The 176,546-nt window shown below is 57.4% G+C and carries 137 protein-coding genes; 78 read left to right on the top strand and 59 right to left on the bottom strand.

What is annotated here, in order from left to right:
* Positions 1–84 precede the first annotated feature (84 nt).
* Positions 85–573, bottom strand: coding sequence for a hypothetical protein (locus NHH03_RS13665; RefSeq protein ID WP_253156962.1), 489 nt, complete (start codon positions 571–573; stop codon positions 85–87).
* A 443-nt stretch (positions 574–1,016) separates the two neighbouring features.
* Between NHH03_RS13665 and rpmB the strand changes: the two genes are divergently transcribed.
* Positions 1,017–1,283, top strand: a complete 267-nt coding sequence (rpmB, locus tag NHH03_RS13660; RefSeq protein ID WP_253156961.1) for a 50S ribosomal protein L28 — start codon at positions 1,017–1,019, stop codon at positions 1,281–1,283.
* 7 nt (positions 1,284–1,290) lie between these two features.
* Positions 1,291–1,578, top strand: a complete 288-nt coding sequence (gatC, locus tag NHH03_RS13655) for an Asp-tRNA(Asn)/Glu-tRNA(Gln) amidotransferase subunit GatC (RefSeq protein WP_253156960.1) — start codon at positions 1,291–1,293, stop codon at positions 1,576–1,578.
* Positions 1,579–1,708: 130 nt separating this feature from the next.
* Here the strand turns inward: gatC and NHH03_RS13650 are convergent, their stop codons facing one another.
* Positions 1,709–2,581, bottom strand: a complete 873-nt coding sequence (locus NHH03_RS13650) for a DUF1571 domain-containing protein (RefSeq protein WP_253156959.1) — start codon at positions 2,579–2,581, stop codon at positions 1,709–1,711.
* A gap of 741 nt (positions 2,582–3,322) precedes the next feature.
* On the opposite strand from NHH03_RS13650, the gene hemQ reads away from it, so the two are divergent.
* Positions 3,323–4,171: a hydrogen peroxide-dependent heme synthase gene (gene hemQ, locus NHH03_RS13645; RefSeq protein WP_253156958.1), complete on the top strand. Its 849-nt coding sequence runs from the start codon at positions 3,323–3,325 to the stop codon at positions 4,169–4,171.
* Positions 4,172–4,191: 20 nt separating this feature from the next.
* On the opposite strand, the gene NHH03_RS13640 is transcribed toward hemQ, so the two are convergent.
* Entirely contained in the window at positions 4,192–5,100 is a 909-nt protein-coding gene (locus tag NHH03_RS13640) for a phosphoribosylaminoimidazolesuccinocarboxamide synthase (protein ID WP_253156957.1), read from the bottom strand.
* 270 nt (positions 5,101–5,370) lie between these two features.
* On the opposite strand from NHH03_RS13640, the gene NHH03_RS13635 reads away from it, so the two are divergent.
* The 3 genes from NHH03_RS13635 (at position 5,371) to NHH03_RS13625 (ending at position 8,947) form a co-directional block, all read left to right on the top strand.
* Positions 5,371–6,867, top strand: coding sequence for an endo-1,4-beta-xylanase (locus NHH03_RS13635; protein WP_253156956.1), 1,497 nt, complete (start codon positions 5,371–5,373; stop codon positions 6,865–6,867).
* Positions 6,868–6,877: 10 nt separating this feature from the next.
* Positions 6,878–7,819, top strand: coding sequence for an SMP-30/gluconolactonase/LRE family protein (locus NHH03_RS13630; RefSeq protein ID WP_253156955.1), 942 nt, complete (start codon positions 6,878–6,880; stop codon positions 7,817–7,819).
* A 225-nt stretch (positions 7,820–8,044) separates the two neighbouring features.
* The gene (locus NHH03_RS13625; RefSeq protein WP_253156953.1) at positions 8,045–8,947 is read left to right on the top strand and encodes a dihydrodipicolinate synthase family protein; all 903 of its coding nucleotides are present in this window, start codon (positions 8,045–8,047) and stop codon (positions 8,945–8,947) included.
* Positions 8,948–9,036: 89 nt separating this feature from the next.
* Here NHH03_RS13625 and NHH03_RS13620 read toward each other — a convergent pair whose 3' ends face one another.
* Genes NHH03_RS13620 through NHH03_RS13610 form a run of 3 tightly spaced genes read right to left on the bottom strand, consistent with a single transcriptional unit; the run spans position 9,037 to position 11,197 of the window.
* A complete protein-coding gene (locus NHH03_RS13620) occupies positions 9,037–9,984 on the bottom strand; it encodes a GHMP family kinase ATP-binding protein (protein ID WP_253156951.1) in 948 nt (315 codons plus the stop codon).
* Complete coding sequence (locus tag NHH03_RS13615) at positions 9,981–10,604, bottom strand: DUF447 domain-containing protein (protein WP_253156950.1); 624 nt, start codon at positions 10,602–10,604, stop codon at positions 9,981–9,983. Before NHH03_RS13615 ends, NHH03_RS13620 begins: the two co-directional genes overlap by 4 nt.
* Before the next feature lie 14 nt (positions 10,605–10,618).
* On the bottom strand, positions 10,619–11,197 hold the full coding sequence (locus tag NHH03_RS13610; RefSeq protein WP_253156949.1) for an anthranilate synthase component II: 579 nt from the start codon (positions 11,195–11,197) through the stop codon (positions 10,619–10,621).
* 92 nt (positions 11,198–11,289) lie between these two features.
* On the opposite strand from NHH03_RS13610, the gene fba reads away from it, so the two are divergent.
* On the top strand, positions 11,290–12,300 hold the full coding sequence (fba, locus tag NHH03_RS13605) for a class II fructose-bisphosphate aldolase (RefSeq protein ID WP_253156948.1): 1,011 nt from the start codon (positions 11,290–11,292) through the stop codon (positions 12,298–12,300).
* A 78-nt stretch (positions 12,301–12,378) separates the two neighbouring features.
* On the opposite strand, the gene NHH03_RS13600 is transcribed toward fba, so the two are convergent.
* The 3 genes from NHH03_RS13600 to NHH03_RS13590 all read right to left on the bottom strand — a co-directional run bounded on the left by NHH03_RS13600 (position 12,379) and on the right by NHH03_RS13590 (position 15,389).
* Complete coding sequence (locus NHH03_RS13600; protein ID WP_253156947.1) at positions 12,379–13,578, bottom strand: pseudouridine synthase; 1,200 nt, start codon at positions 13,576–13,578, stop codon at positions 12,379–12,381.
* Positions 13,579–13,706: 128 nt separating this feature from the next.
* Positions 13,707–14,597, bottom strand: a complete 891-nt coding sequence (locus NHH03_RS13595) for a hypothetical protein (protein WP_253156946.1) — start codon at positions 14,595–14,597, stop codon at positions 13,707–13,709.
* A 393-nt stretch (positions 14,598–14,990) separates the two neighbouring features.
* Positions 14,991–15,389, bottom strand: a complete 399-nt coding sequence (locus NHH03_RS13590; RefSeq protein ID WP_253156945.1) for a hypothetical protein — start codon at positions 15,387–15,389, stop codon at positions 14,991–14,993.
* Between the two features lie 1,120 nt (positions 15,390–16,509).
* Here NHH03_RS13590 and NHH03_RS13585 point away from each other — a divergent pair.
* Complete coding sequence (locus NHH03_RS13585; protein ID WP_253156944.1) at positions 16,510–17,589, top strand: acyl-CoA desaturase; 1,080 nt, start codon at positions 16,510–16,512, stop codon at positions 17,587–17,589.
* A gap of 50 nt (positions 17,590–17,639) precedes the next feature.
* Here NHH03_RS13585 and NHH03_RS13580 read toward each other — a convergent pair whose 3' ends face one another.
* Positions 17,640–18,449, bottom strand: a complete 810-nt coding sequence (locus tag NHH03_RS13580; RefSeq protein ID WP_253156943.1) for an NIPSNAP family protein — start codon at positions 18,447–18,449, stop codon at positions 17,640–17,642.
* 164 nt (positions 18,450–18,613) lie between these two features.
* Between NHH03_RS13580 and NHH03_RS13575 the strand changes: the two genes are divergently transcribed.
* The 10 genes from NHH03_RS13575 (at position 18,614) to NHH03_RS13530 (ending at position 28,369) form a co-directional block, all read left to right on the top strand.
* A complete protein-coding gene (locus NHH03_RS13575) occupies positions 18,614–19,519 on the top strand; it encodes a TerC family protein (RefSeq protein WP_253156942.1) in 906 nt (301 codons plus the stop codon).
* Positions 19,520–19,663: 144 nt separating this feature from the next.
* Positions 19,664–20,449, top strand: a complete 786-nt coding sequence (locus tag NHH03_RS13570; protein ID WP_253156940.1) for a Dabb family protein — start codon at positions 19,664–19,666, stop codon at positions 20,447–20,449.
* A gap of 80 nt (positions 20,450–20,529) precedes the next feature.
* Positions 20,530–21,642, top strand: coding sequence for a mannose-1-phosphate guanylyltransferase (locus tag NHH03_RS13565; protein ID WP_253156938.1), 1,113 nt, complete (start codon positions 20,530–20,532; stop codon positions 21,640–21,642).
* 224 nt (positions 21,643–21,866) lie between these two features.
* Complete coding sequence (locus NHH03_RS13560; protein WP_253156937.1) at positions 21,867–22,325, top strand: TadE family protein; 459 nt, start codon at positions 21,867–21,869, stop codon at positions 22,323–22,325.
* A gap of 37 nt (positions 22,326–22,362) precedes the next feature.
* The gene (locus NHH03_RS13555; RefSeq protein WP_253156936.1) at positions 22,363–22,818 is read left to right on the top strand and encodes a TadE/TadG family type IV pilus assembly protein; all 456 of its coding nucleotides are present in this window, start codon (positions 22,363–22,365) and stop codon (positions 22,816–22,818) included.
* A 58-nt stretch (positions 22,819–22,876) separates the two neighbouring features.
* Positions 22,877–24,166: a vWA domain-containing protein gene (locus tag NHH03_RS13550; RefSeq protein ID WP_253156935.1), complete on the top strand. Its 1,290-nt coding sequence runs from the start codon at positions 22,877–22,879 to the stop codon at positions 24,164–24,166.
* A gap of 27 nt (positions 24,167–24,193) precedes the next feature.
* Positions 24,194–24,685 (top strand): hypothetical protein, encoded by a 492-nt coding sequence (locus NHH03_RS13545; protein ID WP_253156929.1) that lies wholly within the window; start codon positions 24,194–24,196, stop codon positions 24,683–24,685.
* A gap of 142 nt (positions 24,686–24,827) precedes the next feature.
* Positions 24,828–26,753 carry a hypothetical protein gene (locus NHH03_RS13540; RefSeq protein WP_253156927.1) on the top strand — a complete coding sequence of 642 codons (1,926 nt, stop codon included), beginning with the start codon at positions 24,828–24,830 and terminating at the stop codon, positions 26,751–26,753.
* Between the two features lie 164 nt (positions 26,754–26,917).
* Positions 26,918–27,907 (top strand): sigma-54 interaction domain-containing protein, encoded by a 990-nt coding sequence (locus NHH03_RS13535; protein ID WP_253156970.1) that lies wholly within the window; start codon positions 26,918–26,920, stop codon positions 27,905–27,907.
* 264 nt (positions 27,908–28,171) lie between these two features.
* The gene (locus tag NHH03_RS13530) at positions 28,172–28,369 is read left to right on the top strand and encodes a hypothetical protein (protein ID WP_253156925.1); all 198 of its coding nucleotides are present in this window, start codon (positions 28,172–28,174) and stop codon (positions 28,367–28,369) included.
* Positions 28,370–28,382: 13 nt separating this feature from the next.
* Here NHH03_RS13530 and NHH03_RS13525 read toward each other — a convergent pair whose 3' ends face one another.
* From NHH03_RS13525 to NHH03_RS13500, 6 genes are all read right to left on the bottom strand, one after another.
* Positions 28,383–28,967 (bottom strand): pyroglutamyl-peptidase I family protein, encoded by a 585-nt coding sequence (locus tag NHH03_RS13525; RefSeq protein WP_253156923.1) that lies wholly within the window; start codon positions 28,965–28,967, stop codon positions 28,383–28,385.
* Between the two features lie 51 nt (positions 28,968–29,018).
* Positions 29,019–29,441: a hypothetical protein gene (locus NHH03_RS13520; RefSeq protein ID WP_253156921.1), complete on the bottom strand. Its 423-nt coding sequence runs from the start codon at positions 29,439–29,441 to the stop codon at positions 29,019–29,021.
* A 335-nt stretch (positions 29,442–29,776) separates the two neighbouring features.
* Positions 29,777–30,886 carry a DUF6807 family protein gene (locus NHH03_RS13515; protein WP_253156919.1) on the bottom strand — a complete coding sequence of 370 codons (1,110 nt, stop codon included), beginning with the start codon at positions 30,884–30,886 and terminating at the stop codon, positions 29,777–29,779.
* A 238-nt stretch (positions 30,887–31,124) separates the two neighbouring features.
* Positions 31,125–32,558, bottom strand: a complete 1,434-nt coding sequence (locus NHH03_RS13510; RefSeq protein WP_253156917.1) for an NAD-dependent malic enzyme — start codon at positions 32,556–32,558, stop codon at positions 31,125–31,127.
* 116 nt (positions 32,559–32,674) lie between these two features.
* Positions 32,675–33,985, bottom strand: coding sequence for a beta-ketoacyl-[acyl-carrier-protein] synthase family protein (locus tag NHH03_RS13505; protein ID WP_253156968.1), 1,311 nt, complete (start codon positions 33,983–33,985; stop codon positions 32,675–32,677).
* Positions 33,986–34,080: 95 nt separating this feature from the next.
* On the bottom strand, positions 34,081–35,301 hold the full coding sequence (locus NHH03_RS13500) for a hypothetical protein (RefSeq protein WP_253156916.1): 1,221 nt from the start codon (positions 35,299–35,301) through the stop codon (positions 34,081–34,083).
* 292 nt (positions 35,302–35,593) lie between these two features.
* Here NHH03_RS13500 and NHH03_RS13495 point away from each other — a divergent pair, with 292 nt between their 5' ends.
* The gene (locus NHH03_RS13495) at positions 35,594–37,129 is read left to right on the top strand and encodes a hypothetical protein (protein ID WP_253156915.1); all 1,536 of its coding nucleotides are present in this window, start codon (positions 35,594–35,596) and stop codon (positions 37,127–37,129) included.
* A 2-nt stretch (positions 37,130–37,131) separates the two neighbouring features.
* On the opposite strand, the gene NHH03_RS13490 is transcribed toward NHH03_RS13495, so the two are convergent.
* The gene (locus NHH03_RS13490; protein ID WP_253156914.1) at positions 37,132–38,049 is read right to left on the bottom strand and encodes an alpha/beta hydrolase; all 918 of its coding nucleotides are present in this window, start codon (positions 38,047–38,049) and stop codon (positions 37,132–37,134) included.
* Between the two features lie 104 nt (positions 38,050–38,153).
* Positions 38,154–38,723 carry a DJ-1/PfpI family protein gene (locus tag NHH03_RS13485; RefSeq protein ID WP_253156913.1) on the bottom strand — a complete coding sequence of 190 codons (570 nt, stop codon included), beginning with the start codon at positions 38,721–38,723 and terminating at the stop codon, positions 38,154–38,156.
* Between the two features lie 260 nt (positions 38,724–38,983).
* Here NHH03_RS13485 and NHH03_RS13480 point away from each other — a divergent pair, with 260 nt between their 5' ends.
* From NHH03_RS13480 to NHH03_RS13445, 8 genes are all read left to right on the top strand, one after another.
* Entirely contained in the window at positions 38,984–39,271 is a 288-nt protein-coding gene (locus NHH03_RS13480; RefSeq protein ID WP_253156912.1) for a hypothetical protein, read from the top strand.
* 189 nt (positions 39,272–39,460) lie between these two features.
* Positions 39,461–39,631, top strand: coding sequence for a hypothetical protein (locus NHH03_RS13475; RefSeq protein WP_253156911.1), 171 nt, complete (start codon positions 39,461–39,463; stop codon positions 39,629–39,631).
* A gap of 498 nt (positions 39,632–40,129) precedes the next feature.
* Complete coding sequence (locus tag NHH03_RS13470) at positions 40,130–41,506, top strand: efflux RND transporter periplasmic adaptor subunit (protein ID WP_253156910.1); 1,377 nt, start codon at positions 40,130–40,132, stop codon at positions 41,504–41,506.
* 9 nt (positions 41,507–41,515) lie between these two features.
* Positions 41,516–44,992, top strand: a complete 3,477-nt coding sequence (locus NHH03_RS13465) for an efflux RND transporter permease subunit (protein WP_253156908.1) — start codon at positions 41,516–41,518, stop codon at positions 44,990–44,992.
* 52 nt (positions 44,993–45,044) lie between these two features.
* On the top strand, positions 45,045–45,563 hold the full coding sequence (locus NHH03_RS13460; protein WP_253156906.1) for a hypothetical protein: 519 nt from the start codon (positions 45,045–45,047) through the stop codon (positions 45,561–45,563).
* 152 nt (positions 45,564–45,715) lie between these two features.
* Positions 45,716–47,002: an acyltransferase family protein gene (locus NHH03_RS13455; protein ID WP_253156905.1), complete on the top strand. Its 1,287-nt coding sequence runs from the start codon at positions 45,716–45,718 to the stop codon at positions 47,000–47,002.
* A 212-nt stretch (positions 47,003–47,214) separates the two neighbouring features.
* Positions 47,215–48,813 (top strand): BBP7 family outer membrane beta-barrel protein, encoded by a 1,599-nt coding sequence (locus tag NHH03_RS13450; RefSeq protein WP_253156903.1) that lies wholly within the window; start codon positions 47,215–47,217, stop codon positions 48,811–48,813.
* A gap of 16 nt (positions 48,814–48,829) precedes the next feature.
* Positions 48,830–49,783 carry a hypothetical protein gene (locus NHH03_RS13445; RefSeq protein ID WP_253156895.1) on the top strand — a complete coding sequence of 318 codons (954 nt, stop codon included), beginning with the start codon at positions 48,830–48,832 and terminating at the stop codon, positions 49,781–49,783.
* Between the two features lie 103 nt (positions 49,784–49,886).
* Here the strand turns inward: NHH03_RS13445 and NHH03_RS13440 are convergent, their stop codons facing one another.
* Positions 49,887–52,031, bottom strand: a complete 2,145-nt coding sequence (locus NHH03_RS13440; RefSeq protein ID WP_253156893.1) for an alpha/beta hydrolase family protein — start codon at positions 52,029–52,031, stop codon at positions 49,887–49,889.
* 178 nt (positions 52,032–52,209) lie between these two features.
* On the opposite strand from NHH03_RS13440, the gene NHH03_RS13435 reads away from it, so the two are divergent.
* Entirely contained in the window at positions 52,210–53,076 is an 867-nt protein-coding gene (locus tag NHH03_RS13435; RefSeq protein ID WP_253156891.1) for a dihydroorotate dehydrogenase electron transfer subunit, read from the top strand.
* Positions 53,077–53,185: 109 nt separating this feature from the next.
* Here NHH03_RS13435 and aroC read toward each other — a convergent pair whose 3' ends face one another.
* Together aroC and rpiB are read right to left on the bottom strand one after the other, a co-directional pair.
* On the bottom strand, positions 53,186–54,460 hold the full coding sequence (aroC, locus tag NHH03_RS13430; protein ID WP_253156890.1) for a chorismate synthase: 1,275 nt from the start codon (positions 54,458–54,460) through the stop codon (positions 53,186–53,188).
* A gap of 96 nt (positions 54,461–54,556) precedes the next feature.
* Entirely contained in the window at positions 54,557–55,057 is a 501-nt protein-coding gene (gene rpiB, locus NHH03_RS13425) for a ribose 5-phosphate isomerase B (RefSeq protein WP_253156889.1), read from the bottom strand.
* A 390-nt stretch (positions 55,058–55,447) separates the two neighbouring features.
* On the opposite strand from rpiB, the gene NHH03_RS13420 reads away from it, so the two are divergent.
* The 10 genes from NHH03_RS13420 to NHH03_RS13375 all read left to right on the top strand — a co-directional run bounded on the left by NHH03_RS13420 (position 55,448) and on the right by NHH03_RS13375 (position 68,607).
* A complete protein-coding gene (locus tag NHH03_RS13420) occupies positions 55,448–59,164 on the top strand; it encodes a preprotein translocase subunit SecA (RefSeq protein ID WP_253156888.1) in 3,717 nt (1,238 codons plus the stop codon).
* A gap of 120 nt (positions 59,165–59,284) precedes the next feature.
* Complete coding sequence (locus tag NHH03_RS13415; protein WP_253156887.1) at positions 59,285–60,604, top strand: 3-deoxy-D-manno-octulosonic acid transferase; 1,320 nt, start codon at positions 59,285–59,287, stop codon at positions 60,602–60,604.
* Positions 60,605–60,674: 70 nt separating this feature from the next.
* Complete coding sequence (locus NHH03_RS13410; protein ID WP_253156886.1) at positions 60,675–61,619, top strand: hypothetical protein; 945 nt, start codon at positions 60,675–60,677, stop codon at positions 61,617–61,619.
* A gap of 12 nt (positions 61,620–61,631) precedes the next feature.
* Positions 61,632–62,015: a 3-deoxy-D-manno-octulosonic acid transferase gene (locus NHH03_RS13405; protein WP_253156885.1), complete on the top strand. Its 384-nt coding sequence runs from the start codon at positions 61,632–61,634 to the stop codon at positions 62,013–62,015.
* A gap of 386 nt (positions 62,016–62,401) precedes the next feature.
* Positions 62,402–63,859, top strand: a complete 1,458-nt coding sequence (locus NHH03_RS13400) for a DUF1254 domain-containing protein (RefSeq protein WP_253156884.1) — start codon at positions 62,402–62,404, stop codon at positions 63,857–63,859.
* 218 nt (positions 63,860–64,077) lie between these two features.
* Positions 64,078–65,370, top strand: a complete 1,293-nt coding sequence (locus NHH03_RS13395; protein ID WP_253156883.1) for a DUF1254 domain-containing protein — start codon at positions 64,078–64,080, stop codon at positions 65,368–65,370.
* A 163-nt stretch (positions 65,371–65,533) separates the two neighbouring features.
* The gene (locus NHH03_RS13390; RefSeq protein ID WP_253156881.1) at positions 65,534–66,898 is read left to right on the top strand and encodes a sulfatase family protein; all 1,365 of its coding nucleotides are present in this window, start codon (positions 65,534–65,536) and stop codon (positions 66,896–66,898) included.
* 15 nt (positions 66,899–66,913) lie between these two features.
* Positions 66,914–67,600, top strand: coding sequence for a thioredoxin family protein (locus NHH03_RS13385; RefSeq protein ID WP_253156879.1), 687 nt, complete (start codon positions 66,914–66,916; stop codon positions 67,598–67,600).
* A complete protein-coding gene (locus tag NHH03_RS13380; protein WP_253156877.1) occupies positions 67,597–67,920 on the top strand; it encodes a hypothetical protein in 324 nt (107 codons plus the stop codon). Before NHH03_RS13385 ends, NHH03_RS13380 begins: the two co-directional genes overlap by 4 nt.
* A gap of 9 nt (positions 67,921–67,929) precedes the next feature.
* A complete protein-coding gene (locus tag NHH03_RS13375; RefSeq protein WP_253156876.1) occupies positions 67,930–68,607 on the top strand; it encodes a histidine phosphatase family protein in 678 nt (225 codons plus the stop codon).
* Positions 68,608–68,650: 43 nt separating this feature from the next.
* Here the strand turns inward: NHH03_RS13375 and NHH03_RS13370 are convergent, their stop codons facing one another.
* Both NHH03_RS13370 and NHH03_RS13365 read right to left on the bottom strand, forming a co-directional pair.
* A complete protein-coding gene (locus tag NHH03_RS13370) occupies positions 68,651–71,455 on the bottom strand; it encodes an MMPL family transporter (RefSeq protein ID WP_253156874.1) in 2,805 nt (934 codons plus the stop codon).
* A 103-nt stretch (positions 71,456–71,558) separates the two neighbouring features.
* Positions 71,559–74,534 carry a secretin N-terminal domain-containing protein gene (locus NHH03_RS13365; protein WP_253156872.1) on the bottom strand — a complete coding sequence of 992 codons (2,976 nt, stop codon included), beginning with the start codon at positions 74,532–74,534 and terminating at the stop codon, positions 71,559–71,561.
* Between the two features lie 854 nt (positions 74,535–75,388).
* On the opposite strand from NHH03_RS13365, the gene NHH03_RS13360 reads away from it, so the two are divergent.
* The 3 genes from NHH03_RS13360 (at position 75,389) to NHH03_RS28185 (ending at position 79,136) form a co-directional block, all read left to right on the top strand.
* Positions 75,389–76,576: an LptF/LptG family permease gene (locus NHH03_RS13360; protein ID WP_253156871.1), complete on the top strand. Its 1,188-nt coding sequence runs from the start codon at positions 75,389–75,391 to the stop codon at positions 76,574–76,576.
* 113 nt (positions 76,577–76,689) lie between these two features.
* Positions 76,690–78,021 carry a nucleotide sugar dehydrogenase gene (locus tag NHH03_RS13355; protein WP_253156869.1) on the top strand — a complete coding sequence of 444 codons (1,332 nt, stop codon included), beginning with the start codon at positions 76,690–76,692 and terminating at the stop codon, positions 78,019–78,021.
* Positions 78,015–79,136: a tRNA-queuosine alpha-mannosyltransferase domain-containing protein gene (locus NHH03_RS28185; protein WP_253156863.1), complete on the top strand. Its 1,122-nt coding sequence runs from the start codon at positions 78,015–78,017 to the stop codon at positions 79,134–79,136. The genes NHH03_RS13355 and NHH03_RS28185 overlap by 7 nt, the downstream gene beginning before the upstream one ends.
* Before the next feature lie 34 nt (positions 79,137–79,170).
* Here the strand turns inward: NHH03_RS28185 and NHH03_RS13345 are convergent, their stop codons facing one another.
* The gene (locus NHH03_RS13345) at positions 79,171–81,618 is read right to left on the bottom strand and encodes a hypothetical protein (protein WP_253156862.1); all 2,448 of its coding nucleotides are present in this window, start codon (positions 81,616–81,618) and stop codon (positions 79,171–79,173) included.
* Between the two features lie 263 nt (positions 81,619–81,881).
* On the opposite strand from NHH03_RS13345, the gene topA reads away from it, so the two are divergent.
* The 5 genes from topA (at position 81,882) to NHH03_RS13320 (ending at position 91,527) form a co-directional block, all read left to right on the top strand.
* Entirely contained in the window at positions 81,882–84,629 is a 2,748-nt protein-coding gene (gene topA, locus NHH03_RS13340; protein WP_253156861.1) for a type I DNA topoisomerase, read from the top strand.
* Positions 84,630–84,744: 115 nt separating this feature from the next.
* A complete protein-coding gene (locus NHH03_RS13335; protein WP_253156860.1) occupies positions 84,745–84,927 on the top strand; it encodes a DUF6800 family protein in 183 nt (60 codons plus the stop codon).
* Between the two features lie 531 nt (positions 84,928–85,458).
* Complete coding sequence (locus NHH03_RS13330; protein WP_253156859.1) at positions 85,459–86,223, top strand: ABC transporter ATP-binding protein; 765 nt, start codon at positions 85,459–85,461, stop codon at positions 86,221–86,223.
* A 143-nt stretch (positions 86,224–86,366) separates the two neighbouring features.
* Positions 86,367–89,291, top strand: a complete 2,925-nt coding sequence (locus NHH03_RS13325) for a Gldg family protein (protein ID WP_253156858.1) — start codon at positions 86,367–86,369, stop codon at positions 89,289–89,291.
* 73 nt (positions 89,292–89,364) lie between these two features.
* Positions 89,365–91,527 (top strand): DUF4340 domain-containing protein, encoded by a 2,163-nt coding sequence (locus tag NHH03_RS13320; RefSeq protein ID WP_253156857.1) that lies wholly within the window; start codon positions 89,365–89,367, stop codon positions 91,525–91,527.
* Positions 91,528–91,922: 395 nt separating this feature from the next.
* Here NHH03_RS13320 and NHH03_RS13315 read toward each other — a convergent pair whose 3' ends face one another.
* Complete coding sequence (locus NHH03_RS13315) at positions 91,923–92,546, bottom strand: superoxide dismutase (RefSeq protein ID WP_253156855.1); 624 nt, start codon at positions 92,544–92,546, stop codon at positions 91,923–91,925.
* A gap of 205 nt (positions 92,547–92,751) precedes the next feature.
* On the opposite strand from NHH03_RS13315, the gene NHH03_RS13310 reads away from it, so the two are divergent.
* Both NHH03_RS13310 and NHH03_RS13305 read left to right on the top strand, forming a co-directional pair.
* The gene (locus NHH03_RS13310; RefSeq protein WP_253156854.1) at positions 92,752–95,598 is read left to right on the top strand and encodes a PSD1 and planctomycete cytochrome C domain-containing protein; all 2,847 of its coding nucleotides are present in this window, start codon (positions 92,752–92,754) and stop codon (positions 95,596–95,598) included.
* Positions 95,599–95,683: 85 nt separating this feature from the next.
* Entirely contained in the window at positions 95,684–97,045 is a 1,362-nt protein-coding gene (locus NHH03_RS13305) for a DUF1501 domain-containing protein (protein ID WP_390895565.1), read from the top strand.
* A gap of 8 nt (positions 97,046–97,053) precedes the next feature.
* Here the strand turns inward: NHH03_RS13305 and NHH03_RS13300 are convergent, their stop codons facing one another.
* Entirely contained in the window at positions 97,054–97,620 is a 567-nt protein-coding gene (locus tag NHH03_RS13300; RefSeq protein ID WP_449339247.1) for a glutathione peroxidase, read from the bottom strand.
* 294 nt (positions 97,621–97,914) lie between these two features.
* On the opposite strand from NHH03_RS13300, the gene NHH03_RS13295 reads away from it, so the two are divergent.
* From NHH03_RS13295 to rsmH, 4 genes are all read left to right on the top strand, one after another.
* Positions 97,915–99,489 (top strand): MFS transporter, encoded by a 1,575-nt coding sequence (locus NHH03_RS13295; RefSeq protein WP_253156850.1) that lies wholly within the window; start codon positions 97,915–97,917, stop codon positions 99,487–99,489.
* A gap of 185 nt (positions 99,490–99,674) precedes the next feature.
* Entirely contained in the window at positions 99,675–101,453 is a 1,779-nt protein-coding gene (aspS, locus tag NHH03_RS13290; RefSeq protein WP_253156848.1) for an aspartate--tRNA ligase, read from the top strand.
* 49 nt (positions 101,454–101,502) lie between these two features.
* Positions 101,503–102,438 carry a sugar phosphate isomerase/epimerase family protein gene (locus tag NHH03_RS13285; RefSeq protein WP_253156846.1) on the top strand — a complete coding sequence of 312 codons (936 nt, stop codon included), beginning with the start codon at positions 101,503–101,505 and terminating at the stop codon, positions 102,436–102,438.
* On the top strand, positions 102,431–103,324 hold the full coding sequence (rsmH, locus tag NHH03_RS13280; RefSeq protein ID WP_315861451.1) for a 16S rRNA (cytosine(1402)-N(4))-methyltransferase RsmH: 894 nt from the start codon (positions 102,431–102,433) through the stop codon (positions 103,322–103,324). Before NHH03_RS13285 ends, rsmH begins: the two co-directional genes overlap by 8 nt.
* 542 nt (positions 103,325–103,866) lie before the next feature.
* On the opposite strand, the gene NHH03_RS13275 is transcribed toward rsmH, so the two are convergent.
* The 6 genes from NHH03_RS13275 to NHH03_RS13250 form a co-directional block, all read right to left on the bottom strand.
* Entirely contained in the window at positions 103,867–104,526 is a 660-nt protein-coding gene (locus NHH03_RS13275; protein ID WP_253156844.1) for a response regulator transcription factor, read from the bottom strand.
* A gap of 439 nt (positions 104,527–104,965) precedes the next feature.
* Positions 104,966–105,616: a hypothetical protein gene (locus NHH03_RS13270; RefSeq protein WP_253156843.1), complete on the bottom strand. Its 651-nt coding sequence runs from the start codon at positions 105,614–105,616 to the stop codon at positions 104,966–104,968.
* Between the two features lie 3 nt (positions 105,617–105,619).
* Complete coding sequence (locus NHH03_RS13265; protein WP_253156841.1) at positions 105,620–107,383, bottom strand: TIGR03545 family protein; 1,764 nt, start codon at positions 107,381–107,383, stop codon at positions 105,620–105,622.
* Positions 107,380–108,237 carry a TIGR03546 family protein gene (locus tag NHH03_RS13260; protein WP_253156834.1) on the bottom strand — a complete coding sequence of 286 codons (858 nt, stop codon included), beginning with the start codon at positions 108,235–108,237 and terminating at the stop codon, positions 107,380–107,382. Before NHH03_RS13260 ends, NHH03_RS13265 begins: the two co-directional genes overlap by 4 nt.
* Before the next feature lie 676 nt (positions 108,238–108,913).
* Positions 108,914–110,347 (bottom strand): DUF58 domain-containing protein, encoded by a 1,434-nt coding sequence (locus tag NHH03_RS13255; RefSeq protein WP_253156833.1) that lies wholly within the window; start codon positions 110,345–110,347, stop codon positions 108,914–108,916.
* 123 nt (positions 110,348–110,470) lie between these two features.
* Positions 110,471–111,166, bottom strand: a complete 696-nt coding sequence (locus NHH03_RS13250; protein ID WP_253156831.1) for a zinc metallopeptidase — start codon at positions 111,164–111,166, stop codon at positions 110,471–110,473.
* A 492-nt stretch (positions 111,167–111,658) separates the two neighbouring features.
* On the opposite strand from NHH03_RS13250, the gene NHH03_RS13245 reads away from it, so the two are divergent.
* Together NHH03_RS13245 and groL are read left to right on the top strand one after the other, a co-directional pair.
* The gene (locus NHH03_RS13245; protein ID WP_253156829.1) at positions 111,659–111,976 is read left to right on the top strand and encodes a co-chaperone GroES; all 318 of its coding nucleotides are present in this window, start codon (positions 111,659–111,661) and stop codon (positions 111,974–111,976) included.
* A gap of 129 nt (positions 111,977–112,105) precedes the next feature.
* Complete coding sequence (gene groL / locus NHH03_RS13240; protein ID WP_253156827.1) at positions 112,106–113,722, top strand: chaperonin GroEL; 1,617 nt, start codon at positions 112,106–112,108, stop codon at positions 113,720–113,722.
* A gap of 169 nt (positions 113,723–113,891) precedes the next feature.
* On the opposite strand, the gene NHH03_RS13235 is transcribed toward groL, so the two are convergent.
* The 5 genes from NHH03_RS13235 to NHH03_RS13215 all read right to left on the bottom strand — a co-directional run bounded on the left by NHH03_RS13235 (position 113,892) and on the right by NHH03_RS13215 (position 123,413).
* A complete protein-coding gene (locus NHH03_RS13235; protein WP_253156825.1) occupies positions 113,892–114,425 on the bottom strand; it encodes a rhomboid family intramembrane serine protease in 534 nt (177 codons plus the stop codon).
* A gap of 1 nt (position 114,426) precedes the next feature.
* Positions 114,427–115,518, bottom strand: coding sequence for a hypothetical protein (locus NHH03_RS13230; RefSeq protein WP_253156823.1), 1,092 nt, complete (start codon positions 115,516–115,518; stop codon positions 114,427–114,429).
* A complete protein-coding gene (locus NHH03_RS13225) occupies positions 115,491–120,572 on the bottom strand; it encodes a C39 family peptidase (RefSeq protein ID WP_253156821.1) in 5,082 nt (1,693 codons plus the stop codon). The genes NHH03_RS13230 and NHH03_RS13225 overlap by 28 nt, the downstream gene beginning before the upstream one ends.
* A 646-nt stretch (positions 120,573–121,218) precedes the next feature.
* Entirely contained in the window at positions 121,219–122,388 is a 1,170-nt protein-coding gene (locus NHH03_RS13220) for a 3-dehydroquinate synthase (RefSeq protein ID WP_253156820.1), read from the bottom strand.
* Positions 122,389–122,450: 62 nt separating this feature from the next.
* Positions 122,451–123,413: an alpha/beta hydrolase gene (locus NHH03_RS13215; RefSeq protein WP_253156819.1), complete on the bottom strand. Its 963-nt coding sequence runs from the start codon at positions 123,411–123,413 to the stop codon at positions 122,451–122,453.
* A gap of 202 nt (positions 123,414–123,615) precedes the next feature.
* On the opposite strand from NHH03_RS13215, the gene NHH03_RS13210 reads away from it, so the two are divergent.
* On the top strand, positions 123,616–126,519 hold the full coding sequence (locus NHH03_RS13210) for a hypothetical protein (RefSeq protein ID WP_253156818.1): 2,904 nt from the start codon (positions 123,616–123,618) through the stop codon (positions 126,517–126,519).
* 172 nt (positions 126,520–126,691) lie between these two features.
* Here NHH03_RS13210 and NHH03_RS13205 read toward each other — a convergent pair whose 3' ends face one another.
* Positions 126,692–127,324, bottom strand: coding sequence for an RNA polymerase sigma factor (locus tag NHH03_RS13205; RefSeq protein ID WP_253156965.1), 633 nt, complete (start codon positions 127,322–127,324; stop codon positions 126,692–126,694).
* Positions 127,325–127,436: 112 nt separating this feature from the next.
* On the opposite strand from NHH03_RS13205, the gene NHH03_RS13200 reads away from it, so the two are divergent.
* The gene (locus NHH03_RS13200; RefSeq protein ID WP_253156815.1) at positions 127,437–129,728 is read left to right on the top strand and encodes a serine/threonine-protein kinase; all 2,292 of its coding nucleotides are present in this window, start codon (positions 127,437–127,439) and stop codon (positions 129,726–129,728) included.
* Between the two features lie 286 nt (positions 129,729–130,014).
* On the opposite strand, the gene NHH03_RS13195 is transcribed toward NHH03_RS13200, so the two are convergent.
* Both NHH03_RS13195 and NHH03_RS13190 read right to left on the bottom strand, forming a co-directional pair.
* On the bottom strand, positions 130,015–130,599 hold the full coding sequence (locus tag NHH03_RS13195; protein WP_253156814.1) for an RNA polymerase sigma factor: 585 nt from the start codon (positions 130,597–130,599) through the stop codon (positions 130,015–130,017).
* A gap of 465 nt (positions 130,600–131,064) precedes the next feature.
* Positions 131,065–131,397, bottom strand: coding sequence for a hypothetical protein (locus tag NHH03_RS13190; RefSeq protein WP_253156813.1), 333 nt, complete (start codon positions 131,395–131,397; stop codon positions 131,065–131,067).
* Between the two features lie 294 nt (positions 131,398–131,691).
* On the opposite strand from NHH03_RS13190, the gene NHH03_RS28180 reads away from it, so the two are divergent.
* Together NHH03_RS28180 and NHH03_RS13180 are read left to right on the top strand one after the other, a co-directional pair.
* Complete coding sequence (locus NHH03_RS28180; RefSeq protein WP_253156812.1) at positions 131,692–132,588, top strand: ComF family protein; 897 nt, start codon at positions 131,692–131,694, stop codon at positions 132,586–132,588.
* A gap of 326 nt (positions 132,589–132,914) precedes the next feature.
* Complete coding sequence (locus tag NHH03_RS13180) at positions 132,915–133,853, top strand: DUF502 domain-containing protein (RefSeq protein ID WP_253156811.1); 939 nt, start codon at positions 132,915–132,917, stop codon at positions 133,851–133,853.
* Here the strand turns inward: NHH03_RS13180 and trhO are convergent.
* Together trhO and tpx are read right to left on the bottom strand one after the other, a co-directional pair.
* Positions 133,850–134,752: an oxygen-dependent tRNA uridine(34) hydroxylase TrhO gene (gene trhO, locus NHH03_RS13175; protein ID WP_253156810.1), complete on the bottom strand. Its 903-nt coding sequence runs from the start codon at positions 134,750–134,752 to the stop codon at positions 133,850–133,852. The genes NHH03_RS13180 and trhO overlap by 4 nt on opposite strands.
* A 20-nt stretch (positions 134,753–134,772) precedes the next feature.
* Positions 134,773–135,288 (bottom strand): thiol peroxidase, encoded by a 516-nt coding sequence (tpx, locus tag NHH03_RS13170; RefSeq protein WP_253156809.1) that lies wholly within the window; start codon positions 135,286–135,288, stop codon positions 134,773–134,775.
* Positions 135,289–135,449: 161 nt separating this feature from the next.
* Here tpx and NHH03_RS13165 point away from each other — a divergent pair, with 161 nt between their 5' ends.
* Entirely contained in the window at positions 135,450–137,522 is a 2,073-nt protein-coding gene (locus tag NHH03_RS13165) for a hypothetical protein (RefSeq protein ID WP_253156808.1), read from the top strand.
* Positions 137,523–137,843: 321 nt separating this feature from the next.
* Here NHH03_RS13165 and cyaB read toward each other — a convergent pair whose 3' ends face one another.
* The 3 genes from cyaB to NHH03_RS13150 all read right to left on the bottom strand — a co-directional run bounded on the left by cyaB (position 137,844) and on the right by NHH03_RS13150 (position 141,096).
* Positions 137,844–138,419 (bottom strand): class IV adenylate cyclase, encoded by a 576-nt coding sequence (cyaB, locus tag NHH03_RS13160; protein ID WP_253156806.1) that lies wholly within the window; start codon positions 138,417–138,419, stop codon positions 137,844–137,846.
* Between the two features lie 9 nt (positions 138,420–138,428).
* The gene (locus tag NHH03_RS13155; RefSeq protein ID WP_253156805.1) at positions 138,429–139,538 is read right to left on the bottom strand and encodes a hypothetical protein; all 1,110 of its coding nucleotides are present in this window, start codon (positions 139,536–139,538) and stop codon (positions 138,429–138,431) included.
* 139 nt (positions 139,539–139,677) lie between these two features.
* On the bottom strand, positions 139,678–141,096 hold the full coding sequence (locus tag NHH03_RS13150; RefSeq protein ID WP_253156803.1) for a hypothetical protein: 1,419 nt from the start codon (positions 141,094–141,096) through the stop codon (positions 139,678–139,680).
* A gap of 252 nt (positions 141,097–141,348) precedes the next feature.
* Here NHH03_RS13150 and NHH03_RS13145 point away from each other — a divergent pair, with 252 nt between their 5' ends.
* The 5 genes from NHH03_RS13145 (at position 141,349) to NHH03_RS13125 (ending at position 145,643) form a co-directional block, all read left to right on the top strand.
* Positions 141,349–142,653, top strand: a complete 1,305-nt coding sequence (locus NHH03_RS13145; RefSeq protein WP_253156801.1) for a nickel-dependent lactate racemase — start codon at positions 141,349–141,351, stop codon at positions 142,651–142,653.
* Between the two features lie 59 nt (positions 142,654–142,712).
* Positions 142,713–143,246 (top strand): NUDIX hydrolase, encoded by a 534-nt coding sequence (locus tag NHH03_RS13140; protein WP_253156799.1) that lies wholly within the window; start codon positions 142,713–142,715, stop codon positions 143,244–143,246.
* A gap of 230 nt (positions 143,247–143,476) precedes the next feature.
* Positions 143,477–144,142, top strand: coding sequence for a phosphorylase family protein (locus tag NHH03_RS13135; RefSeq protein WP_253156797.1), 666 nt, complete (start codon positions 143,477–143,479; stop codon positions 144,140–144,142).
* Positions 144,139–144,984 carry a 1,4-dihydroxy-6-naphthoate synthase gene (locus NHH03_RS13130; protein WP_253156796.1) on the top strand — a complete coding sequence of 282 codons (846 nt, stop codon included), beginning with the start codon at positions 144,139–144,141 and terminating at the stop codon, positions 144,982–144,984. Before NHH03_RS13135 ends, NHH03_RS13130 begins: the two co-directional genes overlap by 4 nt.
* A gap of 164 nt (positions 144,985–145,148) precedes the next feature.
* Positions 145,149–145,643: a low molecular weight protein-tyrosine-phosphatase gene (locus NHH03_RS13125; RefSeq protein ID WP_253156793.1), complete on the top strand. Its 495-nt coding sequence runs from the start codon at positions 145,149–145,151 to the stop codon at positions 145,641–145,643.
* A gap of 2 nt (positions 145,644–145,645) precedes the next feature.
* Here NHH03_RS13125 and NHH03_RS13120 read toward each other — a convergent pair whose 3' ends face one another.
* Entirely contained in the window at positions 145,646–147,100 is a 1,455-nt protein-coding gene (locus tag NHH03_RS13120) for a hypothetical protein (RefSeq protein ID WP_253156791.1), read from the bottom strand.
* A gap of 261 nt (positions 147,101–147,361) precedes the next feature.
* Between NHH03_RS13120 and NHH03_RS13115 the strand changes: the two genes are divergently transcribed.
* The gene (locus tag NHH03_RS13115) at positions 147,362–148,063 is read left to right on the top strand and encodes a PTS sugar transporter subunit IIA (protein WP_253156789.1); all 702 of its coding nucleotides are present in this window, start codon (positions 147,362–147,364) and stop codon (positions 148,061–148,063) included.
* Between the two features lie 39 nt (positions 148,064–148,102).
* Complete coding sequence (locus NHH03_RS13110; RefSeq protein ID WP_253156786.1) at positions 148,103–148,894, top strand: hypothetical protein; 792 nt, start codon at positions 148,103–148,105, stop codon at positions 148,892–148,894.
* A gap of 22 nt (positions 148,895–148,916) precedes the next feature.
* On the opposite strand, the gene NHH03_RS13105 is transcribed toward NHH03_RS13110, so the two are convergent.
* Both NHH03_RS13105 and NHH03_RS13100 read right to left on the bottom strand, forming a co-directional pair.
* Positions 148,917–150,431, bottom strand: a complete 1,515-nt coding sequence (locus tag NHH03_RS13105; RefSeq protein ID WP_253156784.1) for an HD-GYP domain-containing protein — start codon at positions 150,429–150,431, stop codon at positions 148,917–148,919.
* Between the two features lie 164 nt (positions 150,432–150,595).
* Positions 150,596–151,726, bottom strand: a complete 1,131-nt coding sequence (locus NHH03_RS13100) for a YdjY domain-containing protein (protein ID WP_253156782.1) — start codon at positions 151,724–151,726, stop codon at positions 150,596–150,598.
* A gap of 131 nt (positions 151,727–151,857) precedes the next feature.
* On the opposite strand from NHH03_RS13100, the gene NHH03_RS13095 reads away from it, so the two are divergent.
* Together NHH03_RS13095 and NHH03_RS13090 are read left to right on the top strand one after the other, a co-directional pair.
* Entirely contained in the window at positions 151,858–153,753 is a 1,896-nt protein-coding gene (locus tag NHH03_RS13095) for a hypothetical protein (protein ID WP_253156780.1), read from the top strand.
* The gene (locus NHH03_RS13090; protein ID WP_253156778.1) at positions 153,750–154,475 is read left to right on the top strand and encodes a YggS family pyridoxal phosphate-dependent enzyme; all 726 of its coding nucleotides are present in this window, start codon (positions 153,750–153,752) and stop codon (positions 154,473–154,475) included. Before NHH03_RS13095 ends, NHH03_RS13090 begins: the two co-directional genes overlap by 4 nt.
* A 245-nt stretch (positions 154,476–154,720) precedes the next feature.
* Here the strand turns inward: NHH03_RS13090 and NHH03_RS13085 are convergent, their stop codons facing one another.
* Complete coding sequence (locus NHH03_RS13085) at positions 154,721–156,058, bottom strand: ATPase, T2SS/T4P/T4SS family (RefSeq protein WP_253156776.1); 1,338 nt, start codon at positions 156,056–156,058, stop codon at positions 154,721–154,723.
* A 133-nt stretch (positions 156,059–156,191) separates the two neighbouring features.
* On the bottom strand, positions 156,192–157,400 hold the full coding sequence (locus NHH03_RS13080; RefSeq protein WP_253156775.1) for a type IV pilus twitching motility protein PilT: 1,209 nt from the start codon (positions 157,398–157,400) through the stop codon (positions 156,192–156,194).
* A gap of 217 nt (positions 157,401–157,617) precedes the next feature.
* Here NHH03_RS13080 and NHH03_RS13075 point away from each other — a divergent pair, with 217 nt between their 5' ends.
* The 4 genes from NHH03_RS13075 to NHH03_RS13060 all read left to right on the top strand — a co-directional run bounded on the left by NHH03_RS13075 (position 157,618) and on the right by NHH03_RS13060 (position 161,673).
* Positions 157,618–158,622: a sugar phosphate isomerase/epimerase family protein gene (locus NHH03_RS13075; protein WP_253156772.1), complete on the top strand. Its 1,005-nt coding sequence runs from the start codon at positions 157,618–157,620 to the stop codon at positions 158,620–158,622.
* Positions 158,623–158,626: 4 nt separating this feature from the next.
* Complete coding sequence (thiS, locus tag NHH03_RS13070) at positions 158,627–158,830, top strand: sulfur carrier protein ThiS (RefSeq protein ID WP_253156770.1); 204 nt, start codon at positions 158,627–158,629, stop codon at positions 158,828–158,830.
* Positions 158,831–159,231: 401 nt separating this feature from the next.
* Positions 159,232–160,095 (top strand): thiazole synthase, encoded by an 864-nt coding sequence (locus NHH03_RS13065; protein ID WP_261364258.1) that lies wholly within the window; start codon positions 159,232–159,234, stop codon positions 160,093–160,095.
* Positions 160,096–161,673 carry a Na+/H+ antiporter NhaC family protein gene (locus NHH03_RS13060; protein WP_253156769.1) on the top strand — a complete coding sequence of 526 codons (1,578 nt, stop codon included), beginning with the start codon at positions 160,096–160,098 and terminating at the stop codon, positions 161,671–161,673. It begins immediately after the preceding gene.
* Here NHH03_RS13060 and NHH03_RS13055 read toward each other — a convergent pair whose 3' ends face one another.
* Positions 161,674–162,411, bottom strand: coding sequence for a UvrB/UvrC motif-containing protein (locus tag NHH03_RS13055; protein ID WP_253156767.1), 738 nt, complete (start codon positions 162,409–162,411; stop codon positions 161,674–161,676).
* A gap of 376 nt (positions 162,412–162,787) precedes the next feature.
* Between NHH03_RS13055 and NHH03_RS13050 the strand changes: the two genes are divergently transcribed.
* Positions 162,788–163,021 (top strand): carbon storage regulator, encoded by a 234-nt coding sequence (locus NHH03_RS13050; RefSeq protein ID WP_253156765.1) that lies wholly within the window; start codon positions 162,788–162,790, stop codon positions 163,019–163,021.
* Positions 163,022–163,029: 8 nt separating this feature from the next.
* Here NHH03_RS13050 and surE read toward each other — a convergent pair whose 3' ends face one another.
* The 4 genes from surE to NHH03_RS13030 all read right to left on the bottom strand — a co-directional run bounded on the left by surE (position 163,030) and on the right by NHH03_RS13030 (position 166,792).
* A complete protein-coding gene (surE, locus tag NHH03_RS13045) occupies positions 163,030–163,812 on the bottom strand; it encodes a 5'/3'-nucleotidase SurE (RefSeq protein ID WP_253156763.1) in 783 nt (260 codons plus the stop codon).
* A gap of 39 nt (positions 163,813–163,851) precedes the next feature.
* On the bottom strand, positions 163,852–164,988 hold the full coding sequence (gene ispG / locus NHH03_RS13040) for a (E)-4-hydroxy-3-methylbut-2-enyl-diphosphate synthase (protein WP_253156761.1): 1,137 nt from the start codon (positions 164,986–164,988) through the stop codon (positions 163,852–163,854).
* A gap of 101 nt (positions 164,989–165,089) precedes the next feature.
* Positions 165,090–166,274: a glycosyltransferase gene (locus NHH03_RS13035; RefSeq protein WP_253156758.1), complete on the bottom strand. Its 1,185-nt coding sequence runs from the start codon at positions 166,272–166,274 to the stop codon at positions 165,090–165,092.
* 191 nt (positions 166,275–166,465) lie between these two features.
* On the bottom strand, positions 166,466–166,792 hold the full coding sequence (locus NHH03_RS13030) for a hypothetical protein (RefSeq protein WP_253156757.1): 327 nt from the start codon (positions 166,790–166,792) through the stop codon (positions 166,466–166,468).
* 153 nt (positions 166,793–166,945) lie between these two features.
* Between NHH03_RS13030 and NHH03_RS13025 the strand changes: the two genes are divergently transcribed.
* The gene (locus tag NHH03_RS13025; protein WP_253156755.1) at positions 166,946–167,611 is read left to right on the top strand and encodes a class I SAM-dependent methyltransferase; all 666 of its coding nucleotides are present in this window, start codon (positions 166,946–166,948) and stop codon (positions 167,609–167,611) included.
* Positions 167,612–167,979: 368 nt separating this feature from the next.
* Here NHH03_RS13025 and NHH03_RS13020 read toward each other — a convergent pair whose 3' ends face one another.
* Entirely contained in the window at positions 167,980–168,117 is a 138-nt protein-coding gene (locus NHH03_RS13020) for a hypothetical protein (RefSeq protein WP_253156753.1), read from the bottom strand.
* 52 nt (positions 168,118–168,169) lie between these two features.
* On the opposite strand from NHH03_RS13020, the gene NHH03_RS13015 reads away from it, so the two are divergent.
* From NHH03_RS13015 to NHH03_RS13000, 4 genes are all read left to right on the top strand, one after another.
* Positions 168,170–169,063 carry a hypothetical protein gene (locus tag NHH03_RS13015; RefSeq protein WP_253156751.1) on the top strand — a complete coding sequence of 298 codons (894 nt, stop codon included), beginning with the start codon at positions 168,170–168,172 and terminating at the stop codon, positions 169,061–169,063.
* Between the two features lie 432 nt (positions 169,064–169,495).
* Positions 169,496–170,434: a YybH family protein gene (locus NHH03_RS13010; RefSeq protein ID WP_253156749.1), complete on the top strand. Its 939-nt coding sequence runs from the start codon at positions 169,496–169,498 to the stop codon at positions 170,432–170,434.
* A gap of 105 nt (positions 170,435–170,539) precedes the next feature.
* Positions 170,540–172,228: a protocadherin gene (locus NHH03_RS13005; RefSeq protein WP_253156972.1), complete on the top strand. Its 1,689-nt coding sequence runs from the start codon at positions 170,540–170,542 to the stop codon at positions 172,226–172,228.
* Positions 172,229–172,342: 114 nt separating this feature from the next.
* On the top strand, positions 172,343–173,041 hold the full coding sequence (locus tag NHH03_RS13000; RefSeq protein WP_253156747.1) for an LssY C-terminal domain-containing protein: 699 nt from the start codon (positions 172,343–172,345) through the stop codon (positions 173,039–173,041).
* Positions 173,042–173,193: 152 nt separating this feature from the next.
* On the opposite strand, the gene NHH03_RS12995 is transcribed toward NHH03_RS13000, so the two are convergent.
* From NHH03_RS12995 to NHH03_RS12985, 3 genes are all read right to left on the bottom strand, one after another.
* Entirely contained in the window at positions 173,194–174,147 is a 954-nt protein-coding gene (locus tag NHH03_RS12995) for a histone deacetylase family protein (RefSeq protein ID WP_253156745.1), read from the bottom strand.
* Positions 174,148–174,177: 30 nt separating this feature from the next.
* The gene (locus tag NHH03_RS12990; RefSeq protein WP_253156743.1) at positions 174,178–175,197 is read right to left on the bottom strand and encodes a hypothetical protein; all 1,020 of its coding nucleotides are present in this window, start codon (positions 175,195–175,197) and stop codon (positions 174,178–174,180) included.
* Positions 175,198–175,378: 181 nt separating this feature from the next.
* Positions 175,379–176,104 (bottom strand): DUF2071 domain-containing protein, encoded by a 726-nt coding sequence (locus NHH03_RS12985; RefSeq protein WP_253156741.1) that lies wholly within the window; start codon positions 176,102–176,104, stop codon positions 175,379–175,381.
* Positions 176,105–176,546: the final 442 nt, after the last annotated feature.

Below are 176,546 nucleotides of genomic sequence, written 5' to 3'. Positions count from 1 at the left end.
AAAGCGCGTGAGCGAGGGATCTGGTCAACCGGCTAAATCACTCGCTCACGCGTCGGGTTGCGATAAATCGCACCTGCGAAGCTCTTAGCGACGCAGCGCCATATCGACCAAACTCTGCAACCCGCTGCTGGTCCGCTGGCGAACTTGGACCCGGTCGCCGGGGCGCAACGCATAATCGCTAGACGGATCGATTTGGCCGCCTTCGCCAAACTGAACATCCATGCGGATGCCGGAGATCGATTCCGGCGATGGTCGGTAAACCGTCGCATCGACGCGACCGAATTTCTTGAGCACACCGGTTTGATTCAACAATTCGCTGACAAACACGCTGCGTTGCCCGCTGGGCAGCGGCAGTACTCGAATGGGTTGCTCATCGCCGGCGACTTGCAACACCACGGCATTCTGAGCCTTGGCCTGGCGAATTCGCTGGTAGGCCTCCATCGTCATCGAACCGTCGCTGGAAATTGTTTCTGCCGGCAGCGTGCCATCGGCGGTTTGATAGCCCGACGCCTGCTTGGCGGCTCCCGGCGAGAGCAGTCCCGGCGCCGGTGCCAGCAGGTCTAATTTCGACATTGCCGGCAACTCCATTGACGCACAACCGACACCGGAGATCACCAGGCAGCCGATGATCAGGCTGATTTGCCACGCTTGCCGGCAAGAGCCCGCTGGGATGGCGACAGAGTCCACTGGCGATCGGTGCGACATTCGGTGCGGCGAGGTGCAATCGAGTTCGGACATAGCCGCAGGGCTCCGGGGGGGACAGGGCACGGTGAGGGTACGAGAAGGAGGCTTAGAGAAGGTTTTCGGTCGATGTGGTCGCGAACTTGAGGAATCTGTCGTTTTTCACTCAAGAAACTTTGGCTGCGATTTACTTCTTTCGCCCTAGCGATTGGCTTTGTATAGTCTTGAACCCTCTCGCGCTGAAAACACGCGCTGCGAGAGCGCACTGAGACAGAATCGAATCAACGAACAACCGGCTGAGGAGCCCCGCGTCACGAATGCGGGGGCAATGTGCAATGGCACGACAATGTGAAGTTTGCGGCAAAAAAGTCCAAATGGGAAACCGCATCGAAACTCGTGGTAAGGCGAAATACCTTGGCGGTGTCGGTACAAAAATCACCGGCATCACCCGCCGCAAGTTTGTTCCCAACCTGCAAAAAGTCCACGTGACGACCCCAGAGGGCGACAACAAATCGATGCGAGTATGCGTTCAGTGCATCCGCAGCGGAGCCATTCGCAAGACGGTCAAGATCAAGCCGTTTGACGTCAGCGGCGCCAAGTAGCTCGATCATGGCGCTTTCCGCAGACGACGTTCGCAAGCTCGCGCTGCTAGCGCGGCTGGAAATCTCCGACGACGAAGTGGGGCAATTACTGCCCCAACTCGAGAGTATTCTCGTCTTCGTGGCCCAGCTTTCAAAGCTCGACACTGAAAACGTCGAACCGATGACCACTGCGCTGGACGTCGACAATCGCTGGCGCGCCGACACCCCCGCCACTGGCCTGGACCGGGAAGCCGCGCTGACGAACGCCCCCGCGGCCGACGAGGAATGCTTTCGCGTCCCTGCCGTGCTGGGCTAGGGCCGCAGAAACGATCAGTGTCGTAGCTGATCCCGCCAGGGTTCAGTCGGCCTGAACCCTGGCGGGCCCAGCTACGGGAAACACCGCCAATGAATGCCACAGCGATCCGTTAGCCGCTCTGGGCATAGGATCAATAAAAGCTGTAGCTGGAATTATTGGCATCGAAGTCGGCGTCGGTCAGGCCGACGTTCAGCTTCAGATTCAAGTAATTGTACTCTTCAATCACCTGCAGCTTGGTATCTGACTGCTCCGGCCAATCATAAGCGATGTAGCGAATCGGCAGATTCAGTTCATCATCCATGTAGATCTTGGCTTGATAGAACTCCAACTCAGGACGCTTGGTGGGCTGGGTCACCGTCAATAGCGTGCAGGGCCGATTGTTGATTTTGACGCCAGGTCGCAACTCGGCCTGGACATCGTCCAATTGCTTGGCTTGCTCGCCGCGCTCGATGAGTTTGACCAACAGATTCTGCAAACCGATCTCGGTCATCGGATAGCGCTGGCCGCGCATTGCCAACGTCCCGTTGGGCGGTAGATTCACCGTGGGCAAGAATTTGCCGCGAAAACCACCCTCGTGCGCGATCAGATTTCCGTCATTCCGCCCCTCAACATACAACACCTCGCGGCCTTTGATCGATGCCGGTTTGACGAATCCCAGGTAAACGCTCAGCGGCTGAATGACCTGGTCACCATCTAACTTGCGACAGCGAATCTTGGCGGTCATGTATTCGTGCGGCCCCAGCACGTCGCCCACTCGCTCACGTTTAATCAACAATGCGGTGTAGTCGGTCACAGATTCTTTGCAGTGAGCCAGACTGCGACGCGCCCGCTGCAATGCGTCATCCAGTGGCGAAAGCGGTTCGTTGGCTGGCGGTGCAATGCTAGGTGCATTGGCAACTCGATGCACCGGTTCCACCAAATGGGGCGGTTTGGCAAACGACTGGTCCGCGGCAGAAAGCGCGGCAAGCGAGCCCAGCAGGGCAAAAAATTGACGGCGTTGCATTCCGATGGCTTCCTTGCGTACGTCGGACGACCAAAACCAATGGCCTTGTCACGTCCTATCGCCGCTGTCGCTACATAAAGATGAGAAGATCCACAGGCAGGGAATCAACCCGAGCAACCGTTACACCACCTCGCCAGTGACGTGATCATCGTAACTGATCTAATTTAAGGGTGGTTACATCGCCCACATCGACACACTAACACTGCTGGACGCTCCTTGTTAACGGATTTGCCTCTTAAAATGCTAGAGGAATTCGAATGGAGCTCAAGTTTCCAGGCGTCATCACCGAGGCTGCCAAGCGACATTCGCCTGGCGCCCACCGTCCCGTTGAGCGTGGGCTTGCGCGGACCGAGGAAAATTGGGACAATGGCATCCCCACATTTGTCGCGATGCCAGCATGAACTGGCCCGAGATTTCAACATTTGAAGCTGCGCTGACGCGCCAGGCAAGGGTTTTCCTAACCCGACGCGTCAGTTTTGAAGCCAGCGCTTTTGCGTGGGGCATTGGTTTTTGGTAACCCGAAGCGTCAGCGAGGGATCCCGTTAACACCCATACATCCATCCCTCGCTCACGCGTCGGGTTGTGATGAAAAGCGCAACTTCAAACCACGTTAGCCAGGGATTGCAATCAAACGCAAAATCCCTGGCTAACCGAGCGATTGATTTAATCAGCCGACACGCGTCGGGTTGCGACAAGAACGCCCTTCTAAAAAAATCCATCCCCTGCTCGCACAACACGTCTATGACCGGTCGCCCGAATCCACACGCCGCCCCGCTTCCCGAGCCATCGACCACGCCGGAAACCGGCTGGCACTGCGGCCACTTTTTCTATCGCTTTCGTCGCGAAGCGATGGCAACGCCATTGAACGATCAATGCATCAAACAGTTCCTGCAGGCACTCGCGCCGTCGGAATCTGAAATGCCCGAACGTTTGTCGACTTATTGGATCAGCGGGCATGAGGTTGATTTTGCGGTGATGGTGATGGATCCCGATCCCGCCAAAGTCGACGCGATTCACCAGTCGATCATGGCGCCACCATTGGGCCAATTCATTGAAGGCGTCTGGTCATTCGTCTCGCTCAGCGAAGTCAGTGAGTACGTGCCCACGATCGAGCGATATCGCGAGCGGCTGATCGCCGAGGGTAGCGAACCGGACTCCGACGAACTCAACGCCAAAGTCGCGGCTTATGAGCGACGCTTGCCGATGATGAACGAGCAACGACTACGACCGCAGATCCCCGATTCACCCTCGGCCTGCTTCTACCCGATGAACAAAAGTCGTGTTCCCGGTGCCAACTGGTTCACCGAAACGTTCAGCCACCGCAACGAGATGATGGCCGAACACGCCCAAAGCGGAATGGCTTTCGCCGGCAAGGTTTCCCAACTGATCACCGTCGGTGTAGGACTGGATGACTGGGAGTGGATGGTCACGCTATGGGGGCGTAACCCCGAGTACCTGAAAGAGATCGTGTACAAGATGCGATTCGATCTCGCCAGCGCCAAATACGCTGAATTCGGACCGTTCTATGTCGGCTATCGCGCAACCGCCGACGAAATCTTGAACCACTGCAAGGTAGGATCTGCGACGTAGACGATTCGACGTCGCCCCGCTTAGGTCAAACGCTCGTATGCTTCACGGTACTTGGCGGCCGTTTGCTGAATGATCCCATCGGGCAACACCGGCGGATCGCTCTGCTTGTCCCAACCGCACTGGGACAACCATTCGCGGACAAACTGTTTGTCGAATGACGGCTGAGCGGCGCCGGGCGCGTAGGCCGCTGCGTCCCAAAACCGTGACGAATCCGGCGTCAGAACCTCGTCGATCAAAACCAGTTCGTCGTCGACCAAGCCGAATTCGAATTTGGTGTCGGCAATGATGATCCCACGTGACTGAGCGTGCCGGGCCGCCCGCGAATAGATGTCCAGCGTCAGATCACGCAACCGCAGCGCCAGTTCACTCCCCAAATCGGCGATCATGCGGTCGATCGAGACGTTCTCGTCATGCCCCTGCTCGGCTTTGGTCGCCGGGGTGAAGATCGGTTCGGGCAAACGATCACATTGCCGAAGCCCAGTGGGCAGCGGGTTCCCACAAACTTGGCCGGTGTCCTGGTACTCCCGCCAGCCACTGCCCTCCAGGTAGCCACGAACGACACATTCAAAGGGCACCACCTGTGCCTTTTCGACAACCATCACACGCCCTTGCAGCGACTGGACGTCAAAGCGCTGGGCCAGCGACGGTGGAACATCGGTCGATTTCAGATGGTGTCGCACCCCCAGGTGATCGAACCAAAACGCACTCATCTGCGTCAGCAGCCGTCCTTTTTCGGGGATACCACTAGGCAAAATAAAGTCAAACGCACTGATCCGATCGGTGCTAACGACCAACAATGCGTCGTCCAGTTCGTACAGGTCACGCACCTTGCCGCTCTTTCGTGGCAACGGCAAATCGGTGCGCAGCAGCGCGCCGGCGGCATCAAATTGATACAGCGATTCCGCAGGATTTTGGTCAGTCTTTGTCACAGTGATCCTTGATGAAAAGGTTTGAAAATCAACACCTCTGCCGCAGTCCCTGGACTGCGCAAGAGATCGGCCGCACACGCTACAAAACCGGCACCGTTTCCACCCGGCTTGGGTTAGATTCTTGACAATCCTACAGCGGCCCACAACCAGCCCCTGAGCCGTGGTCGCGGACGGACCGCCGACACAGTAAACTAGCCGCGTTGAATTCATGGCGCTGCTCACAACTCGCACCCTTGCTTGCCCCCACTACGGATTGTCTGGCCCGAACTCATGGGGCAATTTCACTTCGCCGTCCCATCCGATTCGACTCAGCTGTTGAAACAAACGCTGTGGAAAGATGCCTACATCTGTGGCATCGAGGGCGTTCCGTGGGAATGTAACAACACCGTTTCCAAAGGTGTGCTGTCGATCACACGCCCGGTCGAAACCTCGGGCAAACTGTTCCTGACCTGTCCGACCAAGGGACTGGGTTACCGCACGCTGTCGACCTGTTCGCTGATGCCGGGTAGCGACCCCTACCCATTGTTTTTGGAACTGGCGCGTGGCAGTTGTTTCCGAGCTCGCATTCAATCCAGCAATTGGAAACGCGCCGGACTGTCACTTGGTGACCGGTTCGACGAATTGTTGGAGCGGGGGACATCGCAGTTCCTGGACGCGACCGAATCCAAATCGGATTTAGAGGAATGTTCGCGCTGTGCCATGCTGGCGATCGCGACGCTCGAACAAGCGATCGCGGATCTGGGGGAATCGTTTGCGGTGCAATCGATTGCCTATCGCAAACAGCGCGAACCGCAACTCGGCACACTGCTCGCCTGTAGCGTGGTGCCGCCGGCGCCGACCCGATCGGCGCTGAGCAATCGATTCGAAAAAGCATTCAACTCGGCCGCCGTCCGCCTCAGTTGGGGCAGCATCGAATCGGAGGCCGGCCGGTTTGACTTTGACACCTGCGACCGCTCGATCCATTGGTGTTCTGAACGTGGGATTCGCGTCATCGGCGGACCTCTGATTGATTTTCGCAAGCAATTGATGCCGCCCTGGCTGTATTTGATCGAAGATAATTTCGATTCGCTGGTTCAATCGGTGACCCAGTACACACAGCGAGTCGTCGATCGGTACCGCGGATCGATTCATTTGTGGAACTGCGCCACCGGCCTGAACACGCTCGGACCGGTTCGGCTGGATGACGAACAAGTGATGCGGCTGGCGGTGGCGGTTCTGCAAACGGTGCGTCGCGCCGACCCGAACACGCCGGCGATCATTTCGTTTGACCAGCCATTCGGTGAATACCTCGCCAAACACCGCGACGGGATTTCCCCCTTGCACTTTGCCGATGCGCTCGCCCGCAGCGGACTGGGGATGGCCGGTGTCGGCCTGGATGTGCGTTTGAACTACGACAGCAACTGCACGCTACCGCGATCGGCAGTGGACTTTGGTCAAATGATCGACCGCTGGGCAACGTTGGGGATGCCAATGCTGGTACAGCTGACGATCCCTGGCGGCTGTGGCCCGGACGAAAAATCGATGTTGAACCCAGCGACTTTGGTGGCGGGATCCAACAAACAAGAACTGTCCGCCAACCAGCTGCGCATCGCAGGTCCGATCGTGCGCACGCTGCTGGCAAAACACATGGTTCATGGAATCGTGTGGGATGGCTGGGCGGACAATGAACCGCATGTGCAAAGCCATTCCGGAGTGATCGATTCGGTGGGTGTGGCGCGGCCGATGTTGGACTACTTTGAACGTCTTCGACAAGAACTTTTAACCTGAGATGATGATCATGAAAGGGACATGTGCTTGCTGGTCACGATTGGTTTGTCTGACCCTATCGATCTGTGCTGCGACGGCCTGCGCCACGACGGTGGCGGTTGGCCAACCGGCTGACGATTCGATCACTCCGATCGGCAAAGTCGAATTGGTTCAGGACGGGTTTGCATTCACCGAAGGCCCGGCATGGGAACCGCAGTCCAAACGCTTGTTCTTCACCGACATTCCCAATACCGCCATTCACCAATTAGCCAGCGACGGAACGGTCACCACGTTCAGCGCCGATTCGAAACACAACAATGGACTGGTCGTCACCGGCGATGGCAAATTATTGGGCTGTCAAATGGATGGCCAAGTCGTCCAGTACGATTTGGAAACGGCGACCGCGACCGTGCTGGCATCCCAATTCGAAGGCAAACGATTCAACGCCCCGAATGATTTGACGGTCGATTCCCAAGGCGGAATCTATTTCACCGACCCCTTGTTCCGAGCTCCCACGCCGCTGCCGCAATCGGCTCAGGCGGTCTATTACATCGCCCCCGGCGGCGATGTCAGCCGGGTCAGCACGGACCTGCCGGCGCCCAATGGAATCGGATTGTCGCCCGACGGCAAACGATTGTATGTCTGCCCCAGCAAGCAGGCGGAAATGCTGGTCTATGACGTCACTGCACCTGGCAAACTATCGCCGCCCCGGACGTTCTGTACGCTGCAACAACCCGCCGGATCCAGCGACACCGGGGCTGATGGAATCGCACTGGACGTTCACGGCAATCTCTACATCACCACCCACATCGGCGTGCAAATCTATTCGCCCCAAGGCAAACAGCGCGGCGTCGTTTCCTTCCCCGAGCAACCGGCAAATGTCTGCTTTGGCGGCGATGACTGGCAAACAATGTACGTGACCGCACGCACCGGTTTGTACCGCGTCAAAATGCCGATTCCCGGGTTGCATTAGCCACCGCGTCGATCCTCACCGCCGGGCCGTTTGAAGTCGCGATTTCATCACAACCCGACCTCTGGGTTTTGAAGTTGCGTTGCTATCCCAACCCGAAGCGTGAGCGAGGGATTTAGGGTGTTGACGGGATCCCTCGCTGACGCGTCGGGTTACCCAAAACCAATGCCTCGCTCAAACACACCACTTCAAAATTTCTGACCAGCTCCCTCTGCCAAGATCGAAACCATGCTCACCCGTCCATTTGATCCCGACCATCTGGCCAAAAGTGTTTACGCCGTCCCCCCGCTCGCCCGCGACGCAGACGGCGAAGTTTGTCGGGTCGAAAACGAAAAAATCATTCGCTACTTGGAATCCGGCGGGATCCGATCGATTTTGTATGGCGGCAACGCCGTGTTCTATCACATGCGGTTGAGTGAATTCGCGGGCACACTGGAAATGCTAAGCGAGCTGGCTGCTGACGACACCACAATCGTTCCCGCCATCGGCCCGGCTTATGGCTTGGCCGTCGACCAAGTCGATATCCTGCGAGAACTTCCGTACTCCACCGCAATGCTGTTGCCTTCGCGAGACATCGTCGATCAACAGGGAATCGCCAGCGGCCTGCGCCGACTGGCCGAACGGTTGGGCAAGCCGCTGGTGTTGTATTTGAAATTCGATCGCTGGCTGGATCCAAAACTCGTCGAATCGTTGGAACGTGACGGCGTGATTTCATGGATCAAATACGCTGTGGTACTCGACGACCCGTCCAAGGACGACTACCTGGACGAACTGCGCGACGTCTTTCCAACCTCGCGGATGGTCAGCGGCATCGGCGAACAACCGGCGATCGTTCACCTGCGAGATTTTGGCATCACCGGGTTCACCAGCGGATGTGTCTGTGTGGCGCCGGCTCGCAGCATGGAAATGCTGCACGCGATTCAGTCCGGGGACTACGAGACCGCCGAGTCGATTCGCCAATGGTTCCTGCCGCTGGAGGACCTGCGCAACGAATACAGTCCCATTCGAGTGCTGCATCACGCCGTCGCCGAAGCCGGCATCGCCGCCACGGGGCCGCTGCTGCCAATGCTCAGCGATCTAGACGAACCGATCTTGGCCAAGATCCGATCCGCCGTCAAAATGCTGACCTAATCCCCCTGGGACGCAACGTAGGCGAAGGTTTACCTGACACGGTTGCTTTCCGTTTTTTCCGAGCGTGCCATTGGATCGATTGGATCTCCCTAGGCGCTCACTAGTTTACGGCCATCGGATTTGACTTGCACAACGTTGGTTGCCACCGACGCACTGCCGAATTGAGCGGCCAGGTGCTTGGCAGTGGCTTGGTCGGGGCACCAAGCGAATACTCCGGGCCCCCAACTACTTTGGCCGACGCCCGCGGCACCGGCGGCTTGCAGTTTCGCGACGAGTTCGCTGACGACGCGGCCGTTGTAGGGGCCGCCCTGAGCCGCGGCAAAGAGCATTCCACTGGCGTGGTTATAGCGCCCGACCGCTGCGGTGAAGGCGTCGAAATCACCCTGTTCTGCTGCGGGCAAGAGCTGGTCGGTGAGCACCTGTTGCAACTGCTCGCGCGGCGGATCTGGCGAGGCCGCGAGTCGAGCAAATTTGCGCCGTTCCACCGCGCCGGAAACGGTTGCGTCGTTGTCACGCGGACGTAACACAACAATTCGCCAGGCGGAAGGAAGCTGTATCCGCCGACGGACCGGATTTAACCGCGGTGACTGTGCCTGGGCAGCTTCGTAGATCAGTCCGCCGGCAAAGTAGCCGTGGACTCCGACGGCAGAACGCTTGCCACGGTCGGCGATCTGACAGGCCAATGTTTCAGTCGGCAGGTCTTGTCCGATCAGCCGCGCCAGACCTTCGGCGATCGCCAGCGAAAGCTGAGTCCCGCTGCCCAGCCCGCTGTGTGCCGGCGCGGATTGCAACATTTGAATCGTGACAGGCGGCAGTGATTCGATGCCGATCCAACGTCGCAATCGGTCTGCGATCGGAGCGGCGCGGCGAGCGATCCGAGGATCGATCGAGTCGACATCGTGCAGCGCGAGTTCGATGCAAGTCGCCGGTTGGTCGATCATCACACCGAGCCCACCGAACGGAGCGGTGGTGTCAAGCAAACCGAAGTGCAATCGTGCGCCGGTTTCGATTCGAATTTGCCGGGGCGTCGCCGTCACTGCGATTCACCCGCATCGGTCGGCGGAGGCGTCGATGGCGCGGCGGCCTGGCTGCGACAGTTGATCTGGTCGACCAGCGCGTCAAACGCGCGGCGTTCGCTCTCGCCAGCGGTCTTGTCGATCAGCGGACGCAGGGATTGCAGTTGCGATTGAATTTCATCGCTGGAGATCAAGTGCGTGCGTGTCGCCAAAATCGCAGCTTCGATCACGGCGTGTTTGCCGCGGTTGAATCCAAAGAACGGATCTTGAATGCCTGACGAGACGACGCGGCATTGCATTTCAAATCGCGGTGGGGTTTGCGTGATCGCGGTGATCTGCAAGCAGAACCAACGATGGCAACGCAACATGATTGCCCAGTTGCGATCAGCCGTCAGGCGAACAAGATCGGCCGGGTCGCCGAGTCGACCGATCGCTGCGGCGGCAAACAGTTCCACATCGTCGCTGACATGGACCGTCGCTCGGCGGGTTGCCTGCAAGTTCGCGAAGGTGCGTGAACCCTGGAACGGGCGAAGCACAAATCCGGGGTCGCCACCGTCGGGGCCTGACAGGGCGATCGGATTGGTCAGCACGGGCCCCATCGGCGCCAGATTGACGCGGTGCTGCGGATCAACGGTCGTCACGAGCGATTCCAGAATCACGAGGGGCAGGTCGCTAAGGAGGCAAAATTTTGGATCACTTGGTCACCCGACTCGCAGAGCACCGATTCGGGATGGAATTGCACGCCAAACACCGGCCGCGTTCGATGGCGTAGGCCCATGATCACGCCGTCGTCGGTACTGGACGCGGTGATCCGCAACGAGCCCGGGAAATCATCGCGAGAGACGACCAGCGAGTGATAGCGGCCGACGTCCATCGGGTTGGGACAGTCGCGGAACAGGCCATCGCCGTTGTGCTGAATCGGGCTGGACATGCCATGACGGGGTTCGGATTGCACAATTCCACCCCCAAACGCCGCCCCAATCGCTTGGTGCCCCAAACAGACGCCCAAGATCGGCAGGTCCGCCGGTGCCCGGCGAATCAGATCGATGCAACAACCTGCGTCGGCCGGTCCGTGAGGGCCCGGCGAGAGCACGATTGCCTGGGGAAAAAGCCCCAACGCCTGGTCGGCGGTCACCTGGTTACTGCGGATCACGCGCGTTTCGACGCCCGTACGGCGAAAATAACGCGCCAAGTTGTGAACAAAGGAGTCCTGGTTGTCCAACAGCAGAATCATGCCATTGCACCCTTGCGGTCAGGTGCAGGCGAGCGATAATCCCCGGCAAAACATTGACATTCGACTCTCATTTTACCTCAAGGTAGCTGATCATGGCATTGGTTCCTCTTCGCGTTGTGCTCGACCACGCCGCAGAAAACGATTACGGCGTTGCAGCATTTAACGTCAACAATATGGAACAGATCCAGGCGATCATGGAAGCCGCCGAAGAGACGGATTCGCCGGTTATCATCCAAGCCTCACGCGGAGCACGCTCTTACACTCAAGACGCTTACCTGCGTCACTTGATGGTTGCGGCAACGGAATTGTATCCCCACATTCCAATTGTCATGCACCAAGATCATGGCAACAGCCCCGAGACTTGCCAATCGGCAATCGAAAACGGCTTCACCAGCGTGATGATGGACGGATCGCTGAAAGAAGACGGCAAGACCCCCGCCGATTACGAGTACAACGCTCGTGTGACCAAGAAAGTCGTCGAGATGGCTCACGCCCAAGGCGTCAGCGTCGAAGGCGAACTCGGCTGCCTCGGTTCGCTTGAAAGCGGCGAAGGCGAACAGGAAGACGGCCACGGAGCCGTCGGTGAACTGACGCACGACCAATTGTTAACCGACCCGGATGAAGCCGCACAGTTCGTTGCCGAAACCGGCGTCGACGCCTTGGCCGTTGCCATCGGTACCAGCCACGGTGCCTATAAATTCACCAAGAAACCGACCGGCGAAGTCTTGGCGATGTCGCGGATCGAAGCCATTCACGCCAAATTGCCGAACACCCACCTGGTGATGCACGGCAGCAGCAGCGTGCCACAAGAACTGCAGGACATCATCAACCAGTTCGGCGGCAAGATGAAGCAAACCTACGGCGTGCCGGTCGAAGAGATCCAGCGCGGTATCAAGAGCGGTGTTCGCAAGATCAACGTCGACACCGACTGCCGCATGGCGATCACCGGTGCAATCCGCAAAGTACTGCAGGAAGATCCATCGGCATTCGATCCACGTGCCTACCTAAAACCCGCTCGCACCGCGATGAAAGACGTTTGCGTCGCTCGCATGACCGCGTTTGGCCAAGCCGGCAACGGATCGAAACTAGCTGCCAAGCTGTAAGCTAGCGAGTCAAACCAAACCATCCACGTTGAAACCAGCGTGGATGGCAGGGTAACCGCCAGGTTTCACCTGGCCATTTCAGTCGCCGCCGATGACGGATCCGCCGTCGGAGCTTTTGGGTTTGTGCGTGACTCGCGTGGTGGTTGGCTTGCGACTGGTTCGCCGCGAGGTCACTGCGGACCGCGTTTCGGGCCGCGAGTGTTTGCCGCTCGAGCGTTTCGCTGACGTTCGCCGTTTGGTTCCCTTGGTCGCTTTCGACCGCGCCTTTCGCTCTTCGCCTTCGGCCTGCACTTCGTCGCGACTGTGTTCGATAGCCAATTTCAGCCGCTGAACTTCTTCTCGCGTTAGTTGGCGATAGGCACCGATGGGAACATCACCCAATCGCAGCGGACCGATCGCGATCCGACGCAGCACTTGAACCTTGTGCCCCATGCTGGCCAGGATACGGCGAATCTCGCGGTTTTTGCCTTCGCGAAGTGTGATTTCAAGGTCCGTCGCACGGCCTCGCGTTTTCAAAATTTTGGCGCCTTCGACGCGAACAAATCCATCGGAAATGTAGATTCCTTTGCGCATCGTTCGCATCGTTTCGCCATCAATTTTGCCGGCCACCGTGACGCGATAGACTTTGCGGACGCCGAAACGAGGATGCGACAATTGCTGTGCCAAATCGCCGTCGTTGGTCAACAACATCAGCCCCTGACTGCTCTGATCGAGCCGGCCGACGGGAAAGACGCGTTCGCTATTGGGGACCAAGTCGATGACACGCTGGCGTCCGCGCGGGTCGGCGTTGGTGCTTAGGTATCCGGTCGGTTTGTTGACCGCGTAATAGACCAGTTTCTGTGGGCGCAACGGGACGCCGTCGACGCGAACCTTGCTGGCCTTGGGGTCAACCGTCACACCGAGTTCGCTGATCACCTTGCCATCGACCTCGACACGGCCTTCTTCGATCATCGATTCGCATTGGCGGCGACTACCAAATCCAGCGGCTGCCAACAGTCGTTGCAATCGCTGTGGCCGATCGCGAGTCGTGCGGGTGGAGTCTGCTGTGGCAGTTGCTCGAGCGCGGGTGGATGACTTGCGGGCGGGGCGTTTGGCCGCCGCGGGTTGCTGCACGCCCGTTTTGTCTGACGACTTCTCGCTGCCAGCAGATTCACTGCGTGCCGAGGACTTCTTTTTCTTCGCCGAACGCTTCGTGTTCTTTCCAGCAGGCTTTCCGCCGGCAGCCTTGTGGCCGCCAGATTTTTTCGAAGACGAATTTTGATAAGAGCGACGCGGCATGATCGTTGGTTGGTGCAGTGGAGGTCTTTAACCAGACCCCACAAGTTACCAGACGCAACCGATTGCGATAGTGAAGAATCGCATTCGCCGGGGCGAATCGTGGTTTCGCTCGATCCAGAGCCGGATGTTCAGCTGTCGGTTGAAAGCGATTCGCTCGACAGGGACTCAGACTCACTCGTCACCGACTTGGATTCCGATCCATTCTGGCTTTCGGCAATCCGCGTGGCTTCGCGGACCACAGCGATCGCCGATTGGATTTCGATCGGCGAGAACCAGCGGACGTTTCCGGTGTACTTGCTTTCCACGCGGTTTTTGGCTGCCAGGGTTTCCCAGGACAGTTTGTCCATCAGGTTCCAAGCCGCTGCTTGTGCAGTGTTCTGTGCGACTTGCCCGTTACCAAGTGCAGTGCACAGGACGTGAACGCGGTCGTCTTGGGTGACCACATCAAGTGGGACGATCTTGTATGCCATCTTCGGTGTTGGGTCTTGTTTGCCATGTTCCAGGCAGACCGTGGTCACGGCGATTTTTTGTTCGCGTTGGGGAGCGATTCTCATGAATCCGCCCATGCCACCGCCCATTCCGCCACCCATTCCACCGCCCATTCCGCCGCCCATGCCACCACCCATTCCGCCGCCCATGGCTTGACCGCCACCGCCGCCACCCATTCCACCGCCCATGCCGCCACCCATTCCACCGCCCATGCCGCCACCGCCCATGCCACCGCCAAACTGGCGATTGATCGGGACGCCGGCAAATTTAGCAGGCAGTTGCAGGGTCATCGGTTGGTCGGTCAGGTTACGCAGCAGCACATTGGCTTTGGTCGTATTGAGGGCGATGAATTTGGCCTCGACCTTGCCGGCGTCGATTGCGCTGAACAATTCGGCTTGAACCGAATCGTTGGCCGCTGGGGCATCCGCCGATGCGAATCCCGCCGAAAGTGCGATGGCACAGCTGCAAACGCCGGCGAACACGCGTCGCGAAAGAGTGGACAGTGCTGGAGAATTGGTGCGATTGGACACGATCAGATTCCTTGTGCGATTTTGGGCCTGCCGAAGATGAGACTGGCATTCGGTTCAGGCCGTTGAAATGGGGATACTGTTGTCACCAAACCAATCTGGCGCCGGTGAAGGCGTCAGATCAGCGGTGATAAAACCGGGCCAGAGGATCTAGGCTTTTGGATTCGCGGCCCGAACCTCCCCAGGGGATGATCGCAAATCGGTCCTCTTGCCACCTTCAGCATAGTTCGGCGGAAAGGCAGAACCAAGTAGAAACGCATTCAGGAAATGGCGGGAATCCTGGAAAACGATAAAATTGGCAGAAGCGTTTCAAACGGGCGCTGTTGCCGGCCTGCGCCGGCGTCCTTTTGAAGGTTCGTTTGCATAGAACGTTTTTTTTCGATCGCAAAGGCAGGTTTATTCGGGGCAGCGATGGGGTTTTGAGGCGTCATCGACTGCATAGGCTTCGATTTCGAACGGATTTTCCATGTAACCGTCACGCCCCCGCAAATACAACCAAACCGACCACCCCAAATAAAGCGGAATAAAAAACAGGCCCCAGCGTGCGTATTGTCGGACGTGGACATGTTCGTGACGCCGCGTTTGATCGAGCGCGATCGCGTCTTGACCGAACACCGCGTGGCCCAATGTCAACGCCAAGGCCGACACAGGCAGCCGGCGCAGAACCCAGGCGACCATCGGACCATGCATTTCGACGACCCCTTCGACAATTCGAAACCTGGCAAACAGCAGCAAGCCGATGCCGACAGCCAGCGCCGTGTTGGGGGCTGCCCACAGGTAACGAAGAGTTTGCATCACAATCTAATTCCCAGTGGCTGCCGCTCGGTTTTTCCCTCGGCATGCCATTTAGGATAAATAATAGATCGGCAAATCGCGACTTCGATCTCTTCACTCTTCCACGGGGCGGGCGTCCAGCTTCGCTCACGGCTCAACAGGGTGGGTTTGCAGGGTGGGTGGAAAACCGTGTGGCGAAGATTTTGATTCGGGTTGCGGTCTCTTTACGCCAACGGCGTTAGACACACCTAGCCTAGGGTCAGGTCTTGTGAGCGCAGCGAGCAAACCGCCACCCTAGGTTGCGAACCGGGAACACGCGCTGCTCTGTGAGATTCTGCGGGATTCGGCGGCTTTGCCGCCGAATCCCGCCGGGGAAAACGGTTGCATGATCACCCGGGTTCCTGCCGAACCTGCCTCCAGCAGCTTCGGCAGTGACCCCGGGCTAAGCTATTGAACGCCGTTGGCGTAGAGATGGGATCGAGGGAATGTGACTCTCCCAAAGGGTGGCACGCGAAGCCGGACGACCTCCAAGCGTGTGCCGCCTGGATTCAAAAAGATTGAGCGAGGGATCGGTTCCCACTCACACCCAAGATCCTTCGCTCGCGCATCGGGTTGTGATTAGAACGCTGCGGTTAAAAAAAACGGCTCAGTTCCCCGCAATTGCGAGAGACTGAGCCGCGTTTGAAACCAAATTCGCAAGCGTCTGACCGCGTCGATTCACTCCCACAGTGAACTTTCCGAAGCCATTCGTCCTGTTCGTCCGCGTCGAGTCTTAACAGCAGACTCTCACCGGTAACTGGGAACATCGGCCCAATGCCGCATCTTAATGAGCTCGAAAGCGTTTCAGTCGGTTGGATTGCTCCGCGCCGACCTGGCTTGCTGCCGGTCAACGAAATTGGGTTGAGTTTGGCGGCTGGCTGAAATCCACCGTCTCTGGTGTGCAAACGTCAATTTGTCGCACGCCAATGCCTGGTGAATTCCTGTCCACAGAGGGGAGACGCGGAATCTTTTACACCAGCGTTACATCGAAACGTCTGAATCGAGACAGACAGCCAGCCGGAAATCCGTAAACTTCTGCAACTTGAACGGCAAACGAGGGCCGCTCAACTCATTGACAGCTCTGACCATAGGAATCGTCGCGATGGCGAATGTAGTAGAGACTCCACGGAAATCACGTCGAAAACCACCTGCCGATGCTAGCAACCTGGAGTTGCCGCTGTCACCGGCAGCCGAATCAGAGTTGCAGCAGGACGGCTCGGGCGACGCGCCCCAAGCGGTTGTTAGCAAGCAACGCACCCCGGATCCGCTTGATGCCACCAAAGCCGAACGCAAACGCGCGTCCAACTTGTCTTGGTGGGCGATCGGTTGGTTGGGCATGGCACACGCGGTGGTTTTGATCGCCGCACCGATGACGTTCTCTTGGCCCGGTCTGGTGGTGATGCTGGTGCTGCACTGGTTGACCGGCAGTATCGGAATCTGCCTGGGCTATCACCGTCTGCTGACTCACTCGGGCATGAAAACCAAGACCTGGTTCAAATACGTTCTGGCGGGCGTCGGATCACTGGCTGGTGAAGGAACGCCGTTGGACTGGGTGGCCGATCACCGCAAACACCACAAACACAGCGACCAAGAAGGCGACCCCCATTCGCCTCACGACGGCGGTTGGTGGAGCCACATTTTCTGGTTGGCCTATCACACGCACAATGGCGACCGCAAAGCGTACCTACAGCGCTGGGCACCTGACTTGTACAAGTTGCCTGGAATGCGATTCATGGACTACATGTTTTTGCCAATTCACATTGCCAGCGGTTTCATCTTGTTTGGCGCGGGTTACTACTTCGGTGGTAGCGAACTTGCCCTGTCGCTGTTGGTGTGGGGGCTGTTTGTCCGCTTGGTGTTGGTGCTGCATGCGACCTGGATGGTCAACAGCGCGTCGCACATTTGGGGATACAAAAACTACGAGACGACCGATGACAGCCGCAACAACTGGCTGGTAGCGATCGTTGCCTATGGCGAAGGCTGGCACAACAACCACCACGCTCACCCGCGGATGGCCCGGCACGGTCACAAGTGGTGGGAATTCGACATCACCTGGCAAGCGATTCGTCTGTTCCGTGCGATGGGATTGGTCTGGGACGTTGTCGATTACCGCAACGCCGCCGAAAAGAAGGCCAACGAAAAGTCTCTCGAAAAAGCCAGCGACAACTCGACCGCGGCCTGATTCGACAATCCACACCAGGCACGCGTGACAATTACCCCAGGCCGTATCGCTTAGAGCTGCGAATACGGCCTGGCTTGTAAAATGTGCAGGTCAATCTTGCTGACCGTGCCCTGGTATTTCTCGACAGCCTTAAGGACTTGCCAGTCCGGGTGGGCACGGAAGGTGTCCCAGGCTTTGCGGCGGGCTTCGTCATTTTCATAGACGGTCAGGTAAGTCAAATTCGGCGTCTGCGGCCCGACAACGGCTTGCCCAATCAAGATCGGGGTGATCCCACTCTTGAGAAAGATGGGCACCTCGCCGTTATTAAACATGTCCACCTTCAATCCGCCCAACCGCTCGTTGGCGCTTTCATACAATCGCAATTCGTAGACTCGGTCCGGATTGTCGAGCGCGCCCTGGGGGACGTTCAATTCCGGCATGCAATCCATCGCCACCAGCAACTCACTGCTAATGCGCTCAAAGGGCGGATTCTCAGGGCCTCGGTCCAGATACGGCTTGGCCGCAGATTGGTACGTCGCATCGGCCTGCACCGCTTGATGGACCTTGACCAAGTCGCCTGCAGATTTTAGCGGGATCACCACGATCACTCGGGCCTGGTCCAGGGTGTCATTCTCTGCCGGGGTGAAAACGCCGACCGGTCCCACGTCTTGCCGCTGTAGCGCGGGCACAAGAGCCTGGCCCAGATACTGATCGACGGCCTCGAAATCGCCGTTGTCGCCCAACAGATAGGTTCGGATCTCGTAGAACTGTTTGGATTCAGAATTGCTGGCCGCTGTCGCGGCGTCAGCAGCGGTTGTGGACGCGGATGTCAGGGCGAGCATCGCCAGGGACAGCAGCGTGAAAAAAAATGATTGGGTCATCCCAAAGGGCTCCATTGCAGTGGGCCAGAAAACTGGCGGGGTTGAGGCGGTTACCTGACACGCATCATAATCCCCACGGGGGACTGCGCAGCAACACTCTGATACTCTCGCGTGGTTGCCGGCAGCACTTGTTTCAATTTCTCACACCAGCGTTTGGCTACCCGATGATGGACTTCAATTTCTTAGCGACTGCGGGCTTGATGGCGCTAGCGGAAACAGCCGAGCTGGCCGAGGCTGGAACCGAAGCTGCCGGCCAGCTCTCGCACGACAGCCTGTTTTCACTGGGCGGAATGATGACTCTGGCGATGCTGGTGTTGTTACAGGCGGTGCTGGGGTTTGACAACTTGCTGTACATCTCGATCGAGAGCAAGCGTGTCGAAGAGTCCAAGCAATCGATGGTGCGAAAATGGGGAATCGGTTTGGCAATCGTGTTTCGGATCGTCCTGCTGTTTGTCGTGGTGCATGTGATCAAATTGTTGGAAGAGCCCTTCTTGAATTTCATTTCCAAGCCCTTGGAGATGCACGTTTCCGGTCACAGCTTGATCGTGATCGGCGGTGGAGCCTTTATTTTGTGGACGGCGGTCAAAGAGATTTACCACATGCTGTCGGTGCATGAACTGGGCGAGGATGGGCCTGCCGACCAAGCCAAGAACTCCGCCGGCAAAGCGATCGGATTGATCGTGGTGATGAATTTAGTGTTTTCGTTTGATTCCATTTTGAGCGCGATGGCATTGACCGATTCGTTCGAGGTGATGGCCGCTGCGATCATTATCAGTGGATTGCTGATGATTTGGTTGGCCGATCGCGTCGCCGATTTTTTGAAAAAGAACCGAATGTACGAAGTGCTCGGACTGTTCATCCTGTTCATCGTGGGCGTGATGTTGGTCAGCGAGGGGGGGCATTTGGCCGAGGTCCAATTGTTCGGCTACCATGTGACGCCGATGGCCAAGTCGACCTTCTATTTTGTGCTGCTGGTGCTGATCGTGGTGGACGTCGTCCAAGGGCGCTACCAGAAAAAGCTACTGGCCGAACAAGAGCGTTTGCATTTGGCCGACAAGGCGCGGGCATAGCGACAGAGCGAGCGGCGTAGCCCGACCCGGATTCGTTCAAATTCTGGTCACAGAATGGGTCGATCAGCGGGTCGCTGATGTACACTGTGATTCATCCGCTGCGGCCCTGCGGCATCCAATTCTGTCTCCATTAGGTCTGCTGATATGCTTCGATTTCAACTCGCCGTGGGCTGCGCCCTGCTGATTGCTCAACTGGGATGTGGTGCCCAGGAAACTGCCGAGGATTCCCCGTCGGCGGCCGATCAGACGACCGCCGCGGCGGAGACCAAACCGGATCAGGCGTCACCCAATCAAGGAAGTGGAATGTTGCGTCACGCCGTGTTTTTCTCATTCAAAAAATCTTCCAGCGAGTCCGACATTCAGGGCGTCGTGGATGCCTTTGCTGCCTTGCCCGAAAAAATTGATTCGATCATCGGGTTCCAACACGGGGTCAACAACAGTCCCGAGGGGCTTGATGACGGATTCACCCATTGCTTTTTGTTGACGTTCGCCGATGAAGCAGGGCGGGCGGAGTATTTGCCGCATCCGGCGCACAAAGCGTTTGGCGATGTCTTGCGCCCGCACATGAAATCCGTTTTTGTCGTCGATTATTGGGGTGACCCCAAGCAGCCCAAGGTCGAAAAACCGTTGCAGCACGCGGTGTTCTTTCAGTTCAAGGAAGATGCCGATCCGGCACAGGTTCAAAAAGTCGAACAGGCGTTTGCCGCATTGCCCAGCAAGATCGACACGATTCGCGCGTTTGAATGGGGGATCAATAACAGCCCAGAAAAACACGACGCCGGATTCACCCATTGTTTCTTGGTCACCTTTGACAGTGAAGCGGGCCGCCAAGCCTATCTGCCGCACCCGGCCCACCAGGCGTTTGTCGATGTTCTCAAACCGGTGCTAGAAAAAGTACGCGTGTTGGATTTTTGGGCTTCGTCGCCCTGACCTGCATCCCGCTTATCACAACCTAGGTGATCCGCTACGTTGGGCGTGAAGCTTCGTTACACGACTCAAGTAGATTGAAAATGCTGTATGCAGTGATCATGGCTGGCGGAAGTGGAACCCGGTTTTGGCCGGCAAGTCGCAAGCTGCAGCCCAAACAGTTGTTGTCCCTGTCGGGATCGCGGACCATGATCCAGGCCACCAGTGATCGGCTCGCCGAACTGGTCCCGGTCGAAAATCAGTTGGTCATCACCAATCAGATTTTGGTGGCCCCGATCGCTCAGCAATTGCCGAATCATCCGCCGGCCAACCTGGTCGGCGAACCGGCCAAACGTGACACCGCGCCTTGCATCGGATTGGCAGCGGCGCTGGTGCATCATCAAGATCCCGATGCGGTGATGGCAGTGATGCCCTCGGATCATGTGATCGGCACCGATCAGCAGTTTTGCCAAGCCATCGAGGCGGCACACCAGTTGGTGCTGCAGGATCCCACTCGAATCGTGACCTTTGGCATCAAACCGACCTACCCGGCGGAATCATTTGGATACATCCAGCGCGGCGCCCCGCTGCCGGCGGGCAATGACTCTGGGCAGACGGGGCCTGGCCAGACCGATTCGGTCAACGCCTATGCCGTCGCACAGTTCAAGGAAAAACCGGATCAAACGACGGCGCAGCACTATTTAGAGTCGGGCGATTTCTATTGGAACAGTGGCATCTTTCTGTGGCGCGCGTCGACGATTCTGGAAGCCTTGAAAACCAACCAGCCACAGATGTACGCGCATATCGAAACCATCGCCAATGCGATCGGCCGGCCCGACTACCAGGATGTCTTGGAACGCGAGTTTTCGGCCATCGAAGGCACATCGATCGACTATGCGGTGATGGAATCCTATCCCAACGTCGCGGTGATCGAAGCACCGTTTGAGTGGGATGATGTTGGCAGTTGGCAATCGCTGGGTCGGTTGCACGAATCCGATTCCAACGGCAACACGGTGGTCGGCAAACACATCGGAATCGACACCACAGGCTCGATCATCTTCGGCGATCCACAGCACACGATTGTGACGATCGATATTGATGATTTGATTGTGGTGCAAACCAAAGACGCCACGCTGGTGGCGCCCAAGTCATCGGAAGAACGCGTGCGCGAAGCCGTCAAACGCATTCAAGAAAGCGGCAGCACCGACTGCTTGTAGCGTTTTCGCCACCGGCGTTGAGCGGGCTGTACCGCCGCCCCGTGGTGCCGTGGTGTGACGGCAACACTGCACCGCCAAGGAGTGGGTGGACAAGCGAATTGGCCGAGGAATCTTGCTGAATTTTACGGTTTCAGCGGCGGCAATTGCCCGACAGACAACAGGTTTTCGAGCTAGGTTTCCCACATCGGGAGACCAATTGTTCGTTCAATCTACAGCAAGTTGTCATGTTTCTTTTCAATCGCCCAGCCGGACGGCTACGCCGCCGAAATCGATCGAGCCAGCGCAAAGGTGTGGCGACCGTCGAGTTCGCGATCTGCTTGCCGGCATTGATCGCACTGACGATCGGAACCATCGACCTGTGTTCGATGTTGTTTCTAAAAGAATCCATTGCGCTAGCGGCCTACGAGGGCGCACGCCGCGGAGTCGGACGCGACCAAACCAACGCCGACGTGGTTGCACGTGTGCAAGAGTTTCTGGATGACCGAAACATTCGCTACACCGGCAACCCCTGTGCATTCGGATCACCCGATTTCGTCACTGCCGACACGCTGGAAAACGTCACGACGACGGTCACAGTTCCCTGTGATGGAAACCTGTTGATCCCATCGGCAATGTTTTCCGGCATCAATCTTTCGGCCGAAGTGACGATGCGGAAAGAATTCCGCAATCTGGATGTCAACTGATCGGACCGCTTTCTAATCGCATTGAAACAACACTCCCATGCAACGAATAAACAAACGCAATCGGCGGACCACGGATCGGCGACTGAAACGCGGGGACGGCCTGGCGCGACGTGGTGCAGCCGCCGTTGAATTCGCGATCTGTGCCAATGTCTTTTTCGTTTTGATTTTCACCTGCATGGAATTTGCACGGATGAACATGATTCGCAACCTGGCACAGGATGCCGCCTACTTTGCCGCCCGGCATGCGATGGTGCCCGGTGCCACCGAGGACGAAGCCGTTGCGGTGGCCGACGATGTAATGGGCATGGTTGTTTCCAACGGCTATCAGGTAGAGGTCGGAGAACTGGGCGATGACATTCCAGAGGTGGAAGTGACGATCACCGTCAACTTTGACGAAATCGCTTTGTTTGCACCGATGTTCTTGCCCAATGCAACCATCCAATCTGTGGCTCGAATGCGCACCGAACGTTACGACGGTTATTACCAACAATAACCCCTAGCCGAATTCTCTTTCACCGTTGTTGAGTGGTTATTCCTCTGTGAGTTACATCATGAACCTTCAAACCAAACAGATCAGCAGCCGAAAACCGCACGTGACACCCATACGTCGCCGCGGAACCGTGATGGCGATGACCGCCATCGTGTTACCTGTACTAGCGATTCTGGCAGCGTTTGCGATCAATGCGGCGCACATGCAATTGACCCGCACCGAACTCATGATCGCAACCGATGCGGCGGCGCGTGCCGCAGGCCGGACGTTTAGCGAGATTCAAACCGTCGACTCAGCGATTGATGCTGCGGTCACCACTGCCGCGCTGAACCAAGTCTATGGAGATCCGCTCCGCCTGCGATCAGGCGATGACGATGGCGAAATTGAATTCGGCAAAACCACTCAGCCCGATGGCCGAAATGGACGTTATGCGTTCACCAAAATCCCCACGGGTGACGTGAGAAATGGAGAAATCGCCAGTGCCGTTCGTGTGCATGGATTGCGACTCGATGGTTCGCTTTCGGGAAATGTTCCATTGATCATTCCAGGGCTGTTGAACACCAACGATTTCGAAACGCAATCCGATGCGGTCGCGATGCAAGTTGACCGAGATATCTCGTTGATTTTGGATCGCTCCGGATCGATGGACGACATCAATTTTCGTTGGCGCCGTGGTGAAGATCCGTTCTCCACCGAAGCCATGGATTTTGCGGTTTCTCAAGGGGAACTGAGCAGCAGCACCAACAGCAATGGCGACACCAGTTATTACTATGCCAACGGCAACGATAGTGTCACCTATCAGCAATACATGTATGAAAATTACTTTAACAAAGGAACGCCGCCGACCAACGCTTGGCAAGACCTTGTCGTTGCGGTCAACGCATTCCTAGACGTCTTGGAAGTCACCAGCCAAGAGGAACAAGTTTCCTTGGCAAGCTATTCCAGCAGTGCAACGCTCGACACATTGCTAGAGACTGACTTTGATGTCATTCGCAGCAAAGTGGACCAGCTCAATACCGGCGGCAACACCGCAATCGGCAAAGGGATGCGTGAAGGGATTTTGGGACTGCTGGATTCACGCGCCCGGCCGTTTGCCGCCAAGACGATGGTGGTGATGACCGATGGAATGCAGAACCAAACGCCCTGGGCACAGGATATCGCACGGAATCTGATGAACGGCTATGACTTGACCATCCACACAGTCACCTTTGGTGCCGGGGCCAACCAGCAAGACATGCAAGAGGTCGCTACCATCGGAGGCGGAAATCACTATCACGCAGCAACCGGAGACGATTTGGTTCGCATCTTCCGCGAGATCGCCAATAACCTGCCGACCATTCTGACCAAATAGATTCTTCTTTCATCCTTAGCATGCATCATGACCAACAATCGACGCGCTCCAACCACTCGACCTAGCGAGCGCCAAGCGGCACGGCGCCGCAGCAAGTGGGCTTTTTACGGCATTTTGGGATCGTTCGTGTTTTCGGGTGCGCTGATCTGTTGGGCATTCACAATGCCCTTTCGTAGCGGTTCGTTATCGGGCAGCGCACCGGTCAACAAACTGCCTGCGGCCGAACTGACATCGTTGGGACCGACCGCGCAAATGAATTCGGATGAATATGTCGCGTACATTCGCTCGATTGATCGAGAGTTGCACCGCAAGTACCGTGAAAAGAACCGCAGCAAAAACAGCGTGCCCAGTGAAACCGAACGCCGCAAAGCGTGGGACCAGAGCATGCAGAACCGCCGGCAGGTGGCCGCCAAGATGCAGCAGCAATCCGCAGGGAAACCGTTTGCCAAAGGGAGTGTCCAGTGGCAATACCTGAAGGAGTCGCAACAGGTTCTCGATGACACACCGGCCGGGTTTTAGGACGGCGGAGTTCGGATTGTGTCGCGCCTCGGCAGATTGTCAGCGTTGGGATCGGCAATGACCCGGCGCAAAATGGTCCCGCGCGGACTAAGATACGGCATCATCCGATTGCTTCTTCATCCTATTGCCCCCGATGAAATCCATGCGATTTCGCATCTTGATCGCTGCGCCGGCAGTGCTGGCCATCACAGGCCTGGCCGCCGTTGACTCTGACGCCCAGTTTCCGGACCCGCCGGCGGCCGTCCAGACAGATCAGCCGCCGCCCGAAGCGGATGAATTGATCCGCCAGCTCGAATCGACAGCCTCTCGCGGTGGCACCTATCGAGCGCAAGCGATTCAATCGTTGGCGCGATTGAAAGCATGGCCGCAAGTGGATCGTTGGCTGGCAAAGTTAGATGCGGTGGATGATCCCGCCGAACTGGCCCAGTCAGCTAGAACCATCGGGCCCGAGTTGTTGCTGCGGATTTCGATGCAGCCCGACATCAGTCCTGCCAGCGAGTCGGCAATCAACAAGATGTCGGCGGCGGCAAAACAGGTCAATCAATCGCTTGAGCGACTTTCCGAGGCCGTCGAGCAATTGAAGTCCGAGGACGTTGATGTGTTGTTGTCGGCCAACAGGACATTGTTGCGCGGCGGTGATGCGGCGATTCAAACGTTGGTCGCGGCGATTGCCCAAGGCTTATCCGGGAAACAGCGGATTCGCGCCCTGCAAGCGCTTCAGGCTCTCGGTGACGGTGGGCGACAAGCACTGCAGCAACTGGCACTCTACGGCGATCAAGCAGTGCGTCCCGCATCACTCGCTGCGATTGCAACGCTGGATGAAGAAAGTGCGCTCGACACGCTGCTGTCCTCTGCGCTGGCACCGCAAGCGACAGCGTCGGAGCGAGATGTCGCGCGTCAGCAATTGGGTGCCAACCAAGCACTGGAAACAGCAGACGTGATCGGCTATCTGGGCAAGCGTTTGAGTACCTTGCGTCAGATCGCCGCGCACACCCCCAACGACGCGTCTCCGGTGACGATTTGGTCGGTCGACGGCGATCGCACCGGTGTCACCGGAAACCGTAGCACCGCCATTTATCTGGCCTACCGAGATGCGTACGACGCGGCCCAGCGATTGCATCGCATCACGGCGCTGCCGCCACCGACCGCTCGCGCTGCCATGGCTGCCGATCTGGCCTATCGCGTGATGGTCGACGTGGACTGGGGCGATGAAGACCAGTTGGCCGCATTCCGGCAAACCTATCGCGATCTCGCTAGCACCAACGAACTGTTGAAGACACTGGCCGACGCGCGGGCGCTGGAGGACGTTCCGGCGTCGATCGGGTTGCTACGCGTGCTCGATGATTCGGTCAACACGCAAGCGGAGACGTCTGATGCGATCGCCGAGGCGGTGCTTCAAGCTGGCGAGGGCGGGTTCGGGCATCTGGTCGATGCGGTGCGTGACGCCCATCCACGAGTGCGCTATGAAGCGGCGCAGCTGATCGCTGACCTGCTGGAATCCAACATCATCCAACCGGATTTTGCCGGCGCAAGCTACTACCGCAAAACACTGTCTGAAATGGCGACTTTGAACAACCGTCCGCTGGCGATTTTGTTGGAGACCCGGCCGGTCGTTGCGCTTCGTCAAGAAACGATTCTCGGCCAATTGGGTTATGAAGTCCGTCTGGTCCGCTCGGCTTTGCAGGCCGAGCGCGCGATCGCCGAGGGCGGTGACGTGCAGATGGTCGTTAGTAAAATCCGGATCGCGGATGTTGCTGCCCCCGAATTGGTCGACCGAATTCGCCGACTGCCCCGTGGCAGCCGAGTCCCGATCGTGTTCTTCAATGACGACGACAATAGCCCCCAGAGCGTGCAGACGGTCGAGATTGAAACGACATCGAATCGCTGGATTAGTGAAGACACTCCCGGGGTTTATATGGTGCCCTTGCCGGGCAGCCCGGCCGCTCTGGCGGAGGTTCTGCGTGAAGTCGAAAGCAAACGCCGGCTGCCGCCGCTTTCGGTCTCCGATCGCGCAGCGTTTCAACGACGGGGCACAGCAGCGTTACAAGGCGAATCCCAGCCACGTTAGGGGGTGCCCCGTATCCGGATGAGTCGGCACACGCTAACTTCGCACTTGTGCTCGTAAGCATTTAATCTTCTGGTGACCGTGATCGCTTCATGGCAATGCTTGGCAATTCCGCGATAAATAACCACGACAACGCCTTGCCGGGAATCATCGGCAACTGCGCGGCGATGCGAGAGGTCTATCGGATCACTCGGCGGGTCGCCGTTAGCAATGCGTCGGTCCTGATTTTAGGTGAAACCGGCGTCGGAAAGGAATTGATCGCCGGTGCCGTGCACCAGTTGAGCCATCGTAGCGGCCGCCCGTTTGTCCGCGTCAATTGCGGGGCACTGAGCGAAAGTTTGCTCGAGAGTGAATTGTTCGGACACGTCCGCGGTGCCTTCACCGGCGCCGTCAGCAATCGCACCGGACGATTCGAAGCCGCCCACGGTGGCACAATTTTTCTGGACGAAATCAACAGCACGTCACTGACCTTGCAGGTCAAACTCCTGCGGGTGCTGCAGGAAAAAGAATTCGAGCGCGTCGGTGACACCAGCACCAACAGCGCGGATGTCCGGGTGATTGCGGCCAGCAACCGTGACCTGATGGGCGAAGTTCGCAGCGGTCGATTCCGCGAAGACCTTTATTGGCGATTGAACGTTGTCCCCATCGAGATTCCACCACTGCGAGAACGCCGTGACGATATTCCCACACTCGTCTCGCATTTCTTGGATCATTACAACGAACTGAACGACCGTTACGTGGCGCATATCGGCCCGGGAACAATGGATGCTCTCCAGGACTACCACTGGCCCGGCAATGTCCGTGAACTGCAGAATTATGTCGAACGGTCGGTGGTGATGGCCGAAACGGACGAGTTGACCGTCGACCTCTTGCCCGAGTGCGTCACCGATCGCCAACCCTTGGTGATCGATTCGATGGAGTCGGCCGGTCCGGTGGATTTTGACACGTTGGCCAAGTCGGTGGTGCACCTGGGGCTCCGCCAATCGGATTCGGATGCCACCGATGTTCACCGCAGTGTCGTCGAACGTGTCGAGCGGGAACTGATCTTACAGGTCCTGCAGGCCTGTAACGGGGTGCAGATCCGAGCGGCGACGCGGTTGGGAATGAATCGCAACACGTTGCACAAGAAAATCAAAGACTACGGTCTGGACGAATAGCCTTTCTGGCGGCTGGCCGACAGGCCGGCATTCGTGATGCCCGTTGCCCACCGGCAGTCGCTGACCGATCCCGTCGTGGGTCGATGGATGTTCAGTGGCTGAAAACAACTGCGTGGCAATTTTAGAAAAAGATTTGGATTCTGTGCGGACTTCATGAGATCTGCCGCGTTACTTCATGGAGCGAGGGGATCTTTTACGATTCCGATTTTTCGAGACCCTCCGAATGATTGTTTTTATTCCTCAAAGCACGCAGGAAAGTTTTCAATGAAGAACTGCGACTTTACTCTCGAGTTGGCAGATGGCACGGTGGTGGCGGTTGGTTCAATGTCCAACGCACGTCACCCCGACATCAAAGCATTTTTTCTTCCCGCCGCATCGATGATGCCTTTTAGTAGTAAAAACCTGCCGACCGCACGCCGCAGCGAAGAAACTGCGGAATCGGTTTTGACGCGGGCATTCTAGTTCTGCGGGGCGTTTAGGAACCGGCTGCGGCCAAGTGTTCCGCCACGATAGCAATCGCCGCACTCTGCATCGGAGTGCTCATGCTGGCCAGTAACGATTGTTCAGCAGCCACCTGTGCAGGCATCAACGGCAGATGAATGAACACGCTCTGTGTTCGTCGCCCCATCATTTCTGAATAATGTTGGCTGAAGAAAAGAGCCGCGTTGCACAGATAGGTTCCGGCATGGTGCGAAATTTGTGCCGGCACTCCGGCCGCCAACAAGCGTTCCAAGCAACCCTCTAGATCCAGGATTGACCGGTACGCAGCCGGTGCGTCGGTCAACAGCGGATCGCCATTGGTTCGCATGTTCAGTCCCACCGTCTCCAGTTTGACGACAGCTGTTCCTGGCGACTGGCCAAGGTGAATCGCGAAGTCAAAGTCGTGGGCAAGGTCCTGCTGCAGCTGGTCCTTCAACTTGGAAAGATCAACCGGGTAGCGTCGGGTTACGATCTCCAAATCGCCCTCGTACCAGCTGGTCAAATCGACCAGTGCGGACCAGCTCGCATTTTCTTTCCAACGCTCATACGGTTCGAATGCAGTGATTAATATTCGAGTCACGATTGTCGAAGACCGAGTGGGGGGCGAACGAGGACAAACCAATCCAGTGCATCATAGTTCACTGCTAGCGTGAGCTGGTGCGTTGGCGGGCGCAGAGTCCTCGGAATCTTGCCGGCTGATCCGCACGATTGCGGCGATGGCACTGATCTGAATCACCGCGATCATCAAGGGCGGCGTGCGACGGAGTTTGTCAAAAAACAGCCGCACCCAACTGGGTTCACGTTGCCGTTGCTGGTCCATCCATGAATTGATCGACCGGGTTTCGACGTCCGGCGAGACGTACCACAACGTCGTGTCTTCCCAGCCGTTTTTCGTCCTTCGCAATCCGGTCGGCAACGGGGCTTTGGATTCGGCCAGCGAGGATTGGCGGACGTACTCGTTTTTGAACATCGCCGGCGGCAGGCAACCGGCGGTGCACAGCAGCGTCGAGACGATCAGCAACGGAAGGGTCGCAGCGATGGGTGGCATTTTCATGACAATCCTTTATCGCACACACCGTGCCAGTGGCGTCAATTCAACCGCGTGTTGTGGCCGAGTGGATGAAAACAACCTCGGGCTTCAGATGCCAAAGATCAGTGAACACTAGGTCAATCAAACGCGCCACTAGCCAAACACGACCGTGGAACCGGCCAGATTTTCCAGCTGTTTTTTTCACCGGTTTCTCACGCCCAACCCATGTTGCGTTATTGCATCAACGCCACTCCACAGTGGTTGAGATGGGGCAACATTCTCCGGCGAGAGTGAATTGCAAAAGCGCTGGCTTCAAAACTCACGCGTCGGGTTGCGACCAAAAGGCAACGTTAAAACGGCTAGGGTTGGCCGTCAAAGATTTCGAAACTTCCTCGCGCCCGAAATGTGTCGCCGGGATTAATATCGAAGGTCCCCAGCACACAAGGCGAAACACTGAAGTAGGGCTTGTTGGGGTGTAGCCGCACGGGATGCGGATAGAACAAATCGTTGGGATCACCCCTGAATTTAATACCGGCGAGCGCTGTGTCTTGATCATCCGCATCGCCTGCCTGGACGATTCCATAAAGACTGGTCCAGTCGGGACGACTGTGGTTTCCTTGAAAGCGATCATGCCCCTCGCTGGTCAAGAATTGGTGTCGGGTCACGGCGATCGGCGGGGCGGGCTGCTTGGATTTAGATTTGGATTGTTCGTTCAAGGCCTTTGTGCCGGCCGCGGTGTACCAATCGTTGTTGCCACGAAAACCGATACCGCCGTAATGGTATTCATTGATGGTCAACGGATGCTCCGTGATATTGGTCTGGGCGATTGAAAAATCAATCACGTAGCGGGCGGCTGTTTGATCGGTCTGGTCCGCCAGACTGACCGCGACCGTCCAAACATCATCCAAAATCACGGTGCGGTTTCCGTCTTCGTCGATCGCAGCGTGGTTCAGCCCGACCTGAAACGAAGCGGTGTGCTGCTGGTTGTCGATTGCAATCACGCGGTCATGCAGAACCAATCCCGCCGATTTTCCTTGGTTCCAAAAATCAACCGGTTTGCCGCGAAAGGAAGTGTTGGTCCAAGCTGCAAATAAACCATGTTGGTGCGGGTGGTCGGGGGCAAAATCTCCACTGACCAGTTTGCCGCTCGGCGAATAAAGAGGGTGGATGTAGCCGCTGCGCTGATAGACCGAATGGGCGGGGTCCGTTGGTTTGGGGGCAACAATGTTGTACCGCAACACCTCGGCGTCACCATACGAGACGATCAGCGCCGATTCAGTTTGCGTGCAATGAAACCCAACTGTAGCTGGCCTCTGTGAGGCCGGAGTCTTGTCGTCGTCAACTGATTTCGCGTCGGCCGGATTCACTTCCGCCGACTGAGCCACCAAAGGAGCCGGATCAACCGTGCAGGTGATCACCAGAACAGCCACAGAGAGAAGGCGACAGTGGTAAATAGCGTTGGCAAACATAGCGGTACCGATGCAGACAATCACGGAAGGGGGAACGCAAACCAGCGACACCGGAACATGCCCTGGCGGTGTGATTTCCATAGCTGGATTCGCCAGGGGGCAGTCGGGCTGAACCCCGGCGGACCCAGCGACGACACTGATCGTGCCGACGAACCTAGTTCAGATTGTAGCCGCAGTCAGCATACCCCACTGTCGCCGACCGTTGTGGTGGCTGCTGTGGTGGCCGTTGCCTGTCGCATCAAACGACTTGAAACGCCGCTTTGGCTTTGCGTCTGGCGACACCGGTTGCCAGGGCGACTTCGGCGACAGCTTTGGCCACTTCGCCGGCGACGCGTCGATCGAACACACTGGGGATCACATAGTGATCGGTAAGGTTTTCGGGATCGATGACGTCGGCGATCGCGTCGGCCGCTGCCAATTTCATCTCGTTGTTGATGGCGCTGGCACGAACGTCCAAGACACCTCGAAAGAGCCCTGGGAAACACAACACGTTGTTGATTTGATTGGGAAAATCGCTGCGTCCGGTGGCGATGATGCGGGCATGATTTTCGGCCAGCATCGGATTGATTTCCGGATCGGGATTGGCCAGAGCAAAGACAACCGCATCGTCAGCCATCGAATCGATGTCTTCGACCTTGAGCACGTCGGCGACGCTGACGCCGACGAATACGTCTTGGCCGCGAATGGCTTGCGAGAGCGATCCGGCGACGCCTTCGCGGTTGGTGTTGGCGGCCAACCAGACTTTGATCGGGTTGTCACCAATGTCCGTGCGTTGTTGATTGATCGCACCTCGGCTGTCACAGACGATGACGTTTTTGACACCGGAGCACATCAGCAATTTTGCAATCGCCGTTCCGGCGGCCCCCGATCCGTTGATCAGGACGCGGACACTGGACATCTCTTTGCCGATCAGTCGCAGCGAGTTCTTCAGCCCGGCCAGCACGACGATCGCGGTGCCATGCTGGTCGTCGTGAAAGACAGGGATCTCCAGTTCTCGTTCCAATCGTTCTTCGATTTCGATGCAACGTGGCGCGGAGATGTCTTCCAGATTGATCCCGCCGAATGTCGGGGCCAACCTGCGAACCGTCTCGATGATCTCTTCGGTGTCTTGGGTGTCCAAGCAGATCGGAAAGGCATCGACGCCACCGAATTCTTTGAACAACATCGCTTTGCCTTCCATGACCGGCATCGCGGCGCGTGGCCCGATGTTCCCCAGTCCCAACACGGCGCTGCCGTCGCTGACCACCGCCACGGTGTTTTTACGAATGGTCAATGCGAAGGAGGAATCCGGATCATCATGAATCGACATGCACACCCGGGCGACACCGGGCGTGTAGGCCATCGAAAGGTCATCACGTGTTTTGATCGGCGTTTTCGAATTGACTTCGATCTTGCCGCCCAAGTGCATTAGGAACACTCGGTCGGAAACATTAACGACTTGTATACCGTCAATTTTTTTCAACTGCGCAACGATCCGCTGGCCGTGTTCCACGTTGGACGCATTGATGGTGATGTCGCGCGAGATCTGGCCGTCGGTGACACCCACGATATCGACCGCACCGATAAACCCTTCCGCCTCGCCAATTGCAGTGGTGATTCGGCCTAGCAACCCCGGCTGATCGCGATAACGCAGACGGACGGTGATGGCGTAGGAGGGGCTTTGCTGGGACATGTTCAGTGGAAAATTAAGAGTTGTATTCGTATCGCAAACGCAATCAGCCGATTGCCGGATCGCTCACACCAGGAACGTGGAGCGGTCAATCACTGATGGAACTGGGCAGCGCGGTATCAAGAGAAGGATCGGATGCGAACAGCGCTGGCCTGGCCTTGCGGTGTCACATTGACGTTGATGAACTGGGATCCCGCCGCAGTAGAACCATCGACACAGGCATTAATCGGGCAATCGTCCGAAAGCGAATCACAGTTAAGGATCGGGAACAGTTCACCGCCGAGGGCCTTCAAACTGGCGATGGTCTCGACCATCCCACCGCCGGCCCCCAGGTTGCCGAGATTGCCTTTGGCAGTGGTCACCGGCGGCTGCTTGTCGGCTGAACCAAAGACCGCTTCGATGGCGGCCGATTCTTGGGCATCACATTCCACCGTGCCCAGGCCATGCGCATGGATGTGACCAATGTTTTCAGCAGGCTCATCGCCCAGCGCGGCACGCAAAACATTGCGGATCGCGGTTTGTAAAAATGTTTTGCCAAATGCTGGTCCGACGGCACTGCTGCCGTAACCGACGATTTCACCCAGAATCGTCGCGCCACGGGCTTGAGCATGTTCAAGCGTTTCACAGACCATCGCACCGGCGCCTTCACCGAGCACGCTGCCGTCGCGTTGGGCGTCAAACGGGCGGCTCATTTTTGTCGGATCGGATCGGTTGGCTGCCAACGTTTCCTGCATGTCGGCATGCAGTGAACGCAGCGGGTGAATCCGGCTGCCGGTCGAACCGACGATTAAAACGTCGGCGTGACCACGGGAGATGGTCGAATAGGCTTCTGCGATCGCGGCGCCCGCCGAAGCTTCGCGGACGGTGATCGAATTGTTCGGGCCGCGCAGGTCGTTGTAAATTGCGATGTGGCTGGCCGGCATGTTCGGCAGGTATTTCAACAGCCACAGCGGATTGATTTCCGGTTTGCCTTGATCGCCCCATTTGGTGAAATCAAAGTTCCCTTCGTCGTCGGTACACTTGCCGATTCCCACGGCAAATTCCTCCGGCAACGACATGATGTAGTCACATCCATACAGCACGCCGGTGCGGTCGCGATCTCGATCTTCGGGGGTCAATCCGGCGTCGGTCAGCGCCAGTTGAGCGACGGCGACGCCCATTTCAATTTCGCGGCACATCACCTTGCTGCCTTTACGGATCGTACGCTGCAGCTTTTTGTCCATCGGGCCGTAATCCGAAATGTCGCCGCTGAAATCCGATGCCTCGGCACCGAAGTCGATCGACAATACGCCGCGGGGGACCTGGGTCAGAGCTGCGACGCCGCTGGCGCGGCCGCGCAGATCTGTGATCAGTTTATTGGGATCATTTCCCAAGGGAGTGACCACACCAACACCGGTGATGACGACTCTTGGGGACGGGACATTTTCCATGAAACAGCCGATCGACTCGGGGCGTGAATAAAAACCGGTCGGCATTTTAGACGTTCGCCCGGTCGACACAGAGGGGGCATGTTGGCGACGGCCGGTTAATAACGTCCGCGATTCGGGGCACTGGCACCGGACGAGATATGTGGCGTCGTCAAGGTGCTGGTCAGATTGTCGGCGGCCCGACCACGAAATGCGATGAACATCAACGCGTCGGCTCGTCCGGGCGTGGTTCCGGTCAACATGTTCAGATTCAGCAGCGGAACCGACGATTGCGGCCGTTCGGGGCTGGCAATCACACCGCAGGAAAGCAGCAGCACCATGTCCGAGGGCCAACGGAACCGTTCGTGAAGTTTCCAGGAAACGACTTGGGGGACGTCAATTTGAGCCCGGTGGATTTGGGCATTGGGCAGCGGCAGGTCCAATTCGACGGCATTGAGTTTGTCGACTTGGTCGATTTTGGCGTCAATCACACAATCAATACTCGCCCCGTCCACACTTAGCAGCGGGCTGATCGACAGCTGATACCCCTCCTGGATCTCACCGGTTTCGGGTTCATAGGGGGGCCATCCGGTCGCGGCCCGTTTGACATTGCGGACATAGTTCCGGCCACGTGTGCTGGCCAATTTTTGCGTCTGGCCGTTGTGCGTGATCATATCCAAGGCGTGGACTTGGCGGGTATCGGTGCGTTGCCGCAGCTGATTCAACACCAACGCCGCGTTTTCTTTGCTCAACAACCACGCTTGCACGCCGGGCGAATCAACATTGACGTGCTGCATCAATAAATGCGCCTGGCTACGCCAATTGGGGCTGCCAACGGTCATCACTCGCAGCGAAAGAACCTGGGGGTCTTTTTCCCCCGAAACAAAGCGATCGACAATTCCCGAGACCACTTCGTGCATTTCACGGGTGTGATAGACAGATAATTTGTCGCGTGTCGCGTTCATGAACCCGAACGGGGACGTGAACCAGGGGTCGGTCCCGGTTTCGCGGATCAGCCAGTCGACAATGGCCTGCTCCGGCTTGTCTTGGTTCTGTAGGTAGCCGGTGTAGGGCGTCAGGTCGTAGGAACGAAATTCCTGGCCGGCATTGTTGGGCAGTTTGCCGCCCCCTTGCAGTTGTTCGCCTGATGGCGCGCCTTGATTCTGCATGCTCGGTGGGGTTTGCAAACCGCCGCGTGCCTGGGCCTGACCGCCAGCGCTGGCATCGGGCAAATTATTCCCTTGTGCAACCACCAGGTTCTTGGGTGTGCAAAAAACGAATGAAAACGCCGTGATCGTCATCGCGACGGCAGTGATAAATCGTCTGGGATTAAAACGCATGGCAGTCCATTCCTTCTAGAAATTGACGAACGGCATCGGTTCCGGTCGTTGCTTTGAACTTTGGCTATAGCGGGCGCCGTGGGTTCGCGGCAAGGTCTGTTCCCAGTCGAACTTTCCAGCCCTCCCCTCCCATAGGCTTGCATCCATTCCACTGTGGGGGCATAACATAGGGGGGGCCACCAGTGCCACCTACGCGGTTTGTCAGCCGTTGTGCTGTGGAAATCGCAGGATCTGTGGATTGGGAACGCGAACTTTGTCGCACCAAACAGCCGATTTCCAGGAAGCATTCGAGATGAACGAGCTGCCGGAAGCATCACCGCAACACACTGTTTCACTCGCCGAGGCTGACGAACAGGATCCGCGATCCGATTTGCCACCCCAGAGGGCCGAACTGGAGCAGGTTTACCTGCAGCGGCTGCGTGAGCTGAAACTGCAATTGCGAAAAACCCGCAGCGAAGCCAGTGCAGCACGACTCGACGCGCGCGCCGCGGAATTGGAGCTGCGAATCCGGCGGCTGTCCGAGCGTGGCCCGACGGCGTCGGATTCGCATTCGAGTCCGACAGACATTCGATTCGATCACGCTGTGAATCGAATCGGCGCTCCCAAGTATCGACTGATCACGACGACTCTTCCGTTTAAGAGCTGGGACGATTTTCGTCGTGTGATTCGATCCGCCGGTGAGTCGCCGACGGCCTCGCCACCGGATTCCGAGTCACCATCGCGGCCTCGCAGAGACTCGCTGCACCGCAGGGATTCCGCGCATCCAACTCCCCGGCGACCACAAGCGATCGAAACACGTCCCCTGGGAAAGCAACGTCCAACGCAAACGCCGCCGGGCCGAACGCCTCGGACACCGGATCGATCGGCGACCACAGCGCTGATCGATGTGGCCAGCGCGGGCGAAACCAAGTCCCCGTCAGCGCGCCGCGGCAAGCGGCGCGCATGGTTGCTGAGCGGTCTGGTGCATTTTGTCTTACTTGTCTTGCTGGGTTGGTTCACGCTGTCAACGACCGTGCCACGCGACCAAATTGCAATTGCCGGATCGTTCTCAGAAACCGACCAGCCGGCGATCGAATCGGTTCAGATCGAATCGGTAGAAATGCCGCTCGATCCGACTGAGCCGATGCCGAGTGAAACCGAATATGAAATCAGCGATGTCGGGGAGATCGCAATCGAGACGCTGGTTGCCAAGGTGCCGGTGATGCAACCCCGGTCGCTGGCCGAGTCGATGTTGAGCCGTCAATCGATCAGCACCGCTGCGATGTCGTTGAAATCGGATTCCGATGCCAAAATCCAGTTTTGCGGCGTCGAGGGCGGCGGCAATCATTTCGTCTATCTGGTCGATAGCAGCGGCAGCATGAAAGGCGCCTTCGATTCGGCGCGCCAGGCATTGTTGCGTTCGATCGAGGTCTTGAAACCGGATCAGCGTTTCTACGTAGTGTTTTTTGACGCCGAATCAGATTACATGCGAGTGTCATCGCCGGATCAAGATGAACCCCACAGCGTTTTCGCCACTGCCAAAAACAAGCAGGCGCTGATGCGTTGGGCGATGTCGATTCAGATGGATCGCGGGCAAGCTCCCTACGAGCCTTTGGAATTTGCAATCGAGTTGGGGCCGGACGTCATTTTCTTGCTGTCCGACGGCGAATTCCCCCAAAAAATCGAAGATCTACTGGGACGTATCAACCGTGTCGAAAACCTGTTCGGCGACAGCGGGCCGATCAGTATTGTGCACACGATCGGCTACCACAGTCGTGAAGGAGAAAGCCGAATGAAGCGAATAGCCCAACAGAATGGTGGGCAATATCGGCACGTCCCTAAACCCTAATATCAATCGCGTTCGATCCAGGGATTGTCCAGGTCATCGGATTTGACTTCGTCGGTGATGAACTTGACGATTTCGGGAATCACGGTGGGAGACCCGGAAACCAGACTCGGTCCGCCCAACGGTTCTTTGACCGTCAGCAATTTCAAGCCTTCGGGATCTTTGTCACCGCTGATTTTTTTCTTCATCACTTCCACGCGTTTGTAAATCCGATCCGCATCGGACTGTTCGTTGGACCCTTCACCAACGACGATCATGGTCGGCAATGAGGCAATGTTTGGGTCGGTCAATGCGGATTCAACCGGCACGCCCTTTAGCAACCGTTTGGGCGAAATCATCACCAGGCCTTTGACATCGTGGCCTTGTTTGCGTGTGCCGACGTTTGGAAATTGCCAGTCTCGCTGTGCCCATAGCATCGCTGGGACACAGCCGTCACGAACACCGATCACAACCAGTGCATTGAGGTTTAATTTGCCATCGTTGTTTTCCCGTTGCAGAAATCGTTTGGCTTCCTCCAGGTCATACCGCACGATGTCCAGGACATGCCCCTTGTTCATCGTTTTCAGATTGAACTCCTGGGTCTTTCCGAATCGGTCTTTGTATTCACGCGATCCGCCGTGGCCTCGATAGTCCAGCGCCAACACCGCGCAGCCGGATTTCTGCAGCGTCAGGCACAGCGTTCCATAGGGCGCTTTCTGACCTTTCCACTCGTGAACCAATAGGACGGGGACCGCTGCCTTGCCCTTGTTGGATCCAAAGTAATACGCCGTCAGATCAACGCCGTCTTTGGTCCGCAACGTTTCCGGTCGCGGTTTGGGCAGTGGTTCCGCTCTCTTTTTCGCCGTCTGTGCCAACACTGGTGTGGGGAGCGCGAGCAGCATCGCGAACACAGTGAAGACCATTCCGACAGACAAACGACGCATTCCAAGACTCCTATACAGATCAAACTTTCTTTCATCACCGCAGCGCGGGTGCCGCGGTGAGGTGAACCAGTCCCTCTATTATGCACGGAATCGGCAGCGAATGCTTAATTAAGCACCGCTAAAAATGCCCGCATCCAGGCCGGATGTGCCGGCCAGGCCGGTGCGGTGACCAAATGGCCGCAGGTATGGGCCGAATCCATGCCGTCGGCGGGCGGCTGATATTCACCGCCGCCGGCAGTGACTTCGAATTTAACCGCGGGGTAACAACTGCACTCTTTTCCCTGCAGAACGCCGGCCGCCGCTAGAATTTGGGGACCGTGACAAATCGCGGCGATCGGCTTTTTCGCCGAATCAAATTCCTGGACAATTTCCAACACCCGATCGTTCAGTCGCAGATATTCCGGGGCCCGACCACCCGGCAAAACCAAGGCGTCATAAGCCGCCACGTCGACGCCGGCAAAATCCGCCGTGATCGCAAATCGGTGCCCCGGTTTCTCGCTATAAGTCTGGTCGCCGTCAAAATCGTGGATCGCAGTCGCAACCGTATCGCCCGCGGTCTTGTCGGGGCACACCGTGTCAACCTGATGACCCACGGTCTGCAAAATCTGCAGCGGAACCATCGCTTCGTAGTCCTCTACATAGTCGCCAACGATCATCAAGATTTTTTTAGTCATCAGGTCAAACCTGTGTGTGTAGTTCAGGAGAGGGGTTTGAATCAGGCGCCGCCGAATTAATTTGAAACGAGAGACTTCATCTGAATTCCCTCGCTGACGGGTTTTGAAGTTGCGAGTCTATCGCAACCCGACGCATGAGCGAGTGATTTTGGGTGTTCACTGGATCCCTCGCGGACGCGTCAATTCGCAGTCGAAAAAACCGCCGGGACGACGGTGATTTTGCGACCTAGACTGACAGGATAAAACTTACTTCGAGGGCAATGTTTGTGCGATATGTGACTTTCTTGGGCATGATTTGGTTGGGCTCGCTTGTTTGCGCGGCGGGATCGTCGCCCACCGGTTGGAGCCCCGTGGTGTTGCCGACGGGGACCTATCGGACACAGATCAAATCGTTGCCGATTCATCAACGTCCGGGTCGACCGTTGCACGTTTATGGAAATTTCATCCGACTGATGGACCAATCCGAACGCGACCAAACCATTCGCCCGATCCGCCAAGTTTTCTTTGGCACGCACGACCTGCGAGCCGAACGCGAACGATTTCGCTAGTGACGCGTTAAACGTAGACCCTCGGGTTATTGGTTTGTTCGGTCGCTCCGAATTCTCCACTTGGAATTCGCCTATTCCTGGTCAACCGCCAGGGGTATGATGACTGTCGTCCGAAATCCTTTTGTCCGGCAATCGTTTCAATGAATCGAATTGTTTCACTACTGCTGATTCCAATGATCATGCTGGGGTATGGGTTGCCCCATTCGCATGGTGGATCTGGCGTTGTGGAACCGAATGGTCACTCACAACGGGCACACATTCACCTGTCCGCTGGCCATCATCACGACCACGATGGCAGTGACAATCAGCATGATGATTCCACTGCCCAGCATCATGCAGACCATTACGGGCCTGCGCTAAACTGCGTTCTTTCGACTGCCACCGACCATGATTCGGACGCGATCTATTTCGCTGAGTCCAAGTTGGTGACCAGTCGAAGTGTTTGCGTGCCGCAAATGGATTCACCAGTCCTGGTCTTGTTATCGCAGACGGGGTTGGTTTTGTGTGATGTTCGCGCCAGGTGGCGTTTGGTTGGTGCACCTGTCCGCACGGTCGGGCTGCCGATCTATCTTTTGACAGCTTCTCTTCGGCTGTAGCAGACGCTTGCTCGCTTGGTTTGAATGATTGCGTGATTGCGCATTCGAAGTCCCTGCGAGTTTCGTTTTAGCGATCTATCCCTCGATCGATGGTCTTTGAACACGGTTCGTTTTCAAACGCCAAGACGATCTCTGTTGTCTGCATTTCACACGCCGCCGCTCTCGGCTGCGCGGTGAGCGATGCAGGCTGAACACTCATCCCGAATCAATGACCATGAAACGTGTGAAATCCATTTCGAGAACCCTCATCGGGCCGGCCATCATGATTGTTGCTGTCGCCACGGTCTGGTTTTACCGGAACGAATTATGGGAACGTCATCAAGCGAACGAGGCATCTATCAAAGATCCGTCGGAACCGACTGCAGAACCGCAATCCGTGCTTGAGATCAGTGAACAAGCGAGGAAAAACATGGGTTTGGTTTCCGCACCGGCACGTTCACAAACCTATTGGCGAACGGTCACGATTCCGGGGGTTGTTGCCGACCGACCGGGGTATTCCGACCGTGGTGTGACTTCGCCCGCAGTCGGAATCGTGACGTCGATTCACGCCTTCCCTGGTGACACCGTACGACCGGGCCAGACATTGACCACGGTGCGATTGTTTAGTGAGTATTTACAGAACACTCAGTCTCAACTGTTCAAAGCGAATCAAGAAATTGGCATCGTCCAAGCGGAGATCGAACGGTTGAGTCGCGCGGTCGACACGGGAGCGGTTTCGCAAGCCAAATTGATCGAACTGCGAGCGGAAATGAGCCGTCAGAGGGCCATCGTGCAATCCTCTCGGCAAGATTTGTTGACTCGCGGTTTACCCCCGCAGCAGATTGATCGCGTTGAGCAGCAGGGGCAATTCGTTTCGGCGATCAACGTCACGGCGCCGCCGATGTCGCAACCCTCGGCGGCCGGCGACCAACCCGATCACCAAATCCGTCCGGTCAGTTTGATCACCAATGCCAGGTCGCCTGACGACGTGGCGTACGAGATTCAAGAGTTGAGTGTGGAATTAGGTCAGCAAGTTCAAGCAGGCCAACTGCTGGTGAAGTTATCCAATCATCAATCGTTGTACGTGGTCGGGCATGCCTTCAAACGCGAGGCGTCGTTTTTGGAAGACGCAGCGAAAACCGGGCGGCCTATCGAGATCGAGTTTGCCGACGATCAGGCCGACGACTGGTCGCCGTTGGAACAAACCTTTCAGATTCGGCACCTGGCCAATTCGATTGATACCGACAGCCGTACCTTCGATTTTTTCATACCGCTTTCGAATCAATCGCACGCCTACGACAAATCGGGGAAACAGTTTGTGGTGTGGCGATTCCGGCCGGGGCAACGAACCCGCATCCATGTGCAAGTGGAACCATTTGAGGACGTGTTTGTTCTGCCATCCGAAGCCGTCGTTCGCGAAGGGCCCGAGGCCTATGTGTTCCGCCAGAACGGTGATCTGTTCAAACGGTTGCCTGTTCATGTGGTGCATGAAGATCGCCGTTGGAGTGTGATCGCAAACGATGGAACTATCACCGCCGGCAGCTATCTGGCGCAGAGTTCTGCGGCGTCGTTAAATCGAGTTCTGAAAGCACAAACCGCTAGCGGTGACCAGCCCGGTGTGCACGTGCACCCCGACGGCACTACACACGCCGCTCACTAGGAATTCAAGATGCTTGATTCAATCATTCGGTTTTCACTGCGCTACCGCATGTTGGTGGTTGTCATCAGTTTGGCGGTGCTCGTTTATGGATCGTATCTCGCCACGCAGATGTCGATCGATGTCTTTCCCGACCTCGACCGCCCGCGCGTTGTCATCATCACCGAAGCACCAGGGCTGGCGACCGAAGAAGTGGAAACGCTGGTGACCCAGCCGATCGAAATTGCGTTGATGGGTGCCAATGGTGTGCAAGCGGTCCGCAGCCAATCAACGGCCGGTCTAAATGTCATTTACGTCGAATTTGATTGGTCGACGGAAATTCGGGCAGCGCGTCAAACGGTCCAGGAACGATTGACCACACTCGAAGGCATTCTGCCTGACCGTGTGCGTCCGCAAATGACGCCACCGTCGTCCATCATGGGTCAGATCGTCGTCGCCGGAATCTATCGTCAAGACGGACCAAACGGCGGTCGACTGGCACAGCTCGGAAACTCCGCCTTGATGGCCGAAATGGTTGACAGCAGTCACGACCAGCCGCTGATTGACGTTTGGAGTCCTGGCGATCGACATGACCTTTCGACTTGGACCAAGCTTGAGCCGTCCAACATCCAGTGGACCAACACGCCCATCAATGCATCCAAAGACAAATCGCTGGGACAGGGCATTGCCACCCTGACCGTCAACGGCAAGTCCTATGAAGCAACATTTGACAGCGATGCTCACCAGCAGATTGACCTGCGCACCATTGCTGATTGGGTGATTCGGCCGCGACTGTTGAAAGTCACCGGAGTCGCGGAGGTATTCATGTTAGGCGGTGATCGAAAGCAGTATCAAATCCTGATCGATCCCACGGCGCTGTTGGAATACGACGTTACCGTTCAAGACGTTGCCGCGGCACTGCGTGAAAGCAATATCAACACAAGCGGTGGGTTTGCGATCACCGGTGAAACCGAGCGTCCCATCCGTGTGCTGGGGCGATTGGGACCGCAGCCCCGACTGGTGATCGAAGATTTGAAGCAGATCCCTGTGGGCAATCATCCGCGACGCTCGGTACTGTTGGAGCAGGTCGCTCGAGTGACCGAGGGGGCGCAGCTAAAACGCGGTGATGGAAGTATCGACGGACGACCTGGGATCGTGTTCACCACGGTCAAACAACCGCATGTCGACACTCGAAAATTGACCGATGACGTCGCCCTGGCGTTCCACGAAGTCGAGTCGTCGTTGCCCGCAGACATCGTCGTCAACAGTGAGCTGTTTCGGCTGAAAAACTTCATCGACCGCGGCATCTTCAACGTCGCCGAAACGCTGGCGATCGGTGCGCTGCTGGTCATCATCGTGCTGTTTCTGTTCTTACTGAATTTTCGCACGACATTCATCACGCTGACTGCGATTCCGTTGTCATTGGTCCTGACCACATTGGTGTTTCGCGTGATCGGGATGTTCAGTGAAAGCGAGTTGTCGATCAATGTCATGACACTTGGCGGCATCGCCGTTGCCATGGGCGAATTGGTCGATGATGCAATCGTTGATGTCGAAAACATCTTCCGCCGCTTGAAACAAAACAACGCCTTGCCAAGTGAAAAGCAACGGCGGTCGATTGTTGTAGTCTTTGATGCCAGTAAAGAAATTCGCAGCTCGATCGTGTTCGGCACCGCGGTCGTGATCCTGTCGTTCCTGCCGTTGTTCGCTTTGTCGGGCGTCGAAGGGCGGCTGTTCACGCCGCTCGGTTTTGCCTACATCGTCTCGATTCTCGCATCATTTGTCGTTTCGATGACGGTTACCCCGGTGCTGGCGTATTACCTGTTGCCACAATCCGCAGCAACCCATCGTCCGGGCGACGGTTTCTTGCTGGCTGGTTTAAAACGGATCGTCACTCCGCTAATTCAACTGAGTCTCAAGGTCCCAAGGCTACTACTGGCGTTGACTTGGGTCGCCGTGGGAATTGCGGGATTGCAGATGTCGCAGCTGGGCAAAAATTTCCTGCCGCCGTTCGACGAGGGCAGCATTCAGGTCAACGTCACACTGCCCCCGGGATCTTCGCTGGATGCTTCCAACGAGGTGTCTGCCGCAATTGATTCGGTGTTCCAGGGGATGCAAAAAAGTAGCGATCATCCGGAGGGTGAAATTTTGCATTTTGTACGCCGAACCGGACGTGCCGAGATGGATGAGCACGCGTCGCCCGTTCATTTTGGCGAATACATTCTGAGTATGAATCCAGAATCGCCGACGCGGCGCAGCGAAATCCTGTCGCGATTACGAGAACGAATTCGGGTCGAAGCACCGGGCGTTGACATCGAAGTAGAACAACCGTTGGCACACTTGATCAGCCACATGATCTCCGGCGTGTACGCGCAAATCGCAATCAAGATTTACGGCGACGATCTTGACACGTTGCAACGGGTCGCGTCACAGGTCAAGGACACGATTGATGGCGTGCCAGGCATCACGCCGCCGATCGTCGAAGCCATTCAAGAAACGTCGGAGTTGCATATTGAATTGCGGGCGGAAGATTTAGCCCTGTATGGACTGACACGTCAATACGTTGCCGACGTATTGCAAACTGCTTTGCAAGGCGAGGTCGTCTCGGAAGTGTTGGAAGGCCAGCGCCGATTCGATCTCTTGGTTCGTTTGGAAGAGGAGTATCGAACGGATTATGCCAATTTGGATCGGTTGCGGATCGACCTGCCACATGTCGTCGGTGACACCGAGCGTGGACAAATCGAACTGCGCGAGGTTGCCGATGTCAGCGAAGGGGCGGGGCCCAATTCGATCAACCGAGAAAATGCTCGACGGCGAATCGTGATTCGCTGCAACACCGAAGGTCGTGATCTGGCCGGGGCCGTCGGCGACATCAAACGCCGGATCGGCGATCGAATTCAATTGCCGGTCGGCTACTTCATCGAGTACGGCGGACAGTTTGAAAGTCAGCAACGGGCGACGCAGATGATCATCGTGCTCGCTGGCATTTCAATTGTCGGAATGTTTGTCGTGCTGTTGATCCTGTTTCCATCGGTACGGATCGTGTTGCAGATTCTAAATGCCCTGCCGACCGCATTTATTGGTGGTGTGATGGCACTGATGATCACGCAGCAGAGTTTGACGGTCGCAAGTTTGGTCGGATTCATCTCGCTGGGCGGCATCGCGGTTCGCAACGGCATTCTGTTGGTCACGCACTACTTCCATTTGATGAATCAGGAAGGCGATGAATTCACACAAGAGATGGTGGTGCGAGGAAGTCTGGAGCGATTGGCGCCGGTCTTAATGACGGCGCTGACCGCCGGGATCGGACTGATTCCACTTGTGTTGGGCGGACAAGAACCCGGGCGTGAAATCCTGTATCCGGTCGCCACGGTCATTTTGGGCGGACTAACCACGTCAACCTTTTGCGAATTCCTGATTCATCCCGGATTGTTTTGGACGTTCAGTGGCAATGACGCCGCGCGGCTGGCCAAACAAGCATCAGAGGAGGATCCACTGGCAATGAATTGAACCGTGTCTCTCCTAACATCTGATCCACATCACTTTCTCCAGGTCCCATTCGATGAAAAATCAAACCCTCTGCATTTCACTGCTGACTTTCGTTTGCCTGTTCGGATTCGTTGGCTGCAAGCAAGAGTCAACTTCCGTTAACGATCCCGCACCAACTGGCGCCCCGTCTGCTGACCACGGTCACGCTACTGGTGATTCGCACGTCGGACATGGTGCCGGTCCTCACGACGGAACCGTCGTGGACTGGGGCGGCGGCAAATTTCATGTCGAGTTCACGGTCGATCACGATGCTCAACAGGGCACCGTGTACATCCTGGCCGCCGATGAGCTGACAGCGACACCCATCGCAGCGAGCAGCATTGAGTTGAGCATTGTCGATCCGAAGATGCATGTCACGCTGGACGCCGCACCGCAAGCGAACGACCCGGCCGGTCAGTCGTCCCGATTCACTGGGAAACATGAGCAATTCGCAACGGTGCAGGAATACGCGGGAACGATTGCGGGTGTGATTGACGGCACGCCCTACTCGGGTGATTTCCAGGAAGAACCGCATGGCGATCACGACCACTGAACGAGTCGTTTGGCGGACCGTTTCCGCCCTACGGCGAGGCCTGTCAGGTTTGCACGACCAACCCGCATTTCTGACAGGCCGTCTTTTTCGATCGTCCAAATCCAGCGAATTTGAACTTCCGCTAGCTGGCATGGATTTGGTACTGGCGAATCATGAATGTGATTCGACTTCAAAATGTTGACTCGAGTGCTGCCAAGCCGACTGGCTCGATTGCAGGATTTGATCTCTTGCGTGCCGGTGCGGCGTTGGCTGTCGTTCTGCTGCACGCTTGTGTGCCCTATCTGCGGCATCCGATGCCCGGATTGATTTGGGCGGTGACCGATACCAAGAGCAACCTGGTTGATGTCATTTTTTGGGGGATCGAAATCTTCATTATGCCCTTGTTCCTGGTGATCGCCGGGTTTCTGTTGTGGCGTTCGGCACAGCGTTCCTCGTTGACACGACTGGTTCGGACGCGGGCCAAACGGTTGTTGATCCCATTGGCATTTGGAGTGCTGGTGATCCTGCCGATCGACCTGTATCTGTGGACCGTGGGGTTGGTTTCTGAGGGCATCGTTCCAATTGCCAAACTGAAAAGTCTCAAATTTGATTCACCGATCGCGGACCACATTTGGGGCCTCAGCCATCTGTGGTTTTTGCTGTACGTGTTTTTATACGTCGTTGTCACAGCTCTGCTATTGCGGTTGTCGACCGGTCGATCCGAGACGACGTTCGCACGACTGGCTGCTCGTCCGCTGGTCGGAATCGGCATGCTGGCAACGATTGCGATCGTCACCTTGGTCGCCGCACCCGAAGTCGTCTGGGGGTTCCAGCACGCTTTTTTGCCGGTGCCAAGTAAGTGGATTTACAGTGGCGTTTTCTTTGCCGGCGGCTATCTGTTGGCCATGCATGACGGCCAACTTCGCTGGACAACTCGTGTCGCGCCACGGATGTGTGCACTGGCGGGAATGTTGCTGTGCATGTCATTGACGATCGGTGTCTGGACGCTGGATCGGCAAACATCCGGCCAACCAATTCGTCTGTCGGCCAACGTGTTGCTGTCGATCTTGACGGTTGCGGCAGCGTCAACAACGGTACTGGGGTTGGTCGGCGCATGCGCGCGAAACGTTCGCAGGGTACCGGGCGTGATCCGCTATCTGGCTGCCGCATCGTTTTGGATCTACTTGGTGCATCATCCATTGTTGGGACTGTTGCATTTGGATCTCAAATGGGCATGGCCGGACACTTCGCCCCTGGTCAAGCTGGCGGTCTCGTTTGCCGTGTCGACATTGGTGTCGCTGTTGTTGTACGAGACCGCTGTGCGTCGAACCGCGGTGGGTCGTTTGCTGGGATTTGCATACCAGAGCGACTCTGAAAAGCTCGCTTCGACCGGTGAGAAGCAGGACACGCCAACGATTCCGCATCCGGCGATCGATTCCGAAGAGCGACGTGCCGCGTAGCTTGCCTGAATCAAGGCGGCTGCAGCGACGGGAAATCCAGCCAGTCGACACCCTACCGCCGCCAAAGTTGCTGCAATCGGTAAAGTTCGCCAGGTTTTCTTAATCAGGCGAACCGTCAATGTCGAAAGAGACAGTGTCGGGGTTTGCGTTTGAAACCACTCCGCGCAAACCACTGATCTGTTCATTGACCTGATGCACCATCTGGAATCCTTATGATTCAAGACGCACAACATCGCTTGGCGTTTCAATCTTGTCTGTTCACCCTGTTGACGCTTGCTGGATCCGTGACTGTCACGGCGGCGGACGGCCAAGTTCGCCACGATCGGTCGGATCGCGGCACGTACCAACCACCGGTATTGGTCAAAGGAAAGATACAGCGTGTGAACGTCGCGAAACTGCAGCCGCATGAAGTTGCCGACGGGCAAGTCGGGGGCGGACTGGTCGATGCCCCTTTGGGCGATCCACAGCAACCGCCGTTGCCACAGCCGATCGTCAAAGAAAACCTAGCTGCCGCTGCGGTCGACAACGTGGCACCATCTAGCGAAGTACAAACGGTCGGCTACCAGCAGTCACACGTGCAAACCTGTTCCTGCGAATCATGCCGCAGTGGTTCCGATGCAGGGACGCTGAACGTTGTCGAGCAACCGATTTATCAGGATGGGTATGATGTCGGCGTTTACGATTCCGGCTACGTCGATTCCGGCTATTGCGATTCGGCCGGATGCGATTCGATGGGTTGCGATAGCATCGGTAATCGCTGCGATGACTGGTTTGGTTCAATCGAGTTGATGCTGATGTTTCGTTCGGGCGACCGACCACCGCCGTTGTTGACCACTGGCCCGGCATCCGATCCCGACACCGCAGGCCAGCTCGGGCAGGCCGGTACGGTCGTCTTGGCCGGTGGGCAAACCATTTTCAAAGACATGGTCGCCGGTGGACGGTTCACGATCGGATCGTGGCTAGATTCCTGCAAAGACCGCAGCGTGGTGGCGCGGGGATGGTTTGCCGGCGAACAAAACTATGGGCTCACGGCGAACCAAGACACCAACCCGGTGCTGACACGTCCGTTCTTCAACGTGACCGATGGAGCAACGGCCGAGCAAGATACACAGATCGTAGCGTTTCCCAATCGTGCCACCGGCGAGATCGGTATCTATGGCGACAGCAATGTCTATGGTGCCGACATTTCGATGCGTCAGTTGTGGTCCAAGCGTTATGGCGGAACGGTGGATTTGCTATACGGCTACCAATACATGCAACTCGACGAGTCGCTGGCGATCTCGTCGCGGTCCACCTCGATCAACGATGACTTTGCGCCGCTGGGATCCGTGATCGCCGTCTCGGATAGCTTCGCTGTCGAGAATCAATTCCACGGTGGTCAAATCGGATTTGCCAGCAGCTACCGCGAAGGTTGTTGGTCGTTCAGTTCGCTGGCGAAAGTCGGCTTTGGGTCATTGACGCGACGAGCCGACCGGAAAGGAAATACGTTCACGAGTATCGATGGGAACAACGCATCAGATCCCAATGGGCTATTGGTTCGATCGACCAATGCGGGAACACAAAAAGACAGCACATTTAGTTGGGTTCCCGAACTGGATCTGACGTTGGGTTGGCAGCGGTTTCCAGCCTTCGACGTGACGTTTGGTTATCACGTGATCGCGATGACCGAAGCGTTGCAAGTCTCTGGGGCAATTGACCCCAGTTTGGCGGTCAACTTTGCCAACACCGGTGCGGCCAGTCCGTCACCGAACTTAAGCTACGACACGTTCTTCGTTCAGGGCATTCATTTCGGATTAACCTACATCCACTAAACCAAACGGCGGAATCATGACGGGGAAGGAACCCAGCGGATGCCAACGTTTTGTCGACATGTGGGCTTTGCCTGGCATCCATGCAAGTAATGTTGAGTTTCTGCAGAAACTAAAAACGGCCGACACCAATCATTTCACCACGCACATGGACTGTGTGGGAACGGTCAATTCGTTCGACGAACAATCCGGTGACTGGGAAAAGACGCACTTGGTCGGCATGCGGACTGATGTTTGGAAACCTGATGCCGAGGAGATGCACAGTTGTCTGCGTTCGATGCAAGACAAACGTCGCAGCGAACTGAAACGGTCGATCAAATCGGCTGGACGTCTGAATGCCAAACAGAAAGACCGGTTGGAACAGCAGCTTGCCGAGGATCACATCATGCAGATGCAATCCGACGAGATTCAAACGCGGCGGTTGGTGTTGAAACTGTTTCGTACCACCGGTGACCGTGTTCGCTGGGTCGGAACGATCGAAGAAGTCACCGCGTCAGAGGTTCACAACTCGATCGGGACCGGGAAAGTCCTCCTGACGATGGCGGCGATGCTGGCGCGAAGCGAGTTGGTCACAACGGTGCAACAGAACCATCGTACCTTTCGCATCCCGTCCCTGTTCACATTCTGTTATCACGACGGATCGCGGATGTGGAATTTATTGCTGCGCCGCAATTGGTTTTCCTGGGGCGCGGATTTTGAAATCGAAGCCGACGGCGAAGCGATCGGCGAGATCGATGGCAAACTGTTTTCGTTTGGCAGCGATAGCCATCTGGTGTTTGACCCGCATCCGTTGGTCGAGCAAACCCAATTCGTGGATCTAATCACGCTGTTTGCCGCCTCGGTGGGCTACCATCGCGCGATGCGAAAAAGCATCGACCGCCGTGTCGACGCGGCCTTGTCCGGTCAATCGCATCGCAATCTGTTGCAGAACGAAGAACTGCGACTACGACACAACGGCCGCGCCGCAGCTTAAAGGGGAAAGGGGTTTTATTGACGGAAGTGACGACTCCGAGCGGATGCAACCCGCTCGAATAAATCGTCCACACCAACAACGCACCGCAAATGCCCCGTTTGAATTATCGCGACTGCAGTTGCAATTGTTCGCTTGCGCCCGCCGCTGAATACAGACGCCGCACCATGTCAAGCGACGCTTCGGTTTCGCCGACCACAGTGATTGCATGGGGTGCACGCAGCGCCATCAAGCCCGGCAGATCAAAATACTTGGACGCCCCGGGCAAAAAACTAGCGTCGCTGTAACGTTGGACATCACGCAACCGTTTCCCATCGGTTTGAACCACTAAATCGTCGACTTGGTCGCCGGCGATCACCGCTGCTGCAACTGCGCTGGCGGCGGCGCCGTCCCCAGCCGCATGCAGTACCACGGGCTGCTGTCCTTCGGGAGCAAACGCGGCAAGGGTACACAACAATTGTTCGCACCACTTACTAACCAAGGGGCGGTTGTAGGTGAACGTGAACCCCGAATACGTTCGTTTGTCGTCGATCAGTTGCTGTTGTGGTCGGCCCGAATTGGAATCCAGGACAGCCAACAGTTGTGGCATGATCACTGTCGCGCTCGCATTGGACGGATCGTTGTTGGCGGATGCGTCCTGGGCGCCGGCGTAGACGATCGTCTGCTTGCTGGCCACGTCGGCGGGCCGCTGCACGTTGACTTTGACCTGCGTATTCCACTGCGGGTGGCGCACCAAGTACACCTCGCCAGCAGCCGGGTCAGACGAACTGCCAAGCTTGGTGATTTCCAAATCAGATTTTGCCGGCAGTTGGCGATCGAAGAACACACTCCAGGCGCCACCGACAACTTGTCGATACTGTTTGAGCTTGTCGGCTGCATCGCCAGGCCCATCGGAATCGCTGGGAACCAGTTTGTCCAATGCGCGGTCGTTTTCGGCTTTCCACCAGGCGATCACATCGCGTTCATGTTCGACCCCGGTTTCGCTCGGCGCCGGATGCTGGTCGTCCCAAACCTGCATGTCTTGCTCAGTGAACGGTTTGAAATCAGCTTCGGTGAGCGGCGTGTCCGACGGCAAGCCTAGGTGCTTGGCCATCCACGGGTACATCATCGCCCGAGTGACGTAGTTGTAATTGTGTGGGAACTGCAACACGTCGCCACACATCACGTTTTGGGGTTTGCCCAACATCGTGTACAGTCGCTTCAGCTCGGGATAGCCATCGGTCAACATGTCGCGTGTCCAGTCTTTGGCGGCGGTCATGCCCTGCGGTCGCGGTGCATACAACGCCGCCAGTTCGACATTGCCGGTGTCGATCCGCAAGTAGTTGCAATTTTCACAATAGCAGCCGCCTTGCATCGCTGTGGAAACCATGCCATTTGGAAAACTGACTTTGATTCGCGGGTCGATCGCGTCCAACAGAATCGTTTGTGTGCCGCCGCCGCTGCCACCGGTGACCGCCAATCGATCGGCATCGACGTCGTCCAGTTCGGCCAAAAAGTCCAGCGCGCGAATCGCGTTCCAAGTTTGCAATCCCATGATCGACTGCAGATTCAGATCCGCATCAATACTGTAGAAACAGGGGTTCTCCCGATCGGATTCCTCGGGCCGGGCGTCGGCATGGCGGTGAGCGACTGTGTAAGAAATCTGTTGGGAATCGGCATAGCCGAGCATGTCAAAAATGAATGTCACACAGCCCATCCGCGCCAGATGTGCACAGCGGGCCAGTTTCGGGTAGCGTCCAGAACGCTCGAACACCTCGCCCCCGGATTCCAATTGCTCTGCCAATGCGCTGTCGCTCAGCCGCATCGTCCGCCCGCCATGGCCGTGCGGTGTCAGAACGCCTGGTCGCTTGCCGTCGACCAGCCCCAGTGGGTTGTCGTCCGCAGGGCGAAACAACATCCCGCTGACGAAGTGGCCCGGCAAGGATTCAAAGTACACTTTTTCCACAGTGAATCCGTCACGCTGCAGTTTGCCATGCAACACCGGTTGGAGCGTGGTTTTCTGCGGCATCGGCCACAATCCGGTGGCAACCAACACACGCCGCTTCAATGCGTCACGTCGGCTGTCCCACTGGGCGACTGTCTCGGGAACGACAAACGGAAAGTGGTCATTCAACGTTTTCAGTTTTTCAGTCACAGCGGGCTGTGCTGCTGGCGCTGTTGCAGCCGGCGCCGCAGGCTGTGCCGCAGCATCGGTCACCCCGATTGCGACCAACGCCAGAGTGAAAACCCAAGCGGAAATTCGAGACAGCATCGTGGTAGGCTCGCAGAAATGCAGGAAGGGTGGGTGGTGGGGAAGTCGACGATTTTAGCACAGGCCGCGGGGTGCCATTGGCAGCGGCGCTCGCGCCCATGGAAGTGCGCAGTACAATTCCATTCGGCACTGCCGCAAATCTTGACAGCACCTTTCGCTACCACCATTTCTCTCGATCATGTCTGCACTTCACGCCGATTACTACGCCGACCAATTGGTCCAGCACGAATCCGTTCTGATCGAGAACGTGTGCATCGCGGAAGCGACGTACCGATTGCGCGTCGCGGCGCCGGGCATCGCAGCGACCGCTGTGCCGGGCCAATTTGTGATGATTCGGTTGGCCGGTGTCGACGCACCCCTGATCGGTCGCGCGCTGGCGATCTACGATGTCGTGCCCGACGCATCGGGACAACCGACCTTTATCGATCTGGTGTATTTAAAGAAGGGCGTCTTCACGACCGCCTGTGCCGAAAGTCCACTGGGCACCAAAGTCAGCTTGTGGGGACCGCTGGGGAATGGATTCACACCGCGCCCCTGTGACCACTTGATCATGGCCGTCGGTGGCATCGGTCAAACCCCGATGCTGCTGTTGGGCCGCGAAGCCAGTGGCAGCCAATCGTTCGGCCGCCCCAACGGTTGGGCAAAAAATGTCGAACTGATTTATGGCGCCCGGCGGCAGTCGCTGTTGGCCGGAGTCCCCGATTTCCGTGACGCTGGTTTCCAAGTCCAGCTGTGCACCGACGACGGATCCGAAGGCCAATTGGCACTGGTTCCCGATGTCCTGGCCGTACGGCTGGATGAAATCGACAGTGACGCTGTGGTGCGTGTGGTGACCTGTGGCCCCGAGATCATGATGGAAAAAGTGGCCGAGGTTTGCCGTGAGCGGGGTGTCGATTGCCAGGTCTCGATGGAAACCCCGATGGCCTGCGGCATTGGCATCTGTTTCTCCTGCGTGGCCAAAGTCCAGCAGGACGACGGCGAGTGGGATTACAAACGCACCTGCGTCGAAGGCCCGATCTTTGACGCCGAAAAGATCGTTTGGTAGCCCGTGCAAGTCGGCGTCACAGTTGTGAGTTCGCCCACTCTTTGTCGCCACTGCGAAAGGATTCCAGGAACCCGTTTGTTTTGCGAATCATGCGTCCGTCGCACTTCGATTAAACCGCGGGAGAATCCCCGGCACCAAATAGTCCCGGCAATCCCCCGGCCAAGCCTTGAGCGCGTTGGCTGAGTGCTGCGTTGACCAATTCGATTGCCACCCGGGATTCCAATGTGACGCCGGCGCGGACACCGACGCAGGGATCGTGGCGTCCTTTTTCAAGTTCAAAATCGATCTCTGTCAGATCCTTGGTGACCGACTGCTGCGGTTTGTTGATCGTCGAGGTGGGTTTAAAACCGACACGAAAGACCAACGGCATTCCGGTCGTCACACCGCCAATCAGGCCGCCATGCGAATTCGCTTGATAGCCTTGCCGGCGGATCGGATCATTATTTTCGCTGCCGGTTCGCTCGACCACCGATTTGCCCGCACCAATCTCACAAGATTGCACGGCGTTCAATCCACCAAGCGCTCCCATGATCCGGACTTTCAAACTTTGATACAGTGGATCGCCTAGCAGCGGCGGCACATTCAACGCGACCACTTCCACACTGGCACCGATCGAGTCGCCTTGTTTACGAGTTTGCTTGATCAATTCAGCGGCCTCGGTGGCGAACTCCGCATCGATCGTTTGAATCTCTGTGGCTGCCAACTCGGACTCCAACGCCGCGATGGCGTCTGCATCGATCGACTGGCTGCCGGATTGATCGATCAACGCTTGGCAACGATCGGCCAATGAGACCGTTGCCCGCAGCGGGCCGACCTGATCGATCGACGACAACAACACGGTGCCAAAGTATTGCTGCAAACAGATCCGTGCGATGCTGCCACCGATGACGTCCGAGATCGTCGCGCGATAGCTGCTGCGACCGCCACCGCGAACATCGATAAACCCTTGCGCCTTGTGATACTTGACCAGATCCGTGTGCCCGGGCCGCACTTGACCCTTGGGTCCGCTGAACTGGGTGTAATCGCCGGATTTTTTACTGGTCGACAGCACCATCGCGGCAATCGGTTCGCCCGTCGTGTAGCCCGCCTCGTAGCCGTCGGTTTGAAAACTCGCCCCGTCAACGTCGACGGTGATTTGCGAGGGACCGGTCAGCGCCTGGTGGTCGGTTTGGTAGAGCCCCGACAGAAACACGACCTTGTCTTTCTCGTTGCGCGGCGTGCCATGTTTATTGCCGCCGGGACGTCGACGATCCAAAAACGCTTGCACCGCATCACGACGCAGCATCAATCCGGGTGGGCAGCCCATCACGATCGTCGTGATCGCAGGCCCGTGCGATTCGCCGGCGCCAGCGACGCCAAAATAGGGTCCGCCTAGAATTTCCATGGTGGGACTGCTTGGGAGTGAAAAAAGTGCCAATCATCGGCGTCACACGCAGACGTTTTAACGTGTGGTCTCAACCGGTCCGGCTTGATTTTGGATTTACAGCCCCAGCGCGTCGCTGCCGAGTCGCTCAATTTCCAGGACTTTGTCCAGCCGACGCTGGTGTCGCTCGCCCGGAGTGTAGCGAGCCGCCAAAAAAGATCGCACGATCTCCATCGCCAGCTCGCTGCCGATGATCCGGCCACCGATGCACAAAACGTTCATGTCGTCATGTTCGACGCCCTGGTGTGCCGAGTAGGTGTCGTGGCAGATTGCGGCGCGAATTCCGGGAATCTTGTTGGCCGCGACGCTGACGCCGACGCCGCTGCCGCAGACCACAATCCCGCGGTCGGCGTTTCCGGCCAAAATCTCGCGCGACACTGCGATAGCAAAATCAGGATAGTCACAACGCTCGGTGCTGTTGGTTCCGCAATCGATCACGCCACCGACCAGTTGCGCCATTGCGCTTTCGGCGAGTTGCTCTGCGACCACCTGTTTCAGCGAATAACCGGCGTGATCCCCACCAATGGCGACACGAAGCGGGGTAACAGGTGCAGTCAAATCAGACGTCGGTTCAGGCATGGATCGGCAAACTAGAGAAACGCTGGTGGGAAACGAGAGCCGGACAGTTTAGCCACCAACAGAAAAATGCGTTAGCCGCGAAACAGGGCGGTTTTTCTGGGACTTGGAAAAGCGGTCGATGGCCCCAAAATGATTCCCGTTGACCTGAAAACACAAAAAACCTAACCTAAGTCCCCTAAAGCATTTAGCTTCTCCGACTGCGTTTTGCGAGCGTTTTCAACGGTCCAATCGCCCACTGTGTGCCCGGTTTGGCCCAAGATTGGCTGATCTAGACGCCGGGGGTGCTGCGCTGCCAATCTGACCTTGGTTGCGGCGAATCAGTATGCTCAGGCCGGAAACCATAAATAAACCAACTTCAGCGATTCAGCGATGTCGTTTTTTGAAAATCTAGTGGATGTTACCGGCGCAGTCTGTGGCGGAGCCCTCAGCTCGTTCGAGCGTGCGGTCACTTCCGTATTTGGATCTGCCAATGCCCGCCAGGTCGCGCAGCTGCGTGCCAAAGCGGAAGAGATCACGGCGTTGGAGCCGAAATACGAAGCGATGACCGACGAGCAGCTGCGTGAGCAAACGCAACTGTTTCGCAATCGAATTCGCGACGGCGAAACGCTGGACGAGATTTTGGTAGAAGCCTTTGCGGTCTGTCGCGAAGGCGGCAAACGGTTCCTATCGATGCGTCACTACGACGTGCAGCTGATCGGCGGAATGGTGCTGCACAGCGGCAACATCGCCGAAATGGTGACCGGTGAAGGTAAAACGCTGGTCGCCACGTTGCCGGCGTACCTGAATGCGATCGAAGGCAAAGGCGTCCACGTCATCACGGTCAATGATTACTTGGCACGGCGTGACATGGAATGGATGGCGCCGCTGTACATGAACCTGGGGCTGACCGTCAACGCGATTCAATCGGGCATGTCGACGGCCGAAAAACAAGCGGCCTATCGCTGTGACATCACCTATGGAACCAACAACGAATTCGGTTTCGATTACCTGCGTGACAACATGCGTCCGGCGTCGCAGGGAGACGATCGCTTCCCCGCCGATGCGCAACAATGCCAAGGCCCCCTGAACTACGCGATCATTGACGAAGTCGACAACATTCTGATCGATGAAGCTCGGACCCCGTTGATCATCAGCGGCCCCAGCGACATGGATCTCGGCCGCTACGCCGAAGCGGACAAGGTTGCGCGTCAACTGCGGCGGGAAGAACACTTCACGGTCGACGAAAAACAACACAACGTCACATTGACCGACGAAGGTGTCCGTGAAGCGGAACGACTGGCCGGTGTGGAAAGTTTTTACACCGCCGGCAACATGGAATGGCCGCACCTGATCGATAACTCGCTGAAAGCCCACTATCTGTACAAGCTGGACGTGAACTACGTCGTCAAAGATCGCCAGATCGTGATCGTTGACGAATTCACAGGTCGCTTGATGGACGGCCGCCAATGGAGCGATGGGCTGCACCAAGCGGTGGAGGCCAAAGAGGGCGTGCCGATCAAACCGGAAACGCAAACCTTTGCGACGGCGTCCTTGCAGAACATTTTCAAGATGTACAAGAAGCTGTCCGGCATGACCGGTACAGCGATGACCGAAGCCAACGAGTTTTGGAAGATCTACAACCTGGATGTCATCGCGATTCCAACCAATCGTGACATGCAGCGGTTGGAATTCCCCGATGTGATCTACTTGACCGAAGAATTCAAATTCAAAGCGTTGGCCGAGGAAATCGAACGGACCAACAAGTGGGACATCCTGGAACTCAAAGACGGCTCCGAGATGTGGGGCAAGATCACCGAGGAACAAGACGACCAGGTCAAATTCATCAGCCAAGGTGAAAAAAACGCAACCACGATTCCGCGGTCCAAAATCACCCATCTTCAATATGCCGGACGACCGGTGCTGGTCGGTACGGTCAGCATCGAAAAGAGCGAAAAACTATCGCGATTGTTGGAGCGCCGTGGCGTTCCCCACGAGGTTCTGAACGCCAAGCAACACGAACGCGAAGCCGACATTGTTTCGCAAGCCGGGCGCAAAAATGCCGTGACCATCGCCACCAACATGGCCGGCCGTGGTACCGACATTATCTTGGGCGGCAATCCGGAAACCAAAGCCTGGGCTCAACTGCAACACAAATATCCGACCCGCTTGGAAGTCCCGGACGACGAATGGAATGAATTGGTCGAATCGATCGATCAAGCCGAAGGGATGAGCGAGCAGGGGAAACACGTTCGTGAACTCGGTGGGTTGTACGTGTTGGGCACCGAACGCCACGAATCACGGCGAATCGATTTGCAGCTCCGCGGCCGTTGTGGACGCCAAGGCGATCCCGGTTCCAGCCGATTCTTCCTGTCGCTCGAAGACGATCTGATGCGGATCTTCGCCGGCGAATGGGTCAAGAACATGATGGAGCGGATCGGCATGAAGGAGGACGAACCGCTGGAATCCAAGCTGGTCACACGACGTATCGCTGCGGCTCAGAAGAAGGTCGAAGAACGAAACTTTGAAATGCGAAAAAGCTTGCTGGACTATGACGAAGTCATGGATGAACAGCGTAAACGCGTCTATCGCTATCGCCAAAACCTGCTGGACGGACACAGTTCCCGCAGCATGATCTTGGACCTGATCCGATCGCAAATTCAGGAACAAATCGACACGTTCTTGGAACCCGATTACGGCGTGGATACGTTTGCGTCCTATGCCGGCGCGCAACTCGGTTGCACGCTGGACGCCAAAGATTTCCAAAACATGGACATCTCAATGGCCACCAGTTACGCCCGCGAACAGGCCGAACGCTCGGCCGAAGTCACGGTCGAGGAAGCCGTCGAAGAAAATCTACCCGAGGGTATGGAGGACGAGTGGAATTGGCACGCGTTGGCGAAATGGGCGAACACCACCGTCGGTACCAATTATCAAGACCATCAGCTCAAAAAGATGGACCGCGACGAGCTGATCATGACCTTGATCGAAAAGAGTCAAAAGAACATCGAACAGGTTGATTTAAGCGAAGGCGAACCGTTCCTGGATGCCGACTACGGGCTGCGCGTGCTGTGCGGTTGGATGCGACATCGGTTCGGGATCGAAACCACGCCGGAAGAGTTCCGTGATGTGGAAGATCGACGCGCGGTCACCAAAGCATTGGTCAGCCGTGCCGAAGAGGCTTATGCGGAAAAGGAAACCGAGTACCCCGCACTGGCAGGGATTTCCAAGTTCACCGTTCATCAAGGTGCCCAGGTCATCCTGGACCGCGAAAATTTGGTCGACTGGATCCGCCGACGCTTCGACAAATCGTTGACGATCGACGATGTCCCACTGAACCGCGACGATCTGAAAACTCAGCTGGTCGCATTCAGTCGTGACACCAGTAGCGCCGCCGGGGCGTTTTATGACGAAGCCAGACGTCGTGTGAATGAGTTGTTCGGCAACGTCGACGCGGAAACCACCGCCGCGGTTGCCAGCTCTGGGACCGACAAACTGGAATCACTCGCCGAGTGGATGACCAAAGAACTTGCCGATCCGGCAGATCCGGATGGCTTGTCGCGGATGAATCGTCAGGAGCTCGGGCTGGCCGTTGGCGGAGCCGTCGATGATCGTTTCCACCCTGAAATGCGTCGCATGGAACGCCAGATTTTGCTGAACATCGTCGACGATGCTTGGAAAAATCACTTGCTGACGATGGACCATTTGCGCAGCAGTGTCGGACTAAAAGGCTATGCCCAATTGGACCCCAAAGTCGAATACAAACGCGAAGGCATGCGACTGTTCGACCAAATGTGGGAATCCGTCGGTGAACAGGTCACGGGACTGATCTTCCGCATGGAGTCTTTTAATCAGGACTTCATCCGCAGCACTTGGGTCGATGCCAAAGCCCGACACGATGAAGCTCACGGTGTTACCAGCCAATCGGCATCGGCAACCGCCACCAAGGCGGCCACACAAACCGCGGCTCAACAAGCCGCCGAATCCAGCAATCGACCTGCCGATGTCAAAGCAGAACCGATTCGCAACGTCGGCGTCAAAGTCGGTCGCAACGATCCCTGCCCCTGTGGTAGCGGCAAGAAATTCAAACAGTGCTGCATGCGTAAATAACAAAGTCGTGGATCGCTCCGGCGATCCAACGCACCAATTGGCCAATCCGCGCCCAGTTGCTGTAGCCAGCCTCTGCGCGAGGCCGGTCATTGCCTCAGCCGAACGAGAATGGATTCTCAAATGATTGCCAACGTCCTCTACCTATTCGCGCTCGCAATCCTGTCGCCGTGGATTCTCTACCGCCGCTTGCGACACGATCGCTATCGACTCGGCTGGCAAACCAAACTGTTCGGCCTGTCGGCAAATCACGCCAGCCGATTGCGTGAATCGGACCGATGCATCTGGCTGCATGCGGTCAGTGTCGGCGAAGTCAACCTGTTAGGCGGAATCATTGATCGGCTGAACGCTCTCGACCCTGATCTAGAGATCGCGATCAGCAGCAGCACCGATTCCGGATACCAATTGGCAGTACAGCGGTTCGGTGATCAACGAGTTTTCTTTTGCCCACTGGATTTCACTTGGGCGGTGCGGCGGACACTGCGAAATCTAAAGCCCGCGGCGCTGGTCCTGGCTGAACTGGAACTGTGGCCCAACCTGATTCGAATCGCCAAACAGCAGGACGTGAAAACGATCGTGATTAACGGTCGCTTGAGTGACCGTAGCGCCGCCGGGTACCAGCGGTTTGGATTCTTGACCCAATCGATCTTCCAATCGCTTGATCAAGTCGAATGCCAAGACGACGCATCGGCAAAAAACTTTATCGCCTGTGGCACGCCAGCAGCTCGCGTCTCCATCTCGGGGTCATTGAAATTCGATGACGCTCCCCACACACGCGATTGTGTCGAAGTCCACTCGCGCGCCCGTTGGGCTGGCGTCGATCCCTGGCACGCGGTCTGGGTTGTCGGCAGCACTCAGGAAGGCGAAGAACAAATGGCGATCGATATCTATCGTCATCTGCGCCAAAGCCACCAGGAACTACGGTTGGTGTTGGTGCCGCGGCACCCCGAGCGATTCGACCGCGTTGCAAAACTGATTGCATCAGCCGGCTTGATCTCTCATCGCCGTAGCGTCGACGCGTCCTTGAACGACGTTAGCTGGGATCCAGACCGCGTGATCCTGGTCGATACGATCGGTGAACTGCGTCACTGGTGGGGCGTCGGGCACATCGCAACGGTCGGTGGCAGCTTTGGTGACCGAGGCGGTCAAAACATGTTGGAACCGGCGGGATACGGCAGCGCGATTTCGTTCGGTCCGAACACACGCAACTTTGCTGACATCACACGACGTTTGCTCGATGCTCATGGCGCGGTCCGCGTCCACGACATTGACCAACTTCAAGCCTTTGTCGAACGCTGCCTGACCGACGTACCAGCCGCCGACGCACTCGGGCGATCCGCCAAATCCGTCGTTGAACAGCACCGCGGTGCCACCGATCGCACCGTCACCGCGATCGCAAATCTGATCGGATTACCGGCCACTCCCAAATGCCAGGCCGCATAGGTTGCCATGAAGTCCAGGTACCGGTGCTGCGAAAAACGTGATCGGCCCGGAGCTGACTCGGCAACTTAGTTTGAAATGGATTCTGCTTTGCCTGGCCTGCCATCCAACGCTGGCCTATGTTATCTGGCTGCGTCATAGCCGAGCGGTGAGCGTTCTAAGACGATCATCCATCTTATACTTCGAGGAGCTGACCATGAGTTTCGAGTTAGTGGGCAATCCGACATTGAAACTGAAGTACTCCAACCCCAACCTGAAAAAACATAGAGTTGGGGTACAGACAGCGGAGTGGGACGGACGCGCCAGGGTGAAGGTCAAGAACGACCATGGCAAGAAATGGCGGATCGGGTTTGTCCAATTGCTTGAAAAGAACATGATGATGGCCGTGTACAAGAAAACGAAACGATCCGAAATCTTGCTGCCGGGCAAGTCGATGCCCGTACTGGACGCGGATGACAACCACGCTTACCGCCCCTTTTACGATGACAACACTGTGTCTCTGGAAATGCAGCCCAAAGATGTTCAGACATCGATCGGCACGCCCGAGAAAACTGCCTCCATCAGAATGTGGGACGAGCCGGAAAGCCAATACAAGTGGTGGCTCAACGACGACGAGACAAACCCGTTGGAAGAGTTTGTGATGAACCTAGAGTTCTCGACCTACATCGTCGCCCGAGATATCACGGCCGGCAGTGGGATCCACGACCCGTTTTCGCTGGTGATCCTCAAGCAGTGGAGTGTGGTGCTGGATCGGCGGTACGAGTTCACCGTGGTGAAAGACGCTGCCAGCTTACCTGGTATCCCTCGGGCCGATCTGACCAAAACCAAGTGCGTGGTCAAAAACCCGATGCGTCAACCATTCGTCGTCGACAGTACCCGCGGCTTCCCGCAAAACGCGAACACCATCTTCCAAGGCGCGGTCGCCAACGACGTCTTCACCGATGACGACACATTGATCAACAAAAAAAGCGTTGGCGAGTTCGTCAAAGCCCGCGCCGCGATGTGGGGTGGCACTTAGGCAAGAAACGGTGTGCCGATTCGTTCTCGCAGCGTCCCGAAAAGTCTGGGCAGGGTTCACAGCGCAACGGTCGGTGGCAGCTTTGGTGACCGAGGCGGTCAAAACATGTTGGAACCGGCGGGATACGGCGGCGCGATTTCGTTCGGTCCGAACACACGTAACTTTGCTGACATCACACGACGTTTGCTCGATGCTCATTGCGCGGTCCGCGGTCAGGACGAAGATCAATTGCAAACGTTTGTGCAGCGCTGCCTGACCGACGTACCAGCCGCCGACGCACTCGGGCGATCCGCCAAATCCGTCGTTGAACAGCACCGCGGTGCCACCGATCGCACCGTCACCGCGATCGCCAACTTGATCGGTTTCTCTGCCAGCGCTCAACGCCAAGCCGCGTAAATCTGCGGCCTGCCCGCCTGGCGTGAAAAGGAAGTTGGACTGGTTATCAGTTCAACTTCCTTTGACGCTACAGAGCGTTCTTGATTGCCGCGGTTGCCCCACTCGATTGCATCAGCCATCGGTTGCGTTTTGAACGCTTGTTTCATGCAGCTGTCTGCTTGTGCACTAAATTTGCACGGCGAGAGGGATCAATTACATTTGATGCGCCACGACATTCACCTGAACGGTTGATGCAAGCCACCGAGACGAAGGGTCTGCCCATGTGCAGAACCGGCAGGTGATGATCGCGGCCAAGGTCGGTCGGGAATGACTGCACCGCAGCTTGGCCTGCGTTATCTTGTGACATTATCGGTACCTTTTCTACCGTTCAAACCTACGCAAAATCAATGAAATTGAACTGCTTCTTTTCTGCCTTTGTCCTCACCGGGATCCTTGCATCACCCTTGGCCGCTCAGCAGGTACCCGCGTCCAATGCGTTTGCGGATCTTGCCACGCCGTCGCCAGACGTCGTGATGCCCAAGGCATACGCAAAAACACTCGCCGCAAATGCCTATGTCTGGGGCTGGCCACTGATCAACCAGCACAATCGTCGCGCCAAGATCACCCAGGCACCTGAGCCTTCCTTAATGAACGGCACGATCCCAGTCGCTCCGGGCGGCCAGCTTGCGATGCTGCACGACTATATCAAGCCCGAGCAGCGATTCGTGGCGTGCCCAAACCAAGATGTTGTGTACGGACTGGGCTACATGTTTCTGGACAAAGAGCCCGTCGTGATCCAGGTGCCTGATTTCCAAGATCGGTTTTGGGTTTACGCCATGTATGACGCCCGCACCGACCAATTCTCTAAGATCGGAAAGCCCTACGACACTCAACCTGGGTTTTATCTTGTCGTCGGCCCTAACTGGGACGGCAAAAAACCAGAGGGCATCACAGCCGTTCTGCAAAGCTCGACCGAGTATGGGATGGTTGTTCCCCGCGTTTTCCAAGACGACACTGCGGAGGACAAGAAGGCTATCCAGCCGTTTATCAACCAGATCGTGATGTACCCGCTGTCGGAATTCGACGGCAAAATGAAAACGAAAGACTGGAGCAGTCTGCAGAGTCTGGAAATGGGGGGCACCGGATCCGGTGGTGAGACACAGTGGGTGGTGCCCGAGGCATTCTTCGACACCCTTGGCGAAGTTCTCGACGCCGTGCCGCCGCTGCCCGGTGAAGAAGCGCTCTACGCTCAATTCCGCCAACTGCTGGATGTTGCAGATCGTGATCCTGAAATCAAAAAGACGTTGGTCGAGACGGCGATTGAGACTGACAAGAACGTCATCTCTCAGTTCCTGAAGTGGCAATACAACGGCACGCCAGCGGGGAATCACTGGAATCGTTCGACCAATAATGCACAGTGGGGCGTCGACTACTATGACCGCACCGGTACCGCTCGCTCGAACATCTATGACAACAAAATTGACGAGACCCGCTACTACTACACCGATTTCGACGCGGAGGGTATTCAGCTTGATGGCTCCAACGCCTATGAAGTCACCTTCGCCAAGGGGCAGACGCCGCCCGTCGCAGGTTTCTGGTCGCTGACGCTTTACGACAAGGCGCATTTCTTCTCGCCCAACGAACTCAATCGTTTCTCTCTCGGCACCAAAAACAAGGCGCTCAAGACCAATGACGATGGTTCTCTGACTCTTTACGTTGGCTCGAAATCACCGGGCAAAGACAAGGAAACGAATTGGCTGCCTGCGCCGGCCGGGACCTTCTGTCTCTACATCCGCGCCTACTGGGGCAAGCCCGCCGTTTTGGATGGCTCATGGCAGCCGCCCGCGGTAAAAAAAGTAAACTAGCGCGACATCATTCAATCACAACAGCTGAACATCCTATGAGACACCGAATCCTATCCACCCTGGTCCTCGGCTTACTGGTCGGCGCCCCCTGTCTATCCGCTCAAGACGCGACTGCTCCTCCGCTGGTCAAACAGATCAACAACGGCAACTGGCTTGCCCAGGACGAGGCCGAATCGCTACGTGCCCAATTGTTCTACCAACATGCGGTGTATGCCTACATGACCATGCAACCGGCGCTCAATGTGATCGGTTTACGCGATGGCTCGGAGGCCGAGTTTGGCGCGGGTTACCATGTTTTACCCATCTGGAAAGACCGAATGGACAGCCGCGCTTGGGTGCCAACACCCAACGCGGACGTCATCTATTCGATGAGCTATCTGGACCTCAAAGAGACCGGACCGCTGGTCATCAAGGCTCCGGCGAATGTGATTGGAATGTTCACCGACTTTTTCCAACGAACCATCACCGATGTCGGCGCCATCGGCCCGGATCGCGCACGTGGAGGGCTCTATCTGCTGCTGCCGCCGGGATACCAGGGACACGTGCCCAAGAGCTACTACGCCTTCGAATCCTCGACCTACAACGTCTTCCTGTTCTTCCGCACCATCATGGCCAAAGGCGATGGCGTCCCAGATCCGAAACCCGCCGTCGAACTCGCCGAAACGACGCGTGTCTATCCACTGTGGGCCCAGGAAAAGGAGGTTCCAGCGATGGAATTCCCCAACGCCAGTGGCAAGCGGGTGAACATGATGTACCCCACCGATTTCACCTACTGGACCAAGCTCAAGGAGTTCGTGGACTACGAACCCATTGAGGCGATCACACCTGAACTGCGCGGCGTTTTGGCATCCATCGGAATCGTCAAGGGCCAGCCGTTCGAACCCAGCCAATGGCAGCGCGAACAACTCGAGAAGGCCGTGATCGATGCTCCGAAAATGATCCTCGCCTCAGCCCAACTCGGCCGCGAAGATGGCCGCAACAAATACTATCAGGATCGTCAGTGGGAACGCGCCTGGTGCGGTGGCACCGCCGAGTGGATGCAGGAGAGTTATTTGGACCTTGCTGCACGTGCACGCTTTTTCCAGTACGCCTACTCCTCGGCACCCGCAATGGTGATGCGGACCACGGGTGCGGGATCAAAGTATCCCTACACGCTTCGGGATGCGGACGGCGATTTTTTGGAAGGTCAAAAATCCTACAAACTGTATGTGCCCGCGAACCCGCCGGCCGGTTTGTTTTGGGCTGTCACCGCTTACAACGTGACCGATGGCACGATGCCGGAGACCGACCAGCTTTTGCCCTCGACCAACGGCTACTACGACATCCCCAAGAACGATGATGGCTCCATCGACATCTGGTTCGGCCCTCAGCAGCCTGACGATGTGGCCGACTCAGCCTTCATCAAGACAATTCCTGGCCGGAACTTCCTGGTCTGTTTCCGTCTCTACGGTGCAGAGGACGCCTTTTACGACCAGACCTGGAAACTGGATGACATCGTGAAGGTGAAGTGATTCGGCTGCGTTTGGCCGCCGGCCACCATCGACGCCGGCGGTCGCGTTGCCGCTTTGGTTCAATGACCGTGGTTCTGTCGCGGTGCACCGCGACGGGGCCATTCGTGTTACCATTTGAGACTGTCTCCAACGACCGATCCTTCCTTTCCAGCCCACCCTCTCCATGTCTAAGTCGATGGTATTGATCCGGCCCCTTGCGCTGTTGTGTTTGTTGCTCCCGTTGATGATCCGCACCGGTCACGCCGCGCCGCCGAACATCGTGCTGTTGTTAAGTGACGACATGGCATGGACCGACTATGGATTTATGGGGCACCCCGACATTCAAACCCCAAACCTGGACAAACTTGCCGCGGAAGGCGTGGTGTTCCCCCGCGGCTACGTCCCCACGGGGCTGTGTCGACCAGCGCTTGCGACACTGCTGACCGGGCACTACGCATCCACTCACGGTGTCACCGGCAACGATCCTTCACCAAAGTATGCGGCCAAAGATTCGGACCTGTTCAACCAACGTCGCGCCAAACTGATCTCGTATTTGCAGCGGTTTGAAACGCTTCCCCAGGCCCTCGGCAAAGCTGGCTACCTGAGTCACCAAAGTGGAAAGCTATGGGAGGGCAGCTACCAATATGCCGGGTTCACTCACGGCATGACCCAAGGGTTTCCAAACAAGGGCGGTCGTCATGGCGACGTCGGATTGAAGATTGGTCGCGAAGGCATTCAGCCGGTCGATGACTTTTTGGACATTGCGGTGCAAGAAGAGAAACCCTTCTTTCTGTGGTACGCACCGTTTCTGCCACACGCGCCACACAATCCGCCGCAGCGTTTGCTGGACAAATACAAGAACGGGCGACCATTGACCGTTGCCAAATACTACGCCATGTGCGAATGGTTTGATGAAACGGCTGGCCAAGTCATGGACTCGCTGAAGAGCCGTGGATTGGATGAGAACACGTTGGTTGTCTACCTGACCGACAATGGCTGGATCCAAGATCCAGAGAAAAGCGGCTACGCACCCCGCAGCAAACAAACACCCTACGAAGGCGGTGTGCGGACTCCTATCATCTACTGGATGCCGGGCAAAATTCAGCCCAGTCGCCGCAGTGAACTGGCGACCAGCCTGGACATCGTGCCGACCATGCTGGCGGCCGCTGGTGCCACCGCACCGGCTGATTTGCCAGGTTTGAATTTGATGCCCAACCTGACCAACGGAACGCCCATTGCCCGCGACACGATTTTTGGCGAAAGCTTTGCACACGACATCGCCGACATCGAAAACCCTCAGGCATCGTTGCTGTACCGCTGGTGCATCGAAGGCAAATGGAAACTGTTGCTGACCTATGACGGTGAAGTCAATCGCTACAAATCAACTCACCCAAGAACCGAAAAAGGGCCTCAACTGTTTGACCTGAACGCCGATCCCACGGAACTAGTCAACTTGGCCAAAGACCATCCTGAAGTCGTGAAACGGTTGGCACAAAAAATCAACGACTGGTACCCCGTTACAGAGCGAAAGACAGTTTTGGTCCCTTGAACCAACGGAAGAACCATGTTTCGATTCAATACAAACTCGATCCGAGCGATGTGGGTGCGTGACAGTGTCTGCCTGGCGTGCACTTGCGTGACCGCTTTTTGCCTGGCCAATTTCTACTTGCCGATTGGCACCACGGCGCAGGCTGGCAAATACAACACCACGCTTGACATCGGTGACAAAGCGCCGGCATGGAAATCATTGCCGGGCACCGACGGCAAGGAACACTCGTTTGATGCGGTTTCCGATGCGAAAGTGATCGTTGTCGCCTTCACCTGCAACTCATGCCCGTATGCCGTCGACGCCGAAGATCGGCTGCAACAATTAACCAACACTTATCGCGATCGTGGCGTGTCCGTCATCGCGATCAACGTCAACACCGTTCAAGAAGATTTGTTGCCGGCGATGAAGCAACGAGCCGAGGAAAAAGAGTTTTCGTTTCCCTATCTGTTTGACGAATCACAGGAAATCGCCAAACAGTTCGGTGCGAAGTACACGCCAGAGTTCTTTGTCATCAACCAGCAACAACAAATTGTTTACATGGGTTCGCTGGACGACAGCCCGGATGGACGTGAAGTCACAAAAACTTACGTGGCCGATGCGATCGACGCTGTCTTGGCGGGAAAACAGGTCACCGTCACGGAAACGGTCCCGGTCGGTTGCCGGATCCGATTTGCTCGAGAACGAAGAACTCGAAAACGGTGACCCCTGATCCTTCCACCGCGGCCGACGATCCAGCGACCGGTCACCCGCATCGTCGTGATCGTCCCGCCATCGGCACCGCGGCTATCCTGACCGCCACAACGCTGGCATTTATTTCGGCGTTGGTGACCGTCACCCTGTTGCTGGTCAACGGGTCCCTGGTCTTGATCGCCCTAAACACTTGGGCCAAACAAGGACCGGCCTGGATGCAGCGACCGGGGTTCCTACAATTCATCCTGTTTGCTGCCCCGTTATTGCTGACCATTGTGCAGTGGATGACTTGGGACGCGATTCGCGGCATCTGGTCGCGTGAAACCGAATAACGAGAACTGATGCAGTTGTACATGATCCGGCACGCCGAAAGTGCCAACAATGCCTTGCCGAGCTACCAGCGCGTTGAGGATCCGGCGATCACCGCAGTGGGTCGACTGCAGGCCCAGCATCTGGCTGATTGGCTGAAAACACTGACGGCCGATGTGATGATCACGAGCCCGTTTCTACGGACGCTGCAGACCGCCGTTCCCGTGCTCAATGCGACGGATTATCGGTTGGACATCTGGCATGACGTGTTCGAACGCGGCGGTTGTTTTCGTGGTTTCGATGAAGCAACATTGGCCGGCGCGATGGGGATGGGTAAAAGCGAAATTTTACGCGCGATGGGGAACCATGCGCCACGCTGCTTGTTGGACGAAACCATCGACGACAATGGCTGGTGGGGCGGTCGTGATCGCGAAACCGAGCCAGCCGCCCAGCAGCGTGCCGAACAGGTCTGCCAACGATTACTGAAATCGTTCACAGAAAACCAAATCGTGGTGTTGCTGATCCACGCCGATTTAAAACGATTGCTGCTGACAGAAATGATGCAAGGCGACGTCAACGTTGCTCGACTGGGCCCCATTCGCAACGTGGGAATCACCAAAGTCAATCGCGTCGCGGGGAGTTGGCAATTGGATTACTTCAACAGCGTCTCTCATCTACCAGCCAAACTGATCACTGGCAACGAGCACTGAAATCAATCGCTCATGCGAAGCAAGCCGACACGGGTCTGCGGGTTCACCCCTCCGTTTGTTCTTTGCGGCGGCGATAGGTTTGCCAGCGGCCCATCAAAGTCACAAAGCTGGGGACCAGGATCGTGCGCACGTAGAACGTGTCGATCAACACGCCTAGCCCCAAGGCAAACCCAAGTTCAATGATGCCTCGCAGACCGATCGAGTTGTCGGTTTCGATGCCAACCAGATGCATGATCCCTGGCAACCAAGCCGACGCGGTCATACTGAAAAAGGTGGCTGCCATCACCATGCCACAGGCCGTGATGATTCCGCCGGTACGGGAAACCGCATGTCGCAACGCAGCCAACCAGCCACTGTTGCGCTGTTCTTCGACGATTCGAGTGACTAGATAAACGTTGTAGTCCTGGCCGACGGCGACCAGAATCACAAACAGGAACAGCGGCAGTTTCCAGTCCAGCCCGACGTACTGGTCGCCATAGATGCCGCGGAAAAACAATACCGTCAATCCCAGCGTGGCGTAGTAACTAAGCAACACAGTGAAGATCAAATACAGACACAAACCGAACCGGCGAATCACGGCAATCAGCACTAAAAAAACGGCGATCACCACCGCGATTTTGATCCGCTGGTTATCAGCGATCGTGACGCTGCGCAAATCGATAATCGACGGTGTCGTTCCGGCTAAATAGACACTCGATCCGCTCCACTGCGAATTCGGATCGTTGGCCAAATCACCCAAGGTGGTTCCGATGTTGGAAACACGATCGGCAGTGTCAATTGCAAATGGATCGCCAGTGACGATGACATCTAATCGGACCAGCCGATTCTGATACTCGGGGTTGTTCGAAAAGAAATAGTTTTGGGCAATGCGGTGCTGTTGCAAGGCGCGTCGCCGCCAGGCATCCCCACTCAGCAAACTCATTTCCCGATCAGGCGGAAAGTCCCCCAGCGGATCGTTCGCAGTCCGGACACCAACGACACCCTCCTGTTGATACAACAGGTTGGAAAGTGATTTGATTTTTTTCTTGAGTGCTTCCCGAGGTTCATCGTCCTTGCGAACCATCAAAATGGTCACGGGATTAATCTCGCCGACTTTGAAATGCTCAGCCAACAAGCGATAGCCACGCCGGCTTTGTGCTCCCGAATCTAATTGACTGCTCAGGTCATAGGTGACAGAGTCTTCGTTGGCCCAGCCGTACCACGCCGGTGCGGACAACAAAATAATGCCACCGAGGAACGCGACCAACGGCAGACGCGTCAATTTGATCGCAATCCAATCCCAAATCCCACCGCTTTGGGAACCGCCGCCGCCGCGTTTGGACTGGTCATTAGAATCCCGCGGTAGCCCGAACAACCCACGTTTTGGCGTGTCTTGAGGCCCCACCACGCCAGGCCAAAACACCTTGGGTCCCAGCGCCCGCAACAGGGCCGGCGCCAGCGTCAGACAGACTAGCAATCCGATCAACAAACAAATCGCAATGATCGGGCCGGTGTAATGGTATTTTCCAAACCGAGCAAACCACAACATCGCCAGACCAAACACGGTCGTCAACGCGCTGCCCAGCAAGGCCGACGTGACACCGGTCAGCGCCCGCTCACACGCCAACGGCCAATCGGCTTGGGCGGCTTCCTCGCGCAGCCGAGAAATCAAAAACAAACAGTAGTCCGTCCCCGCACCAAACAGGATCACCACAATAAAGATTCGACTGGTCGTGAACACACGCATGTCCAAACCCGGAATCAGCTCTCGAACCGACCAGTCCGTTAGCGTCGCTACCAGCGAGGTCGACACCGCCACGGCGACTCCGATCGAAAGCATCGGGACGGCGACCAGCAGAGGCGCGCGGTAGACCAAAATTAGAATCAACAGGATCATGATCACCGTAATCGATTCGGTGTATCGAATCGCGTCCCGCGCAGCGATCAATGTCTCTCCACCAATCGCCGCCGATCCAGTCATTTCCAATTGCAATGCGTGTTCAGGCGAATCGGGTTCGGCGAGTCGTGACGCGCTGTATTGACGAACACGCTGTAGCAGTTGACCAACCGCCTCGACCGTTTCGATATTCTCCGTCGCTGCGAGCTCGCTGCTCAGTTGCATCACTGCCAGTCGCGCCGACGGTTTGGAAAGTTGGCTGCCGATCAGAGTGTCGTCCCAGGACAACAGATCCAGCATGGACGACCAGGGGCCTAAATTGCGCTGTGCGATCGGAGCAGCAAGCGATTCGATCTCTGGCACCAAGATCAAAGCGTCTTGAGAATCGTTGTCGATCCGACGCTGATCTTCGCCCAACTGACGCAGCAACATTGCTCGATCAAAATAGGAAATCGCCATCCTCGGTTCGGTCAACGTCGGCGCAAGGTCGGGAACGTTGTCGGCGAACCGTTCGTAGAAGCGTTCGTCAACCGCGATCGAATGATCCAGTGCCTCGAGTGTCCGTTTCAACCACGGTCGCGCAGCTTCCGGGGCGTCGTCGATCGGACCGGATTCGTATCCGGAATTGATCGCATGCTGCCAACAGACTTCGGCCAGTCGGTGATGCAATCGCCGCAACAAATCATCACCGACCATCAACTGGTCGTGATCCAACGCGCCGCTACGGCGTCCCAGCACCAGCACGATTTGGCTGCGTGCACGTTTACCGGGAAACGCTTCATTGAGCACGCGTGCCGCGGCGATCGTGTTCATGTCCGCCGGCAGGTATTCGAAATCACCGTCATAGGCGATGTCTTTCCACTTCGGCGCCGTGACCACCAATAACATCGTGATCAACAGCCACACGACCAGCACCCACAACCAATGTGTTGTCACCAATCTCGCGAGTCGCTGGGTCAAATCGGCGAACATCGTGCGGAGCGTGTTTGGGGGTGGGCTAAAAGCATGGCGGGGGAGATGCTTAGCCTACACGACAAACGCTCAGTTGTGATGCAGGGGAAGACGCCTCCATTTTTCAACTATCGCCGCCCGGATTGACCGGTGGACTCGGCGCAGCCGGTTTAGGGGGTGAAGGACGCCCCCCTCCAAATGCTTTGAGCAGATTGTTGATGGAATCTTCGCTGGTATTGCCCGACAACGAGATGATTTGCATGTCGCCGGCCGGTTTGGCAGCCAAATCCAGCTTCTTGATCATCTGGACAACCAATTCCAACAGCGGTTCCCCTTCAGCACTGACCAGCAACGTGTTGCCGATTTCGTCGATCCCCATCGACAATTTGCCTTTGAAGGAAAAATCAACGTCTCCGCCATCGCGACCGTTTTCGCTGTCGATTAACCCGCTACCTTGCTTTTCGCGGCCCGAATTTTTTTCGCTCGCCCCCTTTGCTCCGCCACCGCCAGCACCACCACCGCCGCCGCCACGCCCACCTGTCTTGGCGAACGTTTTGTCATTGCTGCTCAACAGGTCTCGATACGCTTCTTTGACCGTTTCGGCGATCTTTTCGGCGCGTCCATATTCAATCGTGACCAAGTCGGTGTATCGCATGCTGCGCTTGTTGACCGGTTCGGAGACGTCCCACAATTCGATCAACTCACGAATCGTCCGCAACTGCGACGGCGTTGCGCCCGTGACCACGATCGTGTTCGTGTCGGGATCGTAAACGAACCGCAACTCGTTGTTTTTTCCTAGCCCGGCCGGACCATCATCGGAATTGTCGTCCAGATCAAACAGGTAGCGATAGAAACTGTTTGATTCGTTGTTGTCATCCTTTTCAGTCTCCTCAAAATACTCGACCAGATTCAAGCGGATATAACCGGCGGATTGATGTTTGATTTTAAACACGTGGTAGGGGCGTTTCGGTGGTGAAACTTGCAACATCAAGTTTTCCAACCGATCGAGCGCCTTGGTGTCTGAACCAAGCAACAGCAGGTTGCCTTCTTCATCGATTTGAATCTTGATCGGCGCGTGATCAGACGGGTCTCCCTGTTTCGCGGTGTTTGAATCGCCATCACGTGAATTGTCCTGACCGGCGGCGCCACGATTACCAAACATCCGATCGAAATCGGCAGCCGATTGGATCTCGGAATCGGCATTGGGTACGGTTTCATCACTCACGTCATCGTCGGAGGCTGTTGTCGGTGATTGCATCATGGTCAGACGCGCACCATTGCCAGCAACTTTTGACTGGAATTTTGACTGGGCGGAATCTCCCTTGCCTGCCGCATTGGTCTGAGTTGTATCGAGAGCGTCGATGGCATCGGATGGCTTGATGCTGGCATCTTCGTCATCGGCGGAATCCGGATCGGGGTCGATCACAACGGGATCGACAAATTCAGATTGATCGGGCAATTCCAGCGGTGCCTCGGACAACTGTGACCACTGCTGTTGCAAACGCATCAAGTATTTGTACGTTTCCGGACCTGATGACGCATCGATTCGCCGGACTGTTCGCGGGCTGCCACCGGGCGGCGGCAGTTCGCCTAATTTGATCAACAGGTTTCGCACCTGTTCCATTTCCGAGGGATTGGCCCACAACAGGACCTGGCGAAAACGAGCGTTGGCAGCCACGCGGAACTCGTCCTCGTTTTTGTCTTTGTCATCGTTGTTGCCGTAACCGTAGCCATAATACGAATAGCGCCGTGAATTATTGTTCTTGTCTTTGTCCTCTTCCTTTCCCATCAGGAACGAGATCGACTCGGCGACTTCGGTGGCATCCAGTCGGCGCAACTGCAACACTTCGAACTCCCGTCCGCTGCCGTCAAGTCGTTCAATCAAGCTGGCGATGATGTAGCGGTCGGCTGCGGATCCGGAAACAATCAATGCGCTGTTGGTATCATCGGCACGAATCCGAGTCGATGGCTCGAGCACATTCATTTCGCCAATGATCTCGATCAACTTTTCGGGATCGATTGACGAGAGCCGAAAGACCTGGACGCGAGATTCGATGTCCGACAGTGACGAGAGGCTTTGGCTGGGAACATCGATCCGGTGAATGAATTCTTTGGCGATCGCGATCCGATCGACCGGGGCGCGGATCAACACTGAATTCTGGCGAGTGTTGGCAACGATCGCGATCTCTGATTTTTTTGGTTCCGGGGTGGGCTTGCCGCCGTTGCGTTGAGCCATTTGTTGCATCATCTGCATTTGCTGGGGCGTCATCGGCGCACTCGATTTCTTCTCCACGCCCAAAAATTCTTCCAGCATCTTTTTGGCGGTTTCAGCCGGGATGTGTCGCAATTGAAATTCGGGGGCCAGCGCGTCACGACTGGATTGATTGCGTTCCTGTTCCAACAGCGCCGCGATCTGGCGCAAGTTGATTGCCGCGTCCATCGCTTCGATGCGATTGGTCGTTGTGAGCGCCGTCAATTTGCCATTGCTGCTGATCATCGGCTTGAGTTCTTCGGCCATCTTTTCGCTCGACAACCATCCGAGTTCCAAGGACGTTCGGACAAACGTATGCGGCATCAGATTGTCCAACTCGGTGACACTGACCCGCGGCACCATGGCCGGATTGATACCCTCGGTTTTGGCCACGGTGATCCCGCCAGGCATTTCCAACAACGTGTATCCGCGGGCCAATAAATGCCGATTGAATAAGTCTTTGGTTTCCGCGACCGAATAGCGTCCGGGCGAACGCAGATTGACTCGGTCGGCCGGAAGCTCTTGCCAGTCCAGTGGGCGGTCGGCGATCTGCGCGAGCCACTGCACCAGTTCGACCCAAGGTTGGTTGCGAAACTGGAACGCAACTTTCCCATCAGCTCCGACGGTGGCTTTGAGTTCTTGGGGGTCCGCGTCCGCAACGCTCTGGTCGCCACGGCGAATCACTTTCGGCTCCGCCGACTTCCCTTTCTTGCCCTCATCACCTTCTTTCTTATCACCCTCGGCGCCCTTGGCATCTTGGGGTGGACCAGGTTTTCCCGGCGGACCTCCGGGAGGGCCACCTCCGGGCTGGGCGACCGCCATGGGTTTGCCATCCGGGCCAATGGCCATGACGGCGGGTTCCTGGGCGGCCAGGTTCATCCGACCGCCGATGATTAGGACGCCTAGGGAGCAAAAAAGAAGAATAGAGTTTCGTATTGTCACCGAGCAGAACCGCAGTCTGGGGAATCGAAAGTTGGGCCGGTCGTACCCTGGTAGTATGCCTTGGGGCGACTACAGATACAAATAAGTTGCCGTGATCCAAGGAAGAAGACGTTCGAATGTAGACAATTTGTCTCCAAATCCTCAAAAATGACCATTTTTCCCAAAAGAACGCCTGACTCGGTGGGAAACGACGACTCGCCTGTCTCCGCAACGGCACGCCAGCGGCCACAACCGTGGAAAACCGAGTGGCGAAGATCTTGATTCAGGTTGCGTTCTCTTTACGCCAACGGCGTTAGACACACCAAGCCTTGGGTCAGGTCTTGTGACCGCAGCGAGCAAACCGCCACCCTAGGTTGCGAGCACCGGGAACACGCGCTGCCCTGTGAGATTCTGCGGGATTCGGCGGCAAAGCCGCCGAATCCCGCCGGGGAAAACGGTTGCATGTTCCCCCGGGGTTCCTGCCGNNAATGGGTGGCACGCGAAGCTGCACGACCTCCGGGGCGGGAGGGTGAAGAGATCGAGGCGGCAATTTTCCGAGTCATCTGCGTTGAAAAGGCTGTTTAGCGCTGGCTTCAAAACCGACGCGCCGCGCCTGCGATCAAAACGCAACTTCACTCGGCCGATGACAACTGCCAACACAATGCTAGCGACGCTCTAAATCGGGCTACCGAGCAGGCTCGCGTTTTTGTTAGATCATCAGGTTGCCGCAATGTCAGGAAGACTTGACCAGTTGCCGAAAGCACGCGAAGAACCACCCCGAAATGCCTACTCGGCTAACCCGATACATTTTGGCAGAGATCATGAAGATCTTTGTCGTTGCACTTTTCGCACTGACGATATTGATCCTATTGATCGTTGTCGGGCGGACGCTGCTACGTGAAGGTCTGGGACCGCTGGCGATCGTCAAGATCTTTCCCTTCGTGTTGCCGATCGCGTTGCAATTTGCGTTTCCTGCCACGGCATTGTTCGCGGTCTCGTGCGTGTACGGCCGGATGGCCGGCGACGGCGAAGTCGCAACGGTCAAAGCGTCGGGGATTTCACCGCTGAAGATCTTGCAGCCGGCGATGATCTTTGCCTTCCTATTGAGCCCGGTTTCGGTCTACATGAGCGACTTGGCGGTCTCCTGGGGGCGTCCGGGTGTCAACCGCGTGGTGATGCTGTCGATTGAAGACATCGTGTATCGCAAAATGCGAAGCCAGCACTCCTACACCGACGACGGGTTTTCGATCCATGTCCGCAACGTCAGCGGAAAGTGTTTGGAGTACCCGACGGTGACCATTCACAGTGGTGGCGAGCCGATGAAGCTGCAGGCCCGCGAAGGCCGGCTGACACTAGATGCCGAGAATGAAACGCTGTTGTTGGAATTGACCGATAGCCAATGGGACCGCGGCGGATCCATCAAGGGACTGTCTCCCGGGCGAACCGAAGTTCCGATTCCACTCTCACGCACCTTGCGGACGCCTGAACAGGACAACCGCCCACCGCGGGAGTTACCCCTGCGCCTGATCGAAGTCGAACGGTTGCGGCAAGACGCTCGCTCGCACGCTGCCATTGGCCAATTGGCGGCCCACACCGGATTTTCGATCCTGACCAGCCGCCCGGACGCGATCATCGGCCAGTCGGGGCAGAGCATGGTCAGCCAACTCGAAATGAGTCGCCGTCGGTTGACGAAACTGCGGATCGAACCCTGGCGTCGCTGGGCGGAAGGGTTCAGCTGTTTCTTTTTCGTTCTGATCGGCGCGCCGCTGGCGATGATCGGCCGGACCAGTGATTATTGGACCACCTTCGGCCGCTGTTTCTTGCCGACACTGCTGATGTATTACCCACTGTTCATCCTGGGATTGAACCAAGCCAAGGATGCTACCATTCCGCCCTACGGGGTTTGGCTGGGAAATATAGCACTTGGCGCGATTGGAGTGATTTTGATCAATCGAGTTCGCCGCTACTGAGCGCTTAACCGCTTGGCCGACTCGCCCGCTGTTAATCTGGGTTTAGAGTTTTCTGCCACAGCTCCCCCCCATTGATCCATTTTCACCAATCTCCCTACTGGGAACGTAACTCGATGCCTTCTGACGCCTGCCAAACTTTGCTTCAATCCATCTCGGACCACACCTGTACCGTGGGCGTCATCGGCCTGGGATACGTCGGATTGCCACTGATCGATGCGTTTATCAATGCCGGATTCAGCTGCCTGGGCTTTGACGTCGATCCGAAAAAGGTGTCCACGCTGCTTGAGGGCAAGAGCTACATCAAGCACATCGAAGACGCAAAGATCGGCAACTGGCTTGCCAAAGACCGTTTTGATGCGACCGCGGACATGGCCCGATTGGCCGAGCCCGATGTGCTGCTGATCTGCGTCCCGACACCACTGGATTCAGCCCGTGACCCTGACCTGCGCTACGTCGAAGGCACCTGCCAAGCGATTGCAAAAGTGCTGCGTGCGGGACAAATGGTGGTCTTGGAAAGCACCACCTATCCGACCACCACACGCGATGTGATGGTCCCGATCCTGGAACAAAACGGACTGTCCGCAGGAAGCGATTTCTTCGTCGCCTACAGTCCAGAACGGGAAGATCCAGGCAATCCAGACTTTTCTGCCGCAGGCATCCCCAAAGTCGTCGGCGCGATCAACGAAGACAGCTTGGCTTGCGCAACGGCGTTGTACGAATCCGCCGTCGCCGGCGTGGTTCCGGTCAGTAGTTGCGAAGTCGCCGAAGCCGCCAAAGTGTTGGAAAACATCTATCGCGCAGTCAACATCGCATTGGTCAACGAACTGAAAGTGTTGTTCGATGAAATGCAGATCGATGTTTGGGAAGTGATTAACGCAGCCAAAACCAAGCCGTTTGGCTTTCAAGCGTTTTATCCCGGACCTGGATTGGGCGGACACTGCATCCCGATCGATCCGTTTTATCTGTCTTGGTTGGCACGCAAGCAAGGCAGCAATGCACGGTTCATTGAGTTGGCTGGCGAGGTCAACCGTTCGATGCCCGGCTACGTGGTCTCGCGAACCTCGGAGTTCTTGAACGAGTTCCGTAAACCTGTGCGTGGCAGCAAAATCTGTTTGCTGGGCATGGCCTATAAAAAAGACGTCGATGACCCGCGTGAAAGCCCGTCGTTTGAATTGATGGAACTGTTGCTCGAGCAAGGCGCGGATCTGACCTATAGCGATCCACACGTTCCCACGCTGCCACCGATGCGGCACTATGACCTGCCGGAATTGCGCAGCCAATCGCTGACGCCGGAATTTCTAGCGTCTCAGGATGCCGTGTTGATTGCCACCGATCACAGCGCATTTGACTATGACCAAATTGTGGAACATGCCGCACTGGTGATCGACACGCGGAACGCAACGTCAGCGGTGACCGAGCATCGCGACAAGATTCGCAAGTGCTAAATGCATTAGCGATCGAGCCGTACTATGGCGGCAGCCACAAAGCGTTTTTAGACGGTGTCGTTGCGCACAGCCGACACCACTGGACGCTCGCGACGCTACCACCGCGGCATTGGAAATGGCGGATGCGATCGTCGCCCTTGGTGATATTAAAGGCGGTCGCGACAGCAATCGCCCAAGCCGGCGGACAGCCCGATATCATTCTCTGTAGCGACATGCTGGATGTCGCGTCCTGGTACGGCCTGGCGGCGCGTGACCCACGGTTTTGTGATTGGATCGGCCAGGTCCCGGTGATCACCTATTTCCATGAGAACCAGTGGGCCTATCCGACTTCGCCAGCGGCTCGACCCGACCATCATTATGGTTACACAAATCTGTTGACCGCGATCGCCTCGGATGAATGCTGGTTCAATTCCGAATTCAATCGACGCAGCTTCTTTGATCGCTCTGCTGATTTCGTACGCCGCATGCCTGACGGCCACTCAGATCATGATCTCCAGTCGGTCGAAGCGGCCAGCCGAGTGATCGCGCCGGGATTTGTGCCCCCGCCATTGAGCCCCCGTACTCGCGCGGCTGACAGCCCCATTCGCATCGGCTGGGTCGGTCGATTTGAACATGACAAACGCCCAGATCGCTTTCTAGCATTGCTGGAACAGTTGGCCGCACAGCCACTGAAGTTTCAATTGATCCTGCTGGGCCAACGAGGACGCGGCGGAGAAGGCCTCGACCAAATCCAGGCTCGGTTTCCCACCTGCATTTTGCACGACGGCTATGCGGTTTCCCGCGCCGAGTACGAACGACATCTCATGCAGATGGACGTCGTGGTCTCAACAGCCGATCATGAGTTCTTTGGCATCGCGATCTGTGAAGCCATTTGGTCAGGCGCGATCCCGGTCACGCCGAATCGACTCAGCTATGTCGAATACGTGCCCGATGAACTGCGATACGAATCCATCGACCAGGCCGCCCAAATCATCACCCACTTGAGCAGCCAACGATCACGCGGCAATGGGTCACTTGACCATTGGATGGAATCCTGTCGCAAACGCATCGCCAACTATCAAATCAGCAACGTCACCAGGCAGATCGACCAAGCGCTAACGCGCGTGGTCGGCTGAACACTGGATCGCCGCAGTTGCCAAACTGCCGAGTTTACTGTGGCAGTTCAAGCAGCTTGAACTGGGTTCTTTCATCGATTGCATCAAAGAAACCCGTTTGCACTTTGGCAGCCGTGCCGTCGGTCATGAACATCGCCATGATCCGCTCTTGCTGCTGCGAAAAGTTTGCCCTCAATTCGTCGAGGGTTGGTTGCAGGTTGGTTTGATGAACCACGTAGTAAACCCGTTCAGGCTCATTGGCCGCGACGACGTTCTCACCTTCTTTGGAGGAGAACACGGCTTCCATAAAGTCTTCGCCGACCGAGTCCAATTCGGGCACGTTACCGATGGTGACGCTGCCGAAGCCCACCATGTTCAGCCAACTGAAGGGGCCGATGTCTTTGAAATAGTTGTCCTTGCGATCTTCAGGCACCAATTCTTCTAACGAAGAAGCGTTGGCCTTCTCGGCGAGTGCCCCGGCGGCTTGCTTTGCCAGTTCACGAGCTTGGGCCGTTCGAATTGCCATCACCACTTCGCCACGCACCTCGTCCAATGGTGGCACATAGGAATCTTTTTCCTCGGTCTTCCAAGTCAAATAGGTGCGTTGCTTTTCGATATCAACCGAGACCACCGGGCGGTACAAGGCTTGTTTGAGCACTTGGCCTTCGACACCGAACATCATTGCCGTGAAAGGAACACCGCGCTGTGACAATGCGGTACCGGCTTCGTACGAATCCGCGATCGGCTCGTCGGCTAATGAAATTGGATCATGAGGTCCGATCACGCGGTACGTCAGCCCCAATTCATCGGCCATCGCTTTCAGATTTGGACGCTCCGGTGGCGAACCTGATTTCGTCGTGTCACTTTCGTAGATCGCTTTGCTGGCGAAGTATTTCTTCATTTCCGCACGGACTTTGTTGACCGCTTGGTCAAGCGCCACCCGGGCGTCGGCTTCGACCATCGATTCGGCGACCTGGACTTTGACATCTTCGAACGAGCGGTAACGCGGCTCGGCTTGCTCGGTGGTTTCCGTAGCAGCTTCAACTGCAACAGCTTCAGTCGCATCGGCAGCATCGTCGGCCACGGATTCCGTCGCCACTTCGACTTCCACCTCACCGTCCGCTTGCTCGTCTTGCATGACGACCAATTGCACGCCGTTGCGGTCACCGACCGACGACTGGTCTTCGTCGGCGGGGCTTTCTGAATCGGTTTCAGCAGCAGGCTCAGTTTCCGCGTCAGCTTCTGGCTCGGCGTCAGCTTCTGGCTCGGTAGCCGGCGGATCGGATTGCCCCGCCAGTTCCAGCTCTTTGGCAAATTCTTCGACCTGCTGTGCGTTCTCGGCGGCAGCTTTCTCGGCGGCAGCTTTTTCAGCGGCAGTGTCCGCTGCGGCAGTGTCTTCCGCAGCAGGTGATTCGGTTTTCGTTTCTGTTTCCGTTTCTTCGCTAGCGGCGTCCGCTTTCATTTCCGGTTCAGCCGGGGCTTCCGTAGCTGTTTCCGTAGCCGCGTCCGCTGCCGGTGCGGTTTGGGCGTCCTCGGACATTGCCGGCTCGGCGGGAGCAGCCGGCTCGGCGGGCAACTGGAATGCCCCCCCGGCTTTGCGGCGTTCGTATTCGGCTTTGATTTCTTCTTCAGCAAGCTTCGCGACCTCGGCGTCGCGGAAGGCTTGCATGTCGGCCATCACATATTCGAACGACGCGGTGTCGCGGCGACGGAATCCCGGCTCGGGGGATTGTTGGCTGGGATAACGATTCTTGCCTTCTTCGTAGACCGCCACAACATCGGCTTCGGCCGGGTTTTCATCGGTCTGGTCGATGTAATCATTGACCAACACACCGTAGGCGTTGACGGTGGCCTGTTGGTTCAGCTTCAGGAAATTTTTCCAGTGATCCAGTGGCGTTTGCAGGGGGAATTGACCGCGGGCGACGGTGGCGCTGGCGCCACGGAAATACAGTGCCGACAACAATTGCTTGCGCAACATGTCATACAGCTGATATTGGCCCATCGAGTTGTTGGTTTCTTTGCGGAGCATGGCAAACATTTCCCGCTCGCTGATCATTTCGTTGGTGTAACGTCCCAACCAGGCTTTGACCGCGGTGTCATCGAGTTCGAACCCTTCGCGCTGCGCCTCGGCAGCGAATTGCAGGGTACGGATAGAGGTTTCGTCACTGGGCGAACCGTTGATGCCGACCGACTGGATGCCACCGCTGCGTTGATCCAAAGCAAAACCGGGTACCAACGGGGTGCCACCGCGGCGAATGGTTTCCTCGGCCAGTTTCCGCAAGTACTGTACGGTGGCGTAGTGTTTCTGGGTGAACGAGTTGACTCGGTTGGCGGTCAACGAAATCCCGTCAAACTCCGCCAGCACCGGATCCGTCATGCCAGGCCCGCTTCGTTGCATGTACTCCGTAACGGTTGGCAACACCACAAAGGCGAACATGGCCAGCAGGATCAAAAAGGTCATCATGACCTTTTGATTGCGTCGAAACAGCTCCAGAGGACTCATAGCGAGGGCTTTCGGGGTAGGAAAAGAGTACGGGGTTGCGAAATGGGAAGCGGAAAGCGTATCGCCGGCGGTTTTCAAGGGTCAAGCCGGAATCAACCTGATTCGTGTCTGATCACCCGGGCTTTTGCTGCCAGCGGGCCGCTACGATGGCTTCACAACGGCAGCTTATTCCGGTTAGCGGATTGACGGCATCCAGTCTTTCTCGCTACCACTAAAACAAATTGGTCTTGATCTCCTGAACTCGAGAAGAACAGCTTTTTTTGATGGCTAAGAGCACTGGCAAAAGCTTGGTGATTGTCGAATCACCCGCAAAAGCACGCACGATCTCGAAGTTTTTAGGGTCTGCCTATCAGGTCGAGGCCAGTATCGGTCACGTCCGTGATCTGCCGGAAGGAAAGAAAGATGTTCCGGAAAAATATCGCGATCAGCCCTGGGCTTACCTGGGCGTCAACGTCGATGAAGGGTTCGCCCCGCTGTACATCGTGCCGGCGGAAAAGAAAAAACACGTCAGCAAATTAAAAGCGGCTCTGAAAGACGCCGACAACCTCTATCTGGCGACTGACGAAGACCGCGAGGGGGAGGCGATCAGTTGGCACCTGTACGAATTGCTGAATCCAAAAGTCCCCGTGCACCGGCTGGTTTTCCACGAGATCACCAAAGAGGCGATCACCGATGCGTTGGAAAAGACCCGCGAAATCGACCAAGCCTTGGTGCGTGCCCAAGAAACCCGGCGAATCTTAGACCGCCTGTACGGCTATGACATGTCGCAGTTGCTGTGGCGCAAGGTCGGCAGCGGGACCTCCGCCGGACGCGTGCAAAGCGTCGCCGTCCGGCTGATCGTCGAACGCGAACGCGAACGAATTGCGTTTGTGAAAGCCACCTACTGGGACATCGAAGCGGTTTTCCAGACGGCCGGGAACGAACCGCTGCCGGCAACGCTGACTCGCTACGACGGCCGTAAAGTCCCCAGCGGTAAAGACTTTGATTCGACGACCGGGCAGCCAAAGAAAAAGGACATGCTGCTGCTAAGCGAAGCGGAAACGATCGAATTGGCCGAAAAACTGCGGGCTTCCCAGTTCCAGGTCGGCAAGGTCGAAGTCAAACCGTTTTCCGAGCGACCGCGAGCTCCGTTTACGACCAGCACGCTGCAACAGGAAGCCAACCGAAAACTCGGATTTGGCGCCAAACGGACGATGGGTGCCGCTCAGAAACTGTACGAAAACGGTTTCATCACCTACATGCGTACCGACAGCACGATTCTGTCCAAAGAAGCCATTTCGGCTGCCAGATCACTGGTCCGCTCGGTTTATGGCGACAACTACTTGCACCCCGACGTCCGCGTTTACAAGGGCAAAGTGAAAAACGCCCAAGAGGCTCACGAAGCGATTCGCCCTGCAGGGACCAATTTCCGCACCCCGGAATCGATCCGCGGTGAACTGGATTCGGACCAATTCCGATTGTACGACCTGATCTGGAAACGGACCGTGGCCTGCCAGATGGCGGACGCCAAAAAGCAACGCATCAGCGTTTCGGTCGAAGGCGGCGGGGCCACCTTCACCGCCACCGGTACCAGCATCCTGTTCGAAGGCTTTCTGCGAGCCTATGTCGAAGGCAGCGACAACCCAGAAGGCGAACTGGCCGACAAAGAACGGATCTTGCCGAATGTCGCCGAAAACGACGCCTTGACGCCCGAAACGATGGATCCCAAGAGCCACACCACCCAGCCGCCGGCACGCTTCACCGAAGCCTCGTTGACCCGCACGCTGGAAGAGAAGGGTATCGGGCGACCGAGTACGTTTGCATCAATTATCGGCACCATCACCGACGAACGACGCAACTACATCGGCAAGAAAGGCAATGCGTTGGTGCCCAGCTGGCGCGCATTCAGCGTGACCCGACTGATGGAAGAGCACTTCGGCACACTGGTTGACTACCAGTTCACCGCCGACATGGAAGATTTCCTGGACTCGATCAGCCGCGACGAAGGTGGATCCGAAGAATACCTGCGACGGTTCTATTTTGGCGACGATGGACCGGCCAGCCCCGCCATCGAAAAATTGCAAGTCGACCACAATGTCGCACTCAAACCCCGGCTTGAAAAGAAGCTCGAGGAAATTGATCCACGGGTGACCGCACGCTTCCTGATCGGCACGCCGACCGAGGGCGAACACCGCGAAGAAGTCTTTGTGCGGGTTGGCAAATACGGCCCCTTCCTGGAGCAGGGCGAGCGAAAAGCTCCGCTGCCGGATGGATTGGCGCCTGACGAATTGGATTTAGCCAAAGCGATCGAATTGCTTGATGCCGGCCAGATTGAAGACGAACCACTGGGGATTCATGAGGAAACCGGCAAACCGATTTACATCAAAATCGGCCGCTTCGGACCCTACGTGCAGTTGGGCGAAGCCGATGATCCGGAGAAACGCAACCAGTCGCTGCTCAAGGGAATGGCGGCCGAAGACCTGACGTTGGAGATGGCCACCCAACTGTTACTGCTGCCGCGCACCCTGGGGAATTTCCCCGACAACGACAAACCGATCCAGGCCTTTGACGGTCGCTATGGACCCTACGTCAAATGCGAAAAAGACACCCGGTCACTGCCTGACGGCGTGTCACCGCTGGAAGTCACCTTGGACGAAGCCATCAAATTGCTGCGTGAACCCAAGCGTCGCGGTCGCGGCACACCCAAAGAACCGTTGAAGGTCTACGAAAAGCCGTCCCCGGTGACCGAGGGCGAGATGAAAGTCCTGGACGGGCGGTACGGACCCTACGTGACCGACGGCGAAACCAACGCGTCGCTGCCCAAGGGCGCCGACCCCAAAGAACTGACGTTCGAAGCCGCGCTGGACCTGCTGGCCGAGCGTGCGGCCAAGGGCGGATCGAAGAAAAAGAAAAAGAAGAAGGCCGCCAAGAAAAAGGCGACGAAAAAGAAAGCTGCCAAGAAGAAGGCAACCAAAAAGAAAGCCGCGAAAAAGAAGGCGACCAAGAAAAAGGGCGTCAAGAAAAAAGCCTAAATGGCGCGGATCGTGAAACGCACTACTCCGCGGAACCAAAACCGACTAAACTCCGCGGCCCATCCCATTCAAACCTGCTGTCAACTGACACCCATCCATTTTTCTGGAGCCTCCTATGCCGAGTGGCATCGAACGAGTTCGTGAAATCAAACGCCTGCGTACCCGCCGTAAAAAAGTTGCCAAACTGCTGGCCCGTGCCAAAGCCGGCACGATGGAAAAAGCAGAAGTCGCCCGCAAACTGCGTCGCATGACGCCCGGCGCTGACGTGATCATCGAGCGCGAAGGTCTGAAATCCTAAACGCTTGCTCAGCTGTACCAACGCAGCTGCCGTCCTCGAAGGCGGCTGCCCCCACCCGCTGCTGCTGATGCGGCGAGAACGTTGATGCCCCCGATGGACAGAGTGCCTGGACAAAGTGCCAGATCGGGTCACTCACGCCCCAATCGGTCCTGATACCGTGCGATCCGGTGTCCCCCGGATCCATGATTGAAGCTGCGTCTGCATCGCAAGCCGACACGTCAGCGAAGGACCGAGCGTGTTGAAGTTGCGCTTTTATGGTAACCCGACGCGTGAGCGCGGGATTGAGGGTGTTCGCGGGATCCCTCGCTGACGCGTCGGGCTAAGAAAGAGTTCTTCACCATGGGACTGTACTCCGACATTTCAGCACCAGCGGGCACAACACGATCTGCACCCAACAACGGCACCCCCCTGGGAAATCGGCTGCTCGGTTCTGGTGGAAAATCTTTCCCGCCAAGATGAACAACGGCAACGCCCCGGGCGTAACAGTCGCTTAACGTCTACCTAGACCTCGATTTCTTTCAAAAGACGAACATGACACAGACTCAAGAACGACGTCCGATGATCGAAGCGGACGGACTGAGTAAGTTCTACGGTCCGTTTGCCGCCGCGCGAGACGTCAGCTTTAAAGTGCTGCAAGGCGAGCTCGTGGCTTTTCTTGGTCCCAATGGTGCTGGAAAAAGCACGACCATGAAAATGCTGACCGGCTACATCGCGCCCAGCGAAGGCGAAGCCCGGATCGCCGGCCACAACATGATGTCCGATCGGATCGAAGGCAGCCGACACCTGGGTTACCTGCCCGAGAGTGGCCCGCTGTACATGGAGATGACGCCCTCGGGCATGCTGGATTTTTTCGCCGAAGCACGTGGATTGTCGGGCGCCAAAAAGCGAGACCGGGTCGAAGCGGTGGTCGACATCTGTGATCTGTCATCGGTGATGTACAAATCGATCAGCAAACTCTCCAAAGGATTCAAGCAACGCGTCGGCATGAGCCAGGCGTTGTTGCACGATCCCGACGTGCTGATTTTGGATGAACCGACCGCCGGATTGGACCCCAACCAAATCCGCGGCGTTCGCGACGCAATGCGTAAGCTGGCAGAAACCAAAACGATTTTGCTGTCGACGCACATTTTGCAAGAAGTCGAAGCGATGGCCAATCGCGTTGTGATGATCAACGAAGGCCGATTGGTCTATGACGGCGACGTCGAAGGTTTGCGTGTTCGTGGCAACAATGATTTGGACGAAGCGTTTTACCAACTGACTCACAGCGACGATCACGTCGAACCGAGTTCGGCGTGACACGATCCCGCCCCCTTGGCCGTCGTGTTTGAACGCCGGTCCATCCCCCACGCCGCCGTTTGCCCGTCGCCGAATTTGATATCCGCGGCTGGCAAACGTTCGATTTAGCTTTCTCAAACCACTCTCATTCTGCTCGATTGACTATGAACGACAATCTCGAGGCGCTGGCGTCACTGGCCCTGATGGATGCCATTTTCCTGTGCATCGTGCTGGCCATCTTCGGCTTGGTGGCTGGAACGAAGCGTGCCGCATTTGCGGTGATGAAACGCAACTTTGTCGGCTATTTCAGCAACCCGACCGGGTACGTGTTCCTGTGCATCTTCGTCTTTCTGACGTCGGTCGCCGCGTTCTGGCCGTATGAGTTTTTCAATCAAAACTTGGCCACCCTGGACCAACTGAACTATTGGTACCCGTTGATCATGCTGGTGTTCATCCCGGCGATCACGATGAGTATTTGGGCCGAGGAAAAACGTGCCGGGACCGACGAGTTGTTGCTGACGCTGCCGGCCGACGATTTTGACATCGTGATCGGCAAGTACATGGCGGCACTTGCGATTTTCACCGCATCGCTGTTGTTTTCCCAAGTCAGCACCTTCGTCACGCTGACGATTCTGACCGACGGCGGGTTGGACACCGGACTGATTTTCACGACCTACCTGGGCTACTGGTTTGTCGGTGCAACGATGATCGCCATCGGCATGGTGGCATCCTTCCTGACCGGCAACCTGACCGTCGGCTTCATTCTGGGTGCACTGTTCAACGCGCCACTGGCGTTCGCCGCACTGGCCGGTTCGGTGGTCGGCAGTTGGCAAATCTTTGGCTACGACGTGGCCGAGATGATTCAAGCCAGCGGGATCGCACGTCCCTTCGACGACTTCGGTCGCGGAGTCATCAGCACCTCATCGGTCGTCTACTTTGTCTTGGTCTCGGTCGTCGCCCTGTATGTCTGCATGGTTCTGATCGGACGCCGACACTGGACCGGTGGCAAAGACGGCAACACGATGGCCTATCACTACCTGGCCCGCATTCTGGCATTGGTGGTGATCACCGGTGCCGGCGTGGTGCTGTTCCGCAATCGTGATATCCAGCGTTACGACTTGACCGAAGGCAACGTCAGCTCACTGGCCGATGCAACCACCAAACTGATCAAGAACTTGGAATCGGATCGGCCGATCAAGATCGATGCGTTTATCAGCAACGACATCCCCGAGATGTATGCTCGTACGCGATACGAGTTGGTGAACCTGCTGAAAGAATTCCAAAGCGAAGCGTCAGCGAGTGGACGCACCATCGAAGTCAACCTGCACGACGGCATCGACCTGTTTAGCGAAGAAGCCGCCTTGGCTGCGGAACGCTTTGGCATCGAACCGGTGACGCGGATGGTTCGCGAACAAGGGTCGTATCAACAGAAACGGCTGATCATGGGAGCGGCATTCCGAGCCGGTCTGGAAAAAGTCGTGGTGCCGATTTTTGAATATGGCATCCCCGTCGAATACGAACTCGTGCGGTCGATCAACACCGTCGCCCGTGGCGAACGCAAACGAATCGGAATCGTCCGCACCGACGCTCAACTGATGGGCGGGACATCGATGCAGGGCATGCAAATGTCGCGCACTGAAAAGCACCCGCTGGTTGATGAACTGAGCAAACAATACGAGGTGGAAGAAATCAGTCTGGAGGCGCCGATCAGCCCCGGCGTGTTCGACGCACTGGTCGCCGTGCAACCGTCGTCACTGGCGCCACCGCAATTTGAACGATTGCTCGAAGCCATCAAAGCCGGCGTTCCCACCGCCGTGTTTGAAGATCCATTGCCCTTCGCGCGTCGCGACATCACGCCCACCGGTGAAGCCAAACAGCAGGGTGGTGGAATGTTCGGCATGGGCGGTGGCCAGCAACCCAAAGGCGACATTCGCGAACTGTGGGACGTGCTGGAACTGAAAAGCAACGGCAAACCGGGGGTCCAGTATTTCAACAGCGACATCGTCTGGCAGGCTCACAACCCGTACCCCAACATCGAAACCAACGCTGACATCTGCTGGGTGTTTGTCGATGAAAATGCCAAGGGTGTGGAACCGGGCCACGCACTGTCATCGGAAAGCATGATCACCGATGGACTCCGCCAAGTCCTAGCGCTCTACAGCGGCCAGGTGAAATCGATCGAGAACCCGACTTTGAAACACACGCCGCTGCTGATCACGGCGCCGGCCAGTGGTTCGCTGGACATGTCCAAACTGCAACAAGTGATGCGTGCCGGGGCAGCCAATCTTTCCAGTGCGGTCGACGGCCTGGCTCCCAATCAAGTGTTGGCAATGACCATCGAAGGCACACAGCCGGCACAGGACGGTGACAAGTCGAGCGACGACAAGGCCACCGAGGGGGAATCGAAAGCAGCAGAGAGCACCGCCGCCCAGCCGATCAAGGTCGCGTACATCGCGGACACGGACATCATGCTGCCGGTGTTCTTGCAGATTCGCGCCGATCCCCAACAAGCCGCGGAGATCCGCTTTCAATTCCAGAACGTCACGTTCCTGTTGAACACCATCGACTGGCTGACCAACGAAACCGATTTCATCGAAGTGCGAAATCACCAACCGATGTTCGCCAGTTTGAAGATGATCGATGCGGTCAAAGAATCGGCCAGCTCTCAGGTGCGGCAAAAACAAAAGGAATTCGAGCAGGCGTCCAAGGATGCGATCAGCGACGCCGAAGACGAACGCGATCGCCAGCTGAAAGATCTGCGAGAGGAAGTCGAGGAACTGCAAAAGAAAAGCAAGGATGGCAGTATTCCGCAGCCCGTTCTGAACGCAAAATCGATCGAGTTCCAAACCAAACAAGGGCGACTCGAACGAGCCCTCAACGTTAAACGGGCTCGGGTGGAACGCGACGCCAAAAGCAAGATCGCCAAGATTCAACGCGAATCAGACCAAAAGGTCGTGGCGATTCAAAACCAAGTCAAAGCGTACGCAGTGGCGCTGCCCTGCATCCCACCCTTGTTAGTCGGTGTGATCGTGTTCGCCTCGCGACGGCTTCGCGAACGCGAAAACATTAGTAAATCCCGTTTGAAATAAACGCGTCCCCCAACTCGGGCCGCATCCATTGTCCAACCAAAGCGTCAACACGTTTGTTACGAGAGATTTGACGGTGAACGAAACAAAGAAGACCGGAATTTTCTGGGGCGTCGCCGCAGTCGTTGCCCTGATCGCAGCCATCGTCGCCTGGCCGACCGCGCCGCGCGAAGACAGCCAATCCTTTGATCCCTTGATCGGCGAACCACTGTTCGCTGAATTCAAGGATCCGTTGGGTGCGGCGAGCTTGAAAATCATTACCTTTGATGATCAACAAGGCGAGCTGGCTAATTTTGAAGTCCGCAAGAACCCGCAAACCGGACTGTGGACGATTCCGTCCAAAGGCGGCTACCCCGCCGATGCTGTCGAGCAGATGCGTGACGCTGCCAACTCGTTGGTCGATCTGAAAATCCTGGATGTTCCCACCGACAACCCCGAAGATCACACGGGGATGGGTGTGGTCGAACCGAAACTGGAAGACCTGGAAGTCGGTGACGAAGGTGTCGGACGGATGGTCACGTTCAAAGACCAATCTCAAAAGGTCCTGGCATCACTGATCATCGGCAACCAAGTTAAAGAACAGCCCGGACAGTTGTACGTTCGCAAACCCGGTCAAGACCCGGTCTATGTGGTCAGCCTGGACGATGCCCCGCTGACGACCAATTTCCAAGATTGGATCGAAGAAGACCTGCTGCAACTGACCAGCATCGATGTCGACAACGTTGAAATCAAAGACTACAGCGCTTCGCTGGGACTGCAGGGCGTTTCGCTGGTTCGCGATTACAACGCCAGCGTGACCAAAGACGGCACCGAATGGGATTTGGACTCGCTGAAAGAATTCGACAAGAACAATCCCTTGGCCGAGCCTAGCGAAGTCAGCGTTTCCGCCGACGAAAAATTGAACGCGCAAAAGCTGAACGATCTGGTCAACGCACTGGACGATCTGAAATTCGTCGACGTCAATCGCAAACCCGATGGCATCAGCGCCAACCTGCGAGCCGACAAGGATTTTGCGACCGACCAAGAAGCCGCCGGCGAACTGGCAACCCGGGGATTCATTCCGGTTCCAATGGGCCCCAACGGCGAAATCGAAATCTTGTCGGCCAACGGCGAACTGAACGCCACCACTAAATCCGGCGTGAAGTACGTGCTGCGGTTCGGCAACATCAGCGGCATTGCCGACGACAGTGACGCCGACGGCGAAGAGGATTCGACCTCCGGTGGCGCCAATCGCTATCTGATGGTCAGCACCGAAGTCGATGAATCGCGTTTCCCTGCGCCCGAACTGCAGCCGATCCCACAGACGCTGGAAGAACTCGACGCCATGGAACAGGCCGCCCAGCCCGCGCCCGCAGAACCGGAAGACGCACCTGAGCAAGCGGATGAAGCTGCCGACAAGACGGAAACAGCAGAAGAGCCCGCTGCACCTACAGACGAGCCGGAGATGAAGGACGACGCGGCGCCGGCAGAGCCGGCCGCTGAATCACCGGCCGCCGAAGACGCCAAAGCAGACGATGCGACTGCGGACGAACCCGCTGCTGACAAGAAACCCGCTGCTGAAGATGCCGGTGACGATGCTGCCCAAGCCGGTGAGGGCGAAGCCAAGGAAACGGAGTCCGGTGCGACCGACGCCAGCGGCGAAGGCGAATCGACGACCGTCGGCGAAGCCCAGCAAGCCGATCAAGACGCGGAACAAGCTCCGGCAGAATCTCCGGGTCCGGATAGCAACGACGAAGACGCACCGGCGGATGAAACCGCAGCCGCGGCCGGGAACGACGCCCAGCCGGCCGAGAGTGCTGCTGACGATGCTGCCCAAGCAGACGCCCCGGCGGAAGACAAGGAGATGACTGAGCAGCCCGCACAACCGGCCGAGAGTGCTGCAGACAATGCTGCAGACGATGCTTCGGACAATACCGCGGACAGCGCTGCAGACAAAGCCACACCGGAGTTGACCGAAGGTGAAAAACGGGAACGCCTGGCAGCGATCCAAGAAAAGATCACCAAAGAGAACGAGCGTAAACTGGAAGAACGCAAAGAGAACTTGGCACAAGCCAAATTGCAAAGCCGCCAGTTGAACGAACGTTTCGCCGACTGGTACTACGTGATTCCAGAAGACACGTACACCAAACTGCGAATCGGCCGCGACGAACTGTTTGGTTCCGAAGAGGACGCCGCAGCGGTCAACCCAGCCGCGATGCCACCGCAAATGCCAAACTTCGGTGGCTTTCCCGGCAACTAGCTGAACAGTTTCGCATCAGGCGGCCTGAACAATGACGCGGCGCGCGTTCTGAAAAGACGCTGCGCACGCGTCTTTGGTCTTTCGTAACCCGACGCGTGAGCTTTGAAGGTGCGCGTTCGCGTCAGGCATCGTTTTTTGGTAACCCGACGCGTCACTTCAACGGCGCTGGTGTGGAGGATTTATCCGACTCGGGTGAGGGTTTTCTGCGAAGAATAAAGCCGGTCGGATAAATCCTCCACACCAACTAGCGACCGGCTAATTAAATCAACAGCCCGGTCGGGTTACCATAAAAGCGCAACTTCTAAACTGACGCGTCGGGTTGCGATAAAAAACCCATCTTCTGATGGCGAGGGATGAGACGCGACTCATCCCTCGCTTTTGTTTTCCCAGTTCTGCTACTTGGCGGCGGCGAAGCGGGTGGCAACTGCGTCCCAATCGACGACATTCCAGAACGCGCTGATGTAATCGGGGCGTCGGTTTTGGTAGTTCAGGTAGTAAGCGTGCTCCCAAACATCCAGACCCAGGATCGGTGTGCCGCTGATGCCGGCGACTCCGCTGCCCATCAACGGGCTGTCTTGGTTGGCAGTGCTGCCGACCTTCAATTTGCCACCTTCGACGTACAACCAAGCCCAACCGCTACCGAAGCGGGTGGCGGCGGCGTTTTCGAATTGCTCTTTGAAGCTGTCGAATCCACCCAGGTCGCTCTCGATCGCAGCGGCCAAATCACCGCTGGGGCTGCCGCCTTTGCCCGGGCCCATCACGGTCCAGAACAAGGAGTGGTTGGCGTGTCCGCCACCGTTGTTGCGGACAGCGCCACGCTTGGCTTCGGGAACGCTAGCCAGATCAGCAATCAGGTCTTCCACTGATTTGGATCCCAGATCGGTTCCCTCGACCGCTGCGTTGAGTTTGGTGACGTACCCGTTGTGGTGCTTGCCATGGTGGATTTCCATGGTCTGGGCGTCGATATTCGGGGCCAACGCGTCTTTGGCGTAAGGCAGTTCGGGAAGTGTGTAAGCCATCGCGAAAGTTCTCCAACAGTGGTGGTACGAGGTGGTTTGACGTCCGCCACCGTGGGCGGCGACGAGACGGTTTAAAACGATAGCGATCCTGGCAAGCCTGCGCAAGAGGGTCCATCGCCAGGCAGACCGCAGAGCGCGCCGCGAAACAGTGCTGGTACACTATCAATGACGTGCCATGACCCGCCTGTAGCTGCCGAGAAGGTGAATGTTTCGACAATTGATCACCCTGACATTGCTGACCCTCATCGCGGTCGAATCCGCTGTCCTCGCCGCGGACGATTCCAGTCGTGATTTGAGCAATGAATCGGAGACACTGTTTGTCCGCAGGATCGAGCCGTTGCTGCGGACCAAGTGCTGGGGCTGTCACGGCAATGACGCCGATGCAATCGAGGGCGAATTAGACCTCCGCCAGCTCGATCATCTGTTGGCCGGTGGGGAAAGTGGTGAGCCCAGTTTGCTGCCCGGCCGCCCCGACGACAGTCCGCTGTATCTGGTGATGACCCGCAGCAGCGAGGATTGGTCGGCGATGCCGCCCAAACAAGCCGAGGCCATCACTGAGGAACAACAGCGGTGGGTGCACCGCTGGATCGAAACGGGTGCCCATTGGCCCAGTAGCGAACGCCAGACGGAAATCGCCAACGACTATGCCGATCGCTGGTCCGCCGAAGACGGTGTCACCGTCCAGACCTCCGGCGGGCTAGACGAAGCCTGGACCAACCGTCGTTACAAACCGGAAACCTTGTGGGGATACCAACCGGTGGTCCGTCCTGTTGTCGATGCTGCTGATGGCGACCACGCTGCGATTGATGCGTTGATCGACCAGGCGATGCCCGCGGGGTTAGAACCAGTCGGTCCGGTTGACCGCACGACCCTGATCCGCCGCGCGACGTTTGACTTGATCGGTCTTCCACCGACTCCGGCGGAAATCGATGCCTTTGTCGACGATCCGCGTGACGACGACTCCGCGTTTGCGACGGTTGTCGACCGCTTACTTGATTCCCCCCACTACGGCGAACGGATGGCCCAGCACTGGTTGGATGTGGTTCGCTATGCGGATTCATCGGGGCTGGCCAATGACTTCCATCGCGGCGGCGCCTGGCGTTACCGAGACTACGTCGTGCGTTCGTTTAATGATGACAAGCCCTACGATCAATTCGTGATCGAACAGATCGCCGGCGACGAATGGAAACCAGACGATCCGGAAATGCACATCGCCACGGGGTTCCTACGAATGGGACCTTGGGAATTGACCGGAATGGAAGTCCCCAAAGTCGCGCGTCAACGGTTTCTCGATGACGTCACCAATAGCGTCGGCGAAACCTTTCTGGCCCACTCGCTGCAATGCGCCAAATGCCACGACCACAAATTCGATCCCGTCCCGACACAGGACTACTATGGCATTCAAGCGGTATTCGCGACGACGCAACTGGCCGAACGTAAAACGCCGCGGCTGAAATCCGAGAACGTGCATGGATTTGAACTCGAACGTTACCTGGACGTTCGCCGCAAAGAATACCAGCGGATCTTGGCCGAGTTGGATCAGGTGTTGCTGGACAATGCGTTGCAGTGGTACGCCAACAACGGGTTGGCTGACGACGACTGGCGAGAAATCGTCGATCGCTTGCAGGCCGAAAATCACTCCGGTGTTTTCAACGAGGCTCGCAAGGAAATCGGGCAGGGTCGGAGTGAACAGGAGTATCCGCCCAAGCTGGTCGGGTTCACACCGCAAGAGTTCGGCAGAGAACGCGTCGCCCGCAAAGGGCTGCAGGCCCTGGCGTTTGAATACGACACCTACCGGCCATTTGCGTTGTCGGTTTACAACGGCCGCACTCCCCAGGTCAAATCGATCAACGCGCCCTTTCGCATGCCTGATGACCGGATGACAAAAGGCGAACTGGAACAAGGGCACATCCTGACCGGCGGAGACCCATTTTCACCGGGTCAGCCAGTCCGGCCGAGTGTGTTGAGTGTGCTGGGGGACATCCAAACCGAACCGATCCCGGAAACGATTGCGGGACGTCGTCTGGCGCTGGCACAATGGATTGCCGATCCCCGCAATCCACTGACCACACGCACCATCGTCAATCGGATCTGGATGTGGCATTTCGGCACTCCGATCGCTGGCAATCCCAACAATTTTGGTTCGACCGGAAAACCACCCACTCACCCCCAACTGTTGGACTGGTTGGCGGCGACTCTGGTCGACGATGGTTGGTCGATCAAACAACTGCATCGCCGCATCATGCTGTCGGCTGCCTACCGCCGCGGGACCGAACCAGTGGACCGCAAACAATGGGCCGAACTGGATCCGACCGGCACCAGCTACGCAGTGTTTCGCCCGCGCCGGCTGACCGCCGAAGAGATCCGTGATGCGATGCTCGCGGCTAGTGGAGAACTGACGCCAACGGTCGGCGGGCTGCCTTGCCAACCGGAGATCAATCTGGAAGTTGCACTGCAGCCGAGACAAGTGATGGGCGCCTTTGCCGCGGCCTGGACACCCGATCCGCTGCCCCAAGACCGTCATCGCCGTTCGATTTATGCCTGTCGTCTGCGCGGATTGGCCGATCCAATTCAAGAGGTGTTCAATACGCCGTCGCCCGATTTTTCGTGTGAACAACGCGATGCTTCCAACGTGACACCGCAAGTGTTTGCGTTGTTCAACAGCCGCCGTTCCCATGCCCGTGCGCTCGCTCTGGCCAATCGCTGTCTGAACGAAACAGATACCGACCAGGAGGCAATCGATTTGTGCTACCGGTTGGTCTATGGACGCGCTGCGACGGCCGATCAACAGCAACTGATTCAACAACATTGGCAACAGACCGAGCAACAACTACCCGACCACGCCACAGCCTGGACACAGCAACCGACGGAAGTCCAACGCGATGCCGTGGAGGAGAACACCGGTGAACCATTCCGATTTGTCGAAACGCTGCACTCCAACAAAGACTTTGTGCCCGATTTGCAACCGACCGAAGTCGACAAGCACACCCGCGCGCTAGCCGATATCTGTCTCGCAATCCTCAACTCCAACGAGTTCGTCTATGTCTACTAACGGACCTGCTGGCGAAACCAATCTACGCCCCCACTCACAACGACTTAGCTCACAGCGGTTGGTACGACGCGAGTTCCTGTATGGCATGGGCGCCAGTCTGGGCAGCGTTGCCCTGACCGCGATGATGGCCAGCGATCTCGATGCGGCGGCTGATGGGCCGCTGGCGCCGCGCCCCCAGCAAGCCCCGGCCCAGGCACAGCGGTGCATCTTTCTGATGATGGAAGGCGGTCCGTCGCACATCGACACGTTTGATCCGAAACCCGAATTGGAGCGTTTGCACCTGCAAGAATTCAACCGTAGCGGCGAACAAAAGTCGGCGATGGAAAGTGGCAAACGGTACTTCGTCAAAAGCCCGTTCAAGTTTCGCCAGGCCGGACAGTCTGGCGCCGACATGGCGGAAAACTGGAGCCATCTGGCGGGCGTCGCTGACGATCTGTGTTTCTATCGCGGTTGCCAAGTCGACAGCGTCAATCACCCGACCGCGATGTACCAGATGAACTGTGGCAATCGGTTTGGTGGTGACCCGGCGATGGGGGCTTGGGTGACCTATGGACTCGGTTCGGTCAACCAGAACCTGCCGGGATTTGTCGTCCTGCCCGCCGACTCGTACCCGCAGGGCGGATCGGCCAACTGGAGCAACGGGTATCTGCCGGCCCACTTCCAGGGCACTCCGCTGCGCCCGACCGGGTCCCCGATTTTGGATTTGAATCCGCCCGCCGGGGTGTCTCGCCAGCGACAACGACAAAATCTGGACTTAATCGCCACATTGAACCAGCAGCATGCCGCCCAGCACCCGACACATGACGACCTGTCGGCGCGTATCGCCAACTATGAACTGGCGTTCCGTATGCAGATGCAGGTTCCCGAGGTACTGGACATGTCCGACGAAGACCAGCGGACATTGGACATGTATGGCGTCGGCAAAGAACCGACCGACGCCTTCGGCCGCAAATGTTTACTTGCCCGCAAACTGGTTTCCAGCGGGGTGCGATTCGTGCAACTCTATCACGGATCATGGGACAGTCACGATTACATCGCTCGGGCCCACGGAAGTTTGGTGTCGGCGGTCGACCAGCCGATCGCGGCACTCATCCAAGATCTCAAGGATCGCGGATTGTTGGACACGACACTGATCGTGTGGTGTGGCGAATTCGGGCGGTCGCCAGACAACGGGGTGCGCGGCGGCACCGCCTATGGACGCGACCACAACCCCAAAGCGATGACGATGTGGATGGCCGGCGGTGGAGTCAACGCCGGTCACACCATCGGCGCGACCGATGAAACCGGTGCCCAGGCCGTGGAGAACGTGCGTCACGTGCGCGATGTGCACGTGACGCTACTGCGGCTGCTGGGATTGGACGACAATAAGTTGACGTTCTATCACGCCGGCCGATTTAAACAGCTCAGCCAATTCGGCGGCAAAGTGATTGACGAATTGATCGCCTAACGGGCAACCTACAGATTCGACTCGATGGCTTTGACCAAATCCGAGTCATCGGGTTTGGTGCGAGGGGCGAAGCGGTGAATCAAATTGCCCTCACGGTCGACCAAAAACTTTTCAAAGTTCCAACTGACCGCGCCTTTGCCCGCCGGTTTGACGTCCTTGCTGGTCAGGTACTTGTAGAGCGGCGTGGCGCCGTCACCGTTGACTTCGATTTTGCTGAACATTGGAAAGGAAACGTTGTAGCGGGTGCTACAAAACTTCTTGATGTCCGCTTCGCTGCCAGGTTCCTGGCTGCCGAATTGGTTGCAGGGGAACCCGAGCACGACCAAGCCTTTGTCTTTGTATTTCTTGTACAACTCTTCTAGACCGGCGTACTGGGGCGTCAGTCCGCACTCACTGGCGGTGTTCACGATCAACACCACATTGCCCTCGTAGTCTTCCAGATCGACTTTTTCGCCGTCGATGTTCTTCAGTTTGAAATCCAATGCACATTCGTGTTCGTGTTCGTGCTTGTCATCGGCGGTCGCCATGGTGGTCAATGCTCCAAGGCAGAGTACGGCAGAAAGAATCAATCGCATGAGAGAGGCTCGCAAAGGAAAGGGGGGATCAGTAGGCCAGGTGAAACCTGGCGATGACACGATTCGCCAGGTTACACTTGGCCTACTGGGGGTATGGGCAGTTCGGAGAGCACTAATTTGCACTTCTACGCAGAGTATAGCGGGGGTGCTAGTGGCGACGGGGGGCCGGGGGGATTACGTTTCTGTTTCTCACAAATGATGCTTTCAATGCCTTGACCGCCCCGTGGCCGAGCGACAGCATCAGCAATTGTTCCCTTTCCCTCCTCAATTCTCCTCTCCCGCTGGAGCCCCCGAATGGATTATGCACGTGGAAAACTCATGCTGGCCAGTTTTTTGACGCTAGTCGCGTCTGGAATTGGTTTTGCGACCCGAACCGCTGCCGGCGGACCTTGGGAACGCGAGTTCAATTTGGGAGGCAGCCAATTCGGTGCGATTTTGGGCGCTGGATTTCTCGGATTCGGATTGATGATCTTCTTTGGCGGGATCTTGGTCGAAAAATTCGGCTACAAGAGACTTCTGATGCTGGCGTTCGGTTTGCACTTGATCAGCGCGGTGATGCTGTTTGGTGCCAATCCACTGTTTGACGGTTGGCGTGAATCGGATCCCGCGACGGCGTCCGACAAAGTCTTTAATGTGCTGTTTTGGAGTGCATTTCTGTTTTCGATTTGCCAGGGGTTGTACGAAGCGGTGATCAACCCCTTGATCGCTCAGTTGTACCCTGAAAACAAGACGCATTACTTGAACATCCTGCACGCCGGTTGGCCGGCCGGAATGATCATCGGCGGCCTATTTGCCGCCGGATTCATTGGCGAAAATGCCTGGTTCGTGGAATTGCCATGGCAATGGGCGCTGTCGAGTTTTGCCCTGGTCGTGATCGCCTACGGCGTGATGGTGATCCCCGAGAAATTCCCGGAAACCGTGGGTGAGAGCTCGAGCAACTTCGCAGCCGTTTTCGCCTGCTTTGCCTCCATTCCGTTCCTGGTGCTGATCGTCCTACATGCCTTGATCGGCTACATGGAATTGGGCGTCGATTCCTGGATGACCAAGCTGATGGAGAACCTGCTGCCGAATTCGATTCTGATTTTGGTGTACACGTCGGCGTTGATGTTTGTGCTGCGATTTTTCGCCGGACCGATCGTTCACAAAGTCAATCCGATCGGCTTGCTCTTGGGCAGTTCCATCATCGCCTGTCTGGGACTGCTGTGGCTCGGTTCGCCGATCCAAAGTGTGTTCATGATCTTTGTCGCTGCGACGTTCTATTCGTTTGGCAAAGCGTTCTTGTGGCCGACCATGCTGGGCGTGGCCGGAGAACGGTATCCACAGAGCGGATCGGTTGCGATGGGCGCGCTCGGTGCGGCCGGCATGCTTTGCGTGGGCCAGATCGCTGGCCCTCGAATCGGGACGCAACAGGGATTTGCGATGAGCGAAAACCTGCAGCAGACCGCGCCCGAGACGTTTGAACGCTACGCATCACCCGATCCGATTTCGGCCTGGGGATACGATTACCGTCCGCTGGACGCCGCCAAATTGAACGCCGCCAACGGCACCGAATTGATCGACGGCAAACCGGAATCCACCGAAGCAATCAGCGAAGCGGAATTGATTCCACAGGCGGAAAAACCCGCTTTGGTCGATAACGCCGGAACCGACTTCAAAGCGGTCCAGGATTCCTATCTGTACGGCGGACGCCGAGCGTTGACGCTGACCAGCTATGTTCCAGCCGCGATGGCGGTCGGATTCCTGGGGCTACTGATCTACTTCCGGACCCAGGGTGGCTACAAAGTGATTCACCTGGAAAACGGTCGAGAAAAGGAAGTCGACGAAGACGATCACGACCCCGATTCGATCCCGGCACCGACTGAATACTGATTCCTCGGTTCAAACGATCGATCCACAAACGCCTTGGTCCCAGTGATCAAGGCGTTTTTCGTAGGCCAAAACCCGACTCACTGCGGCGCGGCCCCTAAGCAATTCGGGCGTCAGTGTTTAGAATCCGCACCTGTCGACTGGGCGATTCCCTTTCCTTCCCCCTCTCTCTGAACCAATTTAGATCCGTGCTACGCACCCACACCTGCGGTGAACTCCGCAAAGAACACGTCGGAACCGAAGTCACTCTCTGTGGGTGGGTTGAAAACAAACGCGACCATGGCGGCGCGGTGTTCATCGATTTGCGGGACCGATACGGGCTGACCCAGGTCGTGATCGGCCCTCCGGAAGCGGACCAGGCCCAGATCGACGTCGCCGGCCACGTGTCGGCCGAAAGTGTGATCCTGGTGCGAGGCAAGGTGGCAGACCGCTTGGAAGGCAAGACCAACGACAAATTGGATACCGGAGCGATCGAGGTTCGCTGCCCGCAACTGGAAATCCTGAACGCCTGTCAAACCCCGCCGTTCACCCCGGGCCAAACCGACCTACCAGGCGAAGATTTGCGGCTGAAGTACCGCTTTTTGGATCTGCGTCGCCCGGAAATGCTGCGTGGCATGGTGCTCCGCAGCAAGATCGTCAAAACGATGCGCGATTATTTTGCCGAACATGATTTCATCGACGTCGAAACGCCGATCCTGGGACGCAGCACGCCAGAGGGAGCTCGCGACTACCTGGTTCCCAGCCGCGTTCATCCCGGCAGTTTCTACGCGTTGCCACAGTCGCCGCAGTTGTACAAACAGATCCTGATGGTGGCCGGATTTGACCGCTACGTTCAGGTTGCCAAGTGTTTCCGCGACGAAGACTTGCGTGCCGACCGCCAGCCCGAATTCACCCAGTTGGACTTGGAGATGTCGTTTGTCGATGCCGACGACATCATGGGTCTGATCGACGGCCTGGTGGCCAGAACGGCAAAAGAGATCTTGGGCAAAGAGATCTCGCTGCCATTGCCGCGGATGACCTATGACGAAGCCATGCGACGCTACGGCCATGACGCACCGGACTTGCGTTTCGGCATGGAGATCGTCGATGTCACAGCGGTCGCCAAGAAGACCGAATTCCGAGTGTTCCGCGCCACCGCCGACGCCGGAAACTTTGTGCGTGGTCTGCGTGCCGTGGGCGCCGCCGAGAAATACTCGCGCCGCCAAATCGATGAACTGACCGAGTTCGTCAAAGAATTCGGTGCCAAAGGCCTGGCATGGTTCCGCGTCGAAGAAGACGGTTCGCTGTGGAGCCCCGTGGCCAAGAACTTTGATGCCGAGCACCTGGCCGAAATCAAAGCACTGATGGACGGTCAGCCGGGCGACCTGTTGATGTTCTTGGCCGACAGCTGGGAAGTCACCTGCAAGGGACTCAATGCACTTCGCAAACGCTTGGGTGCCGAACTGGAGCTGTACAGCTCCGATCAACTGAATTGCAGCTGGATCACCGAGTTCCCGATGTTCGAACAGGACGAAGAAACCGGTCGCTGGAACGCCATGCACCATCCGTTCACCGCGCCATTGGCGAGTGACCTGGATCAACTCGATAGCGACCCCCGCGCCTGCCGCGCGCAAGCCTATGACTTGGTGATCAACGGTAGCGAAGCCGGCGGTGGGACCATTCGAATTCATGACCAACAGACCCAGTCCAAAGTGTTTGAACTGCTGGGCATCGACGAAGCCACCGCAGAGGATCGCTTCGGATTCCTGCTCAACGCACTCCGCTACGGTGCGCCGCCGCACGGCGGGATCGCACTGGGGATCGATCGCTGGGTGATGCTGATCGCCGGGCTGGAAAACATTCGCGAAGTCATCGCGTTCCCCAAGACGCAAAAAGCATCGGATCTGATGACCGCAGCGCCGGGGCAAGTTGACGCAGACCAGTTAACCGAACTGCATCTGCGCACGCTGGCTAAAAAATCCGAGTAAGATCAACGGCAATTCCAGCCACAGCTACCCGCCTGAAAAGGGAACTCAAATGCGACGACGAACCGCTCTGCAAACCATGGCCGCACTCGGAGCCGCCACCTGGAGTGTCTCGAATCGACAATCGTTGATGGCCGAAAAACCGGCGACCGACGACAGCACGCCGTGGCTGCGCAAGACACTGAAAGTCGGCATGATCAAAGTCGAAGGCACCTTGGAAGACAAGTTCCGCGCGGCCAAAGCGGCCGGGTTCGAGGGGGTGGAAGTCAACACGCCGGGGATCAATGTGGATGCGGTCAACCAGGCCAGCAAAGCAACCGGATTGATCGTCGACGGCAGTGTCGGTGGTTCGCACTGGAATATCCGCCACAGCGATCCAGACCCGGCCGTCCGTGCCGATGCATTGGCAAAGCTGAAACAGGCGATCAAGGAAACCGCCGACGTCGGAGGTGATTCCTGCCTATTGGTGGTCGGTCACGGCAAAGACGGCACGCCCGAAGAAGTTTACCAACGATCCAGCGACAACATTCGCGCCGCATTGCCAACGGCTGAACGCTATGGCGTGTCGATCCTGGTCGAAAACGTCTGGAACGAATTCCTGTACGACAAAAACGGTGACAGCAACCAAAGCGTGCAACCGCTGGCCGACTACATCGACCAGTTCGATTCGCCGTTGGTCGGACTGCAATTCGATCTCGGCAACCACTGGAAATTTGGCGACATCGCCCAGTGGGTGCGGACACTGGGGCCGCGAATCCAAAAACTGGACATCAAAGGCTTCTCCCGCCAGACCGGCAAGTTCACCAAGGTCACCGAAGGCGATGTCGATTGGCCCGCAATCGAAGCAGCCCTGCGTGAGATCAATTTCCGTGGCTGGTGCGCCGCAGAAGTCGCTGGCGGTGACGCGGCACGATTGAAAGAAATTGCCGAGAACATGGAAACCGCACTGCATTGCTCGGTCAATCAGCCCCAGAAAGCGAATGGCTGACGACAACACCGCCCCCCCCTGTCACGTCTCGGTGATGCCAGGTGAGATCGTGGACTGGGTCGCCCAGTGCTCTCCGACGGTGATCATCGACGGCACCTACGGCGCCGGTGGACACTCCCGATTACTGCGCGACATCCTTCCCCCAGACGGATTGGTGATCGGACTTGATCGCGACCCCGCCGTTTCCGCCCTGGTCGAATCCCAGCCGCCGCAAGATCGCATTTCCCTGTTCCTGGGCAGCTACGAAAAAGCGGGCCAGGCGTTGCAGGCCTGTGAGTTGGAACATGCCGATGCATTGGTGTTGGATCTGGGGCTCTCCAGCGATCAGTTGGCCGACCGAGATCGGGGGTTCAGCTTTCAAAACGATGGCCCTCTCGATTTGCGGTTTGACCCGGAGAACGGAGTCCCAGCCAGCGAGTGGCTGACACGGCACAGCGAGAAAGAGATCGCCGACGCGATCTATCAATTCGGCGAAGAACGTTTCAGCCGCAGGATCGCACGTGAAATCGTGTTGCGATCCAAACAACGCCAGCCAGTGCGAACCGTCGCGGAAATGGTCGATGTCTGTCGCCGCTGTGTCCCCCGCGGCAAGAACCACGACATCCACCCGGCGACACGCACCTTTCAAGCGCTGCGGATCGCGGTCAACGAAGAACTGGACATCCTGACCCGAACACTTCAGGCTGCACCCGAGTGGTTGTCCCCGGGCGGCCGGATCGCAGTGATCAGCTTTCACTCGCTGGAAGACCGGATCGTCAAGAATGCATTTCGTGATGACGAGCGGTGGCAGATCCTAACGAAGAAACCGTTGCGTCCAAGTGACGAAGAAGTAGCGGCGAATTCACGCTCACGGAGTGCGAAACTGCGCGTGGCCGAAAGACGCTAACGCAACACGGTCATCTTTTCGCGAGCGTTCGCGACCGGGCACTTCATGTACCCGGTCCGTGAGGTTTTCGGAGATGACATAGCGGAGGACTCCGTGCCATCAACGATGTCAGCCCGTGGCCGCAAGCTGACCGCGTGAACCCCACGCGAGGCGAACTCGCGGAAGATGGTCTGTCGAAACGACGGATCCTGACCAGCGAGGTATCCCAGGGCGTTATCGTCGCAACCTAAAAGATAGCAAAGAGTTACGTCCAGAGCGGGACATCCGTGGCGGGCAAGCAATCGGCGTCGCTTCGACCCGATCGATAGCCTTAGGTTACGCGGCCAGCAAACGCGGTCAACCGCAGATTTCAGAGTTTTCAAACTGCCCAAAGCACTCGGTGGCGGTAACCCGTTATTCGATGACGAGTTGCGTCTCAGCATCGGTGTCGGGACTTTTTTCGGGAATCTGGCTGACCCACTCGCGACCGCCAATTTGAGCCATAGGAAAACACCCATCGGAGCCGCTCACGATAGCAAAATCCGGTGATTTTGCACTTCCATTTACAGCCAGGAATAATCCGCCAGGGTTTTCAGCACAGCGTAATCCGCTACCGTCTCCGCCTGCAGCTTCCGTAGGGCCGTGTGTCGGCGTCGATCGACCGTCCGCGGACTGGTCGACAAGGATTCGGCGATCTGCCGATTGGGTATGCCTCCGATCGCCAGATCCAACACTGCAATTTCCTCGACCGACAGCAATCCGAGCAATTTCACCGCTCGGCGAATCTTGCCCTGGCGGGCGAACGACTGTTCGGAAACCATCATTGCTGATTCGATTTCGTCGGCCAATCGCCGCAGATCAAATGGCTTTTCGACCACCGTCGCCGCCCCGTGCTTCATGACTTCCACCGCCGTCGGCACGTCGGCAAAAGCGGTCAGTAGAATCACCGACAGACAACTGCCCGAATCGTTCAACCGATGCAGTAAATCCAGCCCCCCCATGCCAGGCATGCGAAGGTCCGTGATGACACAACCGATGTCGTCATGGCAGGTCGCGTTTAATAATTCTGACGGTCGCTCAAACGTCTTGGGCGAATACCCCATCGCCCGCAGCGAATCGGCCAGGGATGCGAGAAGTTCTCGTTCATCGTCGACGATGTACAGAGATGGAGAGTCAGTTTGGCTCGTGAAATCATTCACTAGATCAGTGCTTGTAATTGCCATCTTGGCTATTATTGAAGAGAGAAGATCTGATAGCCCGCTGAGAATAGAACAGCGAAATCCGATGCGCGTACACTGTAATCAATTGCACTGCGCAAAAAAAATCCCTACCGCACCTGATTGACGACACCTTCAGCGGCGAAACGAATAGAGTGCGTAGTTGGTCCTCGACCTCCGTGGCGGGGGGGATCGGTAGTCCGAAGCGTGAGTTTTGAAGCCAGCGCTTATGGTATCCCGAAGCGTCAGCGAGGGATTTTTGGGAGTTAACGGGATCCCTCGCTGACGCTTCGGGTTACCCAAAAACAATGCCCACGCGAAAACGCTGGCTTGAAAACTCACGCGTCGGGTTACCCACTCAGCAACCCGGTCCGGCCTCACAGAGAATTCCGAGTTGCCGGTGCTGCATGATACCGGGAACGCTGCGGTCAATGTTGTGGTGGGGTCAACGACGCGGCTGTTTGGCCTGCTGTCGCTGGTGCATGCGATGCAGGGCGTCATTGGCAATGCGACCGCAGTCTTGGGCTGCCCGGGAAGCGGAGCGACAGGTTTCGATCAATTCGCTCAACTCAGCTTTGTTTGGCCCGCGTTGCAGTTTGATCCCAATCACATCGATCGCCATGACAGCGACCGACAACTGATTGTTCAGCTGATGCAGCGTTTGAGATGCGTCGCTGATTGCATCACGCTGTTGCTCGGCCGACGCGGTCAGCCTTAGATGCCCAAGTAAACCGACGTGGGCCGGATTACCATCTCGAGTTTGGCGAACCACGATCGTTTCGTGAACGTGCCGAACCGCTGTCGCCGCATCAGCAGATTCACCAACCAGCGGCATGCGTAGCCGATAGAGTTGCTGCAGCGGATCCGTGGCGACGCCGTCCAACGCAGCCAAGATCCAGCGCGTGCGCTGCTCAACGATTGGCTCAGCGATTTCGAGCTGGATGCTGCTCTCCCGACCAAGCGGATGCTGCAACGTCGAGGCTGCTGATCGCTCAGCGGCAAACAGCCCGACCGATTGCGGCGTCCCCCAAACATCATCGACTCGGATCTCACCGGCGCCCGCGGCGCCTTGCCAGAAGATGATTTCAGGCTCCATCGATCATCGCAATCGACTGCGAAGGATGTCGTTGATGCGGCCGATCGTGGCGTCGGATGAATCCACCCCATCAAGCAACTTTTTCCCCAGGTCATCGATCATGCCATCGACCTGAGCGGTCATCGACTGTGCATCGATCTGCTTTAACTTGAACCACTGATTCAGCTTCGCACCTTCGTCGGCATAGGCCTGTTGAACACGAGCGGTCAGCTGCTGTTTGGCTGCATCCACTTGCTGGCTGACCGCTTGGTCGACGGCATCCCGCAAAATTTTCCCCAAGTTGGTATCCATCTGCATCGCCATCTGGTCCCAGGTCCCTTCGAATCCAGCGTCGATGGTCACGGTATCGACCGCAGCCAAGCTTTGTTGCAAGGCGGTTGTCGCGGGCAGTGAATCGTATTTCGAGTCGACATCCAGACCGATTCGAACACCGGTTTGTTTGCTGACGAAACGCCCTTGGATTTGATCGCCTTCGGATCGCATTTGCACCCACACCTCGCGTTTTCCGCCGGTCACCGACACCATCGTGCTGCTGTCGCTGCCCAACCGCAATTGGGGAGCATCCGATTGCGGCCAGTGCAACGTCAATCGGTCGATGTCGTTGGACAATCGACGATCGCGAATGTAGTCGACGTTCACCACTTGCGGCCCTTCCAGACGCAATTGTGCCCGCAACGGTTGCGGCAACAATTTCGGCGACGGCGTCAAGTTTTCGACCACACCGGACAGCGAATACGCGTTGCCGTCGACCCGCATCACGCCCTGCAATTCACATCGCTTGACCAAGAGACTTGGCTGGCGACGATCGCCCAGCAGATCGATTTCAATGCCGCGCGCCCGCTCGGTTTCCGGTGCAACGATGGTGTAGTTGGCGATCGTGCGGCCGCCTTCCCAATACTCTTTGATGCTGGCAATCTGATCTCGAACCGCTTCGCTGATCAGGTCGATGCCAAAGTTCTTTGACTCGGCCAAGTTGCCAGGAACGTATTGGTCGATCCGGTCCAAGTCGATTTGTTTGGCCTGTTTCAGCGATGCCAGGTCCGCTTCGAACCGACCGGGAATCGCATCGATCGCGGCCAGGATCGTTTTCAGCTCGACACGGGTTTCGTCGGCCAAACCAACGGTGTTGCCGATTTTGTCCCAGTCTCGCAGCGGATTGTCGATGTCACGCGTGTTCTGTTTGAACTGTCGAACGTTTTGCTCCAACACTTTGGCACGCTTTGCCAATCGGTCATACTCGGATTCCCAGTATTCCTTGATTTGTTTGCTGCGGCGAACGGTTTCCAAATCTCCCGCGGTCTGTTCGGCTTGCTCCTGCATCCGGCCGGCAATCCCGCCCAGCATTTCACCGATCACGCTGGGTTGATCCGACAGGCTCGACACCTCTTCTTCGGCCTGGGGCTTGTCCAGGTGCCCCGACTCGTCACGTGTTGCGCCAATCTGCAAACCGGTGATCGATGCTTCGCGTGCGACCCAGCGCCGACTCATGAGCGCCTGACCATCAAGCTCCAACTCGATCACTTCGGCGCGAAATGCGTCTCGCATCTCTTTGCTGTCGCGTGGATCAGCGACGCTGAACCGTTCGTAGCGGACGCGGGGCGGAAATAGCCCGACATCGGCTGATCCGATTTCAACTTTCGCGCCCGTTGCGCTCTGCAATCCTGCGACAGTGAGATAGCTGACGACCGGGCCCAAGCCCAGGCTCAACAGCAGCACCACCGACAGGACGATCAACAGTCGTGTTACAACAAATCGCCAGCGAATCATCCTGCTGCTTTCCTTTGCTGGGAGTGACGCAATTGATGAAGCAGGTAATTGAGCGCTTCATCATTGGGGTGCTCGGTTGGTTCATCGGACGCATCGGGGCCGGACGCATCACGATGCGCATTGCCACCGTTTTCCGCGTCGCTATCGGCCATCCGAATCACGTCGATTCGGGTCTCAATCGAAACCATTTGTTCGTTGCTGGGCAGCCGATCGATCGGGATCACTGCCGGAACGGATTCCGATTCGTGCTCGGATGCCGTATCTGTTTCTGCTGGCAGTGTGGTCACGGCCAGTCGGGGACGGATCGTTGCGATGGGCGCTGGGTCAGCGATCGATTCACCGCTCGCGACAGGATCCGTTTCATCTTCATCGTCCTGACAGTTTTCCCCATCAGCGTCCCCATCGGCATCTAAGCCCAAATCGGCAGGTGCCATCAGCCGGAACACCGGCAGAGTGATTGCAAAAATGGGTAGCACCGCGGCCAAACCGATCAGAAAGCTGCCCAGGACCACGGTGTTGTTCAAATCGGTCCAAGGCACCAACGGCATTGCCCAGGCTTTGGTAGCCCATTGGCTGCCCGTCGGATGCGTCAGCACTGATTGGCCGACCGCATGGGAATAGTGATCCAGCTGGGTGGCGACGAACGAGGCCAAAATAGCCACCACACCCAGCAGCGCGTGATTGACGCGAAAGCACAGCACGGCCAGCAAGACCAGCAGCGCCAGCAGATTTCCGTGCGGAATGATCCCCAGCAAAACGCCCAACGCCACCCCACCAGCCAGCTGGTGAGGGAATCGCCGACCTGCGATCGCCTTGCGCAAGTTTTTGAATAGTTTGAGCGAAAATAGGACCATTTCGGTGCGCCTCCATGCGCACAAATCACCTGCGAAGCTCCATCGATGAACTTCATCGGCACCTGGCCCTACTAATATTCAGCACAACCGTCACATTTTCACATCAAAATCTGCGGCGCGGATCGACGCGTGGATCAAGAGTCACGGTTCATAAAACACAACCTCGCAGGTGGGGAATCGTTCCCGAAGCAATTGACGAGAGTCCTCCGTCATCTGCGGCGCTGTGATGACTAGAAGCGAGAGTTGTACGCCCGTCGCTCCGCGACTCAATCACGCGTGTTCCCCGCCGGCTCTCAATCGCGGAGCGATGTCATTCGTTAGCCAGGGGTGAAACCCCTGGATTCAGCGACGACATACCGCGCAGTCGCGGAGCGACGACATTCTCTACCGCCCCTCGGGGGCTCGTTGATATTCTTTGACGATCAAGGCCTGGGGCTGACGCCACCAGGCTATCGACTCCCGTCGCTCCGCGACTCAATCACCCGTGATCCCCTCCGGCTCTCAATCGCGGAGCGATGTCATTCATAGAACAAACGTTTCCGCGTCGTTGAATTCCCTGGTTCTGGCTCTTCTTTCGAGTCCTAACTCGTACTCAGCGGTGTCGGTTTGCGGCTGTTTCGAGTACGAGTACTACGATGTTGCTGCGTGAACGATTGGAGCACTGAATTTGCCGCCGCTACAGCAGATGCTTGGCTTTGATTTCCAGGTACTGGTTGACCAGCGGTGCGGTCAATTCGTCGGGAAAGGCGTCGACCAACAGCACGCCGCGGTGCTCCAGATCCTTCAGGACTTGGTCGCGCCACACCAAGATGTCAGCCGCTGCCGCGGCGCGGTACAGATTGGAATCGCCGCCCCCGGGCGTATCGGCGGCTTCGAACAACGTGCGATCGCGCAAGATCACCGCCATCGGCAGGTGGTGCCCACTGAGATTCCCCAGGTAGTCGGTCACCGCCGCCGAGTTGACTTCATCGATCACGTTGGTTGCCAACACCACCAACGAGCGGCGTTTACAGTGGTTTTTCAAATAGAGAAACGCCTGGTCGTAGCGTGATTCGACCATCCGCGGGAACTGATCAAACCCCGCGTGTAACAACCGATTCATTTGGCTGCGACCGCCGCGCGGCGGGATATAGGCGTGCACCGAATCGGAAAAACAAAGCATGCCCACCGAGTCGCCTTGATGCAGCGCGACATAGGCCATCATCAGGGCTGAATTCAACGCATGGTCCAACAGCGAGTAACCGTCACGGGTGTTGGTCATCATCCGTCCACAGTCCAGCAAGAACACCACGCGCTGGCTTTGATCGCTCTGGAATTGCCGGACCGTCAGCTTGTTTCGTCGGGCGGTGCTGCGCCAATCGATATGGCGAAAATTGTCATCTCGACTGTAGTCCCGCAATCGTTCGAAATCACTGTCCTGACCGACCCGGCGGGTCCGCCGCACCCCGATCAGACTCAACCGATTCGTTCGCGCCAACAGCGCGTAATCGGACAACTGCTTCATGTCCGGATAGACGTTCAACGCGCTCGGCAGCGGCAACTCGATCTGCCGTCGCCAGAGTTTCAGGGGGCTCAAAAAACGTAGGTAGACCGATTCCAATCGAAACGCTCCCCGCCGCCCCGGCGTCAGTTTGCGGCTCATCGTCACCCGCCCCAGCGGCGGCAAACGCATCGAATGCTGACCGGGGTGGGACTCGAATCCGTCCGGCAAATCGTCACGGACATCACCAACCAGAGTCAACCCGCTGCGATTCTCCACGGTCAGCCGACTGTCGATGGGGACGCCCAGCGAGCAGGAATGAGCGATCTCGCGGCTGACTTCGATGCCCTGGCTGGTGCCCACATAGACCGCCAAAAAATCGATCGCCGCCACCACGATCAGCAACCCGTCCAGGGCCAGCACCCACACAAACAGATCCGGTGAAAACACACTGACAATGCTACCCAGTAGCGTCACCACCAACCCGGCGACCCACCACCCGGTCGGATACAGACGGAATCGCCAAGCCGCAATCAGGAGCGGCACGGCGATCAACAACAGCATCAGCCAGGGCAACTGGGTGTAGGCCTGGAAACGCTCTTCGGCGATCTGACGAATGGTGTCGTTCATACGCCCCATCGTAACCCCTGCGCGACCCCGACCACAGTCGCCACCAGCGCGGCGCGTCAGCGCCCAACGCTTCGGTCGACCAGGGGACGTTGACCAGGGGACGATGGACGCGCTGGCGCACTCTTAGCGGCGATCACCCATCAAGCGGAATACAAAATAGGCCAATGTCATGATCGCCTGCAGCGTCCCGGCGACGTAGGTCAATGCGGCAGCATTGAGCACCTTGGCGACATAGTGTTCCTCGTTGGCGGAAATCAAATTTGCGTCGACCAAGTGGCGGCGGGCGCGGGCACTGGCGTCAAACTCGACCGGTAGATTAACGACCTGGAAAAACACCACGCCGGCAAACAACACGATTCCCGCCAGCAACAGCGCGTTGCCAATACTGGGCGTTTGATAACTGAGCATCAATCCGATCGTGGCCATCGTCACGCCGATCCGACTGCCGAAATTAGCGACCGGGACTGCCATGTTGCGAATCACCAGCGGCGCATAACTCTGAGCATCCTGATAGGCATGCCCGGCCTCGTGACAGGCCACGCCGAGCGCTGCCATCGAGCGCCCGCTGTAGACCTGCGAACTCAGCCGCAACACTTTGTCGCGAGGGTCATAGTGATCACTCAGGTGGCCGCCGACCTGTTCGACAGCGACTTGATTCAGGCCACCTGAATCCAGCATCCGCCGCGCCGCCTCGGCACCAGACATCCGCGCGGGAACCTGGGACATCGACTCGAACGTGTGCTTGACGCGCCACTGGGCATACAAACCCAGCAGCAACGGGGGGCCGATGAACAGAAAGTAGATGGGGTCGAAGATCACGGTAGTTTCGGGTGGTAGTGTGGGTTGGGGAAGAGTGACAGCTAGCGATGCATCCGGCGCCTCTTGGCAGGTCGCCGGCGGGCGGTGGCATGAAGTGCAATTCGCAGACCAAAACCGACTGACAAAACGTCGCCGCAACAGCCACATCGCTCGCTCTGCCAATTTGTCCGCCGCGGCAGGGGAATGGCCCCTGTTGCAAGTGCCGCAAATGCACCAAGATAGGGCTGCAAATCCGGCGAGTCGGCAAATTTAGCTTGGCATCATCCCCCGGCTGTGGGTGGCGAAAACCGCGAGACGTCGACCGCTGTATCGGGCCTGCCGGTTGAGTCTTGATCGACTTCGCTTACGTTCTGGCACACCGTTTGCTACTCGGCACTGCGAGTTGAATTCACTGTCATCTTGGCGCGGCTGTTTGGCCCCCGGGTGATCCCGATAAAGACCATACACACTTTCCCTTCATTTCCCCGCATTACAGAAAAGGTATCCGCAACCATGGCGACTGCCACCAAAAAGAAGGCTAGCGTTCGTCTGCAACCGATCGGCGAGCGAATCGTGGTCCAGCGAGAAGAAAGCGAATCGACCACCGCTGGCGGAATCGTGTTGCCAGATTCGGCAAAAGAAAAACCGGCGCGCGGCACCGTCATTGCGATTGGCAGCGGCAAACTGCTCGATGATGGCTCACGTGGCGAAAGCCAATTGAAAGAAGGCGATCATGTTTTGTTTAGCAGCTACGCCGGTGAAACCGTTGAAATCGACGGTGTCGAACTGCTGCTGATGCGTGAAGACGACGTCTTGGCCGTGCTGGGTTAATCTGCCCCCCCCACTCAAGCATTTCGACGCCCGCTGAACCGGCGGGCGGTCCGATCGGCCGGCGCGCAAGCACGTTTGCGCCCCCCCGTTTTCGATTCCACCTCCAATACAACCTGAAATCAGAATTCCATGTCAAAGATTATTGCATTTGATCAGGAAGCTCGCGAAGCGATTCGCCGCGGCGTTTCCAAATTGGCTCGCACCGTCAAAGTCACGCTCGGTCCCAAAGGCCGCAACGTGATCTTGCAAAAGAGTTTCGGTAGCCCGACCGTCACCAAAGACGGCGTGACCGTCGCCAAAGAAATCGAACTCGAAGACGTGTTCGAAAACATGGGTGCTCGAATGGTCCGCGAAGTCGCCAGTCGCACCAGTGATGTCGCCGGCGACGGGACCACCACCGCGACCGTGATGGCCGAAGCTATTTTCAACGAAGGCCTGAAGGCTGTCGTTTCGGGCGTCAATCCGATTCAAATGAAATCGGGCATCGAAACCGCCGTTGCCGAACTGACCGAAAAACTGCACTCGATGGCAACCAAGGTCAAAGACCAATCGGCGATGGCTGACGTTGCCACGATCGCCAGCAATAACGACCGCGAAATCGGCGAACTGTTGGCCGACGCCATGAGCCGCGTCGGCAAAGACGGCGTGATCACGGTCGACGAAGGCAAAAGCCTGCAGACCGAACAAGAATGGGTCGAAGGCATGCAGTTCGATCGCGGCTACCTGTCGCCGTACTTCGTCACCGACAGCACCAGTATGGAAGCCGTCCTGGAAGACGCTTACGTCTTGGTTTTTGAAAAAAAAATCAGCAGCATCAAAGACATGGTGCCGATGCTGGAAAAAGTCGTTCAACAGGGCAAGCCACTGTTGATCATCGCCGAAGACGTCGATGGCGAAGCGTTGGCCACCCTGGTCATCAACCGCCTGCGCGGCACGTTCAACGTTTGTGCCGTCAAAGCACCCGGCTACGGCGATCGCCGCAAAGCCATGATGGAAGACATCGCCATCCTGACCGGTGGACAAGCCATCTTTGAAGCCCTGGGCATCAAACTGGAAAGCGTCGACCTGCCGCAACTCGGCCGCGCCAAGAAAGTGATCATCGACAAAGACAACACGACGATCATCGAAGGTGCCGGAAAGAGCAGCGACATCAAATCTCGCATCGACCAAATCCGTCGCGAAATCGAAAACTGCACCAGCGACTACGATCGCGAAAAGTTGGAAGAGCGTTTGGCGAAACTGGCCGGCGGCGTGGCGAAAGTCAACGTCGGTGCAGCCACCGAAAGCGAGATGAAGGAAAAGAAGGCTCGCGTCGAAGACGCCTTGCACGCCACCCGCGCCGCCGTCGAAGAAGGCATCTTGCCCGGTGGTGGTGTCGCCCTGTTGCGTGCCAGCAGCAAGGTCAAACCGAGTGAAGACCTGACCGACGATCAATTGGTCGGTTACAACATCGTTCTGCGTGCCTGCCGCGCTCCGCTGCACATGATCGCGCAAAATGCTGGTCAAGACGGCGGAATCGTGTGCGAAAAAGTTGCCGGCATGAAAGGCAACGAAGGCTACAACGCACTGACCGATGTCTACGAAGACCTGGTGAAGGCCGGCGTCATCGACCCCACCAAAGTCACGCGAACCGCGCTCGGAAACGCAGCCAGTGTCGCGACGTTGTTGCTGACCAGCGACGCTCTGGTTGCTGAAAAGCCCAAAGACGGTGGCAAAGGTCACGGCGGCGACCACGACATGTATTGATCCGCTGCCAAAGCGAATCAACAACCAACGAAACCGTCCGGGGAACCCACCCCGGACGGTTTTTTAGTAGGCCAGGTGAAACCTGGATTGAGAGTAGGCCAGGTGAAACCTGGCGCGAGTGCCAATTAACCGCCAGGTTGCACCTGGCCTACTATTGATTGCACCGGGCCTAATTGCGGGCGGCGAGAAACGCGACCGCGACGCCGCCGGCCAATCCACACAGGTGACCGTCCCAGGACACGCCATCGGCCCCTGGCAGGACACCGGACATCAACGTGCCACCGAATAAAATGCCCACCACAATTGCAACCGCCACCGGAACCAACCGCTGATGCAAGAATCCGCTGACGATCAAGAACCCGATCAAACCAAACACCAATCCACTGGCCCCAATGTGATTGGCGTCCCGGCCGACCAACCATAACAACGATGCCCCCGCCACGGATGTCAGCCCTGCCAACAGCCAAGGGGATTGCCGCGTGGCCACCAACAATCCCAACAGCACCACCAGCGAGACCGAATTGCTAAACAGGTGACTGAAACTGGCATGCAGAAACGGCATCGTGATGATCCCGATCAATCCGCTGACCCGTCGTGGATGCAATCCGTAGGCGGCTAAATCCAACGGGATCACCGCATCGACCAACCGCACCAGCCACATGACCAGCAACACAATCGCGATCCAATAAAACTCTTTCTTCATCTCAGGCAAAACTGTGCCAGCGGTAGCGGTCATTCAGTGACAAACGCTCCATCGTTTGTTCCACCGCCGCCCGCGATTGATCCCCATCGATCAGCAACAGATCGATGTAAGACGACTCGGTTCCGGCGGCGCCACCGAGCGTCCTGCCCAACTGTTGGCCTTCGAGCGCCTCATCAAGCGCCTCTTCGATATTGTGCCGCACCGCGGCTTGATCGCCATCGGGAAACACCGCCCCGTCGATTTGCAAATATGCAAGTGATGCCCCGGTGTCCTGTAGCGGGTCCTCGTTCAACCGTCCGCCTTCATCGATCAACTCGAACGCCAATCCCGGAATGCAAGTGGTCCCGGCAATCGTGTCACCCCGCAACACCGGACTGGCCTCGCGGACCGTGTACCCGGTGTAAGATCGCAGCGGCGAATGCTTCTCCCAGCCGTGATAGCGCTGAATGCCTTTGATGAAGGTCGGCAATTCCATCAACCGGAACACCGTCCGTCCATTCACTTCGCTGGCATTGACCTCAGCAATGTCGATGCCGCCCAACCAGGTCTGGGTCCCAAATTCGCCCAAGACTTCGTCGAGCAACAAGAACAACAGTTGGGCATGATGCTGTTCGGGTAACTCGGCAAACAACGGGTGCCAAGCAACAATGTCGATCACCTCGCGTTCTTCATCGACCGCGGCACGAATCAGAAAACTCTCTGAATCGACACGCCCGAGCGATCCGATTTCGATCGACACGCCCTCGGTCTGGGCGCTGGGCTGGCGGGATTCATAGAACGTCCATCCCGGTAGTTCGACCGCTTGGCTGAGCCAATATTCGGCCAGCAACTGCACCGCAACTTGGCCTTCGCCGGAAACGGTGAAACTGTGCCCCCCGTCTTCCCCGGGGCCAAAGACCCATGCCAATCCGGGCATCGTTTCGCCCATGAATTCCGAGACTTCATCGGCTAGATCAGCACAATTGCCCGCTTCGATGGTCTCGTAGAATCGACCGGCGACACTGGGAAACCACTGCCAAAACAACTCGACGCGCTGTTTGAATGTGGCGTCGGTTGGCAACGCATCTAATCCCTGATCTTCCCTCTGTACCATTTTCTAGCCTCCCGCTTTTCACCACGCAGCATCGCGATCCGACCGCGCAGCAACTGGTAGATTCTCTGATGGACCGGATCAGTATCACTGTTCTCGCGAACGAATTCTACCTTCCAGACCTTGATCAACGCAGCCGGGTCGGCAGATTCGATGCCCTGCAGCCCAGCGGCGACTAATTTGGAGACTCGCAGGAACGGTTCCGCCAAGGAATTTTGATTGACCATTCGGCAGGCATGCTCCAGTTCATCGTCGCCGCCTTTGAAGACGGTGTAGATGCAGCGGATCACGCGACACTCTTCGGTCATCTCGTCTGGCCCCCTGGCCTCGGCATCTTTCAGCAGGGCTGCGACCAGTCGCAAATTCCGGCAATACAACCCGGCTGACATTGCCGGTACAGTCTGTTGAACGTCTCGATTGCGAACACGCCGAAACCGTTTCGCCAACTTTCCAGCCAGCCGTGATTGATCCTGGCCCACCAGCGTCCACAACGCATTGGACCACAGCGCCGCGTCTTTGTAGACATGCCGGCCCATGTGTTTCAGGATTGCCAGCGTCGGGGCATGCGCGAACGCATTGCCACCCGGTTGCTCGTCATCACAGGTGGCGCGCAAGACACTTAGAAAATAGGCTGCAGCGGTATTGCGTGCCGCACTCGGCCGCAGGTTCAAGAACAGATTCAAACCGACGTGAAAGTTTTCGGCGTTGGTGTAGACATGAGCCCAGGTGTAACCGATCGCCTTGTTCGCACGCCGCTTCGTGATCGCATTGGTCAGCTTGGAGGCAAAATTCGGGAATCGATCTCGGTTCAAATACTTGCTGGCGATGGCCGCAATCTCTTCTTGGTCATTGACGCCCGGTTTATCCTTGGGCAAACACTCCAACGTCACCAGATAGTCGCTGACATCGTCGGTGGCTGCGGCGATCAATAGCCGGCCGATCGCCAGCATTCGCAGTGGGATTTCGGTGCTGATACTGTCCAAGTACTCTTCGGCATCGCTGACTTGCGCGTTGTCGATCATCAACCCCATCAGCTCCTGGAGCGCGCGTTCGTACTTGCGATCCAGTTCCAGTGCATACTGCAGATGCTCGACGGCGCGCTCACGACGATTCTGACGCACCAGGGTGGCAGCGTAATAGCCGTGGCTAACCGCCAGGTGACCGCCGCGACCGACCAATGCCGTTGCCGCTTCGTCGTACCAGAAAAGAATGGATTGTTCGTCACACCAATCCGCCAACCGAATCCAGTTGTCCAGATCCGTGGGATCGCGATGCAATGCCTCTCGCAGTTTCTGACATGCCGCTTGTGATTGCCCCATCGCATACAAAATGCGAGCGGACAGCAAATCCAATGCCTGTCGATCTGCGGGATCAACTTCCGGCGACTGGCAAGCCGCCAACGCTTTGTCGTAATACTTGCGTTGAAACAAACGGTTGGCGAACAGCGCATGAATTGCTGCGCAGCGGCGATCGAGCTGCATGGCATCGGCGATGACCAGCAATGATTCTTCCCATTGATCGTCGCGATGCAGCATTTCTGCCAATCGCAGATGTGCCTGGGCATCGTGCGGCCGGGCTTTGATCATCCCCCACGCCAAGTCGACGGCGGTCGATTCCTTGCCCTGTTTGAGACATGTCTGCAATAGAAACGCCCAAGCATCGGGCGAACCCGGTGAACGCAAGGCAGCTTGCTTGGCCAGCCGCATCGTTTCGGTTTTTTCATCCGCCGCTGCCGCCATCGCTACCATCAACGCCGGATCGTCCGGCGCAGCACGCAGCGCGCGTTCTAAGACCCGACGGGCGTCCGCATCACGCTCGGCAATCCGATAACACGCGGCGAGTCGACAGGTGAGTTTTGAATGTTTGGGGTGCAAACCCAATCCACATTCGTAGGCCAGAATTGCTCGTTCGACCTGCTTTTGAGTGTCATACAGCTGACCGAGCTGCAACCAATACTCGGCGCAACCGCCAAGCTGTTGCTCGTGTTTCAACAACACTTGCTCTGCATCGCCGTACTGACGGAAATGCGTGTAGTGTGTTGCCAACAACAACCGTGCCGTCGCACCGGTCGGACAAATGTCACAGATCTGTTGCAATTGCTGCGTTAAAATCGCAGGATCCAAAACAGCGCTGGCAACACCATAGTAGGCCGTCAGCCCCGATCCCTTGGTGCGCTGTTGGACCAACTGATCAAAAATGAATTCCAAATTCTGTTGGCGCTCGGCATCGTCATCACAGATCAACATCCACGATTCAATTGCCGGGCTATAATCACAGTCCAACTGAATAGACTGGCGATAGTCATCGTGGGCATCTTGCAATCGTTGGGCATGAACGAGTGCATCAGCACGCACCTTCAGCGACGGGGCACCGTAGTCACACTCGACAGCCCGCTGGGCATCTTCAAGTGACTGGTCCTCCCAACCACAATTCCCGCCCAGCTCGGAGCGCTGTCGCCAACACCAACCATCGTCGTAGGACGTGATCAACATCCGATCGACAAATTCAACCGCCTCGAAAAAACGCCCCGCCGACTTGTTTTGCAAGACGGTGGACGCCAGCAGCGGCCGGCAATGGGGGAATCGATCCGTCATCGCGCTCAGGTATTGAATCGCATCGTGATGACCTCGCAAATCGACAAACAACGCCGCGATCGTGCCACTCAATTCGACGTCCAGCGGGTATTGAGTCGCCAGTTCCAAATAGCATTTCAATGCGTCGGTCGATCGACCATCCCACTCGGCCAAGATCGCTCGGGTGCGCAATTCAGCTTGCTGCGGTAGCTTGGTCGCTGCCGAATCGAGCAGCTTCAATCCGTCCTGCGGCGACTGGGTTCGCCCCAGGAATCGAGCGGCCTGGCAAATCAACTCGGCATCTTGGGGACGTTGTTCGATGGCTTGGTGAACCACGCCGACGGCGTCCTCGGTCCGCAGCGCGTCCTCCAGGGCGAGCGCATACGTCATGCCGCAACTGCGGTTAAATCGGCCGTGTTTCTCAAACCGCCGCCGCAAGACATCCAAGGCGTCTTTGTGACATCCCATTCGCTTGGCAGTCATCAGGTAGTCGCGGGCATACCGCTGATCCACCTCACCCGATGTCGCAGCCAATCGGTACAGTTCCAGTGCGTCGTCGGGGCGCGAACGGTTCCATAACCGGGCGGCTTCGATCACCAACCCGGCCGACAAATTTGGCGTGTCACGCAGCACGCAGCGCAGCAAAGACTCGCATTCATCCCGGTTGGCGTCTTGATGCAACAATTGCAACAGGCTCAAACGCGTGGACTGCGGCGCGCGTCGCTTGTCGACCGCCAATCGCAAGCGTGCAATCACTTGCTCCGGTCGATCGATCAACTTCATTAGATCGGTTTCCCACAACCACAGCACGTCGTTGTTCGGAAATTCCGACAATAGTTGACGCGTCAATTCCAACTGCAGTGGAACGTTTGCATCGTATCGGGCCAGATTCAAGCAAGCCCAACGGGTCATCCAATGATCACTGCACGTCCGCTGCAGATCTCGCACGACCGTCGACGCCGACTCGCGATCGTGATTTTCCAGTGCGACAGCGATTGCATGGTGTTGGTCATAATGATCGGCATCCGGCAAATCGATCGCATCCAATAACGATGCCTTGTCGGGCGGCAGCAACAGCAATCCGCGCGGACCGAACGCACGCTGATTGTCGATCATCTCCGCCGGCAGAATTTCGCTGACGCACCAACTGGCCGGGTCTTGGATCAGCAACACGCCGCGCCGCGAATCGTATCCACAAACCACTTGGACGTGTCCGCCACTCGGTGTGATCGTCGAAACGGAAAACGGAATTCCGGCATCGATCAATTGCTGTGCAACTTCAAAGGTGACCCGAAACTCGCGAGCCAGCATGCCGTTGTCGGTCGCCCAGCGGCGCGGTTTGACCGGCACCGAACCGTTGCAACAAACCTGGTCGACCACCTTTTCGTGATCGACGTCGATGCCCCAATAACTGGACAGCATCGTTAGCGTGGCCGGTGTGCAACTGACCTGTTCCTGCAACGTATACGGAACATTTAACTCCACCCGTTTCCCGTCGTCAGTAGGCGTCGCCAACTGCGCCGCGATCGATCGATAGAAATCGTCGCCTGCCAGTTGCGCCCACTTGGATGACCGCTCTAAATCGCCCGAGTGATAGGCCAGATCAGATCGCAGTGCGCAGACTGTCGCCAGTACGGTACCGTGTTTGGGACGTCCGCCACGCAGCGGATCGGCCAGCGGGAAAAACGTTTCAATGCCCTCCAGGACTTTGGTCGCTTGGTTGTAGCGCTGCCGCTGGATCAGCATCCCAGCCATTTGTAGTCGACTGGCACCGGATTGACCGTGGTCGACCAGTTCACCGATCCGCGAAAATGCTTCATTGATTTGATTGAACTGCAGTAGATAGTCCGTCAGCGCCAGGACCGTTGATCCGTGCCGCGGTGCAATTTCAAATGCGCTACGGCAGGCGGCAACCGCCCGTTGGAGTTGACCGCTTGCGGCCAGCACGTGCGCCTGGTCCAAATGCGGTTCGGGTGCGTCGGGAGCGATTCGAATCGCGATGCCACACAGTTCCAACGCGCGATCGAAATCATTCAAACCAGCCAGCATGCGGCCTTTGAGTCCGATCCAGCGCGCTTGGATCAGCGGATCATCGGTTGGTAGTTCGGTGTCTTTGAATTCCAACCACAACCGCGCTACCGGCGATCGGCCGAGTCGCTGGAGGGTGCGAGTGAGAATGACTTCGGCGTGATCGGGTTGCTGGCGACCAAGTCGATAGGTCAATACGTCGGCCAACTGGTCACCACCGAGCAGCGTGGCCAATTCAACCGCAGCGAGTTGGCCCTGGACACCGACCCACTGCTGGACGTTTTCGCCCAATGCGTTGCGACCAAGTTCCAGCGCATCCAACTGCCGACTGCTGCGACACAGGGCATCGATTTCGTGATAAATAGCAAGCCGCTGGCGGTGCTGGTCGAAACGACGGTTTTCAGGCGATTCCTTCGCAACCGTGTTCGCAGTTTCCCAAGCTACCGAGTCGGACATCACAAACTTTCTCCACTCTGACCCATTCGGCGACGATGCCGAAACCGATCGATTGCGTTGGTGTTCACGAGGACGGTTGACCCGAATCAATCCAGAATCTTCCCCGCGCACTGTTGTCTCTGGCTGCATCGGCGCCACAGCAGGCGCACTTCTTCAGCCATCCAACTGTTGGACGAAGCCGGTGGTCGTAGCGGGATCAGAACCCCAAAACGTCAAAATCGAAAATGGCCCGCCGGAACAATCGAACTGATTGGAATGCGCGACCTGGTCCACAGAGGGGGCAGGCACCAGCCTGCGACAGTTGTTCCGCTTCGTGTCCGTGCCCTAACAGCCACAACCGCGGGACCTGTCATCCCCGTACCACCAAACCATCTCAGAACGCACGTTTTCAAGTGACGCATTGGTTTTGCCTAACCCGACGCGTGAGTTTAGAAGTCGCGCTTTTATGGTAACCCGAAGCGTGAGCGAGGGATTTAGGGTGTTTGCGGGATCCCTCGCTGACGCTTCGGGTTACCAAAACCCAATACCTGACGCAAAAACGCTGGCTTCAAAACTGACGCGTCGGGTTGCGATAAAAGCACACATCCAAACGACGCAATCAACCCTTGAGGGGCGCCGGCACCGGCCTCAGGACGGCACAAACGAGCTACGCCGAGGCGGCGGAGATGGCGTCGGATTCGGCTTTTAACATTTGAATCGCTTCGGCCATCACTGCGGTCTCGATTTCATGCACATCGACACTGTCGCCGATGCCCCGCAACATGGTGATCGTCAACCGGCCACCCAGGTGCTGGCGAAATTCTTCCAGACCGCCCAACAGACGATCCAGCGGCGCCAGCGAGGAGTGCCACAGCGGCAATCCCAGAGCTGCCAGACAGTGACACACTCGCAATGCGTCGGACAATGGAAAACCGAGTTTCAAATGGGAATAGAAACAGTCGATCGCGACACCGATGCCGACCGCCTCGCCGTGGCGAATGGCGTAATCGGTGATCGGTTCCAATTTATGCGCCGACCAATGCCCAAAATCCAACGGCCGTGCTTCCAGCATCTCGAACGGATCACCACCCTCGGTGATGTGCCGCAGGTGCAGACGGCAACTGGTCGCGATCGCCTGTGTCGCCACGTCCATCTGGCGATTACGAATCGATTCGGCATGCTCGCACAGCCAATCGAACTCGTGACGGCTTTTCAGCAACGCCACCTTCACCGATTCGCTGAACCCGCTACAGAAATCACGATCCGAAAGGGAATCCAACAACGAGGCATCATTGATCACCGCCCAAGGCACGCTGAAGGTTCCCACCCAGTTCTTTTTGCCAAACTGGTTGATCGCGTTTTTCACGCCCACGCCGCTGTCGCCCTGCGCCAGCGTGGTGGTCGGCAACCGCACCAACCGAATGCCTCGGTGCGCGATCGCGGCGGCATAGCCGACCGCGTCCAACATTGCGCCGCCCCCGATCGCCACCACGTAACTGCGGCGATCCAAATCGTGCACGTTGATTTGAGAGAGAACTTCTTGAACGCACTGGGAATCGTTCTTGACCGCTTCACCGCCGGCAACCAACAGCGCCGGGCGGACCAGTTGGACATCCGCACTGCCGCCAAGCCGATGTTGAATTCGCGCGACATGATCGCTGGAATCGGCCACGGGATGTTCGGCGACCAGTAGCACTTTGACCGGACCGGCGCTGCCGCGATGCAGCACCGCCAACAGAGTCTGAAAATCTTGGCCAGAAACCTCGTGCGTGGTCCGCAAGCGATGCACAAACGGCACCGAGAATGCGATGTCCAATGAGTCGGTTTGTTTTGTCAAACGCTTGGTCCTGGCGTCCTTCGAATCTGGCGAACTGGATTTCGATGATGAAGAGCGCAACATTACGGCGTCTGGTCCTTCCAACCACGCCACAACCAACGCAGCGAGTCGGGGAAGATGGCGCCACCGTGGTTGCCGCTGTGTGCTCCCGTGCCAAACACGAATTTGTAATCGTAGCCGGCAAATGCAAGCGATTTGGCCATCTGCTGATTGGCTAGAGGCCAATTGCCATGAGCATTATCCAGGTCGTTCTCACCGTCCTGAAGAAAGACGCGGATCGGTTTGGCGTCGGTCTTGCGAATCATCGGCGCAAATTCATGACCGCCGCGAATGTTCACAAAGCTGCCGATGTGGCTGAGCACTTTGCGGAACTGGTCCGGACGATGCCAAGCCACGCCAAACGCACAGATCCCACCGGAACTGTTTCCACAGACGGCGCGAAGTTCGGGGTTGGCGGTGATCCGATACTCTTTTTCGACTTCTGGCAAGATTTCTGTCAGCAAAAATTCGGCGTAATCACCGCTGATCGTGTCGTATTCGAAACTACGGTTTTCCGGCCGGGGACGCCAACCCCGTGTCTCGGGCAACTCGCTTTTGTATCCCGGATCAATCATCACCGCGATCGTCACCGGCATCTCGCCGCTGGCAATCAAATTGTCGAACACCACCGGCAATCGAAAATCGCCACTGGTGCCTTCGAACGTATGGCCATCTTGAAACACCATCAACGCGGCGGGTGTTTTGCCATCATACTGATCCGGAACGTAGACGCTGTAGCGACGTTTGGTGCCCGGAAAAACCTTGCTGTCCAACCACACATGCTGGGTGACTTTGCCATGTGGCACACCCTCTTTGACTTGGGAATCCGGCCCGTGTTCGTATTGGGCGGGTTCGGCGGCAAAAGCGCGAACGGCAACGCCAGCGGGTAAGGTGACACCGGCGACCGCGATGATCCCGGCGACCAGCGTCCGCAGTGTCAGCCAGGCAACCGGAAACGCAATAATTCGGGGGGCATGTTTGTTCATCAAGGGGGAGGGCAATCGGGTCGGTGGGAAGCGGAAAAGGGCAGGATCTTTATGATAGCAGCCCGATCAAATCTGGCACACCGTTACCCCCACCGGCAGAACCAAATCCACAGAAGCGGACTTTCCACCAACGGCGTTGATTTGATATGCAACGATTCCCACTGAAGGACCAGTCGGTTTTTTCACTAACGGATTGCGACCCATGAAAGCGTTTGGCGTAAGACTCGCCGCAGGTTCTGTGACGATTTTGTTGGGGGCCATTATGGCCGCCCAAGCTCAAAAAGACCAACAAGAAACCACAGAATCGGCTTGGCAGGCCGACGGGATACCACCTGGTAAAGCCCCCTCACCGATTGGAACGGAAAAAAGTTTTCCGCCCAGTCGTCTGATGACTGCTGGCGACGCTGTGGAAGCATTGCGGCCCGTGGATGAAGAACCGCTCGATAAATCCGCAGCCAAACAGCCCGCAGCCGGTCAAGGCGTCGCACTGGTCCAGCACACCGAATCCGCCGGCGCGATGACGCTGCCTGATGACGATGTTGCCCTAGCGGATGAGTCAGCCGAGCAAGCCGCCGGATCGCCGCAAGCGATGACGATGAGCTTCCCCAGCTTTGACGACGCGCCGCCATTGGATAATGAATCGCTCGATGGCAACAGTGACACGGCGGACAACGATCTACAGCCAGGTTTGGAATCTGCGACGGCCCCCACCGGTGGCCCCTCGGTGATGATGGGCGTGCCGATCGCCGACACCGCCAACATTAGCGACAACGCTCACAGCCAGCCGGAAATCAAATTCGTCGATACGCCGCCGATGGCTTATCCCAGCGATACGACCCTGGGTAGCGCCCCGCCCCAGACCGACGCTGCCAATTCATCGTTCGAACAGGCTGCTGCGGAATTGGCCGCTGCCGATGTGGCTCCCGCTACGGATCACCTGTCCAATGAAATGCCGGCCGATGAAATGCCAGCCAACGATTTACGCAGCGCAGCGCCCATGGGATTGCGTGGCGCACCGGCCATGCCAGCCGGACTGGCCGACGAAGGCTTGGACGCGAACGAATTCGACAGCGACCAGCTGACCGACTATGGCAACGTCTCACATTCCAACACGCCTCCCAAAAGTGCCCAGCTGACCGATTCGGTCGACCCCAATGCGGGATCGCCGGCGTCGCTGATCACACCGGTGATGCAAGCGGACCAACTGAGCGGCCAACCCCGATTGTCGTCCGCACCCAACAGCACGATGTTGCTCAACCGCGAGCCACCGGTCCAGCTGCAAACCAATCCGCAAGCGACGCTTCAACAACCCGAGCACGCATCCGCCGCCCCAACCACCGGGGCTGTTGCAACCGGCGCCGCAGCAATGGGCGCTGCGGCGATGGGATTCGCATCGCAACCACAAATTGTGGACCAAGACAATCCGCAAGACAACGCGAGCGCGTTCAACACGGGGGCATACAACGCCAGCGCCTTCAACACCGGCAACGATCACGCCGCAGGCGATCCGATGGCCTACCAAGCGGCACCGCGATCAACCCTAGCCGCTCCGGCGCTACCGGCACCAACCTTGCCAGCGCCAACGATGCCGGCGAGCACACTGCCAGCACCGGCCTATGACGCAGCAGCGGCCAACACACCAAACCAATCGATCTACCAAGGCGTCGGCTACAAGAGCGCCGCGGCCGACGGAATGCTTCCGCCGGCCCCCACGCTAGCCTCGCCGGGCGAACGCTATCTCGATGGCCCCCAAGCTCCTTCGGTCGTGATTCACAAACGCGCTCCCGCAGAAGTCAAAGTCGGCAAACCGGCATCGTTTGTGATCACCGTCAAGAACGTCGGTGGATCCAAGGCGCTGGACGTGCAAGTCCATGACCGCGTCCCCAACGGGATGACACTGACCGATGCCACGCCACGCCCGAACCCTAAATTCCAACCGGAATTGTTTTGGGAACTCGGTGATCTGGAACCCAATCAGGAACGAACCATCACCCTGCAATTGACGCCCGAACAAGAGGGTGAATTGGGCAGTGTGGCGCGTGTCACTTTCCAAGCCGCTGCATCGGTGCGCACGATCAGCACCCGACCGGAACTAAAAGTCGTGCAACATGCACCCAAGGAAGTCTTGATCGGTCAACAATTGGAAATCGAACTTGAGGTCAGTAACCCGGGTACGGGCGAAGCGACCGGCGTGATCATGCAAGAAGATGTCCCCGACGGTTTAGAACACCCCCAGGGAAAACAGCTTGATAATTTGATCGGCAGTTTGGGCCCAGGTGAAACCCGCCGCCAGATTTTGCGAATGCGGGCCGTCAAACCGGGCATCATCAAAAATCAAATTCGCGTCAAAGCCGACGATGGACTGGAACATGTCGACACCGTCGCCGTCCAAGTCGTTGCGCCGGAATTGCAAGTCGCAATGACCGGCCCCTCGCGACGTTTCCTGGAACGCCAAGCCACGTACGAGTTGGAAATCGCAAACACCGGCACCTACGAAGCCAGCAATGTCGAACTGAGCGTTCAACTGGATCGCGGATTCACCTTCGTCAAAACGGATTTCGAAGGCCAATACGACTCGACGCGGCATGCCGTGTTCTGGTCGCTGCCAAAGTTGCAAGTCGGCCAGTCGGGCACCGTTCCATTGACGTTGCTGCCGGTCGAAGCAGGCAACCGCGTGCTGCGAACCGCAGCCTCGGCTGACCTGGGCGTGCAAGCCACGACCGAGAGTCAAGTCGTTGTGGACTCGATTGCAGAACTCACGTTCTCGATCAACGACAGCGCAGACCCGATCGAAATCAATGGGCAAACGACCTATGAGATCCGCGTCAAAAACACCGGGTCGCGTGACGACACCAACGTCAAGGTCGCAATCCAACTGCCGCCAGGCTTGCAGTTGGTCGAAAACGGTGACTTCACCCAGCAAGGGCAGGGCGTGATCGCATTCACACCGCGTGGATTGCTCAAAGCCAACGACGAAATGGTCTACCACGTCAAAGCCAAAGGCGTGACAGCGGGACACCATCTGGTCAAAGCCATCGTGACCAGCGACCAATGCGAAGTCCCCGTGACCAAAGAAGAAAGCATCAAAGTCTACGCCGACCACTAAAAAGGGGCTGGGGGTTTTTAACGCCGACTTCGCTGGCGTGGAGGTGGGACAACCTAAAGGTTGAACTCCAACGGGTTGGAACGACCGAATCGAGTGAGCGTTGGATGCTTCGATCTGGAAGCCGCTCAGATGAATCCTCCGCACCAGCGCGACGTGATTCATTGTCACGCTGTCATCGACTGGGGCGGACGTCGTCGAGGATTTTTTCCAGTTGCCGCATGCTGCGCGAAAGCAACACTCGGATCGCCACGTCGGTCTTGCCAAGTTGCTCGGCGATTTGTTTGGTCGGCATCCCGTCGGCATAACGCATCCGAATCGCTTGCTGTTGTTCATCGCAGAGCGTGCCAATCGCTTCTTGCATTCGTACCATCCGAACGTCGCGACTGTAGGCGGCACTGGGACTGGTCATACTGGCGGCCAACATCTGCTCCAACCCGGCTGGTGAATCACCACCGCCCGATGGTGCCGCACCGTGCAGGGACTGTTGCCGATTGGCATCACGTCGTTGGGCGTCAAAATGAAATCGATGCGCATCGACCACACGCCGACGTGCCAATTGATGCAACCAGTCCATCGGCGAGTATTGATCGAGCGGTGCCGTGTCCAATCCGGACAGAGCCGCCGCCGAAATCTCTTGGATCAAATCATCGACTTCGACCAACGCCAACAGGTGCTCGCCGGTGATCGAGCGGACAAAGCCGCCCAATTGTTGATGGTGTTGGCGGATATATTCGGCCAGCGCCGCGGCGTCCTTTTGCTTGATCCGTTGGATCAGCGCGGCAGCGGATGAATCGTCATTTGACATCTGTTTCACCTGGTTCAAAACCGTCTCCGACAGGCCCTACTACGCTGCCCTGCCCCCAAAGCAGTATAACGAGTGCAAATGGCCTGTCTCCGCCCCACTTGATCACGGTTGAATGTCTGACCGGACTCCACACATCGACCTGGCTGCAACAACGGATGCGATTGATACACCGCCTCCGGCGGGCTCGGTCACCGACCCAGATCAACTGGACCGATTGCTGGAACAGTGTCTGGAAAACTATCTGGAATCCGCGCCGCTGCATTCACCGGTTGAACTGGCACGGTTTCTGCCGCCGGCCGATCCGGAAACGACACGGTTCCTGTTGGTTGAATTGATCAAATTGGACATGGCCGCCGCCGTTGAATCGGAACCTGCGGCGACGCCACGGATCGAGGACTACCTGGCGTGTTTCCCCGACATGCTGACCAGTGGTCAGGTGCCACTGGATTTGGTGATGGAGGAGATTCAATTGCGCAAGGATGCCGGAGAAACGCTGAAGCCGGCGGACTATGACAAACGATTCCCCCAACACCGCGAGATCGTCTCGGAACTATTGGGTGGTCAACTGAGCGCCAAACCGGAAGCGACATCGTCGGTTCCCCATCGCGGTCGGCCGCCCGAATTTCACGTCGGCCAACAGGTCGATGATTTTGTGATCGTCCAAACACTGGGCAGCGGCGCGTTTGCCAACGTGTATTTGGCGCGACAGGTGTCGATGAGCCGATTGGTGGCATTGAAAGTCAGCAAGGGCACCGGTGATGAACCGCGGGCACTGGCACAATTTGATCATCCCAACATCGTGCGGGTGTTCGATCAGCGCGTGTTGGACGATCCGCCGGCACATTTGTTGTACATGCAATTCCATCCCGGTGGCACGTTGGCCGATGTGGTTGACCGTGTCCGTCACACGCAACCACCGCAACGATCGGGCGGTTTGATTTTGGATGCGGTGGATCGGTCACTCTTGAAAACCGCGCAAGCCGTCCCTGAACAATCCCCACTGCGCGATGACCTGCGACGGATGTCATGGCCGATGGCAGTCGCATGGCTAGGGATTCACTTGGCCCGAGCGCTGCAGAATGCTCACCAGCGTGGCGTGATGCATCGTGATGTCAAACCGGCCAACGTGCTGCTATCGCCTGAAGGGGTTCCCAAATTAGCGGACTTCAACGTCAGTTTCGCTGGCAGCGCGGGTCGCGCCGGGGCGGCCAGCAATTTCGGCGGCTCGATCGGCTACATGGCACCGGAACACTTGCGCGCGATTTCCGCCACCGCGTTGTCGCAGCCGCAGCAGGTCGGCGCGCGATCCGATCTGTACTCGCTGGCGATTTTGCTGTGGGAATTGTGGCAGGGCAGGCGGCCGTTCGTGACGACGGGCAATCCGGGTTCCTGGACCGCGGCGATCTCGCAGCAGCTGGACGCTCGGGAGAACATCAATCCACCGACGTATCACGGTGAAGACGCGTTGTCGCGGCTGTTGGAAAAAATCCTGCGGCAAACGTTGTCGATCGACCCGCAAGACCGAATCGGATCGGGTGCCGAACTGGAAGCCCGTCTGATTTTGACCCTGCACCCCGACGCAGCGAGATTGTTTGATCCCGAACCGGACAGCTGGCACGGTTGGCTGGCAAGGCGTTCCCCGTGGCTGGTGACCGCGATCATCACGCTGGTCCCCAATGTCATCGCCGCTGCGTTCGGGTTTGTCTACAACTATTACGACACGCTAGGGAAACTGTTCGAAGAAGTCGATGGATTGGAAGAGACGTTTCAACTGTTGGCGATCTGTATCAACTCGGCCGCATTTTCGGTCGCCATCGGTTTTCTGATCTATTACACCCACCAAGTCATTCGGGCCAAGGAAGCGGCCGACGCGGGTGAACCGGCCAATGAACAGGACTTGTTTTCAACACTCGAACTGGCCCACCGTGCCGCGGTGATCGGCGGCATCTTGTGGTGTTTGGCGGCGATATTGTGGCCGACGATCCTGGGGGTGCTGACGCCTGAATTCACACGCCGCGAGTTCGGACACTTTTTCGTGTCGCATGTGATCTGCGGTGGTGTCGCTGCGATCTATCCATTTTTCGGGCTCAGCGCGTACGCGATCTCAATTTGGTATCCAACGATGGTGCGTTCTGATTTGCGTGACCCGCAGTTTGATGACCGTGTGACCACGCTTGTCCGGCGGAGTGAACGTTACCTGATGTTGGCTTGTTTGCTGCCGCTACTCGGCGCGACGTTGTTGCTGGTCAGTGACACCGATGCCAAATACGTGATGTTGGTAGCGATCGCGGCATCCGGATTGGGCCTGTTTGCTGCGTTTTCAGCCTACCGTTTCATTGTCCGTCAATGCAGCATCATGCGCCCCGTGTTGTCCGGCAAAAACGACTTGGTTGTACCGGTTTAAGATCACGGGAATACTCAACGGTCGTATTTCCCGTAGCTGAGCCCGCCAGGGCTGGCGATCACCCACAAGTTTTATTTGATCACCCGCTAAATCCCTCGCGGACGCGTTTGGAAGCCAGCGTTTTCAAGTGGGGCATTGGTTTTTGGTAACCCGACGCGTGAGCGAGGGATCCAGTGAACACCCAAAATCCCTCGCTCACGCTTCGGGTTGCCATTTGTGGGTCATCAACAGCCCGCCAGGGTTCAGACGATTTCTGAACCCTGGCGAGACCAGCTACGATCGTTGGTCACACCGCTGCTTGCAACCAATCCATTTCTTTTGCCAATCGCTTTCGGGCGACGTGCAAACGTCGCTTAATGGTACCGATCGGTGCTTGGAATTCGTTGCTCATTTCGATCAGGGTTTGGCCGTTCAAGTAGAACGCGGTCAAAGTTTCTTGATCGAGCGCCCCCAAGCGATCGATGCTGTTGCGAACCGCTGCGGCCTGTTCACGACCTTGGGCGACATCATCCGGTGAATGGTTGACCACGCAAGTGGCTTCCAAGGTTTCCGGATCGCAGCTGACCGCCGATCGATTTCGGGTGACACGATTGATCGCCATGCGGTGCACGATCTGACGCAACCATCCGCCAAAGGCTTCGGGGACACGCAGTTGTCGGATCTTTTGCATCGCTTGGATGAACACGTCTTGTGCGAGTTCATCGGCTTCATCGGCATTGCGCACTCGGCTCATCGCACCGGCCACGATAGCCGGTCGGAAACGGGCGAACAGTTCGCCAAACGCTTCTCGGTCATCGGATTGGGCGCGAACGACGAGTTCGGCAACGGTCAATTCTTGCAAATCAAGTTGGATTTCAGAGGAGATGTTCATCGCTCGGTTCCTTCCGAAAGCTGACTGAAATCGGCGGTCGATTCCGCACGGGAAAAAGTCAGCGTTATCGGCGGTCGGTTTAACCGCCCCTTTCAAAGAGGGCGTGGTTGTCAAACCTGGGTGATCGTTGGTCTGGGGCTGCACAGAACGTGTCGATGAAAGATCGCCGGCAAGGTCTCGGCTTCGTTGCCGAGGACTGGTCCGGTGATTTCCACACGGTTCTGCGATTGTGTTATCGCGTCTGCCAAATCGTTTCCGATTGCGATTGTTCCGTCTGTCTGTCGGGGGCGACCGGCCGATGATCCAAGGGACCGATGCCAGTTGCTGCGGAGACAGTTAGGAATCACTCAATCGCCGGAAATCCTTGTCGAAGCGCTGCGAGTGATCGCAGACGCCTGGGGGACAGGGACATCGGTTTGGCGTTTCGTAGCGAGGAAGGGGCGAAAGGAATTCGCCGGTTCCGCTTCAGCAATCTCTGAAATTCAGAGTCGCCGCGCCACGTTTGGCCATCCCGAGTAGCCGGGCCGTCGCCGGTAAACGTTTCCGTTTACCGGTGGCCGTAATGCCACCCGCGGGCTGCCATCGATGGATGGCCGGCTGTTCCGGGCGTCCCGGATGACACTGGTAACTGACCAGCATCACCGAGGCCTCTCGGGACCGACCCATCGTGGGCGAAACACACGCCATACAGAGTGAAAGGTCTGTTGCGCGTGCAAACGAATCGACGCTCAGGATCTCACGGACGCCTTTTAGATTCAGGCTACGTGTGACAGCTGCGATGATTTGTTGAAAACGCATTTCAAACCTCCCGGCACCGATCTAGGTGCGGCGTGGAGCAAAGGAAAAAACAATACAGGTAGACCACTCTTGGAGCTCGTCAACCAAACGAGCCCCGGCCGAATCCATTAACATCAGATCCGGTTTGGGGGGTCTTTCCAACTGCGTTAACCGTAACGCAGAAGGACACTAAAAGCCAGCGAAATTTTGCCGACCCGTTTGTAGTTGATCGTACAGAGCAGCCCCCCAAGAATAAGGTTCGCGAAGAAAAAAGAAAGTTTTTCAGTTTGCTTCGATTTTGGAGGAGCCGCCAGCGTGTCGATTCCCCTGAAAACGCGGCAAAACAGGTCTCAAGCGGTCCGCTCGGTCGCCACAGCGTGCCAGGAATTGGGCCGGCAAACCCTCGAATTGTTGCTGCCGTCGACCTGTCGACTATGCGACCGCTGTGTCAGCCCGGGGGCAGATTTTTGTGACGCTTGCTCGCTACAGCTAGGGTCCAGCGAATCGCTGATGCAATTCGCCTGTCGCCGCTGCGGCCGTCCCGGGGCAGGCCGAGCGGTCGTCGGCGGGCCGCAAACAGTGGCGTCGCCAGCGCCGTCGCAACCAGCCGCCAGCACGAACTGTCTACACTGCAAACGGGAAAAACTGGCGTTCGACGACTGCGTGGCGCTGTGGACCTATCACGGCTTGGTCCGTAGCGCGGTGGTGGCGGCCAAGTATGGCAGCCAAACGGCATTGGCCGACGCGTTGGGCCGGCGACTGGGGCAGCGGATCCTGGACACTTTGGACCCGACCGGCCCGCCGGATCAGGTCACGTCGGTCCCCAGCCATCTGTGGCGGCGGATGCAACGCGGCGGTGGAGGCAGTCGAGCATTGGCAGCGGCGGTCGCCAGAAAACTTGCCAGCCGCTGGCCACTGGCCGCCAGTGGAGAGTTGTTGGCGACGACCCGACGGATCCAAAAACAGGCCTGGCTGGGTGATCAACAACGGCTGGACAATGTCCGCGGAGCATTCCGAATGAAGTCGACGAGGGGGTCACTTTTTCGCTGGCTGCCACCCCACCGCGCTGTCGATCTGAGCGGTCAGCACGTGTTGTTGATCGATGATGTGATGACCACCGGTGCGACATCCAGCGAAATCGCCCGGACATTGAAATCGGCCGGTGCAAACCGTGTGACCGTCGCTGTCGTTGCACGCGCTTACGCCGGTTGACCGAGTCCGACAATTTGAGCGAATGGTTGATCAAGAAGCCGAGCAAGCTGCCGAATCCAGCCACAGACGGGTTGGTTGTCGCCCGATCAGCCCTCATTCGGCCTTGTTATCCTGACGGTTATGCGTAACGTGGGGACTTTGAGTATTGCTGCGGCTGCGGCCGCAATTTGAAAAACCCAATTGCCGTGCCGCCCGTAGCCTAGGGTTACGTAGCTTTGGGTTACCCAAATCACTTATCCGCGAATTTGCCAGCCCCCTCTGTCCGCTCTGTGAAACAAGCCCGAAAAAAAAGTCAACATTCTCGCGCTGCGAACTTTCGAAGCTTTGTGTTTCGTGGGCTGGGGATCGTGTTGCCACCCCTGTTGACGATCCTGGTGTTGATCTGGGCGTGGAAAACGATCGAGAGCTATGTGTTGCGACCGACCGAATGGATCGTCCGCAGCGGACTGGTGTGGTATGCGGAATGGGACGAAGGAACGCTCAAGAAGATCCCGCCTGGAGTCACGACACAGCCCGACGGATCGTTTTTCTACGACGGATTCGAGTACGTCGCGGGTCCCACCGGCCGCCGTTACTTGCCCAAAGCGGTGGTCACCACCGTCGATCAACACGCCGACTATTTCACCGAAGACGCCCCGGCGTTGGTTTCCGCCAATGCGTATTGGCATCGCTACATTCAGTACGTCTGGATGCCGCGGCAGATCGTTGTGCCGGTGTTCCTGGTGGTGTTTCTGACGCTGTTGTACTTCATGGGACGGATGTTCACATTCGGGCTCGGGCGTTGGTTCTTCCGCGGGTTTGACGCTGCGATTTTGCGGATCCCGGTGATCAACAAAGTCTACGGCAGTGTGAAACAAGTGACCGATTTCGCGTTTAGCGAGCGTGAGCTGGAATTCAACAATGTCGTTGCCATCCAGTATCCCAGCAAAGGCATTTGGTCGTTGGGATTTGTGACCGGTAAAAGCATTCGCCAATTGGCCGAGGTCAACGGCGAACCGATGCTGAGCGTCTTGATGCCCACCAGCCCGATGCCGATGACCGGATTCACGGTCACCGTCCGCCGCAGCGACGCGATCGACATCGACATGACAATCGACGAAGCCATTCAGTTTGTGGTCAGTTGCGGGGTGGTGGTCCCGCCCCAGCAGCGCGACGACCGCGCGGTTGAAAAATCAGAACGGTCCCGCGGAAAACTTCGTGACGGCGCGGTGGTTTTGCCCTCACCGACCGCTTCGGGCAACTCCGGCGACCCGTCCACGGTCTAGGCGCGGCCCTGTCGTTCCCACATCGCTTGGCGTTCGGCAAACCGGCGTTTGCGTTCTTCGGAAAGCTCGTGTTTACAGTTCGGGCAATGCACCCCCGGTTCAAAATCCGGGTGCTGTTGATCGGCCTTTGAAACCGGCCAACCACAGGCAAAACACATCACGTGTTCACCGACTGCTAAACCATGGCCGACCGAAACGCGTTGATCAAACACGAAACAATCACCCTGCCATTTCGATTCTGAGGCCGGTACCTGCTCCAGATACTTCAGAATTCCACCGCGCAGGTGATAGACCTGGTCGAATCCTTTTTGTTTCAGCAGCGCGGTCGACTTTTCACATCGAATCCCGCCGGTGCAGAACATCGCAATCTTTTGCGGTTTGTCAGGGTCCAAATTCTTTTCAACGAACTCGGGAAACTCGCGAAATGATTCGGTGTGCGGATTTTCGGCGCCTTCGAAGCTGCCGATCGCGATCTCGTATTCATTGCGGGTATCGATCACCAGCACATCGGGATCGGAGATCAATTCGTTCCACTGATCGGGATCCACATAGGTCCCGGCGGATTGATTGGGATCAATCCCATCGACCCCCATCGTCACAATCTCACGCTTGAGCCGAACACGACAGCGCCGAAAGGGTTGCTTGTCGCAGTAGGATTCCTTGACGTCCAGTTCGGCAAACTCGGGCATCGCGCGCAGGTACTCCAAAACCGCATCGACGCCGCTGCGGGTCCCCGCGATGGTTCCATTGATACCCTCGGATGCCAGCAGCAACGACCCCCGCACACTGCCCGATTCCATGATCGACTGCAGCGGCGTGCGCAAATCTTTGTAACCGGGCAGGACGACGAATCGGTACAGCGCGGCAACGACGATGGATTGATCGATCGAACAAGCCATTGGAAACCTATGGCCGCGACTTACAGCAGCATTCGCAAGGAAGCCATTGCGGTGGCGTAATCCGGTTCCTCGGTGACTTCGGGAACAATTTCCATGTAAGCGATTTCGCCCTCGGCGTTGAGCACGAACACGGCGCGGGTCAACAATTTCAGTTCTTCAATGGTGACGCCGTAATCGTCGCCGAAGGCGTGCGTTTGATAATCGCTGGCCGTCCGCATCTTGATGTCTTCGGCACCACAGAAGCGAGCTTGAGCGAAGGGCAGGTCGCGGCTGACGGTGACCGAGTTGATTTTGTCGCCGAGTGCGGCCAGTTCTTCATTGAACTTTTTCGTTTGCACGGCGCAGGTCGGCGTGTCCAAACTCGGCACGACGCTGATGATGCTCGGTTTGCCTTTCAAATCCGCCAGTGTCAGCGTTTGGATTCCGGCATCGGCGTAGTGCAATTTGAATTCGGGAGCCTGGCCCCCGACCTTCAATGCCTGGCCGGCCAAAGTCATCGGATTGCCTTTGAATGTAATGACGCCTGTTTGAGCCATCGTAAAATCCTGGTGAGTAAAGATTTGAGAAACTGGTGACGCAACCTGTGATTCCATCTTGGTAAGCTGTTGGATTATGTTGCCTGACGCCGCCAGCGGGCAATGGGGCGTCCCCGCCGAGTCGTCGCTTCCTTGAATCACACACTTTGCGCGTTTCGTTGATGAATTTTTGCCAGCACCCCCGCCGCCTGCCACCACAACCGCACCTGGTGGCCATCAAATGGCTGTTCTCTGGAATATTGATTGCGATTCTAGGTGGATTCCCGGCCCCGGTCGCCAACCCGGTTTCCGCTGCCGATGGATCCAAATTCGCCCACAGTGACGGCGATGCACGGTATCTGCATCAGATTCATTTGTACGACGCCGACAACCGCCGCATCGAACCGGATTCAACAAAACCCTATTCCAGCGTCAAAACCTGTGGTCGCTGCCACGACTATGACACCATTTCGCACGGTTGGCATTTCAACGCTTTCTTGCCGGACACCGACGACGGACGCGAAGGCGAACCGTGGATCTGGACCGATCCCCGCACCGGCACCCAATTGCCACTGTCCTATCGCCAGTGGAGCCAGACGTTTGATCCGCGGGTGATCGGGATTGACCAGTGGGACATGGTCAAACAGTTCGGCGGTCGGATTCCCGGCGGCGGGCTTGGCCACGCTCCCGATATCACCGATGCCGATGCCACAACCGCCGACGATGATTCGCCGCAGCCCGATTCGGAGCCGGCGGTGTCGCGTTGGCCACTTTCGGGATCGCTGGAAATTGATTGCCTGGTCTGTCACGGCGTCGCAGGGTCCTATGACTTCAATGCCCGCCGCGAACAAATCGCAGACGAAAACTTTGCCTGGGCGGCCACTGCGGGGCTGCGGATCGGCACGATCGACGGCCAGGTCTCGCGGATCAAAGACGGCGCGGACCCCGATGATGAATCGACTCAAGAGAAACTGCCCCAGGTCCGTTACGACAGCCAGCGTTTCGCAGCCGACGGGACAGTCCACATCGATCTGATTCGCCAACCGCAAAACAACGCTTGTTACCAATGCCACAGCAACCGCACGGTCGCCGACGGTGGCATCCAGGCACGCTGGACGCACGACGAAGACGTTCACTTGCGCGCCGGCATGCAGTGCACCGATTGTCACCGCAACGGAATCGATCACCACATTGTCCGCGGCTTTCCCGGCGAAGATCACCCGGCCGACCAATCGATGATCACGCTGTCCTGTGCCGGTTGCCACCTCGGTGATGCCGCCAGCGAACAGCTCGCCGGCCGGCTCGGATCACCGCTGCCACAGCACGCCGGATTGCCGCCATTGCACTTTGAAAAACTGTCCTGCACCGCTTGCCATGGCGGGCCCCTGCCGCGTGACCAAGCGATGGGAATCATGACCTCGCTGGCGCACTCGCTGGGCGAAAAAGGGCATCGGTCCGGCAGCGAATTGCCAGCCATCGCCGGTCCGGTTTACGCCAAACAGGCCGACGGTCGCATTTATCCGCACCGCGCGGTTTGGCCAGCCTATTGGGCGTCACTGGTCGACGGGAAACTGAATCCGATCGATCCCGAAACGGTCTACGATGTCACCCGCCGCTCCCTTCGCGTGCGGCAAGATTTTGCGACCGATCTGCTGGCGCCAAAACTAGGTAGCACGGAACTGAAAGAAGTGCTGGGTGAAGACCGCTACCGCAGCAAGCCGGAAGAGTGGACCGCGGAAGAAACCGCCAAGATCGCAGCGCTGACGCAACAAGCTGGCGAAGCCCTGTTCGCTGAAAAGGTTTCTGCGGCGCTGGCCGCGATCGAACAGGAACAGAAAATTGATCAAGCCGTCTACGTTTCCGCCGGATGGGTTTATGCACGCGGCGACGCCGACGACACGCTGCAAAAAATCGAAGTCGACGACCACGATGCAATCGACATGATTCGTTGGCCGATGGCCCACAACGTTCGTCCCGCCGGTTGGTCACTAGGAATCAAGGGTTGCACCGAATGCCATAGCGAATCGGCCAAACTGTTCGCCAGCACGGTGACCGCATCCGGCCCAGGCCCCGACCGCGGCGAACCCGTGATGATGGCTACCTTGCAAGGCATCGACGCCGACCAACGACTGGCCTGGAATCAATTGTTCAGCGGGCGTGCATCGTTTAAATACGTCATCGTCGCGTCTGTCGCGATCCTGTTATTGACGTTGTTGTTGGCCGGGGGAATGGTGATCGGTCGGATCGCCCGCTAGTCCCGGGCATCGATCAGTTTGAATGGGCACGATTGCGCGTGGGATGGTTCTTCCCCAGCCCGACGCGTCGGTTCTGAAGCCAGCGTGTTCGCGTGGAGCATTGGTTTTTGGTAACCCGACGCGTCAGCGAGGGATCCCGTTAACTGGCTAAATCCCTCGCTGACGCGTCGGGTTACCATAAAAGCGCAACTTCAAAACTAACGCATCGGGTTGTGATAAAATCGCAACTTCAAAACTCACGCGTCGGGTTACTCAATCAACAGCCCGCGCGGCACGAGATTGAAAGAGTTCGGCGCGTCACCCTAAGTCGCTGGCTGAAGTTTAACGCAACAACAATTCAAGATAGCTTTCGCGCACCGGGCGGGTCAGCGAAAGTCGTGCGGCCAGGGCGGCGATTCTCTCTCCGGCCTGATCAACGTTACCGTCGGCCGCATCGGCTTCGGGAACCAGTAATTCGATCTCGCTAAACAAACCGACTTGGTCGACCAAGTCGATGGTCAACGTGAATGCGGCAAGTTCACGATTGCCGGCCGGCCAATGAAACGACTGGCGTTCTTTCCGCACCGTGGCCACCTCGCGAAACCCGAGCGCCACCAGCAATTCGTGCATCTGACAGCCATTGGCATCGCCCGGCGCCAAACACCACTCGATCTCTTTTCGCGCCTTCAACGTCGAATCACCCACCGCCAACTTGGGACCTTTGTAGGTGACCGAAGCGATGGAATCGATCTCGCGAATTCGCAGTGCCTCGCTGGTCTGCACAAAATCGCGCGAGGGATGCTGGAAATAGGTGTCTCGATGTCGCTCGGTCGTGCCGGCGATGGCACCGATCGCAGCGAGTTGCCCTCGTAGACGCGGCTGATCATCCAGCTCGTATTTCTGTTCGACTTCCAGCATCGCGGTTGCCTATTGTTCCAATCGTTCACGAATCCGAAACGCGACCGTATGATCGGTCTCGACACGCAACTGATCCCGCAGCGCCCTGATGGCATGCGGGTCGTCACGTTGCCCCAGTTGAACGACCGCATGCAATCGCACGCGGCGACTGGTGCTTTGCAATTGCGCGATCCAGTACTCGGTGGACTGCACCGACGACGATTCCTGTTGCCGTGTCTGTTCGGCGAGCGTCGCCGCGGCTTGGAATTGCGGCCGGACCAATTCAGGCTCGGGCTGGTCCTGATGTGATGGGGCCTGGCCGGGTTGGGGTTGTTCGGTTTGGGGTTGTTCGGTTTGGCTGAGCACAACCTGTTGTGGTTCGACTGCGCTGAGTGTGGTGACGCTGCGGCGGAACAGCGTCGGCGCCGATGAGGTGGGTGGCCAATCGGTCCAGTGGGTACCGGCGCCGGCCAATGAATCAATCGGCAGCGGCCCCGTTGTTGCCTGAGCCACCGGCAGTGCCGGGGCGGCGGCATTGGCGACGATCTGCATCAACGTTTGATAGGACTGTTGATCGGCGGCCGAGAGCGTGCCCGAATCAGCCCCCGGAGCCGACTCCAATAGTTCCTGGGCACAGGCCTGAGCCAATTGTTGTAGACGAGGCCAGCGATGGTCGTTTTTCTGATCCAATTGGTTGCAGACTCGGGCCAGCGATTGCGACAACCGCTGGCGGCACTTGGTCCGTTGCGAAGTCGGCAGTGTCAGCCACTGTTTCTTCATTTCCGACAACGTCTCGGCCGCCAGCTTGGAAACTTGCGGGTTGTCATCCGCGACGGCAGCCACAATGCCATCAATCCCCGCCGCACCTGATGCTTGCAATTGACGAAGTCCGGCTAGTTTTTCGCCCGCCGAACGGGATTGAAAGCGGTCCAGTAGTTGACTGACTCGCAGTTGTTTCCAGTGCACCTGTCCAAACGTCACGGCGCAGAACAGTAACACGGCAAGCCCGAGGAACTTGACCGCCGAAAACAGATTCTTGCGTGATTTGGCGCGGGAGTCGGCGAACGTCGAAAACGGATTCGGCATTCGTTCGAGTTCAGAATCGTCCATGAAATCTGGGCTGGGTAGAAAGGCAGGCATAGAAGTTCGATCCGCCCCGATCTTCCCTGACCAGCCACCGCAATCGCAAGCCCAATGCGGACCACCTCGGGCGACAGCGGAAATGCAACGACGTTGGATCGACGGAGCGATCCACGACAATTAGCCTGGGGACAGAGCACTAGGGTGTGGGCACGGCGAGTGTTTTCAGTTTGGCCTGATAGGCACTGCGATCGGATTGCCATTGCTCGCGCATTCGCTGTGGCACATCGATTCCGGCCAGCGTGTCGATGACCACGGTGCCCAGCACGCTGATGTCCAGCGGGCTTCTGGGATCACCCACCCAAACCAGCCGACCACTGGCATCCATCGCTGCGGCCTGACCGGCATCGATGCCGATCCGCTGTTGTGTTCGGCCGGCATCATCACGCAGCAGCGCCCAGCCGATCGAGGCCACCGAGGACTGATCCAAGATCCGCTGGGCGGCTTGGTCGACCAGGGCCACCGGTTGCACGCGCGAGCGAACTTCTTCTGGCGAGTGTGCCAACCAAGCGGCGAGCGATTGAACCGCGTGGATATTCTGTGGTTCCGCGTCGGCTGTGGTTTGCCGATGGCAGGCCACCATCAATGTCACGCCACGGTCGGTTCGTTTTTGCCCCGGCACGCGGCTACCCAGGCGTGGATTGGGACGTGGCGGCGGCAGCGGGACCAACGCGCGCAAGTACTTCGGTTGCGGCGGAAAATCGAAGTGCTGCATCTGCGGCAACTCAAATGGTTCCTGCGGAGGATCGAAGGTTGCCCCGACCAACGACAGTTCCAACGAGTGGACTTTGGCACCTTCCAACTGAACCGCCTGGCCAGCCATCGACACCGGCAAGTCCACATTTCGGATCACCGATTGATCGGGATCGATCCAAAAACGATAGCGGTCTCGATCGACGACGGCATGCACCACCACACATTTCACTCCGTCAGACTCGTCGATTCCCTGGTACTCGATCGCATCAGCGGCGGCATCGGTGAACAATTTCGCCATCGGATCGGGATCAAACAGCCACTCCAACTGCGGCGGCGGCCCGCCGAGCCCCGCGACCATGCGTTCGGACAAAATCGGATCTTGCAACAGCAACGACAACGTCGGCCGCCCAGTGGAGACCGGCCCGACGACGACCTGTGCATCGTGATAGCGCGTTCGTTGGTCGGCCAGCCAGCCGAGGGTTTGCTGGTCGTCGGACCACAACCGTGCGTCATAGGCGGCGATCCAAATCGTCGTGCCCTCCAGAGCGACCTGCATCGGAGCGGTCTGGCGAAGCAGTTGCCCGTCCTGTTCGATTCGCAAGCGGACTTCGCCCTGGTCTCGATAGTGGCTGGCGTTTTGATAGCGACGCAGCACCTGACGCAAAAAGTCGGCCGCGCTGACCGCTGGCAATCCCTTCTGTGACTGCGCACCGTCAGGCGATGTGCTGGCCGTTTCCGATGTTTTCGAGTCTGCGCAGCCGACGAATCCCAATACCGCCAGCAACATCACCAGCCTGGCTGGACGATTCCAGCGACCACCACGGCATTTCGTCCAACCGAGCATTGCGGGTTTCCCAGGCATTCAGTTTCCTTCAAATGGTGCCCTGCATCGGGCCGACCACAGGTCATCCAACCGGCGACAGGCTGATTCGCAAACACTGTAGCCCCGTCGGCCGACCGCGGAAACGCCAACCCCGATTTGCACCAGCGGTGCAAAAACGTCGCTAAAATACCTTGCGGTTGCGTTTTCGTGCCGAAAGCGTGATAACCGCGCCAGCGAAATCTGCACTTCGTTTTCGCCTCAACCACCGGAACCTGACTGCTGGAATGCCTGATGTCCGAGCCCCGATCGCCCGAGCCACCCTCAACCGCCGACGAATCGCCGGTGGTCCACGACATCACACCCCCGCCCGGCGACGACCGTGTTCAATTTCAATCCAAACAGTCCGGATTGGCATCGGTCCAGGTCTGGGAGTATGACGCGGGAACACGGCAAACCTGTCGCGACGTGGTGGCCGACACCCTGCACGCGCTAGCCACACCGGATGATTTCCCGCCGATCGAAGCGGCAATCGTGGCCGGCGACCGAATCGCTTTGGCGGTCGATCCGAATGTTCCCCAAATCGATGCGGTCATCGAGGGCGCGATCCGGATGTTGCAGAGCACCCCGGCGGACCAGATCGAAATTGTGGTCTGGGATGAAGCGACCGAATCAACCCTGGCCCTGATTAGAGCTTCGGCGGGCGACCACCCGGTTCACGTTCATCAATCGGACACTCGCGAAGCCCTGTGCTATTTGGCCGCTGACGTCGATGCCGAACCGATCTATCTGCATCGGGCACTGGTCGAAGCCGATTTCGTCCTACCGATCGTTGCCGTGCGCCCGCGCAACTTGGGCGATCGACGCGATTTGACAGGCATCTTTCCAGCCCTCTGCGATTCGGCCACGCGAAATCGGTTCGCCGATAAAATCGCGACCGGCATTGCGTCGGATCCGGCGATGAAATCCGGCAACACGATTGCCGAAGAGGTGCCGTGGCTGTTGGGTGTGCAGTTGATCCTAAGTGTGACCGCAAATTCCAACGGCACCGCGGGCGAGATTCATGCCGGAACGTTGGAAGCAATTGCCAAACGAATCACCCCAACGTTGCGGCGTCCCGATCCGATTCCACCGCCGGCTGAATTGGTCGTCGCCGCACTGGATGGTGACCAACAGCAACAGACGTGGGAGAACGTGGTCCGCGCGGCCGCTGCGGCGTTGGATTATGCCGAGCCCGAAGCAACGATCGTGATCTGGTCATCCCTGACCGATCCGCCCGCGGGCGCCTTGCTGGCGATTGATTCGGACATCGACCACGAGCCCCCGTCGGAGAGCGAATCTGACGGCAGCGAATCTGACGGCCAGGCCGCCACCACCGGGGACGGGCTGCCGGGCTGGAATCGTTACCGAACCATGGCGATGCAATTGCAACAGGTCACGGCGCTGCACCGGGTGATGCTACACAGTCGTCTGCCACGAGAAACGGTTGAACCGATGGGCATCGGCGTGGTGGATTCGGCTCACGAATTGGCCAACCTAAGCCGCCAGTTCGACAGCTGTGGCGTGCTACGAGCGGCATCCTTCGCCGGCGGCCACTGACACTCCCTACGACTCGCACGCGCGCACCCCTTAGCGAACTTCACCGACCAGGCACATTCATGGCGATCCCCATTGAACAAGCGTATTTGCATTGCCCGCGATGCGCCACCGCGCACCAGGCACCTGGAAAGGTCCCGTTTCGCTGTAGCGAATGTGGGTTCGCCGTGTTCTTTGGTCCGGTCGCTGCGGTCGGCGCATTGATCGTCAATCCGGCCAATGAATTGTTGCTGGTTCGCCGTGCCCGCGACCCCGGCAAAGGCCAATGGGGATTGCCCGGTGGTTTTGTCGATCAAGGTGAAACCGTCGAACAGGCGCTCGAGCGAGAAGTGTTGGAGGAAACACAACTGCGTCTGACCAACATCGATTTGATGATGACGTTTCCCAATCAGTACGACTATCACGGCGTCGTGTCCCAAGTGATCGACCTGTTCTATCTCTGCCAGCCCGAACAGCCGCTGGAGATCAAATTGGAACTGTCCGAGTTGGACGATTATGCCTGGACCCATCCGGGCGATGAATACCTGGACAACATGGCGTTTGCATCCAATCGTCGCGCCATCGAATATTGGATGGCCGGCCAACCCACTCTCTAGTGGTGCGTCAATAACCAACGTTTAAGGTGTCCCCGTTTCCAATTGTCTCGCTGACGCGTTTTGAAGTTACGCATTTGCGCGGGGCATTGGTTTTTGGTAACCCGAAGCGTCAGCGAGGGATCCCGTTAACACCCCAAATCCCTCGCTGACGCTTCGGGTTGAACTTGTCCCTAACTGCAATGACAACACTTCAAAAATCCGTACGACGTCCACGTGTGCTGAACGTTTAGATGGCGGCTGAAGGGGAATCGATGGTGCCCAATTTAATCTTGATACCGACGGAAACCGAACGCCAACAGATTGAACCGGCGTTGCGTTTTGATCCTCGACACTGGGCGATCGAAACGATCGGGTTCGGTGTGATTGCCAGCGCCATCGCGACGACCGCGGCGATCACTCGACACCGCCCTGATCGGGTGATCCTGGCCGGGATCGCCGGTTTGCTGCCCGGTGACCATTGCCAATCGCTGGCGATCGGTGATGCGATCTGGTTTACAGCGGTTGCCATCGATGGCATCGGTGTCGGCCAAGGCGACTCCTATGTCGACGCCGTGGATCTGGGTTGGCCCTGGTATCCGACCGAGGATCCCGAGGGACATCTGCACTGTTGGCATCCCGGTTCGAACGACGCCGCAACGCTATTGACCGTCTGCACCGGATCGGCCGATGCCGACGACGCCCAGCGACGGTCGGCACGCCACCCCAAGGCGGTGGGCGAGGACATGGAATCATTTGCAGTGGCGCTCGCCTGTCGATCAGCAAACGTCCCACTGGGGATCGTGCGTGGGTTTTCGAACTTCGTCGGCCGCCGCGAACAGGCCGATTGGAGAATCGACCAAGCGCTGCGTAGCGTGGCCACGGTGTTACAACAGGAACTCGATCGATCAACAACATGAACCACACGATACGACTGGGCATTTCAACTTGTCCCAACGACACGTTCACCTTTCATGCGATTTTGAATCGATTGGTCGATTGGCGTGGGATCAATTTCCAAATCGAATTGTTAGACATCCAACAGCTCAACGAACGTCTGTTCGCCGACCAATTCGACGTGTCCAAATGCAGTTTCCACGCGGCACTGTTGCGATCCGATTCGACCATCGTGCTGCCGTCCGGTTCGGCGCTGGGGTTTGGTGTCGGCCCGTTGTTATTGTCGGCCGATCCCGGGGCGCTGCCGCCGCGATCGATCGATCAAGTCACGTTGTGCCCGGGCGAGCATACGACGGCAAGTTTGTTGTTTCGATTGTTCTATCCCCAAACCAGTGCGATGCGCCAAGTCGTGTTTTCGGAAATCATGCCAGGCCTGCGTCAGCGAACAGCCGACTACGGCGTCTGCATTCATGAAGGCCGATTCACTTGGCAAGACCAAGGATTGGGATTGGTGGAAGACTTGGGGACACGCTGGGAGAGAGAGACCCATTGCCCGCTGCCGCTGGGCGGGTTGGTGGGAATGAAATCGGTTCCCCGAGAGGTGCTGCGAACGGTGCAAACGGTCGTCCGCGAATCGCTGGAGTATTCGCTGGCGGATCCCGATCGGGCATTGCCGACGATGCGACAATACGCACAAGAGTTCAACGACGACGTGTTGATGCAGCATGTCGAACTGTACGTCAACGAGTGGACGATCGATCTGGGTGCGGTCGGTGCCGACGCGCTGCATCATTTGAATGAAAAAGCCAAAGGGGCGGATGTCATACCCAGAGACGCCGCTGGCGTGGAGATTCTACCGCTGTAGAGCGTCCAACGGGGTCGCGATGGCTGCCGATCGCATCCACCGCCGGCGCCTTCGGTTGAAAAGACCTGTGGCAATCCGATAGGCTAACCAGCCGTCACCGCGACGCATGTTTTGCATTCACCCCCTGATCGATTGACCGCCTGATCACAGACCACTGAATTTCGATGTCCATTAAACGTGTGCTGTTTGTCTGTATGGGAAACATCTGCCGCTCGCCCGCCGGCGAAGCGGTGATGAAACGGTTTGCCGAAGAATTCGACATCGATGTCGAGATCGACTCTGCCGGGACACATGACTATCACATCGGCAAGGGTGCAGATCCGCGCATGAAGGCCGCTGCCGAAGCGCGCGGTTACGAATTGAAAAGCTTGGCTCGACAAGTGACCCTGGAAGATTTGGACGACGACAATTTCGACTTGGTGCTGGCGATGGACAACGCCAACTATGAATCGTTGATTGCCCTGGCCGACCGGCCCACCACCCACATCCGTGTCTTCAGCGATTACCTGGATGACACCTGGCCCAACGACGTGCCCGATCCCTACTACGGCGACGAAGAAGGATTTGACGACGTGCTGGACATGTTGGAAGAGGGCTGTCCCGTGATCCTACAAACGCTGGCTGGCGAAGAAATTTTCGACATGGGATTCGAGGAATAGCATTAGTACCCGATTCCCACCCGGAACATCCACGTGTCATCCAGCGAGATTCCGTCTTGGGGGTTGTAGCGATAGACCAACTCTCGATCGGTGACATAGCCGAATTCGAGAAACGCCGTCCGCTGCCCGGCTCTCATCCGCGCCGTTGGCCCCCATTCGAATCCCGTCGTCAGGCGAATATCATTCACGTCGACTTGATCCCCGCGGCCGTCGGCACGGTCGATGGTCCACGAACCGCCGCCATAGTCGCCGGCGATGTACCACCAGACGTCATTGGTGCCGAGGGTAGAAACGTAATGGCCCAGCTTGGGTTCAGGAAAGAAAATGTCGGCGCGACAGGTCGGGCTGGGACGCCACAGAATCCCGCCCGCCGGCAACATCTTTGTTTTGACCCGGTCGTAATAAATGATTCCCAATTTGAACGTGCTGGCCGGCGTCAACCGAAACGTCCCCAATCCTCGGCCCTTGACCAAAATACTGTCGCTGTCGAAGACGCCGAATTCACTGTAGCCGCCCACACTGACGCCGATCTCAGCTCCCAAAATCTGATTGGGATCGGAGTGCCAGTCGAACCCCAGGAAGGCGTCGTAGGTTTCACCCGGTAGGTCGGCGCCGGTGCTGGAGTTCGGTCCGTCCCACAAGTGCAATGAGAACGACGGGGCGATAAACAGCGGCTGATTGGAAAACAGAAAATTGGGACAGGCAAACGCCAGCGCCACATCGGTCGTGTTGACCTGCAACGAATCCGCATCGTCGCTACCCGCTTGGAATTCCTGACGAAAGCGTCCACGTTGGATCAATCGATAGGGATTGAAATCTGGATTGAACGACGATGTCGGTCCCATCAATCCACTCGGAAACAAGGTCGACGGTGCCCCGCTGGGATAGATCGACGGTTGCATGTCATAGCCGGTCGGTGCACCAAAGGTCGGTCCACCAAACGTCGATGGCGGGGCCATCGTCATCGGTGTTCCCATCGGGCTGGTCCCGTAGACAACCGGCGGGCCCATTAGGTTCGAACTGCCGAACAAGGGCGGCGGCTGGCTTGCCGGTCCACCATAGTACGGAGTTCCATAGGCGGATGTCATCGCCGGCGATCCGAATGTCGGCGGCGGCGCCATCGTGGGGGGACTCATCGGCGGCACATATCCGGCGGACGGTCCACCGGCGTAGGGGTCAAACGACGATCCGGCCGACGGCGTGTAGGGAGCCGGCGTGTAGGGAGTCGGTGTGCCCAGCGGCGACGTCGAAAACCCACTGCTTGGTGCCCCCGCACTGGGTACCGGAGGCCCCATCGGTGATGAGGGTCCTAGCGGCGCATTGATCGGCGCCAGTTGGGTTTGAGGCACGTCCAGCGAACTGCTCGCGGTTTGCCCCAGCACGTCACCCCAATTCATGACGATCAGCGCCAGCATCCATGACGACAGCCGAAACGATAGGAACGTGGAATCTGTCATGACGAAAGTTGGTCGCTGGGGCGCGAGGGGATCACTTGCTGCGGTTGTGGACTGTCAAAAATCGGTTTGTGTGGATTGGCAATACCTGGCGCCGACCGCCACGGTCAAGAGCGAGACGGCACCGATCGTAGGAAACTTGAATGAAATCACCAAGAATTCAGAAAAAATCCATCCTTTTTGCACCTCCCGAATCAGCCCTTGGTCGGTCACGATACGTGCCGCACGGAGTCCAACGGCAGCACACATCACGTGATTGAATGTATGGAAGACCTAGATTTAGCGCAGATTGCACAGTACCTCCATATCACGCCGACGCAGGTCGAAAAAATGGTCAGTCGCGGCCGACTGCCCGGCCGCAAGGTCAGCGGACAATGGAAATTCAACGAGGCCGAAATTCACCACTGGCTGGAAGAACAGCTCGGCGCCAGCGAAGACAGCGATGAATTGGCCCGTGTACAGCGCGTGGTCGATCGCATGACCGATGAAACCCATGACCGTTCGATTCACGAATTGTGCCCGGTCGATTCGATCGAGGTCCCACTGCAGGCCAAAACTCGCAGTTCCGTGATCCGCAGCATGTGCAATCTGGCGGCTAATTCCGGTCTGATGTGGGATGCACCGGCGATGGCCGAAGCGGTCAAAAGCCGCGAACAAATGCACCCGACGGCGCTCGATTGCGGCGTCGCGATGCTGCACCCGCGGCGCCCCCAAACTTCAATTTTGGCCGACACCGTCGTCGCCTTGGCGGTCAGTCAAACACGAATTCCGTTCTCGGATTCGGGCCACATGACGGACGTGTTTTTCTTGATTTGCTCTTACGACGATTCGGCACACCTTCGTACCCTGGCCAAGATCAGTCGCCTGATCGCCATCGATTCCTTCTTGGATCGATTGCGAGCTTCCCAAACGGCGGCCGACGCGTGGCATTGTCTGCAAGAAGCCGAGGTCTTGCTGTCAGCCTAGCGTGTTCGGAAACGCTTGCCCCCAACGGTCTGGCAACCCATGTCTGGCACCCCACACACGGCCTTCCCCCATCACTGCGACGGACCGCTTGATCACGGCACCCTGCTGTGGATTGGTGATCGTCGCTCGACCGCGTTTCGACCGGTGTACGAATTTTGTGACAGCCGGGTCGCACAGATCGCCTATCGGCCCGATTTGAGTTCAGCGGTCGCGCGTCCCGCTCAAGCGGTCCGTACCATCCTCTACTGTCGTGAGAACGATTCGGCGGTCGACGAGGCGTTGTTTCAATCGCTGCGTCAGTTGCATCCGGATGCCGATGTGAACTTGTTGACCGGTCCGCTGTGCGCCGGATCACGCCCCGCGCCCGGTCTGCTGTTAGCTGCGCCCGCGATCGATTGGCACCAATGGGAATCGCAACTGCCGCAATCACTGCGGCACTGCGGGTCGGGCAAACTCTCACCGCGACGTGTGAACAGCGTGGCCGTCGTCGCTGCAAACTATGCCAATGCAACCGCATTGTTGGAGATCGCCGGTTCGGGTCAGGCCACCGCGATTTGGTGCCGACCGGATCAATTGGGAACGCTCGTCAATGTTGACGAACTGTGGTGGGACGATTCAGCAACCGACCGTCAACACTGGCCAAACTTGTTCCGTCGGCTGGGTCATCACGTCGCCGATCACGTGTGGATCACCAATGATCTCTCACCCGCATCGCGACAATCCGCGTTGGATGCCGGCGTGAATTCGGTGATTAAGAAACCCGGCGACTTCACAATCTTACTCGATCGCGTCGCCGGCACGTCGATTCAATCATCACGTCGCGCCGCTTAGCCAGCCGCTGATAGCGTCAGGTTTAGCGTTGACAGATTTGGTTGATCTGATCGATGTGATCAACAAACGTTTGGATCAAATCTGGGTCCCAAGCATCGCCCGCGCCCGCTTGCAGAATGGCAACGGCCGACTCGACAGACATTGCCGACTGTTCCGCGTGATCACTGGTCAGCGTGTCAAACGCATCGCAGATAGCCAGGATCCTGGCTTCGACCGGAATCTGATCCCCGACCAACTGCTCCGGCCCCCCGGTACCATTCCAACGCTCATGGTGATACAGCACGCCAGGCAGAATCCCCTGCAGTGCATCGAGACCACGAATGATTTGTCGGCCCGCATCGGTTTGCGTGTTGATGCTGGCGCCCGGCGGGACACAAAATCGATCGGGCGGATGCGAATCCGTGTTGGGAATCGCGATCCGCAAAACGTCGTGCAGCAATCCGGTCAAATAAATCCGTTCGCAAGCGGACGGAGAAAAACCGACCTGGGACGCTAAACAGCGAGCCATTTGGGCCACCCGCTCGGCGTGACCACAGGTCAGCGGATCACGCGATTCGGCAGCATCGACGATGGCGCGAACGACATCGGTGAACAAGGCTTCTTTCTGCCCTAGTAGTCGCACATTGCTCAGTTGTGCTGCGAGTTGATGGGCGACGGTTTCCATCAATGACGCTTGAACCGACGTGAACCCGAGATGCCCCCAAGGCGTGTTGTCCTCGGGTTGGCGGATTCGATTGCAGGCCACCAACCAACCATGCACTCGCCCGCTGCTGGAACATTCCACCATCAACAATTCGGTGACACCGTCCAGACCACGCCCATGACCGTCCAAAAGATCATTTCGAACGACCGGTTGAAGACGCAGTAGTTTTGCATAGCGGGCAACAAAGTCCCGCAGGTCCCGGTCGGCAACCAGCCGTGGCCCCGTCCAAATCGTGGCCTGCGATTCGCCCTCGGGATGGTCCACCAAGATTGCTGCCAGCGACTCGGTACCGACACCGCTGGCCAATGGCTGCAGTGACGCCAAAATAAAGGCATCGGTTTCTTGGCTCGTTTGCGGCAGTTCCAATCCCGATGCCAGCATCCGGATCAACGACAACTCTTCAAAGTCGTGCACGACCTGGCTGGTCAACGAATCGACCTCCGCCAGCAGCTGTTGGTTTTCCTGGCAGGTCACGTGCAGATCCAATAAAGACAGCGCATGCCTGGCGATCCGTTCGGCCTGGTCGGCCGGTGCCGACCACAGCGCGATCTCACCGCTTGGCAATGCGAGCGCCTGGCGAACCAGATCAGCGTCCGTATGGCTGCGGAGCGTTTCACTGTGGACCCGATGGGTTTCCACTTCCGCGATTCGCAGCAGCGGATCGGGCTCGCTGCCAACCGGTTTGACTTCAACCGATAAACCGATCTCGTCCGCGATCAGACGGGCTATCGACTGGGCTGGTCCCCGCTGTGTCACGTTGGCGCCCGATCGATGCCCTTGTTCCCGTTTGCCTTGAGTCCCGCGACTCCGTTTCGGCTTTGATATTGACCCCATTTTACCACTGGCGCTCCCCGGTGATTCGAGTTGACTCGCCGACAGACCTCATGCGTTGTCGGTATCAAATACTAGGTTACGCTGGTTGGTCTGAATCGGCCCCCGGTCACTACGAACGTGTTCCCCCCTCCACAGGCCTGCAAATCATCCGGCTGTAGCGTTTATCAGGATGATGCGGGCGGCGGCCGACGTGGGACGTCTTTTGCAGTGGGTGGCTGTGACCATTTCGGGTTTTTGGGCGGGTCCGCTGCGTCGGTGGGGAAGGGCACCGGGACTAAAACAAGTCGGACCGGAGTGAAGCGATCAGGGATCTTGGATTCGAAGGGAACAAATCGCAGCAGGTCCGCGTCGGCACTGCTGGGCATCGCCACGTCCAGCATGGCGCTGGAAAAATTAGAAACACAAATCATGTCTCCCGAATCCGCCAAGTAGTACTCGCGTTTGTCTTCGGGGTCCTGCCAAAACCCGCTGCCAGCAAACACCCATTCAACCGCCATCGCTTTCTCGGTTTCCAAGTCCTGGATCCACTGCCGCGCGTCGACCGCATGGAACTCTCCCGCAGCGTCGTACCAGCAGGTCCAAACCCGAATCACTTGGCCGGTCGGCGGCAAAAATTCAGGGCGGAATCGCACCGGCGTTCCGGGCGTCGCTTCGATCGCCAAGAGCGCCGCGTGAACTTCGCTGGATTTGGCCAACGCAGCCACAATCGACTCGTGTTCTTTGGTGCCGACCGGGCAAGCGAACATCTCCAGCGGGCCTCGTTTAAGAGCCACATAGCCGTCCAGATAAACGCGATGCTGCTCGCGATCGACCCACAGTCGCCCTTGCTTTGTCAGTGGTTTCGATTGCGGCGGCGGCTCAAATGCGTCGCGTGCTAGCTGTTCGGGATCAGGTTGATCCGACTCCCAAGCCGACAGGTCTTCTGTATCGGTTTCGGCCGGTGTCCCCGCCGGAGGATCCACGGCGGTGTCCGCTGCGGCGTTCATCTGCGTCGGCTCGGTTTCCGTTGGCGGATCGGCAGCGCCCAATTCGGGAACCGGTGGCAAGGGACGGCCGCTGGGCGCTGCGGATGCATCGGGACCGGAATCAGCGGGCGGGTCGACCGGGTCGGATGACGCAGCCGGTGGGGTGCCGTCGACTTGTTTGGCGTGCGGTGCTTCACCGGCAGTGCTATCGCCGGCAACCTCGGTCGAGTTATCAACTGCGGTTTGCGTCGTCCCTCGGCCACATCCCGCGAGCGCGATGCAAATGGGGACACAAAGGACGAACGAGACCAGTGGCGAGCGGTATTTCATCGGAATCACTTTAGAACGTCGAATCAGCGAACGCTTTTATTGTAGCTGGGTGCAAGAATGCCCCGGCGCGACTAAGTTAGCTTCTCTACTTTGAATCCTCGTCTTTTGGCACCTTCACGACTAGCCGCCCCATGCCTCGAAAGCGCCGACAATCGCAAAAGTCGTCTCCACCGGACGCCCCCCCGGATGCTGCCACCACCGCGGTCATTCCCACCGCTGAAGCCAACCTCTCGGGCGAGGATGAATCGTCGTTGGTTTCGGCGCAGTGGACGGGGCTCAGAAAAACGATTCTGAATGATCTCCGCGACCAACCGGCCAAAATGCTGTTCGGAGCCTGTGCCAAGCGAGGCGTGGTGTACCGCTGGGGCATCGCGATCGAGCAAGCCGTTGCCTGTGACGATTCGTTTGAATGGCTGACTCGACTGGCCAGCGGATCACCGACCACGGGAAAACGATTCCAGGGTATCGAAGCCGGCGAGCTGGTCCGTGATTTTGAAACCGCTCTCGCCAGCAACCCCCAGGACGTCCATCAAGCTGCTGTGGCGGTGGCTTGGTCGGCAGCCATGCCGGCGCTATTGCATCAGCTGGATGAAAACCAATGGTGGAGTCTGTTGGGCAGTCTGCAGGAATACCGCGACAGTCTGCTACAGCGTGACAGTACCGATCCATTGGCATTGGTCGGTGTCGCCGAAATCGGCCTGACCCTGGCGCACGTGTTACGTGCCCTGCCGTCCTGTCGCCGTTTGGCATCCAGCGGCAAAGAAGCATTGATGCAGTGGTGCGAGCAGGAGGATTTGTCGGTCTCCGCGGCGCTTTCACAACCCCTTCAATCCCGTTTGGTTTTAGCGTCATTGCTGCGCTGTCGATCACTTGTCAAACATCTCTCAGCACAATCGCCGCCCAAACAGCCCTCGGCGTTGCTGACCGCGATCGATCAGATCGGCATCGAACTGGCAACCTGGGTGGCCGCGCTATCGCGAACCGGCGGCGGGCAAGCGCCCAGCCTGGTGCAAGACCAATCGGTCCGTGATGATTGCGGCCCCCACGGACTGTTGCTGCAAGCGGCGCAGCTGGACCCCGAATCGTTATTGCCGGCGATGAAGGCGGCGCTTGGTCAAAGTCGATCCAAAGGCCGACTGGCCTGGCAAGTCAGTTTGCCGGAATCGATGCTGCATGACGAAGACGCCAAGTTGGCCTGTCTGTTGCCAGAGTGGGATGTTCGTCGCGGTCGCACCGTGGTCACCTACAACGGCCCTGACACGTCACTGGACCTGATGGCCGGAAAATCAATTCTGATCAGTGGATGCTGCGAAACGCACGTCGCCATCGACGGCCAAACCCGACAGCCGATCGCCGATTGGGTTGCGACCTGCGAATACACCGATGACGACGTCCACTACCTGGAACTCGAACAAGCACTCGACGGTGGCTATGCCCTGCAGCGGCAGATCATGGTGCTCCGCGAAGACCGCTGCTGCTATTTTGCCGACGCCGTTGTCGGTGACCCCAGTCAGCCGGTCGGCACTGGCACCGTCAACTATCAACTACGGATGCCGCTGGGGCCAGGAATCAGCGGCCAAATCGAACCGGAAACCACCGAACTGTTTCTCGGCGACGGGCGATCACGCGCATTGGTCATGCCGTTGTCGGCCAGCGAATGGAAAGCCACCCACACCTCCACCACCCTCGCTATTGCGGACGACCAACACCTGCTGGTCCGCTGCCAAGGCCAGGGTCAACTGTATGCACCCCTGTGGTTTGATCTGTCTCGAAAACGATTCGACAAACAACGCACCTGGCGGCAACTGACCGTCGGACACCAACTGCAACTGGTGCCAGCCAACCAAGCCAGCGCGTACCGAATTCAAATCGGTCGCGAACAATGGATCCTGTATCGATCGCTTGCCGATGCCGCCCCGCGAACCTTTTTTGGCAAACACATGATCGCGGATTTTTATGTCGCGCGATTCAATGCCAAGAAAAAATCGTTCGAGGATCTGATCACAGTCGAGGACAACGCGTCGTGAATGATCTGCCCAGCGCCCATCCGCCCGATCCGGTCGCCCAGCGAATTCAACTGAACTGGCAGCAGGTCCGTGACCAAGTCCGCAGCGCCACCGCCGCCGCCGGACGCCCACCGGATTCCGTCCGCATCGTCGGCGTGTCCAAATATGTTGACGCCCAAACGACCGCATGGCTGGTGGAAGCTGGTTGCCATGATCTAGGTGAAAGCCGGCCTCAATTGTTGTGGAAAAAGGCGGATGAAATGGCTCGCGGTGATGCGATCCGCTGGCACATGATCGGACACGTCCAGACGAACAAGATCCGTCGACTGCTGGCCTATCAACCGTTGATCCACTCGGTCGACAGCCAGCGCGTGCTGCAGGCCATCGATACCGAAGCCCAGCAGCAAGGCCGAGTCATCGATGTCTTGCTGGAAGTCAACATCAGTGGCGATCCAACCAAGACCGGATTGTCGCCGGACCAATTGAAGCAGTTGGTTGCTGGAGCGGATCGACCGGGTGTCCGCGTCGCCGGACTGATGGCGATGGCCGGCTGGGGCACCGAACAAGCCGAAGCCGCCGAGCAATTCCAAGCGGTGGCGCGGTTACGAGACGAACTGCAATCGGCTAGCGGAGTACCGCTACCAGAACTCTCGATGGGGATGAGTGGCGACTATCAAGCCGCCATCGCCGCCGGAGCCACCTTCGTCCGCATCGGATCCGCGCTGTTTGAAGGAGTGCGCTGATTCAGCTCGCGAGCGAGAGAGCGTGCAGTGTTGAAGGATTGCCATTCGCAGCAATTGTGACTTCATCCGACGCATCGCGTTTTGGAGTGACGCTTTTGCGTGGAGCATTGTTTTTTGGTAACCCGAAGCGTCAGCGAGGAATCCCGCCAACACCCTAAATCCCTCGCTGACGCGTCGGGTTACCGTAGAAGCGCCACTTCAAAAACCGGTCGGATGAACCCTCCACACCAACGGTGCAGCGGGCCTCACTGCTTTTTGGCGAAGGCTCGTTTGAGTTCGTCCAGGCTGGTCAGACCGCGGGCCACCGTCAGAACCGCTTCGGTTTGCACCCCGTGAAACCCTTCCGATTTGGCGATCGCATTGAGTCGCCCCAGATCCTGAGTCTTCGTCAATGCATCTCGCAATTGCGGTCCCGGGCTGAGTAATTCAAAAATTCCGATGCGGCCAAAGTAACCTCGACCTTGGCAATTGTGGCAAGGCGTGATCGGCGCGGGGCGGCCATTTTCGTCGACCTGCTGCTCGATCGGCGGCGGCACAAAGGGTTGATACAACATCGCCACGCGGCCCGGTGGGATCCCCAACTGCTGCAACAACTGTGGTGGCGGTTGAAACCCGAGCTTGCAGTTGTCACACAATCGCCGCACCAATCGTTGACCGAGCACGCCGGAGACCTTGTCGGCAATCGATTTGCGTTGGTCGGGGTACTTGGCGATCAATCGCACCAAACCTTCGACCGCCCCACCGGCAACGACTCGGGTGATGATCTTCTTTTCCGCTTTGTCGATCTGCAGGGCGGCGCGCTGGAATGTTTCCGGGTCCACCAATTCGGGAAACAGGAAGACATCTGGCTCTTTCAAAATGGCTTTGCGAACCGCTTCGTCCGCAGACAATCCGGTGCTGCCGCCATAAAAGTTTGGCGTGATGTTGATGATGTCTGGTTCGGGACGGGCTTCGTCCTCGAATGATTGAAAGTCCCGCACCAGCCGATCGGCGGCGTTGATGCTGACGTTCCATGTCGTCGTCAGGCCTTCGGATTTGGGGGCCGTGATCAACACGATATCGGCTTCATCGTTCAAGCGTGCTTTGAAGGCGCTGACCATCTTGTCGCGCATCCCCAAATCGCCGAGCGTGGAAAAGGGAACCTCGTTGGATTCCAACCGCAACAACACGCGTTCGCCGGTCGGCACACCTTGCGATTGCAACCGCAATTCGAATTTGGCTTTTTTCAGTTTGATGTCGACCGATCCCGACTGGGCACTGCGGCGGTCGGCGGGATTGAGCAGGCACAATTGCTTGAGCGCGAACAACATCCCGTCACCGGTTTCGCGGTCCAGCGGTGGCAATTGTTCCCACTGGCCATCGATCAGATAGCGCATCGCACAACCGGCGGCGGTGAAATCCAACAGGACTTGCGTCGCCCGCGATCCGATCGCATGCGAGACTTGACCGGCGGCGACTTCGAATCCAGCGCCTTGACGGGTGCTGATCAGCAGCGCTTGGACTTGCGTGTTGTCATTTAACTTGGGCGAGAACTCGACGGGAGTGGTCGTTTGCCAAAGCTGGGGTGGGGTCTGGTCGGCCATCAAATACGGGCAAGAGCGATGGAAAGAGGAGATGCGAGGCTGACGAGTCAGAACAATCTGGCTCGCGCGAAAGAGATGTGGTCACACAGGAGACAGGCGATGTGCACGCGGTGCGGCGAACACAGGTGAGAGCTTACAAAATACCAGGCGCTTTGACATCGATCCCCTTGAGCGCCATCTTCAAGGCGTCTTTATTCGGGGCAACGGCAAATGCGGTCGGACGATCGATCAATTCGTCATCGATCAATCCCTTCAAACTCATCGTGAAGTCTTGCATGCCGTCTTCGGCACCGATCCGGATCGCATCGGGCAATTTCGAATCCGACCCTTCGAGTACCAGTTTCCGAATCGTCGGGTTGAACGTCATCACCTCACAAGTGGGCACCCGCGAGACACCGGGTTTGATACTGCGAAGCAATTTTTGAGCGACGATGCCTTTCATATTGAATGCGATCGCGCTGCGGATCGCGTTGTGCATTTCTTCGGGGAACAAGTCCAAAATACGGCCGATCGTGGTGGATGCACTGGCCGCGTGAATCGTCCCGAACACCAGGTGACCGGTCTCGGCGGCGTGGATCGCCGTCATGAATGTTTCTTCATCACGCAACTCGCCGACCAGAATGATGTCGGGGTCTTCACGCACGGCATGCTTCATGCCGATGCTAAAATCTTTGACGTCTTGTCCCATTTCACGTTGGTTGATCAGACATTTATCTTCGGTGAAGATAAATTCGATCGGGTCCTCCAGCGTCAAAATGTGTTTGCGATAGATGGAGTTGATGTAGTTCAACATCGACCCGATCGTGGTACTTTTACCGCTACCGGTGACCCCGGCCAGCAGCACCATGCCCTGATCATAGTGACAGAGTTTTTCGATCGAATCGGGCAAAAACAGACCGCGAAAGTCGGGGATGTAGTTATTGATCCGCCGTGCGACCAGACCGATGCTGCCGAGTGATTTCAGCATGTTGACCCGGAAACGCCAACGCACCCCGTCGACTTCGCATAGATAGGCAAAGTCAGCACCGCCTTCTTCTTCAAAAATCAGCAGATTGCGTTCGTCCATCATCGGCAACAGCAGATCCACCATTTCCTCGGCGTCGATGGGACCGCGGTTGAGCGCCTTGAGTTCGCCGCCAAGCCGTACCATCGGGGGCTGGCCGACTTTCAAGTGCAAGTCACTGCCCTCGAGTTTGACCAGGGCTCGGAAAATCTTGTCGACTTCCAATTCCTCACGCTGCATCAACAAACTTTCGCGCAATCGCTGTGCGATGCCCTCGGCCGTCGCAGATCCTTGGGGGCGGGGAGCGGCGGGAGCGGCCTTGCCGTTTTTGTGGGCCATTTCGCGTCTGCAGGAAAAGAAGGAAAGGTGATGATCGGGGGCGATCGACCGATACTACCGTATTCTAAGCCAAGAATACCATCTCTCAATGCACCCCTTTCGCTCAGACGGCCTTCTTTTGAGGGTTGTTGCAGGTTCCCTAGGCCGCTGCGCACAATACGGGCTTGATCGAACCCTCCTTTGCTCGCCCTTCTTTTTGATTCTTTTGGAGATCTCCATGGCGCGTCCTGTCACCTTGTTCACCGGCCAATGGGCAGACATTCCGTTTTCTGACATGGTCCAAAAAACCAAAGGATTTGGATACGACGGAATCGAACTGGCCTGCTGGGGAGACCACTTTGAAGTCGACAAGGCATTGGCCGAAGACGATTATTGTGACAACAAACGCAGTGCTCTCGAAGACGCCGGGCTGCAATGCCACGCGATCAGTGCTCACCTGGTCGGACAGGCGGTGCTGGACAAGATCGATCAACGCCACCAAGCCATCCTGCCACCATACGTTTGGGGCGACGGCGATCCCCAAGGTGTCAACGAACGAGCCATCGAAGAACTGAAAAAGACCGCCCAGGCAGCGCAGAAGTTTGGCGTCGAAGTCGTCAACGGCTTCACCGGCAGCAGCATCTGGCACCTGCTGTATTCGTTCCCCCCGGTCCCCCCCAGCATGATCGACGCCGGGTTTGACCTATTGGCCGAACGATTCAATCCGATCTTGGACACCTTCGGCGAGTGCGGCGTGCGATTCGCCTTGGAAGTCCATCCCACGGAAATCGCCTTTGACATCCACACCGCCGAGCGAGCATTGGACGTCTTGGATCGACGCCCCGAGTTCGGATTCAACTTCGACCCCAGCCACTTGATCTGGCAGGGTGTCGACCCGGTGAAATTTTTGCGTCGGTTCCCTGATCGCATCTACCACGTGCACATCAAAGACGCGATCGTGACGCTCGATGGTGAAAGCGGTATCAATTGCAGCCACTTGAACTTCGGCGACGCCCGACGCGGTTGGGATTTCCGCAGCCCCGGTCGCGGTGGGGTGAATTTCGAGGAAATCATTCGCGCTCTCAATGACATCGGCTACCAAGGCCCATTGTCAATTGAATGGGAAGACAGCGGAATGGAACGCGAGTTTGGCGCGGCCGAAGCCTGCCAGTTCACCAAGCAATTGGATTTCTCGCCCAGCACACGCGCCTTTGACTCCGCCTTCGACGACGCCAACGATTGATCCCATGATCAGCATCACCGTGAACGGCCAGCCCGTTGAAATTGAATCCGAAATGAGTGTCCAAGAACTGTTGGACACCGTTGATGTGCCGCCGAACTATTTGGCGGTCGAAGTCAACGCGGATGTCGTGCCGCGCGAAGAATACGGGCAAGTCACGGTGCACGCAGGCGACGACGTCGAAGTGGTCACGCTGGTCGGCGGCGGCTAGGCTGCCAGCGGCAATCTTTTAAGCAACGCTATTGCGAGGCATGTTTTTAATATTCCGACACGTCAGTTTAGAATTTGCGTTTTCGCGTCAGGCATTGGTTTTTGGTAACCCGACGCGTTAGCGAGGAATCCCATCAACCGGCTAAATCCCTCGCTGACGCGTTTTGAAGTTGCGCTTTTGCGTGGGGCATTGGTTTTTGGTAACCCGAAGCGTGAGCGAGGGATCCCGTTCACACCCTAAATCCCTCGCTCACGCTTCGGGTTACCGTAAAAGCGCAACTTCAAAACTGACGCGTCGCGTTTGCGATTGAAACGTTATTTTTCGTGAAAACGGTTTGACCGACGCGCTGCTCGCGGGATGTTTTTCTCTCACTTCATTCAACCTTTGCCAACGACGCCGCATTGTCCTCCGACGCCAACACCTCATCGGACTCTGATTCGACCGACTCCTCGTTCACCGTCGGCGGCCACCGCTTGGCCAGTCGGCTGATCGTCGGGACCGGGCGTTACGACACGATGGAGCAGATGCGCGACTCGCTTGATGCATCCGGCAGCGACTGTGTCACCGTCGCCGTCCGCCGCGAGCGGTTGTACGAGCGTGGCGGCAAGAACATCTTGGATTTCATCGACCTCGATCGCTACACCCTGCTGCCCAACACCGCCGGTTGCTACACCGCGGCCGATGCCATTCGCGCGGCGAAACTGGGCCGCGAAATCCTGAAAACCCTCGATAATCCAGGGTCGGACTGGGTCAAATTGGAGGTCTTGGGAGACAGCAAGACCCTGTTGCCCGATCCGGCTGAAACCGTCACGGCCTGTCGTGAACTGGCCGCCGAAGGGTTCAAAGTGCTGTGCTACACCAGCGATTGCCCGGTCACAGCACGGCGATTGAAGGACGCCGGTGCGGCCAGTGTGATGCCGGCGGGCAGTCCCATCGGCAGCGGCCAGGGTCTGTTGAACCCCAATAATCTGCGGATCATTCTGGAGTACTTGAAAGAGGACGATCCGGATTACCCCGTCATCATTGACGCCGGTGTTGGCACGGCCAGCGACGTCAGCGAAGCGTTCGAAATCGGCGGCGATGCGGTGCTGCTTAACACCGCGATCGCCCACGCCCGCGATCCGATCGGCATGGCGCGGGCGATGAAGCACGCCGCAATCGCCGGGCGTTACGCCTACCTGTCCGGCCGCATCCCCAAACGCCTGTACGGCACAGCATCCAGCCCCACCGAGGGCGTGATCAGCACCCGCCCCTATGGCAGCTAAATGCAATACGGCTACCTTTCGCTGCTGCCACCCCTGGTCGCCATCGTGCTGGCGATTGCAACCCGTCGGGTGCTGTTACCACTGGGGCTAGGCGTTGCCGTTGGCGCCTATTTGTTGACCGAACCGGGCGCCCCCTGGTGGTCACCGCTGCTGGGATTTGGCACAGCGATCTACGAATCCATTTTCGCCACCGATCACCTACAGGCGTTTGCCTTCAGCCTGTTATTGGGTGCCATGGTCGGCGTCTTGGAGGCCGGTGGGGCGATGGAGGCATTGGTGGCGTCGCTCGCGCGGCGCATCAAGACTCGCAGAGGCGCCCAGACGATGATCGCCGGTTCCGGATTGGCGATTTTTTTCGATGACTATGCCAACACGCTTCTAGTCGGCGGCACGATGCGCTCGACCGCCGACCGCTACGGCATCTCGCGCAGCAAGCTGGCCTACTTGGTGGACTCGACCGCCGCCCCGGTTGCCGGGCTGTCGGTCATCAGCACCTGGGCGGCGACGGAAGTCACCTACATGGCCGACGGATTGCGTTCGGCCGGTGTGACCGAACCCTCAGCCGGGTTCGAGCTATTTTTGCGTTCGATTCCCTATCGCTTTTACCCCTGCCTGGCATTGGTGATGGTGTTTCTGGTCGCCCGCTCGGGACGCGATTTTGGACCGATGAAAACGGCCGAACAACAGCGGGCAGGCGAACCCCAACCGGACCTTAGCGCTGAATCCGAGGCGACCGCCGAGCAACAAAAATGGGCCTGGCTACCGACGATTGTGCCGGTGCTGGTCTGCATCGCCGCGGTCAACATCGTGCTGGTCGTGACCGGCTACCGCGAAATCGGCGTGAAAGATCCTGCGGTGTCGTGGTGGCGGTATGTCGGATTGGTGATCGGTAACGGCCAGTCCTACCTGGCCTTGATCGTCGGTGGTGCCGCCGGCTGGATCAGCACCCTGCTGGGTCATCGATTGGTTTGGCGATCACCGGTCAATGCCCTGGCCAAAGGCTCGCTGCAGGGCGCGCTGCAGATGCTGCCGGCGCTGTCGATCCTGTGGCTGGCCTGGGCACTGTCGGCGCAAACCGGATCCGAGGCACTGGACACCGGTGGCTACCTGGCCAGCATGCTCAGCGATTCGTTGGATGTCAGACTGTTGCCGACCCTGGTGTTTCTGATCGCCGGGATGATGGCCTTTTCGACGGGGACCAGCTGGGGCACGATGGCCATTTTGACGCCGCTGTCGGTCACGCTGGCGTTGGACATGGACGCCGCTGCCAGCGGCATCGGTGACCCGGCCGGTGCAATCTGTTTGGCCACCTGCGGCAGCGTGCTGGCCGGTGCCATTTTCGGCGACCATTGTTCACCGATCAGCGACACCACGGTGCTGTCGAGTCGCGCTAGCGGATGTGACCACGTCCAACACGTGCGGACTCAAATGCCCTATGCACTGGTCGTCGCCGTGGTTTGTGTGCTCGTCGGCTGCCTTCCGGCGGCGGTCGGGGTTGCCCCCTGGATCAGCTTGATCGCCGGGTCAGGCATTCTGTGGGCGATCCTACGTTGGCTTAGTCGCGACGCTAGGACTTGATCAATCAAAGTCGCGTTTGTTTAGCTCGTCGCGAAGCTTGGCGGCCAGTTCGTACTGTTCCTGCTCGACGGCCGCACGCAGTTTTTCTCGCAACGTCTGGCCGACTTCGTATTCGCTCCGCAGCGTCTCGCGCAGTTCGATCAATCGCACCACGAGCTCGTCTTCCTCGTAGTGCTCCTCGGCCTCATGCTTGATGAAAAACTGGCGGATTGTTTCCAGTCCGCTATTGATCGCCATCACTGCGTCTTCGCCGGACTCCTCTTCATCAAGCGCCCCCAGCGCGGCGGCTTGGGTGCGATGAAACAAGACAAACGGACGGTACTGCTCGTGCGTCCGCGTCCATTCTTCGTCGGGGCTGACACGTTCACACAAATCCATCAAACGCAGCGTGTGATCGGCATCCATCACGGCGCGGTTGTAATACTGCAACCGCAACCAGCAAATCCGGCGGTGATAAAACTGCATGAACTCGCGATCGACTTCCATGCACTGGTCTTCGTCGAGTTCCAGTTCGGCGTTCTCCAAGACCGCCTCCTGTAAATACTCCAGAAACGATGGACATCCCTCGACGATCTCGCCATCGGGACGGCCGGTGGTTTCCAGCTGTAACACCCCCATGTCGACCCGCATTTGGATCACATCGCGGCCATCACTTCCTTTCACCATCCGCACATTCAGCGTGTGCGGATTGAAATCCCATTCCTTGATTAAATCGTCTAAGTGCATCGTTCGTTTCATCGGTCCAAATCATGATCCCTGAGTCGCTGGGACCCGCAGGAGTATAAGCATCGAGGCGCTGTCGGTCGATTGACCAGCTGTGTCAGCAGCAGCGCAGATAACTCTTTCAGCGTCAGGAAGACTTGCCGGCTGCCCCGACTGTCTCAATTCGCGACAGTGATTCCATGATGAGCGATCACGGAGTCGAACCTGAAGACAGCATCCAGGCTCTGAAAGGTCAGTGAGTACAAAAAAGATCGTCTTTTTTGGCTGATTTTCTAAAGTCGTTCGGATTTTCGGCGCTAACAACGCGTTTAGCAATAGGGATTGGCACACGGTTTGTACCGTCGCTGCCAACCTGTCGTTTAAAAACCTCGAAATTCAAGGAAGTAAGCTCATGTTGGTTCTCAGTCGTAAAATCGGTGAAAAGTTGATGATCGGCGACGAGGTCTGCATCACCATCAATCGGATCTCCGGAAATCGCGTTGCGATCGGGATCGAAGCACCTCGAGACGTGAAAATCACCCGCGGTGAACTGAATCAAACCCAGGTCTCGCGATCCGCTCCGGCACCCAACACCGCCTCGATGGGCGATCCCACTGTTGCGGTTGCTAGCAAAGCTGATGCGTGATCGAAATCTTACCAGCCGATTTGGCGATCGAGCTTGCTGATCGTCATTCGACCACCAAAGCAGTGTTCGACATCACGCCCCGGCTCGCGAGGCCGGCCGTGAAAATCGATGTCGAATCGTACGGTTGCCTTTGGCTGCCGAGCGCCGGCTGCCGAACCGTTCTCCCAACCTGCGATTGAACCCGTCCGCGTGATCGGACAGCGGTCCACCAGACATTCGATCCGCGGGGGTACCCGTGTCGCATCCGGGTCGACTGCTGGCAAATTAACGTTCCATAGTGGCGGCTGGGAAATCGACCGCTCACACTCACAGGCCGCCGCGAAAAACTCTGCCATCGTCTCGGCGATCCAGGCCGGAGTATGGTCCCAGGTGCGGGGCACATCCGGGCGTCGGTAGTGCGACACCGCCATCGCCGGCACGCCCAATAAACTTGCCTCACGGGCCGCGGCAAAGGTCCCACTGACCATCAGATTGACCCCTAAATTGGCGCCGGCATTGATTCCCGAGAGCACCACGTTCGGGCGAACCTGCATGGCTTGAATTGCAACCCGAACGCAGTCCACCGGTGTGCCGGTCAACGCATGCCAATCCGGCTGGATGGTTTTGATCGTCAGCGGGTGGCGCGTTTCGATGCTGTGCCCACATTCACTGCGGCAGCGATCCGGCGCCACCACGACCACTTGATAGGGTTGCCCAGGACGATCGCGTTGCATCGCCAGAGTCACGCTGGCAAACAACGCGCGGATTCCCGGTGCGTCGATGCCGTCGTCGTTGGTGATCAAGATTTTCAAGGCTTCCAATGGGCAATCACGCCCACATCTGCGGCAGGGCTAGGACTTGGTCGCAATGATGGCATCCAGCTCCGCTTTCAACTTGGGCAGGATTTCGTCATAGCCGAACGCCCCCAATGCTTCGGTGCCCCGTTTCAAGTTGACTTTGGTCGGTCCGCACCACAGGCCCAAATCGGCGTCGTCGGTTTCACCGGGTCCATTCACTCGGCAGCCCATCACCGCGATCGTGACATCCTTGTCTTTGGCATACAGCGTCATCTCACGAACGTTTTGTGCCAAATCAATAAAGGCTTCGTTTTCGACCCGCGAACAACTTGGACAGCTGATGATGTTCAGCGATTTTTCGTTCAATTTGACAACCGTGCGGACACGCCCGGCATAGATGTCGTCGATGATCGAACGGCCCGCGTCGATTTCCTCGGGCTTGCGATCGTTGGGCAGCGTCAATGAAACACGCACGGTGTCACCGATCCCACGGCCGATCAATTGCTCAAACGCGATCCGCGTCTTGATGATTCCATCGGGCGGCATGCCGGCTTCGGTGACACCCAAATGCAACGGCACGTCACTGCGTTTTTCGGCGAATCGCTGGTTCACATCGATGACCTTTTGCGGGTCGCTGTCTTTGAGCGAAACGACGTAGCGATGAAAGCCCAGCGAATCGACAAAATCGCAATGCTCCAAGGCGCTCTCCAGCATCGGCGTGATGGAATCCGCCGGATCGTACTTGCCCTTCTTGTCCGGATCGACGCTGCCACAGTTGACGCCGATGCGAATCGCGCAGTCATTCTGCAGCGCTTGATCGATGATGAAACGGACCTTGTCCTGCCAGGGCTTGTCACGCTGGTGGTGGTACAGATGTCCGGGGTTGTAGCGAATTTTGTCGACATAGGGCGCGACCGCTTCGGCCAGACGAAAATTCTCTTGCAGGTCGACGGCTAAATTAGCGGTGGTTTGCCGGCGGATCTCAGCCAGTGCGGCGGCATCTTTGTCGCTGTCCACGGCGATCCGAACCACGCCCGCGCCGGCTTGGCGATAGGCCTCGGCTTGGGCAACCGTTGCGTCGATATTCTGAGTCTTTGTCGCTGTCATGCTTTGCACGGCGATCGGGTGATCGTCACCGACAATGATGCTGCCGATTGCGACGGCTCGGGTCTTATTTCGCTGGATGGCCATGAATTTCTGTCTTTGCGTTCGTACCGAAGAGTTTCAATTGTAGATGGGAGTGCAGTCGCGCATAGCACGCTGACCGCGCGACTTGGAATCCAGGCAATCGGTCACTTCTCGGCCTGGCCATCGATGCGGCGAAGGGGATCGTGGCCGCTGATGGATTTCATTCCAATCGAATCCTGATCCGCTAGCGACCGGTAAAGCGACTGGTACCGCTCGATCATTCGTTGGTTGCCAAAATTGGACTCGACGTAGCGTTGATTGGCCATGCCGACAGATTGACACAGGTCGGCGTCGTGGAAAAACGCATCGACCAAGCGGCTCATCGCCGGTCCCTCCCCGCTGGCAAACCCCTGTTTCGCGCGCCGCTGGGGGTCTCCGCCCAACAGTTCTTCGCTGCCATGAACGAGCGAGCAAACCACCGGTCGCCCGGCCGCCATCGCTTCTAAAACCACGTTCGGCATTCCCTCGTAACGGCTGGGTAAAATCAGCAGCTTGGCGGCTTTGTAATAGGGTGCGACGTCGCTTTGCCAAGGCAAAATTCGAATTCGATCGCCGCCAATACCGGTGGCCCAATTCTGCAACGACTCTCGCAGCGGTCCGTCGCCGATCAACACCAGCCGGCGGTCCGGGTGAGGCTGGAACAGTGTCTGCCATTGTTGCTGGATCAGTTCGATGCCTTTTTGCGGATGCAAACGACCGACAAACAACGCCACCGGACTGTCGGCCGGCCATCCCAATTCGGTCCAATCCATCGGCAGCGCATCGCGATAGCGTGAAACCTGGACTCCGTTGGGAATCACCAAACTGTGTCCGGCGTCGACAGACAATTGCTGTTGGGCGAACTGTTGGACTTGGCGGCTGACACACACCAGTTTGTCCATCCGGGCGACAGCGTGTTGCTCGATGCGACACCGCAATCGATCGGCCTGGGCGACCCGCAACCCGCCCACAAGCGCCGCCGCGCCGGACGGCTTGGCCACAAGCGCCGCCAAACAGTTGGCATGAAACAGGAACGACTGACAGATTTGCGGTGGGTCTTGGGCGATGGTCGTTGCCAACCAACGCCGCGCCGAAAAAATCCGACTCCAATGATCAAAACCACCGAAATGAATTGGGATTTGATGCGTGCGTAGACGATCGACCAACCGCTGCTGTGGCTCGATGGGTGCGGCCCCGATCGACAACACTCGAACCCGGTGGTCTTGCTGGGACAATCCAATCGCCAACTCCGTCAGAGCCTTTTCAGCCCCGCCGACATTCAGTTCCGTGATCAGAAAATCGATTCGCATCTGTCTAGCTACGCCGCTGACGCGAACATAGTTTTTTTGCCCGATTGGGATGTAGGGTCACTGCAATCGTTTTAATCGGCCGCCGCCGCAGAACATGATCGCCGGGAATGGTGAAACAGGCGGCTAGCGAGGGGACGAGTGAACGAAATTTATCGTTGTTAGCTCGACGCGACGATCCCTTTCGATTTTCATTAAACAGGATGCAGGAATTGAGCGATGATCACTTCACCCAACGTGACGATTGAGTCGGTCCACGGATTGAAAGAAACCCTTATCATCGGCCCCTTTGGTGTCTGCCCAACGATGTTGTCGCAGCGCAGCGTCGAGTCGACCAGGCAATCCGAACGCGGCCCGGGACCACAGAGTCCGACATCCGCCCCGCCGGCGCGGGGATCGACCGGGCCGCGAATTGTATCGAAAACGTAATAAAAGCGGTGTTTTGCCCCAGCCCGAAGGCCTCTTAAACGCGGCAAGTCCTTTCCCAGCAAAGGGTTTCGACAATCCAGCGGCGTGGTCATGACATTTGACGACGCCGTGAATTTTGCAATGCTTTGCTGGACAGGATAAGCCTAAAACAACGGGTGAACCGCTGCCGTCACGTGATCCTCGCGTGTTGGCAGACCGGTAAATCGACACCATCCGGCGTTTGTTTGTTTCAAGAGCAATCGTTGATGAGCACTGCTACGCCGCCCAAGCATGATTCCCAGAGCAAACCGTCACGCGTTCCCCACGCTGCGAAGCTCTACCACAACCTGGTCCCCGCCTACCAAGCGCTGTGGCCCGCCGTCGCCGGAAAGAACATTCGCGCGGCAGTGGGATCCTTGGAACTGGAACAAGACGCCAAGGTGCTCGAGGTCGGTGTCGGCACCGGGCTGTCCCTGCCCAGTTACCCGCGCCATATCCGGCTGACGGGCATCGACCTATCCGAATCGATGTTGGCCGAAGCCGAAACGTTGATCGATGAGAACCATTGGGATCACATTTCGGTGCAGCCGATGAACGCCGAACAGCTGGATTTCGACGACAACCAGTTCGACGTGGTGACTGCGTTTCACACGGTCAGCGTGGTTTCCAACCCGGCCAAAATGATGGGCGAGATCGTGCGTGTCTGTCGACCCGGCGGCCAAATCCTGATCATCAATCACTTCCGCAGCGAGAATCCATTGATCGCCCGCGTCGTTGATTCCGCCGGCAACGTCACTCGCCGACTCGGCTGGCGCACCGATCTGGAACTGCAAGAGGTACTCAAAGAGTTACCGATCCGCGTCGACGAACGCTACAAACCAAATCCGTTTTCATTCTTCACGATCATGAAAGCGACCTGTAAACCGGACTGAGCCGGTCGCTTTCAATTGACGGGGATCCTCGTATCGCAATCAGCGCACAGCAAAGAGTGCGTTGAGACACACTCATCTCTTAGCCAACTTGGCAGGCTATACCGTTCGTGCAAATCGTGCCGCCGGTCGCAAATAAGCGGCCGCCCACAGCCTTTCTGATTCACACTGGTCAGACGAGTCGATCAAGAGTGCGTGGACAAATTTTCTTGTCCCAGCAATCCGATTCCCCAACGATCGACCATGAAACGATACATCCGATTCGCATGTGCGATCCTGGCTGGCCACCTAACATTCTGTGCCACCGTTCATTCTGGGGAATTCTCAAAGACCCTTGATGCAGCGGAGCCATCAACGCTTGACGAATCGCTCTACAAGACGGTCTCCTTCAGCAGCTTCGTTGATTCGGTAAATTCTTCCTCTTGCGACGCTTCCTCTTGCGACTCGCGTGATTGCCGTCCGCCGGTCATCCCGTCCATGATTGGCGACGGCGGCTTGGTTATTCCCACGCTGGATATTTCGGCAGCTGGAGTTATCGCCTGGCAAAATCACATCTACAAAGTGGCAGAAAACAACAGTGCGATTCCGCAGGACCGAATTGGATTCAATTTCAACTCACTGAACGTTGGGTTCAATGGCACGTACATTGTAAACACGGTCGAGGACGACTTCTCCGAGTATCGGTTCTTCGCTGAGAAAACGCTGTTCGGCAGCAATCTCTCGGTGGATGTCATGATCCCCTTTTATCAGTCTTCAAACGTGAACGTCTTGTACGCCGACTACTTGGCCAACGGCCCCGGTACCGACGCATCATTTGGGGATCTTGCCTTTGGATTCAAATACTTGGTTCACCGAAATGAACGTTCCGCTCTCTCGGCCGGAATGCGCATCGAAGCGCCTACGAACGAAGAATTCTCATTAACGGGTGACCCGGTCAACGGCAATGTTCGCGTGGAAGATAGCGTCTGGCACTTCACCCCTTATCTCGCCGGCCTGCTGACTCCCACCGAGCGGACATTTTATCAGAGCTTTGTGTCGTATCGCATGCCCACCGGATCGGTCATTCAAACTAAGTCGATGTCGCGACGGACCGAGATCACCCGCGAGCAAGATTACTTCATGTTCGATCTTTCGGCGGGATATTGGTTGTACAACAACCCGGGTCAACGCGGACTGACCGGATTGGCCCCCACACTGGAACTTCACTACACCGCCACGTTCGACGACCAACAATCAAATAACAGGCTGACCAACAGAGCTTATTCCAACACCGACGTACTGAATCTGACTGCCGGTCTGACCGCGATGTTCAATGACCGAATCTCGGTTTCCACCGCAGTCGCCGCACCGTTGAGAGACAAAGTGATTGGAAGTGGCTTAGCATTCAACCCAAACTCCGACCGCCGTTACGATTGGGCGTTGATGTTCCAGCTGAACTACTACCTCGGACGCTAACTGAGAACAGTGGCAGGACTCATCTTAGGACTCCTTTCTGGAGTCATGGAGTTCGCCACCGAGCGTTCGCTGACGCAGGTCGGGCCGGTCCGGCGGAGGGCAGGGCCGCACATCCTGCCGGTCAGCTTCTCCGTGCTTGAAGATTCTGAATTTTGACGATTTGGCTCAATCACCTCGCAGAGCGGTTGTTATGATTGGGTCTCGTCTTTTCACTGCCGCGATCCGCTGATTGCAGCATCGCTCATCGTCTGTACAGTCAGACCGAACCAGAGATGATGCTGAAGTTCACAATCACGCATTTGTCCGTCAATTGAAATCTTAGGCGAATGAACAAGGACGCGAATTCGACCTAAGAGAACCTCGGCGGAGCCCGAGCGAATGAACGCATGGCTGCGACCAGTCGAACAACCCCATTCGGAACAGTTTCGCACCATGAAAAAAACAACTCTCGTCGGCCTGTTGCTGACGTTATTCGTCAGTCCTTTTGCCTTTGCCCAAGAATCAGATCCGCCGCCGCCAGAGGTTGCCCCGACGCCTGCGAATCTCGCGACGTCGCCAAGTGACCCAAGCTTGGACGAGATTCGAGTTGGATCAGAAGCTTTTGTCAAAGCATTCAACGAAGGCAATGCCGCGTCGATTGCCCAGATGTGGACCCAGCAGGGAGAATATGTCGACAGTGCCGGGAACAGGTTTGTTGGACCGAAAGAAATTGAAGCCGCCTACGCAGATTTCTTTGGCGAGAGTTCCAACGCGACGCTGCAACTGAAAATTGATTCGCTGACTGCACTCAGTGACACCGCCGCAATCGAGCGCGGTACCAGCTTGGTCGAAGTCCCTCCGGCAGCAACGATCACTGGACGATACGAAGCGATCCATGTCAAGGTTGACGGCAAGTGGAAGATGGCTTCGGTGCGCGACGTTGTGGTCCAGACCAACCTGGCGACGCAAAACCTGGCAGACCTCGAATTTCTGGTCGGTCATTGGGTGGCCGAAGAGCATGGAAACAAAATCGAATCTGTCTGCAGCTGGGTTGGCGACCATCGTTTCGTCAAGCGTGACTACACGACGACGAACTTCGACGGCACGCAATCATCCGGGGTGCAGTTGATCGGTTGGAATCCCCAGGGCGGTTCCATCCAATCCTGGACGTTCAGTCCGGACGGAGGCCATGCCATCGGAATCTGGACGCCAACCCCGGACGGCTGGGCGGCTGAGATGGAAGGGATGACCGGCAGTGGAGCCCCGACAACGTCCGTCAATCTGCTGCATCGCTTAGATGACAACGCGTATGTCTGGCAGTCGGTCAATCGAACCATCGACGGCGTTGCCCTCGATGACACCAACGAAGTCGTGATCAAACGCCAGCCCTAGCAGACTGGTGTGCACTGGATCGATCCACTTCTAAACCATTCAACCACTTTCGGAATTCCCACCATGGTCCGCCCCTTTTTTTTAGCTGCTGTCACGATTGGTTTGATGTTTTGTCTCCCGTTGGATGATTGCTTTGGCCGTGGCGGCAGAGGTGGTGGCGGTGGATTCGGCGGCGGCAGAGGTGGCGGTGGATTCAGTGGCGGCGCTCGAGCGGGTGGATTTAGTGGCGGCGGTGGATTCAGTCGCGGCGGCAGTGGATTCAGTCACAGTGGCGGCGGATTCAGCCACGGCGGCAGTGGTTTTGGAGGAATGGGCGGCGGAGCAGGCCACACTGCTGGATTTGGCGGGGCTGGCGCCGGTGGTTTCGGCAGCGGCGGACGCAGCGCGAGTGGAATTGGCGGAGCCGGCGCCGGTGGTTTCGGTAGCGGCGGACGTGGTGTGAGCGGACGTGGCACGAGTGGACTGGGCGGCGCAGGCGGACTGGGCGCTGGTGGTTTCGGTAGCGGCGGTCGCGGTGCAGGTGGGACCAGCGGAGCGGGTCGATTCGGTGGCGCTGGAATCGGTGGCGGCGCTGCAGCCGCCGGCAATCGATTCTCCACGCCCAATCGCAGCCAGCTGAACAGTTTCCTGGGGCTGCCCTCAGACGGCGGAATGCATAGCTTGAGTGCCAACAAATCGAGCCGCAACACAAATGTGATTGGCAATACTAACGTCAGCGGCAACACCATCAACAATGTCAATCGCAACACGGACATCAACATCAACGCCAACAAGAATGTCTCCAATCGCACAAATATCAACAATGCGGGCGACAACTTTGATGTCAATCGCGGAGCTGCCGTGGGGCCGCGAGGCGGCGTCGCCGGCGGCGGTAGTGTGACCGGGCCACGTGGCAACACCGCATACCGCGGCGGGGCGGTCGGCCCCAATGGCGGCGCGGTAGCTGGACGCGGAGTCCGAGGCGAAGACGGCGGACGCGCAGCGCAAGCGGCTGCGGTCGGACCGGGTGGACGTGTTGCAGCGGGTGGCGCCGTCGAAGGACGCTACGGTGGAGCGGCCGCGCGTGGTGTGGTGGCTGGTCCCAATGGTGTCGCCGCCGGCTTTGCCCGCGTCACTCCGTCGGGACGCTACACAGCCGCAGCTGCCGTACGCAGCAACTACAACCACTGGGGTCTCTACAATCACGGTTGGTACGCAAACTATCCCGGTGCTTGGTTCGCCGCGGGATGGGCCGCCAACGCCATTTGGTCGCCATGTACTTGGGGCACCGCCGCTTCCTATGTTGGCTACACCGACGTGCAACCCATCTATTACGACTATGGAACCAACATCACGTATTCAGACAACAACGTTTACGTCGACGGCAACGATGTGGGAACGGCGGAAGAATACTACGACCAAGCCGCCGCAGTGGCGACGGCCGGTGCAAAAGCCGAGGCCCCGTCCGATGGTGACTGGTTGCCGCTGGGTGTTTTTGCCTTGACCAAAGCCGACAGCAAAAAATCAGACGTCACGATCCAATTGGCTGTCAACAAAGAAGGCATCGTGCGTGGCAATTCGACCGACACGGCGACCAACAAAAACCAGGTCATCCAAGGCTCGGTGGATAAGAAGACGCAGATGCTTGCGTTCACCGTCGGTGACAATACCGACGATGTTGTCGAAACCGGTCTCTACAATCTGACGAAGGATGAATCGCCGGTGCTGATTCATTTTGGCAAAGACCGGACCGAACAATGGTTGCTGGTTCGGCTGAAGAATGACAGCGCCGACGCATCGACGTCTGCAAACTAGTCTCGCCCGAACGGCGTTTCGCGGAGAATTCGATTTGCCCCCAAGTGTCTCGAGACCTCGAACTTGAATCAAGAAGCTAGCCCGACTTCGCCACCAACTTCAAACCGCAGACGGATGACGAAGTGGCTCGTTGGCATCGGTTTGCTGTGGATCATCCTAGCTTACGTGCTTGTCCCGATGCTGTGGGACGGCTACGCCCGGATTGATCCGGCGCTCGATGACACGCCGCGAATCACGGAAACAGCCGACCATCATCCGGGCGACCCCTTGAACGTTGAATTGATCGGAACGGAGCTTCAACTCCATTCAATCATGAAAGCGGCGAACTGGACTCCGGCAACCGCTTTAGGAGTCGAGAGCGATTTAAAAATTGCGGTCGATACGGTGCTGTCGCGTCCCGACGCCACCGCGCCGGTTAGCAGTCTGTATTTCGATGGTCGGAAAGAAGACTTGGCGTTTGAGCAACCGGTCGGTGACAATCCGCGACATCGACATCACGTGCGTTTGTGGAAGATGAAAGCCCCCAGCGATGACGGACGCCCCAGATGGATCGGCTCCGCTGTTTATGACGAACGAGTCGGCCTGAGCCGAACGACCGGGCAGATCACTCACGTCACCGCTGCCGATGTCGACGTCGAGCGGGACTACCTGTTTCAATGTCTCGAAGCAACGGACCAACTGGAGTCCAAATCCATTGAACGCGGATTCCATACGCAACTCACCGGGCGAAATGGAGGCGGAGATCCCTGGCGGACCGACGGGGATCTTTATCTCGGAGTGATTCAAGCAGCAACAAACAACGACATGGAATGACGACTCCGGGTTTGGTGACGCTTGCCGCTCAAGCTAACACAACTAGCAGGCCACTGAGTCATCGACACCAAAATCCCTGATCTCTGCTCATGGCACTTTCAAGAATGGTCCAGCGCTATTCGCAGTAACGCAACGACAAACTCGTGCGATCGTTATTCACCAGAGCGGTGCCGGTTAGCGGCATCAATCAGACTGGTGGCGATCATGCGATGGCTCTCGTCACTGTAGCCGCCGCTCGGTAAAAAAAGTGCTGGGATCCCCCGCTGCGTCAACTCAGTCAGCACAAATTCGTCGCGGTCGCGCACCTGTTCGATCGTCAGCCCTAGTCCCCCCAGCTGATCGCCTTGATAGACATCCGTCCCAGCGTTGTACACGGCGAATGAAAAGACGTCGGAATCCAGAAACGACGGCAATTCATCATGAAGCAGATTGAGATACTGCTCGCCGCCAGTCCCGCTTTGCAGTGGTAGATCACGGTCGATCCGCTCCTTTGCACCGCGATCGTGACAGGGATAGATCTCGCCGTTGTACATGTCAAACAATTTGACTCGTGGGTCTTTGCGGAACGCCGCCGCCACTCCATTGCCTATGTGGGCATCGAGATCGATATAGCAAACACGGGCGTTGCTACCGATGCGTTGGGTCAGCCAGAGATGCTTCAACGCGATCGCGATATCATTGTAAATACAAAACCCTTCGCCGCTTTGCGGCTTGGCATGGTGATAGCCACCGGCCAGGTTGGCGGCCAGGCCATCGGCATGCGCGGCCTGGGCGGCCAACACCGTCCCACGAGTGGCCCATCGCATGGGGCGCAAGGCGAAGTGATCGATGACTCGCCCCGGCAGCCATCTCAACATAGGAATCTCAAGCGCCCCGGCGACGTAACGCGAAACCCTCAAGTGCCTTAGATAGGTTTCGTCATGCACCGATAGCAGCTCGCCATCTTCGATCGGCCGATCCACGGTGATCGTCCAATCGGTCAGTGCAGAACCGAACTGGGACTCGATCAGTCGCCAAGCGCGGCTATACTTTTTCGTATCAAAGGGATGCAAACGCTCGATCCCACCAAGCCCAATATCGTACTGCCTGCTGTAGACGAATTTCATGTACGATCGGCCCGCGTTTTCATCAGAACATTAGATGTTGGCACGCATCACATCAATGCATTGTTTGCCCAACATGGTCACCGCATAGCGACGATCGCTGTTGGGGTTCTGCCGAGAATGTTTCATGACGTTGCGGAGAATCCGAACCAACGCTTTGTAACGCTTCACAAAACTTCCATCCCAATCGTGCCGGTGGTAGCTTTGCAGTGCATCGTCAATCTTGCGAATTCGCTGACTGCGAATCGATTTCTTAACGGCACTTTGCTTTTTCCAGGTGACGTAGTCCCACAGATTCTTTGAGGTCTGGAATCCGGTGACTCCAGTCGTGTAGTTCAAACTCTGACGCAATACACCATCGATTGTTCCCTGGAAGGCACGCACATCACGATTGAAGTCGTCAATCGCGCGGCGCAGGCTGCGCCCATAGGATTCGACCTGTTTGGGTTCCATGTAGATCAATGCATTGGGAGCTTTCACGAATGCTTCGCCCCCACCCTCCACCAAGGCCACGGCAGCGACACCGGCACAACTTTTCGTAGAGCTGGCCAATTTGTAGGTCCCACCATTCCATTGATAGTCTTCGAACCAATCATTCATCCGAACAAGATTTAGGCCGAACAACGAATTCATCGCTCCGATTCCCGGCACGCTGACAAAGGCGTCCGCGTGTTGCCCAAAGGAGCGTCCACCGGGATCATCACCAATCAGCCGCAGGTCCTCAGTGATGTCGGCCTGTCCCTGGCGGGGCTGGTAGCGTCCCGCACGCAAGGCTTGCTGCGCCCGTTCCGACATCTCATCTCGCATGTCGTTTACATAATTGGCTTCGGCGATGCCGCCCTGACTGCGCACCGCATCCTGCTTTCCGGCTCCATCAGCAGGCCACCAACTGATGTATTTATATTCTCCATTCTGAATCCCAAGACTGGTACCTCGCAGCATGATTGCCGCGTGACCAAAATGCCCCGTCGGTATGAATTTTGCCTTGTTGATATTTCTCCAGACAATCACTGTCGCTTCTTGGCTGAAATCCTGCTGTACAACGATAGGCACGATGATACTCGGTGGATGCAAGGAGTTATGGCACGGCGAAACGAGCTGCGCGACTGTGACGCGGATTTTAGAATCAGCTGCGCAGTGGGTCAATTCGTGGCGCAAGCTTCCAACATGCGATTCAACCGGTGTGGTGATGGCAAGCTGGAAGCTTACCCCACTTTTAAACCTTGACGGAACACTAGCAACAGAGATCGGGATGCCCGTGCCACTGGTGATCGATCTGACGCATCAGCAGCGCGTTGTCAAAGGTGACCGAACCGGCGGGAAACCGCGAGTGATCATCAAAGAAGCCGGACTGAATTTCGCTGACCACCAGCGGTTCCACTCGCCAGTTTGCACAGCGCAATTCAAGTCCATCGAAACGACCGGGGCTGGCGGTGTCGGAGTAACCGACCGATCCGGCCGCAAAAAATTCAGAGGCCGCTTCGACGTCGTCAAAGACCGAAGCGGCGGGGAATTCGCTGGCAACGCGACCAGCGACATGAACGTTGGCGTGGCCATCATCACGGGTCATGGTGACCGAGAACTGATCCTCGGTTTCCCGCACGTCGAACCGGGCGTGATGGTGAATTCCAGGAAAGAGGCGACCACCGACGATCGAATTCAGCCGCGAGTCGGTGTCACGTCTGGGGATATAAACGCCACGCCGAATCCCTTGATCGGAATCCCACTGAACCGCAATGCGATGCGCGGCGTTTTCCGATCGTAGCCCCCAGGGAACCGGCAACCAACGAGGCCGCAGCTGTTTCAGTCGAATCAAACAAATCCCACCGATCGCTTTGCCCGCCACGCACCAAGGCCGAAAGGGTGGCGGCAACACCGCAGCCATGCATTCCACATCGATGCAGTAGTTGGCAAGTATCCGCCGATCGATGATGCCACGAATTGCAGGTAGCCGGATCATGCCCAGGTTCCAAGGGGTCGTCGTAACAAGACCTATCGTAGCTGATCCCGCCAGGGTTCAGTCGGTCTGATGTGCGTGCGGTGGAGAAAATCTGAACCGTGGCCGGTCCAGCTACGGTGGGAAGGAACGTAGCTGATCCCGCCAGGGTTCAGTCCGTCTGGTGTGCGTGCGCTGGAGGAGATCTGAACCGTGGCCGGTCCAGCTACAGTGGGAAGGAATGTAGCTGATCCCGCCAGGGTTCAGTCGGCCTGATGTGCGTGCGATGGAGGAAATCAGAACCGTGGCCGGCCCAGCTACGGTGGGAAGGAATGTAGCTGATCCCGCTAGGGTTCAGTCGGTCTGATGTGCGTGCGGCGGAGGAGTCTGAACCGTGGCCGGTCCAGCTACGATGAGAAGGAACGTAGCTGATCCCGCCAGGGTTCTGAGGTGGCCTGGGTTTTGG

It is taken from the genome of Stieleria tagensis (genome assembly GCF_024129865.1).
Classification (GTDB): domain Bacteria; phylum Planctomycetota; class Planctomycetia; order Pirellulales; family Pirellulaceae; genus Stieleria; species Stieleria tagensis.
This window is presented reverse-complemented; position numbering and strand designations above follow the sequence as displayed.

What these genes read in the sequence shown, in the direction of transcription:
- NHH03_RS13650 (WP_253156959.1), bottom strand. Translation starts at nt 2,581, where the DNA reads ATGCAACGCCGTCAATTTTTTGCCCTGCTGGGCTCGCTTGCCGCGCTT.
- NHH03_RS13060 (WP_253156769.1), top strand. Translation starts at nt 160,096, where the DNA reads ATGCAATACGGCTACCTTTCGCTGCTGCCACCCCTGGTCGCCATCGTG.
- NHH03_RS13470 (WP_253156910.1), top strand. Translation starts at nt 40,130, where the DNA reads ATGATTGTTGCTGTCGCCACGGTCTGGTTTTACCGGAACGAATTATGG.
- NHH03_RS13195 (WP_253156814.1), bottom strand. Translation starts at nt 130,599, where the DNA reads ATGAACATCTCCTCTGAAATCCAACTTGATTTGCAAGAATTGACCGTT.
- NHH03_RS13465 (WP_253156908.1), top strand. Translation starts at nt 41,516, where the DNA reads ATGCTTGATTCAATCATTCGGTTTTCACTGCGCTACCGCATGTTGGTG.
- topA (WP_253156861.1), top strand. Translation starts at nt 81,882, where the DNA reads ATGGCTAAGAGCACTGGCAAAAGCTTGGTGATTGTCGAATCACCCGCA.
- NHH03_RS13560 (WP_253156937.1), top strand. Translation starts at nt 21,867, where the DNA reads ATGTTTCTTTTCAATCGCCCAGCCGGACGGCTACGCCGCCGAAATCGA.
- tpx (WP_253156809.1), bottom strand. Translation starts at nt 135,288, where the DNA reads ATGGCTCAAACAGGCGTCATTACATTCAAAGGCAATCCGATGACTTTG.
- NHH03_RS13260 (WP_253156834.1), bottom strand. Translation starts at nt 108,237, where the DNA reads ATGGTCCTATTTTCGCTCAAACTATTCAAAAACTTGCGCAAGGCGATC.
- NHH03_RS13585 (WP_253156944.1), top strand. Translation starts at nt 16,510, where the DNA reads ATGGCGAATGTAGTAGAGACTCCACGGAAATCACGTCGAAAACCACCT.
- NHH03_RS13540 (WP_253156927.1), top strand. Translation starts at nt 24,828, where the DNA reads ATGCGATTTCGCATCTTGATCGCTGCGCCGGCAGTGCTGGCCATCACA.
- NHH03_RS13365 (WP_253156872.1), bottom strand. Translation starts at nt 74,534, where the DNA reads ATGGCCATTGGCCCGGATGGCAAACCCATGGCGGTCGCCCAGCCCGGA.
- NHH03_RS13395 (WP_253156883.1), top strand. Translation starts at nt 64,078, where the DNA reads ATGACCATGCAACCGGCGCTCAATGTGATCGGTTTACGCGATGGCTCG.
- NHH03_RS13105 (WP_253156784.1), bottom strand. Translation starts at nt 150,431, where the DNA reads ATGGGGTCAATATCAAAGCCGAAACGGAGTCGCGGGACTCAAGGCAAA.
- NHH03_RS13415 (WP_253156887.1), top strand. Translation starts at nt 59,285, where the DNA reads ATGATTGCCAACGTCCTCTACCTATTCGCGCTCGCAATCCTGTCGCCG.
- NHH03_RS13010 (WP_253156749.1), top strand. Translation starts at nt 169,496, where the DNA reads ATGAAAAAAACAACTCTCGTCGGCCTGTTGCTGACGTTATTCGTCAGT.
- NHH03_RS13155 (WP_253156805.1), bottom strand. Translation starts at nt 139,538, where the DNA reads ATGCCTGCCTTTCTACCCAGCCCAGATTTCATGGACGATTCTGAACTC.
- NHH03_RS13125 (WP_253156793.1), top strand. Translation starts at nt 145,149, where the DNA reads ATGTCCATTAAACGTGTGCTGTTTGTCTGTATGGGAAACATCTGCCGC.
- NHH03_RS13315 (WP_253156855.1), bottom strand. Translation starts at nt 92,546, where the DNA reads ATGGCTTACACACTTCCCGAACTGCCTTACGCCAAAGACGCGTTGGCC.
- NHH03_RS13575 (WP_253156942.1), top strand. Translation starts at nt 18,614, where the DNA reads ATGATGGACTTCAATTTCTTAGCGACTGCGGGCTTGATGGCGCTAGCG.
- NHH03_RS13190 (WP_253156813.1), bottom strand. Translation starts at nt 131,397, where the DNA reads ATGCGTTTTCAACAAATCATCGCAGCTGTCACACGTAGCCTGAATCTA.
- NHH03_RS13495 (WP_253156915.1), top strand. Translation starts at nt 35,594, where the DNA reads ATGAACGAGCTGCCGGAAGCATCACCGCAACACACTGTTTCACTCGCC.
- NHH03_RS13200 (WP_253156815.1), top strand. Translation starts at nt 127,437, where the DNA reads ATGTCTGACCGGACTCCACACATCGACCTGGCTGCAACAACGGATGCG.
- NHH03_RS13300 (WP_449339247.1), bottom strand. Translation starts at nt 97,620, where the DNA reads ATGCGATTGATTCTTTCTGCCGTACTCTGCCTTGGAGCATTGACCACC.
- NHH03_RS13370 (WP_253156874.1), bottom strand. Translation starts at nt 71,455, where the DNA reads ATGTTCGCCGATTTGACCCAGCGACTCGCGAGATTGGTGACAACACAT.
- NHH03_RS13625 (WP_253156953.1), top strand. Translation starts at nt 8,045, where the DNA reads ATGCTCACCCGTCCATTTGATCCCGACCATCTGGCCAAAAGTGTTTAC.
- NHH03_RS13215 (WP_253156819.1), bottom strand. Translation starts at nt 123,413, where the DNA reads ATGAACAAACATGCCCCCCGAATTATTGCGTTTCCGGTTGCCTGGCTG.
- NHH03_RS13490 (WP_253156914.1), bottom strand. Translation starts at nt 38,049, where the DNA reads ATGCGTCGTTTGTCTGTCGGAATGGTCTTCACTGTGTTCGCGATGCTG.
- NHH03_RS13580 (WP_253156943.1), bottom strand. Translation starts at nt 18,449, where the DNA reads ATGACCCAATCATTTTTTTTCACGCTGCTGTCCCTGGCGATGCTCGCC.
- NHH03_RS13140 (WP_253156799.1), top strand. Translation starts at nt 142,713, where the DNA reads ATGGCGATCCCCATTGAACAAGCGTATTTGCATTGCCCGCGATGCGCC.
- NHH03_RS13285 (WP_253156846.1), top strand. Translation starts at nt 101,503, where the DNA reads ATGCGACGACGAACCGCTCTGCAAACCATGGCCGCACTCGGAGCCGCC.
- groL (WP_253156827.1), top strand. Translation starts at nt 112,106, where the DNA reads ATGTCAAAGATTATTGCATTTGATCAGGAAGCTCGCGAAGCGATTCGC.
- NHH03_RS13055 (WP_253156767.1), bottom strand. Translation starts at nt 162,411, where the DNA reads ATGAAACGAACGATGCACTTAGACGATTTAATCAAGGAATGGGATTTC.
- NHH03_RS13270 (WP_253156843.1), bottom strand. Translation starts at nt 105,616, where the DNA reads ATGGAGCCTGAAATCATCTTCTGGCAAGGCGCCGCGGGCGCCGGTGAG.
- NHH03_RS13325 (WP_253156858.1), top strand. Translation starts at nt 86,367, where the DNA reads ATGAACGACAATCTCGAGGCGCTGGCGTCACTGGCCCTGATGGATGCC.
- NHH03_RS13230 (WP_253156823.1), bottom strand. Translation starts at nt 115,518, where the DNA reads ATGGTACAGAGGGAAGATCAGGGATTAGATGCGTTGCCAACCGACGCC.
- NHH03_RS13000 (WP_253156747.1), top strand. Translation starts at nt 172,343, where the DNA reads ATGACGAAGTGGCTCGTTGGCATCGGTTTGCTGTGGATCATCCTAGCT.
- NHH03_RS12985 (WP_253156741.1), bottom strand. Translation starts at nt 176,104, where the DNA reads ATGATCCGGCTACCTGCAATTCGTGGCATCATCGATCGGCGGATACTT.
- gatC (WP_253156960.1), top strand. Translation starts at nt 1,291, where the DNA reads ATGGCGCTTTCCGCAGACGACGTTCGCAAGCTCGCGCTGCTAGCGCGG.
- NHH03_RS13130 (WP_253156796.1), top strand. Translation starts at nt 144,139, where the DNA reads ATGAACCACACGATACGACTGGGCATTTCAACTTGTCCCAACGACACG.
- NHH03_RS13100 (WP_253156782.1), bottom strand. Translation starts at nt 151,726, where the DNA reads ATGAAATACCGCTCGCCACTGGTCTCGTTCGTCCTTTGTGTCCCCATT.
- rpmB (WP_253156961.1), top strand. Translation starts at nt 1,017, where the DNA reads ATGGCACGACAATGTGAAGTTTGCGGCAAAAAAGTCCAAATGGGAAAC.
- NHH03_RS13205 (WP_253156965.1), bottom strand. Translation starts at nt 127,324, where the DNA reads ATGTCAAATGACGATTCATCCGCTGCCGCGCTGATCCAACGGATCAAG.
- NHH03_RS13400 (WP_253156884.1), top strand. Translation starts at nt 62,402, where the DNA reads ATGAAATTGAACTGCTTCTTTTCTGCCTTTGTCCTCACCGGGATCCTT.
- NHH03_RS13210 (WP_253156818.1), top strand. Translation starts at nt 123,616, where the DNA reads ATGAAAGCGTTTGGCGTAAGACTCGCCGCAGGTTCTGTGACGATTTTG.
- NHH03_RS13295 (WP_253156850.1), top strand. Translation starts at nt 97,915, where the DNA reads ATGGATTATGCACGTGGAAAACTCATGCTGGCCAGTTTTTTGACGCTA.
- trhO (WP_253156810.1), bottom strand. Translation starts at nt 134,752, where the DNA reads ATGGCTTGTTCGATCGATCAATCCATCGTCGTTGCCGCGCTGTACCGA.
- NHH03_RS13375 (WP_253156876.1), top strand. Translation starts at nt 67,930, where the DNA reads ATGCAGTTGTACATGATCCGGCACGCCGAAAGTGCCAACAATGCCTTG.
- NHH03_RS13555 (WP_253156936.1), top strand. Translation starts at nt 22,363, where the DNA reads ATGCAACGAATAAACAAACGCAATCGGCGGACCACGGATCGGCGACTG.
- NHH03_RS13630 (WP_253156955.1), top strand. Translation starts at nt 6,878, where the DNA reads ATGAAAGGGACATGTGCTTGCTGGTCACGATTGGTTTGTCTGACCCTA.
- NHH03_RS13420 (WP_253156888.1), top strand. Translation starts at nt 55,448, where the DNA reads ATGTCGTTTTTTGAAAATCTAGTGGATGTTACCGGCGCAGTCTGTGGC.
- NHH03_RS13500 (WP_253156916.1), bottom strand. Translation starts at nt 35,301, where the DNA reads ATGCGTTTTAATCCCAGACGATTTATCACTGCCGTCGCGATGACGATC.
- NHH03_RS13080 (WP_253156775.1), bottom strand. Translation starts at nt 157,400, where the DNA reads ATGGCCCACAAAAACGGCAAGGCCGCTCCCGCCGCTCCCCGCCCCCAA.
- NHH03_RS13050 (WP_253156765.1), top strand. Translation starts at nt 162,788, where the DNA reads ATGTTGGTTCTCAGTCGTAAAATCGGTGAAAAGTTGATGATCGGCGAC.
- NHH03_RS13005 (WP_253156972.1), top strand. Translation starts at nt 170,540, where the DNA reads ATGTTTTGTCTCCCGTTGGATGATTGCTTTGGCCGTGGCGGCAGAGGT.
- NHH03_RS13480 (WP_253156912.1), top strand. Translation starts at nt 38,984, where the DNA reads ATGTTTGTGCGATATGTGACTTTCTTGGGCATGATTTGGTTGGGCTCG.
- NHH03_RS13535 (WP_253156970.1), top strand. Translation starts at nt 26,918, where the DNA reads ATGCGAGAGGTCTATCGGATCACTCGGCGGGTCGCCGTTAGCAATGCG.
- NHH03_RS13665 (WP_253156962.1), bottom strand. Translation starts at nt 573, where the DNA reads ATGTCGAAATTAGACCTGCTGGCACCGGCGCCGGGACTGCTCTCGCCG.
- NHH03_RS13245 (WP_253156829.1), top strand. Translation starts at nt 111,659, where the DNA reads ATGGCGACTGCCACCAAAAAGAAGGCTAGCGTTCGTCTGCAACCGATC.
- NHH03_RS13095 (WP_253156780.1), top strand. Translation starts at nt 151,858, where the DNA reads ATGCCTCGAAAGCGCCGACAATCGCAAAAGTCGTCTCCACCGGACGCC.
- NHH03_RS13445 (WP_253156895.1), top strand. Translation starts at nt 48,830, where the DNA reads ATGACGGGGAAGGAACCCAGCGGATGCCAACGTTTTGTCGACATGTGG.
- NHH03_RS13030 (WP_253156757.1), bottom strand. Translation starts at nt 166,792, where the DNA reads ATGACCACGCCGCTGGATTGTCGAAACCCTTTGCTGGGAAAGGACTTG.
- NHH03_RS13635 (WP_253156956.1), top strand. Translation starts at nt 5,371, where the DNA reads ATGGGGCAATTTCACTTCGCCGTCCCATCCGATTCGACTCAGCTGTTG.
- NHH03_RS13530 (WP_253156925.1), top strand. Translation starts at nt 28,172, where the DNA reads ATGAAGAACTGCGACTTTACTCTCGAGTTGGCAGATGGCACGGTGGTG.
- NHH03_RS13520 (WP_253156921.1), bottom strand. Translation starts at nt 29,441, where the DNA reads ATGAAAATGCCACCCATCGCTGCGACCCTTCCGTTGCTGATCGTCTCG.
- NHH03_RS13440 (WP_253156893.1), bottom strand. Translation starts at nt 52,031, where the DNA reads ATGCTGTCTCGAATTTCCGCTTGGGTTTTCACTCTGGCGTTGGTCGCA.
- NHH03_RS13460 (WP_253156906.1), top strand. Translation starts at nt 45,045, where the DNA reads ATGAAAAATCAAACCCTCTGCATTTCACTGCTGACTTTCGTTTGCCTG.
- NHH03_RS13165 (WP_253156808.1), top strand. Translation starts at nt 135,450, where the DNA reads ATGAATTTTTGCCAGCACCCCCGCCGCCTGCCACCACAACCGCACCTG.
- rsmH (WP_315861451.1), top strand. Translation starts at nt 102,431, where the DNA reads ATGGCTGACGACAACACCGCCCCCCCCTGTCACGTCTCGGTGATGCCA.
- NHH03_RS13515 (WP_253156919.1), bottom strand. Translation starts at nt 30,886, where the DNA reads ATGTTTGCCAACGCTATTTACCACTGTCGCCTTCTCTCTGTGGCTGTT.
- NHH03_RS13355 (WP_253156869.1), top strand. Translation starts at nt 76,690, where the DNA reads ATGCCTTCTGACGCCTGCCAAACTTTGCTTCAATCCATCTCGGACCAC.
- NHH03_RS13025 (WP_253156755.1), top strand. Translation starts at nt 166,946, where the DNA reads ATGAGCACTGCTACGCCGCCCAAGCATGATTCCCAGAGCAAACCGTCA.
- NHH03_RS13305 (WP_390895565.1), top strand. Translation starts at nt 95,684, where the DNA reads ATGGGCGCCAGTCTGGGCAGCGTTGCCCTGACCGCGATGATGGCCAGC.
- hemQ (WP_253156958.1), top strand. Translation starts at nt 3,323, where the DNA reads ATGACCGGTCGCCCGAATCCACACGCCGCCCCGCTTCCCGAGCCATCG.
- NHH03_RS13550 (WP_253156935.1), top strand. Translation starts at nt 22,877, where the DNA reads ATGAACCTTCAAACCAAACAGATCAGCAGCCGAAAACCGCACGTGACA.
- NHH03_RS13360 (WP_253156871.1), top strand. Translation starts at nt 75,389, where the DNA reads ATGCCTACTCGGCTAACCCGATACATTTTGGCAGAGATCATGAAGATC.
- NHH03_RS13330 (WP_253156859.1), top strand. Translation starts at nt 85,459, where the DNA reads ATGACACAGACTCAAGAACGACGTCCGATGATCGAAGCGGACGGACTG.
- NHH03_RS13545 (WP_253156929.1), top strand. Translation starts at nt 24,194, where the DNA reads ATGACCAACAATCGACGCGCTCCAACCACTCGACCTAGCGAGCGCCAA.
- NHH03_RS13345 (WP_253156862.1), bottom strand. Translation starts at nt 81,618, where the DNA reads ATGAGTCCTCTGGAGCTGTTTCGACGCAATCAAAAGGTCATGATGACC.
- fba (WP_253156948.1), top strand. Translation starts at nt 11,290, where the DNA reads ATGGCATTGGTTCCTCTTCGCGTTGTGCTCGACCACGCCGCAGAAAAC.
- NHH03_RS13150 (WP_253156803.1), bottom strand. Translation starts at nt 141,096, where the DNA reads ATGCCTGGGAAACCCGCAATGCTCGGTTGGACGAAATGCCGTGGTGGT.
- NHH03_RS13505 (WP_253156968.1), bottom strand. Translation starts at nt 33,985, where the DNA reads ATGGAAAATGTCCCGTCCCCAAGAGTCGTCATCACCGGTGTTGGTGTG.
- NHH03_RS12995 (WP_253156745.1), bottom strand. Translation starts at nt 174,147, where the DNA reads ATGAAATTCGTCTACAGCAGGCAGTACGATATTGGGCTTGGTGGGATC.
- NHH03_RS13275 (WP_253156844.1), bottom strand. Translation starts at nt 104,526, where the DNA reads ATGGCAATTACAAGCACTGATCTAGTGAATGATTTCACGAGCCAAACT.
- ispG (WP_253156761.1), bottom strand. Translation starts at nt 164,988, where the DNA reads ATGGCCATCCAGCGAAATAAGACCCGAGCCGTCGCAATCGGCAGCATC.
- NHH03_RS13565 (WP_253156938.1), top strand. Translation starts at nt 20,530, where the DNA reads ATGCTGTATGCAGTGATCATGGCTGGCGGAAGTGGAACCCGGTTTTGG.
- NHH03_RS13255 (WP_253156833.1), bottom strand. Translation starts at nt 110,347, where the DNA reads ATGAACGACACCATTCGTCAGATCGCCGAAGAGCGTTTCCAGGCCTAC.
- NHH03_RS13115 (WP_253156789.1), top strand. Translation starts at nt 147,362, where the DNA reads ATGGAAGACCTAGATTTAGCGCAGATTGCACAGTACCTCCATATCACG.
- NHH03_RS13310 (WP_253156854.1), top strand. Translation starts at nt 92,752, where the DNA reads ATGTTTCGACAATTGATCACCCTGACATTGCTGACCCTCATCGCGGTC.
- NHH03_RS13600 (WP_253156947.1), bottom strand. Translation starts at nt 13,578, where the DNA reads ATGCCGCGTCGCTCTTATCAAAATTCGTCTTCGAAAAAATCTGGCGGC.
- NHH03_RS13475 (WP_253156911.1), top strand. Translation starts at nt 39,461, where the DNA reads ATGGGTTGCCCCATTCGCATGGTGGATCTGGCGTTGTGGAACCGAATG.
- cyaB (WP_253156806.1), bottom strand. Translation starts at nt 138,419, where the DNA reads ATGCTGGAAGTCGAACAGAAATACGAGCTGGATGATCAGCCGCGTCTA.
- NHH03_RS13450 (WP_253156903.1), top strand. Translation starts at nt 47,215, where the DNA reads ATGATTCAAGACGCACAACATCGCTTGGCGTTTCAATCTTGTCTGTTC.
- NHH03_RS13225 (WP_253156821.1), bottom strand. Translation starts at nt 120,572, where the DNA reads ATGTCCGACTCGGTAGCTTGGGAAACTGCGAACACGGTTGCGAAGGAA.
- NHH03_RS13120 (WP_253156791.1), bottom strand. Translation starts at nt 147,100, where the DNA reads ATGACAGATTCCACGTTCCTATCGTTTCGGCTGTCGTCATGGATGCTG.
- NHH03_RS13110 (WP_253156786.1), top strand. Translation starts at nt 148,103, where the DNA reads ATGTCTGGCACCCCACACACGGCCTTCCCCCATCACTGCGACGGACCG.
- NHH03_RS13455 (WP_253156905.1), top strand. Translation starts at nt 45,716, where the DNA reads ATGAATGTGATTCGACTTCAAAATGTTGACTCGAGTGCTGCCAAGCCG.
- NHH03_RS13485 (WP_253156913.1), bottom strand. Translation starts at nt 38,723, where the DNA reads ATGACTAAAAAAATCTTGATGATCGTTGGCGACTATGTAGAGGACTAC.
- NHH03_RS13390 (WP_253156881.1), top strand. Translation starts at nt 65,534, where the DNA reads ATGTCTAAGTCGATGGTATTGATCCGGCCCCTTGCGCTGTTGTGTTTG.
- NHH03_RS13085 (WP_253156776.1), bottom strand. Translation starts at nt 156,058, where the DNA reads ATGGCCGACCAGACCCCACCCCAGCTTTGGCAAACGACCACTCCCGTC.
- NHH03_RS13610 (WP_253156949.1), bottom strand. Translation starts at nt 11,197, where the DNA reads ATGATTCTGCTGTTGGACAACCAGGACTCCTTTGTTCACAACTTGGCG.
- NHH03_RS13435 (WP_253156891.1), top strand. Translation starts at nt 52,210, where the DNA reads ATGTCTGCACTTCACGCCGATTACTACGCCGACCAATTGGTCCAGCAC.
- NHH03_RS13385 (WP_253156879.1), top strand. Translation starts at nt 66,914, where the DNA reads ATGTTTCGATTCAATACAAACTCGATCCGAGCGATGTGGGTGCGTGAC.
- NHH03_RS13135 (WP_253156797.1), top strand. Translation starts at nt 143,477, where the DNA reads ATGGCGGCTGAAGGGGAATCGATGGTGCCCAATTTAATCTTGATACCG.
- thiS (WP_253156770.1), top strand. Translation starts at nt 158,627, where the DNA reads ATGATCAGCATCACCGTGAACGGCCAGCCCGTTGAAATTGAATCCGAA.
- NHH03_RS13590 (WP_253156945.1), bottom strand. Translation starts at nt 15,389, where the DNA reads ATGCAAACTCTTCGTTACCTGTGGGCAGCCCCCAACACGGCGCTGGCT.
- NHH03_RS13035 (WP_253156758.1), bottom strand. Translation starts at nt 166,274, where the DNA reads ATGCGAATCGATTTTCTGATCACGGAACTGAATGTCGGCGGGGCTGAA.
- NHH03_RS13145 (WP_253156801.1), top strand. Translation starts at nt 141,349, where the DNA reads ATGTCCGAGCCCCGATCGCCCGAGCCACCCTCAACCGCCGACGAATCG.
- NHH03_RS13570 (WP_253156940.1), top strand. Translation starts at nt 19,664, where the DNA reads ATGCTTCGATTTCAACTCGCCGTGGGCTGCGCCCTGCTGATTGCTCAA.
- NHH03_RS13510 (WP_253156917.1), bottom strand. Translation starts at nt 32,558, where the DNA reads ATGTCCCAGCAAAGCCCCTCCTACGCCATCACCGTCCGTCTGCGTTAT.
- NHH03_RS13075 (WP_253156772.1), top strand. Translation starts at nt 157,618, where the DNA reads ATGGCGCGTCCTGTCACCTTGTTCACCGGCCAATGGGCAGACATTCCG.
- NHH03_RS13335 (WP_253156860.1), top strand. Translation starts at nt 84,745, where the DNA reads ATGCCGAGTGGCATCGAACGAGTTCGTGAAATCAAACGCCTGCGTACC.
- aroC (WP_253156890.1), bottom strand. Translation starts at nt 54,460, where the DNA reads ATGGAAATTCTAGGCGGACCCTATTTTGGCGTCGCTGGCGCCGGCGAA.
- NHH03_RS13235 (WP_253156825.1), bottom strand. Translation starts at nt 114,425, where the DNA reads ATGAAGAAAGAGTTTTATTGGATCGCGATTGTGTTGCTGGTCATGTGG.
- NHH03_RS13265 (WP_253156841.1), bottom strand. Translation starts at nt 107,383, where the DNA reads ATGATTCGCTGGCGATTTGTTGTAACACGACTGTTGATCGTCCTGTCG.